The organism is Poseidonibacter lekithochrous, from assembly GCF_018861145.1.
Lineage (GTDB): Bacteria > Campylobacterota > Campylobacteria > Campylobacterales > Arcobacteraceae > Poseidonibacter > Poseidonibacter lekithochrous_A.
The window spans coordinates 1-230,686 of sequence record NZ_JAHKQT010000023.1 but is presented as its reverse complement, the minus strand read 5'-3'; the positions used below and the strand labels follow the sequence as shown (position 1 = coordinate 230,686).

At 27.1% G+C, this 230,686-nt stretch carries 232 protein-coding genes, 4 tRNA genes, 2 pseudogenes and 1 riboswitch (1 of these 239 cut by a window edge); of the genes and pseudogenes, 95 read left to right on the top strand and 143 right to left on the bottom strand.

From position 1 onward, the window contains the following. From dapE to KO488_RS09320, 7 genes and pseudogenes are all read left to right on the top strand, one after another. Positions 1-237, top strand: the 3' end of a protein-coding gene (gene dapE, locus KO488_RS09350) for a succinyl-diaminopimelate desuccinylase (protein ID WP_216058534.1). It extends 864 nt beyond the left edge of the window; only the last 237 of its 1,101 coding nucleotides appear in the window; its start codon lies beyond the left edge, outside the window; it ends in the stop codon at positions 235-237. Positions 238-1,187: 950 nt separating this feature from the next. Further along, entirely contained in the window at positions 1,188-1,424 is a 237-nt protein-coding gene (locus tag KO488_RS09345) for a helix-turn-helix domain-containing protein (RefSeq protein ID WP_216058533.1), read from the top strand. After that, positions 1,417-2,544: a type II toxin-antitoxin system HipA family toxin gene (locus KO488_RS09340; protein ID WP_216058532.1), complete on the top strand. Its 1,128-nt coding sequence runs from the start codon at positions 1,417-1,419 to the stop codon at positions 2,542-2,544. Before KO488_RS09345 ends, KO488_RS09340 begins: the two co-directional genes overlap by 8 nt. Before the next feature lie 4 nt (positions 2,545-2,548). Next, positions 2,549-3,025, top strand: a complete 477-nt coding sequence (locus KO488_RS09335) for a GNAT family N-acetyltransferase (RefSeq protein WP_216058531.1) — start codon at positions 2,549-2,551, stop codon at positions 3,023-3,025. 75 nt (positions 3,026-3,100) lie between these two features. Next, on the top strand, positions 3,101-4,162 hold the full coding sequence (locus KO488_RS09330; protein WP_216058530.1) for a DUF2326 domain-containing protein: 1,062 nt from the start codon (positions 3,101-3,103) through the stop codon (positions 4,160-4,162). A gap of 175 nt (positions 4,163-4,337) precedes the next feature. Then, positions 4,338-4,517, top strand: a pseudogene (locus KO488_RS15510) (GNAT family N-acetyltransferase); the annotation flags it as partial. Positions 4,518-4,546: 29 nt separating this feature from the next. Continuing rightward, entirely contained in the window at positions 4,547-5,173 is a 627-nt protein-coding gene (locus KO488_RS09320; protein WP_216058529.1) for a hypothetical protein, read from the top strand. A gap of 1 nt (position 5,174) precedes the next feature. Here KO488_RS09320 and KO488_RS09315 read toward each other — a convergent pair whose 3' ends face one another. Beyond that, positions 5,175-5,813 (bottom strand): HPP family protein, encoded by a 639-nt coding sequence (locus tag KO488_RS09315; RefSeq protein ID WP_216058528.1) that lies wholly within the window; start codon positions 5,811-5,813, stop codon positions 5,175-5,177. 75 nt (positions 5,814-5,888) lie between these two features. Beyond that, positions 5,889-6,215 (bottom strand): Crp/Fnr family transcriptional regulator, encoded by a 327-nt coding sequence (locus tag KO488_RS09310; RefSeq protein ID WP_216058527.1) that lies wholly within the window; start codon positions 6,213-6,215, stop codon positions 5,889-5,891. Between the two features lie 366 nt (positions 6,216-6,581). Between KO488_RS09310 and KO488_RS09305 the strand changes: the two genes are divergently transcribed. From KO488_RS09305 to KO488_RS09295, 3 genes are all read left to right on the top strand, one after another. Next, complete coding sequence (locus KO488_RS09305; protein WP_216058526.1) at positions 6,582-7,463, top strand: DMT family transporter; 882 nt, start codon at positions 6,582-6,584, stop codon at positions 7,461-7,463. Positions 7,464-7,533: 70 nt separating this feature from the next. Further along, positions 7,534-7,881, top strand: coding sequence for a zinc ribbon domain-containing protein YjdM (locus KO488_RS09300; RefSeq protein ID WP_216058525.1), 348 nt, complete (start codon positions 7,534-7,536; stop codon positions 7,879-7,881). A 42-nt stretch (positions 7,882-7,923) separates the two neighbouring features. Next, positions 7,924-8,727: an aldo/keto reductase family protein gene (locus tag KO488_RS09295; protein ID WP_216058524.1), complete on the top strand. Its 804-nt coding sequence runs from the start codon at positions 7,924-7,926 to the stop codon at positions 8,725-8,727. 9 nt (positions 8,728-8,736) lie between these two features. Here the strand turns inward: KO488_RS09295 and KO488_RS09290 are convergent, their stop codons facing one another. Then, a complete protein-coding gene (locus KO488_RS09290; RefSeq protein WP_216058523.1) occupies positions 8,737-9,219 on the bottom strand; it encodes a MarR family winged helix-turn-helix transcriptional regulator in 483 nt (160 codons plus the stop codon). Positions 9,220-9,333: 114 nt separating this feature from the next. On the opposite strand from KO488_RS09290, the gene KO488_RS09285 reads away from it, so the two are divergent. The 5 genes from KO488_RS09285 (at position 9,334) to KO488_RS09265 (ending at position 15,941) form a co-directional block, all read left to right on the top strand. Further along, positions 9,334-10,563 carry a TolC family protein gene (locus tag KO488_RS09285; protein WP_216058522.1) on the top strand — a complete coding sequence of 410 codons (1,230 nt, stop codon included), beginning with the start codon at positions 9,334-9,336 and terminating at the stop codon, positions 10,561-10,563. Then, complete coding sequence (locus KO488_RS09280) at positions 10,560-11,636, top strand: efflux RND transporter periplasmic adaptor subunit (protein WP_216058521.1); 1,077 nt, start codon at positions 10,560-10,562, stop codon at positions 11,634-11,636. The genes KO488_RS09285 and KO488_RS09280 overlap by 4 nt, the downstream gene beginning before the upstream one ends. 1 nt (position 11,637) lies before the next feature. Next, positions 11,638-14,769 carry an efflux RND transporter permease subunit gene (locus KO488_RS09275; RefSeq protein WP_216058520.1) on the top strand — a complete coding sequence of 1,044 codons (3,132 nt, stop codon included), beginning with the start codon at positions 11,638-11,640 and terminating at the stop codon, positions 14,767-14,769. Positions 14,770-14,816: 47 nt separating this feature from the next. Then, the gene (locus tag KO488_RS09270; protein ID WP_216058519.1) at positions 14,817-15,419 is read left to right on the top strand and encodes a TetR/AcrR family transcriptional regulator; all 603 of its coding nucleotides are present in this window, start codon (positions 14,817-14,819) and stop codon (positions 15,417-15,419) included. Positions 15,420-15,494: 75 nt separating this feature from the next. After that, positions 15,495-15,941 carry a GyrI-like domain-containing protein gene (locus tag KO488_RS09265; RefSeq protein WP_216058518.1) on the top strand — a complete coding sequence of 149 codons (447 nt, stop codon included), beginning with the start codon at positions 15,495-15,497 and terminating at the stop codon, positions 15,939-15,941. A gap of 22 nt (positions 15,942-15,963) precedes the next feature. Here KO488_RS09265 and KO488_RS09260 read toward each other — a convergent pair whose 3' ends face one another. The 3 genes from KO488_RS09260 to KO488_RS09250 all read right to left on the bottom strand — a co-directional run bounded on the left by KO488_RS09260 (position 15,964) and on the right by KO488_RS09250 (position 18,037). Continuing rightward, positions 15,964-16,689, bottom strand: coding sequence for a thioredoxin fold domain-containing protein (locus tag KO488_RS09260; RefSeq protein ID WP_216058517.1), 726 nt, complete (start codon positions 16,687-16,689; stop codon positions 15,964-15,966). A gap of 70 nt (positions 16,690-16,759) precedes the next feature. Next, positions 16,760-17,659: an AEC family transporter gene (locus KO488_RS09255; RefSeq protein ID WP_216058516.1), complete on the bottom strand. Its 900-nt coding sequence runs from the start codon at positions 17,657-17,659 to the stop codon at positions 16,760-16,762. 6 nt (positions 17,660-17,665) lie between these two features. Next, a complete protein-coding gene (locus KO488_RS09250) occupies positions 17,666-18,037 on the bottom strand; it encodes a winged helix-turn-helix transcriptional regulator (RefSeq protein ID WP_216058515.1) in 372 nt (123 codons plus the stop codon). A gap of 143 nt (positions 18,038-18,180) precedes the next feature. Here KO488_RS09250 and KO488_RS09245 point away from each other — a divergent pair, with 143 nt between their 5' ends. Continuing rightward, the gene (locus tag KO488_RS09245; protein ID WP_216058514.1) at positions 18,181-18,810 is read left to right on the top strand and encodes an NAD(P)H-dependent oxidoreductase; all 630 of its coding nucleotides are present in this window, start codon (positions 18,181-18,183) and stop codon (positions 18,808-18,810) included. A gap of 4 nt (positions 18,811-18,814) precedes the next feature. On the opposite strand, the gene KO488_RS09240 is transcribed toward KO488_RS09245, so the two are convergent. Genes KO488_RS09240 through KO488_RS09215 form a run of 6 tightly spaced genes read right to left on the bottom strand, consistent with a single transcriptional unit; the run spans position 18,815 to position 22,648 of the window. After that, a complete protein-coding gene (locus tag KO488_RS09240) occupies positions 18,815-19,669 on the bottom strand; it encodes an ABC transporter ATP-binding protein (protein ID WP_216058513.1) in 855 nt (284 codons plus the stop codon). After that, positions 19,666-20,013, bottom strand: a complete 348-nt coding sequence (locus KO488_RS09235) for a DsrE family protein (protein ID WP_216058512.1) — start codon at positions 20,011-20,013, stop codon at positions 19,666-19,668. Before KO488_RS09235 ends, KO488_RS09240 begins: the two co-directional genes overlap by 4 nt. 8 nt (positions 20,014-20,021) lie before the next feature. Next, positions 20,022-20,708 carry a molybdate ABC transporter permease subunit gene (modB, locus tag KO488_RS09230; RefSeq protein ID WP_216058511.1) on the bottom strand — a complete coding sequence of 229 codons (687 nt, stop codon included), beginning with the start codon at positions 20,706-20,708 and terminating at the stop codon, positions 20,022-20,024. Next, complete coding sequence (locus KO488_RS09225; protein WP_216058510.1) at positions 20,708-21,103, bottom strand: TOBE domain-containing protein; 396 nt, start codon at positions 21,101-21,103, stop codon at positions 20,708-20,710. Before KO488_RS09225 ends, modB begins: the two co-directional genes overlap by 1 nt. Beyond that, positions 21,096-21,851: a molybdate ABC transporter substrate-binding protein gene (gene modA, locus KO488_RS09220; RefSeq protein ID WP_228319088.1), complete on the bottom strand. Its 756-nt coding sequence runs from the start codon at positions 21,849-21,851 to the stop codon at positions 21,096-21,098. Before modA ends, KO488_RS09225 begins: the two co-directional genes overlap by 8 nt. 14 nt (positions 21,852-21,865) lie before the next feature. Then, positions 21,866-22,648 (bottom strand): TOBE domain-containing protein, encoded by a 783-nt coding sequence (locus KO488_RS09215; RefSeq protein WP_216058509.1) that lies wholly within the window; start codon positions 22,646-22,648, stop codon positions 21,866-21,868. Positions 22,649-22,801: 153 nt separating this feature from the next. Between KO488_RS09215 and KO488_RS09210 the strand changes: the two genes are divergently transcribed. Beyond that, positions 22,802-24,298 (top strand): hypothetical protein, encoded by a 1,497-nt coding sequence (locus tag KO488_RS09210; RefSeq protein ID WP_216058508.1) that lies wholly within the window; start codon positions 22,802-22,804, stop codon positions 24,296-24,298. 75 nt (positions 24,299-24,373) lie between these two features. Beyond that, positions 24,374-25,960, top strand: a complete 1,587-nt coding sequence (abc-f, locus tag KO488_RS09205; RefSeq protein ID WP_216058507.1) for a ribosomal protection-like ABC-F family protein — start codon at positions 24,374-24,376, stop codon at positions 25,958-25,960. A gap of 68 nt (positions 25,961-26,028) precedes the next feature. On the opposite strand, the gene KO488_RS09200 is transcribed toward abc-f, so the two are convergent. From KO488_RS09200 to KO488_RS09185, 4 genes are all read right to left on the bottom strand, one after another. Further along, positions 26,029-26,502: an acyl-CoA thioesterase gene (locus KO488_RS09200; protein ID WP_216058506.1), complete on the bottom strand. Its 474-nt coding sequence runs from the start codon at positions 26,500-26,502 to the stop codon at positions 26,029-26,031. A 124-nt stretch (positions 26,503-26,626) separates the two neighbouring features. After that, on the bottom strand, positions 26,627-28,573 hold the full coding sequence (gene ligA, locus KO488_RS09195) for an NAD-dependent DNA ligase LigA (protein ID WP_216058505.1): 1,947 nt from the start codon (positions 28,571-28,573) through the stop codon (positions 26,627-26,629). Between the two features lie 17 nt (positions 28,574-28,590). Next, the gene (locus tag KO488_RS09190; protein ID WP_216058504.1) at positions 28,591-29,292 is read right to left on the bottom strand and encodes a class I SAM-dependent methyltransferase; all 702 of its coding nucleotides are present in this window, start codon (positions 29,290-29,292) and stop codon (positions 28,591-28,593) included. A 60-nt stretch (positions 29,293-29,352) separates the two neighbouring features. Then, positions 29,353-30,045, bottom strand: coding sequence for a TIGR02453 family protein (locus tag KO488_RS09185; protein ID WP_216058503.1), 693 nt, complete (start codon positions 30,043-30,045; stop codon positions 29,353-29,355). A 79-nt stretch (positions 30,046-30,124) separates the two neighbouring features. Here KO488_RS09185 and KO488_RS09180 point away from each other — a divergent pair, with 79 nt between their 5' ends. Then, positions 30,125-30,472 (top strand): hypothetical protein, encoded by a 348-nt coding sequence (locus KO488_RS09180; RefSeq protein WP_216058502.1) that lies wholly within the window; start codon positions 30,125-30,127, stop codon positions 30,470-30,472. A 4-nt stretch (positions 30,473-30,476) separates the two neighbouring features. Here KO488_RS09180 and KO488_RS09175 read toward each other — a convergent pair whose 3' ends face one another. Genes KO488_RS09175 through KO488_RS09165 form a run of 3 tightly spaced genes read right to left on the bottom strand, consistent with a single transcriptional unit; the run spans position 30,477 to position 35,425 of the window. Beyond that, on the bottom strand, positions 30,477-31,643 hold the full coding sequence (locus KO488_RS09175; protein WP_216058501.1) for a TolC family protein: 1,167 nt from the start codon (positions 31,641-31,643) through the stop codon (positions 30,477-30,479). Continuing rightward, positions 31,640-32,344, bottom strand: a complete 705-nt coding sequence (locus tag KO488_RS09170; protein WP_216058500.1) for an HlyD family efflux transporter periplasmic adaptor subunit — start codon at positions 32,342-32,344, stop codon at positions 31,640-31,642. Before KO488_RS09170 ends, KO488_RS09175 begins: the two co-directional genes overlap by 4 nt. A 3-nt stretch (positions 32,345-32,347) precedes the next feature. Next, positions 32,348-35,425 (bottom strand): efflux RND transporter permease subunit, encoded by a 3,078-nt coding sequence (locus KO488_RS09165; protein ID WP_216058499.1) that lies wholly within the window; start codon positions 35,423-35,425, stop codon positions 32,348-32,350. Between the two features lie 194 nt (positions 35,426-35,619). Here KO488_RS09165 and KO488_RS09160 point away from each other — a divergent pair, with 194 nt between their 5' ends. Together KO488_RS09160 and KO488_RS09155 are read left to right on the top strand one after the other, a co-directional pair. Then, the gene (locus tag KO488_RS09160; protein ID WP_216058498.1) at positions 35,620-36,090 is read left to right on the top strand and encodes a hypothetical protein; all 471 of its coding nucleotides are present in this window, start codon (positions 35,620-35,622) and stop codon (positions 36,088-36,090) included. A 2-nt stretch (positions 36,091-36,092) separates the two neighbouring features. After that, positions 36,093-36,908, top strand: coding sequence for a DUF1853 family protein (locus KO488_RS09155; RefSeq protein WP_216058497.1), 816 nt, complete (start codon positions 36,093-36,095; stop codon positions 36,906-36,908). Between the two features lies 1 nt (position 36,909). Here KO488_RS09155 and KO488_RS09150 read toward each other — a convergent pair whose 3' ends face one another. Together KO488_RS09150 and ccsA are read right to left on the bottom strand one after the other, a co-directional pair. Further along, entirely contained in the window at positions 36,910-38,199 is a 1,290-nt protein-coding gene (locus tag KO488_RS09150; protein WP_216058496.1) for a M20/M25/M40 family metallo-hydrolase, read from the bottom strand. Positions 38,200-38,268: 69 nt separating this feature from the next. Beyond that, positions 38,269-41,058, bottom strand: a complete 2,790-nt coding sequence (ccsA, locus tag KO488_RS09145) for a cytochrome c biogenesis protein CcsA (RefSeq protein WP_216058495.1) — start codon at positions 41,056-41,058, stop codon at positions 38,269-38,271. A gap of 169 nt (positions 41,059-41,227) precedes the next feature. On the opposite strand from ccsA, the gene cmoB reads away from it, so the two are divergent. Then, positions 41,228-42,145, top strand: coding sequence for a tRNA 5-methoxyuridine(34)/uridine 5-oxyacetic acid(34) synthase CmoB (gene cmoB / locus KO488_RS09140; RefSeq protein ID WP_216058494.1), 918 nt, complete (start codon positions 41,228-41,230; stop codon positions 42,143-42,145). Between the two features lies 1 nt (position 42,146). On the opposite strand, the gene KO488_RS09135 is transcribed toward cmoB, so the two are convergent. The 3 genes from KO488_RS09135 to KO488_RS09125 are packed head-to-tail and all read right to left on the bottom strand — an operon-like array spanning position 42,147 to position 44,639. Further along, entirely contained in the window at positions 42,147-43,130 is a 984-nt protein-coding gene (locus tag KO488_RS09135) for a GGDEF domain-containing protein (protein ID WP_303572292.1), read from the bottom strand. After that, positions 43,131-44,036 carry a GGDEF domain-containing protein gene (locus KO488_RS09130; protein WP_216058492.1) on the bottom strand — a complete coding sequence of 302 codons (906 nt, stop codon included), beginning with the start codon at positions 44,034-44,036 and terminating at the stop codon, positions 43,131-43,133. A gap of 9 nt (positions 44,037-44,045) precedes the next feature. Next, positions 44,046-44,639 carry an MBL fold metallo-hydrolase gene (locus KO488_RS09125; protein WP_216058491.1) on the bottom strand — a complete coding sequence of 198 codons (594 nt, stop codon included), beginning with the start codon at positions 44,637-44,639 and terminating at the stop codon, positions 44,046-44,048. A gap of 53 nt (positions 44,640-44,692) precedes the next feature. Between KO488_RS09125 and KO488_RS09120 the strand changes: the two genes are divergently transcribed. Continuing rightward, the gene (locus tag KO488_RS09120; protein WP_216058490.1) at positions 44,693-45,511 is read left to right on the top strand and encodes a ferritin-like domain-containing protein; all 819 of its coding nucleotides are present in this window, start codon (positions 44,693-44,695) and stop codon (positions 45,509-45,511) included. After that, positions 45,508-46,188 carry a hypothetical protein gene (locus tag KO488_RS09115; protein WP_216058489.1) on the top strand — a complete coding sequence of 227 codons (681 nt, stop codon included), beginning with the start codon at positions 45,508-45,510 and terminating at the stop codon, positions 46,186-46,188. Before KO488_RS09120 ends, KO488_RS09115 begins: the two co-directional genes overlap by 4 nt. Before the next feature lie 9 nt (positions 46,189-46,197). Here the strand turns inward: KO488_RS09115 and trpB are convergent, their stop codons facing one another. Continuing rightward, positions 46,198-47,415 carry a tryptophan synthase subunit beta gene (gene trpB / locus KO488_RS09110; protein WP_216058488.1) on the bottom strand — a complete coding sequence of 406 codons (1,218 nt, stop codon included), beginning with the start codon at positions 47,413-47,415 and terminating at the stop codon, positions 46,198-46,200. Positions 47,416-47,450: 35 nt separating this feature from the next. Next, positions 47,451-48,572, bottom strand: a complete 1,122-nt coding sequence (dnaJ, locus tag KO488_RS09105) for a molecular chaperone DnaJ (protein ID WP_216058487.1) — start codon at positions 48,570-48,572, stop codon at positions 47,451-47,453. An 82-nt stretch (positions 48,573-48,654) separates the two neighbouring features. Here dnaJ and recR point away from each other — a divergent pair, with 82 nt between their 5' ends. From recR to KO488_RS09085, 4 genes are read left to right on the top strand one after another with little or no spacing between them, the layout of a single operon-like run. Then, complete coding sequence (recR, locus tag KO488_RS09100; protein WP_216058486.1) at positions 48,655-49,227, top strand: recombination mediator RecR; 573 nt, start codon at positions 48,655-48,657, stop codon at positions 49,225-49,227. Position 49,228: 1 nt separating this feature from the next. Beyond that, the gene (locus tag KO488_RS09095; RefSeq protein ID WP_216058485.1) at positions 49,229-49,402 is read left to right on the top strand and encodes a uracil-DNA glycosylase; all 174 of its coding nucleotides are present in this window, start codon (positions 49,229-49,231) and stop codon (positions 49,400-49,402) included. A gap of 6 nt (positions 49,403-49,408) precedes the next feature. After that, positions 49,409-50,905, top strand: coding sequence for a PAS domain-containing sensor histidine kinase (locus tag KO488_RS09090; protein ID WP_216058484.1), 1,497 nt, complete (start codon positions 49,409-49,411; stop codon positions 50,903-50,905). Between the two features lie 9 nt (positions 50,906-50,914). Next, positions 50,915-51,838, top strand: a complete 924-nt coding sequence (locus KO488_RS09085) for a dUTP diphosphatase (protein WP_216058483.1) — start codon at positions 50,915-50,917, stop codon at positions 51,836-51,838. Positions 51,839-51,892: 54 nt separating this feature from the next. On the opposite strand, the gene KO488_RS09080 is transcribed toward KO488_RS09085, so the two are convergent. Genes KO488_RS09080 through KO488_RS09060 form a run of 5 tightly spaced genes read right to left on the bottom strand, consistent with a single transcriptional unit; the run spans position 51,893 to position 58,544 of the window. Beyond that, positions 51,893-52,393 carry a gamma carbonic anhydrase family protein gene (locus tag KO488_RS09080; protein ID WP_216058482.1) on the bottom strand — a complete coding sequence of 167 codons (501 nt, stop codon included), beginning with the start codon at positions 52,391-52,393 and terminating at the stop codon, positions 51,893-51,895. A gap of 8 nt (positions 52,394-52,401) precedes the next feature. After that, the gene (locus KO488_RS09075) at positions 52,402-54,987 is read right to left on the bottom strand and encodes a M14 family metallopeptidase (protein WP_216058481.1); all 2,586 of its coding nucleotides are present in this window, start codon (positions 54,985-54,987) and stop codon (positions 52,402-52,404) included. A gap of 3 nt (positions 54,988-54,990) precedes the next feature. After that, complete coding sequence (locus tag KO488_RS09070; protein ID WP_216058480.1) at positions 54,991-56,505, bottom strand: helix-hairpin-helix domain-containing protein; 1,515 nt, start codon at positions 56,503-56,505, stop codon at positions 54,991-54,993. A gap of 21 nt (positions 56,506-56,526) precedes the next feature. Further along, positions 56,527-57,429, bottom strand: a complete 903-nt coding sequence (locus KO488_RS09065; RefSeq protein WP_216058479.1) for an ATP-grasp domain-containing protein — start codon at positions 57,427-57,429, stop codon at positions 56,527-56,529. Between the two features lie 23 nt (positions 57,430-57,452). Beyond that, positions 57,453-58,544, bottom strand: coding sequence for a M20 family metallopeptidase (locus KO488_RS09060; RefSeq protein ID WP_216058478.1), 1,092 nt, complete (start codon positions 58,542-58,544; stop codon positions 57,453-57,455). Positions 58,545-58,770: 226 nt separating this feature from the next. Then, positions 58,771-58,885, top strand: a riboswitch (TPP riboswitch). Between the two features lie 68 nt (positions 58,886-58,953). Between KO488_RS09060 and KO488_RS09055 the strand changes: the two genes are divergently transcribed. Beyond that, complete coding sequence (locus KO488_RS09055) at positions 58,954-61,065, top strand: TonB-dependent receptor (protein WP_216058477.1); 2,112 nt, start codon at positions 58,954-58,956, stop codon at positions 61,063-61,065. A 66-nt stretch (positions 61,066-61,131) separates the two neighbouring features. Here KO488_RS09055 and KO488_RS09050 read toward each other — a convergent pair whose 3' ends face one another. Further along, complete coding sequence (locus tag KO488_RS09050; RefSeq protein ID WP_216058476.1) at positions 61,132-62,379, bottom strand: argininosuccinate synthase; 1,248 nt, start codon at positions 62,377-62,379, stop codon at positions 61,132-61,134. A 69-nt stretch (positions 62,380-62,448) separates the two neighbouring features. On the opposite strand from KO488_RS09050, the gene KO488_RS09045 reads away from it, so the two are divergent. The 4 genes from KO488_RS09045 to lptB are packed head-to-tail and all read left to right on the top strand — an operon-like array spanning position 62,449 to position 64,822. Further along, positions 62,449-62,700 carry a S4 domain-containing protein gene (locus tag KO488_RS09045; protein ID WP_152188465.1) on the top strand — a complete coding sequence of 84 codons (252 nt, stop codon included), beginning with the start codon at positions 62,449-62,451 and terminating at the stop codon, positions 62,698-62,700. A gap of 4 nt (positions 62,701-62,704) precedes the next feature. Then, positions 62,705-63,685, top strand: coding sequence for an anthranilate phosphoribosyltransferase (gene trpD, locus KO488_RS09040; protein WP_216058475.1), 981 nt, complete (start codon positions 62,705-62,707; stop codon positions 63,683-63,685). 8 nt (positions 63,686-63,693) lie between these two features. Then, positions 63,694-64,107, top strand: coding sequence for a tRNA (adenosine(37)-N6)-threonylcarbamoyltransferase complex ATPase subunit type 1 TsaE (gene tsaE / locus KO488_RS09035; RefSeq protein WP_216058474.1), 414 nt, complete (start codon positions 63,694-63,696; stop codon positions 64,105-64,107). Continuing rightward, positions 64,100-64,822 (top strand): LPS export ABC transporter ATP-binding protein, encoded by a 723-nt coding sequence (gene lptB, locus KO488_RS09030; RefSeq protein ID WP_152188458.1) that lies wholly within the window; start codon positions 64,100-64,102, stop codon positions 64,820-64,822. The genes tsaE and lptB overlap by 8 nt, the downstream gene beginning before the upstream one ends. A gap of 19 nt (positions 64,823-64,841) precedes the next feature. Here lptB and KO488_RS09025 read toward each other — a convergent pair whose 3' ends face one another. From KO488_RS09025 to kdsB, 3 genes are all read right to left on the bottom strand, one after another. Further along, complete coding sequence (locus KO488_RS09025; RefSeq protein WP_216058473.1) at positions 64,842-66,164, bottom strand: diguanylate cyclase; 1,323 nt, start codon at positions 66,162-66,164, stop codon at positions 64,842-64,844. Next, complete coding sequence (locus KO488_RS09020; protein ID WP_216058472.1) at positions 66,161-68,140, bottom strand: EAL domain-containing protein; 1,980 nt, start codon at positions 68,138-68,140, stop codon at positions 66,161-66,163. Before KO488_RS09020 ends, KO488_RS09025 begins: the two co-directional genes overlap by 4 nt. An 89-nt stretch (positions 68,141-68,229) precedes the next feature. Further along, positions 68,230-68,952, bottom strand: coding sequence for a 3-deoxy-manno-octulosonate cytidylyltransferase (gene kdsB, locus KO488_RS09015; RefSeq protein ID WP_216058471.1), 723 nt, complete (start codon positions 68,950-68,952; stop codon positions 68,230-68,232). An 88-nt stretch (positions 68,953-69,040) separates the two neighbouring features. On the opposite strand from kdsB, the gene polA reads away from it, so the two are divergent. The 4 genes from polA to KO488_RS08995 all read left to right on the top strand — a co-directional run bounded on the left by polA (position 69,041) and on the right by KO488_RS08995 (position 73,024). Next, a complete protein-coding gene (polA, locus tag KO488_RS09010; protein ID WP_216058470.1) occupies positions 69,041-71,719 on the top strand; it encodes a DNA polymerase I in 2,679 nt (892 codons plus the stop codon). Between the two features lie 103 nt (positions 71,720-71,822). Next, positions 71,823-72,527, top strand: a complete 705-nt coding sequence (locus tag KO488_RS09005; RefSeq protein ID WP_216058469.1) for a response regulator transcription factor — start codon at positions 71,823-71,825, stop codon at positions 72,525-72,527. A 39-nt stretch (positions 72,528-72,566) separates the two neighbouring features. Further along, positions 72,567-72,761: a hypothetical protein gene (locus KO488_RS09000; protein ID WP_216058468.1), complete on the top strand. Its 195-nt coding sequence runs from the start codon at positions 72,567-72,569 to the stop codon at positions 72,759-72,761. Next, positions 72,761-73,024: a DUF2116 family Zn-ribbon domain-containing protein gene (locus KO488_RS08995; RefSeq protein ID WP_152188448.1), complete on the top strand. Its 264-nt coding sequence runs from the start codon at positions 72,761-72,763 to the stop codon at positions 73,022-73,024. The genes KO488_RS09000 and KO488_RS08995 overlap by 1 nt, the downstream gene beginning before the upstream one ends. 6 nt (positions 73,025-73,030) lie before the next feature. On the opposite strand, the gene lgt is transcribed toward KO488_RS08995, so the two are convergent. The 4 genes from lgt to argF all read right to left on the bottom strand — a co-directional run bounded on the left by lgt (position 73,031) and on the right by argF (position 77,594). Continuing rightward, a complete protein-coding gene (lgt, locus tag KO488_RS08990) occupies positions 73,031-73,867 on the bottom strand; it encodes a prolipoprotein diacylglyceryl transferase (protein WP_216058467.1) in 837 nt (278 codons plus the stop codon). A 1-nt stretch (position 73,868) separates the two neighbouring features. Continuing rightward, positions 73,869-75,164, bottom strand: coding sequence for a (Fe-S)-binding protein (locus tag KO488_RS08985; RefSeq protein ID WP_216058466.1), 1,296 nt, complete (start codon positions 75,162-75,164; stop codon positions 73,869-73,871). Positions 75,165-75,298: 134 nt separating this feature from the next. After that, on the bottom strand, positions 75,299-76,666 hold the full coding sequence (gene hemN, locus KO488_RS08980) for an oxygen-independent coproporphyrinogen III oxidase (protein WP_216058465.1): 1,368 nt from the start codon (positions 76,664-76,666) through the stop codon (positions 75,299-75,301). Between the two features lies 1 nt (position 76,667). Next, positions 76,668-77,594: an ornithine carbamoyltransferase gene (gene argF / locus KO488_RS08975; protein WP_216058464.1), complete on the bottom strand. Its 927-nt coding sequence runs from the start codon at positions 77,592-77,594 to the stop codon at positions 76,668-76,670. Between the two features lie 211 nt (positions 77,595-77,805). Between argF and KO488_RS08970 the strand changes: the two genes are divergently transcribed. Genes KO488_RS08970 through KO488_RS08960 form a run of 3 tightly spaced genes read left to right on the top strand, consistent with a single transcriptional unit; the run spans position 77,806 to position 80,672 of the window. Next, a complete protein-coding gene (locus KO488_RS08970) occupies positions 77,806-79,872 on the top strand; it encodes a ribonucleoside triphosphate reductase (protein ID WP_216058463.1) in 2,067 nt (688 codons plus the stop codon). Then, positions 79,850-80,014, top strand: coding sequence for an anaerobic ribonucleoside-triphosphate reductase (nrdD, locus tag KO488_RS15350; RefSeq protein WP_216058462.1), 165 nt, complete (start codon positions 79,850-79,852; stop codon positions 80,012-80,014). Before KO488_RS08970 ends, nrdD begins: the two co-directional genes overlap by 23 nt. Further along, positions 79,992-80,672 (top strand): anaerobic ribonucleoside-triphosphate reductase activating protein, encoded by a 681-nt coding sequence (locus tag KO488_RS08960; protein WP_216058461.1) that lies wholly within the window; start codon positions 79,992-79,994, stop codon positions 80,670-80,672. The genes nrdD and KO488_RS08960 overlap by 23 nt, the downstream gene beginning before the upstream one ends. Positions 80,673-80,678: 6 nt before the next feature. Here the strand turns inward: KO488_RS08960 and KO488_RS08955 are convergent, their stop codons facing one another. From KO488_RS08955 to KO488_RS08940, 4 genes are read right to left on the bottom strand one after another with little or no spacing between them, the layout of a single operon-like run. Then, on the bottom strand, positions 80,679-81,065 hold the full coding sequence (locus tag KO488_RS08955) for an ExbD/TolR family protein (protein WP_216058460.1): 387 nt from the start codon (positions 81,063-81,065) through the stop codon (positions 80,679-80,681). Next, positions 81,062-81,571, bottom strand: coding sequence for a MotA/TolQ/ExbB proton channel family protein (locus KO488_RS08950; RefSeq protein WP_216058459.1), 510 nt, complete (start codon positions 81,569-81,571; stop codon positions 81,062-81,064). The genes KO488_RS08955 and KO488_RS08950 overlap by 4 nt, the downstream gene beginning before the upstream one ends. Before the next feature lie 4 nt (positions 81,572-81,575). Beyond that, entirely contained in the window at positions 81,576-82,292 is a 717-nt protein-coding gene (locus KO488_RS08945) for an energy transducer TonB (protein WP_216058458.1), read from the bottom strand. A 46-nt stretch (positions 82,293-82,338) separates the two neighbouring features. Continuing rightward, entirely contained in the window at positions 82,339-82,860 is a 522-nt protein-coding gene (locus tag KO488_RS08940) for an ankyrin repeat domain-containing protein (protein ID WP_216058457.1), read from the bottom strand. Between the two features lie 163 nt (positions 82,861-83,023). Here KO488_RS08940 and hemP point away from each other — a divergent pair, with 163 nt between their 5' ends. Continuing rightward, a complete protein-coding gene (gene hemP, locus KO488_RS08935; RefSeq protein WP_216058456.1) occupies positions 83,024-83,155 on the top strand; it encodes a hemin uptake protein HemP in 132 nt (43 codons plus the stop codon). A gap of 116 nt (positions 83,156-83,271) precedes the next feature. After that, complete coding sequence (locus KO488_RS08930; protein ID WP_216058455.1) at positions 83,272-84,396, top strand: PepSY-associated TM helix domain-containing protein; 1,125 nt, start codon at positions 83,272-83,274, stop codon at positions 84,394-84,396. Between the two features lie 41 nt (positions 84,397-84,437). Here KO488_RS08930 and KO488_RS08925 read toward each other — a convergent pair whose 3' ends face one another. The 3 genes from KO488_RS08925 to hemB are packed head-to-tail and all read right to left on the bottom strand — an operon-like array spanning position 84,438 to position 87,208. Then, entirely contained in the window at positions 84,438-85,118 is a 681-nt protein-coding gene (locus KO488_RS08925) for a response regulator transcription factor (protein ID WP_216058454.1), read from the bottom strand. Then, positions 85,119-86,225, bottom strand: coding sequence for a PAS domain-containing sensor histidine kinase (locus KO488_RS08920; protein ID WP_216058453.1), 1,107 nt, complete (start codon positions 86,223-86,225; stop codon positions 85,119-85,121). It abuts the gene before it with no gap. Between the two features lie 8 nt (positions 86,226-86,233). Then, positions 86,234-87,208, bottom strand: a complete 975-nt coding sequence (gene hemB / locus KO488_RS08915) for a porphobilinogen synthase (protein ID WP_216058452.1) — start codon at positions 87,206-87,208, stop codon at positions 86,234-86,236. Positions 87,209-87,267: 59 nt separating this feature from the next. On the opposite strand from hemB, the gene ribA reads away from it, so the two are divergent. The 6 genes from ribA (at position 87,268) to glyS (ending at position 91,271) form a co-directional block, all read left to right on the top strand. Further along, entirely contained in the window at positions 87,268-87,843 is a 576-nt protein-coding gene (ribA, locus tag KO488_RS08910; RefSeq protein WP_216058451.1) for a GTP cyclohydrolase II, read from the top strand. Next, positions 87,843-88,430 (top strand): 16S rRNA (guanine(527)-N(7))-methyltransferase RsmG, encoded by a 588-nt coding sequence (gene rsmG, locus KO488_RS08905; protein ID WP_216058450.1) that lies wholly within the window; start codon positions 87,843-87,845, stop codon positions 88,428-88,430. Before ribA ends, rsmG begins: the two co-directional genes overlap by 1 nt. Further along, the gene (locus tag KO488_RS08900) at positions 88,430-88,648 is read left to right on the top strand and encodes a PP0621 family protein (protein WP_216058449.1); all 219 of its coding nucleotides are present in this window, start codon (positions 88,430-88,432) and stop codon (positions 88,646-88,648) included. Before rsmG ends, KO488_RS08900 begins: the two co-directional genes overlap by 1 nt. Before the next feature lie 9 nt (positions 88,649-88,657). Then, positions 88,658-89,029, top strand: coding sequence for a hypothetical protein (locus KO488_RS08895; RefSeq protein ID WP_216058448.1), 372 nt, complete (start codon positions 88,658-88,660; stop codon positions 89,027-89,029). Between the two features lie 66 nt (positions 89,030-89,095). Beyond that, entirely contained in the window at positions 89,096-89,263 is a 168-nt protein-coding gene (locus KO488_RS08890) for a hypothetical protein (protein ID WP_216058447.1), read from the top strand. Further along, complete coding sequence (gene glyS / locus KO488_RS08885) at positions 89,256-91,271, top strand: glycine--tRNA ligase subunit beta (RefSeq protein WP_216058446.1); 2,016 nt, start codon at positions 89,256-89,258, stop codon at positions 91,269-91,271. Before KO488_RS08890 ends, glyS begins: the two co-directional genes overlap by 8 nt. Positions 91,272-91,667: 396 nt before the next feature. Here the strand turns inward: glyS and KO488_RS08880 are convergent, their stop codons facing one another. The 11 genes and pseudogenes from KO488_RS08880 to KO488_RS08830 form a co-directional block, all read right to left on the bottom strand. Beyond that, a complete protein-coding gene (locus KO488_RS08880) occupies positions 91,668-91,934 on the bottom strand; it encodes a hypothetical protein (protein ID WP_216058445.1) in 267 nt (88 codons plus the stop codon). Further along, positions 91,931-94,498 carry a TRAP transporter permease gene (locus KO488_RS08875; RefSeq protein WP_216058444.1) on the bottom strand — a complete coding sequence of 856 codons (2,568 nt, stop codon included), beginning with the start codon at positions 94,496-94,498 and terminating at the stop codon, positions 91,931-91,933. The genes KO488_RS08880 and KO488_RS08875 overlap by 4 nt, the downstream gene beginning before the upstream one ends. A gap of 111 nt (positions 94,499-94,609) precedes the next feature. After that, the gene (locus KO488_RS08870; RefSeq protein WP_216058443.1) at positions 94,610-95,566 is read right to left on the bottom strand and encodes a TAXI family TRAP transporter solute-binding subunit; all 957 of its coding nucleotides are present in this window, start codon (positions 95,564-95,566) and stop codon (positions 94,610-94,612) included. A 129-nt stretch (positions 95,567-95,695) separates the two neighbouring features. Continuing rightward, positions 95,696-97,018: an aminotransferase class V-fold PLP-dependent enzyme gene (locus tag KO488_RS08865; RefSeq protein WP_216058442.1), complete on the bottom strand. Its 1,323-nt coding sequence runs from the start codon at positions 97,016-97,018 to the stop codon at positions 95,696-95,698. Positions 97,019-97,322: 304 nt separating this feature from the next. Beyond that, positions 97,323-98,099, bottom strand: coding sequence for an IclR family transcriptional regulator domain-containing protein (locus KO488_RS08860; protein ID WP_216058441.1), 777 nt, complete (start codon positions 98,097-98,099; stop codon positions 97,323-97,325). 961 nt (positions 98,100-99,060) lie between these two features. Further along, the gene (locus tag KO488_RS08855; RefSeq protein WP_216058440.1) at positions 99,061-99,279 is read right to left on the bottom strand and encodes a HipA N-terminal domain-containing protein; all 219 of its coding nucleotides are present in this window, start codon (positions 99,277-99,279) and stop codon (positions 99,061-99,063) included. A 202-nt stretch (positions 99,280-99,481) separates the two neighbouring features. Further along, a complete protein-coding gene (locus tag KO488_RS08850; protein WP_216058439.1) occupies positions 99,482-99,811 on the bottom strand; it encodes an EAL domain-containing protein in 330 nt (109 codons plus the stop codon). Positions 99,812-99,861: 50 nt separating this feature from the next. Beyond that, a pseudogene (locus tag KO488_RS15505) lies at positions 99,862-100,077 on the bottom strand (hypothetical protein); the annotation flags it as partial. A 37-nt stretch (positions 100,078-100,114) separates the two neighbouring features. Beyond that, positions 100,115-100,738, bottom strand: a complete 624-nt coding sequence (locus KO488_RS15500) for a methyl-accepting chemotaxis protein (protein ID WP_416276516.1) — start codon at positions 100,736-100,738, stop codon at positions 100,115-100,117. Between the two features lie 932 nt (positions 100,739-101,670). Further along, the gene (locus KO488_RS08835; RefSeq protein WP_216058437.1) at positions 101,671-102,450 is read right to left on the bottom strand and encodes an enoyl-CoA hydratase-related protein; all 780 of its coding nucleotides are present in this window, start codon (positions 102,448-102,450) and stop codon (positions 101,671-101,673) included. A 24-nt stretch (positions 102,451-102,474) separates the two neighbouring features. Continuing rightward, positions 102,475-102,819, bottom strand: a complete 345-nt coding sequence (locus KO488_RS08830) for a winged helix-turn-helix transcriptional regulator (RefSeq protein ID WP_216058436.1) — start codon at positions 102,817-102,819, stop codon at positions 102,475-102,477. A 122-nt stretch (positions 102,820-102,941) separates the two neighbouring features. Between KO488_RS08830 and KO488_RS08825 the strand changes: the two genes are divergently transcribed. The 3 genes from KO488_RS08825 (at position 102,942) to KO488_RS08815 (ending at position 104,578) form a co-directional block, all read left to right on the top strand. Further along, entirely contained in the window at positions 102,942-103,922 is a 981-nt protein-coding gene (locus tag KO488_RS08825; RefSeq protein WP_216058435.1) for a YhdH/YhfP family quinone oxidoreductase, read from the top strand. A gap of 107 nt (positions 103,923-104,029) precedes the next feature. Next, entirely contained in the window at positions 104,030-104,371 is a 342-nt protein-coding gene (locus KO488_RS08820; protein ID WP_216058434.1) for a hypothetical protein, read from the top strand. 9 nt (positions 104,372-104,380) lie between these two features. After that, positions 104,381-104,578 carry a hypothetical protein gene (locus tag KO488_RS08815; protein ID WP_216058433.1) on the top strand — a complete coding sequence of 66 codons (198 nt, stop codon included), beginning with the start codon at positions 104,381-104,383 and terminating at the stop codon, positions 104,576-104,578. A gap of 13 nt (positions 104,579-104,591) precedes the next feature. On the opposite strand, the gene KO488_RS08810 is transcribed toward KO488_RS08815, so the two are convergent. The 4 genes from KO488_RS08810 to KO488_RS08795 form a co-directional block, all read right to left on the bottom strand. Beyond that, positions 104,592-104,669, bottom strand: a tRNA-Thr gene (locus KO488_RS08810). 38 nt (positions 104,670-104,707) lie between these two features. Next, positions 104,708-104,784, bottom strand: a tRNA-Met gene (locus KO488_RS08805). 14 nt (positions 104,785-104,798) lie between these two features. Continuing rightward, positions 104,799-104,875, bottom strand: a tRNA-Met gene (locus KO488_RS08800). Between the two features lie 17 nt (positions 104,876-104,892). Then, positions 104,893-104,967: transfer RNA gene (locus KO488_RS08795), tRNA-Gln, on the bottom strand. Positions 104,968-105,086: 119 nt separating this feature from the next. Here KO488_RS08795 and KO488_RS08790 point away from each other — a divergent pair. Further along, a complete protein-coding gene (locus KO488_RS08790; RefSeq protein WP_216058432.1) occupies positions 105,087-106,118 on the top strand; it encodes a bifunctional 3,4-dihydroxy-2-butanone 4-phosphate synthase/GTP cyclohydrolase II in 1,032 nt (343 codons plus the stop codon). A 91-nt stretch (positions 106,119-106,209) separates the two neighbouring features. Here the strand turns inward: KO488_RS08790 and pckA are convergent, their stop codons facing one another. The 4 genes from pckA to KO488_RS08770 are packed head-to-tail and all read right to left on the bottom strand — an operon-like array spanning position 106,210 to position 111,223. Further along, a complete protein-coding gene (gene pckA, locus KO488_RS08785) occupies positions 106,210-107,790 on the bottom strand; it encodes a phosphoenolpyruvate carboxykinase (ATP) (protein WP_216058431.1) in 1,581 nt (526 codons plus the stop codon). Positions 107,791-107,818: 28 nt separating this feature from the next. Continuing rightward, complete coding sequence (locus KO488_RS08780; protein ID WP_216058430.1) at positions 107,819-109,141, bottom strand: sodium ion-translocating decarboxylase subunit beta; 1,323 nt, start codon at positions 109,139-109,141, stop codon at positions 107,819-107,821. Between the two features lie 19 nt (positions 109,142-109,160). Continuing rightward, on the bottom strand, positions 109,161-110,975 hold the full coding sequence (locus KO488_RS08775; RefSeq protein ID WP_216058429.1) for a biotin/lipoyl-containing protein: 1,815 nt from the start codon (positions 110,973-110,975) through the stop codon (positions 109,161-109,163). A gap of 5 nt (positions 110,976-110,980) precedes the next feature. Then, complete coding sequence (locus KO488_RS08770) at positions 110,981-111,223, bottom strand: OadG family protein (protein WP_216058428.1); 243 nt, start codon at positions 111,221-111,223, stop codon at positions 110,981-110,983. A gap of 321 nt (positions 111,224-111,544) precedes the next feature. On the opposite strand from KO488_RS08770, the gene KO488_RS08765 reads away from it, so the two are divergent. Continuing rightward, positions 111,545-112,201, top strand: a complete 657-nt coding sequence (locus KO488_RS08765) for a S24 family peptidase (RefSeq protein WP_216058427.1) — start codon at positions 111,545-111,547, stop codon at positions 112,199-112,201. An 11-nt stretch (positions 112,202-112,212) separates the two neighbouring features. On the opposite strand, the gene KO488_RS08760 is transcribed toward KO488_RS08765, so the two are convergent. The 5 genes from KO488_RS08760 to mobB are packed head-to-tail and all read right to left on the bottom strand — an operon-like array spanning position 112,213 to position 116,729. Beyond that, positions 112,213-113,205 (bottom strand): peptidoglycan synthetase, encoded by a 993-nt coding sequence (locus tag KO488_RS08760; protein WP_216058426.1) that lies wholly within the window; start codon positions 113,203-113,205, stop codon positions 112,213-112,215. After that, a complete protein-coding gene (gene metG / locus KO488_RS08755; protein ID WP_216058425.1) occupies positions 113,205-115,160 on the bottom strand; it encodes a methionine--tRNA ligase in 1,956 nt (651 codons plus the stop codon). The genes KO488_RS08760 and metG overlap by 1 nt, the downstream gene beginning before the upstream one ends. A 27-nt stretch (positions 115,161-115,187) precedes the next feature. Beyond that, positions 115,188-115,394 carry a hypothetical protein gene (locus tag KO488_RS08750; RefSeq protein ID WP_216058424.1) on the bottom strand — a complete coding sequence of 69 codons (207 nt, stop codon included), beginning with the start codon at positions 115,392-115,394 and terminating at the stop codon, positions 115,188-115,190. Continuing rightward, complete coding sequence (locus KO488_RS08745; protein ID WP_216058423.1) at positions 115,387-116,229, bottom strand: class 1 fructose-bisphosphatase; 843 nt, start codon at positions 116,227-116,229, stop codon at positions 115,387-115,389. The genes KO488_RS08750 and KO488_RS08745 overlap by 8 nt, the downstream gene beginning before the upstream one ends. Before the next feature lie 2 nt (positions 116,230-116,231). Further along, positions 116,232-116,729 (bottom strand): molybdopterin-guanine dinucleotide biosynthesis protein B, encoded by a 498-nt coding sequence (gene mobB / locus KO488_RS08740; RefSeq protein ID WP_216058422.1) that lies wholly within the window; start codon positions 116,727-116,729, stop codon positions 116,232-116,234. Positions 116,730-117,135: 406 nt separating this feature from the next. On the opposite strand from mobB, the gene KO488_RS08735 reads away from it, so the two are divergent. Continuing rightward, entirely contained in the window at positions 117,136-119,409 is a 2,274-nt protein-coding gene (locus KO488_RS08735) for a glutamine--tRNA ligase/YqeY domain fusion protein (protein ID WP_216058421.1), read from the top strand. 27 nt (positions 119,410-119,436) lie between these two features. Beyond that, on the top strand, positions 119,437-119,916 hold the full coding sequence (locus KO488_RS08730) for a hypothetical protein (protein WP_216058420.1): 480 nt from the start codon (positions 119,437-119,439) through the stop codon (positions 119,914-119,916). On the opposite strand, the gene KO488_RS08725 is transcribed toward KO488_RS08730, so the two are convergent. From KO488_RS08725 to KO488_RS15405, 7 genes are all read right to left on the bottom strand, one after another. After that, positions 119,885-121,537, bottom strand: coding sequence for a lytic transglycosylase domain-containing protein (locus KO488_RS08725; RefSeq protein WP_216058419.1), 1,653 nt, complete (start codon positions 121,535-121,537; stop codon positions 119,885-119,887). The two genes, KO488_RS08730 and KO488_RS08725, sit on opposite strands and share 32 nt — an antisense overlap. A gap of 9 nt (positions 121,538-121,546) precedes the next feature. Next, positions 121,547-121,819 carry a YggT family protein gene (locus KO488_RS08720; RefSeq protein ID WP_216058418.1) on the bottom strand — a complete coding sequence of 91 codons (273 nt, stop codon included), beginning with the start codon at positions 121,817-121,819 and terminating at the stop codon, positions 121,547-121,549. After that, positions 121,816-123,093: a glutamate--tRNA ligase gene (gene gltX, locus KO488_RS08715; RefSeq protein WP_216058417.1), complete on the bottom strand. Its 1,278-nt coding sequence runs from the start codon at positions 123,091-123,093 to the stop codon at positions 121,816-121,818. The genes KO488_RS08720 and gltX overlap by 4 nt, the downstream gene beginning before the upstream one ends. A gap of 1 nt (position 123,094) precedes the next feature. Beyond that, the gene (locus tag KO488_RS08710) at positions 123,095-124,333 is read right to left on the bottom strand and encodes a M16 family metallopeptidase (RefSeq protein ID WP_216058416.1); all 1,239 of its coding nucleotides are present in this window, start codon (positions 124,331-124,333) and stop codon (positions 123,095-123,097) included. Positions 124,334-124,394: 61 nt separating this feature from the next. Then, positions 124,395-125,465 (bottom strand): dehypoxanthine futalosine cyclase, encoded by a 1,071-nt coding sequence (locus KO488_RS08705; protein WP_216058415.1) that lies wholly within the window; start codon positions 125,463-125,465, stop codon positions 124,395-124,397. Next, positions 125,465-127,711: an outer membrane protein assembly factor BamA gene (bamA, locus tag KO488_RS08700; RefSeq protein ID WP_216058414.1), complete on the bottom strand. Its 2,247-nt coding sequence runs from the start codon at positions 127,709-127,711 to the stop codon at positions 125,465-125,467. The genes KO488_RS08705 and bamA overlap by 1 nt, the downstream gene beginning before the upstream one ends. A gap of 98 nt (positions 127,712-127,809) precedes the next feature. Further along, on the bottom strand, positions 127,810-128,718 hold the full coding sequence (locus tag KO488_RS15405; protein WP_216058413.1) for a restriction endonuclease: 909 nt from the start codon (positions 128,716-128,718) through the stop codon (positions 127,810-127,812). A gap of 364 nt (positions 128,719-129,082) precedes the next feature. Here KO488_RS15405 and KO488_RS08690 point away from each other — a divergent pair, with 364 nt between their 5' ends. Further along, the gene (locus tag KO488_RS08690; protein ID WP_216058412.1) at positions 129,083-129,913 is read left to right on the top strand and encodes a prephenate dehydrogenase; all 831 of its coding nucleotides are present in this window, start codon (positions 129,083-129,085) and stop codon (positions 129,911-129,913) included. A 19-nt stretch (positions 129,914-129,932) separates the two neighbouring features. Here the strand turns inward: KO488_RS08690 and folP are convergent, their stop codons facing one another. The 5 genes from folP to KO488_RS08665 are packed head-to-tail and all read right to left on the bottom strand — an operon-like array spanning position 129,933 to position 133,663. Further along, positions 129,933-130,736 carry a dihydropteroate synthase gene (gene folP / locus KO488_RS08685; protein ID WP_216058411.1) on the bottom strand — a complete coding sequence of 268 codons (804 nt, stop codon included), beginning with the start codon at positions 130,734-130,736 and terminating at the stop codon, positions 129,933-129,935. A gap of 12 nt (positions 130,737-130,748) precedes the next feature. Continuing rightward, a complete protein-coding gene (locus tag KO488_RS08680; RefSeq protein WP_216058410.1) occupies positions 130,749-131,384 on the bottom strand; it encodes a DNA polymerase III subunit delta' in 636 nt (211 codons plus the stop codon). A gap of 1 nt (position 131,385) precedes the next feature. Beyond that, positions 131,386-131,937, bottom strand: a complete 552-nt coding sequence (locus KO488_RS08675; protein WP_216058409.1) for a HobA family DNA replication regulator — start codon at positions 131,935-131,937, stop codon at positions 131,386-131,388. A 2-nt stretch (positions 131,938-131,939) separates the two neighbouring features. Further along, positions 131,940-133,151, bottom strand: coding sequence for an aspartate kinase (locus tag KO488_RS08670; protein WP_216058408.1), 1,212 nt, complete (start codon positions 133,149-133,151; stop codon positions 131,940-131,942). Positions 133,152-133,168: 17 nt separating this feature from the next. Next, a complete protein-coding gene (locus tag KO488_RS08665; RefSeq protein WP_216058407.1) occupies positions 133,169-133,663 on the bottom strand; it encodes an RNA pyrophosphohydrolase in 495 nt (164 codons plus the stop codon). Between the two features lie 55 nt (positions 133,664-133,718). On the opposite strand from KO488_RS08665, the gene hemW reads away from it, so the two are divergent. The 6 genes from hemW to KO488_RS08635 all read left to right on the top strand — a co-directional run bounded on the left by hemW (position 133,719) and on the right by KO488_RS08635 (position 139,613). Continuing rightward, positions 133,719-134,786 (top strand): radical SAM family heme chaperone HemW, encoded by a 1,068-nt coding sequence (hemW, locus tag KO488_RS08660; RefSeq protein WP_216058406.1) that lies wholly within the window; start codon positions 133,719-133,721, stop codon positions 134,784-134,786. A gap of 47 nt (positions 134,787-134,833) precedes the next feature. After that, entirely contained in the window at positions 134,834-135,670 is an 837-nt protein-coding gene (gene prmC / locus KO488_RS08655) for a peptide chain release factor N(5)-glutamine methyltransferase (RefSeq protein ID WP_216058405.1), read from the top strand. A 15-nt stretch (positions 135,671-135,685) separates the two neighbouring features. After that, positions 135,686-137,653: a M3 family metallopeptidase gene (locus tag KO488_RS08650; protein ID WP_216058404.1), complete on the top strand. Its 1,968-nt coding sequence runs from the start codon at positions 135,686-135,688 to the stop codon at positions 137,651-137,653. 51 nt (positions 137,654-137,704) lie between these two features. Then, positions 137,705-138,160, top strand: a complete 456-nt coding sequence (locus KO488_RS08645; protein ID WP_216058403.1) for a hypothetical protein — start codon at positions 137,705-137,707, stop codon at positions 138,158-138,160. Positions 138,161-138,171: 11 nt separating this feature from the next. Next, complete coding sequence (locus KO488_RS08640; RefSeq protein ID WP_216058402.1) at positions 138,172-138,450, top strand: hypothetical protein; 279 nt, start codon at positions 138,172-138,174, stop codon at positions 138,448-138,450. 110 nt (positions 138,451-138,560) lie between these two features. Beyond that, a complete protein-coding gene (locus KO488_RS08635) occupies positions 138,561-139,613 on the top strand; it encodes a tyrosine-type recombinase/integrase (RefSeq protein WP_216058401.1) in 1,053 nt (350 codons plus the stop codon). A gap of 10 nt (positions 139,614-139,623) precedes the next feature. Here KO488_RS08635 and cheB read toward each other — a convergent pair whose 3' ends face one another. The 18 genes from cheB to KO488_RS08545 all read right to left on the bottom strand — a co-directional run bounded on the left by cheB (position 139,624) and on the right by KO488_RS08545 (position 161,523). Next, positions 139,624-140,697 (bottom strand): chemotaxis-specific protein-glutamate methyltransferase CheB, encoded by a 1,074-nt coding sequence (gene cheB / locus KO488_RS08630; RefSeq protein WP_216058400.1) that lies wholly within the window; start codon positions 140,695-140,697, stop codon positions 139,624-139,626. Positions 140,698-140,723: 26 nt separating this feature from the next. Beyond that, positions 140,724-141,401 (bottom strand): chemotaxis protein CheD, encoded by a 678-nt coding sequence (locus tag KO488_RS08625; RefSeq protein ID WP_216058399.1) that lies wholly within the window; start codon positions 141,399-141,401, stop codon positions 140,724-140,726. Then, complete coding sequence (locus KO488_RS08620; protein ID WP_216058398.1) at positions 141,398-142,243, bottom strand: CheR family methyltransferase; 846 nt, start codon at positions 142,241-142,243, stop codon at positions 141,398-141,400. The genes KO488_RS08625 and KO488_RS08620 overlap by 4 nt, the downstream gene beginning before the upstream one ends. After that, positions 142,244-144,325: a chemotaxis protein CheA gene (locus KO488_RS08615; RefSeq protein ID WP_216058397.1), complete on the bottom strand. Its 2,082-nt coding sequence runs from the start codon at positions 144,323-144,325 to the stop codon at positions 142,244-142,246. A 14-nt stretch (positions 144,326-144,339) separates the two neighbouring features. Continuing rightward, positions 144,340-144,708 (bottom strand): response regulator, encoded by a 369-nt coding sequence (locus KO488_RS08610; protein WP_216058396.1) that lies wholly within the window; start codon positions 144,706-144,708, stop codon positions 144,340-144,342. Between the two features lie 78 nt (positions 144,709-144,786). Continuing rightward, on the bottom strand, positions 144,787-146,967 hold the full coding sequence (locus KO488_RS08605) for a polyribonucleotide nucleotidyltransferase (protein WP_216058395.1): 2,181 nt from the start codon (positions 146,965-146,967) through the stop codon (positions 144,787-144,789). Between the two features lie 5 nt (positions 146,968-146,972). Beyond that, positions 146,973-147,623 (bottom strand): phosphoribosyltransferase family protein, encoded by a 651-nt coding sequence (locus KO488_RS08600; protein ID WP_216058394.1) that lies wholly within the window; start codon positions 147,621-147,623, stop codon positions 146,973-146,975. Beyond that, positions 147,623-149,713 (bottom strand): LPS-assembly protein LptD, encoded by a 2,091-nt coding sequence (locus KO488_RS08595; RefSeq protein ID WP_216058393.1) that lies wholly within the window; start codon positions 149,711-149,713, stop codon positions 147,623-147,625. Before KO488_RS08595 ends, KO488_RS08600 begins: the two co-directional genes overlap by 1 nt. Then, the gene (locus tag KO488_RS08590; protein WP_216058392.1) at positions 149,706-150,143 is read right to left on the bottom strand and encodes an RDD family protein; all 438 of its coding nucleotides are present in this window, start codon (positions 150,141-150,143) and stop codon (positions 149,706-149,708) included. Before KO488_RS08590 ends, KO488_RS08595 begins: the two co-directional genes overlap by 8 nt. A gap of 4 nt (positions 150,144-150,147) precedes the next feature. Then, on the bottom strand, positions 150,148-151,413 hold the full coding sequence (purD, locus tag KO488_RS08585; RefSeq protein ID WP_216058391.1) for a phosphoribosylamine--glycine ligase: 1,266 nt from the start codon (positions 151,411-151,413) through the stop codon (positions 150,148-150,150). Between the two features lie 242 nt (positions 151,414-151,655). Continuing rightward, a complete protein-coding gene (locus KO488_RS08580; RefSeq protein WP_216058390.1) occupies positions 151,656-152,288 on the bottom strand; it encodes a uroporphyrinogen-III synthase in 633 nt (210 codons plus the stop codon). Further along, the gene (locus KO488_RS08575) at positions 152,289-153,854 is read right to left on the bottom strand and encodes a SulP family inorganic anion transporter (protein ID WP_216058389.1); all 1,566 of its coding nucleotides are present in this window, start codon (positions 153,852-153,854) and stop codon (positions 152,289-152,291) included. A gap of 16 nt (positions 153,855-153,870) precedes the next feature. Further along, positions 153,871-155,364 carry a ribosome biogenesis GTPase Der gene (gene der / locus KO488_RS08570; protein WP_216058388.1) on the bottom strand — a complete coding sequence of 498 codons (1,494 nt, stop codon included), beginning with the start codon at positions 155,362-155,364 and terminating at the stop codon, positions 153,871-153,873. An 89-nt stretch (positions 155,365-155,453) separates the two neighbouring features. Continuing rightward, entirely contained in the window at positions 155,454-155,996 is a 543-nt protein-coding gene (hpf, locus tag KO488_RS08565) for a ribosome hibernation-promoting factor, HPF/YfiA family (RefSeq protein WP_216058387.1), read from the bottom strand. A gap of 122 nt (positions 155,997-156,118) precedes the next feature. Then, positions 156,119-158,329 (bottom strand): DNA translocase FtsK, encoded by a 2,211-nt coding sequence (locus KO488_RS08560; RefSeq protein ID WP_303572440.1) that lies wholly within the window; start codon positions 158,327-158,329, stop codon positions 156,119-156,121. A gap of 10 nt (positions 158,330-158,339) precedes the next feature. Further along, on the bottom strand, positions 158,340-159,287 hold the full coding sequence (gene lpxD / locus KO488_RS08555) for a UDP-3-O-(3-hydroxymyristoyl)glucosamine N-acyltransferase (protein ID WP_216058386.1): 948 nt from the start codon (positions 159,285-159,287) through the stop codon (positions 158,340-158,342). Positions 159,288-159,326: 39 nt separating this feature from the next. After that, positions 159,327-159,824, bottom strand: coding sequence for an acetolactate synthase small subunit (gene ilvN, locus KO488_RS08550; RefSeq protein WP_216058385.1), 498 nt, complete (start codon positions 159,822-159,824; stop codon positions 159,327-159,329). Between the two features lies 1 nt (position 159,825). Beyond that, the gene (locus KO488_RS08545) at positions 159,826-161,523 is read right to left on the bottom strand and encodes an acetolactate synthase large subunit (protein ID WP_216058384.1); all 1,698 of its coding nucleotides are present in this window, start codon (positions 161,521-161,523) and stop codon (positions 159,826-159,828) included. Positions 161,524-161,671: 148 nt separating this feature from the next. Between KO488_RS08545 and KO488_RS08540 the strand changes: the two genes are divergently transcribed. Continuing rightward, on the top strand, positions 161,672-162,481 hold the full coding sequence (locus KO488_RS08540) for a hypothetical protein (protein ID WP_216058383.1): 810 nt from the start codon (positions 161,672-161,674) through the stop codon (positions 162,479-162,481). Here KO488_RS08540 and KO488_RS08535 read toward each other — a convergent pair. The 3 genes from KO488_RS08535 to KO488_RS08525 are packed head-to-tail and all read right to left on the bottom strand — an operon-like array spanning position 162,478 to position 165,077. After that, positions 162,478-163,401 carry an exopolyphosphatase gene (locus tag KO488_RS08535; RefSeq protein WP_216058382.1) on the bottom strand — a complete coding sequence of 308 codons (924 nt, stop codon included), beginning with the start codon at positions 163,399-163,401 and terminating at the stop codon, positions 162,478-162,480. The genes KO488_RS08540 and KO488_RS08535 overlap by 4 nt on opposite strands. A gap of 12 nt (positions 163,402-163,413) precedes the next feature. Then, the gene (locus KO488_RS08530; RefSeq protein WP_216058381.1) at positions 163,414-163,971 is read right to left on the bottom strand and encodes a CDP-alcohol phosphatidyltransferase family protein; all 558 of its coding nucleotides are present in this window, start codon (positions 163,969-163,971) and stop codon (positions 163,414-163,416) included. Further along, positions 163,971-165,077: a GGDEF domain-containing protein gene (locus KO488_RS08525; RefSeq protein ID WP_216058380.1), complete on the bottom strand. Its 1,107-nt coding sequence runs from the start codon at positions 165,075-165,077 to the stop codon at positions 163,971-163,973. Before KO488_RS08525 ends, KO488_RS08530 begins: the two co-directional genes overlap by 1 nt. Before the next feature lie 100 nt (positions 165,078-165,177). On the opposite strand from KO488_RS08525, the gene KO488_RS08520 reads away from it, so the two are divergent. The 5 genes from KO488_RS08520 to trxC all read left to right on the top strand — a co-directional run bounded on the left by KO488_RS08520 (position 165,178) and on the right by trxC (position 168,615). Continuing rightward, positions 165,178-166,719: a SulP family inorganic anion transporter gene (locus tag KO488_RS08520; RefSeq protein WP_216058379.1), complete on the top strand. Its 1,542-nt coding sequence runs from the start codon at positions 165,178-165,180 to the stop codon at positions 166,717-166,719. A 17-nt stretch (positions 166,720-166,736) separates the two neighbouring features. Next, positions 166,737-167,369 carry a LysE family translocator gene (locus KO488_RS08515; RefSeq protein WP_216058378.1) on the top strand — a complete coding sequence of 211 codons (633 nt, stop codon included), beginning with the start codon at positions 166,737-166,739 and terminating at the stop codon, positions 167,367-167,369. Positions 167,370-167,442: 73 nt separating this feature from the next. After that, a complete protein-coding gene (locus tag KO488_RS08510) occupies positions 167,443-167,937 on the top strand; it encodes a putative metalloprotease CJM1_0395 family protein (RefSeq protein ID WP_216058377.1) in 495 nt (164 codons plus the stop codon). Continuing rightward, the gene (locus KO488_RS08505) at positions 167,927-168,166 is read left to right on the top strand and encodes a hypothetical protein (protein WP_216058376.1); all 240 of its coding nucleotides are present in this window, start codon (positions 167,927-167,929) and stop codon (positions 168,164-168,166) included. The genes KO488_RS08510 and KO488_RS08505 overlap by 11 nt, the downstream gene beginning before the upstream one ends. 17 nt (positions 168,167-168,183) lie before the next feature. Further along, on the top strand, positions 168,184-168,615 hold the full coding sequence (gene trxC, locus KO488_RS08500) for a thioredoxin TrxC (protein ID WP_216058375.1): 432 nt from the start codon (positions 168,184-168,186) through the stop codon (positions 168,613-168,615). 6 nt (positions 168,616-168,621) lie between these two features. Here trxC and KO488_RS08495 read toward each other — a convergent pair whose 3' ends face one another. The 3 genes from KO488_RS08495 to KO488_RS08485 all read right to left on the bottom strand — a co-directional run bounded on the left by KO488_RS08495 (position 168,622) and on the right by KO488_RS08485 (position 170,378). Continuing rightward, entirely contained in the window at positions 168,622-169,113 is a 492-nt protein-coding gene (locus KO488_RS08495) for a DUF523 domain-containing protein (protein ID WP_216058374.1), read from the bottom strand. 3 nt (positions 169,114-169,116) lie between these two features. Continuing rightward, positions 169,117-169,890, bottom strand: a complete 774-nt coding sequence (locus KO488_RS08490; protein ID WP_216058373.1) for a tRNA 2-thiocytidine biosynthesis TtcA family protein — start codon at positions 169,888-169,890, stop codon at positions 169,117-169,119. Between the two features lie 71 nt (positions 169,891-169,961). Then, positions 169,962-170,378, bottom strand: coding sequence for a GNAT family N-acetyltransferase (locus tag KO488_RS08485; RefSeq protein WP_216058372.1), 417 nt, complete (start codon positions 170,376-170,378; stop codon positions 169,962-169,964). A gap of 166 nt (positions 170,379-170,544) precedes the next feature. Between KO488_RS08485 and KO488_RS08480 the strand changes: the two genes are divergently transcribed. The 3 genes from KO488_RS08480 (at position 170,545) to KO488_RS08470 (ending at position 172,441) form a co-directional block, all read left to right on the top strand. Beyond that, positions 170,545-170,733, top strand: a complete 189-nt coding sequence (locus KO488_RS08480; protein WP_216058371.1) for a hypothetical protein — start codon at positions 170,545-170,547, stop codon at positions 170,731-170,733. Between the two features lie 184 nt (positions 170,734-170,917). Continuing rightward, on the top strand, positions 170,918-171,208 hold the full coding sequence (locus tag KO488_RS08475) for a hypothetical protein (RefSeq protein ID WP_216058370.1): 291 nt from the start codon (positions 170,918-170,920) through the stop codon (positions 171,206-171,208). A 12-nt stretch (positions 171,209-171,220) separates the two neighbouring features. Next, entirely contained in the window at positions 171,221-172,441 is a 1,221-nt protein-coding gene (locus tag KO488_RS08470) for a molybdopterin molybdotransferase MoeA (RefSeq protein ID WP_216058369.1), read from the top strand. Between the two features lie 19 nt (positions 172,442-172,460). Here KO488_RS08470 and KO488_RS08465 read toward each other — a convergent pair whose 3' ends face one another. From KO488_RS08465 to KO488_RS08410, 12 genes are all read right to left on the bottom strand, one after another. After that, positions 172,461-173,354: a neutral zinc metallopeptidase gene (locus KO488_RS08465; protein WP_216058368.1), complete on the bottom strand. Its 894-nt coding sequence runs from the start codon at positions 173,352-173,354 to the stop codon at positions 172,461-172,463. A gap of 15 nt (positions 173,355-173,369) precedes the next feature. After that, the gene (locus KO488_RS08460) at positions 173,370-174,488 is read right to left on the bottom strand and encodes an SO_0444 family Cu/Zn efflux transporter (RefSeq protein ID WP_216058367.1); all 1,119 of its coding nucleotides are present in this window, start codon (positions 174,486-174,488) and stop codon (positions 173,370-173,372) included. A 3-nt stretch (positions 174,489-174,491) separates the two neighbouring features. Then, positions 174,492-175,910 carry a DNA recombination protein RmuC gene (gene rmuC / locus KO488_RS08455; protein ID WP_216058366.1) on the bottom strand — a complete coding sequence of 473 codons (1,419 nt, stop codon included), beginning with the start codon at positions 175,908-175,910 and terminating at the stop codon, positions 174,492-174,494. Next, on the bottom strand, positions 175,900-177,150 hold the full coding sequence (locus KO488_RS08450; RefSeq protein WP_216058365.1) for a M48 family metallopeptidase: 1,251 nt from the start codon (positions 177,148-177,150) through the stop codon (positions 175,900-175,902). The genes rmuC and KO488_RS08450 overlap by 11 nt, the downstream gene beginning before the upstream one ends. A 110-nt stretch (positions 177,151-177,260) precedes the next feature. Further along, positions 177,261-177,764, bottom strand: coding sequence for a phospholipase D-like domain-containing protein (locus tag KO488_RS08445; protein WP_228319085.1), 504 nt, complete (start codon positions 177,762-177,764; stop codon positions 177,261-177,263). Next, positions 177,751-178,113 (bottom strand): YbgC/FadM family acyl-CoA thioesterase, encoded by a 363-nt coding sequence (locus KO488_RS08440; protein ID WP_216058364.1) that lies wholly within the window; start codon positions 178,111-178,113, stop codon positions 177,751-177,753. Before KO488_RS08440 ends, KO488_RS08445 begins: the two co-directional genes overlap by 14 nt. 32 nt (positions 178,114-178,145) lie before the next feature. After that, the gene (locus KO488_RS08435; protein ID WP_216058363.1) at positions 178,146-180,005 is read right to left on the bottom strand and encodes a GGDEF domain-containing protein; all 1,860 of its coding nucleotides are present in this window, start codon (positions 180,003-180,005) and stop codon (positions 178,146-178,148) included. A gap of 81 nt (positions 180,006-180,086) precedes the next feature. Further along, complete coding sequence (locus KO488_RS08430) at positions 180,087-182,630, bottom strand: methyl-accepting chemotaxis protein (RefSeq protein WP_216058362.1); 2,544 nt, start codon at positions 182,628-182,630, stop codon at positions 180,087-180,089. Between the two features lie 95 nt (positions 182,631-182,725). Then, positions 182,726-185,338 carry a sensor histidine kinase gene (locus KO488_RS08425; protein ID WP_228319084.1) on the bottom strand — a complete coding sequence of 871 codons (2,613 nt, stop codon included), beginning with the start codon at positions 185,336-185,338 and terminating at the stop codon, positions 182,726-182,728. After that, complete coding sequence (locus KO488_RS08420) at positions 185,310-187,121, bottom strand: HD domain-containing phosphohydrolase (protein WP_216058361.1); 1,812 nt, start codon at positions 187,119-187,121, stop codon at positions 185,310-185,312. Before KO488_RS08420 ends, KO488_RS08425 begins: the two co-directional genes overlap by 29 nt. A 173-nt stretch (positions 187,122-187,294) precedes the next feature. Next, positions 187,295-188,314, bottom strand: coding sequence for an aldo/keto reductase (locus KO488_RS08415; RefSeq protein WP_216058360.1), 1,020 nt, complete (start codon positions 188,312-188,314; stop codon positions 187,295-187,297). Between the two features lie 83 nt (positions 188,315-188,397). Beyond that, positions 188,398-189,375, bottom strand: a complete 978-nt coding sequence (locus KO488_RS08410) for an SLAC1 anion channel family protein (protein ID WP_216058359.1) — start codon at positions 189,373-189,375, stop codon at positions 188,398-188,400. Between the two features lie 52 nt (positions 189,376-189,427). On the opposite strand from KO488_RS08410, the gene KO488_RS08405 reads away from it, so the two are divergent. Next, positions 189,428-189,640, top strand: coding sequence for a malate dehydrogenase (locus tag KO488_RS08405; protein WP_216058358.1), 213 nt, complete (start codon positions 189,428-189,430; stop codon positions 189,638-189,640). A gap of 69 nt (positions 189,641-189,709) precedes the next feature. Here KO488_RS08405 and KO488_RS08400 read toward each other — a convergent pair whose 3' ends face one another. The 10 genes from KO488_RS08400 to KO488_RS08355 form a co-directional block, all read right to left on the bottom strand. Further along, positions 189,710-190,960: a cobyrinate a,c-diamide synthase gene (locus KO488_RS08400; protein ID WP_303572438.1), complete on the bottom strand. Its 1,251-nt coding sequence runs from the start codon at positions 190,958-190,960 to the stop codon at positions 189,710-189,712. Between the two features lie 16 nt (positions 190,961-190,976). Beyond that, complete coding sequence (locus KO488_RS08395; protein ID WP_216058357.1) at positions 190,977-191,936, bottom strand: FecCD family ABC transporter permease; 960 nt, start codon at positions 191,934-191,936, stop codon at positions 190,977-190,979. Then, positions 191,933-192,631 (bottom strand): ATP-binding cassette domain-containing protein, encoded by a 699-nt coding sequence (locus KO488_RS08390; RefSeq protein WP_216058356.1) that lies wholly within the window; start codon positions 192,629-192,631, stop codon positions 191,933-191,935. Before KO488_RS08390 ends, KO488_RS08395 begins: the two co-directional genes overlap by 4 nt. Continuing rightward, positions 192,615-193,442 carry an ABC transporter substrate-binding protein gene (locus tag KO488_RS08385; protein WP_216058355.1) on the bottom strand — a complete coding sequence of 276 codons (828 nt, stop codon included), beginning with the start codon at positions 193,440-193,442 and terminating at the stop codon, positions 192,615-192,617. Before KO488_RS08385 ends, KO488_RS08390 begins: the two co-directional genes overlap by 17 nt. A 1-nt stretch (position 193,443) precedes the next feature. Next, positions 193,444-195,279, bottom strand: coding sequence for a TonB-dependent receptor plug domain-containing protein (locus KO488_RS08380; protein WP_216058354.1), 1,836 nt, complete (start codon positions 195,277-195,279; stop codon positions 193,444-193,446). A 20-nt stretch (positions 195,280-195,299) separates the two neighbouring features. Next, positions 195,300-195,485 (bottom strand): hypothetical protein, encoded by a 186-nt coding sequence (locus KO488_RS08375; protein WP_216058353.1) that lies wholly within the window; start codon positions 195,483-195,485, stop codon positions 195,300-195,302. 82 nt (positions 195,486-195,567) lie between these two features. Beyond that, positions 195,568-196,278 carry a sulfite exporter TauE/SafE family protein gene (locus KO488_RS08370; protein ID WP_216058352.1) on the bottom strand — a complete coding sequence of 237 codons (711 nt, stop codon included), beginning with the start codon at positions 196,276-196,278 and terminating at the stop codon, positions 195,568-195,570. Continuing rightward, positions 196,278-196,781, bottom strand: a complete 504-nt coding sequence (locus KO488_RS08365; RefSeq protein ID WP_216058351.1) for a hypothetical protein — start codon at positions 196,779-196,781, stop codon at positions 196,278-196,280. Before KO488_RS08365 ends, KO488_RS08370 begins: the two co-directional genes overlap by 1 nt. A 305-nt stretch (positions 196,782-197,086) precedes the next feature. Continuing rightward, positions 197,087-197,401 (bottom strand): hypothetical protein, encoded by a 315-nt coding sequence (locus KO488_RS08360; RefSeq protein WP_216058350.1) that lies wholly within the window; start codon positions 197,399-197,401, stop codon positions 197,087-197,089. A gap of 136 nt (positions 197,402-197,537) precedes the next feature. Then, positions 197,538-197,855 carry a helix-turn-helix domain-containing protein gene (locus KO488_RS08355; protein WP_216058349.1) on the bottom strand — a complete coding sequence of 106 codons (318 nt, stop codon included), beginning with the start codon at positions 197,853-197,855 and terminating at the stop codon, positions 197,538-197,540. Positions 197,856-197,953: 98 nt separating this feature from the next. On the opposite strand from KO488_RS08355, the gene KO488_RS08350 reads away from it, so the two are divergent. From KO488_RS08350 to KO488_RS08255, 20 genes are all read left to right on the top strand, one after another. Continuing rightward, positions 197,954-198,307, top strand: a complete 354-nt coding sequence (locus KO488_RS08350) for a hypothetical protein (protein ID WP_216058348.1) — start codon at positions 197,954-197,956, stop codon at positions 198,305-198,307. A gap of 160 nt (positions 198,308-198,467) precedes the next feature. Continuing rightward, complete coding sequence (locus tag KO488_RS08345) at positions 198,468-198,743, top strand: hypothetical protein (protein WP_216058347.1); 276 nt, start codon at positions 198,468-198,470, stop codon at positions 198,741-198,743. A 135-nt stretch (positions 198,744-198,878) separates the two neighbouring features. Next, on the top strand, positions 198,879-199,259 hold the full coding sequence (locus KO488_RS08340) for a hypothetical protein (RefSeq protein ID WP_216058346.1): 381 nt from the start codon (positions 198,879-198,881) through the stop codon (positions 199,257-199,259). Positions 199,260-199,368: 109 nt separating this feature from the next. Next, positions 199,369-199,656, top strand: a complete 288-nt coding sequence (locus KO488_RS08335; protein WP_216058345.1) for a hypothetical protein — start codon at positions 199,369-199,371, stop codon at positions 199,654-199,656. A gap of 179 nt (positions 199,657-199,835) precedes the next feature. After that, on the top strand, positions 199,836-200,006 hold the full coding sequence (locus KO488_RS08330; protein ID WP_216058344.1) for a hypothetical protein: 171 nt from the start codon (positions 199,836-199,838) through the stop codon (positions 200,004-200,006). Between the two features lie 4 nt (positions 200,007-200,010). After that, positions 200,011-200,184 carry a hypothetical protein gene (locus KO488_RS08325; protein ID WP_216058343.1) on the top strand — a complete coding sequence of 58 codons (174 nt, stop codon included), beginning with the start codon at positions 200,011-200,013 and terminating at the stop codon, positions 200,182-200,184. 2 nt (positions 200,185-200,186) lie between these two features. Continuing rightward, positions 200,187-201,809, top strand: coding sequence for a hypothetical protein (locus KO488_RS08320; protein WP_216058342.1), 1,623 nt, complete (start codon positions 200,187-200,189; stop codon positions 201,807-201,809). Next, entirely contained in the window at positions 201,809-202,240 is a 432-nt protein-coding gene (locus KO488_RS08315) for a hypothetical protein (protein WP_216058341.1), read from the top strand. Before KO488_RS08320 ends, KO488_RS08315 begins: the two co-directional genes overlap by 1 nt. After that, the gene (locus KO488_RS08310; protein ID WP_216058340.1) at positions 202,240-203,376 is read left to right on the top strand and encodes a zonular occludens toxin domain-containing protein; all 1,137 of its coding nucleotides are present in this window, start codon (positions 202,240-202,242) and stop codon (positions 203,374-203,376) included. The genes KO488_RS08315 and KO488_RS08310 overlap by 1 nt, the downstream gene beginning before the upstream one ends. Beyond that, on the top strand, positions 203,327-204,475 hold the full coding sequence (locus KO488_RS08305; RefSeq protein WP_216058339.1) for a type II secretion system protein GspD: 1,149 nt from the start codon (positions 203,327-203,329) through the stop codon (positions 204,473-204,475). Before KO488_RS08310 ends, KO488_RS08305 begins: the two co-directional genes overlap by 50 nt. 25 nt (positions 204,476-204,500) lie before the next feature. After that, positions 204,501-204,830, top strand: a complete 330-nt coding sequence (locus KO488_RS08300; protein WP_216058338.1) for a hypothetical protein — start codon at positions 204,501-204,503, stop codon at positions 204,828-204,830. 2 nt (positions 204,831-204,832) lie between these two features. Next, entirely contained in the window at positions 204,833-205,063 is a 231-nt protein-coding gene (locus tag KO488_RS08295) for a hypothetical protein (RefSeq protein WP_216058337.1), read from the top strand. Positions 205,064-205,573: 510 nt separating this feature from the next. Next, positions 205,574-206,878 carry a replication endonuclease gene (locus KO488_RS08290; RefSeq protein ID WP_216058336.1) on the top strand — a complete coding sequence of 435 codons (1,305 nt, stop codon included), beginning with the start codon at positions 205,574-205,576 and terminating at the stop codon, positions 206,876-206,878. A gap of 4 nt (positions 206,879-206,882) precedes the next feature. Then, on the top strand, positions 206,883-207,275 hold the full coding sequence (locus KO488_RS08285; RefSeq protein WP_216058335.1) for a hypothetical protein: 393 nt from the start codon (positions 206,883-206,885) through the stop codon (positions 207,273-207,275). An 11-nt stretch (positions 207,276-207,286) separates the two neighbouring features. Beyond that, complete coding sequence (locus tag KO488_RS08280) at positions 207,287-207,532, top strand: hypothetical protein (protein WP_216058334.1); 246 nt, start codon at positions 207,287-207,289, stop codon at positions 207,530-207,532. Further along, positions 207,529-207,780: a hypothetical protein gene (locus KO488_RS08275; protein ID WP_216058333.1), complete on the top strand. Its 252-nt coding sequence runs from the start codon at positions 207,529-207,531 to the stop codon at positions 207,778-207,780. Before KO488_RS08280 ends, KO488_RS08275 begins: the two co-directional genes overlap by 4 nt. Further along, the gene (locus tag KO488_RS08270; protein ID WP_216058332.1) at positions 207,777-207,944 is read left to right on the top strand and encodes a hypothetical protein; all 168 of its coding nucleotides are present in this window, start codon (positions 207,777-207,779) and stop codon (positions 207,942-207,944) included. The genes KO488_RS08275 and KO488_RS08270 overlap by 4 nt, the downstream gene beginning before the upstream one ends. 20 nt (positions 207,945-207,964) lie before the next feature. Next, positions 207,965-208,216 (top strand): hypothetical protein, encoded by a 252-nt coding sequence (locus KO488_RS08265; protein WP_216058331.1) that lies wholly within the window; start codon positions 207,965-207,967, stop codon positions 208,214-208,216. Beyond that, complete coding sequence (locus tag KO488_RS08260; RefSeq protein WP_216058330.1) at positions 208,146-209,246, top strand: tyrosine-type recombinase/integrase; 1,101 nt, start codon at positions 208,146-208,148, stop codon at positions 209,244-209,246. The genes KO488_RS08265 and KO488_RS08260 overlap by 71 nt, the downstream gene beginning before the upstream one ends. A 144-nt stretch (positions 209,247-209,390) precedes the next feature. Continuing rightward, the gene (locus KO488_RS08255) at positions 209,391-210,020 is read left to right on the top strand and encodes an HAD family hydrolase (RefSeq protein WP_216058329.1); all 630 of its coding nucleotides are present in this window, start codon (positions 209,391-209,393) and stop codon (positions 210,018-210,020) included. A gap of 5 nt (positions 210,021-210,025) precedes the next feature. On the opposite strand, the gene KO488_RS08250 is transcribed toward KO488_RS08255, so the two are convergent. From KO488_RS08250 to pgeF, 13 genes are all read right to left on the bottom strand, one after another. Then, the gene (locus tag KO488_RS08250) at positions 210,026-210,766 is read right to left on the bottom strand and encodes an energy transducer TonB (RefSeq protein ID WP_216058328.1); all 741 of its coding nucleotides are present in this window, start codon (positions 210,764-210,766) and stop codon (positions 210,026-210,028) included. Continuing rightward, positions 210,763-211,140 (bottom strand): TonB system transport protein ExbD, encoded by a 378-nt coding sequence (gene exbD, locus KO488_RS08245; protein ID WP_216058327.1) that lies wholly within the window; start codon positions 211,138-211,140, stop codon positions 210,763-210,765. Before exbD ends, KO488_RS08250 begins: the two co-directional genes overlap by 4 nt. Further along, positions 211,121-211,546 (bottom strand): TonB-system energizer ExbB, encoded by a 426-nt coding sequence (exbB, locus tag KO488_RS08240; RefSeq protein WP_216058326.1) that lies wholly within the window; start codon positions 211,544-211,546, stop codon positions 211,121-211,123. Before exbB ends, exbD begins: the two co-directional genes overlap by 20 nt. A 3-nt stretch (positions 211,547-211,549) precedes the next feature. Continuing rightward, a complete protein-coding gene (locus KO488_RS08235) occupies positions 211,550-212,986 on the bottom strand; it encodes a 4Fe-4S binding protein (RefSeq protein WP_216058325.1) in 1,437 nt (478 codons plus the stop codon). An 11-nt stretch (positions 212,987-212,997) separates the two neighbouring features. Continuing rightward, on the bottom strand, positions 212,998-214,878 hold the full coding sequence (locus KO488_RS08230) for a TonB-dependent receptor plug domain-containing protein (protein ID WP_216058324.1): 1,881 nt from the start codon (positions 214,876-214,878) through the stop codon (positions 212,998-213,000). Between the two features lie 91 nt (positions 214,879-214,969). After that, positions 214,970-215,395 (bottom strand): NfeD family protein, encoded by a 426-nt coding sequence (locus KO488_RS08225; protein WP_216058323.1) that lies wholly within the window; start codon positions 215,393-215,395, stop codon positions 214,970-214,972. After that, positions 215,388-216,323, bottom strand: coding sequence for a stomatin-like protein (locus tag KO488_RS08220; RefSeq protein WP_228319082.1), 936 nt, complete (start codon positions 216,321-216,323; stop codon positions 215,388-215,390). Before KO488_RS08220 ends, KO488_RS08225 begins: the two co-directional genes overlap by 8 nt. A 23-nt stretch (positions 216,324-216,346) precedes the next feature. Further along, positions 216,347-217,201 (bottom strand): sensor histidine kinase, encoded by an 855-nt coding sequence (locus KO488_RS08215; RefSeq protein WP_216058322.1) that lies wholly within the window; start codon positions 217,199-217,201, stop codon positions 216,347-216,349. Further along, complete coding sequence (locus tag KO488_RS08210; protein ID WP_216058321.1) at positions 217,191-217,850, bottom strand: response regulator transcription factor; 660 nt, start codon at positions 217,848-217,850, stop codon at positions 217,191-217,193. The genes KO488_RS08215 and KO488_RS08210 overlap by 11 nt, the downstream gene beginning before the upstream one ends. 9 nt (positions 217,851-217,859) lie before the next feature. Then, complete coding sequence (locus tag KO488_RS08205; RefSeq protein WP_216058320.1) at positions 217,860-218,324, bottom strand: tRNA (cytidine(34)-2'-O)-methyltransferase; 465 nt, start codon at positions 218,322-218,324, stop codon at positions 217,860-217,862. Continuing rightward, the gene (gene purU / locus KO488_RS08200) at positions 218,324-219,157 is read right to left on the bottom strand and encodes a formyltetrahydrofolate deformylase (RefSeq protein WP_216058319.1); all 834 of its coding nucleotides are present in this window, start codon (positions 219,155-219,157) and stop codon (positions 218,324-218,326) included. The genes KO488_RS08205 and purU overlap by 1 nt, the downstream gene beginning before the upstream one ends. Before the next feature lie 79 nt (positions 219,158-219,236). After that, positions 219,237-220,493 carry a malic enzyme-like NAD(P)-binding protein gene (locus tag KO488_RS08195; protein WP_216058318.1) on the bottom strand — a complete coding sequence of 419 codons (1,257 nt, stop codon included), beginning with the start codon at positions 220,491-220,493 and terminating at the stop codon, positions 219,237-219,239. Positions 220,494-220,803: 310 nt separating this feature from the next. Continuing rightward, complete coding sequence (gene pgeF / locus KO488_RS08190) at positions 220,804-221,472, bottom strand: peptidoglycan editing factor PgeF (protein ID WP_216058317.1); 669 nt, start codon at positions 221,470-221,472, stop codon at positions 220,804-220,806. Between the two features lie 81 nt (positions 221,473-221,553). Here pgeF and KO488_RS08185 point away from each other — a divergent pair, with 81 nt between their 5' ends. Both KO488_RS08185 and KO488_RS08180 read left to right on the top strand, forming a co-directional pair. Next, entirely contained in the window at positions 221,554-222,162 is a 609-nt protein-coding gene (locus KO488_RS08185; RefSeq protein ID WP_216058316.1) for a class I SAM-dependent DNA methyltransferase, read from the top strand. 12 nt (positions 222,163-222,174) lie between these two features. Continuing rightward, a complete protein-coding gene (locus KO488_RS08180) occupies positions 222,175-222,966 on the top strand; it encodes a shikimate dehydrogenase (RefSeq protein ID WP_216058315.1) in 792 nt (263 codons plus the stop codon). A gap of 58 nt (positions 222,967-223,024) precedes the next feature. Here the strand turns inward: KO488_RS08180 and KO488_RS08175 are convergent, their stop codons facing one another. Both KO488_RS08175 and KO488_RS15400 read right to left on the bottom strand, forming a co-directional pair. Continuing rightward, positions 223,025-224,881 carry a 7TM-DISM domain-containing protein gene (locus tag KO488_RS08175; protein ID WP_216058314.1) on the bottom strand — a complete coding sequence of 619 codons (1,857 nt, stop codon included), beginning with the start codon at positions 224,879-224,881 and terminating at the stop codon, positions 223,025-223,027. Next, positions 224,881-225,561, bottom strand: a complete 681-nt coding sequence (locus KO488_RS15400) for a response regulator transcription factor (protein WP_216058313.1) — start codon at positions 225,559-225,561, stop codon at positions 224,881-224,883. Before KO488_RS15400 ends, KO488_RS08175 begins: the two co-directional genes overlap by 1 nt. 179 nt (positions 225,562-225,740) lie before the next feature. Between KO488_RS15400 and KO488_RS08165 the strand changes: the two genes are divergently transcribed. Further along, positions 225,741-230,686, top strand: a 4,946-nt coding sequence (locus tag KO488_RS08165) for a beta strand repeat-containing protein (RefSeq protein WP_216058312.1), incomplete at its 3' end; no start/stop codon positions are given.

Below are 230,686 nucleotides of genomic sequence, written 5' to 3'. Positions count from 1 at the left end.
AAAGAATCAAAAGTAGTAAAAGCTATGGAAACTTCAATAAAAGATGTTTTAGGAGTTACGACTAAGCACTCAACAGCAGGTGGAACATCAGATGCTAGATATTTTGGAGCATTTGGAATAGAAGCAATTGAGTTTGGTGTGATAAATGACACGATTCATAGTATTGGTGAGAGAACTACTGTTAAAGAGGTTGAGGGATTGACTGATGTTTATGTGGATTTGATTAAGAAGTTTTAATAAAAGATGAAAAAATCATCTTTTAAAATAAGTTTATTGGTTTAAGTATTTCAGCTAAATTGGAAATAGCATTTATTATATCACTAAATTTAATTAGATAATCTAATATCTTTAAAAAAATCATTTTTATTCTCCTTATCACTTATTTTTAATAAATAGTTATATAAGGATATTTTAAATATAATAATTTTACTTATGGTATTTAAACTATTAATATTTAAGTATCAAATATAAGGTAGTGAGTATGACAGTACTCATTACCTTTTTTTATTTATTAATTAGTGTAATTATACAATAAAAAAAGTTATAAATCAACTTGGTGTTTCACTTGGTAGCACTATAATTATTTTATCTTTAAAATAAGGATATTTTTTTGACTTTTTATTTTTATTTAGATAAGTAAAAATAAACGTTGATTTATTACAAAATATAGTAGTAATTATTGTAAGGTATATGACTTATGATTAAAGATTATTCTATAAAAATTGATATCTATTATTAACAAAAAAAATGATTACAGTATGAAATATAACAAAAAAATTGAAGATTTTACATTTTAAAATGAAAATTATAAACTATAATCCTAAATATCAACAAGTTATTCCAAAAAATTTCACAAATACAATCCATAAAACATGTAATAACAACTACATTAAAGAGTAATTAAACGCATGGGAAAATCCAAATATCGATTATGAATCTTGAGAATAAAGATTATATAAAACAAAACCTTATTTAGATGTGATTAATAATACTCTCCTGTATCATATTTTTGAAATAGCTTTAAAATGAATATAAAATTCTAGGGCTGTATATTAAAATAACTACTTATTTAAATAAATAATATATCAATTAAGAAGTAAGATAAGAACAATTACTAATGTATATTATATTTGACATAAAAAGTATATTATAGTAGTATGTAAAATATATTAGACAAAAGTGAAATTATGAATTTAACTGAATTTGGAAAACAATTACAAAAACATAGAAAAGAACAAAAAATATCTCAAACTAAACTTTGCGAAGATTTAAATATCTCTCGAGCTACACTATCTTCTTTGGAAAATGGTAGAGGTGAGATAGGCTTTAAGAAGATATTACAAATTATTGATTATTTAGGGTATGAGTTTTCTTTAAAAGAAAAGAGTTTATTCCCCACATTAGAGGATTTAAGAGATGAATGATTCTTTGAAAATACTAGTAGAAAATAAGAATAGTGGTATATTATCTTTTGAAGATAATGAATATACTTTTTCTTATAAAACTGAAAACAACATGAACTTTATCTCTCTTACAATGCCTGTAAGAAATAAATCATGGGATAGTAAAGAATTGCATCCTATTTTTGAAATGCATCTACCAGAAGGTTATTTACTCTCTATAATCAAAAAACACTTTTCTAAATTTGCTAAGACAGATGATTTTGGTTTATTAAAACTTATGTCATCATCTATAAAAAGCAGAGTTTCTTATGAAAATGAATCTATAAAGGAATTAAAGCCTTTAAGTTTAGATGATTTAGTTCATTCTGATGATGAGAAATTATTTGATGAGTTAGTAAATAGATTTGCTTTAAACTCTCCTATATCAGGTGTTCAACCCAAAGTACTAGCCCAAATTGAAAATAAAGCCACTTTAAAACTAGAAGATTACATAATAAAATCATGGGGAGAAGAATATCCAGAACTTGCACTAAATGAATTTTTGTGTATGGAAGTTGTAAAAGAAGCGGATATTCCAGTACCTGATTTTTATATCTCTGATGATAAAAAACTATTTATTATGAAAAGATTTGATATAAAAGATGATGGAATATATTTAGGTTTTGAAGATATGTGTGTACTTCAAGCGAAACAAAGAGATGATAAGTATGAAGGCACATATGAGCAAGTTGTAAAAACAATAAAAACTTTTGTTAGCCCAAAATATAAGAAAAAAGCTTTAAGAAATTTCTTTAAAATGACAGTTTTAAACTTCTTACTTAAAAATGGTGATGCTCATTTAAAAAACTTTGGTTTACTTTATGATGGAATAAAAGATATAGACTTAGCACATGCATACGATGTTGTAACAACAACAATGTATATAAAAAATGATATACCAGCTTTACATTTATTAGGTAGTAAAAAGTGGTGGAGTGAAAAATATCTTTTAAGATTTGGAATAGATACTTGTGATTTAACTCCAAAAGAAGCAAAGGATTTATATGAAGTTTGTATTAGTTCAAGAGATAAGATTATTGAAAAGTACAGAGAGATAAATTCATCATTTACGAACGAACTTTTTGATATTTGGACTAAATAAGATTATGAAAATAATAGATTACAATCAAAGTTATACAAATGAAATTCCTAACCTTTTCACAAATACAATCCATAAAACATGCAATAAAGAATATACTAAAGAGCAGTTAAATGCTTGGGCTAATCCAAATATTGATTATGAATCATGGGAAAAAAGGCTTGATAGAACAAAACCTTATTTAGCTGTTATAGATGATACTCTTGTTGGTTTTACTGAGTTTTATGATGATTATATTGATTGTTTTTATGTTCATGATGAGTATCAAGGGCAGGGAGTTGGAAAGGCTCTTATGAATCATATTCTTGATATTGCTTCTACAAATGATATTAAAAAAACAAGAGTTGATGCTAGTATCACTGCAAAGGCTTTTTTTGAGAGTTTTGGATTTGTGGAAACTCGTAAGAATGAAATAAAAAGAGATAACCAAGTACTTATTAATTACACATTAGAATTAAATCTACAAAATCTAAGCATAAAATAATAAAGTTACTTTATATTTTAGACAAAATTACTATAAATGATAAGTAAATTTATCATTTAAAACAAGGAAGTATAAATGAAAATATCAAAATTGTATTCAAACAATGATGATTTTAAAACCATAGTATTTGATAAAGGTATAAACTTTATCCTATCAGATTCAAATGGTGTGGGGAAAAGTAGTCTTTTTAAACTAATAGATTTTTGTTTGTTAGGGGATAAACACTTTTTAGGACATGAACACTTTAAAGATTATATTTTCTATATAGAACTTCAAATAGCTTCAAATAGATATATTACGATTAAGAGACCTACAAAAAGTGGTAAAAATATAGAGTTAAAAATCACAAAACAAAAATCCATGTTGACAGATGAAAAAGATTTTAATAAAAAAGGTAGTCTTGGTATTGCTAAATCTTTTTTTGAAAATAAAGTTAATTATTCTATAAATAAATTTAGAACATACATAACATATTTTTTAAGAGATGAATCTAACCAAAATGATGCCTTTATATTAAACAAGCACACAGCTCTTCATGAAATAGAATATAAAACCGTTATATCAAATCTGATAGGTATTGATGGACGAAAAATCAGAAAAAAATATGAACTAGATGAGATAATTAAAAAAGAAGATATAGACTCAAGCACTTTAAAAACTGCTCAAGATGAATTAGCAAAAGTTATTGAAGAAAACAAAATATTGATTAACAGTCACTTTATAGATAAACTCAAAGATAGTGTTGCCAAATATGGAAATATAGTGTTAGATAAAGAAGTAATATTTTCAATTGATTTAAATACTTCAAATGATATAGAGTTTAGTTTAAAAGTAGAAAATGATGACAGTACTATAAAAAAACTTTTATGTTTTATCTTTTCATCTTCATTAGCTGAAATATATGTACAAAAAAGACTTATCAAGTTTGTTGCTTTTGATAGTCCTTTCAATGGAGATAAAAACACTTATGAAGATGGTATTTATTTGGCAATTCATGAATTACATAGAAAAGGTATTCAAACTATTATTACATCAAATGAAGATGCTATTCAAAATTCTGCTAATTTATCAGAAATAAAAGATGAATATTTGACTGATTATTTTAGTAATGATGATAAACTAATGGGTGATTTTTAACTATAAATGATAAAGTTATTTTACATTTTTTAGTAATATATCTTATAATGATAACTAAATTTATCATTTAAGGTTAGATATGAAATAAAAAAAATGTCAAAATAAATAAAGATTTTGGTAATAAAATGCTAGATATATGGCACCTATCTTTAAGTGAAAAAACAAGTTTGGAAAAGTACTTATAAATCACATTCTTGAAATTGCTTCAAAAAATGATATCAAGATATTAAGAGTTGATGCTAGTATTACTTCTAAGCAATTTTTTGAGAGTTTTGGATTTGTGCAAACTTCTAGGAATGAAGTAAAAAGAGATAATCAAGTACTTGTTAACTATTCATTAGAGTTAAAACTATAATAAATATAAGTATAAAAAGAAAGAACAATATGAACATAGAAAAACTAAAAGAGTACGAGGCAGAATTTTTAGAACAATACCCAAATGGTTTTGATGATAGAAACTTTTTTCCTACTATGAAAACTTTCAATCCTTTAAAACTAGAAGAGTTTGCAAAAGAGGCTTTGAAAAAAGAGAACTTTCAAAATCCTAGTTTAGTTGTTGATAGTTTTTTTAAAGTGATTCAGAAATCAGTATTTGTATCACTATTTGATAAACTAAAACTAAAAGATATGATAGCTACATTAAATTCATATGAAAAAGACATGTTAAGTATTGAAATATATGAGCTTTTATATGGAGATAAAAAGGAAGGTTTTGAGGGTTTAGTTGAGTTTTTAGGAGAATATAAACTTGCAAAATGGACGATAATATCTGTAGTTCCATATTGTATAAACAGACATCAAGACTATTTTATAAAACCTACAACTACAAAAAATATTATCAAAACTTTTGAACTAGAAGATTGTATTTACAAACCAAAACCTAGTTTTGAATTTTATGATAATTATACAAAAGCACTTGATATTATGAAATCAAGTATTGATAAATCTCTTAGTCCTGATAATGTTGGTTTTACAGCTTTTTTAAAAGTAGCTATGGAAAGTTATGAATAACTTACGACCAAAGTTGTAATCTAGGTAGTGATGAGATAGCTTTTATGATATCTGTTTTTGAAAGGATTCCTAATAAGATAGCTTCTTCATCAACAACGGGAAGTGCATCTAACTTAAAATCAATCATTACCTTTGAAACTCTTCTTATATCAGATACTGGGTCAACTGTAATAAGCTCGGGTAAGTAAATGTCATCAATCTTTCGAAGAAGAATATCTTCAGAACTTGTAATATCTTCCATCATAAGATTTAAGATTATCTTTTTGTCAATTAATCCAACAATTTTTTTTGCAAAACTAACTACTGGCAATTGAGATACTTGATTATCTTTTAAAAGATTGTAAGCATCTAAAATAGTTGACTTATTATCAATTATTATGCAGTCTTTTGTCATGATATCTTTAACATGATAAACAGGTTCAGAAGTATCAATATTCGCCATTTTCTTATATTTATTAATAGCTGATTGATTAAGGCTTCCTTTATGCTCTTGTTCTTTTTGTGCATCTGTAAAATCTTGTATAAAACCTTCTTTAGGTTTGAGTACTACTTCAGATGGCATATCAACATTTTTAAGATTATATAAATTATCAGCAGTACTTCTAAATCCTACACTTCCATTATTGTATATTGCAAACATTTAGAACTCCTTTTAATTTCTTTATTAATTAATCATAGGATAAATTATATAATGAATTGTTAATGATAAAGTTATTTAAAGCTCCATATCTTTTCTAATTCTACTTAAATGAGTAGGACTAATACCTAAAAATAGGGCAACATGATATAAAGGTATTCTAGTGATGATATTTGAGAATTCATCAAGAAACCTCTCATATCTTGTTTTTGCGTCTTCTAAGACCAAAGAATAGGCTATTTCATCTTTTTGTATAACCCAATGTTTCTCTAAATATAAAATATGGAATAGTTTTAAATCTTCATATTTATAAAAAAGTGCTCTGTATCTTTTATAATCTATATTAATAACAATAGAGTCTTCCAAAGCTTGCACAGATGAATCAGGATTGTTATCTTTAAGCATAGAAACAATAGGACCATAAAATCTTGTTTCCCAAAAGAAGTTTTTATTATATTCTTCCCCTTTTCATTAATACTTGAAGTTCTAAATAGACCTTTATATATAAAACTTATACAATTAACTTTTGTATTTGTATCAAAAGCATATTCATTTTTTTTCAGAATCTGTATACTACAAATCTTTTGAAATTCTTCCCATGTATTATTACTTAAAGTATAATATGAATCAATCGTTATTTTTAATAAACTATAAATCTTTTCTTTATCTATTTTCATAAGAGCATTTTTTCAAAATTATGCTTAAATCAACATATGTAAAGGACAAAATATTAAAGTTTTGATAGACTTCATTTTTTAGGAGTTTATTATTATGTCACAAAACATTAAAGCACATTTTTTTGTAATATTTGCCACTTTTTTAGTAGGTGGTTCTTTTGTTGTATCTCAAAAATTAACAGGGACTATTGATCCTATTTCTATAACATTGATGAGATTTATTTTAGCTTCGCTTATCCTAGCACCTTTTATTTTACTTATTAAAAAATATCGAATTAAAATTTTTTATACTTTTAAAAGAACTATGTTAATAAGCTTTTTTTATTCAGGATATTTTATAGGAATGTTCAAGGCATTAGAATTAACAAGTGCTTTAAATACTGGTGCTATTTATACTTTGATTCCCCTTGTTACAGGTATTATTTCAATATTTGTTTTTAAACAGCATATTTCTTCTAAACAATATATGGTTTATTTTTTAGGAATTATTGGGACTTGTATCGTTGTATTTAAAGGTAATTTAGACTTACTTCTAGCTTTTTCTTTAAATAAAGGTGACATAATATTTACTTTTACAATTTTTCTGATGAGTTTATATGCTATTACTTCAAAATATCTTTATAAAAAAGATGATGAGCTTTTAGTTGTTGTATTTATGACTTTAATTGGGGGTTGTATTTGGATGGGACTTGCTTTAGTTTTATTTGATATTCCTTTGGAATGGGGAAAGTTAAATACAACAAATTTCTTAAATATTGGTTATTTGACGATTTTTACTACACTATTTACTGTATTTTTATACCAAAGTGCAAATGTAATTTTAGGTCCTAAAAAAGTTATGGCTTATGTATATTTAAATCCTGCAGTTGTTGGACTTATTGCCTTTTTTATTGATGGTACTATTATGAACTTTTTTACAATTATAGGTATATTTATATCCGCAATTGCTACATTTATACTATTAAAAGGTAGATAAATACTCTAGTTTTACCAAGTCATAACAAGACTTTAGATATCATGCAAAATATTAATTAAAAAGGAAAAAAATGGAACAACTACCAAATTGCCCAAAATGTAACAGTGAATATACTTATGAAGATGGAAGTTTACTTATCTGTCCTGAGTGTGCTCATGAATGGACTGCAACAAGTACTGAGGAAGAAGATGTAGATGTTCTTGTAGTTAAAGATGCAAACGGAACACTTTTAAATGATGGTGATGATGTAACTGTTATAAAAGATTTAAAGGTAAAAGGAAGTTCTTCTGGAATAAAAGTTGGTACAAAAATTAAAGGTATTAAACTTGTAGAAGGAAATGATGGACATAATATTGACTGTAAAGTGCCAGGTGTTGGTGCAATAAAACTAAAACAAGAGTTTGTAAAAAGATCTTAAAAAATTTAAGATAAAAACTAAATCTTTTCAAAAGGCTTTAAAATGACAAATATGATTTATGGAACAGCTTGGAAGAAAGAAGAGACTACAAGACTTGTAAAACTTGCAATATCTTCTGGATTTAAAGCAATAGATACAGCTTGTCAACCAAAGCATTATAGAGAAGATTTAGTTGGAATTGCTTTAACAAATGCCATTGAAGATGGTATTAAAAGAGATGATTTATTTATTCAAACAAAATTTACACCAATATCTGGTCAAGATTTAAATAATATGCCTTATTTATCATCTGATGATATTTTAACGCAACTTGAAAAATCATTTTATACTTCTAAAAAGAATCTAAATGTTGATTTTATTGATTCTTATCTTATCCATTCTCCTTTTGCTCCTATTGAAGATTTAGTAAAAGTTTATAGAACTATGGAAGAGTTTGTACAAAATGGTGAAGTAGGGCAGATTGGAATTTCTAATTGTTATGATTTTAAATTGTTAAGATATTTATATGATATTGCAAAAGTAAAACCAAAGGTTGTTCAAAATAGATTTTATAGTGAATCATCTTATGATAAAGAGATAAGAAACTTCTGTAAACAAAAAAATATTACTTATCAAAGTTTTTGGTCACTTACTGGAAATCCTCATCTTTTAAAAAGTAAGCTTCTTGTTGAACTAGCAGCAAAATATAATAAAACTCCTGAGCAAGTTTTTTATAAATTTTTAAATCAAATAGATATAACACCACTTAATGGAACTACATCACAAATACATATGCTTGAGGATTTGGATATTAGTAGTTTTACATTAGAGTCACTTGAAATTGACTCTATTTTAAATCTTTTATAGTTTTTAAATTTAGTTTTCTATAGAGTTATACAAAACCTTTTTAAGAGCTTTTTCTAATATATCTTTTTCCGTTTCATTTAAAACCCCTAAAAAATGTCTATGAGCCTGTTTAAGTTCAGGCAAACATTTATCTAAAATATCTTTACCTTTTTGTTCAATATGTAATAAAGAACTTCTCTTATCTTCTGTAGATTCTTTTTTATAGATAAGCTTCTTTAATTCAAGTTTTTTTATTACTTTACTCATACCACCAGAGGTAAAAACCATTCTATCAGAAATCTGTGAAGCCGTTAACTCTCCGCCATATATATTCAAAGTTGCTAATAAATCAACCTCTGCGCGTGTTAAGTCATATTTATCATGAATATGTTTAGCATGAGAATATATCTTTTCTGAAATAATAGCCATTGATAAAGTAATACTAGTTAAAGAACTATCCTCTTCTTTATCACTTAAGTTTTTATAAAATGTATCTAAAAAGTCTTTTTTCATGAAAAGAGTTTATCATAGAAATAATTAAATTATAATTAAAAGTAGCTTCCTAGTAAGCTAAATATAAGATATTAAATGTTACATTCCTAGGAAGATATATATAAAGGATAAAAAATGTCAAAGTATGTTTTATTGGGATTAACATTTCCAATTTTACTTTTCTCAGAAAGTTTAGATGATTTAATTAAAATGTCATTAGTAAATAAAAATATAGAAGCATCAAAAATGAGTAATGAATCTATAAAAAAAGAATATGATAGTGTTAAAAAAGGCTATTTACCAAGTCTAAGTGTAGGTGGAGCTTATACAGATGTCGCACATGAAACTGCATCAGCAGCCAATAACTCTTTAAATGCTTATGTAGATTTATCTTATAGTCTTTATGATGGAGGGAAAAAAGATTTAACATATAAAACTTATAAATCTAGAATAAATAGTTCCTCGGAAGATTTAATTTCATTAAAAAACAATGTTACATTAGATGTTATTGACCATTATTTTAATTATTTAACAAATAAAGCTGCAAAAGAAGCTAAAAATACTGAAATAGAACAATTAAATGCTCAGTTTGATAGACTTAGTAAATTTTTAGATGCAGGAACTACTACAAGTGATGAAGTAGATAGAATCGTGTCAAATATGGAAAAAGCAAATGTTGAATTACAAGAAATAGAATTAAATATTCAAACTATTTTACATGAGTTAGAATATATAACAGGTCAAAGAGTAACTATTAGTGATGGTTCTTTTATTGAAATTAAAAATGAAGAAGCTACTTTAAGAAATGATATCAAATCATTAAAACATTCAGTGCAAACGCAACTTTTAAATGCTAAAAATGTTAAAACTACAAACAAACCACAAGTAAATCTTGATAATAAATATACATATTATGATCATAATTATAATAGTGATACTTATGCAGATCAAGCTTTAAGAGATCAAAATGTTTTTGCAGTAAACGTAGAATGGAAATTATTTGATTTCAATTCAAATAAAACAGCTTATGATGCAGCTTATAAATCTTTTTTAAGTGCAAAATCAAAATACGAATATGAAAAGAATAGAGCCGATGTAGATTTGAGTTTGGCAAAAAAATCTTATGATATTAATAAACTTAAAATCAAATCAGCAGAAGCTAGTTTAAAAGCTGCAATAAGTACATATGATGTAACAAAGAACAAATATGAAAATGGTCTTGTAAATAATGTCTCTTATTTAGAAGCTTTAAGTGATAAATCAGAAGCACAAAGTGCTTTATGGGCTGTAAAAAATGCTTTAGAAATAAGTAAAGCAAATTTAATATATCAAAATGGAAAAAATGTATGGGAGTATGTAAAATGAAGAAATTATTATTAGGTTTAGTATTATTAACAAGTACATTTGTATTTGCAAATGCAGCACAAGAGGCTCCAGCTGTTCCAGTTGAAGTATTCACTGTAAATAGTGATGTTGTTAAAATAAGTAAAAAGTATCCTGCAATAATAAAAGCAGAAAAAAGTGTAGATATTATTGCAAGAGTTTCAGGTTCAATAGAAAATAGATATTTTGAAGAAGGATCTTTTGTAAAAAAAGGTCAAAAACTATATACAATTGAGCAAAGAACATATCAAGCAAATGTTGATTCATCAAGAGCTGCTGTGAATAGAGCAAAATCATTATTAGTAAAAGCTACAAATGATTGGAATAGATATAAAAAATTATATGAACAAAAATCAATTAGTGCATCTCAAAAAGATGAATATTACTATAACTATCAAGATGCAATCGCAAATGAAAAAAATGCACAAGCAGCTTTAACAAATGCAAAAATTCAATATGGCTATACAGAAATAAAAGCACCAATGAGTGGAATTATTTCTATTACTAAATTAAATGTTGGTAATTATGTAAATGAAAATACTACTTTAACAACAATTACAAAAGTTGATCCTGTTTATGCTGAGTTTTCATTACCTCAAACTGATATTGGGAAATACTTAAGTCATATAAAATCAAAAGAAGTAAAATTTTCTATGAATTGTCAAAATGAATGTATTATGGGTGGAACACTTAATTATATATCTCCTGTATTAGATTCTGCAACAGATACGCTTCTTTTAAGAACAGAATTTAATAATAAAGATGGAAAAGTAATTGTTGGACAATTTACAAATATTAATATTGATGATATAGAAATTCCAAATGTTATTAGTATTCCAGAAGAGGCTATTATGCAAAGTGGGAATAACTCAGTTGTATATGTTATTGATGAGAACTCAACAGCACAAATCAGACCAGTAGAACTAACAGGTGAAAACTCTTCAATAGGTGTTATTATCAGTAGTGGTTTAAAAAGTGGGGATAAAATAGTACTAAGCAATATTGCAAAACTTAGACCTAATTCTAAAGTTAAAATAATGGAAGGAAAAGAATAAAATGATTTCTTCTTATTTTATAAAAAATCCAGTATTTACAACGGTAATTTCTATTATCATATTTCTTACTGGATTGTTGGCAATTAAAAACTTACCAATTGAGCAGTTTCCACAAGTGTCACCTCCTCAAATTATTGTATCTACAGTATATCCAGGAGCAAGTGCACAAACTATTGCTCAAACTGTTGTTGCACCATTAGAAGAGAGTTTAAATGGTGTTGAAAATATGATTTATATGGAATCAACAACATCAGATGATGGAACAGCTTCTATTAGTATCTTTTTTGAAGTAGGTACAGATAGACAAGATGCAAAAGTAAATGTAAATAATAGAGTACAAACAGTACTTTCTACAATGCCGGCTATTGTTCAAAGTCAAGGTTTAAATGTACGTGAAAGATCAGCAAGTATGCTAAAAGTATATGCATTGATTTCTCCAGATAATTCTAAAGACACTCTATTTTTATCAAATTATGCAAAAAACAATATTGTTGATGAACTTAAACGTATAAAGGGTGTTGGTGATGTAGTTATCTTTGGTGAAAAAGAATATGCTATGAGAGTTTGGATTGATCCTGATAAATTAGTAAGTTTTAATTTAACAGCTGCTGACATAATTGCAAAAATTAAAGATCAAAATGAGCAATATGCTGCTGGTAAATTTGGTCAAGAACCTATATCAAGTAAGCAAATGTTTACGTATACTTTACAAACACCAGATAGATTTAAAAATGTAGAACAATTCTCAAATATTATTTTAAAATCTGATGAAACAGGAAGAAATGTATTATTAAAAGATGTATCAACTGTTGAATTAGGAGCTGCTTCATATTCAAGAAAACCTTTATATAATGGTAAAAATGCAATTCCTTTTGGTATTTTCTTACAATCAGGTGCGAACGCTTTAAATACTGATGCTGCAATTAATGCAAAAATTAGTGAAATTGAAGAAATTTTTCCATCAGGTGTAAGTTATAGAGTTCCTTATGAAACATTATCATTTATTAAAGTTTCTATTAATGAGGTTATTTATACTTTTATTGAAGCTATGCTTCTAGTTATGTTAATTATCTATATTTTCTTACAAAACTGGAGAGCTACACTAATTCCTATTTTAGCAGTACCAATTTCAATTGTTGGTGCCTTTGCAGGAATGTATGCTTTAGGATATAGTATAAATCTTCTAACTTTATTTGGATTGGTACTTGCAATTGGTATTGTTGTTGATGATGCTATTATTGTTATTGAAAATGTAGAAAAGCATATGTCTGATGGAATGAATCCAAAAGATGCAACAATGAAAGCAATGCAAGAAGTTTCAGGTGCATTAATTGCCATAGTTTTAGTTTTATCAGCTGTGTTCCTTCCTGTTGCTTTCCTTGGTGGACTTTCAGGTGTAATGTATAAACAATTCGCTGTTACTATTGCAATATCAGTTGCAATTTCTGGTTTTGTTGCATTAACATTAACACCAGCACTTTGTGCTTTATTACTAAAACCTGTTCATGGTGAACCAATCTTTATTTTCAGATGGTTTAATAAAATGTTTGATGCTTTATCAAATGGATATGCGAAAATTGTTAGATTTGTTATTAGACTTTCCGTAGTATTTTTAGTAATTTATGCAGCTGTTGTTTATGTTACATATTCTGAATATGGGAAAATGAATACAGAACTAGTTCCAACTGAAGATCAAGGAAATGTATTTATTCTTTCTTATAATCCTCCAGGTTCTTCACTAACTAGAACAGAAAAACTTGCAGGTCAGATTTATGACACTGTTACACAAAATCCAAATGTTGATCAAGTATTTCAAATTCCAGGTATGGATTTTGGTACTTTTACAAATAGAACAAATGCAATGATTACATTTGTTGATATGAAAGATTGGGATGAAAGATTAAATCCAGATCAACAAACACCATATTTAGCTAAGAAGTTTACAGGACAATTAATGCAAACTACAACTGAAGGTTTTAGTTTCGGTGTTGTTCCTTCTCCAATTCCAGGTATGTCAATGACTGGTGGTTTTGATATGTATGTTCAAGCTAGAAATAGTACTGATATTATGGAATTAAATAAATATGTAACTGAAATAGTTAAAAAAGCAAATGCTGATCCTAGTTTAGTAGGAGTTAGATCAACTCTTAATGTAAATACTCCAAAATATAAAATGGAAGTAGATTATCAAAAAGCCTTTTCAAAAGGTGTAACTACTAGTGATATTTTTACAGCATTAAATGCAAGTTTAGCAGATAAATATGTAAATGATTTTACTTTAAATGGTAAAAATTATAATGTTGTGATTGAATCACTTCAAAAATATAGAGAAAACCCTGATAATTTAAATAAAATTTTTGTTAGGGGAAGTGATGGTGATTTATTACCAATTACATCATTTGTAGCAATTAAAAAAACAACAGGTACTGATATTATTACAAGAATGAATATGTTCCAATCAGCAAAAGTTTCTGGATCTCCTGCTCCTGGTGTTTCTTCAAGTGAAGCTCTTGATGTAATTGAAAAAATTTCAAAAGAAGTATTACCCGTTGATTATTCAATTGCATGGACAGGTACTGCTTATCAAGAAAAAGAATTATCTACTAATAGCAGTTTAGCATTTATAGCTGGTATTGTTTTCTTATACTTAATTCTTTCAGCTTTATACGAAAGATGGTTCTTACCAATTGCTATTGTTTTTGCAGTTCCATTTGCTGTATTAGGTTCTATAGAAGCTACTATTTGGAGAGGTTTATCAAATGATATTTATTTCCAAGTTGGATTGTTAGTTCTTATTGGACTTAGTGCAAAAAATGCAATTTTAATTGTAGAGTTTGCTTTACATAAAAGAAAAGAAGGTATGAAATTAGTTGATGCAGCAGTTGAAGCAGCAAAATTAAGATTAAGACCAATTATTATGACATCTTTAGCATTTACAATTGGTGTTGTTCCTCTTGCGATTTCACATGGAGCTGGAGCTGCTAGTAGACACTCTATTGGTACAGGTGTTATTGGTGGAATGTTAGCTGCTACATTTATTGCAATTATTTTTATTCCAATGTTCTATTATGTAGTTGAAAAAATTACAAATAGTGATGAAAAAATGGCAAAACGAGCACTTGAAGAAAAATAAAAAAACAAGAGGAATAAATCCTCTTGTTTTTTTGAAAGGAACTTTAAATGAGTACTAATATAAAAGATAAAAGAAGAAAAGAAATCATAGAAATTTCATCAAATTTATTTTATAAAAAAGGTATAGCAAACACAACTATTTCTGAAATTACAATTACTGCAAATATAGGAAAAGGTACATTTTACGAATATTTTAAAAATAAAGAGGAAGTTATTGATGAATATATCAAAGTCTATTTTGAAAATATGCATTTATTAATTTTTGAAAATATAGAAAACTTAGAAACAAATAAAGAAAAAATACTTTTTATAGTTAAATCTTTATTTATGTCAAAATCAGTAGATGAAAAATTTACATATATTTTTATTGAATTTTTACGAATGACATTTAACAATAATAAAGAAGAATCTAGAAAACTATATGAATTTAATCAGCAGAATATAGATTTAATAAATAAATATCTTCAAAAAGGTATAGAAGAAAAAGAGTTTATACCCTGTAATACCCTTAATATAGCATTTGAAATTATTTCTTCTATTTTAGGAAATATAGTTTTATCTTTAAGTTATGAATTTAAAGAGTGCGATAAATCTACAAAATATAATGTAAAAACTATTTTAGACTCTATTGAATATAAAAATACTTTCTAAACTTAATTAAATTTTATGCTATAAGTAGTAAATCTTTACTATAATCCTAAAATCCAAGAAAGAAAGAGCATAAAAGTGAAAACAACAAGAATTAAAAAACTAATGATTAGTGGAATTAGTATAACTACTAATAATAAAAATGAAATGAACGAAGAAACTGCAAAGATTGCAGGTTTATGGGATAATTATTCAGAAAATAATGTATACAGTGGAACACATGATAAAGCAAACAATAGTTCAATGTATGGGGTTTATTCAAACTACACTTCAGATGTAAACGGTGACTATGATGTTACAGTTGGTGTTGAAGTTACAAAAAATAAAAAAGCTATTGTGATTGAAGATGAAAAATACTTAGTATTTAAAAAAGAGGGTGAATTACCTCAAGTTGTAATTGATACTTGGAAAGAGATTTGGGATTACTTTGAAAATAACGATGAGTATAAAAGAAAATATTCAATTGATTTTGAACACTATACAAAAGAAGATGAGATAGAAATTTATATTTCTATTGAAAAATAATTAAAACAATAAGTATAAATACTTATTGTTTTACGTTGTACTTTGTAAGCATATTTGGCCAAGAAACTTTATTTCCTTTTTTGTCAAATACAGCTGGTGTACCTCTTACATCTAACTCTTGAGCAATAGCTATTTGTGCTTCTAAACTAGCTTCAAGTTCTGCTAACTGTTCTTTAGAATATTTTCTATTTTTATAACCTTCATCATCAATAGTAACATTTAACATTGCATCAATTTTTTCAGCATTTGTTTTTTTACTCATTACATATATAGACATATCTTTAGCATTTACATGGAAATCTAAAGGATAATAGAAAACTCTAATTTTTACATTTTTCTCAATTTGAGAGAAATATGATTCAAATTTTTTACAATATGGACATTCAGGATCTGTAAATAAGAAATATTCATCTTTACCACTTCCATAAGTTAAAATTTCTTTTCCTATTAACCCTGATACATCAGCTGGAGCTTCTACTTTTGCACCAGTTTTAGTATCTATTACATCACCTGCAATTAAATGCTTTTTGTCTTTTGTTAAATACACTTCATCAGGACTACCTTGAATAATTACTTTTAATAAATAGAAATCTTTAAGATCATATGCTTTATTTACAGTAATTGGAACTCTTTTAAAAAGTTCTAACTCTTCTATTTGTTTAATTTCACTTTGTGATAACTGTGTTGCTGCATTTAAGCTTGTACCTATTAATAATGCTAGCAATAGTTTTTTTGCCATTTGAATCATTTTTATTCCTATTTTAAATTTTGTGGGGATATATTACTATTTTAGTGTTAACAAAGAGTTAAGAGATGTATTAAATTATAAGTTTAGATAATATTGCAGTTGTAATAAATGAGAATAAAATCCCATAACCAACAATTGCAATACTAAGTCTTGGTGCAAGACCTGCCATTGATGCCATTGCTCCTGCTGTAATCATTGGAGCCATTCCTGCTTCAAAAATAGATACATGTCCTGCAAGATTATTCCATCCAAATAATAAAATAGTAAGATAAGCAATTAGCGGAGCAAGTATAAGTTTTATTATAAGTGCGATACTTAAAGGTTTTATATCATGTTTTGGTAGTTTAAACTGTAATTGTAAACCAACTGCTACAAGTGCAACTGGAATTAAAGTATTTGCAAATGTTGTAAGAATTCCTGTAATCATAGGATGAAAAGTTTTTCCTAAAAATAGAAGAGCAACTAACAAAGCTAAAAATGATGGAAATGTTATGATTTTTTGAATAATAAGTTTAAAACTCAAGCTTGAGTTAGATGAATAATAAGCAGTGATAAAAGCTCCATAAACAGCAAGAGCTATAAATGTACCTAATTGGTCATAGATTAAAACATAAGGAAGAGCTTCTTCTCCTAAATATGCGTTAATTATAGGAATTCCCATGATTGAACTATTAGTTAAAATAGCAACTAATAATAAACCACCTGTAACATCTTTTGACCAATGTAAAATTTTTGAGAAAAAAATCACTAAAAGTGCAGATAATCCCATAACAATCCATGCAATAATAGCTGGAATTAAAATATCAAAAGAAAATTGTAGTTTTGGAACTTGTAACAAAATTATTGCAGGTAGTGAAATATATATTATAAATTTATTTAAAATATTTGGAGTCTCACTAGGAAAAATATGAAGTTTTTGTAGGGCATATCCTACTATGATAGCAAAGCCTATTAAAAGAAAATTTTCCATTTTTATCTATTTATCTTCTTTAGTTTTACATTTTGCATCTGCTGTAATATTTCCAAACTCATCAACATAACTAACACCCCAGTCAAACATCTCATCTAAAACAGGTTTTAGTCTTTTACCAGCAGTAGTTAAAGAATAAACTACTTTTGGTGGAACTTGTGCAAATACTTCCCTATGGATTATATTTTTTTGTTCTAACTCTTTTAACTTTACTGTTAAAGTTTTTTGTGTAATTTCATCAATTTTTGAATGTAAGTCTTTAAATCTTAAATCATTTTCTAATAAATACCAAATAATAGATAGCTTCCATCTATCATTAAAAATATCTAAAGTTACAGATATAGGGCATTTAAATTCTTTTTCATTTATTTGATACATTCATAATCCTTTTAATTAAAATAATTATAGCAGAATTTTTATTATATACTATTACTTACCTAAAGTAATGTAAGAGTTATTTAAGTTTACAATTAATATACTTCCTGAATAAAATCACTTACAATATAAAAAAGGATAAGAAAATGGATAAAACATTTATGGAAGCTATGGATTTTAGACATGCATGTAAAGAATTTGATGATACAAAAAAGATATCTGATGAAGATATGAGTTTTATTTTAAAATCTGGGATAAAATCTCCTTCATCTTTTGGTATGGAACCTTGGAAGTTTTTAGTTATAACAAATGAAGAATTAAAAGCAAAAATAAGACCATTTTGTTGGGATCAAGTTCAAATTACTTCTTGTTCTCATTTAGTAATTGTTTTAGCCGCTATTGATAGTGTTAAAGTAGAATCAGGTTTAGTAAGAACTAAATTAGGAAGAAAAGGTTTCCCTGATGATAAATTAGAATTTTATGTTGGAATTTATGGTTCACATTTAAAAGATGTTTTAAGTAGTGATGATAATATTTATTCATGGACTGCAAGACAAACTTATATTGCTGCTGGTAATATGATGACAGGTGCTGCTTCAAAAGGAATTGATTCTTGTCCTATTGAAGGTTTTGAAAAAGAAAATCTTGAAAAAGTTTTAGAACTTGATACAAGTAAATTTCAAGTATCTTGTGTACTTCCTTTTGGATATAGATTAAATGAACAATCTCCACAAGTTCGAGAACCTTTTGAAAATATAGTTGAATTTATAAAATAATTAATTATATCTTACAAAGAGTTGGAGCAAAGGCTTTTGTTCCAACTCTAACTTTATTTCCAACTTGATAATTGATGGCTTCATCTTCGCATAATACCACTTCAACTAATTGTTGACCAATGGCAATAATAGCTATATAAACCACATCTGTTTTTATAATGTCTAAGATTTCACCCTCAAAAGAAAACTTTTGAGAACCTGATGTTTTTAGTAATATTTCTGTTGCATTTCCATCTTTTATGATTTTACCTTGTTCCATTACCAAAACACGATTAGCTAATCTATAAATCTCGCTTGGCTCATGACTTACCATAATAGTTGTAGTATTAAACTCATTATGTAAACGTAATATTTCATTTTGAAGTTTTAATCTCATATTTGGGTCAAGTGCGGAAAGAGGCTCATCCATAAGTAATAACTTTGGATTGTTCATCAAGGCTCGACATAAGCTAATTCTTTGTTTTTGTCCACCACTTAAAGTATTTGTAGACCTTTTTGCCAATGAAGATAACTCTGTAATATCTAAAAGCTTTGAGCTGAGTTTTTTATCTTTTTTTACATATAAAAGATTATCCTCAACACTCATATTATCAAATAATGCATAGTTTTGAAAAACAAAACCTATTTGTCTTTTTTGAATACTTAAACTGTCTTTTCCATCAAGCCAAATATCATTATCAACACTTATCTTTCCAGAAGCTTCTTCTAGACCAGCTATAATACGAAGTAGGGTAGTTTTTCCACTCCCACTAAGTCCTGAAAGGGCAATAAAATCACCTTTTTTAATATCTAGGTTAATATCTAAAGTCATTGAACCATTTGAACCATGAAGTTTTTTATTTATATCTATTTTTATCATACTGTAAGTGTTGACCATTTTTTATCATTTTGTAAAGCTTTATTTAAAAGCTCTCCCGTATGATTACAGACAATTGAATTCTTTTCTAATTTTTTAACTGCATTATATTCTTGGGCACAAACTATACAAGCGCTAAATTCAACACCATCTTTTTGTATTTCTATTACTTTTTTTCTAATTTTTTTACTTTTAACAACAGATTTAATTGAAGCACCCCAAAACATAATATGTACTCTTTTCCAATATCCTCTTGGAATTGAAACACCTCCATAAAGTAGGGGGAACTTTAAAATACTGTCAATATTTTCTGTTGAAATAACTATAAGTAAATTTTCTTTTTTCATGATAAATCCTAAATAAACGTTTTTTTCTGTTTGGCATTAAATACATAAACACTAAATAACACGATAAAACTCATGATTAACATAATGGCACTATATATATGAGCATTTGCATAGTCAAGTATTTCTACGTATTCATAAATTGCAACTGATGCTACTTTTGTTTCATTTGGAATACTTCCACCTACCATTAACACTACACCAAACTCACCAACTGTATGTGCAAAGGTTATGATAATAGCAGTTAAAAGTGCAGGTTTGATATTTGGTAGTGCAACTCTAAAGATTGTAGTAAATTTATTTTTTCCACTAATATAACTAGCCTCAAGCATATTCTTGTTTAAGCTTTCAAAACCACTCTGCATTGGTTGAACCATAAAAGGCAAACTATAAAAACAAGAAGCTACAACAAGTCCAGTGAAGTTAAAAACTAATTTTATTCCTAAATATTCATTAAAAAAACTTCCAAGAGGAGAGTTAAGTGATAAAGTATAAAGTAAATAAAAACCTAAAACTGAAGGCGGCAGTACAATAGGAAGAGCAGTTATTGCTTCTAAAACTGGTTTAAATTTTGATTTTGTTTGTGATAAATACCAAGCTAATGGTAAAGAAATAATAAATAAAAGGGTAGTAGTTATAAGTGCTAATTTAAAGGATAGAATAAAGGGATCTAGTTCTAAATTACTTAAGTAGTTCATTACGTTATAACCTTTTGTATTGATAATTCACTTGCTTTTACTAAAGCTGTAACTTCATCATTTTCTTTTAAATTCATTCTATTTACAGAGTTTGTAGTAATAATACTTGTTAAAGGAGTACCTTGGAAATCTAAGGTAATTGAGCTTAATAGTTTACCTTTAACTAGTTTTTTTATTATACAATTAAATCTATTTGAAAGACTAATATCACCTGATAAACCCTTTGATATAGCTATATGAGAGGCATTTATGCTTAAAAGAACTTTTGTACCTAAATCAATATTTGATAGTTCTAAACTCATCATTGATAGTATTATATCTTTGAACTCAAATTGAACAATTGTAAGGTTTTCTAGGCTATCAATCTTTATTACAACTGCTTGTAATCTATTCATCAATTAAGTATCCATATTTAGTAAAGATATCTTTTGCATTTTTAGTAAAGATGAAATCATAAAAAGCTTGAGCTTCATCTTTATTTTTTGTTCTTTTTAGTATTATTATTCCTTGTTTTATTGGAGTATATAACTTAGCATCAATTTCTTTCCAATTGATATTCTCTATGTATTGACTCATATTTTCAGAAAACAAAGAAGACTTTGCAATGATTCCCATATCTGTAGCACTTACACTGTACATAATAGTTTGAGAGATTGATTCTCCATATACAAATTTTGATTTAATTTTATTAAAAACTTTTGCATTTTTCAAAGCTTCAAAACTTGCAATTCCATAAGGTGCAGTTTTAGGATTTGCAATGGCAATTTGTTTAATATTTTTATCTTCTAATAAGTCATTTAGACTTTTAGCAAAGTCAAGTTTTTTAGTAGAAAAATATGCTAATGAACCTTTTGCATAAACTTTTGGAATTGTTTTTGAATAATTATTTTTATATAAATCATTAGGATATTTCATATTTGCGGATAAAAATAAATCATATGGTGCACCATGTGTTATTTGAGCTGTTAGCTTACCGCTACTTCCTATTATAACATTTACTTTTGTATTAGGGTTTTGTATATTAAATTCTTTAATTAAATCTTTTATTGCATAAGAAACATTAGCTGCGAGGGCAATTGTAATTTCTTTTGCATTAATATTTAATACCAATAAGATTAATACAATAAATATTTTGTTTATCATTTAATACTCCTTAATTAGTTTCCAATCATAATATCAGAAGATTTTATGATTGCATATACTTCTTGGTTTATTTCAAGTTTTAATTCCTTAGCTGATTCTGCTGTTATTACAGAAGTTATTACATCTGAATCATCTACTAAAAGATTTACTTCACAGCTAACTTCACTATAATTTAGTTTCGTTATAAGTCCTTTTATCTTATTTCTTGCACTAAAGCCTTTTAAGTTATTATTTGATATCATGACACTATTAGATTTGAAAATTGCAAGAACTTCTTTATTTTTCTTAAGTGTTAAATTCTCTACAGAATTTTTAGAAATTGAAGATACCAATCTTTGATTACTTTTTGTTTTTAGAATAATATTTGCATTAACATTATCAATTTGTATATCTTCTATTTTTCCTAGTAGTTGATTTCTTGCACTAATTTGCATTGTAAACCTTTGTAAAGATTTTAAATTACCTGAATTAAAATCTGTTAATTTAGTAAGTCTTTCCAGAAACTTTGAATGTTCTTTTTGTAAAACTGTATAACTATTAATTAGGTTTTTACCATATTCAGTTACAGTAGCACCTCCACCACCAATACCACCAGTTTCTCTTAATACAACAGTTTTTTCGCAGAGGTTATTTATACTATTTATTGCATCCCATGCGCTTTTATAACTCATAGGTACAGCTTTTGCTGCTTTTGATATAGATCCATGTTCTAAAATTGCTTCCAATAAAAGTATTCTTTTTTCTAATAAAAATGGCGTTTTAGCATTTAAAAGAGTAAGTGATGATGAAAATTTCAATTTCTTTCCTTGTATACTTAAGTATATAACGATAAAATCTTAGCTGTTGCATACTTAAAATTTAGTAAATTAATATTATTTTGAACTAATTTCAGACTCAATAAGATAGAAGATGTTAGAATACAATTTACATAAATATATAAAAGGTACTAAATGAAAAGTGTTCCACAAATAGAGGAATGGCTAAATAAATTTTCAATAAATAATTATATTATAAATGATGATTTAGAAGTAAGTGTTTTTGGTAATGTTAATTTAAATGCAAAATTGTCAGTTAAAAAATTACCAGTTAAGTTCAAATCTATAGATGGGTATTTTGATATTAGTAACAATTCATTAACATCTCTTGAAGGAAGTCCGGAAAGTGTATTAAAGGATTTTAATTGTTCTAATAATGATTTAGAATCATTATTTGGAGCACCTTATAAAGTTGGTGACTTTGATTGTTCTAAAAATGAATTATCAACTTTATCTTATTGTCCTAAAGAAGTTGATGGTTCTTTTGATTGTAGTCATAATAAAATAATCTCAATTAAAGGAGCTCCTCGAACTGTTAAGGGACATTTTAATTGCTCAAATAATAAAATAGGTTCATTGAAAGGTGGAGCTAAATATGTTGAAACTTACTTTGATTGCTCTAGTAATTTTATTGAAGATTTAACAGGTGGACCAATTACTGTTGGACATGATTATATTTGTAATGATAATAATTTAACAGATTTAGAAAATATATCAGATGAAATTGGCTGGGATTTAATTACTGATATTCGTTTAAACCATGTAACAAGTTCTCATGATGAAGAAAAAAATCTTTGGAGATATAAAGGTAGTGAAGTAGTTGCCCATATATATAAACCTTTAGTTGAATTATCAAATATTGATGATATTAACAGATGGTTAAAAAATCATGGGGTTGCTAATTTTCATATATTAAAAGATAATTCAGTTGATGTAAATGGTGATGTTCGTTTAGCTGACAAATTATCAAATTTAATAAAATTACCTCTTAAATTCAATATTGTTGATGGGAATTTTGATATTAGTGATAATGAATTAATATCTCTTGAAGGTTCCCCTACAAAAGTTACAGGAGATTTCCACTGCTATAAAAATGAAATTTCATCTTTAAAAGGAGCTCCAAAAGAAGTTGGAGGTAGTTTTATTGTTCTTAAAAACAATATTTCATCTTTAAAATATTCACCATCAATTGTAAAAGAAGATTATGTATGTTCTCATAATCCAATTAAAGATTTAGAAGGTTTAAAGACTGTTCATGGAGCTGTTTTTACAGGAGTTAAATTAGATAATTTAAAAAACCATAAATATGTATATAAATCAGTAGTTACATATAAATATCCAGGTTCTGTTGTAATGTCTTATTTAGATAGGGCTTATATTTCATTAACAGATGAAGAAAAAAAACATGAAGCTATAAAAAATAAATTGAATAGTGCTATTAAAAAAATGATAGATGATGGTTCATTAACAAAAGAAAAGATTACAGATACATTAATTTTAAATTTAACAAAATATAATCTAAATGAATTAAAAGAAAAAGTTTTAAAAATCAAAAATCCTCCTGTTGAAAAGAAGAAAACTGAGATAACAGAAGAAGATATTATAGCCTTAGCTTTTGATAGTGAACTTTAACTTTAGAATAAATTTTTTTAGATATAATCGCGACATAACAAGAAAAGAATACTAAAATATGGAGAAGAATACAATATGGTTCAAACTGTAAACCTTAAAAAAGCTTTTGGTCCAAGAGTTTTATTTCAAGAAATAAATGTAAAATTAGATGCTGGTAAAAGATACGGATTAATTGGTGCTAATGGTGCTGGTAAAACAACGTTTTTAAATATTTTATCTGGTAAAGAAGAAGCAACTGAAGGTGAAATCCAAGTTCAAAATGGTAAAAAAGTTGGAACTTTAGGACAAAATCAATTTGCGTATGAAAACTATTCTATTTTTGATACAGTACTTTTAGGAAACAAAAGACTATTTGATGCAATAAAAGAAAAAGAAAAATTATACCTAGATGAATATACTGATGAAGTGGGTGATAGATTAGGTGAATTAGAAATTATTTGTTGTGAAGAAGATCCAACTTATGAATATGATGTAAAAATTACTAAAATTTTAGAAGATTTAGGTTTCCCTGCTGCTCAACAAACAGATTTAATGTCAACTATTACAGGTGGAGATAAATTTAAAGTGTTACTTGCACAAGTTTTATATCCAAAACCTGATGTATTATTTTTAGATGAGCCTACGAATAACCTTGATATTGAAACTATTGGTTGGTTAGAAAATCAATTACAACATCATGATGGTACTATGGTTGTAATCTCACATGATAGACACTTCTTAAATGCTGTTTGTACAAATATCTTAGATGTTGATTATAAGCAAATTAGAGAGTTCTCTGGTAATTATGATGATTGGTATATTGCTTCTATGTTAATTACAAAACAAAATGAAACAGATGTAAACAAAAAGCTTAAAGAAAAAGAAGAATTAGAAAAATTCATTACTAGATTTAGTGCTAATGCGTCTAAAGCAAAACAAGCAACATCAAGACAAAAACAACTTGATAAATTAAATGTTGGAGAAATTAAAGTTTCTTCAAGACGTGATCCTTCTATTATGTTTAAACAAAAAAGAGAAGTTGGTAAAGAATTACTTAGTGTTAAAAATATATCTAAATCTTTTGATGGAGAAGTTGTATTAAATGATATTTCTTTTACTGTTGAAAAAGATGATAAAATTGCTTTAATAGGTCCAAATGGTGCAGGTAAAACAACTTTATGTGAAATTATAGTTGAAAACATGAAACCTGACTCTGGAGATATTCACTGGGGTGCAACAATTCAAAACGGGTATTTCCCTCAAAATGCAACTGATTTAATTGATGGTGATATTACATTATATGATTGGTTAAGAGATTTTGATAGAAATGCAGATATTTCTGAAATTAGAAACTGTCTTGGTAGAATGTTATTTAATGGTACTGAGCAAGAGAAAAAAGTTAAGTCATGTTCTGGTGGTGAAAAACACAGAATGATGCTTTCAAAAATCATGTTAGAACAACCTAACTTTATGGTTTTAGATGAGCCTACAAACCACCTTGACTTAGAAGCTATTATTGCACTAGGTGAAGGATTACTTGCATATCCTGGTTCTGTTATTTGTGTTTCACATGATAGGGAATTACTTGATGTTTATGCAAATAGAATTATAGAAATTCAATCTGATGGATCTATTATAGATTTCAAAGGTTCTTATGAAGAATATATTGAGCAAAAAGCTTAATATATTTTTATAATAGACATAAAAAAAGGGGGATGATTTAAATCATCCCCCTTTTTTTGATTAATTAACTATTTTCCAGTTCTAGCAGTCATTCTAGATTCTCTTCTTCTAATAGCATCTTCATATCTTCTTTTATCGTCTTCAGTTACAAGATTTAGCTTTGGAACAGGAGTTGGTTTTCCTTCTTCATCAACAGCAATCATTGTAAAATAACAAACGTTTGTATTTTTAATTGTATGATCTTTTATATCTTCAGAAATTACTTTAATACCAATTTCCATTGATGTTCTACCTGTATAATTTACAGATGCATGGAAAGTTACTAATGAACCAATTTTTATAGGATTTTCAAATAATACCATATCAACTGATAATGTAACTGCATACATTCCTGTATATCTTGCTGCACAAGCATATGCAACATGGTCTAACATCTTTAATATTTCACCACCATGAACATTTTTTCCTGAGAAATTAGCTTTATCAGGTGTCATTAGCATTGTCATAGTTAATGATTTTTCTCTTTTAATTTCTTCACTCATTTACGTAGCCTTATTCTAAATATATTTAAATTTTGATTCATTATAAAATAAAAATATAGTATATACCTAGCAATTGAGTGAATTATTTAGATAGTTTAATGAACTATAGAAAAAAGTAACACATTTAAATTAATGCATTCATCTCATCTTCTGTTAATGTCTTTACTTTTAAATCAATTGCTTTATCATATTTGCTTCCAGCGTCTTCACCATATATTAAATAATCTGTTTTTTTAGAAACAGAAGAACCAACTTTTGCTCCAAGTGCTTCAAGTTGTTTTTTTATAACACCACGACTAACACTCATCGTTCCTGTTAATACAACTGTTTTATCTTTGAAATTATTCTCCTGAATTTCTACTTTTATTTCTACAACAGGTTTTATAATATCAAGTAGCTTTAAAACTAAGTCTTTATTTACTCTCATAAACTCTGTAAAAGAATTAGCCATTTGCTCACCAATACCATCAAGAGCAACAAGAGAATCGAAATCAATACTTATTACATTTAATCCAAACTCTAAACAGATTTGTTTTGAAGCTACTTCTCCAATATGTTCTATTCCTAATGCATTTATTACTCTGTGAAGAGTCGTACCTTTTGTATTTTCTATAGAGTTTAAAAGATTAGATATTTTCTTCTCTTTAAAACCTTCTAAATCTTGAAGTTTTTCATATGTTAAAGAGTATAAATCTAAAATATCATAGATCTTTTTTTCACTAACTAATTGTTCAACTATTTTTATTCCTAAACCATCAATATTCATACAATTTTTTGATGCAAAATATATAATGGAATTAGCAACAATTGAAGGACAATCAAGGTTTTGACATTTGATTAACGTTCCTTCATCTAAAAGCTCACTTTGACATTGTGGACATTGTGTTGGTCTTTTTATAACTTCTTGAGTACCATCCCGTCTGTCTGTAAATACCTTAGTAATCTTTGGAATAATATCGCCACTTTTTATAATAATTACCTCATCATGGATTCTCAAATCAAGTCTTGCAATTTCATCATAGTTATGAAGTGAGGCTCTTTCAACTGTAGAGCCATCAATTAAAGTGGGTTCTACAATAGCAACAGGAGTTATAACTCCTGTTCTTCCTACTTGTTGGATTATATTTACTATTCTTGTAGTCTTTTCAACTGCTGGAAATTTATAAGCACATGAATATCTAGGAAATTTAACTGTATGTCCTAATTCTTCTTGTGTTTCTAAATCATCAATTTTTATAACCATTCCATCAAGCATCATTTCTACATCATTTCTTGCAGCTATTATTTCATGATAAAGTTTTTCAATTCCCTCAACTGTTTTTGTAAGTGTTTGCATTGGTGGTTTAGCAAAGCCTAATGAGTAAATATAATTCATTCTTTCACTATTTTTATCAAACTCTAAAGAATTTTCTCCAATACCCCAAACATTAAAGAAAAGTTTTCTTTTTGCCGTAATACTTGGATCTAATTGTCTTAAACTTCCTGCGGCTGCATTCCTAGGGTTTGCAAATAATGCTTCATTGTTTTTTAATCTATCTTGATTTATCTTTTCAAAATCTGCTTTTTTTATTACAATTTCACCTCTAATTTCTAAAAGTGATTTCTCCTCAATTTTTAAAGGAATTGAGTGGATCGTTTTTACATTATTTGTAATATCTTCACCCGTACTTCCATCACCTCTTGTAATTGCTTGTTTTAATAAACCATTTTCATAAATAAGATTTAAAGATGCTCCATCAAACTTTGGTTCACAGTAAAATTCTAAGTTTGTATTTACTTTTTTAGCTCGAGTAATCCAATCTTCTAACTCTTTTGTATTAAATACATCTTCTTGTGACCACATTCTACTTAAGTGATTTGCTTTATTAAAACCTTCTAGTACAAAGCCGCCAACTCTTTTGTTTGGTGAGTTTGGATGTGAAAGAGAGGGGTTCTCTTGCTCGAAAGCTAAACACTCTCTACTTAATAAATCATACTCTTCATCACTAGCTTGTGGATTATCCTCTACATAATAAGCATGTGCCCATTTTATTAATTTTTCTATTTTTTTATTATATTCGTTGTTTGTCATACTTTTTACTCTTAATTTTATATTTTTTGTAGAATATCAACTCTAAATGGCTTCATAAAAGATGCATTTTTCCCATTATTATAGTTGTTAAATTTATTTTTTATTTTTTCTTCTAAAGCATTTGTTATATTATTGTCATTGTAAGATAAGTTCATTTGCTTTATTTTAAAGTCATCAAAATCTTTATATTTAATTTCTGTTTGAAAGAACAACTCCCTAAAGAGCTTAAACTCTTCATTTTCTACTGCTTCTTTTATATGTTCAAACGCATCAGTACGTACTTTTTCCTCATTGTGAAACATTGCAATAAGTTCATTTTGTTCACCTTTAAATAAAGGCTCAGAGATATATGCAAGTGCATTTGGCTTTAAAACTCTTTTAATCTCTTTTAAGGCTGTTTTCATTAAATCATAAGGAATATGGTGAAAAGACTTAAACATAAAAATAGCATCAACACTATTATCTTCAAGGTCAATATCTTCTGCACCATTTAGTTTAAACTCAATATTTGGAATATCAAGTAATAAATTCTTTTTATGTTGTACAACATCTACTTCACAAGCAATTACTTTTCTATTTGAACCATTTTGAGCAATTTGTTTTGTCATAGATGCATTTCCACATCCTAATTCTAAAATTGTTTTATTATCTAAGTTTAGTGTTTCTACTAAATAAATTTCATCTAAAGTTTGTGTGATATTATCTTCAATTAATTTCATTGTTTTCCATTTTATTTATTTTAAAAAAGTGATTATACTAAAATGATTTAATATCCTTAATTAATTCTCAACCGTAAGTGTAAGCTCATATAACCATTGTCTTAATTGATCCATATCTTGAAAAACTTGAAAAGCTTTATCTACTATTTCTTCTTTATAAAAAGTATCATCTAGTTCGTAAGTTTGAAAGCCAAAAATTGCATTGTATTTTGAAAGATAAGAGTATTCATCTTCTTCTTTAAAACCTTGTGGCAATCTTTTGTATTTTGGTTCTGGAAGTTGATATCCTTTTTGTTTTATATCTTCTAAGATATTATGTAAAGTCATAGCATTTGTTTTATTTTGAATATATTTTCTATAAGCTTTTAATAAAGGTGGCTTAAAAGTTCTAATTCCTGTTGCTATATAATACATTTGTGTATTAAAAAAGAAATAATAACTAGCACTTTGCATTCTATGAGCAAGTCCCTGCCAAAAGATTATTCCAATCTTATCTTTCATTGGTGTTTTATCTTTTGAAAATCTTGTATCTCTATATATTTTAAATAAAGAACCAGATACTTTAGGTTTTGCTTTAATTGTAGGAACTAGTATCTCTAAAGTTTCTCCCATTTCTTCCACAAAAGCTATATTTGGTCTTAAAATATGCTCTTCCCAAATATGTCTATTGTTTTCAAACCAAACCTTTGTATTATTTAGTTCTAATTGCTCTAAAAATTCTATACCTTCTTTTTTAAATCCATTAAAAGTCATAATTTTCCATTTTTATTATTTTTTCAAATTATATCAAAAACAATTAGATATAATTCTTTTAACAAAAAATGGAGAATATATGAGCTACTTAGATATATGTATAATTGGTTGGAATTTAAATGCTTTGATGTTTGTAATTAACTTCTTTCTAGCAATCAGAACAATTTCAACACAAGATAGAGATACACTACAAAAAGAGAGTATGGTATTAAAAGAATTAAAAGATGAACTTGATAACTATTATCCTTATAGAACTTACTCTACTATGATCACATACATAATTCCTTTTGCAGGCTTCTTTAGAATGTCTTTTAGACTAATAGAAATGATTTTTTTCTTTCAAAAAAATGAAAATACAAGAATGTTTGATTTTATGGTATATAAATATACTATGGAAATAAACAAAGTAAAAAACCCAAGAGAATAGGGTTTTAAACTTTTGAGATATTAAAATATAGTTTTAATATCTGTTTTTGAATATTTAATTTATATGTTTTAATATCCAAAGCTCTAATTAACTTAGAATTTTTTAGTGTTTCAACATCATCAATAGTTTTATATCCTGCATTATACTCTTCTTCATTTACTTCTAAAAGTTCATCATAAAGTTTAATATCTTTTTTTGCAAGAGTTATTCTATCTTTATAACTATTTATACTTAAAACTGCTTCTTCATAGGTAGATAAACTATTTATTTGTTCCTCTGCTAATTCTTTTTGACTTATTAAGTAATCCAATTTACTTTGCTCAATTTCATTTGATGCAGTTAAACTAAGTGGCATAGATAGTTCTAATCCATAATTATAGTAATCATCACCATTCATTTCATTGCTATCTTCATATCCATATCTTCCTGTAAGAGCTAAAGAAGGTAAGTAGTCACTTTTTTTTATTTTATATAATGATTTATTTACAGTTGCATCTAATTTTGCATAGTTTATTGATGTTGCATTTTGTATATAAGTATCTTTATTCATTAGTTTTATATCAGGTATATTTATTTCTTTATAGTTTTTACTAGTATATTTTTTAATACTATTTATATTTACTAGTTTTGCTAAGTTTAATTCTTTTTTTGCATCACTTAATTCATTTTTAGTCATTATAGCATCGTTTAAATCACTGATATCAAGCTGCCCAGCTTTGTATTCAGATTTTTTATTTCTTATGCTTATTTCACTATTTTTAAGGTTTAATGTATTTTGTTCTAATGATATATCATTTATTTTTACATCTACTAATAAAGAGAAAATAGTATTTAAATCATCTTTTGTATTAATATCTAAATCTAAACTTTCCATTTTCTTAAGTTGTGTTGCATAATCTATTTGAGATCTTATTCCACCAAAATTAAATATTTCTTGTGAAATAGATAAGTAATAGTCATTTGTTCTTCTATCCTCTTCATCTTTAGAAATACTAGCATTTAAATTGACATCAGAAACCCAATCATATTTATTTGATTGTTCTTTTTGCTCTATTTGTTTTTGTTTTAATTTAATTATTTCTTGTTTTGTATCTGATAATGTCTGTATTTCATTAGAAAAAGACAATAATGGTGCTAAGGATACTAATACTATTTTCGATAAATTTCTCATTTTACAAACTCCACTTTTAAAACTTTCCCAAAATCATCATCTTTTAATGTTAGTGTAATTTTATGTGCAGATACAAATGTCTCATCTAAAGTCTTATCAATTTTTTCTATTGTTGCTATGTTCTCTTTCCCATTTATTAACACTTTTTTATTTTCTATATCTTTATAATCATCTTCAGAGACATATACTAAAAGCTTTGATTTACTTATATCATACGTACTTGCTAGTTCTGTACCAATAGATACATAGTCTCCTACATTTACTTTAAACTCTTTTATATATAAATCTTTTGCTAAAATTGCTTTCTTTTTTAAAGTATCTTGTAAAGTTTTAATATTTAATTTTAATGACTCTATAGAGATTTGAAGTTCAATTATTACATATAATTTATCATCTTTTTCTGCTTGACTTTTACCTTTAAGAGTTATGTATTTTTTATAACTATCTTCTAATATTTTCAACTTTTTATTATATAAACTAAGTTGTTTATTGTAAATTTCCAACTGTTTTTGTTCTAAACTAGTGTCTAATTTTATTAGAGTTTTATTTACAACTGTTGTTTCATCACTTTTATCAAGTTTTACAATTTGTCCTGAAGCTTGTGCATATATTGTAAATGTATCATATGGTTGAACTTTCGCCATATAACTTTGAGCAAATAGTATAAATGGTGTTATTAATATTAATAAATATTTTTTCATAATTTAATCCTTTATTTTAAATAATGTTGCGTATAAAGCAGGTACATAAATAAGATTTAATATCGTTCCCCAAGCAATACCAAAACCAAGAGAAATAGCAATTGGTTGAAGCATTATAGATTCTCCGGTTGGGAAGAATATTAAAGTAGAAAGTCCTAGTATCGTAGTAATTGATGTAATTAAAATTGGTCTTACTCTTTGTTTTGCTTTTATAAAGAACTCTTTTCTATTTTTTGTATCATGCAAGAAATCTAACATAATAATTCCATCATTAATTACAACTCCAGCAAGTCCTAACATTCCTATAAATGATTGTGAATTTAGATTTATTCCCATAATAGTGTGTCCTAAAATTGCTCCAAAGGCAGTAAAAGGAATAACAGAAAGAATAATAAATGCACTTTTAAAAGATGGGAAATTTATAAGAAGTGTTAAAAATATCAAAAATAAACCAACCATAAAAGCTTTTATCATATCGCTTGCCATTTGTGCACTTTTTTCGCGTTCACCACCAAATCCTATGCTTACACCTGTTTTTTCTATCTTTTTAATCGTAGAATCAAGTTTTGCTATAACTTCATTTGCACTTGTTATTTTTGTATCTACATTTGCAAATACTTTTTTCTGAATTAATCCATCTTCTTTTTCAATCTTTTCAAAATTTTTCTCAATTTTAAAATCAACAAGTTGTGAGAGTTCAACTTTTTTATTATCTATTGCTATTAAAAAGTGATTAAGTTCATCAATACTATCTTTATAAATCGATTCAGTCATAATATTGATTACACCATCTTTATTAAAAGTATCACCTTGATCTTTTTCCATAAAATAGTTTGTAAGCTGTGAAGCTATCTCTTTATCTGTTAGTCCTAAATTCATTGCATAATTATTTAATGAAAACTTATATTCTGCATCCCCTAATTGAGTATCATCTGCAATATCTTTTGTTCCCTTTATTTCACTGATTGCGGTTTTAAGAGTATTGATACCTGCTAAAAGAGCAGTTTTATTATCACTACTTAGTTTTAATTCAATATCAGTTTTTACTATACCAATCCTGCTTGTTACTACGTTAAATTCTACAACTTTATCTTCCTTTGTTAAAGGAGTTACAAGTTCTCTTATTTGTTCCATTGATTCATTTGTATTGGTTGTTCGGACCTTGCTTGCTTGTTCAAAATCAAAGCTAAGATTCAATACAGGATTAACGTATTTATTTAAAAAATCATCTTCTTTTGTATCTTCAAGCTCTAAAGCTATAGTAAAGCCATTTTCAATTATTTCACTAGAACTTGCTATATTTATAAATCTTCCAACTGTTGCATCGATATTTTTAATAAATATTTTTTTGGCATTTTTTAAAAGAATTTCTTCATATCGTTTTGTAATAACGTCTGTCTCTTCTAAAGATTTTGATTCATCAAGTTTAAAAGATAGTGTTACATTTCTAGAAACCATATCTGGCATCATTTGAAATCTACTTTGGCTTATTAAAAGATAAGTGATTAAAGGAACAGTTATAAAAAACATAACTAAAAAAGTTTTTTTATAGTGTATTACCTTATGTAAAATATTTTCATAAAAATCATATGCCTTTGTCCAATCAAGCATTTTATCTTTTCTTTTTAAGATATGTTTTGCATGAAGAGGTAAAAATATAAATGATTCAATAAGTGATGCAAATATTAATACAGAAATAACTATTGGTATAAGCATCATCAAGATACCAAATTCTCCACTTATTAATAACATAGGTAAAAATGCGAAAATTGTAGTAAATGCTGCAATTAATACAGGAGCTATCATCTCTTTTGCACCATTTAAAACAGCCTCATCTAATTCCGAGCCTTCATCTAAATGCCTTTGTATATTTTCACTTACAATAATTGCATCATCAACTACAATTCCTAGAGACATAAGAATAGCCATTAATGAAATCATATTTAAACTATATCCCATGGTTTCGATAACTAAAAGACCTAAAATAAATGAAAATGGTATTCCCATCACTATTATTAATGATAATCTTGTAGAAATAAGAATATGCATAGTAAGACCAACTAATATAAGTCCTAAAGTAATATTTGATATGATAGTTTTTATTCTATCACCAACAGGACCTGAAGAGTCTCTTGTAACACTTATAGTTAAATCACTACTTGTTTTTTCATACTCTTCTAAGATATCTTGAATTTTATTTGCAACAGCGATTGAATCACCTTCATCATTTTTATATACATTAAGTGATACAGTAGTTTTTCCATTTAATCTTGAAATTGTTTCATCTGTTGGATAATCAATTGAAATGTCAGCAATATCTTTTAAATAAACTTTTTTATCATTTACTTTTATAATTGTATTTTCCCATAATTCTTTATCAAATTTATTATTATTTGCAGTTAGATATACATGATTTCCTACTTGTTCAATTTGGCCAACTGGATATATATAGGAAAAATTTTGAAGTGCTGATATAACTAAATTACTTTCTAAGCCATACATATTTATTTTTTTATGGTCCAAATAAAGATCTATTTGTAAATCACTATCTCCAAATATCTCAATCTCACTAATACTAGACACTTGATACAATTTTGCCTTGATGGTATCTGCGATATCTAATATTTGGGCTTTTGTTCTATCTTGTGAAGATATAGATACATTTAAAAGTGATTTTTGTCGTTCAACACTTGATACAGTAGGTTCCGTCATATCACTTGGAAGATATTTTTTAGCAGCACTCACAGCATCACTAATATCATCTTTAACTTCTTGTTTATCAACTCCATCTTGAAGTTCAACTTCAATATTAAAACTTCCATTTCTAATAGTTGATTTTATCTCTTCAATACCTGAAATAGTATCTATTTGATTCTCTATTTCTATTACGGCAAAATTGTTTAGATTATCTGCACTAGCCCCACTATAACTTCCTGAAACTTGAATACTGTCTAAAGTAACAGTAGGAAACATCTCTTTTGGTATTTTTATATAAGCAAAAATACCCATTATAAGTATAAAAATTAAAAGAGTATAGTTAAGACGTGAGTTTTTTAAGAAGTACTCTATTGCTTTATTCATTTATTATTCTCCGTCATCTTATTATGTGAAATGATACATAAATGATTTAAATCATTTATAAATATAAAGTAAATGAAAGTAAACAACAGAAGGTCAAGACTCCTAAATATCTTTAAAATCTAAATTATCATATAATCGAAAAGGTCAAATTAATAAAACTAGGATATAAAAAATGAATAATATGAAAAACAATAATGGGTAGTTTAAGCGATATTATAATCAATGCAGTATATCAATTATGGCATTTATTTCCAATAATTATAGTAATAGTACTCTTTAAGATGTTTATTAATAGAAGAGATAAAGTAAAAAGAAAAAAATTAAATGAAGAAAATGAGAAAAATGGTTTGACATTAGAAGTTCGTACAGTAAAAAAATATGAAGATATTGGCTACAAAGTAAAAAAAGAAGGATTAAACTTAATTTGTGTTAAAGGTGAAAAAATATTTTTAATTCAATCTAATAATACAATTGAGGCAAAATCAATACATGATGAAGATATAAAAATATTTTATACAAATGCAATGAAATACGTAAAAGAAAATCAATTAGAAATAAAAAATGTTGAATTTAGATATGTTATAGCTTATAAAGATGCTTTAGATAAGTCAGCCCTTAGAATACTAATGGATGATTTTTATAATTGTAAATATGTAGTTTTATAGTTTTGAAAGAGCAATTTAAAGGGTTTTATAAGACTCCATCTTTATTTAACAATAGTTTTTATGGCTTAGATTTATTTGATATAGAAGATATTGATATTGAAAACTTTGATATAAGTAATATTGAAATACTTCAACAACTTCCTTTAGGAAAGAGGGTAGAGTACTTCTTTGAAGCTATTATTGATTACTCTTCTAGATATGAAAAAATCATAAAAAACAAACAAATTATTCATAACAAAGAGACTTTAGGCGAAATAGATTTTATTCTTTTTGATAAAAAAAGAGATAAATATATTCATGTTGAGATGCAGTATAAATTTTATGTTTATGATGATAGCTTTGAAAATGAGATAGATAGATATGTAGGACCAAACAGAAGTGATACTTTACTTTTAAAACTAGAAAAACTTAAAAATAAACAGTTTCCTTTACTTTTTAACAAAGATACAAAAGCATATTTAGAAGGTATTGACTTAGATAATATTGAGCAAAAAATACTTTTTAAAGGGAATGTTTTTCTTCCAAGACATTTAAAAGAAAAAGATTTTGACTTGATTAATAATGATTGTATTCACGGATATTATTTAAGTTTTAAAGAGTTTTGTGAAGATGAATCTTTTAAACGCATGGAGTTTTTTGTTCCTCATAGATTTGATTGGTTAAGTGATCCTAAATCAAATAAAACATGGGAAAGCTATGAAAAGGCTATTGAAGATTTAGAATTCTTTATAAAAATTACTGCTTCTCCACTCGTGTGGTCTAAAAAAATACAAGATGGAAAAACAGTTATTGAAAGATTTTTTGTAACTTGGTGGTAGTTTAAGACATCTCTTTTACAATTTTTTGAACTACTTTAAATACATTTTCAACAGAAGTAATAGAAACTCTTTCTTTTTTTGAATGTGGGAATTCGATGCTAGGACCTATTGAAGCTACTTTAATATCTGGATATTTATCTTTAAATATTGCACATTCAAGTCCTGCATGAATTGCTTCAAGCGATGCTTTAGGATTTACTTCTTTATATATTTCTAATACTTTATTTGTAAACTCATTTATATCTGGTTTCCATGCTGGATATTTCCCATCCGTAGTAACAGTAAAATTATGTTCTTCTAGCATTTTTATTGTTTCATCTTTAAGTTGTGCTAATTCATCATTTGCCATAGATCTAGCACTTAACTCAATTTTAATCTCATCTAAACTTGTTTTAATAATAGCAAGGTTTATAGAGTTTTGAACTACACCTAAATCTTTATTTAAACTTCTAACTCCATTTTTAAAACTTGCTATAAAATCAATAATTTTTTCATCATAGATATTTAAGTGTTCACTTTTTGTATCTATTTTTGTAATTGTAATATTTTCATGAGATGCAATTGGCATTTGCTTTGATGCAATAATTGCTTTTACATTAACTGGGATTGAATTTATTCTCTCCCCACCGTTTATATCTAAAAGCTTAGCATCTGCATCTTTTATAGTTTGTGCAAGTAGTTTTATACCATTTGGAATATTTTTATCAATATCAACGCCAGAGTGTCCACCTTGAAGTTTTGAAATACTAACTTCATAAAGATCTAGATTTTCGTCATTAGGAATAATCTTTTTATTTGAATTTGTAGCAAAAATATCAACTCCACCTGCACAACCAATACAAATACCAGCTTCTTCTTCACTATCAAGATTTAACATATATGGTGCTTTTAATTCTAAAGCTAAATTATTTGCACCAATAAGTCCTATTTCTTCATCGGAAGTAAATAAATACTCTGCATCAACACCATCAAGAATCAGTTGAATCATATAAGCACAACCAATTCCATTATCACTACCTAATGTTGAATTCTCTGCACTTAAAATATCTGCATTTTGTACAATTATTGGAACACAATTATCACTTAAGCAAACAATATCATAATGTGATTGGAAAACAAGTTTTGCATTTGATATTTCTTTTTTTATCAAGATATTATTGAATTCATCAACAATACATATAAAACCAGCTTTTGATGATATTTCTTTCATATAATTTATAAATGGAGTGTGAGTTCCTGAACATCTAGGAATTGAAGTAATTTCTTTAAATATGTCTATTATTTGACTCAAGAAGTGTCCTTTATTTTTTTCTGATTATATCAAAAAAAAATAAAAGTTGTAAAAACTAAGAATTTCTTCTTAGTTTTTTACTAGTGGTTTTAAATGTCTATTTTTATAAGCTAAAGCTATTGTAACAACTACTATTGCTACAACATAATAAACCCATGTAGGAATAGGAATAGGATCTCCTGTAGCATATGAGTGCATTCCTGCAAGATAGAAGTTAACTCCAAAGTATGTCATTAGAATTGTAGAGAAGGCAATAAGTGCTGCTGCTGCAAATACAAATGGAGTTGAAAGAGGTTTAACAAATCTTAAGTGTACAACTATTGCATATACTACAATTGATACATAAGCCCAAGTTTCTTTTGGATCCCATCCCCAGTATCTACCCCAAGACTCATTTGCCCAAATTCCACCAAGGAAATTTCCTATAGTAATAGCTGCAAGTCCAACAATTAATGCAATCTCAATAATTGCAGTAACATGTTTAATTGTTTCATCAATATGAGGTCTATTTTTTCTAAAGATAAACATAATTAATGTCATATATCCTAAGATTGCCGCAAGTGCAAAGAATCCATAAGATGCTGTTAAAATTGATACGTGAATAGTTAACCAGTATGATTTTAATACAGGAACTAAGTTTGTAATTTGTGGATCAATACCAGTTAAATGTGCAGTAAACATAAAAATACCTGCAACAATAACAGCAGCACTTAGTGCTAATAAAGATTTTCTAAAGAACATAATTCCAGCAAATATTGCTGACCATGAAATATATAATAAAGTCTCATAGGTATCAGACCAAGGAGCATGTCCAGAAATAATCCATCTAAATCCCATTCCGTAAGTATGAACTGCGAATATTAAAGAAAGTAATACAAAGAAAACAAAAGTAGTTTTTTTAGGTTTAATACTAGGATTAAATACTACAAAGAATGCAGCAATCAATATAATAATTCCTAAGAAAATATAAGCTAACATAACTTTTGGAAAAATATCTATTTCATTAAACATTATTTCATTATCAATTTCTGCTTGGCTTAATACAACATTTGAACCAACTTTTTCTTGATATGTTGCTATCATCTTAATAAAGCTATTTGCATCTTTCCAGTTATTTTGAATAACAGCGTTAATTAAACCTCTTGTCATTGCTTCAACAGCTGTTTTATTTCTACCTTCAAAATCATTCATAGCATCCATTGGTGTATACCATCTATGTTTAATCTTTGCATCTTTTGCTTCTTCTGCTGTTTCTACTTTAGGAAAGATATTGAATAAACTTCCGTTAAATACTGCATAGATGATATTCAATCTTTCATCTATTTTTATAATATCTCTTTCGTAAGTTCCTCTTTCATTTGGCTTAGATAAAGAAGCTTTCTCTGATTCTTTTGATAAAAGATATTTGCCATCTTTAAATACTTCAGCAAATGCAATATGTTTTCTTGATGCATCAACACCAATAAAATTTTTAAGTTTTGGAGTTTTAATTTTAATTAATTTAATATCTCTCCAAACTTCAGGACGAGTTAAGATACCAAGTACAATTTGGTCAGCATTCATTCCTAAAAATTCAGTTTTACCACTTAGCTTTAAAACAATCTCTCTATTTAAAGATGAGATAGGTTTCATTCTTCCTGAAGAACTCTGAGTTACTAGTCTTGCAAAGTTTTTAGCAGTTTGTGCTGATTCATTTTTAAAAGTTTTTAAATATTCGACTGTTTGCTGTGCTTTGACTTTAAAATCAGCATCAGTTTCATCTGCATTTAGTGATGTTGCACTAAATACGAATATACAGGCAGCTGCGATTGATGCAATACTTTTAGAATCAACAAATTTTGTAAGTTTTCTAAATCTAGATTTTTTATCAAAGAAGTTTAAACAAAGTCCTAAAGTTAAAAGGAAGTATCCTAAATATGTTGGCCATTTTCCTGGATCATTATTTACAGATAATACTGTACCTGTTTCATCTGGGAAATAAGAACTTTGGAAAAATAAGAAGTTACCTTCATGCATAGTTTTATTCATAAAAATCCTATAATCATAAGTAGTAGCATCTTTTTTAATAACAGTTACTTCCGAAGCATAAGATGAAGGAGACATACTTCCTGGATATCTATCAAGCTGGAAATCATTTAATTTAATAGCAAATGGTAAAGTAAGTACTTTAGAACCATACTCTAAGAATACAGAAACATCACCAAATTTTAGTTCTCTTTGAAGACCTTTTTGACTTCTTCTCCCTGGTAATTTAAGCTCTTGTGTTTCCCCATCAATTGTAACATCAATAGTTAACATACCCATTTTTGCAGTACCTTTTTTTGCTAAAAAGAAATTTTTATATAAAATATTTACTTCTTTTTCACCAAAAGCGATAGTATGGTCAAATTTATTATAGAATTCTTCTACACTAATTGCAAAATCTGATTCTTCAGATAATGCAGCAAATTCCATTTGGTATTCTTTAAAATACGTTTCTTCACCATCTTTAATTGTTACTTGCAAATATGGCTCTAAAGAAATCATTCTATTTTCTGTAGTTCCCTCTTTTATTTGCATAATACCTTCATATCCTGTATATCTTGTAACTCCTGCACCAATTAAAATAACAACAAATGAAGTATGAAAAATAAACCTAGGAGTATTTTTCCACATTTTATATTTAAATATAATACCAGTTAAGTTAACAGTAGTTAATACTAATATTGTTTCATACCAAATATTATTATAAACTAATACCCTAGCTGATGATGTACCAAAATCATTCTCAATAAAAGTAGCATAACCAGCTCCAATTGCTAAAATAGCAAGTAAAGTTAATGTTGTCTTAAAAGAAAATAAGACGCTTGAAATTTTCAATAAAAATCCTTTTTAAAATATTCTCTAATTATATTCATAAGTAGTTAACTCAACGTTAACAATGAGTACTAAATTTTATATTTGTGAGTAAAATAGGATTATAACAAAAGAAGGGTTTATTTCTTATTGATTTAAGATAACATTTTATTTAAAATACTTATAATTGCAAATGGATTTAATTACATTACAAAAAAAGAAAGAAGATTGTAGAGCTTGGAAGAATGTTGAACCTTGGTTTACAAAGATTCAAGAAGTTTCAAAGACTATAAATATTGATAATTTATCAATTGATTATGGGGATTGGTTTAGTGTTGGAAAGAAAGAAGATCTAACAAAAGAAGAGTTACAATTAGTTGAGGAAACTGCCAAAATACTTATACCATGGAGAAAAGGACCTTTTAATTTATTTGGTATAGAAATAGATAGTGAATGGCAAAGTAATATTAAATATAATTTAATAAGACCTCACTTTAATCTAAAAGATAAAGTTGTTGCAGATATTGGTTGTAATAATGGATATTATATGTTTAGAATGTTAGAAGATAAACCAAAAAAATTAATTGGTTTTGATCCTGCACCCTTAACATTACATCAGTTTGAGTTTATTAATCATTTTGTAAAATCAGATATAACTTATGAAATGTTAGGTGTTGAACACTTAGAATTTTATAATCATAAATTCGACTTTATATTTATGTTAGGTGTTTTATATCATAGGGCTGATCCAGTAGGAACTTTAAAGTCTCTTGCTAGAGGTTTAAACTCTAAAGGTGAGATTTTAATTGATACTTTTATGATAGATGGTGAAGATGAAATTTGCTTAACGCCAAATAAAAGGTATTCTAAAATTCCTAATATCTATTTTATTCCTACAATTTCTGCTTTAACAAATTGGCTAAGTCGTGCTGGCTTTGAAAATATTGAAGTTATTGCAGTTACGACTACAACTAGTGAAGAACAAAGAAAAACTCCTTGGTCATTTGATCAAAGTTTAGAAGATTTTTTAGATGAGAAGGATAAAACTAAAACGGTGGAAGGTTATCCTGCACCAAAAAGAGTTTATATGAAAGCTCAAAAGATACAATAGCTTAAAATAAATCTATTGTATCTTCTTCTTTTAAATCAGAATATTTGAATAATTGACTTCTTCCTTTATTTTTCGCTTCATAAAGTGCAATATCTGCATTTTTTATTGAATCAGTAATATTTCCGTCTTCATTGATATCAAATTTAACAAAACCAATACATGTAGTTTTTAATAATGTTTGTTGTTTCTCTTCATCAACAAGGATTTTTTTAGATGCAAAATCTTTTATAATTTTTTGAGCTGTTTCTAAAGCTTCATATTCAGAAGAGTTACTTACTATTGTAACTAAAAATTCATCAGCATTAAGTCTTGCTACCATATCAAATTCATTGATATTAGAGTGAATTACTTTTGCTAACTCTATTAATACTTTGTCTCCTGCATCATAATCAAACTCATCAATTACTGCTTTAAATCTATCAACTCCTATCATAAGGAAATAAATCTCTGGCTCTTTATTTTTTGTAAGGGTAAGATGTTTTGTTAGATTTTTTATTAAGTAACTTCTGTTATAAACTTTTGTTACAGAATCTAAAGAAGATGATTCTATAAAGTTTTTCTTCATAATTCCATTTTGAATTATTGGTGAGATTTGAAAAAATGCAGCTTCAATTGTATTATATTTAGATTGTATTACTTGAAAATGAACATTTGAAGTAGCATTGAAAGATACTGTTGCATTTAGATTTGTATGAGTATTTATAATAAAAAAACAAGAATATTCATCATCTAGATAAAAATCTTCTCCTTTTACAAAAATTTCTTCTCTTGCATTTGTATTAATATCAAATAGTGCAAAAACAACATTATCAATACTAAACTCTTTATTTAGCCATGAATAAATATCTTCAGCCATTTGATTAATATTTGTAGCATATTGTAATTGTTCATATAAAATAAATATACTATTTAAAGCAATGAAATCTTTTTCATTATTTGTTGATGACTTAATTAAGTCTAAAATTTTATTTTTCAAAATTACCACCTAAAAAAAATCAATTGCATTTACACTCTCTTCACTATACTTATATAACTTACTTCTTCCTATATTTCTTGCTTCATATAATGCAATATCTGCTTTTTTTATTGCATCATCTATGTTAGTCGCATCATCAGGAAAAATAGACATACCTACACAGATAGTTTTCTTTAGAGTTTGCTTTGTGTCTTCATCAATTAAAACTTTTCTTTGTGAAAAGTTATTAATCAATTTATCTGTTACTATTGTAGCATTGTTTTCATTAATAACATTTAATAATATTACTAGGAATTCATCTTCTGACATTTTAATAACAATATCAGATATTCTAACACTCTCTTTTAATGTAGATGTAAGTTCTATTAATACCTTATCACCAATTGTATAGTCAAATTCATCAATCACAGCTTTAAATTGATCTACTCCAACTTTTAAGAAACCAACTTTTTTCTGTTCTCTATTTGATATGCTAAGTATATTATCAACATAAACATCTAGATAAGATCTATTAAATGCACCAGTAATAGAATCTACAATTGAAAGTTCATGAATAGAATTTTCTAGATATTTATTATATAAAGATGAAGAATAAAATTCTAAAGCAAGTTTTAATTTAGGTAATTCTTTGATGATTAAATCGTTGTTTTCTTTTGTTTTTGAATAAACTAAGAAATATATTTGAGTACTTTCATTCTCAATATATTTTAAGCTATTTAGAAAATCATCATAAATAATTTCTGATGATTTAAATAAGGATTCAGTTTTATCTATGGTTTTTAACAATATTTCCAATTCAGAAATATTATATTCTGCTTTTAAACGTTTAAATATTGTTAAATAAATATCTTCTAATTTATTTAGCAGCTTTAATTCTTCATTTATTTTAATAATGTTTTCACAAGTTGGATTCAAATTAGTCCTTTATATACTAGCTTCCCATTGTTTTAATGTATGTATTTCACTTCTTAATGTTGTTTTATCTCCATGACCTGGATAAATATGAAAATCATCATTCCATGTTAATACTTTATTAATACTTTGTTTCATTTGAAGAGCATTAGAAAATGGAAAATCAAATCTTCCAATTGTTCCTTTAAAAATAAAATCACCTGTAAATAAGTGCTCACCTACTTGAATAGCAGAACATCCTGGAGTATGTCCTGGAAAATGGTGGAATTTTATTTTAATTCCTTCAAGTTCAATTTCTTCATTAGGTTCGATTAATACATCAGCAGTTGATGGTATCATCCCTAATCCATATGGATCTTTTTCTAACATAAAGTTATCATCTTTTGGAGTATAAATTTTTAAGTTATACTCTTTTTGTACTTCAGTATTTGACCATACATGATCAAAATGTCCATGAGTATTTAATATTGCTATAGGATTTGTAACTTGCGTTTTTATCCATCTAAGTGAATCAACACCTGGATCAATTATTAAATCTTTACCATCAACTGTTAAAATATAACAATTTGTTTGATAATCACCCATTGCTTGAACTTTTATATCCATTTTAAACCTTACTTTGCTAAAATTGTTATATTATATCAAGAAAGAGGTTATGAATGGATTATTTTAATACACTTGAAGAAGTTTTATTAACAAGTGAACCAAAAAATAAGATTGAAAAGTTTAATAAATTTTATAGAAAATTTTTAAATAATGAGTATACCTTAAATGATTCATATGAACCTTGTGAGTTAATAGAGCCAGGATATAGTACTTTTCTAGAAATTGTTAAACCTACAGCACTTCCAAAAATAAAGAATTTTAATACAGATGAAGGTAAAAGATATTTAATACATACAATTTTACACATTGAATATTCTGCAATTGATTTAGCTATAGATGCAGCGTTAAGATTTAAGAATTTACCCAGAAAATATTATCAAGATTGGCTTGAAGTTGCTAGTGATGAAATCAGACATTTTTTAATGTTAGAAAAATTATTAAATGAGTTAGGTGGTAAGTACGGTGACTTTCCTGTACATAAAAATTTATTTGAAGCTTTACAAGATACACCAACTTTTTTAAGAAGAATGGCGGCAGTTCCTAGATATCTTGAAGCAAATGGCTTAGATCAGAATCCAAAAATTATGGAAAAACTTAAATCAAATAATGACCCATTTAATAGGAAGATATTAGCTGTTTTACAAACTATTTTAGAAGAAGAAGTTGATCATGTTAGAAAGGGCGATACTTGGTATAAGTATGCTTGTGATTTAGAAAACTTAGATTATGATTCTACTTATTTAGAAATTATAGAAGATGTTTATCCAGGTTCAACTAAAAGAAAAATGGACTTAAATTTTGAAGCAAGAAAACAAGCAGGTTTTTCTTGTGATGTTTTAAAAATCTTATCTAAAAAAAGTGATTGCAAATGATTACATCAAATATAAATGAAATTTTATTGAAAAATGAAATAAAAGAATCAGAAAAAATAAGTAAATCAAATGATTTTTTAAACTCTTTAATTTCAACTTCACAGACAACAGATGCTCAGAATAAAGATATTCAAAGAAATGATTCTTTAACATATGAAAATATAAAAGGAATTACTTTAGAAGAAATTAATACTATCTTTAAGGATGAAGAGTCAAAGCAAATGGCTAAAAATCTTAGACTTGCAACGCTCTTTACTCAAGATGATACCTTAGGACAAGCTTTATTTAATACTGTCTTAGGAGAACCTTTTGATTTGGGATACTCATATCTTTATGATAGATATGAAGATAAAAATAGTTTTTTAAATACATCTTCTACAAACTCTTTAGCAGATTTACTTCATAGTACAATTTCAAATAAAATAAATAATGATAATAAAAAAACTACAGATGTAATATCTCAAGATAGATTAGATGAAATATTAACTTCTGTAAATTCATTTAGTTTTGTGGATGCTTTATCAACTACTACAAAAGATGAATATGGAAGATATAAAGATAAAGAAGATGACGATTACTCTTTTTTATATAATGATTATGCTCTTCAATATGAACAGTTAAAATTCAAATATGAAGAGCTTACAAATATTAATAAAAATCTAATAAAACAATTTTAGATTTAAGATTTAAAACTTCGCATTTGGAATAGGGTACTTTTCAACTACAAAGTCAATGTCTTTATCTCCACGTCCTGATAAGTTAACTAAGATAGTTTTATCAGCAGCTAAAGTTTTAGCTAATTTCATAGCAAAGCCTATAGCATGTGCTGATTCTAAAGCTGGAATAATACCTTCTAATTGAGAAAGCTTATAAAAAGCATCTACTGCTTCATTGTCATCACATAAACCAACTTTTGTTCTACCTATATCCTTTAAATGAGCATGTTCAGGTCCAACAGATGGGTAATCAATTCCTGAACCAATTGAATAAACGGGTGCAGGTTCACCATTTTCATCTTTTAACATAATAGAGTTAAATCCATGCATGATACCTTCTTCACCATAAGTTAAAGAAGCAGCATGCTCACCTAGATTTTCACCAATTCCCATAGGTTCAACACCTATTAGATTTACATCAACATCGTCAATAAAACCTGCAAATATACCCATTGCATTTGATCCGCCACCAACACATGCAACAACATGATTAGGATTTGAATCTTCTAATTCTTTAAATTGTTCTTTTGCTTCAAAACCTATAATACTTTGAAAATCTCTTACCATCATTGGAAATGGATGAGGACCTACAACTGAACCAATACAATATATTGCATCTTCAGTTTGAGATACATATGATTCAAATGCAGAATCAACAGCTTCTTTCAATGTTTTTAAACCATGAGTAGCAGGTATAATTTTTGCACCAAGAATTTTCATTCTAATAACATTAGGATGTTCTTTAGCAATATCAACTTCACCCATATGAATTTCACACTCTAATCCAAAATAAGCAGCAGCAGTAGCAAGTGCAACTCCGTGTTGTCCTGCTCCTGTTTCTGCGATTACTTTAGTTTTCCCTAGATGTTTTGCTAATATTACTTCAGCCATACAGTGGTTTAATTTATGTGCACCTGTATGATTTAAATCCTCTCTTTTTAAATATATTTTTGCACCACCACAATATTTTGTTAAATTTTTAGCAAAAGAAATTGGCGTTGGTCTTCCTTGATAATGCTTTCTAACATATTTAAGCTCATCAATAAATTCAGGAGATTTTTTAAGTTGTTCATATGCTTTTTCTATATCAGCAAATGGTTTTTCAAGCATTGGTGGGATAAAAGAACCACCAAATCTACCGAAATAACCATCTTTATTGGGCGTACTTTCTAAATAATTAGATTTCATATTTTTCCTTAAGATTATTTTTAAATTTTAATTATTTATGAAAACCATTTCTTTGCTTTTTCAAACATACCTTCAAAACTTGTTTCATGAGGTTTACTCTCAACACCAAAGCTTTCTTGTAATTTTTCTAAAAGTTCTTTTTGTTCATTATCTAATTTTTTAGGATATTCAATTTTAATTTGTACTACTAAATTACCCTTACCATAACCTTGAACAGATTTTACACCTTCATTTTTAAATGTAAACTGTTGTTTATCTTTAGCACCCGCTGGAATCTCAAGTTCTAATTCACCTCTTAATCCAGGTATTGTAATCTTTCCACCAAGAGCAACTTGTGTAAAGAAAATTGGTGCTTCATAATATATATCATCATCATGTCTAACAAAGTGAGAATCTTCTTTAACTGAAACTTCAAGGTATAAATCTCCTCTTGTTCCATCAGGAGCAATATTCCCTTTATTAGAAACTCTAATTCTCATTCCATCATTTACACCTTCAGGAATATCAACTTTAAAATTATCTTTAACTTCATCATATCCTGTACCATTACATTTTTTACAAGATGCACTAGCTGCTTGTCCTGAACCTTGACATGTTGGACAAGTTTGTGCAAAAGTCATAAAACCTTGTCTTGCATGAACTTGACCTTGTCCTGCACATGTTGAACAAGTAGATAATTTACCATCTTTAGCACCTGTTCCTTTACAAGATTTACAAGCTGTTTTATAATGATATTTTATATCTTTTTTACATCCAAAGATTGCTTCATTAAATTCTAATCTTACTTCAACAGCAACATCTAAATTATAGTTATACGATTTTCTCTGTCTTCTAGAGCCTCCGCCACCAAAAGATGATCCAAACATTTCTTCAAAAACTGAACCTAAATCATCAAATCCACCTGAGAAACCACCTCTTTGTTGTCCATGTCCTTCTAGACCAGCTTTTCCATGTCTATCATAAATCGCTCTTTTTTCTTGATCGCTTAATACTTGATATGCTTCATTTACCGCTTTAAATGATTCTTCAGCTTCACTATCACCTGGATTTTTATCTGGATGATACTTCATTGCCATTTTTCTATATGCTTTTTTTATAACACTTTTATCAGCATCTCTACTTACTTCTAATAGTTCATAGTAATCAATTTCAGTCAATGTAAACTCCTATATAATATTTATATTTGATCTAAGCCGCGATTTTATCTAAAAAAAAATAAATATTTGATATAATCGCGATATGAAAAAAGGCCTAGAAAAATTTTACGAACTAGTTGAAGCATTTGAATCATTACCAACAATAGGAAAGAAATCTGCACTAAGGTTAGCTTACCATGTTGTTATGAATGATAATTATTGTGGAATAAAGATTGCACATAGTATTGAAAATGCTTTAAAAAATATTACTAAATGTGTTAAATGTGGTTCTATGAGTGAGCATGAAATATGCGAAGTGTGTTTAGATGACTCAAGAGATAATACAAAAATGTGCATTGTTCAAAGTGCAAAAGATATATTTATAATTGAAGATTCTAAACAATTTGATGGTAAATATTTTGTTATTGAAGAGTTAGAACAACACTCCCTTGATAGTTTAATAAATTTTGTTGATGATAATGATGTAGAAACAATTCTATTTGCAATCACTCCATCAATTGCTAATGATGCTTTTATACTTTATATTGAAGACAAATTAAAAAATAAAGATATAAAATTTACAAAAATTGCTCAAGGTGTTCCTACTGGTGTTAGCTTAGAAAATGTTGATATCTTGTCTTTATCTAAAGCAATACAAAGTAAAGTTGAAATTTAATATGAGTACAAAAAGAATAGTCTGCCAAAGATGTGTTTATTATTATGTAACATGGGAACAAAACAAACCTCATGGTTGTAATGCATACGGATTTAAATCACAACAATTACCCTCAATTGTTGTAAAAAATTCAAGTAAAATGGATTGTAATTTCTACCAAGAAAAACAAAGATAATAGATAATGAAGCAATTTCAATTAAAAGAACAAATTGATAATTTTAAGAAAAATAAATTTGCTATTATTAGATACTGGATTAATAAAGAAAATATAATACTTATTTTAAATACTAGAAAAATTGATAAAGAATTATTTATAAAAAGATATGCTTTTGGTTTATTAGATTATTATATCAATATAATTAGTGAAACTATGATAATTGGGAAATGTTCATCAACAAATGATTTTCTTAGCTATTTAAATAAACAAGATGTAAAACCTGAAGAACTTTTTATTCTTTGTTCAGGTCTTAAAAATGCACTACTTGAATTTTTAATTGAATTAAATTTAAACAATCTTGAAATTACAAATGAATTAAATATACTTTTTGAAAAGGTTTTTACAAACTCATTAAAAATTTATAATAAAAAAGCAAAAGCTATAGAAGAAGCATTAAATAAATCAGCTGATATAGTTGATAAACAAGTTATTTTATCAAGAACTGATATTAATGGAAAGATTATAAAAGTATCATCTGCATTTTGTAAAGTAAATGGTTATAAAAGCTCAGAACTAGTTGGAAAATCACATAATATTTTAAAACATAATGATACAGCAAAAGAGATTATAGATGATTTATGGAAAACTATTAGTGCTGGAAAGATTTGGGTAGGTGAGCTAAAAAATACTAAAAAGAATGGAGATTTTTATTGGGTTGAAACAACAATTTATCCAAACTTTGATAATATGGGGAATATAATAAGTTTTGATGCCATTAGTCAAAATATAACTTCAAAAAAAGTTATAGAAAGTCAACAAAATTTATTAATTGAACAATCAAAACATGCAGCAATGGGTGAAATGATTTCTATGATTGCTCATCAATGGAGACAACCTTTACAAGCTGTTTCAATTTTAGTGCAAAAGCTTCCACTTACAAAGATGATTGATGGTGAAATTACGGATAAATTACTTGATAGTGTTGTTGATGATGTTGGAAAACAACTTAATTATATGTCAAAAACTATTGATGATTTTAGAGATTTCTTTAAGCCAAATCGCAATAAAGAACTTATAGATATTTCAATAATAATAAATAAGTCTTTAGATTTTTTAGGATATTTATTAAAAGCTAATTCGATTAAATTAAATATTAAAAATGATACACAAATAAAAGTTTTTGTATATGTAAATGAAATAGTTCAAGCAATTATAAATATTATAAAAAATTCATGTGATATATTAACTGAAAAAAAGATTGAAGAAAAAGTTATTAATATTTCAACTTTAAAAGAAGATGGTTATATTTGTATTATGATTGAAGATAATGCAGGTGGAATACCAAATAATGTTATAGGAAAAATATTTGAACCATATTTTTCTACAAAAACTAATAAAAATGGAACAGGATTAGGTTTATATATGTGTAAAACAATAATTGAACAACATAGTCATGGTGTTATAAGTGTTGAGAATACAAATATAGGTGCTATGTTTACCATTAAATTACCAGTAGAATAGGAGATAAGTTTGTTATATAAAGATTTTAAAACTAGTATTAAGTCATTGGGGTTTTTATCAATTGAAGATTTTATGAAATATATAGGTGTTAGATCAGTAGATGTTTTAGAATGGGAAGAAAAAGATGATGTTCCTTATACTGTTTCATTAATAGTACATTTATTAAAAGGTGAAAAAAACATTCCTAATGATAGTGCTTTAGATAGTGTTATTGAAGAATGTTTACCATTAGCTTCACTTTTAGAAGAAGCTTCATCTTTCCCTCATAAATTAGAAGAAATGTTTTTATTACAAAAACAATTAAATGATTCTACAAATGGAAAGAATTGGGAACTAGGTATTAATAGGTTTGGTAAAGATATAAATTGGCTTAGATGTATTCATATGGAAGTTGCAGAGTTAATTGAATCAACTCCATGGAAACATTGGAAAAATATCAATGCCCAACCTGATATGAATAATATTCATGTAGAGCTTGTTGATATTTGGCATTTTTTAATGTCTTATATTTTACAAGAAACAAATGTTCCAAGAGCTGTATCTTTAGTAAATACGCACTGTATTTATGAAGCAGTTGAAAATGTGGATGCAAAAGCAATGGTAAAAGAAGCAGAAAAATTATCTTATATTTCACTAGCAATTGAAACTGGTAATATGCCAACATTTTCTGGAATTGAAAGATTTATAGATCAATTTTTTAGATGTTGTAAAATCTCTGGGTTATCTTTTACTTGGTTACAAAAACTTTATATCGGTAAAAACTGTTTGAATAAATTTAGACAAGATAATGGATATAAAGAGGGCTCATATATAAAAGAATGGAATGGTAGAGAAGATAACGTTGTAATGGTAGAAATTATTGAAACTATGGAAAATGTTAGTTTTGATATTTTATATGAAGAGTTAACTCAAGCATATAGTAAGTGTAAATAATAGATAAAACAATAAATAATAGCTTAGTAAATATTTTACTAAGCTAAACTTTTTTTAAGAATAATCGTTTTTATAATCCACATAATGAGCAGCATGATTAATTAAGCCTTGCTCATCTTCATGCGTTAGTTGTTTTACAACCTTTGCAGGACTTCCCATAATCAAAGAATTAGGAGGAAATACTTTTCCCGAAGTTACAAGTGAATTAGCTCCTACGATTGAACCTTGCCCAATAACTGCATTGTCCAAAATTGTTGCACTCATACCAATTAAGCAATTATCTTCAATTTTACAGCCATGAAGCATAACTTTATGTCCAATTGTTACATTATCTCCAATAATTGTCTGTGAATCCACATCTGTATGAATCATTGATAAATCTTGTATATTAGTATTTTTTCCAATTATAATTTTATTAACATCAGATCTTAATACACACTGGAACCATACAGATGAATTCTCACCTATAGTAACTTGTCCAATAACATCGGCACTTGGAGCTATCCAAGCGCTTGGGTTAATTTGTGGATAATGTTCTTTAAATTTTAAAATCATAAATTTTCCTATTTTGCTGTATATTTTAATATTACAGGTTTAGAATAATTTGGAACTTCATCATAAGTAAAAATAGCATAATACTTATCAATATCTAAAGCACCAAAATCATCAAAAGTATAGTCATCCATTCCAGCAAAAAGTTTTTGACCATCATGAGTAGAGTAGGGTTCTCTATATGCATTCTTCATAACTTTAACACCTTTTAAATCCCTATGTTTAGGATTTGTCCAAGTGATTTTAATCTTTCCATTTTCTGTAATTAATTGTGCATTCTCAACTTGTGGCAATGCTTCTCTTCTTTTAGGAATATGCTCAATTATAAGTTTAGGACTTAATGATTGATTTTTTGTTTCCCAAGATACAGTTTTACTTCTATTAGCTTTTTTAGAGGAAGTTGGTCTTAAAACAAATGCAACATCACTTTTATTTTTAAGCTTTTCATTTAAAGTAATTTCTGAAAAAGTGTCAAAAGCAAAATATTGTGTTTGATTATTTTTAAGTTCATTTGCACTTACATCATAACCAATATTTTGAATAATCTCTCTATTTACAATCCCTTCATAATCTTTATCAATATTTTCATCAACAAATTCTAAATGGAATCTAATATCGTCTTTAATATAGATTTTTGTTGAATTTAATTCAAAGTAAGCTCGTGTTATAAAAGTTTCATTATATGGTGGTAGCGATGAAATATTAAATTCAAAAGAAGAATAAATTTTACTTCCTTCATCATCATAACCCGAAATTAATTCATCTGGTTTAATTCCATCTTTACTCAAGGTACATAATGATTTTGGATATAAAGTAGTAACTGTTGGTTTTATTGTGTATGTAAGTTCAAGTCTTGGTCTATAAGGTAATCCATAACCAAATCTTCCATATCCAATATCCCATTGCATCATTTGTCTTGTTCTACCAATAATTAACTCTTTAGGGCCTTCTACTCTTAAAACAACTTTTCCATTTTTAGCAACTTCTTGTAAACATTCACATTCAATTCCAGAAAGTTCCCATGTTCTCCATATACCTTGTGTAAGTTTATCTGATGATGTAGGTCTTCCAATATATTGTAATATTTTCATATTATCAACATCATCAAAATCTGTAATATCACCCATTGCTTCTTGATCAACAATTCCTACATTCCATTCACCATATTTTTCAATAGTTGTAGAAACTCTATTAATAGGATAAAGATTTACACTTGCAGATTTAATAATTGCATCTTCTGGAAGAGAAGCTACATTAATTGTAACAATTGCGTATGAAATACCCTTATTTTCATCAACTCCAACAAATAAAGAGTTAATTCCAAAGTGTTTTGCATTGTCATTTATATTTTCAGCTACATATCCCGTCTCTTTAGATGCTGCATAATATGTTCTTGAGAACTCATCATATTCTGTATCAGTTCTAAGTGCAATTTGAGGATAAAATGGTGATTTTTGATTAGTTTTTTTGCTAACTGCTCTAATATTATAGAAATAATCTTTATTACTTTGTAAATTAATATCACTAAATTCTAAATTTTGTGTGCTACCAATTAAATTAGAGCTGTTACAAAATGACTTGTTTTTCAAGCTTCTATAAATTTCAAAGAATACACCTTTTTCACCTGAATATTCCCATTTTAAATTTGCATGATTTGAGCCAATTTCTGTAATTTCAAAAGAATCAACTCTTTTTATCTTATTGTTTTTATCATAATTTGGAACTTCTTTTACAGCTGCTAATAATGCAGGAATATGCTCCCTTAAGTGCTCATCCATATCATCCATATAATCAGAAATATTTCTTGTACCAACTTCAACTACACTTGCAATAATTCCTCTTGAATGATAAAACTCTCTACCTGAACCTGAAATAAGTTTAGTAGGTGGCTTTCCTTGGTGAATACCATATTCTCTACCTGATATTTTTTTTATTTCTTCTGCCATATTTGCACATAAAGTATTCATATCTGTTGTATCGATTGTATCTTCATGCCTAAAATCATGTGCAGGGAAAAATACATTTCCTTGTGAGTGATAATCTAAAGCAATTGAAATATTATCATGAGCTTCAACGAAATCTCTTAATGCTCTTGTTTCTGGTTCCGAAAATGGTTCTGGACCTCCATATACATTTGATGAAGGAACTGAAGATTTCACATAACCTATTGGAAAGTTTCTATTTAAATCAACTCCATAAGTTCCATCTGCATTTACACGTCTATTTTTTCTCCAAAAAGAAAAGTGATTTTTTGAGTATTCATATCCATCAGGATTAGCACAAGGAACCATATAAATAGTAGTATTTTCTAAGTATGATTGAATAATAGGATCATTTTCATAGTTTTCTAATACATATCTAGCAAATTCAATTGCTACTTCATGTCCTACCCATTCTCTTGCATGTATAGTACCTGTAAAAAATAATGCAGGTCTAGTATGCGCCGTTTTTATATCTTTAGAGATAGTAATTAGATTAATATCTCTTTTTTCCCAAGTTTTCCCAATTGACTCTAGTTTAATATACTTAGAGTATCTATTTTCTAAATCTTTGAAAATATCAGTAGACTCATTATATGATCTATAAAGTTGTTTCAAAAATTAATCTCCTATTTTTAGTCTAGATTTTAGTTGAGTAAATTTACTTTTACCAATTCCTTCAATATCTTTTAATTGGTCTAAATCTTTAAATTCCTCAATTTTTTCTTTAAAATCTAAAATGATTTTTGCTAGTTTAGCACCAATACCTTTTATTTTCTTTAAAGTATTTTCATCAGCATTATTAATGTTAACTCTCATATCAGCAACATTCTGATCCCAAGTTTTAATCATTTGCTCATCTATTGATTCTAATTCTAATAAATCACTTGCATCTGTAATTGTATTATTTTCTTTAAAGTCCATAATCTCAATAGCTAACTCATCTTCCATTCCATGAAGTGTCATTAAATCTGTTAACGATGCTAGATTGAAATTTATTTTATTTATTAATGCATCATCTTGAATATCTTTTGTTTGAATATCTTCAAGTTGTACATATGTAGGCAATTTATCATAAGAATACTCTTCAGGATAATCACTAGGATCATTTAATAGTGTTTTTTCCATATCGAAAGAACTCTCTTTTTCATTTATAAAATATGCTCCATCACAAGATGGACTATATTTACTAAATCCAATATGTCTCATAGTTCTTAATAATGATGGATCAATTTTACCTAATTCTACCCATGAATATAAAGGAACATGAGGCATTTTAAACTTACCATTTGAGAAGTCCCACATTAAATATTGACAAATCCAATCTCTAATATAAGGGAAAGCAGCAAATGCAGTTGCACATTCTAAAATATATGGTTTATCATCATTTGAATCTATTGCAATATCACAAGCCCAATACTCAGCTTTTGCAGCTTTAGAAGCTTTTACTGCAAGTTCAAGTGCATTCATAGGAACATTTTCATAAGACATTGTTCCACCTTGAGAAGTGTTTGTAATCCATTCTCCTTCACCTGAGAAACGCCAAAAGGCACAAACTGGTTTATGCCCAATTAACATTACTCTTAAATCTCCAGAGTATTTTAAATCAATTCCATTTTGAGTATAAATAGGATCATATTTTTCTTTTTCTAATAAAGCATGAGCTTCTTTAAAATTATCAGCTTTATGAACATAATATCCACCATAATTAGATGGACCATAAGACTTTTTAATAATTTGAGGATATGTTGCTTCATTTTTTAAATAATCATAAGCTTTTTCTTTATTTTGATGAAAAATCTTTGTTTTAGGAATTGCAATATTATGTTTTTCACAAAATAAAGTAACATTCTCTTTTGATTTATTAGGGAACTGAGTTTCTAGTGATGGAACAAATCTTACATGAGGAAGTTCGTTTGAAATTTCTCTAAATGTTTCATAAGCAGTTGCTGGAATATTTCCAATTAATACATCAATCTTCTTAGCTCTAACTTCATTGATAAATCTTTGTTTATCTTTTCCCCAATGATATGTAACCGTTTCTATTTTGTTTGGCCATCCTTTGAAATTTGAATAATCAAAAAACCTTAAAACGTAATCCATATATAAAAAGCCTAATTTTGGTAATTTACTCATGTTCTTCCCTTTTCTTATAATTTATTTTTTTGTTTTTCTATCTATTAACTCTACAATTAAATCAATTTTTTTATCATTAAAATTTAATCCCATCTTCTCTTGTTCTGGTGTAGCAAATGCTGGAATTCCATTGACTTCAAGAACAACATACTCTTCTTTTTTTCTATCATAGATAATATCAACACCAGATATATCTAACCCTGTTACTTTAGTTGCTTTTAGTGCCAAATTGATTACTTCATCATTAGGTTCTCTCATAAACACACTTCCACCACTAGTAACATTAGTTCTCCAGTCACTTCCTGAAGCTTTTCTTCCATAACAACCTACAAATTTACCATCAACTATATCAACTCTATAATCTGTATTATCATAATCAATAAATTTCTCTACATAAAAATATCTTAAATCCATTTGATTTAAAAATGGCATTAACATATCAAGTGTTTCTTGATTCTCTATTTTTGTAAGTCCAACACCACCCCAACCATCAGTTGGTTTATATACCATCTTATTCCATTTATTCATTATTGTTTTCAAATGGTGTGTATCATCTCTATGACACAATTTATAATCAGCAGTTTGAATATCATTTTGCCTTAATAAATAAGAAGTTTGAAATTTATCTTCAGATAATTCAAAGGCATCAAAAGAATTTATCATAGGAATTACACGATTTAATGCTTTAGCTAAATAAACTTGATATTGTGTTTGTTCACCTGCATTATATGAGAAAAATAAATCTAGTTTATCAATTTTTTTATCTTCCCAAATAATATGTTTATTTTTTGCAACAGCATCTCTTAAATTAATACCAGGAGTTACTTGAATATCTCTTTCATTTAATTTAGTGATAATCTTTTTTTCGATTTCATCTCCGCCACCATTTTGATATAACCACATACCAATTTTTCTTTTACTCATTAAATGCTCCTTAAAAATTTATGTTACTTTTGAAAAAAACTTAAAATATTAGTCATCATATTAATTCTAAGCTCAAAGCTTTCCTTGGAAGCTCTTTCTTTTTTAGTATGATCACCATCACCAAATGGACCAAATCCATCAATTGTTGTTACTCCACAACTAGAAACATGATTAGCATCACTAACTCCACCCCTTTTTTCAGTAATAATTGTAGTTCCTGTAATTTCTTCAATTTGTTTTATAAGAATGGCTTGACTCTCATTTGATTCCATTACATCTCTTTGAATCAAACCACTAAGTTTAGAGGTAGTACCTTTGATATAAGAAGTATTTGTTATTTCATTTAAAGATGATAGTAGCCTATCTCTTTCCTTATTTGTTGTATATCTAATTTCTAATAACATTTCACATTTTGGAGAAATAGTATTTGCACCAATACCACCTTCAATTTTTCCAACATTTACAGTTGTCCCTAGATCTAAATTTGTTAGTTTTGATAGTTCTTGTAACTTATATGAAGCTTCTAAATTCGCATCAATTCCCTTTAAATATGAAGTTCCAGCATGTGCTGGAACACCTTGGATTGCTATAGTAAAAGTTCCAACACCTTTTCTTCCTGTTACAACTTCTAAATTTGCTCCAGCTGCTTCAAAAACAAAACAATAATCGTAATTTTTTGCTATATCTAAAGTTACATGTTTTGAATCATCACTTCCACTTTCTTCATCTGAAACTAATAAAAAATCAATATTTGTTATCTCATTATTATTCTTGTAGATGTTTCTTAGTGATTGTAATGCTACAATATTTCCACCTTTCATATCACAAACACCAGGTCCATAAACCCAGGTTTCATCTTCTGTAAATCCTTCAAATGTACCAGCAGGAAATACTGTATCATTATGACCTAAAAGCAAAATATTTTTTTGATTATCTTTTCTTTTTGTAGTAAATAATTGATGATTTCCAATTTCTTCTCTTTTATAAGTAGTTTCATTAAAACCTAACTCTTTAAGCCAAGTGGACATAATTTGGCCAACATTATCAACGCCTTCTTTATTTTTAGTATAAGAGTTGATATTTATGATTTTTTCTAGATCTTTTAAGTATTTCATCATTTAATCCATATATAGATATATTTGTAATGAAATTTTACATAAGAATAGTAGCAATACACAAGCAATTTATATTTACATAAAATTTATAATTATATTTTATCTAAAATATTTCTTAAAAAAATAGAAACATGGCTAAAAAATAACCTAATTTATTAAACTATATATAAATTATATATAGCTTATATTAACCTAAGGTTGATTTTATACCATTTATACTAGAATTCCCAAACTCTCGGGGTGCTATATCTTTTAGATTTAGCTGAGAATAGTAACTATTTACTTAACCCGTTGAACTTGAACTGGATAATACCAGCGTAGGGAAGAGTAATGTTTTAATTTAAATGAGTATTAATTTTTTATTTTAATTCTATCCTCTTTCCTTATTAATATTTTAAGGAAATATATAATGAAATCTAACATTTTAAGTGCATTGATGATTACATCATATGCAACACTAAATACAACTGCGATTGCAGATGAAACTATTACACTTGATCCTATTGTTATTGGAGCTGATTTTAGAGAAAAAAAGCTATCACAAACAAGTAATAGTGTAACACTAATAAGTGAAGGTGAAATTTACGATAAAGCATCAAAATCTTTTGTTGAAACTTTAGCATCTACACCAAACGTAAACTTTTCATCAGGTGCATCAAAAGCAAAATATATACAAATCCGTGGAATAGGAGAGAGAAGTCAATTTGAAACACCTGTAAATCCTTCAGTAGGAATTATTGTAGATGGTATTGATTCTTCAAATACTACTTTAGGCATGAGTATGTTTGATGTAAAACAAATAGAAGTATTAAAAGGTCCTCAAGGTACAACTTTTGGTGCAAATGCAATGGCTGGAATGGTTGTTGTAGAAAGTAATGAACCAAGTAAAAAAACACAAGGCCATATTGAAGCAACTGTTGGTGATTATAATACTAAAGCAGTTGGTGTAGCAGTTGGGGGGACACTACTTGAAGATAAACTACTTGGAAGATTTTCTATTTATAAAAATACAAGTGATGGATATATGAAAAATTCATATTTGGATCGTAAGGATACACAAAATATAGATGAACTTTCTATAAAACAACAACTTCGTTGGCTTGTATCTGATGAACATACAATTGATTTTAATTATTCCCATACTAATGTAGATAATGGTTATGATGCATTTACTTTTGATAATTCAAGAGTATCACTTGCTGATGAACCAGGAAAAGATACACAAAAAACAAATGCATTTGCAATTAAATCTACTAATGATTTTAATAAATTTCAAGCTATAACAAAACTTAGTTATTCAAATAGTGATATGACTTACAGTTTTGATGAAGATTGGGCTAATGAAGATTATTATCCAGGGGAAAACTGGAAAGGTTCTGATGAGTATATTAGAAATAAAGAGTACGTTGATTTTGATTTAAGACTTATATCAAATGAATCAAATCGTATTTTTAACGGTGCAACAGATTGGACTATTGGTACATATTATAAAAACTATCAAGAATCTTTAGAACGAAATAGACTTTATGTAGATCTTTATGATAATAATACAGTATATAATACTGAGTATGATGGTGATTATAAAACAGAAAATAAAGCTATTTATGGACAGCTGGATACACATTTAAATGAAAAAGTTACATTTATTACAGGTTTAAGAGTTGAAAATGTTGAATCTGATTATACAGATTCTAATGCAACAGATATTTCTACTGATGAAACACTTCTTGGTGCAAGAATAGGATTAAATTATGCCATAAATAATACTGATTTATATTATATGAGTATTTCACGAGGATATAAACCAGGTGGTGTAAACTCAAGTAGTGAAATACCTGATGCAGCAAGAGAGTTTAAAACAGAAACACTTTGGAATATTGATATTGGTGCAAATAATAGTTATCTTGATAATACACTTCTTAGTCGTTTAAATCTTTTTTATGGAAAAAGAAAAGATCAACAAGTAAAAAGCTCATATGTTCAAAATCCAAATGATCCAGATACTAGCTTTGATGAATATTTCACTAATGCTGCTAAAGGTACATACTATGGGCTTGAAGCACAGTTATCTTATCACATGACAGAAAGTTTATATGTTTATGGTTCTTTAGGTTTACTTAAATCTAAGTTTGATGAATATACAGATCCAAATCCAGACGCTACAGATGTAAATGGTAGAGCACCAGCGCAATCACCAGAATATCAACATAATATTGGTCTTAATTACTTTATTAATGATGATTGGACATTTAAAGCAAACATGGAAGGAAAAGCATCTTATTACTTTTCAAACAGACATAATGAAAAAGCTAAGTCATCAACTATTGGAAATGCAAGTTTAGAATATATTTACAAAGGATTAAGTACTTCATTTTGGATAAGAAATATTACTGATGAAAAAACTGAAGTAAGAGGATTTGGAAGTTTTGGAAATAACCCAGCTAATGGATGGGAAACAGAACTTTATACACAATCAGGAGCACCTCGAACAATTGGTATAACACTATCTTATGATTTCTAGAAATTAAGTTATTTGTAGGAATACAAAAAAGACTATAAAATAGTCTTTTTTGTTAAGTTTTATATTTTATAAATGATAGTATTTTTTATTTTGTCCAGCGATAATAAATCTTAAGGCATTAAGTCTAATAAACCCTTCTGCATCTTTTTGATTATATACTTCATCTTCTTCAAAAGTAGAGTGTGCTTCAGAGAATAAAGATTTTTCAGATTCTCGTCCTACAACAATTACATTACCTTTATAAAGTTTAAGTCTTACTGTACCTTCAACATCTTTTTGTGTACTATCAATTGCGGCTTGAAGCATTTCTCTCTCAGGAGAGTACCAGTAACCTTGATAGATTAACTTTGCATACTTAGGCATTAATTCATCTTTTAAATGTGTTGCTTCTCTATCTAATGTAATAGATTCAATTGCTCTGTGTGCTTTTAACATGATAGTTCCACCTGGAGTTTCATAACAACCACGTGCTTTCATACCTACATATCTATTCTCAACAATGTCAATTCTTCCAATACCATGTTTGTTTCCATACTCATTAAGTGTTCTTAGAATTGTAGCAGGTGACATCTCTTCACCATTAATTGAAATTGGATCACCATTCTTATAACCAATAGTAATGTATTCAGCTTTATCAGGAGCATTTTCAGGAGAAACTGACCATAACCACATTGATTCATCAGGTTCTGAATTTGGATCTTCTAAGCTTAAACCTTCATAAGAAATATGTAAAAGGTTAGCATCCATTGAATACGGACTAACAGCTGGATTACCATTTTCATCTAAATGTTTCTTATCAATTGTAATACCATGATTAGCAGCATAAGTAAGTAACTTTTCTCTAGAATTTAAATCCCATTCTCTCCAAGGAGCAATAACAGTAATATCAGGGTTTAATCCTAAATATCCAAGTTCGAATCTTACTTGATCATTACCTTTTCCAGTCGCTCCATGAGATACAGCATCCGCACCCATCTTTTCAGCAATTTCAATTTGTTTTTTTGAAATTAAAGGACGTGCAATTGAAGTTCCTAATAAATATTCACCTTCATAAATTGCATTTGCTCTAAACATTGGGAATACGTAATCTTTTACGAATTCTTCTTGAATATCTAATATAAAAATATTTTCAGGTTTAATACCCATCGCAAGTGCTTTCTCACGTGCAGGTTCAACTTCTTCACCTTGACCTAAATCAGCTGTAAATGTAATAACTTCAGCATTATATTCATCTTGAAGCCATTTTAAAATAACAGAAGTATCAAGCCCACCACTGTAAGCTAGAACTACTTTTTTAACATCTTTTTTACTCATAAATTTGTCCTATGATTATCATTATTTTTAAGGCTACAATTTTATCTAAAATTAGCTATAATCTTAATTATGAGAATAGATAAATTTTTAAACGCAGTTAATATTACAAAAAGAAGAGCAGTTGCTGAAGATATGTTAGAGCATAAAGTAGTTTTTATAAACAATCTTGCAGTTAAAAAAGCGAAAGAAGTAAAACTTGGAGATATTATTGAAATAAGATATCTTGAAAGAAGTGATAAATTTAAAGTATTACAAATACCAAACGTAAAATCTACACCAAAATCTAAAATGGCTGAATACGTAGAAAAGATAGAAGGATAATTAAATGTTTAACACAGCAAAAATGAAATTTGATGATATCTTTGAAAATAGATTACCACAAGATGAAGTAAAAGAATACTTAATTGAGTTATATGAAAGAGGTGAAACAGCTGCAGAAATTGCTGGAGCTGCAAGTGCTATGAGGGATCATCTTACTCCTTTACCAATTCATTATGATTTAAAAGAAAAAATCATTGACAATTGTGGAACAGGAGGAGATAAATCAAACTCTTTTAATATTTCAACAACAGTTTCAATTCTTTTATCTGCATGTGGTTCATATGTAGCTAAACATGGAAATAGAAGTATTACTAGTAAATCTGGTAGTGCTGATATGTTAGAAGCTTTAAATATTAATCTTAATTTATCTTTAGAGAATTCTGCGAAAATGTTAGAAGAAACTGGCTTTACATTTATGTTCGCTCAAAATCATCATCCTGCAATGAAATATATTATGCCAATTAGAAAAAGCATACCGCATAGAACTATTTTTAATATTCTTGGACCCTTATCCAATCCTGCAACTGTTTCTAAACAGTTAATTGGTGTATTTGATAAGTCATATATAAATAAAATTGCATATGCTTTAGATATGTTAGAAACAAAACGATCAATAATTGTTTCATCAAATGATGGTATGGATGAAATTTCTATATCAGATATATCTTTTGGATCATCATTATTTAATGGAAAAATTGAAGATTTTGAGATTAGTCCAGAAAATTATGGATTAAAATTAGCTCCTAAAGAAGAAATTATTGGAGGAGATGCTGCTTTTAATGCAAATATTACTAAAGAAATTTTTTCAAATAATATTAAGGGTGCAAAGCTTGATATTGTTTTAATAAATACAGCAGCAGCATTAATAGTAGATGAAAAAGCTAGAGATTTTCAAGATGGAATTGCAATAGCAAAAGAAGCTATTCTAAATGGTAAAGCAAAAGAAAAACTTGAACAAATTATCAAAGTTTCAAATCAGTTATAGGCTTTGTTTTGAAAAAAGAGTTTAATTTAGATTTAGAAAATATAAATATTATAGTTAATGAATTAAGAGATATTATAAATGGAGACACTATTGTAATTTTAAGAGGAGATTTAGCAAGTGGTAAAACTACACTTGTTAAAAATTATGTAAAAGCCTTAGGTCTAGATGATTTAGTTACTTCACCTACATTTTCATTACAATCTATTTATTCAGACAATATTTATCACTATGATATTTATAATAAAACTTTGGATGAATTCATAGCTTTAGGTATGCTTGAAGAGTTTGAACATAGTGGGACTCACTTTGTAGAGTGGGGTGATGAAAAATTACAAAATCTATTAATAGAGTATGGATATAATGTAATTTTAGTAGAAATAGAAAAAAGTGATAATAGAAGGTTATATAAGATAAATGCATAAACTAAGAATAACAGATATAACAAAAGCAATAAAAAAAACACAAATTTTACATGGCATTTCATTAGAAGTAAACTCAGGTGAAATAGTTGGTTTACTTGGACCAAATGGTGCTGGAAAAACTACAACATTTTATACAGTTTGTGGTTTAGTAAAACCAACATCCGGTGAAGTTTATTTTGATGACAAAGATATTACAAGTCTTCCTTTACATAAAAGAGCTTTAAGAGGAATAGGATACTTGCCCCAAGAATCTTCTATTTTTAAAGATTTATCAGTAGAAGATAACTTAATGTTAGCAGCTCAAATTGTAACTGATGATAAAGCTGAACAACACAAGCGTGTAGAAGAATTGCTTGAAGTATTTAATATTGAGCCAATACGTCAGCGAAAAGGTGTTTCTTTATCAGGAGGGGAGAGAAGAAGAACTGAAATAGCTAGAGCTTTAGTATCTCATCCTAAGTTTTTATTACTTGATGAACCCTTTGCTGGTGTTGACCCAATTGCAGTAAAAGATATTCAAGAAATTATTGCACAATTAACAAAAATTAATATTGGAGTTTTAATTACAGATCATAATGTAAGAGAAACTTTAGAGATTTGTGATAGAGCTTATGTTATGAAAGCAGGGGCTTTACTTGCAAGTGGAACAAGTGAAGAAATTAGACAAGATAAAAAAGTAAGAGAGCATTACTTAGGAGAAGATTTCAACTTCTAATAGAGTAAAAAAGTAGTAATTATATTTTAGTCACTACTTTATTTCTTCCATTTTCTTTGGCCTCATATAGTGCTTCATCACTTCTACTAATAAAACTTTCTTCTGTATCTTTCTCATTCATAAGAGTAATACCAAAACTTGCAGTTATATTAATATTTTCTTTTGATAGAGGTCTATTACAAATTGTACTTCTAATTTTTTCAGCAACAATAACAGCACCTTCAATATCCGTTTCAGGAAGTAAAATTAGAAATTCTTCTCCTCCCCATCTAACTACTGTATCATGTTCTCTCACATTTTGTAAAATGATTGAAGAAATTTCTTTTAATACTTGATCACCTATTTGGTGTCCATATTTATCATTAACAACTTTGAAAAAATCTATGTCTAATATAACAAGAGATAAATCATTTTTATATCTATGTCCTCTTCTAATTTCTTTTCCAAATAGACTATTAAACTTATTTCTATTAAACAAGCCAGTTAAATTATCATGAGATGCCTGATATTCTAATAGATTTGATTTTTCTTTTAATTCAGTAATATCAGTTAAAGATATTACGTAAAATTCATTTTTATCATCATAATTATCGACATTTATTGTAAATATTCTTATTTCATCTTGAGAATTTTTTATTTTTACAACCCTATCTACTTCTTTTAGACTTTTTATATATTCATAATAACATTTTTGGTTTTTAAGAGATTCTTTTGAAATAAAACCATAATCATCAATAAAACAATCAAATATATTATCAGATAATTTCTTGAATTCTTCAACTGAATTTACTTTAAAAAACTCTAAAAATCTTTTATTCACATTCTTAATAGTAGTACTATTTGATAAAAGTATAATATTATCTTGGGCATCAAGAATAGATTTTATTTTTTGAATTTCGTTGTCAACTCTAGTTTCTAATGAGATATTTAAATTTTCTAGTTTTTCTTTTAAATATATTGGTTCAATCGCTTTTATCATACTTTCAACTAATTGATATAAATCTATTGGTTTCATGGCATAAGTACTAACACCTACATTTATTGCTTTTTTTAAAAAACTAGGATCGTTATGAGCACTTGTAATTACTATTGGTATTTCTTTATTAATTTCTTTGATTTGTGTACACATCTCAAGCCCATCCATTTTAGGCATATTAATATCTGATACAATTAAATCAATACTATCTTTATTCTCTTTAAATTGTTCTAAACCATCTAAACCGTCTTCTGCTGAATATACTTTTTTAACAAGTGAGCCTAATAGTTTTGTTGTAAATTCTCTAACATCTTTTTCATCTTCTACATATAGTACAGAGATATTTTCTAATATTTCTTTATTCATTTTTTATTTCCATTATTAAAATCAGTTAATTTAGGATCTGCTATTGGCGGGGAAAAATAGTATCCTTGTGAATAATCTACTCCTAATTCTTTTGTTAACTCAAATATTTCTTTATTTTCAACATATTCAGCAATTGTTTGTAGGTTTAAATTTTTAGCAAACTCAACTATTGTTTTAGTGATTTGATATGAATTTTCATCAGTTGCAATATTTTTAATTAGTGAAGCATCAATTTTTAAATAATCAATATTCATTTTTAAGATATGTTCAAAGTTTGAATATCCTGAACCAAAATCATCAATTGCTACTTTACAACCTAAATCCTTTATTTGGTCAACAAACAAGATTAAATGACTATAGTCTTTAACATTTTCATCTTCAAGTATTTCAAAAACTACTTTGTTTGATACATTATATTTTTGAAGCATATTTTTTATAAAATCTAAAAAACTAGGATCTTCAATATCTTCATAAGAAATATTTACTGAAAATTCAAAATCTAGATGTTCGAACTTTTTAAAAGATTTTTCAATTACAACTTTTGTTAATTTTGTATATTGATTTGATTTTTTGGATATATCTAAAAAGAAAAAAGGTGCTACAACTTTACCTTCATCATCTATTAGTCGTACTAGACATTCATATTTGTCAACTTTTAAAGTTTTATTATTAATCAAAGGTTGAAAATAAACTTCAATATTATCTCTTATAAAAGCAGACTTTAGTTGTTTTGTCCAAAACATATTATTTTCATATTCTTGTAGTTTATCTAATTCATCATAAAAAACCATATAATCTTTATGATCTTTTTTTGCTGTTTGTAGTGCAATATCAGCAGTAATCAATTTATTGTTTTTATGTGAAAATGACAACCCTGCTGTTAATTTTACATCGATTTCAAATTGGTCAAAATTGAATACAATTTTATCAGATTTTTCTAGTATTTTTTTAATTATTTTAATAAATTCTTCTCTATCATTTTTAATATTTGTAATACAATAAGTATCAGAAGGAAATTTATATAATTTTAGATTTGTATACTCTTTTATGCTATCTTTTATTAAATTACCAAGTTCAATTAAAACTGAATCTCCTGCTTTATGTCCATAAAAGTCATTTATTTCTTTAAAAGAGTTTATATCTAAAATACAAAGTGAAGATAATGTTAAGTTTTTTTCACTTTGCAATTTTGTAATAAGCATTGATCTATTATCTAAATTAGTTAATCTATCTGTATATAAGAGCTTATATAACTCTTTTTTATGATGAAACTCATGACTAATATCATTTAATATGATTATATGTGTACCATTATGCGATAATGAAATCTTTTGTAAAGCATAAAATTTCTCCTCACCATCATTTGTTAAAATACAAACATTAATAGTTTCTTTTGAACATTTATCCATCCAATCATTATTTTTATTATTAAAGCACTCTTCATGTTGAGTGTATATATCCCCAATTTCTGGATATTTATTATTTATCATTTCTAATGAAGTGGAATTTGTTAGTTTGTAAAAGTAATCATTTGCAAATAAAACTTTTTTACCATCAGTTAAAAAGATAGGATTAGTAATATTTTTTATAATAGAGTTTGAAATCTCATTTTCTTGATTATTAAATATACGTTGTTTTAATATATTTGTATATTCTTCTATTTTTATCATTAACATATCTGTATTTACTGGTGTATTTAAATAATCAATATATTTTGAAGATTCATCTATATCAATACTAGAGTCTGTTAATAAAATTACATACGTATAATTTTGTACAGAAGTATTTATTATATCAATGTAATTAGCCACTTGCGTACTTAAAATTATTAAGTCTAAATTCTCTATATCATTTATTATTTTATTACTATCAATAGAAAAATTTATTGTTATGTTTTTTAGCTTTTCATTTGAATAATTTTCAAATTTTTCTAAAGAATTTAATTCTTTATCCGCTATTAAGACATCAAAACGCATTTATTTCCTTATTTCTTTTTATATATTTTACTTAAATTAGCTTAAAATAACTTACTTACCGCATGTGTAACACTAAATCAATAAAATTATTAGTTAAAAATTCTCAAAGCATTATTTAAATCTTCTTGTGTATCAATTCCAAAAGATTTAGATTGAACTTTTACCATTGCAATTTCATAGCCATTGTCAATCGCTCTTAGTTGTTCAAGTTTTTCAATATTTTCTAATTTTGATTCTTTTAACGAGCAAAATTTATTTAATGATTTCTTAGTAAATCCATATATACCTAAATGTCCATTATACAAAGAATTTTCATAGTGATCTCTATGATATGGGACCTTTGCTCGTGAAAAATATATTGCGTTTGAATTTTCATCAAGTATTACTTTTACATGATTTGGATCATCTGCTAATTCTGAAGAAATTTCTTTATGACAAGAGACAATCATTATATCTTCATTATTTTCTTTTACTTTAGAAACACGATCAATTACAGCTTGGACTACTTCTTTTTCAATAAAAGGTTCATCTGCTTGAACATTTACAATTATTTCATTCTCATCCAAGTTTAATTTATTTACAGCTTCATTTATTCTATCAGTTCCACTATTGTGCTCACTTGATGTCATAACAGCATCAAAACCATACTCTTGGGCTAAATCTATTACTTCTTGAGAATCTGTTGCTATTACAACCTTATCTAAAGAGCTTACTTGTTTTGCAGTTTTTATTACCATTGGTAAACCTAAAATATCAACTAATATTTTATTTGCAAATCTACTTGAATTTAATCTTGCTGGGATAATAATCATTTCTTTATTCCTTAGGTTATCAAACCTTGTTTTTAGTGATATTATTATATTATAAAATCTTTAAAGAAGAATATGAAAGAAGAATTTTATGAAAAAAACTATTACTGTTATTGATACCTTTGGCTTCTTATTTAGAAGTTTTTATGCCTTACCACCGTTAAAATCAAAAGATGGCTTTCCTACTGGACTTTTAACTGGATTTATGAATTTTATATCAAATGTAGGAAAAGATTTTGAAACTGACTATATTGTATTTGCATTAGATGCAAAAGGACCTACTTTTAGAAGTGATATTTATACTGAATATAAATCACATAGACCTGATGTTCCAGAAGATTTATTAAAACAACTTCCAATTGCTATTGAGTGGATTGAGAAAATGGATTTTAAAACAGCTATTAAAATCGGATTTGAAGCAGATGATATTATTGCATCAATTGCAAAAGATGCAAAAGAAAAAGGTCTTGAAGTTAGAGTCGTATCACATGATAAAGATTTATACCAATTAATAGAAGAGGGTATTTATTTATTTGATCCAATTAAAAGATCAGTAATCAATGAACAAACTTGTTTTGATAAATATGGTGTTTATCCAAAACAATTTACAGATTACCAATCTTTATTAGGAGATAGTGCGGATAATGTTCCAGGGGTTAAAGGAGTAGGAGCTAAAACTGCCCAAGCTCTAATTGAGCAATTTAATGACTTAGATAATATTTACGCAAATATTGAAAATATTGAAAAGAAAAGGTGGCAAACACTTTTAACAGAAGGGAAAGAATTAGCTTATATTTCCAAAGAACTAGTAACTTTGTCAAAAGATTGTCACTGTATTGATAACTTAGAAGAGTTTCATTTGCCTGTTGAAAATCCAATATTAAGAATTTCTGATACTTTATTGGAATATGGATTAAATAGAGTAGTTGAAAGAGTGAATAAAGAAGGGTTAAACTACAAAACACAATTACCTAAACCAAAAGAGGAATTAAAAACTGAATATATCTTATTAAATGATGAAAAAGAGTTATTTAAAATTTTAAACCAAATTCCAAAAGACTCAATTGTAGCCTTTGATACAGAAACAACAAGTGTTGATACTATAAATGCACAAATTGTAGGTTTCTCTTTCTCTTATGAAGAAACAAAAGCATATTATGCTCCAATATCTCACTTTTATTTAGGAGCACCTGAGCAAATATCAGAAGATGCTGCTAAAAAAGCAATAAATATTTTAAATACTTTTAAATTAGTTCTTCAAAACTTTAAATATGATTATGAAATTGTAAAATTTAATTTAGGTATTGAATTAAAATTATACGCTGATACAATGATTTTAGCATGGCTTTTAAATACAAGTCAAAGAGTTGGTTTAGATTTTCAAGTTGAAAAATATTTTGACCATAAAATGATTGCATTTAAAGATGTAGTTAAAAAAGGCGAAAACTTTTCAAATGTTGAAGTATCAAAGGCTTGCGAATATGCTGCTGAAGATGCTTTAATGACTTTAAAACTATATAACAAGCTTTTAGAAGAGTTTGAAGATGAAGATAATAAAGTTTTACTAAAACTAGCAAAAGATGTAGAATTTGACTTTATATATGTATTAGCAAATATGTTTGAAAAAGGTATAAAAGTTGATGTTAAAAAACTTGAAGAACTTAAAGAATCAAATAATAAAACAATTCAAGAGCTAATATCAAAAATATATGAAGCAGCAGGAACTGAATTTAATATTAACTCACCTAAACAATTAGGTGTTGTTTTATTTGAACAATTAAAATTACCTCCTTCAAAGAAAACAAAAACAGGATATAGTACAAATGAAGTAGTCTTACACAAATTGTTTGACACTCATGAGGTTATTCCTTTATTATTAAAGTATAGAGAAGCCTTTAAGCTACAATCTACATATATTGAACCCTTATTAGACCTAGGGCTTAAAAATCCAGAGAATCGTATATATACATCATTCTTACAAACAGGAACAGCAACAGGTAGACTTAGCTCTAAAAATCCAAATTTACAAAATATTCCAGTAAGAACACAAGCTGGAGCTGAAATTAGATCAGCATTTATTCCAAAAGAGGGTTACAAACTTGTAGGAATTGATTATTCGCAAATTGAATTAAGATTGCTTGCACACTTTAGTGAAGATAAAGCCTTAGTTGAAGCTTTTAATTCAGGTGAAGATATTCACTATCAAACTTCTGTAAAGATATTTGGAGAGGAACAGGCTAAAGAGAAGAGATCTGTAGCTAAATCTATTAACTTTGGTTTATTGTATGGAATGGGTAGTAAAAAACTTGCAGATACATTAGGAATTACTACAAAAGAAGCAAAAACATATATAGAATCATATTTTGAAGCATTTGTAAGTGTTAAAGATTATTTAAAGTCTATAGAAGAATATGCTTTTGAACATGGATATGTTGAAACTTTATTAAAGAGAAAAAGATTATTTGATTTTGATGCAGCAAATGGAATGCAAAAAGCAGCTTATTTAAGAGAATCAGTAAATACATTATTTCAAGGAAGTGCAGCTGATTTGATAAAACTTTCAATGATTGAAATTTATAAAAAATATAAAAATAATGATAAAGTGAGTATGTTATTGCAAATTCATGATGAACTTATCTTTGAAATTGAAGAAAATGAAGTAGAAATAATAACTAGTGACTTAATTAAAATAATGGAAAACATTTTTACTCTAAACGTGCCATTAAAGGTATCCAGCACGATTGGAAATTCTTGGCAGGATTTAAAATAGTATTAAAACTAACTTAATATTGTAAAATATCTACAATTACTTTGACATATTAAGTTTTTTTTGTTATTATTATGTCTTAAATCAATATTTAAAGAGTAAAAAAATGTTAAAAACAGTAAGAAATATAAGAAAATTATATAATGCGAAACTACTTTTTATTAGTAGTGACGAAACAATACATGATACAATAGAAAATGAGTTTGATGATTATTTTAAAGAATTAAAAATAGTAACTAATATAAAAGATGCAATAGAATTAGCATGTTCAAATACATATGATATGGTAATAATTGATACAAATATTAAAGAAGTAACTTTTTCTGAACTATGTGCAGAGTTAGCTCAATTAACTCCAACATTACCAAAAATTATTATTTCTGATTCTGATGATAATGAAGATATAGTTACAGCAATTAATTATAGTGCTTATACTTTTCTTTCTAAGCCATTAAGAGCAAAAGATATTAAATTAGCAGTTATTATGTGCCTTAATCAAACTAAAAGAGGTGATAAAATAGAATTCCAAGGTGGAATCTACTTTGATGAATATAGAGATCAGTTCTTTAAAACTGGTGGTCAATTAGTTGACTTTACAAGATTAGAAAAAGCTTTCTTAAAATTACTTATTTCTAAAAGAAGTGAAATCACTGATTATGATACAATAAAAGAAGTGGTTTGGAAAGGTAAGGATATGTCAATTTATACAATGAGAAACATTGTTAATAAAATTAGACAAAAAACTTATTATGAAATTATTAGAAACCATTCTAATAAAGGGTATACTATCGATAATTTTAAGAATACTTAAAATTATCGATTTGCAAAATATTAATAAAAAAGTTATAATATGGAAGAATTGATCGTTACGAAAGATGAACTTATTCAGATGTTTGATACTGAAAAGTTAAAAGACACTGGAAAAGTTTGGCTTCTAGATGATAAAGAGATAGATATTATAGCTCTACATGATGTAGACCCTAAATTTCTTCAAGATATCACAAATGCTAAATTCTATAAATTAATATCCAAAGGTTATAAATAATGTCCCATTGTCCTTTTTGTAAAAAAAAGATAGCCATGAGTAAAGCTTTTTGCTCTAGAAGTTGTAAAGAAAACTATTTCCAATTAATTGCAATTCAAGTGCCAAAACCATTCTTAAAAAGAATTTTTGTGTTTTGTACACCAGAACAAAGAGAAGTAGAAATTGAAAACTTTGCTAATAGACATGGTTGGAGATTAGATTTACTAAAAAATAAGATTAATGAATTAGCTATAGGCGCTGGTTTTATTGAGGAAAATAGTTAACCTAGGTTAACTATTTTTTATTTTTACTTTCGATTCTTTTCTTTTTAAACTTATATAAACTACTAAACTTACTAATAAAACTACTGAAGATTGTAATATACCCATAGTTAACCAATCACTATAAATAAATCCTAATTGAATATCAGGTTGTCTAAAGAACTCAGCTATTATTCTCATTGCAGAGTATAAAACTCCATACATTAATGCTAATTGTCCATCAAAAGTTTTACTTTTTCTAAAATATATTAAAATAGCAAATACTACTAATCCTTCAAGGATTGCTTCATAAAGCTGAGAAGGATGTCTTAAACTTTCACCTACATAAATTCCCCAAGGAACATCAGTCACACGTCCAACTAGCTCTTGATTAAAGAAGTTACCAATTCTACCAAATACATATGCTGCAGAAATTCCAAGTACTGCAATATCAGTTATGAACCAAAAAGAAATCTTATTCTTTCTACAAAATAAAATAGAAGCAATTAAAAAACCAATTAATGCCCCATGATAACTCATTCCAGAAATTCCAGTATAAACTCCATCTACATATGGATTAAATATTTGCCAAGGTTTTGTAAGATAATACACTGCATTAGTATCATAGAAAATAATGTATCCTAATCTTGCACCTAAAATAACACCAATCTCAGCCCACCAAATATATGAATCAAATAAATCATTAGAAATATTTAATTTGTCATGTTTAATAAACCATTTAGCTATAAAAATAGCAGAGATTAAAGCAAGAGCATACATTATCCCATACCAGTGAACTGATACGGGACCTAAATTAAATGCAACTGGTTCAAAATTTGAATATATATTTTGCCAATATTCCTGCATTTTAATCTAATGCCTCAGCTATTAGTTCAATTGGATTTTTAAACTGAACATCTACATCTGATAAATATAAAGAGTTAGTTATTTGCATTCTACAAGCTGAACACTCAGCACTTACAACTTGTGCTTTCGTTTCTTTAATCATTGCAGCTTTTGGAAGTCCTGCAGCTTTTGCAAAATCATATTTTTCAGTTTGCATAGTAACTCCACCAAATCCACAACATCTATTTGAATCACTCATTTCAGTTAAAACATAGTTTTGTTTTAATAAGTTTCGTGGCTCTTCCCAAACACCTTGCATTTTTTTAGCATGACATGGATCATGATATGTAACTGTTGTATCTATTTTTTTCTTACTTTGTGCTAATAATTCTCTTAATTGAGTATTATCATCAAGCCATTTTGTAGCCATAAATATTTTTTTAGATAATTTCACAGCACGTGCTTGCCACTCTGGCTGATCGTGTAAGAAATGTTCCCAATCTTTATTAATCATTGCTGAACATGTAGCTTCTGGGATTATAACAGCATCTACATCATCAATCCATGTTTCAAAGTATTCAATATTTTTCTTAGTTAAGTAATCAACCGTATCAAACGCACCAGTAAAGTATGCAGGTGCTCCACAACATAATTGTTTTTTAGGAATCATAATATCAAGTTCTAATTTTTTTAGAATTTTAACTAATGCATCTCCAGTATTTGTATATGTGTAATTACTCATACATCCAATAAAGATTGCAACTTTATTTTTCTTGTTATCTTCAACTTTTTTATTTTTTGCAAAAATATTTTGAGGATATTTATTTAAAAAACTTCTCATATCAGCAAAGGGTAAAACTCTATCTTTTTTTACAATAGGTAATGAAAATCGAGGTTCTGCTGATTGTTTATTACTATCAAGTTTTAATGCACATGTTTGAAACATCCACCCCATTCTTGATAACATATCCATAGTTTTTCTATGTCTTAATAACCAGAAGAATAATCTTTTATACCATGTAATTCCAAATTTCTTTGCAATATCAGCTCTAACTTGTTCAATTACCATATCAGTTGGTAAATCAATAGGGCACTCTTCAACACAATTTGTACATAAGAAGCATGATTCAAAAATATCTTTTGCGTTTTGATCTAGCTCTAATTCATCTCTTTCATAAGCCCCTAATAAATCAATAAATCCTCTTGGACTTGTTGTTTCATCTTGGTTTATATTAAAGATTGTACATACAGGTTTACATTTTCCACATTTAACACAGGCATCAGATACAGCTGTGTAATTAAATTTATTTATTGACACTTTTATATAACCTTTTTGTTTAAAAAATTTTAATATTTATAATTAAAAGAAAATATACTCAAAAGTTGGTTAATAGTTGATAAAAAGGAGCTTATATTTCGAGAAGCAGGGACGTTTAATAAAAGAAACTAAGACTATATAGTCTTAGAAAATCTTCTTTTATCTTCAGGTATTTTATTTAAATATGCATCAAATGGCATACATATATTTCTAATTAACATAGCACCAGTTTGTGATACTTGGATATTAGAATCAGTTATTTCTACTAAATCAGCTTCTACAAATTCTCTCAGAGCTTCAAGTGAATCTGCAAAATACTCTTTAAAGTTTACATTAAATTGTTCTTCTACTCTTGTAATATTTAAAGCAAAGTTAGACATTAATTCCATAATAACAAATTGTCTTAACTGATCATCATCACTTAATCTATAACCTTTAAATACAGGTAAATCTCCATTATCTAAAGCAGCTTCATAAGTTGGAATATCTTTGAAGTTTTGTGCGTAATAATCTACACCATTTCCAATAGAAGTTAAACCAATTCCTATTAAATCAGCTCCACCTTTTGTAGTATAACCTTGGAAGTTTCTATGGAGTTCACCTTTTTCAATAGCTTTAAATAATTCATCTTCAGGTTTTGCAAAGTGATCCATTCCAACCATTTTATAACCATTAGATGTAAAGAAATCAATTGTATCTTTAAGCATTTCTAATTTTTCTTCTGGTTTTGGAAAAGTTGTTTCATCAAATTTTCTCATAGTTTTCATAAGCCATGGAACATGAGCATAATTAAATACAGCAAATCTATCAGTATCTAATGTAATCATCTTTTCTAGTGTTTTTCTAAAACTCTTTTTAGTTTGATGAGGAAGTCCATAAATTAAATCCGTGTTAACAGAATGAATACCAGCATCACGTGCTATTTTAATTACGTTTTGAGTTAATTCAAAAGGCTGAATTCTATGAATCGTTTTTTGAACTTGCTCATCTAAATCTTGTACACCAAAACTTAATCTATTACAACCGCCTGCTTTAAGAACGTCCATATGCTCTTTTTTAAAGAATCTAGGATCTACTTCACATGAAACTTCGGCATCTAATGCAAAGTTAGGAAATACTTCTTTTACTGAGTTAATAACATCTTCAAGTTGTTCAGGAGAGAAAAATGTTGGTGTTCCTCCTCCAAAATGCATTTGAGTAACTTCTCTATTTGTATTTAGATGATTTTTTAATATATTTAATTCTTTTTTTAAATATGTAATATATCCAACTTTTTTTTCTTCTTTTGAAGTAAAAATTGTATTACATCCACAAAAGTAACAAGCACTTCTACAAAAAGGCATATGAATATAAATAGAAATTGATCTATCGTCACTTTGATTTTTATAGTAAGCTTTTAAATCATCTTGAGTAAATTCTTCACTAAACTCAGGTGCTGTTGGATAAGAAGTATATCGTGGCCCTGGTCTTGAATATTTTTCAAATTTTTTAAAATCAATCATATTATGAATTTCTCTTTTTATCTAACCAAACCATTACACCTTTTTGTGCATGAAGTCTATTTTCTGCTTCATCAAAGATTAAACTTTGAGTACTTTCTAAAACTTCTTCACTTACTTCATATCCTCTATAAGCTGGAAGGCAATGTAAGAAAATAGCTTTTTCTTGAGCTATTTTCATCATAGAAGAATCTACAATATATCCATCAAAGTCTTTTATTCTTTGTTCTTTTTCATCTTCTTGTCCCATAGAAACCCATGTATCAGTAGTAACTACAGTTGTATCTTTAACAGCCTCTTTAGGATCATTTGTAATAGTAATTTTAGCGCCTGAAACTTTAGCCATTTCTAAAGCATGTGCTAAAATATCTGCATTTACTTCATAACCTTTTGGTGTTGCAATTCTAAGCTCAAAGCCTAATTTTGCAGCCATATTTAGCCATGAATGAGCCATGTTATTACCATCACCAATATATGCAACAACTAAATCTTTATCAAGTCCTGCTTCTTGAATTGTAAGATAATCAGCCATTAGTTGAACAGGATGATATTCAGTTGTTAAACCATTTATTACAGGAACTTTTGAATACTTTGCAAACTCTTCAATTTTTTCATGTCCAAAAGTTCTAATCATTACCATATCTACCATTCTAGATATTACTCTTGATGTGTCACTTAAAGGTTCACCTCGTCCAAGTTGAATATCATTTGAAGAAAGGAATAATCCTACTCCACCTAGTTGGTAAATACCTGTTTCAAAAGAAACTCTAGTTCTTGTTGAACTCTTTTCAAAAATCATTCCTAATGTTTGTTTAGGCATATACTCTTTAAAAACTTTGTTTTTAGTTTCAGTTTTGATTTGTTTTGCAAGTTCTAATATTTCAAGAATTTCTTCTTTTGTATAGTCTGCTAATGTTAAGAAATGTCTCATAATGATTCCTCTGTAATTAATAAAAGCTGATATTCTATAGGATTTACTATTATTACTAACTTAAATTTGACTTTATTTATAAGAATATTTAAAAATTAAATATTCTTATTATTACTCTAAGAGCCCTAAAAATGACACTTTTGTGACATTTTTTGTTATTTAGTATTAAGAAAATCTAACTTATACTTACGAATATTTTTAAGGATAATAAATGATTGAAGAAATATTAAAAAGAGATGGTATTAAACAAAAGTTTGAAGCATATAAAATAGAAGATGTTATAAAAAAAGCTTTTAAAAGTGTAAATGTAATTTATTCTCAAGTTGTATTCTTTAATGTACTTGATATTTTAGAACAAAAGCGAATAGTAGCTGTTGAAGATATACAAGATGTAATAGAGAGAGTATTATATAAAGCAAGATATTTCGAAGTAATGAAATCTTTTATGATGTATAGACATTTACATAAAATTCAAAGAGAACAAATACTTCAAATTGATTCTGATACAACATATATAAATTCTACTCAAACAATACAAGAGTATATAAATGGTAGTGATTGGCGTATTAAAGCAAATTCAAATACAGGATATTCTCACGCTGGACTTATAAATAATACAGCAGGAAAAGTAATAGCAAACTATTGGCTTGATAAAGTTTACTCAAAAGAAGAAGGATATGCTCACAGAAATGCAGATTATCATATTCATGATTTAGATTGTTTAAGTGGATATTGTGCAGGTTGGAGTTTAAGAGTTCTTTTAGATGAAGGATTTAATGGAGTTCGTGGACGAGTTGAAAGTGTTGCTCCTAATCATTTTAGAGAAGCCTTAGGTCAAATGGCAAACTTTTTAGGGATACTTCAAAGTGAATGGGCAGGAGCACAAGCCTTCTCTTCTTTTGATACATATTTGGCACCTTATGTTTTCAAGGACAAATTATCATATAGTGAGATTAAAAAAGCGGTTAGATCTTTTATTTATAATTTAAATGTACCAGCACGTTGGGGTCAGAGTCCTTTTACAAATATTACTATTGATTGGACAGTTCCAGATGACTTGAAAGATCAAATCCCAACAAGAAATCAGGAACATTTATTAAAAGATATAGATCAAACACTTACTTATAAAGATTTCCAAAAAGAAATGAATTTAATTAATCGTGCTTATTATGAGGTTATGACAGAAGGCGATAAAACAGGTCAACCTTTTACATTTCCAATTCCAACTGTAAATATTACTGAAGATTTTGATTGGTATGGTAAAAATACTGATATTTTATTTGAAAATACAGCAAAAATTGGAAGCTCCTATTTTCAAAATTTTATAGGAAGTCAATATATAAAAGATGAAAATGGAAAACTAATACAAAATGAGAAGGCTTATAAACCAGGTCATGTAAGATCTATGTGTTGTAGATTACAACTAGATTTAAGAGAGTTACTAAAACGAGGTGGTGGCCTTTTTGGAAGTGCAGAAATGACAGGAAGTATAGGTGTTGTTACTATAAATATGGCAAGACTTGGTTACCTTTATAAAAATGACAGTAGAGCCTTATTAGAAAGATTAGAAGAATTAATGAACCTAGCAAAGTCTACATTAGAGAAAAAAAGAGTATTTGTCCAAGATATGTATGATAGAGGACTCTTCCCTTATACACAAAGATATTTACCAGGATTTAACAATCATTTTTCAACTATTGGTGTAAATGGAATGAATGAAATGATTAAAAATTATTTTGGAGAAAATATTGATTTATCAAGTGAACTTGGAAATACTTTTTGTAATGAAATACTTGATTTTATGAGAGAAAAAATGCTTGAATTTCAAGAAGAAACAGGAAACCTTTATAATCTTGAAGCAACTCCAGCAGAAGGTACTACATATAGATTTGCTAAAGAAGATAAGAAAAGATATAAAGATATTATTCAAGCTGGTTATGCGGATAATATCTATTATACAAACTCATCTCAATTACCAGTTGACTTTACTAATGATCCCTTTGAAGCCTTAGCTCTTCAAGATGAACTACAGTGTAAATATACAGGTGGAACAGTTTTACATTTATATATGAGTGAGAAAATATCATCTATTGACGCTTGTAGAAAGTTTGTAAAAAATAGTATTACAAACTTTAAATTGCCATATATAACTGTAACACCACTATTTTCAGTTTGTGAAGTTCATGGATATTTAAATGGAGAACATGAGTTTTGTCCAAAGTGTGATGAGGAAATTTTAGAAAAGGAGTTAAAAAATGAACAAACAAGAATTGCTTGAAAAAAATCAAGATAGAAGAACAAGATGTATAGTTTATACTAGAGTTATGGGATATCATAGACCTGTTGAAAGTTTTAATATTGGTAAAAAAGCTGAGCATAATCAAAGAGTAAAATTTGTTGAATCAAAGAATTGTTTATAATCTTACAAAATTTACAACAACAGATTACGTAGGACACTTGTCTTGCGTAGTTTGGTTTATAAAATGTAACTTTAGATGTCTTTATTGTTACAACGATGAATTAGTTTACTCAAAAGAGGGTAATTATTCATTATATGAGTGCTTAGAGTTTTTAAAAACTAGAGTAGGGTTATTAGATTCTGTTGTATTATCAGGTGGAGAAGCTACTGTTCATAATTTAATACCTTTTTGTAAGGAGATTAAAAGACTTGGTTTTAAAATCAAACTAGATACAAATGCTACAAATACAAAACAAATCAAAGAATTAATAGATTTAAATCTTATAGATTATATGGCTATTGATTTTAAAGCACCAAAAAATAAGTTTTATAAAATAACTAAAACCTATACGTATGAACAGTTTTTAGAAACAATTAAATACTTAATTGATATAGATTTTGATTTTGAATTAAGAACTACTATTCATTCTAGTCTTCTAAATGAAAATGATATAAATGAAATGATTAAAGTTCTAGAGAGTTTAGGGTATAAAAAAACATATTATTTACAAAACTATCTGCAAACACCTAGTAATATTGGAGATATTAAAGAACAAAGTAATTTAAATAAAAAAGATATTTATTCAAAAGACCTTGACCTTCAATGGAGAAATTTTTAATTCTATTTATTCTTTTTTATCAGTTATTAAAGAAATATTGAAAAGTTTATGTCTTTGAAGTACTTCTAAAACTTTAACAACTTTTTCATATTTTACATTCTTATCAATTCTAAATATTATATTTCTTTCTTTATCTTCTATTTTTATAATCTCTTCTTCTAAAACTTCATATGATGTTTCATTTCCATATATTGCAAGTTTTTCATCATTTAGCTCTATGATTATTTCTTTTTGTTTTAATTCTATTTCCTGTGCACTTGATGTAGGAAGATTTAACACAAGTGCTAACTCATCTTTTTTAAAAACAGAAGATACTATAAAAAATATCAAAAGAATAAAAACAACATCAATAAGTGGTGTAATATCAGGAGTTATTATCTCTCTTTTTTTCATATCTTTTTAAGAACCTCTTTTTGGATTTTTAGCTCAATATCATCTAATATTCCAACAATATAGTTATAACCTACATAATGAGGAATCGCTACTATTAATCCTGCAACTGTAGTAATTAAAGCAACAGAAATACCACTTGAAAACACTGCTGGATCACCTAAACCACTTTTTGTAATAGAATCAAAAGAGTTTAAAACTCCAACAACAGTCCCTAAAAGTCCAAGTAATGGTGCAATTGATGCAATAATTTTAACAGTATTTAATCCAAATTCTAATTTTCTAATTTTTCTATTAATAAAGTTTTCAATTGAATCTTTTTTAAATTCCTCAGAATTTTCTTTTGCAAATGTAATTATTTCATTTACTAAATATCCTCTTCTATTTCTTGATAATGAAATTACTACTAATTTCCAAAACATAATTGTAAAACCTATAACATTTAAGAAAATTAGTATATATACTATTATTCCACCTCTTTGAATATAATTGATTAAATCAATTTCCATACTTTTAACTCCTTATAATTTCATAAACAATTGGTACTGTAATTTCCCAAGAGTTTCTATTTAATTTTTTTGGTATTGGTTCAAATTTATTTATATTACTTAAAATAGCAATAGCTGCTTTGTTAAGTCTTTTATATTTTGAATTTCGTAATATTTTTGCATCTTTAATATGTCCATCTTTCGTAATTACAAATGAAATATGAACTTTCCCCATTTGTCTTAACCTTTTTGCACTTTTTGGATATATTTTATTTTTTTCAATTAAATGTCTAAGTTTTGCTAGGTATTCATTTTCTAATGCTTTAATTTTACTTGAATCTAAAACTACTTTTTTTTGAATACTTTTTTGAGAAGATTGCTCTAAAACTGGAGTTTCAGCTACTTCTACTTTCTTAGGAGTTTCAATTTTTTTAGTAGGTTTCTCAACTTTTTTTACAATTTTTTTCTTCTTTTTCTTCTTATGTTTTATTATGTTTTTACTTTTTGTCTTAGGTAAAGGTTTTATCTCTACAGGTGTCTCAACAACTTTTTCAACAACAGGTTCTGGTTTTGGTTCAGGTTTTTTAATTACAACATTTTTAAGATTGATCTTTGAAATATTTGGTGTTGGTTTATTTTGAATAGACGCAACCTTTTCTTCAACCTTTAATTGTGCAAATAAAACTATATGCACAGTAGTAATTAACATAAATATGATTAGTAAGCTTTTTTTATTTTCCATGGCGCAATCTTAATATAATATTGATAATAATTATCTTAATTGATTATTAAAGAGAAGAATTTTCTTCAAATTTATTAATTAAGTAAGTAATTTTTAAATTATGAGCTATATTAAAAGGGCTATTTCCTAAAAAATCTTCATGATGAATATTTGATCCATTTTGTATAAAATAGTTTGTGCTATTAATTTTATTATATAAAACTGCGTAGATTAGGGGAGTTGAATTTACATTATCAACTTCATTTATATCAAGACCACAGTTCTTTAGACATTTTAATACTTTAACATTGTCCTGACAAACTGCATAATTTATTGCTGATAAGTTTGAAGAAACTTCCTTTGTATTAATATTTAATTTGATTAATACTTTTATAATCTCTATTTTATTTTTTTTAATTGCCCAATATAAGCAGTTTCGACCTCTCTCATCTTTGATATTTATATCTAAAACACCATGAGTAAACATTTCGATAAGAGTTTCCCATTTATTTTCATTTACTAATGAAACAAAAAGTGTTTTATACACATGTTTATTTAAGTTTGAATTTAGAAGATTATTATTTGACATCTTATTTCCTTATAATGATAATTGTTATCATAATAGATATAGTCTTAATGTTTACTTAGTAATGATAACAATTATCAGTTTTATTAAAGATTAAGATTCTATTTGTTAATATCCCATTTATATTTTGTTAATCATTAGTTAAAAAAATCAAATGGAAGTTTAAATGGAAAAAAAAGAAAATAAAATCGACACAAAAGAAATCTTTAATCAGTCAAACACGATAACAATTGTTCACCAAGGACAAGAATATCAACTAAGAATTACAAAAGCGAACAAATTAATTTTAACAAAATAACAAATAATATAGCTAGCAACAATCATTGTTCTCTCCTAAATAAATAGCCAGCCAAATATTCGTATACTTAAAATAAAACACAAACCCCTATCAATTAACATAAAAAAGGAAAATAAATGTATAAAAAAATATGGTTTAAAATACACCTTATTCTAGGTCTTGCAGCAGGTATAATTTTATTAATAATCGGAGTATCAGGCGCTGTATTATCTTTTGAAAAAGAGATTTTAAAAATAATAAATAAGGATAGTTATATAGTTTCTATTCCAAAAGAGAATCATAAAAAGCTTGAAACAGAAGTTTTATTAACAAAATTTCAAGAAAAAATTCCAGATAGAAAGATAAATAGAATTACCTTTTCGAGTAATGCTAATGAATCTGTAATTATTAATGTGGAAGGAAAAGGTAAAACAGCTAGAAGAGGAATGAATTATTTTGTTAATCCTTATACTGCTGAAATCTTACCTGATATTAAAGGTAAAGAGTTTTTCTTTTTTAATCTAAGATTACATAGATGGTTAACATTAACAGGAGATAACAGAGAGATCGGAAAGCAAGTTGTTGCCATTTCTACCGTAGCATTAATTATTTTATCTATAAGTGGTGTTATTGTTTATTGGGTTAGAATAAAAAAAGGTTTTTTCAAAAGTTTATTAATTAATACACAGTCTTCAGGACGCCCATTTTTAGCGAGTTTACATAGTACAATTGGTATGTGGGTATTACCTTTTTACTTATTAGCTTCTCTTACAGGACTTTATTGGTCTTATGAATGGTATAGAAATGCACTTTATGCAATTACAGATGTAGAGAAACCACAAAGAAATAAAGGTAAAAAAACAAAAGTTGATGTTAAGAATATACTAACTTTTAATTCACACCAAAAAGCTATAGAACTGTTTGATGATTCTATACAAAAAAAGTATTCAAGTGCAACACTAAGACTTCCTAAAAATGGATCTAGTTATACTTTTTCTTATTTAGATATTAATCCTGATCACTATAGAGCTAGAAATAATTTGACTCTTGATATTAATACAGGCGAAATATTAAATCATGAAAAATATGAAGATAAACGCTTAGGCGAAAAAATTATGCAAAGTATGCTTCCTCTTCATTCAGGTGAATATTTTGGTAGATTTGGTCAAGTTGGTATGTTTATAGCAAGTGTACTTATGGCACTATTTACTATAACTGGATTTATGTTATATTTTAAACGTAATAAGAAAAAAGCTAAATAAGTAGTAGTTTTAAACTACTACTTTGCAAGTTTTTAAAACTACTAAATATAAGTTGGTGAAATCATATACCCTTGTCCTGAGGCATTTTCTATTAAATCTTTAGATGTTTTAAGACGTAATCGCTTTATAAACGTTCTTAATCTTTCATCATTTACTTCCTCATCCCAAATAGTCTCTTTTATAAGTAAAGTCTCTACAACTTTATTTTGGTGTTTTAGAAGTAAATAGAAAAACTCTTTCTCTCTTTTTGTAAGTTTTAACAAAATACCATCCTTGTATAGCGATGTTGAATTATTATCAAAAACAAATCCATCTTTTAATTTAATTTTTTTTCTTTTATTTAATGTTGGAGCAATTTTATTTATATGTTCAAGTACCTCATCAGGATCAAAAGGTTTTATAAAATACTTACTTATTCCTAGATCAATAGCACTTAATAGTTTTTCTTTATCAGAATGGGCACTTAATACTATAATAGGAATTAGTTCATCAAGCTCTTTTATTTTTATAGTCATTTCTAAACCATTTGTTTTAGGCATCATAATATCAGTTATTATAATGTCAGGCTTATTTACTTTAAATCGTTTTAAACCTTCTTCTCCGTCTTTAGCAATTATTACTGAGTGAAAATATTCATTTATTGCTTCTTTAAGTAAAGAGGCTAATCTTGATTCATCTTCAACTATTAATATTTTTAAAGTTTTTAATAAATTTAAATTCATTTATTCATTATCCTCTAAAGCCAGAGTTAACGGTATGCATATAGTAAATATTGAACCATCTTCAGTATTTTCATGTTTTATAGTTCCATTAAGACTCTTTTCTATAATCATTTTTGACATAAACAATCCTAATCCGGTTCCTTGTGATTTATGTTTAGTTGTAAAATAAGGCTCAAATATCTTATCTATACAATCACTATTTACACCTAAGGCATTATCTTTTATATAAATACATACGTAATTTTTTTGTTCAATTATTTCATCTTGTAAAATAATATCAATATTTCTATTCTTTATATCCTTAATAGTAAAAGCATCTTTTGAGTTTTGTACTAAGTTGATAATAACTTGTGATAATTCATTTGAAACACCTAATACTTCTTTATTACTATTAATTACAAGACTTAATTTAATATTTTCTTTTTCAAGAACTTTTTTTAAAATTGCAAGAGACTCATCTATTGCATCTTTTATAAAAAATAGTTTTTTGTCTTTTTGTGGATTAAAGAAGTTTGTAAAATCCTCAATAGTATTAGACATATTTAATATTATCTCTTTACTCTCTATATATAATTCATTGATTTTTTCAGAGTCATTATTTTTATGTGCTTTTTTTATATTAAATAGTGTTAAATTAAGCTCAGTAAGTGGTTGTCGCCATTGATGTGCAATATTTCCAAGCATTTGACCCAATGATGCCATTCTAGATTGCCAAAAAAGAAGTTTTTGTTTTTCTTCAAGTTTTTTTTGAAGTTCAAACTCTTTTGTAACATCATAACGAATAGCTATAAATTCTTTAATATCCCCATTATCCTCTAATATAGGAGTAATAGTAGTATTAAGATAAACAGTATGGCCATTTTTACTAAGATTTTTTACAGTAGCTTTATAAGACTTTTTAGAAAGAATTGTTTCCCATAGAGTTTTAAAATTAGAAGATAAAGCATCTGGATGTCTTACGATATTATGATTTTGTCCCATAAGTTCATCTCGAGAGTATCCAGATATTTTGCAAAACTCATCATTTACAAAAGTAATTATTCCATTAATATCTGTTTTAGATACTATATTAGAGTTTTCTATTGCTTCTTGATAAGTATTGCTCATTTATTTTACTATGCTTTTCTCATTAATTCACAAGCTTCTTTTGCATGATATGTAATAATAATATTTGCACCAGCTCGCTTAAAGCCCATTAGTGTTTCCATCATTACTCTTTCATAATCAATAAGTCCTGCTGCTCCTGCATTTTTAAGCATTGCATATTCACCACTTACATTGTAAACACATAAAGGTAATTTTGTTTCATTTCTAATATCTCTTACAACATCTAAGAAAGCAAGAGCTGGTTTAACCATTAAGATATCTGCGCCTTCTTTTTCATCTTGTAAAGATTCTTCTATTGCTTCAAGTCTATTAGCTGGATTCATTTGATATGTCCTTCTATCTCCAAAAGATGGTGTTGATTCAGCAACATCTCTAAATGGTCCATAATATCCACTTGCAAATTTAGTCGAGTATGCCATAATTGGTAAGTTTTCATATCCATTTTCATCTAAAGCAGTTCGTAATGTTGTGATAATTCCATCCATCATTCCAGAAGGTGCAATCATATCAGCACCTGCTTTGGCATGAACAATAGCTTGTTGTGCCGAAATCTCTAATGTTTTATCATTATCAACAGTTTGTGTTTTAGGATCTAAAATACCACAATGTCCATGATCTGTATATTCACAAAAACATAAATCAGTTACGACAAACATTTGTGGAAACTTCTCTTTAATTGCTCTAATAGTTCTAGAGATAATACTTTCATCACATAAGCATTCACTACCAACTGAATCTTTTACATCAGGTATTGCAAAAAGAATAATTGATTTTAAATCAATACTTATTAAATATTCACACTCTTTTAATATCTCATCCAGACTCATTTGGAATACACCAGGCATTGAAGATACTTCAGTTTTAATACCTTTTCCTTCTCTTACAAATAATGGATATATAAAATCATCAGGTGTTATTGTAGTTTCTTGAACTAAATTTCTTAAAGTCTCATTTATTCTTAATCTTCTAAATCGTTTAAACATTCTATTTACCTCTTTTGGTTATAATCTGCGAATTATAACAATAATAAGGTTTAAAGACAATGAATATAATACAATCAAATATTGCAAACCTACCTACAAAACATGGAAAATTTAAAATAAAAGCTTATAAAGACGACAACCAAGAACATTTAGCAATCATGAGTGAGGATTTTGAAAATATCAAAATTCCTTATGTTAGAGTACATTCTGAATGTTTAACAGGAGATGCACTAGGAAGTTTAAAGTGTGATTGCCAGAACCAATTAAATTTATCATTAGACTTTATCGCAAAAGAGGGCGGTTTAGTTATTTATCATAGACAGGAAGGCCGAAATATAGGTTTACTTAACAAAGTAAATGCCTATTGTTTACAAGATCAAGGTAGAAATACAATTGAAGCTAATGTTGAATTAGGATTCAAAGAAGATGAAAGAGATTATAGAATAGTTAAACACGTTTTTAATGATTTAAATATAAATAAAGTAAAATTAATTACAAATAATCCAAATAAAATAGAATATGTAAAAAGTATTGGAGTTGAAATTGTTGAACGAATTCCAGCAATTACTAAAATAAATAAGTATAATGAACATTATTTAAATACAAAAAAAGATCAAATGGGGCATATGCTGTAATGAATTTACAAGAACTTTTAGAAGAAAATGATTTCCAATTTGATAAAGACTTTTATAAAGATTGTACTGTTTTTACTAAACTATTACAACAATGGGGTAAAATTCATAATTTAACAGGAAGATTAGGATTAGAAGATATCAATGAAAATATCTTAGATTCTATTTATCCATTAAACTTTATTGACTCTTATGATAGTTTTGCAGATATAGGAACAGGGGCAGGTTATCCTGGACTTTTACTTGCAATTGCAAGAAAAGATATGAAAGCATATTTAATAGAACCACGAATTAAAAGGGTTGCTTTTTTAAACTTTGTAAAAGCATCTTTAAAACTTGATAATTTAACTATAATTTGTGATAGAGTTGAAAAAGTAAAAGATTTAAAAGTTGATTTAGTAACTTCAAGAGCTGTTACAAATACATCATTACTTTTAGATATAACTAAAGATATAGTTAATGAAAGTGCATCTTACTTATTCTATAAAGGTAGTATGTTAAATGATGAATTAGAAGTTGCAAGTGTAAATAAAAACTATAAAATAGTAAATAGAAATGATAGAAACTATTTATATATAAAAGGTAAATAATGATTTTAAAAATTTTAGCATTTGCACTTGTTTTATTTATTGTATATATAATTTTTTTTAAAAAGAATAGAGAAAAAACTATTGTAAAAAAGAAAGATATTAAATATGAAGATGAGATGCTTGAATGTCCAACATGTAAAACTTATATTTCAACAAAAGAATCAATTCTAAGCAATGGTAAGTATTATTGTTCAGAAGAGTGTTTAAAAAACAAATAGGAGTTTTGTATGTTACTTATTGGGGATAAACTAATACCATTTACAGATATTTTTAATATTTCATCAATAGATGAGATTAAAAATACAAAAGCAAATGCACTTATTTCATTTCGTTACAACGAAAACATATTAACTTATTCATATAAAAATGACTTAGATTATGTAGTAGTAATAAGTTCAATTAAAGAAGCGATTTACGCAAATAGTTTAAATGCAAAATATATAGCTTGTCAAAAAAACTTAGCAAAAGATATTCAAAAAATTGCTGATAATTATATGTTTGATTCAAAAATCTTGGCACTTATTTCAACAGATGATGAAATAGAAGAAATAGCATTAAATGAAATAGATGGCATAATATATAAAAATCTACTTACGTAGTTTACGTAATAATAAGAGATTTTTAGATATTATAAATACTTTATATAAGAAAATATTAGGATAAATGTGAAAGATATATTAGATACAGTAATAGTAATAATGTTCGTAATTATGGTAGCAATGTTTATTATTAATTTTAATAGACAGCAAATAAAAAAACATACAGATAAAATAGCAAATAATGAAGAAAAAAATAAAGCTAATAACGAAGATAAGGAAACAAGAGATGAATAAACCATTATTAATTGAAATAGGTGTTGAAGAATTACCAGCAATTCCATTTTTAAAAGAATTACCAAATATTGAAAAAAAATGGGTAGATATTTTAGAGAAGAATAGATTATTATGTGATTTTGAATTTTATTATACACCAAGAAGATTAGTATTATGGCACAAAGAGTTCCAAGTTTCACAAGAAGACTCAATAGTAGAGCAATTTGGAGCTCCTGTTAAAATAGCATTTAAAGACGGTGTTCCAACAGGTGCTGCATTAGGTTTTGCTAAAAAATGTGGTGTTGATGTAACAGAACTTGATAAAATTGATCAAGGGAGAGGTGAAGTTCTTTACTTTAAAGAAGAAGTTAAAGGAAGTGACTCAGCTGTACTATTAAATGATATGGTTAATGAATTTATGAATTCACTTAATTTTGGTAAATCAATGAGATGGGGAAATAGAACTGATAGTTTTATTAGACCAATTAGATCTTTATCTATTATTTTAGGTGAACAAGTAGTTGAGGGTGAATTATTTGGCGTAAAATCATCTAATCATTCATTTGCACATAGAATGGTTTCTTATGAGCCATTTACATATAACTTTGCAGGAGATTATTTTGCAAAATTAGATAACAATGGTGTAATTTTATATCCAGATGAAAGAAGAGAAAGAATCCTTTCTCAAATGAAAGATATTGAGCAAAGACATAATGTAAAAATTGATATTGATATAGAATTACTTGATGAAGTAGTTGCAATCACTGAATATCCAACAGCCTTAATAGGCCAATTTGATGTTGAGTTCTTAGAATTACCAGAAGAAGTTATTGTTACATCTATGAAAGAGCACCAAAGATACTTTGCAGTATATAAAGATGGTATTTTAACAAATAACTTTATAGTTGTATCAAACTCTAAAACTGATGATTTTGGATTTATTATTTCAGGAAATGAAAAAGTATTAAGACCAAGACTTGCAGATGGTATGTTCTTTTATAAAAATGATATTGCAAATGGACTTAGCAACGAGGGCTTAAAGAAACTTACTTTCGTAGAAGGTTTAGGTTCAATGTATGAAAAATCGCAAAGAGAAGCAAAAATTGCAACTTACTTAGCAGATATATTCAACCCACCTAAAAAAGAATTAATTGAAAAAACTGTAATGCTTTCAAAAGCTGATTTAATGTCTGAAATGGTATTTGAATTTACAGAACTACAAGGTCTAATGGGATATTACTATGCAAAACTAGCAGGAGAAGACGAACTAGTTTATACAGCACTTAAAGAGCAATACTTACCAGATGGTGAAGATTCTGAATTACCATCAAATACATTTTCATCTATAATTGCATTATCTTATAAACTTGATAACTTAATGGGACTATTCTCTGTAGGTAAAATTCCAACAGGTTCAAAAGATCCATTTGGTTTAAGACGAGCTGCTGCTGGAATTGTGAAAATTGCAATGGAACATAAATTAGCTCTAGACTTACCACAAATAATTGATGCTTTAGAATCAAATTATAAAGGTTTAGATAAGAAGCAACTAATCGAATTCTTTAATGAAAGATTGTTCAAAATTTTTGATGTTAATCCATCTGTATTAAAAGCAGTTTTAGGAAGTGGTGAAACTGATATCTATAAAATATCTCAAAAACTTTGTGCTTTAAATCCAATAGTTCAAAGTGATAATTTTAAAGAATCTGCTGCTACATTTAAAAGAGTTGCAAATATTATCAAAGATTTAGATCTTAATTCAACTTTAACTATTGATGAATCTTTATTAGAAGAAGATGCAGAAAAAGAACTAGTTTCAAAATATAAAGAAGTTACAGCATTAACATATGTAACATATGATGAAGAATTAGATGCGTTATTTGCAATGAAACCACAATTAGATAATTTCTTTGAAAAAGTTTTTGTAAATCATGAAGATGAAAAAATCAAAGTAAATAGAAAAAATACAATCGGACTTGTATATCAAGCATTTAGAAAAATTGCTGATATTAAAGAGATCACGATATAACCTAACTATAAACATATACAAACCCTTTATTAAAGGGTTTTGTAGCCTTATCAAAAAAACTATGAAAGAACTTAATATCTACTATATGGTGTTAAAATGCAAAGTAGAATAATAACATTCCGTATTTTGTGTCACTAGCCAAAAGTCATTAAATCATATCATAAGTTTGAAACTTAGATAATGTTGCAAAAGGTACAGGTTGTGGTACTTGCTATTTTAACTTAGATACTTTTAAATTTAAAGTATGAATTTATATTGCCACTTCACTTCTAATGAGAATCTATAATCATGTATTTATTCCTAGGTGTCGGAAAATAAATATTATAAAGAGAGACTTTAAAGATTTCTTATAACTATAAGTCTCTCAATAGAAAATATTAGAAAACTTACTATTAATTAAGGTTTCTTTTTACTATCTGGAATAGTTACCCACATCCTTTCAATATGGCTGTAATGTTTTTCAAGTCTTGAATGATTACTATTGATTCTGTCATTATTATCATCTATATGTTTACGATTCTTAGTAATCTTCTCATGATGACTATCAATCTTCTCTTTATTCTCTTGCACTAGTTTATGAAGTGCATCCATTTTCTTTTCATACTTATATATAATAATATACATTGCAACTACGATTGCAATAATTATAATCCACTCTATCATGATAAAACCTTTCTTCTTTTAATTTGAGACCAGCCCATTAAAAACATTATTAAGAATGCTGGTATTAAGACTATTTGTTTTGGTAGTCTATTTGTTTCAACTCTTACAGATTCTATTACCCAACCACTATCAACTCCCGCATTTTTTATAGCTTCTATTTGTTTGTTTATTGGTGTTATTGCAGCAACTTCCATTGGACCAAATAAATTATCAAGTCTTAATCCTGTTTCATTGATTCTTTCTTGCCCCGTTTTACCTTCAGCTAAAGGTATAGCAAATGTATACTCTCTTTGTGTTCCTTCAATTGTTTCTCCACTTACAACAAAGTGTAGTCTTTCTCCTGCTTTCATATTATCAGCAACTTTAAATATTTCACTTCCTGGCAAATTATCATATGGTGCTTGAATTTTATCCCAAATATATCCTGGTCTAAAAATCATAAAAGTAAGGGCTAAAAGTAAAATAGTTTCCCACCATCTATTTTTAACAAACCAAAATCCTTGAGTAGCAGCTGCAAAAAGTAGCATACCAACAACAGCAGAAACTACAACAGCAATAAATTCAAATGCATTATCAATACCGATCATTAGTAGTTGAGTATTAAAAATAAACATAAAAGGTAATAATGCAGTTCTAATATCATAAGTAAAACCTTGAATACCTGTCTTTATTGGATCACCTTTACTAATGGCGGCAGCTGCAAAGGCGGCAAGACCAACTGGGGGAGTATCATCTGCTAAAATACCGAAATAAAATACAAACATATGTGCTGCAATTAAAGGAATAGCAATATCATTTGCAGCTCCTAAACTCACAATAACTGGAGCCATTAGTGAAGATACAACAATATAATTTGCAGTAGTAGGTAGTCCCATTCCAAGAATTAAACTTATTATTGCAGTTAATAATAAAATCAAAAATATATTTCCACCACTTACTGTTTCAACTAGTCCAATTACAACTTGACCAAGCCCTGTTAAAGTTACTGTACCTACAATAATTCCAGCTACAGCAGTGGCAACTCCAATACCAATCATATTTTTACCGCCATTTATAAGACCTATTTCTAAATCCAATAAACTATCTTTTACTCTGCCCCATATATTTTCACTTCCTCTAAAAAAGTCCATAAGTGGTTTTTGAGTAAGAACAATAAATATCATAAATAAACATGCCCAAAATGCCGATAAATCTGGAGATAATCTCTCAACTGTAAGTAACCAAACTAAAACTACAATTGGTAATAAATAGTGTAATCCAGATTTTACTGTCTCGCCAACTCTTGGTAAGTCAACAATATCATCTTCTGGTAAATCTGGCACTTTTGAAGAAAAATATATAAGAACTACATAAGAAACAGTAATTAAAGCTAAAATAGCACTAAATGTATATTCACCTGATATATTTTTAACAACATCAATTACAGGTCCTAATACCCATGATAGAAAACCTAAAACAATTACAACACTAAGTATTCCAATCATCTTTCCTCTTCTATCCATTTTGTCAATATCTTTTTTCACCATACCTTTCATATTCATTTTTAAGGCTTCTAAATGAACAATATAAACTAAAGCAATATAGGAAATAAGAGCAGGTAAAAATGCATGTTTTATAATCTCAACAAATGGTATACCAACATATTCAACCATAAGAAAGGCTGCTGCCCCCATTATTGGTGGAGTTAATTGTCCATTAGTTGAGGAAGCCACTTCAATAGCTCCTGCTTTTTCAGCAGAGAATCCAACTTTTTTCATCAAAGGGATTGTAAAAGTTCCTGTTGTTACAACATTAGCAATAGAACTTCCAGAAATCATACCTGTCATTGCACTAGAAACAACCGCTGCTTTGGCAGGACCTCCACGAAAGTGACCCATTAAAGAAAAAGCTACTCGTATAAAGTAATTTCCTGCACCAGCACGTTCAAGTAATGAACCAAAAAGAACAAATAAAAATACCATAGTAGCAGACACTCCAATAGCAATACCAAAAGCACCTTCTGTTGTTATCCACATATGAGAAACAATTTTACCTATAGAAGCTCCATTATAATCTCCACCACCAAAATAAGCGTAAGTTAAAGCGAGAACAGCAACTACAGCAAGTGGTGGCCCAAGAGCTCTTCTTGTAGCTTCAAGTAATAAACCTATTCCTATAACTGATAAAATTACATCAAGTTGATTAGGTACTCCTAGTCTCATCTCAAAATTATCACTATCCCATACTTGACCATATACCAAGTATGCTACAGATAAAATAAGTAAAATACCCATTATCCAATCAGTAATTGGAACATATTCTTTAGGACTTGTTTTACAAGGTAAATAACTTAAATAAGCTAAAAATCCAGCAAACATAAGATGTATTCTTTTAACGACATCAGCATTCATCCATGGAGTAAACTCTAATACCAAAGGTGATGATACATATAGTTGGAATATAGACCAAGTAAGGGCTAAATAAATTATAAACTTAGCCATATAGGGATTTGAAGGATCTCGTCCTCCTGTCTCAGCTTCAAGAACTATATCTTGGGCCGTAGTATCTTCGGTTTTATTTTCCATAATATTTCCTTAAATTATTTTTTAAATTTCTATATCTAGAAATTTAAAAATAAATTTTAATATTTACTCCCATCAATATTCAATGAGAGTAAAATATTTAAAACAAATTTTTTATAAAAGTCCAGCTTCTTTATAATATTTAATTGCACCTCTATGTAATGGTGCAGAATTACCATTATGTATCATGTCTTTTTTTGTAAGAGTAGCAAATGCAGGATGAAGTTTTTTAAATGTATCAAAGTTTTCAAATATTGATTTTACAACAGTATAGATAACTTTTTCAGATACTTTTGAAGAAGTTACAAATGTAGCAGCAACACCGAATGTTTTAATATCTTCAGGATTTCCTTTATACATACCACCTGGTATTGTTGTATATTTATAGTAGTCATTATCTTTAACAAGTTTATCAATTGTAGAATCTGAAACAGTAACTAGTTTACTATCACAAGTTGTAGTAGCTTCTTTAATAGATCCAGATGGATGTCCAACAACATAAGCCATAGCATCAATTTTATTATCACAAAGTGCTTTTGATTGTTCAGCACCTTTTAACTCTGATGCTAATTTAAATGAATCTTTAGTCCAACCTTTTGCATCCATTACAGCTTCCATAGTTCCTCTTTGTCCTGAACCTGGATTTCCAATATTTACTCTTTTACCTTTTAAGTCATCAAAATTCTTTATACCAGAATCAGCACGAGCTAATAATGTAAAAGGCTCTCCATGAACAGAAAAAATTGATCTCAATTCTTTAAATGGACCTTTTTTCTCGAATTTACTAGTTCCATTGTATGCATGATATTGCCAATCTGATTGAGCAACACCCATTTGTAATTCACCAGCTCTAATTGTATTAATATTATATACTGAACCACCAGTTGATTCTACAGCACATCTTACACCATGTATTTTTTTATCTTTATTTACAAGTCTACAAATAGATCCACCTGTTGGATAATAAACACCTGTAACCCCACCTGTACCTATTGTAATGTATTCTGTTGCCATTGCTGGAACTACTAGCGCACCTAATAATGATATACTTAATAAATTTTTCTTTAACATACTATACTCCTTAAAATTGTATGGATAATGGAACTCTTGCTTATTTAAAAATAAGCTTAAGTACAACTAATCTCATGTAATGAATAATATTCTATACATAACCTATTTATTTGATTTAAATCATAAAAATTATATTTTTTCAAGTAATAAATTAGCCTCCTGTTTTTTTAATTTCTTACATATCTTTTTAGTAACTTTCAAAAACTTTTCTATATCTTCTAGACTATGACAGTGAAGAGGAGAAACTCTTATACTGCCATCTAATCCAAATGATTCAAGCATACGTGCAGAATATGGACTAGAAATAACTCTCTCAAAAGTAATTATTCCATATCTTTCATACTCTATTACTGCTTCCTTATATCCTAGTTTTTTGAATCCTATTGCCATAATAAAATCTTTTTTACGTAAATCTTTACAGTCTAAATACACATTAATACCATCTAAACTTCTTAATCCTTGTACACTAGATGTTCCCTCTAACATTGTATGCATCAATGCTCTTTCATGTAACTTTATACGAGTCATTCCCTCTACAAACAATTCTCTTTTATCTTTACTTTTTAAATAATATTTACCTATTGTGCAAACATATTTAACTACTTCTGTAAGAGCAGCAAAATGAGCAGGAGCAGGACTTCCTAGTTGCCAATAAGATTCAGGTTTAGCTAATAATTTGTCATGAGGTAATTTTGAAAGTCGAGGAGATACATATCCAACTCCAAAACCACGTGGGCCGAAAAACTTATATGGTGCAAAGTTTAATCCATCTACAGGCACTTCTTTTATATCAATAACTCCATGAGGAGCGTGTTGTACAGCATCAGCTATTATATATAAGTCAGGTTTTATCTTTCTACATTCTTTAACTATTCTTTTTGCATCTAATAATGCCCCTGAAGTATTTGAAGCATACATAAAAACTAAAAGAGCAGTATCTTTATCAATAAGTTTTACTATTTCTTTCACATCTACCCCACCTGTGTTAGGGTTTGTCTTAGCAAGTCTTATTTCTTTTTTATTTTTATTTGCATAACTTGTAACAGCATCATAAGAAGAAGGATGTTCTAGTAATGTTGTTACTATATTTTTTCCAGGAATATTTTCAATTACTGTTCTAACCATATTAAACATAACTATAGAAGCAGTATACGATGTAACAATACTTCCTGAATCAAAATTTAACATTGTTTTAATTGATTCATAACCTTTTTCTTGCGTCTTCATAAGCCATTTAGCTGTTTTATTCCCATGTTCTGGACAATCTGGATATCCATCTATTTTTTTAAACACATTACTAGCAGCTTTCAATCTAAATGCACCACCTGAATTATCAAAAAATATTCGTTTCTTTTTTGACTTAGGATCCATACTTACGTTTAAAAACTTACTTCTTATATTCTTCAATAATGCGTTATCAAATAATTTTCCTTTTTGTAAATTATCTTTCATTCTTATTCACTCCTCAAACTGTTGTTAAAAACTATAGCATTGGAAAAATAAAAGTTTGCTTAATATACAATAGTTTATTATATGAACATTATACAACGAAATATTACTTCTATATCCGATAAAGAGGGTCTTTCTATTTTATTAAATAATGAATTGACTTAAAATATTGATTTTTTTTGTTGTATAATTTTTATCCAAAAGATAGTTAAATGGTAAAAGAGAGTTATATATAGATTTAATTTTAATTAATTCGATTAATCTTTATTCACTAGATTAAAGTATTAAAAAAGGATATTTTTAAGAATTAGTTTTTTAAAAGGACTATCGCTTCTGTGGCTAAATTTGCTTTTTCTATCAGTAGAGGCAATACATATTCTTTTAAATATTTAGCATTATCTTCACTCATAAATGTACCAATAGACATACAGCCTAAAATTCTATGCTGTGAATTATAGATTGGAACAGCAATTGATAAAAGACCATTTTCTAATTCTTCTTCCACAACTTGATAGGATTGATTACGTTCAGATTTAATTTTTTCAAAGAGTTTTTTAGGATCTATAATTGTTTTAGAAGTGTATTTCTTTAAAGGTGTTTTTGATATATATTCATATAGTTCTTTGTCATTCATTTCAGCCATGAATAATCTGCCAGTTGCTGTATAAGCTGCTGGTAATTTACCACCAACATCAACACCACCTCTTAGTATAGTAGAAGAATTTACACGCATGATACAAGTGATATTTTCTCCATCTAAAATAGAAATTGCACATGATAATTTACATTCATTTACAATTATTCTAACATATTTATTTGCAATATCAGTCCAAAATAATGAAGAAAAATAACTATAACCTAAATTTATAATTCTAGGAGTAAGAGAAAAAACTTTTCCATTTTGAGATGCATACCCTAATGATTCAAGAGATAATAAAAACCTTCTAGCAGCTGAACGTGTGATATTAACTTTTTTTGCAACTTCTGTTAACGTCATGTTAGGATTCTCATGGTCAAATGCCTCAATAACGCTCAATCCTTTTAAAAATGAAGTCGCGATATCTTTATTAATTTTTTCTTCCAATCTAATCTCCTATAAAAAAATTATTATAGTAAAAAAAGCCTTTCAGTAAACTCAATTATTTTCCAATATGAAGTTAAAACTTATTTAAAATAATATAATATCTTTATCTGTTATAGAATAGATAATTTAAAATATTCCCAAGTTGATTAGAAAACTCTACTATTAAAAGGTCTGAAAACTATTTTTAAAAGATAATCATAAGGTGTTAAACCTATTTGTAAAATCAATAATGGATAACTTTGCTGAATTATAAAAAATATCTATGGAAAATTTAGTACTAATTAAAAAATATATATAAAACTGCTACTTTTTTTATTCTCCAAATATGTTGAATTATAAAATAACTACAACAATTTTAATCAAAGTTAGAATGACTTTTGATTTAATAATCTGTTAACAGAAAATAGGACACAAAATTCAGAACAGCTTCTTCCTCAACCTCTTATATATGGAATACGAAGTACTCAAGCAAATTTTCGTGTTCCACAAAGTGTTCAAAAAGTAAAAACTACAAAATTCCATAAACTATAAAGAATTTTGGAACAAATAGTTATATTTTTGATACCCATATAGAGTAGTTTTAACAGAAGCACCTTTTATTTTCTCACACTCTGTATTCGTTTTAAGTTATGAGTTTTCTAAACTGTCAATAAACTGATTCTATATTATTTGTTGTGTAAATAACTCTGAGTATATCTTCTGGATATTTTGATTCCAACTTTTCTTCAATTCTGTCTAATTCAATTTCAGCTTCTAAAAATTCTTGTACATCTGGCTGTTCTTGTTGAAATTACTTGATTTCTTATTTAGTTTTAATAATAGTTTCTTTGCATTCTTCAAGTATTAAATTGTATTCACTATTTGATAGTGCACAACTTTGTTTAGGAAAGGTTTTATAAGTTTTTACCATCACTAAGTCTTAGGGTAGGGATGTCGTTTTTTAGATAAATAGTAGTAGTAATTACATCATAAATTGGAGCAAGAGATGAATTCTCAAAGTCATTATCATTTGAAAAATAGGGTGAAGCTTTTTACTATTCCAACTAGCACTTCTAATTGGCATAGTAGGACTTACAACATCATTTGCTGATTCTTTATAGTTAAAAACATATTGTTCATTTTCAAAAGATAAAGTTCCACTATGGGTTTTATTAATAAATACTTTTAAATCATTGTTCATCTTGAAGCTCCTCTAATGTTTTAGGCCTTCCTTTTAAACGCAATAAAAACTCTTGTCCTAGTAAATCTAAAACTACTTCAACTTTTTTTATACCAACTTCATCTATAAAACCATTTTCAATTTTAGAAATAGTTCTTTTTGTAATACCTGAATAATCTAATCCTATCTCATCGACATATATCCTTTAGAGCGAATAAAGAGGCTAGTTAATAAATCTCTGTAGTTTTCTTAAATATAAACCTTGTAAAAAATCTACACCTAAATTTTTAACAGTTTTAAAAACTTCTTCTGAATGAACATATTCAGCTACTGTTTTTGCCTTTAACTCTTTAGACATACTTATTATACTTTTTACTATCATTTTAGATTCTACAGAGGTATCAATGTCTTTTATTAAAGAGCCATCAATTTTAATAATCTCTGGTTTTAATTTCAATATATTTTCCATAATTGCAATTTTACATCCATATTCTCTTACTGTTGAAGCTAACTCTTCTACAATAGAAAACTCTTTTATGCAAATTAAATGCATCATTCTTCAAAAATAGAATCTCATCAACTAATTTACTTTGTTCTTCTTCTCTATATGCAATAGTTAATATATCTAAAAAAAAGACTCAAATACCAATCTTTAATCCCTATTTCATGTCTTTTTAAAATTTCATTATTGTGTAGAAACATTTTTGCATGATCAAACTCAAAAATAAACTCATAAAATCCTTTTAGTAATTCTTCTGTATATTTAGAAGTGATATATTTTATATCATTTAATACTTTTGCATCGCTGTCATTAAATTTATAGTGCTTTAATACTTTTCGACTTTAAATCCATTTTCTATTTTACCTGAACACATCTGTTACAAGAAATACTATCTTTTCCCTCAAAATCTTTCTCGTTTGCAGTATCAACAATAGTATTGGCAATAAGTGAAGTTTTCTCTGCGATACTATTTGCTTGAGATGAAACTTCAGTATTAGCTTGAATTTGTTCTTCTAAAATTCTCACTGCATCATTAATCTTAACAATACCTATTTGCTGTTCTTTTGAAGTATTTGCCACATCATTTATAATATCAATCGTTTTATCTATATCTGTATTTAAACAGCTGTATCCTTCTATCATATCATTTGCTATTGTTTTACCTTCATTTGTTTTTAGATTTGCTGACGCAACAAGATGTTTGATTTCTTTTGCTGCTTCAGTACTTTTATTTGCAAGATTTCTTACCTCTTGAGCTACAACGGCAAATCCTTTACCAGCTTCACCAGCAGTTGCGGCCTCAACAGCAGCATTAAGTGAAAGTATATTTGTTTGAAAAGCAATTTGATCAATAACAGAGATTGAGTCTTTAATAGCACTAACTTGTTCATTTATTTCATCCATTGCATAGTTTGTTTTAAATGCCAATTCTTGTCCTTCTTTTGCAGAGTTAATAACCGCAGTTGCAAGTCCTGACATTTCTGTTGTCTGCATTGATGTTTTAGTTACATTTTGTGTAATTTCATTTAATACAATTGCTGTATTTTTTAAACTAATTGCTGCAGCATTTGAAGATTTATTTAATTTATCTACATTACCTAATAATATTTCAGATGAATCTTGTAGTGTTACTCCATTAGTTTTATTCTCTAATAACATTTGCGTAATTGCTTCTTTTAACTTATTTATAGCACTTACTAAAAGCTTTAATTCACTATCTTGAGTTATTCCATTAAGAGATAACTCCTCTATATACTTATAATTTGTATATTTATCTAATATATTATTTATTGAAGAAAAGTGTTGTTTTGTTTCAATAATCATATCATTTACACTTTCTTTAAACTCTTCTAATGATGGATTTGATGTTTTAGATTTAATAATATCAGTGTATTTACCATGCTTAACTTTACTCATAACTAATTTTGCCTCTTGAATTAAAAGTGATTCTTCTTTTTCCTTAGCAAGAAGTTGTTTTTCTCTTTTATCTATAACATCTTTAATTTCGCAATACTCACTTGACATTGATGTATTAATTTCTAATGTTACATCTTTATTATCCATATTTTTTAAAAATTTGATTAATTCTTTTGATAAGTGATTTCCATTTTTTCTTTCATCTAATTCATGGACAATTAATGCTAATGCTATTATTATTTGAATCAATTGGGAAATTGAATTTTCTGTAAAAAAAATTGCATTTATGGGAAGAAGAATTATTCCAATTAAATGTACTATGGTCATTCTTAAATATAATGATTTTAATTTAAACATATGTAGCTCCTATTATTTAGAAATAGGAGTTTATTTAAATAAGGAAGAATTTAACTTGATTCGAATCAATATAGGATAAGAGTTATCCTATATAATTATTTTATTTAATAACAATTATTAAATAGCTATTATTTATATTATTTATTTATAAACTTTGCTTTTCTCTTTTCAATAAATGCATTCATTCCTTCTGTTTTATCTTCTAAATTAAATGTTGTATAAAAATACTTTCTTTCACTTTCTAATCCAGCTTGAAGTGTTGTTTCATATGCATTATTAATAGATTCTTTTATTAATCTTACTATAGGTTGAGACATTCTAGAAATCTTTTCAGCCATTAATATAGCTTCTTCTAAAACTGTTCCTTCTTTAAAAACATCGGCAACCAAATTATAATTTTTTGCTTCCTGAGCATTTATCATATCACCAGTTAAACACATTTGCATAGCTTTAGATTTTCCAATTATACGAACAAGTCTTTGAGTTCCTCCAATTCCTGGCATAGTACCCAATTTTATTTCAGGTTGTCCAAACTTTGCACTTGTATCACAAATAATTATGTCACACATTAAAGCTAATTCACAGCCACCACCAAGTGCTACACCTGAGACAGCAGCAATTATTGGTTTTTTATGTTTTTCCAAAGCCTGCCAATTTTTTGTTATATATTCACTAGTATAAGCAGTTACAAAATCTAATTCAGATAATTCTTTTATATCTGCACCTGCTGCAAAAACTTTATCTCCACCTGTTAATACAATTGCACCAATATTATTATCTTCTTCAAATTTCTTAACTGCATCTGAAACTTCACTTATTAAAGCAGATGATAATGCATTATAAGCCTTAGGTCTATTTAAAGTAATTAATCCAACACTAGTATTTTTCTTTTCAACAAGGATATTTTTATATTTCATTTGTTTTCCTTTCTTAAATAATATTTATGTGTGTTCATTTTTATGAATTTCACCCCATAAATAAAGTTGTTTTATTATAGGTTTTAAAGTTTCACCATATTTGGTTAAAGAATATTCAACCTTTGGTGGTACTACAGGATAAACTTCACGATGAACAATTCCATCTTTTTCTAACTCTCTTAATTTTTGTATTAACATCTTTTGAGTTGTTCTTGGAAGTGATTTTTGTAATTCATTAAATCTTTTAGTTTCAGCTCTTAAATACCATAAAATAAGTATTTTCCACTTACCTGCTAATACATCAAGTGCTGTTTCTACAGGACATTTTTCTATTTTTTCTTCAATATTTTGATTAATCTTTTTTGTCATTTTAAACTCCATAGTATCTTTTTAGTAAGTATGTATCTTATTAGTAAGTTCTTGCTCATTAGTTATATTTTAGCTAAAATTTCAGCATAAGTAAATAAAATTATAAAATTATTGGAGATAAAATGAAAGCATATATAGTAGAGAAATTAGAAGATAGAAAATTCAAATCAGGTGTTCAAGATATTGAAGTTCCAAATATTGAAGATAATGAAGTATTAATAAAAGTAACTTACTCATCTTTAAATTTTAAAGATGCATTAAGTTCAGTTGGAAATCCAGGTGTAACAAGAGTTTTTCCGCATGTAACTGGTATTGATGTAACTGGTTCAATTGAAGAATCAAATTCAAGTAATTTTGCTAAAGGTGATAAAGTTTTAGTTACAGGTTATGATATGGGTATGAATACAAATGGTGGACATGCTGAATATGTTAAAGTTCCAGCATCATGGGTTGCTAAAATGCCAAAAGGTATTTCAGATAAAGAAATTATGACGTATGGAACAGCAGGTCTTACAGCTGCTTTATCAATAAATGAATTACTTTCTAATGGTGTTACATCAGGGGATATACTAGTTACAGGTGCTACAGGTGGTGTTGGATCAATTTCAGTTTCAATTTTAAATAAATTAGGTTTTAATGTAATAGCTATTTCGGGAAAAGAAGAAAAAATTCCTTTCTTAAAAGAAATTGGTGCTAATGAAGTTATTTTAAGAAATGATTTTAATGAACAATCTATAAAACCAATGATGGGTGAGAAATATGCTGGTGTAATTGATACAGTAGGTGGTGAGATATTAGCAAATGCTTTAAAATATATTAAATATGATGGTGTTGCAACTTGTTGTGGATTAACTTCATCTCATGAATTAAATACAAATGTATTCCCTTTTATTTTAAGAGGAGTAAGATTAATTGGTATTGATTCAGTTGAAGCTAAAATTGAAAAGAAAATTGCAGCGTGGGAAAAAATTGCTAGTGATTTTAAAGTAGATACAGTAGAAAACCTTACAAATGAAATAGGGCTTAATGAAATTAAAGAAGCTTATGCCAAATTACTTGAAGGAAAGGCAGTAGGTAGATATTTAGTAAAAATAGTAGATTAAGAATAGTAATATATAAGTAGTATAAAGATATAATTCCTCATATTAATACATAAAAAACTAAGAAATCAAACTAACTTTATGATTTTGATAATAAAAAGGAATGTAGAGTGAAAAAAAGCTTATTAACTATATCACTAGTTGCTGCAGCATTATTTATAAATGGTTGTGAAGAAAAACAAAACAAAATAAATAGATACTTACAAAACTGGACAGGTGTAAATGGTGTTATGGAAGTTTATGCCGGCGAAAAACTAATAAAAAGATTTATAAAAATTGATAAACTTTCAACTGCTCTTTCAACAGATGGAACAGAATCAAGAGCATATAGATATGGTTATGGTATTTTAGACGAAAATCTTAACTCAAAAAAAGATGCAAATGAGAAAAAAGTTTATTTTGAAGTTTCTGATTATTCTACATATGTATTCTTTGAAAATCCAAATCAATAGGCTAATTAAATGAAAAAATATTTATTTTTAATTTTATGTTCATTGTTTTTTTCATCATGTGCTACATGGACAGGAATAAAGCAAGATACTTCAACAGCATGGGAAGTTATTAAAGACTTGTCTTCACAATCATGGGAAGCTACAAAAGATACTTCATCAAGCATTTATAATGGAACAAAAGAAACAACTGATGAATTAATGAAATAAAAGTTTTGATTAGTGGAGCTGGTGAAGGGACTTGAACCCCCGACCTGCTGATTACAAATCAGCTGCTCTAGCCAAGCTGAGCTACACCAGCATAAATTCTAAAAATAAGAATTAAGTGTATAAATAAAGTGGTGTCAAGAGAGGGACTCGAACCCTCGACCTCCGGCTTATGAGACCAGCGCTCTAGCCAGCTGAGCTACCTTGACTTAACACATTTAATTGGTTGCGGAAACCGGATTTGAACCAGTGACCTTCGGGTTATGAGCCCGACGAGCTACCGTGCTGCTCTATTCCGCGATCAATAAATCTACTTATGGATGGGGTAGAAGGATTCGAACCTTCGAATGACGGCACCAAAAGCCGTTGCCTTACCACTTGGCGATACCCCAATCGTTTAAGTGCCGAAATTATAGTAAAAAAGCATATTTTTGTCAAGAGCTTTTAGATTAAATTTCAATATTTTTGATATAATAATAAAAATATTAAATACTATAGAAAAAGAAGAAAAATGAATGCAATACAAAGAGTAAAAGAAGCAATTATAGAGATTCAAAAAGGTAATATGGTTATTATGCTTGATGATGAAGATAGAGAAAATGAGGGTGATTTAGTTTATGCGGCGGCATTAAGTACTCCTGAAAAAGTAAATTTTATGGCAACTCATGCCAAAGGTTTAATTTGTGTATCAGTTACAAAAGAAACTGCAAATAAATTAGATTTAAATCCAATGGTTAGTTCAAACACATCATCTTATGAAACTGCATTTACGGTATCTGTTGATGCAGTTAATGCTTTAACTGGAATTAGTGCAGGGGAGAGAGACGACACTATTAGAATTTTAGCTAATCCTATTTCAAAAGCACAAGAACTAGTACGTCCTGGACATATATTCCCATTAATTGCAAAAGATGGTGGAGTACTTGTTAGAACTGGTCATACTGAAGGAAGTGTTGATTTATGTAAATTAGCAGGATTAAATGGTGAAGCTGTAATTTGTGAAATCATGAAAGAAGATGGAACAATGGCTAGACGTGATGATTTAGATATTTTTGCTAAAAAACATACTATGAAACAAATTTATATTTCTGATTTAGTTGAATATCGATTATCACATGAAAATCTTGTAGAAAATATTTCTAGAGAAGAGATTACATTCTTTGGATCTAAAGCTATAAAAAAAGAGTTTGAAGATCATATTGGAAATATTCATACTGTAATTGTATTTGGAGAGTTAAGTGAAGTTACACATGTTAAGTTTCATACAACAATTCCTGATATAAAACTGTTTTTAAATGATGAGAAACTTCATTCAATGTTAAAAACTATTAATTTCCTTCAATCAAAAAGTGGAATATTAATATTTTTAAGTGATGATATGCAATCAAAAGAATCTCAAAAAGATTATGGAATAGGTGCACAAATACTTAATTCATTAAATATCAAACAAATCAAACTTATGACAAGTGGTGGAAAACATTCATTTGTTGGATTAAATGGCTTTGGTTTAGAAATAATTGAAGAAATACAAATAGAGTGTTAATAACTCTATTTGTCTATTTATAAGTTAAAAAAAAAGGAGTGAAATCTAATTCACTCCTCTCAACAGTAAACTTTATTAGAAAAAATGTATCTTATAAAGTTGGTCCTGCAGCTGTGAAATCATATTCACTTTCTAAAGTTAAGTATTTTTTAAAGTTTTCAATATACATACCAGCTAATTTCTTAGTAGTCTCATCATATTCAGATTTATCAGCCCATGTATTTCTAGGATTTAAAACTTCTGTTTCAACACCAACTAGTGTTTTTGGAATTTTTAAATTAAAAACTGGTAACGTTTCGAACTCAGAATTTTCTATTGAACCATCAAGGATTCCATTAATACAAGCTCTAGTATTTTTAATACTCATTCTTTTTCCAACACCATAAGCTCCACCTGTCCATCCTGTATTAACAAAATAAACATTTACATTATGTCTGTCAATTTTTTGACCTAAAAGTTCAGCATAAACTGTAGGATTTAAAGGTAAAAATGCTTCTCCAAAACAAGAAGAGAATGTAGCAACTGGTTCAGTAATACCTCTTTCAGTTCCTGCAACTTTTGCAGTATATCCACTTAAGAAGTAATACATTGCTTGTTGTTTATCAAGTTTTGCAACAGGAGGAAGTACACCAAATGCATCAGCACATAAGAAGATAATATTCGTAGGGTGTCCACCTTTCATATCAGGTGTATGATTTTCAATATGATTTAAAGGATAAGAAACTCTAGTGTTTTCTGTTTTTGAACCATCAGAATAATCAACAACACCATTTTCGTCATAAACAACATTTTCTAAAATAGCACCTTTTTTGATAGCACCAAAGATTTCTGGCTCAGAATCTTTATCAAGATTAATAACTTTAGCATAACAACCACCTTCGAAGTTGAATACACCATTATCATCCCAACCATGTTCATCATCACCAATTAAAGCTCTTTTAGGATCTGTTGAAAGTGTAGTTTTACCAGTTCCTGATAATCCAAAGAATAAAGCAGTATCACCATCTTCTCCTATATTAGCAGAACAATGCATTGCTAATTTACCATCTAATGGTAACCAGTAATTCATCATAGAGAAAACGCCTTTTTTCATTTCACCTGCATACCAAGTTCCACCAATCATTGCAATGTTTTCTTCAACATTAAATACTACATAAACTTCTGAATGTAAGTTATGACTAGCATAAGCCATATCAACTGTTTTACAAGCATTATAAATTGTAAAATCTGGTACAAAGTTATCTAACTCTTCTTGAGTTTCTGGAACTATAAACATATTTCTAATAAAATGTGCTTGCCAAGCAACTTCAGTAATAAATCTAACAGATTTTCTTGAGTCTAATGATGCACCACAATATACATCTGTTACATATAAATCTTTATTACTTAATTGTTTTTTTGAAGTAATTAATAACTCTTCATAAACTTCAGTAGATACTTTTTTGTTAATATCTCCCCAAGCAATAAATTTATTTGATGGATCTTGATTAACAAAAAACTTATCTTTTGGACTTCTACCTGTAAAAATACCTGTATCTATCATAAGGGCACCAGTTGAAGATATTTTTGCACCTTCATTTTCTACTGCGTGATTCATTAATGTATCTACATCAAGATTTCTTCTAACCATTCCAACATTTTCTAAACCTAAAGAGTCTTTAATTTCAGACATAATTTAATTCTTCCTACTTAATTAATTTTTATTTAAATATTGATAAAAGTACACCCGCTGCAACGGCTGATCCAATTACTCCAGCAACATTAGGACCCATCGCATGCATTAATAAAATGTTCGATGAGTCATACTGTTGGCCTTCTTTACTTACAACCCTAGCTGCCATTGGAACTGCTGATACACCAGCGGCTCCAATTAAAGGGTTGATTTGATTTTCTTTTGAACTTAACATGTTCATAATTTTTGCCATTATAATACCCATAGCAGTACCTGCTGCAAATGCTAATAGTCCAATTGCCATAATACCCATAGTTTCTGCAACTAAAAATGATTCAGATGCTAATTTAGAACCAACACCTAATCCTAAGAATATTGTTACAATATTAATTAAAGCATTTTGCATTGTATCAGAAAGTCTATCAACAACTCCTGATTCTTTTGCAAAATTTCCAAAACAAAGTGCACCAATAAGAGGTGAGGCATCAGGTAAAATTAATAAACTTAAAGTTAAAACAACTAGTGGGAAAACCATTTTCTCTAGTTTTGAAACTTTTCTTGTTGATTTCATTCTTATTTTTCGCTCAGCATCACTAGTTAACGCTCTCATAATTGGAGGTTGGATAACTGGTACTAAAGCCATATAAGAATAAGCTGCAACTGCAATTGCACCTAATAATTCAGGGGCTAAAGCAGAGGCTATGAAAATTGATGTTGGACCATCAGCCCCACCAATAATCGAAATAGCTGCTGCTTGTTGTAATGTAAATTCAATTCCTGGAACATATTGAGAAAGCACAACTGCTCCAACTAATGAACCAAAAATACCAAATTGTGCAGCACCACCAAGTAATGCCGTTTTAGGATTAGCTAATAATGGACCAAAATCTGTCATTGCTCCAACACCCATAAAAATAAGTAATGGGAAAAACTCATTTGCAATACCCATATTATAAATAATACCTAACATTCCCTCTGGTGCAGCAATATTAGCAATTGGAATATTTGCTAAAATACCACCAAATCCAATAGGAATTAGCAGTAGAGGTTCAAAACCTTTTTTGATTGCAAGATAAAATAGTAGAAAACATATGATAATCATAATTACTCTACCGCCACTTTGTGCAAATATACTCATTTCTTTACCATGAGCATCTTTTACACCTTCTTCAGGACTAATTAATGCATTTAATCCAGTTGTTTGATAAAATGACCCAACAAGTTGAGACATACTTTTAGATTCGTATTCTTTTGTTTCTGTATTATCAGCTACATGTGCAGATGATGCAAATACATTAAAAGATAAAATACTTATCAATAAAAAGATAGAAATAAATAAACTTTTTTTCATTATTGCTCCAATAAAACTATTAACCAATAATGGCTAAAGTTTGTCCTTCTTCAACTGCAGCATTAGGTGAAACTAAAATATTTGTAATAGTTCCAGCAGCAGGAGCATTAATATCAATTTCCATTTTCATCGCTTCTAAGATCATGATTTGTTGATCTTTTTCAACTTTATCTCCAACTTTAACAAGTATTTTCCATACTGCACCATTAACAACTGCAGGTACTTCAGTTTCTGTACCATTTGAAGAAACAGGAGTCGCTGCTGTTGAAGCTTCTTTAGACGCAACAGGTGTTACTTGAATATCAGCATTTCCTTCAGCAATTGATACATTAAATTTTTGACCATCTACTACAACAGTATAATTTCCATTTGCATTACTCATATTATTTTCTCCTAAATTACATTCTTTATCATTTTCACATGAAGAATCGTTTTTTCTTATATTTAATGGTGATTCACCTTTTAAGAAAGCAATTCCTTTTTCATCACAAGCAGCAGCTATGAAAACATTTTCTTCACTAGTTTCAATACCTTCTAACTCTAATCTTTGTTTCCATACAGAGATTTTTTTCTTTTCATCTCTATCTGCAATATCTAATGGATTTTCTGTTGTTGGTTCCATTTTTAATTTTTCAGCTGCAAGTGCAACAATTTTTTCATCTGGAGCAACTGGTGTTTTACCAAAGTAACCAAGTACCATTTTCCCATAACCTGGAGCAATTTGTTTCCAAGGACCAAACATAACATTTGCATAAGCTTGTTGCCAGTAGAATTGAGAAACAGGAGTTACAGATGTACCATATCCACCTTTTTCAACAACTTCTCTCATTGCTTTAATTACTTCTGGGAATTTATGTAAAGTTCCATTATCTCTCATCATTTGAGTGTTAGCAGTTAATGCTCCACCTGGCATTGGAGAGAAAGGAATTAATGGTGAAACTTGTGTAGCTTCTGGAGGAATAAAGTAATCTTTTAAACAATCAGTTAATACTTCTTCATACTTTAATACTTTTTCAATATCAAGTCCACCTAAATCAAAGTTTTTACCTTTTACCGCATGTAACATTGTTAAAATATCTGGTTGAGAAGTTCCACCTGAAACTGGACTTGCAGCTAAATCAATACCATCAGCTCCAGCTTCTAATGCAGCTAAATAACAAGCTACAGAAACACCAGCAGTTTCATGAGTATGTAGTCTAATATGAGTATCATTTCCTACTAGTTTTCTAGCCATTTGAATAGTTTCGTATACTTTTTGTGGGGATGCAGTTCCTGAAGCATCTTTAAAACAAAGAGAATCATGTGGAACACCACTATCAAGAATTTGTCTTAATGTTTTTTCATAGAAAGCAACATCATGAGCACCTGTACATCCTGGAGGTAAATCCATAAGAGTAACTACTACTTCATGATTTAAACCATATTTTTTAATACATTCAGCAGAATATTCTAAGTTTTGTACATCATTTAAAGCATCAAAATTTCGGATTGTTGTTGTACCATGTTTGGCAAACATTTTTGCGTGTAAGTCAATTAGTTCTCTTGAACCTGTATCTAACATTACTGTATTGATACCACGAGCTAGAGTTTGTAAGTTTGCATCTGGACCAACAATTTCTCTAAACTTGTCCATCATTTCAAATGCATTTTCTTGTAAATAGAAAAATAAAGATTGGAACCTCGCTCCACCACCAAACTCAAAATGAGTTATACCAGCATCTTTCGCAGCTTCAACAGCTGGAAAGAAGTCATTCATTAAAACTCTACCACCAAAGACGGATTGGAAACCATCTCTAAATGTAGTATCCATAACATCTATATACTTTTTTGCCATTAACATTAACCTTTTAGATTTTTGTGATGCTGTACAGCTGCAACGATTGCAGCTACTTTTGCAGTCTCATTAGATGATGCATTTATATTGGGCCTTTTAATTGGCTCTATTTTCTTTTCGGGAAAATATTTTGTTAACAATGCACCTTGAGCTTTAAGCACAAAAATTAAGATAATTAAAAATGAGAATACAACTCCCATTCCTAATGCCATAAATTTAAATGCTTCCGTAACTAAGTTTATTTCCATAACAGTCTCCGTTATTACCACAATGTGATTATTAATGTAATAATATATTAAACTTGCTTTATTAACATTTATAGTTATCTTTTATCTTAATTAAATTGTTAAATTTGTTTTTTTTATAATACTTTATCGCCAAACTGGTAAATTAAAGTGTCAACTTTGTGAAAAAAATCTATAACGTTATTTCTTGTTTCAATAATTTTTCTTGCCATTTTGTGTCCTTTTGTATTTAATATTTCAAATTCTATACTATTTTTTCAAAATACTTGAAAAATATTTCATTTTGTAATATAATTATGTAAATACTATGTAAAAGGATTTAATATGCTTATTGTAAGTGAAATCATAGATAAATTAAAAGATATACTAAGTGCAGATGGAGTAAATGGTAAAATATTTGATAAAGATGTAGCAACATCTTTAGAATTGTCACAAGCAAATTTTGCAACTATGAAAAATAGAGGGAAGATTCCATATTCAAATATATTAAACTTTTGTGCAAAAAAGAAGATATCTATAAACTGGCTTCTTTATAATCAAAGTCCAGGTTCTCTTGTAGATAGTACAGATAAATATTGGATAAAATACTTTCCTGATGTATCTGTTAGTGCTGGTGGCGGTGCATATGAAAATAAAGATGATTTTGAATCTTTAGAAGTACCTGCATATTTTATTGATAGATTAGGTGGAAAAGATAATTTGAAAAATATTGATGCAATTAATGTAGTAGGGGACTCTATGGAACCTACATTAAATGATGACAACATCATATTTTTAGATAAAACAAAAAATGATTGTTCAAGAGATGGAATATATGCATTTACAACTGTTCATGGATTATTTGTAAAAAGAATACAAAAAAGAGTTGATGGACATTTAGATATTATTTCAGATAACAAAGACTATCCGTCTCAAGTATTAAATAATTCTGATATTAAAATTATTGGTAAAGTAATTAGTACTTTTGGAACAATTTATTAAATACTCTAAAGTTAGAAAAGAGTTAGCTCTTTTTCTTCTTTTGATAATATCTGCTGAATTTTTTCAAATTCATAACCTATAATATAAGAAGCATTGAAAGAGTTATTCTTTAAAGTATCTCTTAGTTTGGAAATATCTTTTAAAAGAATTTGCTCTTTAGGTAAAAAATCAATATAAGAAGAAGTGATATAAATTATCTTTCCATAAGTAAACTTAGTTTTTAAATAATCAATTTCTTTTTCTACTAAAGAGATATTATTTGATGTTATAACAAATTTATCAGACTTTCCAAACTCTACAATATTTAAATTTTTATCTAAGAATAGTGTTCTTAAAAGATTAGAATTTCTTAATTTAGAATCATCAAATTCATTTATATTTAAAAAATCATAAACTCTTATAAAATATTCTAAATAAATACTTGGAATTTTTATTCTTTGAAAATACTTATTTTTAAAAGTAAAAGAAACTTCAAAAAGTGAATGCTCAAGTAAATTTGAAATAAGAAAATCTTCTTTTTCAAAATTTGTATTATTTGGATAGATTTTATTTAATATTTGCTTATCATTTGAAACTAAAATTGTTTCATTATCAATATCTTCAAGTACAGAAACAAACTTTTTAAAACTCGTAGGAATAAGCTTAACTTTTTTATTTGATGATGAAGAAAAAGTTTTAAAAAATTCATAACTTACATCATTACAATAAAAAGCTTGCAAATTAAAATGAGCAAGTTTATATCGAACTAGTTTTATAAGAGAAGTTTCAATATTATCTACTTTAATCCATGCTATTTCTTTATCTATAATAGGGTAGAAATTCTGAAGTATTATTGCAAAAGCACCTTTTTGGATAGCTATTTGAATATCATCCAAATTATAAGCTATAAAAAGGTCACCTTCTTTTACTTTTGATACATTAGTTTTAAAGGAGTATATAAAGGATATTGATGGAGAGTTTAAAAGCTTCCCATCAATAATATCTATAATAGAAGTAATTTTCACTAGCTTATTTTAGTTCCAATTTCTTTTGGAGTTTCAGGTCTGATTAAAGATAAACCATTTTCATCTTTAGCAGCCATTAGCATTCCTTCACTAATCATTCCCATTAATTTAGCTGGTTTTAAATTTGCAACAACACATGCTTGTGTTCCAACTAAATCAACTGCATTATAAAATTCTTTTATCCCTGCTAATATTTGTCTATTTCTTCCTTCTCCTAAATCTACTTGTAGTTTTAAAAGTTTTTTAGATTTTGGGACTTCAACAGCTTCTACAATTGTTCCAATTCTTAATGTTGTTTCAAAGAACTTATCAATTGTAATTAGATTATCATCTTCTTCGATTTTTTCATCTTTTTTAGAAGCATTTACTTCAGCAGCAGCTTTTTCAACTATTGCAGGTTTAGCTTGTTCTAAAAGAACCTCTTCAATTCTTGGGAAAAGTTGCTCAACTTTTGTAATAGTAGTATCTGCAATCAACTCTTTATTTTTTAATAAAGAAGTATAAGTTTCATTATTAATAGTAATTCCTAATGAAGCCGCAATTTTTCCAATCTTTTCAGGCATCACTGAATCTAAAAGAAGTGAAACTCTTGCCATAATATTAGTAATTAAAGCAACTAAAGCCATAGCTTCATCTGTTTTTCCTTCTTTCATTAAGTTCCAAGGTTCATAATCCCCAATTGCTTTATTAGCAATTGTTAATACTTTCCAAATATCTTCTAAGTATCTATTTAATTGCATTTTATATAAGTACTCTTCAACATTATCTAAAATTGCTTCTACTTCATCTAGTTCTTTTTGATGGAATTTTTTAACATCTTTAGAAGATACTTTAAAGTCAAAGTACTTACCACTCATTCCAGAAATTCTATTTAATAAGTTTCCTAAATCATTTCCTAAATCAGAATTGATTCTATCCATTAAAGCTTTTTGTGAAAAATCTCCATCTTGACCAAATGGAACTTCTCTTAACATGAAGTATCTAAAAGCATCTAAACCATAAGCATCAGCTACAAGTTTTGGATCTACAACATTTCCTTTTGATTTAGACATTTTTTCACCATCTCTTGTCCACCAACCATGAGCTGCAATATGCTTTGGCAATGGTAAATCTAAAGACATTAAAAATGCTGGCCAATAAATAGAATGGAATCTTAAAATATCTTTCCCAACTAAATGAGTAGAAGCTGGCCAATGACCCATTTCTTTTTCATCTGTTCCATAACCTAAGGCTGTAATATAGTTCATCAAAGCATCAAGCCAAACATACATTACATGTTTTGGTTCATTCATAGATTCAGGAAGTTTAACACCCCAATCAAAAGAAGTTCTTGAAATTGATAAATCTCTTAATCCACCTTGAACAAAGTTTACAATCTCATTTTTCTTAGATCTAGGAAGTATGCAATCTTCATTTTCTTCATACCATTTAAGAAGTCTATCTTCATAAGCTGATAATTTGAAAAAGTAGCTCTCTTCTTTTACAATATTTGTAGGTTTCCCACAATCAGGACAAAATTGTTCATCAACTAATTGTTTTTCAGTAAAAAATGTCTCACATGATACACAGTAGTAACCTTCATAATCACCTTTATAAATATCACCTTTGTCATACATTTTTTGGAATGCTGCTTGTACACCAATTTTATGTTCATCATCAGTTGTTCTAATAAATTTATCATAAGAAATATCAAAATCATCCCATAAAGTTTTAAACTTTCCAGATACTTCATCAGCATATTCTTTTGGAGTTTTACCTCTAGCTTCTGCACTTTGTGCTATCTTTTGACCATGCTCATCAGTTCCTGTTAGGAAATAAGTATTAGCTCCTGTTAATCTTGAATATCTAGCTAGCATATCAGCTATAATTGTTGTATAGGCGTGCCCTATATGTGCTACATCATTTACATAGTATATTGGTGTTGTTATATAAACATTTTTACAAGATTCTTCCATTATTTACCTTTTTTATAAATTATAATATTAAAATTCAAAGCCACCGCCAGCACCTTTATTCATTGAAGAATAAACAGCTACAACGTATTTCTTTCTTAATTCACAGTCAAAAAACTTATTACATGGAGTACAAGACTCTAAAGAATTACTTGTTTGACACTCTTTTATCTCAACTAGCTTTTGATCAAGTTTTAATTCCCACTCATCAATAACTATGTCGTTTGTTTTATCCATTCTTTTTATAAACTTCTAAAACTCTGTTTATTTCTATATTAGATCCAAAGAAACAAGGAGTTGTATCATGAATATGTGTTGTTTCAACTTCTAATGCTCTTTTAAAACCATCAACAGCTTGGCCATTTGCTTTTTCATATGTATAAGCAAAAGGAAAAACTTCAAATAATTGTCTTAATTTACCTTTTGGTCTATCAGTTGTACCTGGATAAGAAAACAACCCACCACCTTTAAGTAAAATCTGATGTAAATCAGGAACCATACCTCCTGAGTATCTTAATCTATAACCATCATTAAAAATATCATCAATTAATTGTTTATGAAATGGTGCCCAACAGTTTTGTGTTGAACCTGGTGCATTTAACTTACCTTTTTCATTTAAAGTTATAGTTTGAATAAATTCAAATTTACCTTTTAAAAGTCTATACATCTTAACATCATCAATAGCAACAACCATTTCTACTCGAGGTCCAAATACAACATAAACTGAAGCAATAATGCTTTTTGCATCAAAATCACCTTTATAAATTCCATAAATAGAACCTACTGATAAATTTACATCTACTAATGAAGAACCATCTAATGGATCATAAGCAATTAAGTATTCACCATCTTTATTTAAATTTACAATTTCTTCTTGTTCTTCTGAAACAATAGCTTTAATACTTGGAATTGTTTTAAATATATCTTCAATAATTACATCACTTGCAATATCAAGTTTTAATTGAGTATCACCTGTTGAATTTTCTTGTTCACTTTTGCCAGTATCACCAGTTTCAATCAACTCTTTAATTTTAATACTTGCTTTTTCTATTGCTTTGATTATATCTTGCATATTTATACTCTCTTTGCGTTTTTATCAATCCAGATAATCATATCTTCTGGAGAGTTTAAGTTTAATTTCTCAATTGATGATGGAATGTCATCATCATTAATAGTGTCGTCACTAGCTATTGCATCCGTAACTTTAAAATAATCTTCATTTAAATTATTTCTAAAAATAGAAATTCTAGGTAAGTCTAGAGTTTTTAAACCTTCAACTAGTAAGTAATCAAAATCATCAAATAATTCAATCATTTCATTAATTGTAGAAGTTGTTTTTTTCAATAAAGTAGTTTTATTAGGACTTACTACTGCAACATCTGCACCTGTTTCTCCAAATTTAAACGAATCTTTTCCTGGTCTATCAAACATGGCTTTATCTTTTGGATCATGTTTAATAATACAAACCTTAAACCCTCTATCTTGAAGGATATTTGATACTTTAACTATTGCTGTCGTTTTTCCACTATTTGATGGTCCTGAGAAGGCCACTATTAATCTTTTTTTATTCATAAATTGGATTTTATCTAAATGATGGTTAAAGTATATTTATATAGATAATTATTGATTCTTTTTTTGTTTATATTCTCTTGGAAAGATATTCTCAAACCTTTTAAAAAATTTGACAAGGTTAGTAGGTTCATCAAAATTTAATTTGTCTGTTATTTCTTGTATTATTATAATCTTTCTTCATATTAATTTATTAATATTCTAACTTTTAAAAAGTATTTAAAAAAGGTAAAAAAGATACTTTTATGGTAAAAAATGGAAACTTTAGAAGGTATATAAGAAAGTACTAACTATATATTGAAATAAAATATATCAGTAAATAATATATTTTATTTCATAGATGATATAAGCTCTAATTTGCTAAAATACAAGTCTTATAAAAGTTTCAAATTCAAAAGGTTTAATAATAATGAGTGAAAATAAAGATTTTTTACATGCAATAGTAAATGAGGACTTAAAGTCTGGCAAATATAAAGAGGTTATTACTAGATTCCCACCTGAGCCAAACGGCTTTCCTCATATAGGACATGCAAAATCTATTTGTATAAATTTTGGTATTGCATCTGATTTTAATGGTACTTGTAACCTTAGAATGGATGATACAAATCCTACAAAAGAAGATACAAAATATGTAGAAGCACTAAAAGATGCTGTGCAATGGCTTGGCTTTGATTGGGGAGAAGATGTACGTTTTACTTCAGATTATTTTGATAAAATATATGATTATGCAATCAAACTTATTAAAATGGATAAGGCATATGTTGATAGTGTAAATGAAGAACAGATGCGTGAGAATAGGGGAACTGTTACACAAGCAGGAGTACGAAGTAAATTTGCAAACAGAACTATTGAAGAAAATTTAGACCTTTTTGAAAAAATGAAAAATGGTGAGTTTAAAGACGGAGAACATGTTTTAAGAGCTAAAATTGATATGGGTGCTTCTAATATGAAATTAAGAGATCCACTTTTATATCGAATTAGACATGCCCATCATTTTAGAGCAGAGGATAAATGGTGTATTTATCCAATGTATGATTTTGCTCATTGTTTATCTGATTATATTGAAGGTGTTTCTCATTCAATTTGTACTTTAGAGTTTGAAAATAATCGTGATATTTATAATTGGGTATTAGATACTTTAAAACTAGAATTACCACGTCCATACCAACATGAATTTGCTCGACTTGGTATAAATTACACAGTTATGAGTAAAAGAAAACTTTTAGAATTAGTTGATGGCAAATATGTTGATGGGTGGGATGACCCTAGAATGCCTACAATTGCTGGATATAAAAGAAAGGGTTATACAAAAGAATCTATCTTAAACTTCTGTGATCAAATTGGAGTTGCAAAAGCTAATTCAATGGTTGATGTTGCACAACTAGAATTTTGTATTAGAGATGATTTAAATAAAAAAGTACCACGAGTTATGTGTGTTCTTGATCCACTTAAAGTTACAATAGAAAACTATGAAGGTAGCGAAGACCTTGATGCTTCATATTATCCACATGATGTACCAAAAGAGGGTAGTAGAAAAGTACCTTTTTCAAAAGAGATTTATATAGAAAGAGATGATTTTTCACAAAATCCTGAAAAAGGATACTTCCGTTTAACTCCTACACAAGCTGTACGATTAAGACATGGATATATAATTACTTGTGAAGAAGTTATAAAAGATGAGAATGGAAATATTTGTGAGTTAAAAGCAAAATATTATCCTGATTCAAAAAGTGGAAGTGATACTAGTGGAATTAAAGTAAAAAGTGCTATTCAATGGGTTAGTTCTAAAGAAGCTAAACAAATTGAAGTAAGACTTTATGATAGATTATTTAAAAATGAAGCCCCTGAAGGAATAGAAGATTTAAATCCTGATTCTTTAAAAATTGTTAAAAATGCACTTATTGAACCTGCTGTTATACTTGAAAAAATAGATGAAAGATTTCAGTTTGAAAGACAGGGATATTTTTATGCTGATCCAATTGATTATAGAGATGAAAAACCTGTATTTAATAAAATAGTTGGACTTAAAGATTCTTGGGGTAAAAAAACAAAAAGTGAAGAATCAAATTCTAAAAATGAAGAAAAAAACGAAATAAAAAAACAAGCAAAAAATGAACAAGTAGTTGGTGAAGTTGCTGCTATGAGTGATGAGGAAAAAGTGTTATTTAATAAGTATTCAAAAGAACTTAGTTTAAATAATGAAGTAGCAAATATTTTAGCACGTGATGAAAAACTTTCAAGTTTTTATGAAGAAGCTTTATCTACTCTTAATAGCCCTATTAGTTTAGCAAATATTATTGTTACTGAAGTTGCTAGAGAATTAAAAGACAAAGAAATAAATCAGCTTAAATTTACAGCAGAGCAAATAGCACAACTTGTTAAAATTCTCGATACTGGTACAATTTCAAGTAAAATTGCAAAACAAGTTTTTGAAGAAATGGTAAAAAGTGGAGAAAGTCCGTCAAAAATAGTTGAAGACAAAGGACTTATCCAAATAAGTGATCCTGCAATTATTTCACCTATTATTGATGAAGTAATTGCAAAAAATCCAGATAATGTTGCTAAATTTAAAGAAGGTAATACTAAACTTTTAGGTTTCTTTGTAGGGCAAGTATTAAAGAGCACTGGTGGTAAAGCAAATCCTAAAGTTGTAAATCAGTTAGTTGCACAAAAGTTAAAATAGTAACTAATAAAATAAAAAAGGCAATATATGTACAAAACTTTATCTTTATCAATATTATCAACTATAGTAATAGGATGTTCATCAACTACAGCATTAAAGCATTTTGACAAAAGTGAGTTTGAATCAAAAGCTATGCAATACACAAAAAAAGCTGATGTAATTATAAATAAAGAGCAAAAAGTTCTTTTATGGGGAACATATTTAAATAATACTGATATTACAGAATTTGATTCAAAAGATGAAGTATTTGTTACATCTATTTATTTTGTAGAAGAAAAGAGTCAAGATATAAATGAAAATGGATACTTTTTTACTTTAAATGGAAAGAAGCCTAAATCTATTGAAGAGATTCAAACTGATAATGAAAAATATAAAGATATATTATCAAAAAACACATGGGGGAAATACTATCTTGTAAAGTTTAATGAAGTAAAAGATAGTTATGACTTAACTTTTACTTTAAGTAATACAAACTCTAATTCGGCAGAATTAAAGTTTGAAAAATAGAAGATAAAGTCACTTTATTTTCTTCATTTAAGTGATTATTATAAATATAGTAATTTGTTAAAACTTTTCTACCATATTTTCTAGTTTCTTCATATGAAATTAGCTCCATACTCATAAAGGGTTCAAATCTATTTTTTTCTTTAAATAATCCACGTTTAAATTGACTTCTTGTATATCCTGGACCCCCATTATATGCATAAGCTATAAATAAAGGATTTTTATCAAATTGTTTTTCTAAAGAATTAAGATGTTTATTTGCATACCTTAAATTTACTTCTGGTAAAAACTGTTCATAAATATTATATGACTCATTTAGCTGCTTTGCTAATTCTTTTGATAAGAATGGCATGATTTGCATTACACCTTGTGCAGTCGCAAAAGAAACTGCTGAAGGGATAAATCTACTTTCTTGTCTTCCAATAGCATACATTAAAACTTGTCTATTAACATCATAATTTTTCATAATATCTCTAAAAGGTTTAATATAATATTGCTTTCTATATTTCGCATATCTTTCTAATACATAAGCATAATGAGGTAATGTTGATGCATCTGTAAATAACTTTGAATATTTAGCAAGTTTATTATCATCAAGATTTTTCTTTGTATCTATATCAACTTCTATCCATTCAAATTGATCTAATGTATTATATGTAGTTGGCGTATTTGGAATATCAATATCATAATAAACATTGTCAATTGGAACTTCTAATAACTCTTTAGCATATAAAGAGTATAAGTTATTATCCCAACTTTGTGCCGTTTTATTTAAAAATGTTTTATTTTGTGTTAATAAATAAATCCAAAAAAGGGCTCTATCTTTATCTGATTGTAAATAGGATTTAGAATATGCTTTGTTTAAATAATTTAAAGCGACTAATTCTTCATTGTGGTTAATCGCATTTAAAGCTAATGAAAAAAAAGTTTGATTCGTGATTTTATTATTGTTTTTTACGTTAAATAAGGACTTTTGAACCTTATCTAATTTACCTCGATGAACAACATAAGTTATAAATCTATTAAAACTATTTTCTTTTGCTAGCTTATCAATAAAACTTTCCGGCATAATATTATTTATAATATTTGTACGATAAGTATCTCTTGAATCAAAAAACAATCTATAAAATCTACTTGTATTTGTATTTATTAATGCATTAAAAGGATCATCAGAAGCAAATATTTTTAAATCATTTGCTAAAGTAGGGTAGTCTTTAATCTTTTCAATTGCAAGTTTTAAGTTTTCTTTTGACATTGTAGTTGCATCAAAAATACTTAAACCTAAAGAAATACATCTAGAGTTTTCTTTGAGCAAATCTTTTGGCTTTGCTCTATAACATCTTAAGTCTTTATTTGGAATTTTAGAAAATCTTTTATTAAAAGCTTTTTTAACTCTCCCTTTTTTAGCTTTTGACATATCATAAGCTGTTTGTGCCTCTTCTTCACTAATATCTTTTTGATTTAAATATTGAATAATAAAAAAATCTTTTGCATAAGATTTTGGTTTTTCTTCAAGCCAATCTAGTGTGACTTTAAAACCTTTGTCTGTAATATTAACAGCTTCAGTATTTGCATTAAGATTTAATGCCACAAAGCAAAATAGTGAAGCTACTAATTTTTTCATAATATCCTACTAAAAGAATAGGTTTTTTAAGAAAATTTCTAAGAACATTAATCCAAAGATTAATATTAATGGAGCTAAATCCATACCACCAAAAACAGTAGGAATATATCTTCTCACAAAAGCATACGCTGGTTCTGTTAATCTATATAACATTTGAACAATAGGATTATTTGGATCTGGTCGTACCCATGTTAGTAATGCTGAGATTATAATAACCCATTTATATAAAGATATAATTGTTAAAACTACAGTAAGTACTGAAGTTGTGAAAGCATCTATCATTTTATAATTTCTCCTAAGTAGTTTTTAATTAATGCATAAATATTTGAAATATCAGGTCCAGTTTCTTCTCCTGTTAAAAGATATCTTAAAGGCTTAGTTAAAGATTCATCTTTTAATCTAGTTTCATTTGTAATATATTTACTTAACTCATTAAAATCATCATAATATGGAGCATCTTGTAAACATGTTTTCAACTTTATAAACTCACTTTCAAAACCTTTACAAGTAGTTTTTTCTTCAAAGATTGTGTGTATTTTAGCTTTTAACTCTTTTAATGTAGAAACTTCTTCTAAGTATATTTTTCCAAGTTTTCCTATATCTAAATCTGCAAAACCTAATAATTTAGATAGTCTCATTTCATCCATTTGTTCTAAATGTTTTTTATTAATAAATCTTAATTTTTCAATATCAAAATTAGTTACATTTTTTGAAATATCTTCAATCTTAAACCATTCTATTGCTTCTTCCAAAGAAAATATTTCTTTTGGAGTCTTATTTCCTAAAAGAACTAAATAATTTGCAATAGCACTTGGAAGAAAACCTTCCTCAATTAATGCTTTTACAGAGTTCAAATCATTTGGGATATTAGAAATTTTTGTTAAGTGTGCATATTTAATCTCTTTTGTATAAGATAAAGAATTTCTTATATGTATTTGCTTAGCAGTATTTTCAATATATTTTTCACTTCTAATTATAAATGAAACATCCATTAACATATCATCAACCGCACAAGCATAATCATATGTTGGTGTTTTATCATGTTTTAAAATATTAAAAGCATCAACTTCATCAGGCCTTACATCAAAATCACCTTTTAAAATATCAGTAAATTTGATATTTTCTTCTGGTTTGTTAATTCTTACTGTAAAAGGGGCATTTACTTCTAAAACTGCTTCATCAGATAAAGTTTGACAAAAACCATCATATACAAAAGGTTTTCCATTTTCTTTTGCTTCATCTTCTAATTCTTTAAGTTTAGCATCTCCACAAAAACAAGAAAATGCTTTCTTTTTTGTAAGAAGTTGCATAGCCATTTTTTGATGATATTTTAAAGAATCACTTTGATGTGCAGCTGTTAAATAATCAATAGAAAAAAGACTCAATATTTCTAAAATTTCTTTATCTTTTCCATCAATATTTTTTTCTTGATCTATATCTTCTATTCTTATTACTAAGTCTTCATTTAATTGTTTTGCCACAATATAATTAAATATTGCAACTCTTAAACTTTCAATGTCCATATTAGATGTAGGACTTGGTGCAAATCTTAACAAACTATTTCCTTACAATTGCAAATGTTAAATTATTAATCTCTTCATGAGATTTTATAAACTTATTTAAATCTTCTAGTTTTAAATCTTGAATTAAATCTAACTCTCTTTTTGGATAATCTTGATCTAACCCTCTATAATAAAGAGTAAAAGCTTTATTTAATCTTTGTGATAAAACTTCATTTCTTAAAGGTTCACTTCCAGTTAAAAAGTTTTTTGCAGCTTTTAACTCATCTTTAGTAACACCTTTTTTAACAAAATCTTTAATAATTTCTTTAACTAAAGATTGTGCTTCTTTTGCTGTTTCATTTTTAGTTTGTAAATAACCACTAAAGAATGTATGAGATTTATTTATAGAAACAGAACCATAAGCACTATAAGCAAGTCCTCTTTTAACTCTAATTTCTTCCATAAGTCTTGAACCAAAACCAGAACCACCTAGAATAAATGATGCAACCTTTGCTATATATCTATTTTCATCAGATGCTGTAACATTATATGAACTACCAAAATAAATATAAGCTTGTTCTGTTTCTTTAATTAGTGTTTCTTCTGCATCTTTAGATACAAAATTAATCTCTTCTAATTCTCTTTTAACTCCTGGCTTTAAAACATCCAAAACTGGTTGAATTAACTTTGCAAATTCTTTATAAGTAAAATCTCCACCAGCTACTACTATTAAATTATTTAGATTAATTGTATCGTTAATAAAGGTCTTTATATCTTTAAGATTAATATTTTGAATACTTTCTAAATTACCAGAACTAGGGCTTGCTAACGATGTACCTTTAAAAAGATTTGCTTTTAATAAATTTTTTGCAGTATAATCAAAATCATTCTCTTTTCTTTTTAATTCACCTGTTTTTAACGTCTTTAACTTAACTAAAGTATCCTCAGTATAATTTGGTGATTCAATTAATTTAGTTAATAAATTAATTGATTTCTTAGTTACATCTTTTAAGTTTGATAATTCTATTACAAAAGTTTCAAAACCATTTGAAGTATGTAAAGAAATTGCATTTTCTTCTAACTTTTGTGCAAACTTTGTTGAACCTAATTCTTTTGTTCCTTCATTTAATAACTTTGAAGAAAAACTTGCTAATCCACTTTTATCTTTATCTTGAATATAACCTGAGTTCTGAAAAACCAATTGTAAATTTAAAATTGGTAAACTATTTTGTTTTTCAAAAACTACTGGAACTTTAATCCCTTTTATTTCTATATGCTTTATGTCAGCACTCATTAAACTTCCTTGTAAAATTACTAATGCAAATAAATATTTTTTAAATTTTTTAATCAAAGGTCTAATACCTCTCTAATATCTCATAAGCTGTATTTCTTTTTGCTGGTTTTTCACCAACATCTTTAATCAACCTAATCATCTCTTCTTGATTCATTCGATTAGAAGCTCCTGCAGCTTTTACTACATTTTCTTCCATCATTGTACTTCCTAAATCATTTGCTCCAAAATTTAAAGCTAATTGACCTATGTAAGAGCCTTGTGTTACCCAAGAACTTTGCATATTCATAAAATTATCTAAGTAAAGTCTTGAAACAGCAAGTAATCTTAAATATCTATTTGATGATTGAGGTTTAATATCTGGAATCTCTTTTAAAAGAGTTGTATTCGCACCTTGGAATGACCACATAATAAAGGCTCTAAATCCACCCGTTCTATCTTGTAAATCTCTTAATAATTCCCAATGTTCAATAATCTCTTCATCAGTCTCAACTGTTCCAAACATCATTGTTGCAGTTGTTTTCATTCCAATAGAATGTGCTAATTCATGAACTTCAATCCAATCTTTACTATCCATTTTATTTGGTGCTATAATATCTCTTACTCTATCAGATAAGATCTCAGCTCCAGCTCCTGGAATTGAACTTAAACCTTTTACTTGAAGTCGTTTTAAAACTTCTAATATTGTGATTTTTGATACTTTTGCAATATATTTAATTTCAATTGCAGAAAAACCATGAATAGTGATCTGAGGATATTTAGTATGAATATGAGAAACTAGTTCTTCATAATAATCAATTTTAAGTTTTGGATGAACTCCACCTTGAAAAAGTATTTGTGTTCCACCAATTTCTAATAATTCATCAATTTTTGAATCAATCTCATCAAACTTTAATACATAAGAATCTTCATCTCGTCCATGTCTAAAAAAAGCACAAAACTTGCAATCTACCCAACATACATTTGTATAGTTTATATTTCTATCAACTATAAAAGATGTAGTTTTATCAGGATGTAACTCAAGCTTTCTTTTTGTAGCTAATTCACCTAACTCTAATAATGAAGCATTTTCAATTAAATCTAATGCTTCAGCGTTAGTTATTCTTCTATTTAATAAATCCATTTTTTTAACCATTAAAAACTACTCCCCAGTGAGAATTCAAATGTTGATGTATCATCATCCTCTTTTGCATCTAAAGCTTTTGCAAAAACAAGTTGTAATGGTCCTAAAGGAGAAATCCATTCTAATACAGCACCAGTACTTGATCTTGCAATATCACTAAAGTTATCTTCCCCAATCATTCCATAATCATAGAATAATGCCCATCTCATTTTAGCATTAGGTATTAAAGGGAAACTCATTTCTATAGAGTTTGCCCAAGACCTTTTATAAGGTTCAGTAACATATCCATCAGTATTTGAAGGGAAAGCATAAGAAGAGTATCCTCTTAAACTTTTTACTCCTCCTAAGTATAATGAATCACCTTGATTTATTTGTCCATTATCTATTAAAGCACTTACCTTAGTTCTAAATCTGAAAATCCAATCTAATTCAGCATAGTCATTTAAACTATTAAAATACTTAAAGTATGAAGTTGATTTTAAATATCTTGAATCTCCACCAACACCAGCATATTCTAAAGAAGTTCCAGCTTTTATACCTTCTCGTGGCAATTGATAGTTATCTGTATTATCAAAGCTTAAATATGGTGTTAATGAACTTGAAATATAATCTGCATTTTTAAATCGACTATCTTCAGGAACAGTTGAATCATCATCATATGTATACTCTTCTTTTATAAAATCAAGTTTATATCTTAATCCACCTCTTAAGTTTCTAAAAATTTCTCGACCAACACCAACTGAAAACCCTTTAGTATTTTTATCTAAATCATAAACAGTTCTACTAATTTCATTATCAGAATTATGCGCTTCAATATCACCATTAAATTTACTATCATTAATAGAAGGATTACTTAAGTTTAAAGAGAATTCACTTGAATTAGCAGATAAATCTGCACTTATTCCTACACCTAAACCTGAACCAAATACATTTGAATCTTTTACAGACCCACTTACCATAATTTTATCATAAGATCCGTATCCACCACCAAGTGTTAAAGCTCCTGTAGCTGCTTCAACTACTTCAATTAAAATATCAATTTTATCTTCTGTTACTCTTTTTTGCTCAACTTTTACTGTTTCAAAATAAGATGATCTACCTAATTTTGATTTTGTATCTGTAAAGTCTGTTTCATTATATAAATCACCAGGAGCTAAATATACATCTCTTCTTATAACTCTATCAAGAGTTCTTGCATTACCTGAAATTTTAACATCATTAATATAAACTTTTTTACCAGGGATTACATTATATACAATATCAACTTTCGAGTTTTCTGTATCTTTTTTAACATCAAATTTAACTTCCGCATAAGCATAACCTTTGTTAGCTACTTGTGTTTTAATATATGCCTGATCTCGTCTAAGTTTTTTAATATTAAATGTATTTCCAATAATTAAATCTAATTCTGGATAGATATCTTTAGCATCAACAATTGAAGGATCAAGATAAATTTTAATATCATTTGTAATATATTTACTACCTTCATTTATAAAAAAGTCTAAATTTGCTTGATTTGAAGCAAAGTCAATATTTAAGAAAGGTTCTTTAACTTGTGCATCAAGGAATCCTTTTTCAAAATATAATTCATTTATTCTTCTTGCATCATATTTTAATTGATCAATTTTAACTTCACCATCATTTTGTCCAAACCACCAGGAAGCTACTTCTTTTTCTTTATTAGCCGTTACATGGTCAAAATCATCTTGGTCTAATTCATCAGCACCATAATAATTTGCTTTTTTAATAATAATTTCATCACCTTTATTTACATTAAATGTAACTTTTAAAGAGTGTTCATTAATAGTTTCAATTTCTGTTTCAACAACAGAGTTAATATATCCATCATTTTCTAAAAGGTCTAATAATATTTTTTTAGCATCTTTAATTCTTTTCTCTGTATACATAGAACCTTTTTTCAATTTAATCATTGTCTTTAATGACTCAATATCATCTGTTCTTGATTTATAACCTTTTATATCAATATTAGCAATTGAAGGTTTTTCTTTGAAGTTTAATTGTAGTTTACCGTTATCATTAATAACAACTATATCATCAAAGTAGCCAAATTTATAAAACTTTTTTATTGCATCATTTATTTTATTATCATTAATTTCATCACCTGGCTTCATATCAAGTGTTTCATCTACTATTTTTTGAGATATCTTATTTAAATTATTATATTCTATAGATTGTATTGTATCTGCGTATAGTGCAGTTGCACATACCAAAGAAAATAGGATTACTTTATTTTTCACGACTTTCCTTAAATTTCATAATTAGGCATTAATATATCTAAATTCACTTTATATAAATATTAATAGTTAGTTGCCTAGTATTTGATTATTTTCACTCTTTAAAATTCTAAAATCTCATATGTGCAATTATAATAATCATCTCTAAATATATTAATTGCACATGCTTTAAAAACTTTCTTATTTGGTACTATATATTTTAATTTTACATTTGATTTATCTAAGTTTTCTTGGTCTATGTATTTAATACAATTACTATGAAATTCTTTAATATGAGTATGAGTGATTTTTCTCCCAGTAGTATGATTCCAATTTTTGCATTGTATTAATATGACTTCATCATCTTTTTTACAAATAACATCAATTCCACCATCTAACCTGTCTTTTTTAATTCCATTTAGATAAATATCATAGCCATCTAATTTATAATATCCAGCAACTTTCTTTTCATAATCATCACCTTTTTCTTTTTTCTTTTTATTTGACATTCCAGATTTTAATTCTTCTTTTTCTTTTACATTAGGTGTTTCTATATCTTCTATTCTAATCTCTTTATGTTTATTTTTATAAATTTCTTCTTGTTTCTTTAAGTTCTTTTTAAAAGCTTCTTTTCTTTTTCTTATCTTATATTCTTCTACTGATTCAGAAAATTGTTCTAATTCCTCTTCTTTTTTAATAGGTTGTTTTTTATTTTGCATTGCATAATCAAGGTTCTTCTTAAAAGCTAAAAAATCATCTTCATCAAATGTAGAATAAGCCGATTTAAATCTATTATCAATAAAAACAAAATAACGTGTTCTTTTTACAAAAGACAAACCTATTAATATAATATATGAAATTATCATAAATGAATTTATTCCAAAAAAGACAATCATTATTGTAAGAATAAACATTATAGGAAAGGTAATATTTTTTAATGTTAGTATCTCTTCTGAATAATCAACACTATTTATATTATCTATCGCATAAATTTTATTTTTAATTCTTAATATATTTCCACTAAATTCCACTTATATCTTTCCTCTTAAATCATTATATATTTTATGTAAAAGGATTTTATTACAATTATTTTTATTATTTAATTAATTATTTTACTATTTAAAATTGACTAATTGTATATTTTACAAGTTATTATATATAAAATTTGATAATTATTATTTTAGAATTTTAATTTATTAGCTATTATTATATACTAGCTATATTAAAAAAAGAGTAGTAAATCCCAATTAATTGAACATTTAAGAAAAAAAATACAAATAGTTAAAATTCTATGGATTAAATACAATAAAAAAGAATTGTAAAATTTATAATTTAAAGGGTTTAAATCAATATTAAGATATAATCTCAAAATTAATTTACAAAAAAGGTGTTAATTTGAATATAGGAATAGTTGGTTTAGGACTAATGGGTGGTTCTTTAGCAAAAGCAGTTAAAAAATATGGCATAGCAAAAAAAGTATATGGTTATGCTAGAAGTGAAAACTCAAAGAAAGAGATTTTAGAGCTAGATTTAGTAGATGAATTGGTTGATATTCAGACATTAAAAGAGAACTGTGATTTAATTGTTTTAGCAATTCCTGTTGATAATATCATATCTTTTTTACCAAATCTTTTAGATATAAGAAAAGATACTACTATTATGGATTTAGGCTCAACAAAAGAGTTTATTGTAAAAAATATTCCAGAGCAAATAAGAGAAAATTTTATAGCAGCTCATCCTATGTGTGGTTCTGAGAAGTTTGGACCTAAAGCTTCTATGGATAATTTGTATGAAGGGAAAACTGTTGTTTTATGCGATTTAGAAAACAATACAGACCTTCATAAAAATAGGGCAATAAAAGTATTTCAAGATATTGGAATGAGACTTGTTTTTATGGATTCTCATAACCATGATCTTCATGCTTGTTACATGTCTCATTTACCTCATGCAATTTCTTTTTCTTTAGCAAATACTGTTATGAATCATGAAGATCCAAAATCAATCATTGCACTTGCTGCTGGTGGATTTACAGATATGAGTAGGATTGCAAAATCTAGTCCTAATATGTGGACAGATATTTTTAAACAAAATAGAGAAAACCTACTAAGTTCAATAGATTTATTTGAAGGTCATATGAAAAAAGTTAGAGAAATGGTTGAAAATGAAGAGTATGAAAAACTAGAAGAATGGATGAAAAAAGCTAATACTTTACATGAAATATTATGAATAAAAGTATAAAATTAACTCAAGAAATTGAGTTAATAGCTTCTTGAACTTTTAAAGCTTGAAAGTGTTCATAAACATCATGACATCTAATTATTGAAGCACCTCTATTAACAGATTCTAAATGAATTGCTAAAGTTCCAGGAAGTCTATCTTTAATCTCACATGGTGTAATCATATCAATCATAGATTTTCTACTAGCACCTATTAATAATTCATATCCAAAATGTTTAAAATGTACTAATTTATTTAAAAGTAATAAGTTATGAGCTAAAGTTTTTCCAAAACCAATACCAACATCTAAAACTATATCTTGAAGGCCGAAACTATTAGCTTTTTGTATTTGCTTTTTAAAATATTCATCTATATCTAGAATAACATTATTATATTGTGGTTTTTCTTGCATATTTTTAGGATTATTTTGCATATGCATTATAATAACTTTGGCATCATATTTAGCACTTACTTTACAAACTTCATCATTTGCTAAGCCTGTAATATCATTTACTATTTTAAAGCCTTTATTCAAAACATAATCAATAACCAAAGGAGAATAAGAATCAATAGAAAAATCTACTTTTTCAAAATATTTTTCTTTATAAATAGTATCAACAATATTTTTTAGACGCTCTAGCTCTATTTTTTCATCAATAGTAATACTTCCAGGTCTACTTGAAACTGCACCAATATCAATAATATTTGCACCATCTTCAATCATTTTCTCTATTTTAAAACTAGCTTCTTTATTATCAAATCTACTATCTTTAAAAAATGAATCTTCATTTGCATTTAAAACACCCATAATTTTTGTTTTATTAGTTTGCATTTGTATTAACCCTTAGTTTATATTAGTTTTTTGATTTGCTAAAGATAAAAGTAATGTTGTTAAAATATTAATTGGTCTTGAGTTTAATTCTAAAAGTTTTGAAGCTTTTGAAAATAGATCTAATTGAGTAGATGTTAGTTTCATATTCTGTTTATTTGCTTTTAATAAAATAGCTTCTATCGTAGTCTTTGCATCATTTTTTGATATTTTTTGATTTTCCTTTAAAAATACGTAAATATCTTTTAAATCTAACTTTAGAATATCTAATGAAATTTCATCTTTTAATAATGAAGTTTTCATATATTTATAAGGCATACGAGAATATATAGTTGGTAAAATTGAAGATTTTGAATTTGTGAGAATAATAAAAACTACATTTTTAGGAGGTTCTTCTAATACTTTTAATAAAGAGTTTTGTGCTTCTTTTCTAAAAGTACTTCCACAAAGAAAAATATATTTATTTTCATTTGAAGCAATATATGCTTCTTTTATAGCTTGATTTGCTTGGAGAAGTTGGAATTCATCTTTCTCTTCATTTTTAATTATTCTAACACTATGAGGAGAATAAAAAGGTGATAAATCACTTAATGTTTTCTCTATATCATTAACAATTAAGATAGTTGATTTATCAATTTTTTTATCATACATTTTAGTTTTCTACATTAATTTCTGCAAAAAGGGCAGAACTTACAGTTTTATTATACAATCTAAACATTTGTAATAGTTTCATATCTAAAGCTTCATCATTTGATCTTAAGTTAAAAGCATCTTGCATTTCTTCATCAAAAAGCCAAAGAAAAGAGTTTTTAGAAACTTTAGGAATTACTGCACGTACATCTTGACTTTTACCTATATACCAAAAACAATATCCATTAGGAAAAGAGATATTTAACATATCTTTTATATATGAAATATCATCGTCTGATTTTATATTATCCATATATTTATAGAAGGATTTAAAATCGTAAAAAGGTAAAAATGGTCTATTTAACTTAGAAGAATTAACATTAGTTAAAATATATTCTAAAAACCATTCTCTATCTCTATCTGTTAAAACAATAACAGAAGCACCTTTTTCTAATAAATTTACAATATTTTTAGAAACTAATGGAGTCCATTCATATTTTTTTTCTTCTAACCAAGGAGAGATTAATCTATCTTCCCTGATTGTATCAACAGTCCAATTTAAAAATTCTTGCACGTTTATTTATCCAGATTATAAGCTTCGTGTAATGCTCTTACTGCTAATTCTGCATATTTTACTTCAATAATCATTGAAATCTTTATCTCTGAAGTAGATATGATTCTAATATTAATATTTTCATTTGCCATTGAAGAGAAAGCTTTTGAAGCAACACCTGTATGAGATTTCATTCCGACACCAACAATTGATACTTTACAAATATTTTCATTATAATCAATATTTTTAGATTGATCTTTAAACTTTTCCATTACATCTTTACATAATGCAAAATCAGTTGTAGGGATTGTAAAATCTAAATCAGTTGTACCATCAAGTCCTCTTGTCTGAACTATCATATCAACATTGATATCAGCATCAGCAAGTGATGTAAAGATTGATGCAGCGATGCCTGGTTTATCTGTTACACCATACATACCAACTCTGATTTGGTTTTTATCTAATGCGATTCCACTTACAACTGGTTTTTCCATAATATTTTCTTCCTTTGTTATTAATGTACCTTCCACTTCAGGAGTGAAGCTAGATCTTGATACTAAGTTTACATTTAATTTTTTTGCCATCTCTACTGATCTATTTTGTAAAACTTTTGCTCCTAATGAAGCTAATTCTAACATCTCATCATAAGAAATCTTTTCTAATTTTTTTGCTTTTGGTTCAATTCTAGGATCTGTAGTATAAATACCATCAACATCTGTATATATCTCACAAATATCAGCTTCAATAGCACCAGCAATTGCGACTGCTGTTAAATCACTACCACCACGACCAAGTGTTGATACTCTTTTAGTATCAATAGTTACACCTTGAAAACCAGCAACAATAACAGTTTTTCCATCTGCTATTGCATTTTTAAGATTTGTTGTATCAATATCTTCAATTCTAGCTTTCATATGAGCATTATCTGTAATAATACCAGCTTCTCTACCACTCATTGAAGTAGTTTTATAACCTTGTTCATTTAAAGCAATTGACAATAATGCAGAAGTAACTCTCTCTCCTGAACTTAATAACATATCCATTTCACATGCATTTGGCTGTGATGAAAAACTATCAGCATATTCAATTAATTTATTTGTTTCACCACTCATAGCAGAAACTACTGCAATTACATCATGACCTTCATCTTTTATTTTTTTTATTATATTTGCAACATTTTGGATTCGCTCAAGTGTACCAACACTTGTACCCCCAAATTTTAATACTTTTAACATTTACTCATAATTCCTTTTTAAATATAGCCTTCATTTTTAAAATATTTTAAAACTTGCTTATAAACTGTTCTTTTAAAGAAAGTTATATAGTCATAGATATTTTTTGTTGGTACAAATTTATATTCACTGAATTCTGGGATTTCAGTGTCAATATTAACTTTTGCACCTTTTTTTAATTTTACTAAATAGTACTTTTGTATCTGACCATCAAAGGGGTGCATTTTTTTTGCAATTGCAGGAGGGAAGTCATAAGATACCCATTGAGGATATTCTGCAATAATCTCAATTTCTCTCGTTCCTATTTCTTCTTCAAGCTCTCTGTATAATGCTTCTTTTGCATTTTCACCTTCATCAATTCCACCTTGTGGGAATTGCCAAGCATTATCTACATCAGTACGTGACGCTATAAATATTTCGCATGTATGTGGGTATTTCGCTGATAGTACAATCGCTGCTACATTAGGTCTATAATTTTTAGTATTATCTTTTGTGATTTCATTTTTATCAGTCATAAATATGTTTTCCCTTATAATTAGCCAAAGATTTTACAGAAATTAGGATTAAAAATTGCTTTTATATATACATATACCTTTTTGCGATAGCAAATGTTTTTACTGTGCATTCAATTCATATACTGATAAGTTTCATTTGAAACAAGAGTATATGAAAGCACTAAAAAAACAATTAAAAAATGAATTAGATATTTATGTTAAAAAACATAATAAAGAAATAGAAACAGTATTTATTGGAGGTGGTACACCATCTTGCGTAAAAGCTCAAGAGTATGAAGAAGTTTTAAATATGATAAAACCATATTTAATAAAAGACGCAGAAATCACAACAGAAGCCAATCCAAATTCAGCTTCATATGAATGGCTCGAAACTATGCATAGTTTCGGTGTAAATAGAGTTAGTTTTGGAGTACAAAGTTTCAACAATGAAAAGTTGAAATTCCTAGGTAGATCGCATAAGAATAAAAGTGCTATAGAAGCTATACAAAATGCAAATAGTATAGGCTTTAATGGTATTAACTGTGATATAATATATGGAGTCCAAGGAGACACACTAAAGAGTATGAAAGAGGATTTTAGACAAGCTTTTTCCTTACCAATTACACATTTAAGTGCTTATTCATTAATGATTGAAGAAGGTACAAAGTTCTTTGATAGATCTAGTGTAAAAATTGATGATGAAGAGTTATCTTATGAAATATTTGATTTTATTAAAGAGAATAATTTTACTCAATATGAGATATCAAATTTTGCTAGAGAAAAAAAATATGAATCAAAACATAATTATGGATATTGGGAACATAAAGAATATTTAGGAGTAGGTGCAGGAGCGGTAGGATATGTAAATAAAAGAAGATACTATCCTTCTAAAAGTATTGAAGAATATATAGCAGATCCTTTTAAAATGGATTATGAAGCAATAGATTTAGATGACATAAAAACGGAGAAAATACTACTTGGTTTTAGGTGTTCAAATGGTGTTGAACTATCACTATTTACACAAAAAGAACTAGAAAAAGTAAAAGATTTAATTGAAAATGATAAAGTTTTAGTAAAAGATAAAAGAATTTATAATAAAAACTTTTTATTATCAGATGAATTAGCATTATATATTTTAGAGTAATAACAATTTAACTATAATATCAAGTTTAAAAAAGGTTTATACATAATATGACAATAAAAGATACGATTAGAAAATATACAAATGATTTAAAATTTGTAACACATATTCCAGCAAAAGAAGTTGAGATGCTAATGATGTATTTATTAGAGAAAAATACTATATGGTTACATCTAAACTATAATAAAGAATTTGAACAGCAAAAAGAGCTTGAAAAGTTAATAAAAAAAAGAGTAACAAATTATCCAATGGAATACATAATAAATAAAGCTTCATTTTATGGAGAAGTTTTTATTGTTCAAGAGGGTGTTTTAATACCTAGACCAGAAACAGAATTATTAATTGATAATGCACTTGAAGTAATTAAGAGTATAAAAGACAAAAAAGAAACAATTAATATAATAGAAATAGGTACTGGTTCGGGAATAATTTCAGTTATGCTAGCGTTATTAATAGAGAATATAAAAATAATTGCAGTTGATATTAATGAAAAAGCATTAGAACTTGCAAAGAAAAATGCAAAAAAACATGGAGTTGAAGATAAAATTGAATTTAGATTAAGTAATTTATATGAGAATATAGATGAAATAAATATAGATTTAACAATATCAAATCCACCTTATATAGCAGATGATTACGAATTACCAACTAATGTAAAATTTGAACCTTCAAATGCATTATTTGGTGGAAGTGTAGGTGATGAATTATTAAAAAAGATAATTGATCAAACAAATAAAAGAAATATTGAATATTTACTATGTGAAATGGGATTTGATCAAAAGAAACCATTAACAAACTATTTAGAAAAATTTAATATAAATAGTTTATCATTCTATCAAGACTATGAAAAGTTTGATAGAGGATTTACAATACAATTTAAAAAATAAAAAAGGATTATATAAATGTTTAAAGAATTTAATTTAGAAAAACTAACAGACTCAAAAGTATTATTAGAAAAACTATTAGAGCAATCAAAAAATGAAATATTAGAATTAATGAAAATAGAAGATAAAACATATGAAAATTTTGTTATGCCATATGAAGAAATAGGGGAGAGTATTAATGACTTTCTTACTCCAATTTTTCATATTGATTCAGTAAAAAATTCTGAAATCACAGGAAAAGTTTATGAAGAATGTCTTCCAGTTATTTCAAAATATGAAACTTGGATATCTCAAAATGAAAGTATTTATAGAGCTTTAAAAGATATACATTCTAAGTATAAAAGTACTTTAAGTAGTATACAAAATAAAGTCTTAGAAAATGAAATAAGAGACTTTGTACTTTCTGGTTGTCACTTAGATAATGATAAAAAGAAAAGATTAGAAGATATAAATTTAACTCTAAGTGAACTATCTCATAAGTTCTCTCAAAACTTATTAGATGCAACAAATAAGTTTGAAATGATTATAGAAGAGGAAGATGATATAAGAGAAATTCCTGCTTCAGATTTAGAATTAGCAAAATTTGAAGAAGAGGGTAAAACTAAATATAAGTTTACTTTACAAATTCCATCATATATGGCTTATATTACATATGGAACATCAAGACAGAGAAGAGAAGAACTTTATAAAGCTTATTGTACTAAAGCTCCTCAAAATGGAAAGATTATAGAACAAATACTTAAGTTAAAAAATGAAAAGGTAAAAATCTTAGGTTTTAATTCTTATTCTGAATACTCTTTACAAACAAAAATGGCTTCAAAAGAAGAAGAGGTTATTTCATTTTTAGAAGAATTAGGACATAAGGGAAAAGCTAAAGCAATTGAGGAATTAGAAGAAATTAAACAATTAGCGAGTAAAGATGGAATAAATGATTTTAGATCATCAGATATGGCTTATTATTCTGAAAAACTAAAGAAAACTAAATATGATTTAGATGAAGAGTATTATCGACCTTATTTTGAGCAAGAATCTGTATTAAATGGCTTCTTTGACTTCTTATATCAAATGTTTGATATCAAGTTTGTTCAAACTGATGCTAAAGCATGGGATGATAAAGTAAGAGTATATAATCTATTCTCTAAAGATAATGAGATTGCAAGAATATATATTGATCTTGAAGCTAGAAAAGATAAAAGAGGTGGTGCGTGGATGAATAACTGGCACTCTCATTATGTAGATTCAAAAGGAGAAAAACATTTACCTACTGCTTTTATAGTTTGTAATTTTCCTCAATCAACTGATACGACTCCTTCATTACTAAGACACTCAGATGTTGTAACACTATTTCATGAAATGGGACATGCTTTACATCACTTAGTTAGTGATATAAAAGATCCTTATGTTAGTGGAATTTCTGGCGTTGCTTGGGATACAGTTGAATTTCCTTCACAATTTTTAGAATACTTTTCATATGATAAAGATGTGTTAAAACTATTTGCTAAACATTATGAAACTCAAGAAGTACTAGATGATGAAGCCATTGATAGAATCATAAAAGCTAAAAACTTCCAATCTTCATTATCATTAGTAAGACAAGTAGAATTTGCTTTGTTTGACTTTAAACTATATCAAGACTTATACAAAAGTGAAAAAGAAGTACAAAATTTATTAGATGAAGTAAGAAAAGAATTTGCAGCAATGATTCCACCTTCATATAATAAGTTCCAAAATGGTTTCTCTCATATTTTTGCAGGTGGATATTCTGCTGGATATTATTCATATAAATGGGCAGAAGTACTAAGTGCTGATGCTTTCTATATGTTTATTGATTCAGGAAACATCTTCAATAAAGAGCTTGCTTTAAAATATAAAGAGACTATTTTATCTAAAGGTGGATCATCAAATATGGATAAATTATTTTACAATTTTGCACAAAGAAAGCCAAGTATTGATTCTTTATTAAGAATTGATGGAATTATTAGCTAAATTTAGCAATAATAACGAATTAATAATAATATTACCAAGGATGTAAGACAAATGACAAATGCAGAAACAATTTCAAAACTAAATAATGCTTTAAATACTTTAATAAAAGCCTACGAAGAACTTGAAGGTAAAAACACTGAGTTAGAAAATAGAATTACTGAATTAGAAGATGAAGTTCTTGAATTAGAAACTGTAAAAGAAGATTTAGAATTAAATGTAAATGACTTCAAAACAAATACAGAAGAAGATAACTCAAATATTTCATCAATGTTAGGAAAAATTGAAGGTTTATTAAATAAAAGAGTAACTACTGAAAATAAAGATGATACTTCATCTACGAATACAGAAGATGAAATAAAAACATCTGAAGAAGATAAAGAAACAACAAATGGTAATATCTTCAACAATAACACCGTAAATGATGATGATGATGATGATAAAAAACCTGAAGAAAATAAAATTGATTTAAACAGAATGGCATCTTTATTAAATGGGTTTAACAACTAGAAAAGACGATAATGATTACATTATTAGATAAAACATCTTTGTATAATACTTTTGGTGTCAATGATTTTGGCTCAATAGAGCTTGCTATTGATAATATGGCACCTTCAATGGTAGAGTACTATTTATCAGATTTAAGTGAATATTCTGAAGATGCATATTTAAACAAAAGTAATATAGAAAATAGTTTATGTATAGGGGATTATAACTTATACATAGACTATAATGATAATATCTATTTAGAGTTAGACAATAATCAAAATTCAACTTATGAAACTGCTTCTTTTTGGTAAAAAAATATTAATAAATATTATTTTATACTACTTAAAGAGAGGATATAATATAATTTGGAAATTATAGTTTCCAAAAGTAAAATATATTTTAAACTCAAAAAAGGTCAAAATTGAAATATCCATTAGATTGTGAAGATACATTTAGTCAGACATATTTATTCTGGTTATCAAGGTTTATTAGAAATAAGATCACATCTCTTTCAAATAGACAAGTTAAAGATAAAGATAGATTAGCGCAAATACTGCAAGAGCTTACAATTGGTTTTGATTCAATTGACACTTTAAAACTAACTATTAAAGAAGTACGTAATATTGGAATTAATAGCATCCATGTATATTTTATACCTTTAGAAAAATTATACAAGTTTATGATTAATTATGGACCTAATTCAATGAAAGAAATAGATGAGGAACTTCTACGTGACTTTTTAATTACTCAAACAAGTAAACTTTCAGATGCAACAAAGAAAAACTATAGAATATCATTAGTAACTTTTTTTGGATATATAGATAAGCAAAATGAAGAAGTAAATGGTTTTGTTTATAGATATGGTGTTGAGCTTAAGAATTGGGGAGGGTTAAGTGGTAAAAGTGGAACTAAACTGCCCTCATTTATGAAAAAAGATGAAGTTAGAGCTTTTATTCAAGCAATTGATAGATATCCTTTTAGTGCAAAAATAGCTGCAAGAAATAGACTTATTATCAAAATAATTCTTTACACAGGTATTAGAGTTAGTGAAGCTATAAATATTGAGTTAAAAGATTTTAATAAAGATGGTGATGCTTTCATAATTCAAGTAAGAGGAAAGGGTAATAAACCAAGAGTTGTTATGATAAAAGCAAATATTATAACAAATGATTTAAATGAATGGAATGAAGTTAAATCACATAACAACGCCCTACTTTTATGTAATCAAAAAGGTAAAGCTTTAACTCAAGCATATATTAGCAGTATTGTTGAAAAAATATTACTTAGCATTGGTATAAGAAAAGAAAAGAATGGTGCACATATGTTAAGACATACTTTTGCTACGATGCTTTATCAAAAAAGTAAAGACTTGATATTAGTTCAAGAATCACTTGGTCATGCAGATATTAATACTTCAAGGATATATACTCATTTTGATAAAGATCAATTAGAACGAACTACAGATATTTTCTAAAATAGAAATATTATCTTTTTTTACCTTTAGAGTAATCAATTATATATTGAGCAATATCGTCTAAAGGCACAATATTTTTAACTGCACCTGCATTAATAGCTTTTGCTGGCATTCCAAAAACAACACAACTTTCTTCATTTTGAGCAATAGTATACACATTATTTTGATACATATCTTTCATACCAATCATTCCATCATCACCCATTCCTGTCATTATAATAGCCATAGCACTGGAACCTATTACATTATTAACAGATCGATACAATACATCAACACTTGGTTTATGTTGACTGACTTTTTTTGTATCTAATAACTTTGTTTTATAATCTAAACCACTTTTTACAATAGTTAGATGCATATTTCCAGGAGCTAAATAAGCATGTCCATTTTCTAAAATTGTTTCATCTTTTGCTTCCTCTACGATTACATCTGAATAATCATTTAATCTATGTGCAAAAGAGTTTGAAAAACCATAAGGAATATGCTGTGTAATTAAAATAGGCGGTAATCCAGATGGAAGTTTTTGGAATACTTTTAATAATGCCTCAACTCCACCTGTTGATGAACCAATAGCTATTAGTTTATTCCCAGAACCTCTTGTTGGATTTGAAGGTATTACTTCATCTGGATGAATTTTATATTCAATTGTACTAGCTGTTTTCTTTTTTTTAATTAATGGTTTAGGTTTTTTTAAAGTATATCTTTTAAGTAAAAAAGTTAAACTTAATAATGTTTCTTTTATCCTACTTTGAAATGAAGACATAGACTCTCCACCTTCAGGTTTTGATATAAAACCAACAGCTCCATCATCAAAAATATCATTACCTCGAACACCCTCACCTGAAATAACAACGGCAGGCATAGGGTGTAGTCTCATAAGGTTTCTTAAAAATGTTACACCATTCATTTTTGGCATATTTATATCAATAGTTACAATATCAGGTTCATACTGCTTTATTTTTTCTCTTGCATCAAATGCATCAACAGCCATTGATACAACTTCAAACTCATCTATTTGATTAATCATATCTTTTATAATTCTTCTCATAGATGCAGAATCATCTATTACTAAAACAGTATACATTAAAAAACACCCTCTTTATTATAAAATCAGAAAAGCTCGATTTCCATTTCAGGTTCTTGTGCTTTATCTTCAATACCAAATAAATCAACACCACCAACATATTCTTTGATAACAGGAGCTTTTGTAATCTCTTTTTGTAAGAATTTTTCTTCTTGTAAAATTTTACTATCAGTTTCACTTTTTTGTGTAACTTTAATAAATGTTTCAAACTCATTTGCAAGTAAAATTAATCGTCCATGCTCTCCACGTGTGTGTTCACTAATTAATTTAAAACCTTCTGCTTTGCAAAAATCTTTTGCAAACTCAACGTTTCTATGTCCAATAGATTGAGAAGATAAAGATAATTGCATAATATCAGCTCCACCAGATATCTTTGCAAACATATTATTTTTATTACAACCTAATTTATACATTTCATTAAGCATTGCTTCAACTGAGTAAAGTCCATATTTCATATCATCATTACTATTATTACTATTAGGAAGCAAAAAATGATTCATAGCTTTTATTTTAGTAACTTTATCATAAAACATAATTGCAACACATGAACCTAATAAAGTTTTAAAAGCAATTTGTTCAATATCATTTCCAACTGCAAACTCACCACCTATAACAGTATGAGTAGATAAACCTTTTGTTTTTTGTGTAAATCTTACAGCTGATGCTTTTTCAATACTTCCATCTTTATGTCCAATTACAATCAAAATATTTCCTTTTCTTTTATAAAAATATTTTGCCCTACTCTTTTTACATAATGCACTAAATCCTGGGGATTTTCTGAATGCCCCAAATATAATGTTCCACCAATTTTTAAATGAGAAAAAAGTTTTCTTAATATTTTATTTTGATCTTCTGCTGAGAAATAAATTAATACATTTCTACAAAATACAATATCAAATTGATTTTTTGAAAATGGATAATTATTATCATTTAAATTCATAACTTGAAAAGAAAGCATCTTTTTCAACTCATCTTTGACTTTTATAAGGATTTCTTCTCCTGCTAAATTCTTTTGAATTCTTCTTTTAAAATATTTTGATGGTTTAATCCATTTAGGAAATTCTTTAGAAGATTTAGAATATCGATAAACACCATTAGCAGCATATTGTAATACATTTGTATCAATGTCAGTCGCTAATACAGAGGCATTTATTTTTTTCCCAAGCTCATCTTGTACTTCTAAAACTGTCATAGCCATAGAGTATGGTTCTTCACCTGTTGAAGATGCAGAACAATACATATTTATTTTATTTCCAGTTTTAGCAAGTTCAGGTAAAACTCTATTTTTTAAATCTAAAAAATGAAAATCTTCTCTAAAAAAATGAGTTTTATTTGTAGTAAAAGAGTTTATGAATTCAGTAACATAAGAACCTTCTTCAATTGAATGAAGAAGTTCCATAATATCACCCTTGTATTTAGAATCTCTTTTTAATTTATCAATTCTATTAGAGATCATAATATCTTTGTTATCAGCTAGTGTAATACCTGTTAATCCATATAAAAGTTTTTTAACTTTATTATGAACATCATCAGTTGTATAACTCATTTATGAAGCTTTTCTTGCTTTATTTATACCTCTTTCGATATTAATTTGAGCATTAATAATACCAACAACATCTAAAATAAGACCAATACTACCATCACCTCTTACAGTAGCCGCCCCTATTCCTTCAACTGATCTAAAGTTTTTATCAAGTGGTTTTACTACAACTTGATGTTGATTTAGAAATTCATCTATAGATAAAGCAACTTTTGTATTTCCTGATTTAACTACAATTAACATTCCATCTTCTAGGTTTTCAAAACTACTTTTTAATCCAAATAATTGATGTATTCTTACAACAGGGATAAACTCTTCTCTTAACATTAAAAGATCTTGAGTACCATCACCAATTTTCTTAATCATATCTGATGTTGGTTGTAAGGATTCAACAATTGAAGATAATGGTAAAATATATTTTTGATCACTAACTGCAATATCTAAACCATCAAGAATAGCAAGTGTTAAAGGTAACATAATTGTTAATACAGTACCCTCACCTAATTTAGTATCAAGTTTTAAATCTCCACCTAATTTTTGAATATTTGTTTTAACAACATCCATTCCAACACCACGTCCTGAAATTTCAGAAATTTGATCTGCTGTTGAAACTCCTGCTCCAAATACAAGCATTGCTTTTTCATTGTCATTCATATTATTATATTGATTTTCATCAATTTGACCTTGATCTAAAGCTTTTAATGCAACTTTCTCTACATTAATTCCACGTCCATCATCTTCAATAGTAATAATCATTTGACCATTAGCTTGTTCAGCTGAAATAACAATAGAACCTACATCAATTTTTCCAGATGCTTCTCTTTCTTCTGGAGTTTCTAGTCCGTGATCAAGAGAGTTTCTAATAATATGCATTAAAGGATCTGTTAATCCTTCAATCATTGCTTTATCAATTTCAACATTATCACCAAAGTGTTTGAATTCAACTTTTTTACCAAGTTTTTTAGAAATATCTCTTACAACTTTTGGGAATTTAGAGTAAATAGATTCCATAGGTACCATTCTAATACTCATAATTGAATCTTGCATATCTCGAATATGTCTTTCTAATAATTCTAATCTTTCAAGTACTGAATTTCTTGTTTTAGAATCATCTATTGTAGATGAGAATTGTGTAAGCATGGCATTTGTAATAACTAAATCACCAACATTATTCATTAATAAATCAATTTTATCTAGATTTACTCTAATATTATTATTTGTAGAAGCTTTTTTAGTAGCTTTTTCTTTTACTTCTCTACTAGCTCTTGGAGCAATTACAGCTTTTTCTTCAGATGAAGAAATATTTTCATTTGTAGTAACTGCAGTTGTTTCAGTAGTAGCTTCTACAACTTCAGTATCTTCAATACTATTAGTCTGCATTACAGAATCAGGTGTTAAAGAAGGCACATCATCAAAAAATCCAAAATGTTCTTTTTCTTCATTATCTACAGGTAAATCTTTATAATTTGCTGTTACTTCTTGTAAATCATCATCAAAAAATCCAAAGTTCTTTTGATTTTCGTCTATATCATCAGCAAAAATACCATATGATTTACTTCCAATTTGATCGTTTAAGTCATCGTCAAAAAATCCAAAATTGTCATTATCTAAAGCTTCTTCAACAATAGGTTCTTTATTAACAATAGGAGTTTGCACAACTGGAACTTCTTCAACCTTTTTTACCACTGTTCCATTTGAATATGCACGAATTTCTTCAAGTAATGAAGCTGTCATTTCAGTAAAAGTTTCTCTAGATAAATCTTCAGCTACTTCTAAATCCAAAATTTCCTTCATTACATCTAAACCATCAATTAAAGTTCCGGCCATTTCAGGAATAAATTCAATCTTATGATTTCTCAATTTATCCATTAAATTTTCTACATCATGAGTAAATTCAGCAAAAAGTTTTAATTCAACAGATGCTCCACTTCCTTTTAAAGTATGCACATCTCTAAATAATTGACCCATTTCTTCATCAGTTAATGAACCATTATTTTCAGCTTCTAAAAGTACATTATCAGCTGATTCAAAAAGTTCTTCAGCTTCTTCTAAAAACATTTCTCTATATTTTGAAATATCAAATGACATATTAGATCCTTTATTTATCTACTTAATACTATATTTACAGCTTTTAACAGTTGATCTGGAACGAAAGGCTTAACAATCCATCCAGTAGCACCTGCTGCTTTTCCTTTTGTTTTCATTTCATCACTTCTTTCAGTTGTTAGTACTAAAATAGGTTTTTTTGAATATTGTGGTATTTTTCTAAGTTCGCCAATAAGTGTTAATCCATCCATATTAGGCATATTTACGTCAGTTATTATTAAATCAAAATTTGCAGCATTAGCTTTTGCTAAACCATCTACTCCATCAACAGCTTCAGTTACATCAGTGTAACCACCCTCGTTTAATGCATAGTTTAACATATCTCTTAGCATTGTAGAATCATCTACGATTAAAAGTTTCGCCATATTAATACCCCTTAAGTTGTATAGTTAAAAAATTATTTAACTATACTAACGTAAGAAATATTAAACTAGGGTTAATTATTAAATTGAATTAGAAGCTAATTCAATTCTGTCTTTAGTTACTTTTAAAACTTTTATTTCTACTTCATCTCCAACAGTTAAAACATCAGAAACATTTTTAACTCTTTCTTTAGAAATTTTAGAAATATGTAATAAACCTTCTCCGCCTTTTGGTAAGGCCATAAACGCTCCAAAATCAACAATTCTTTCTACTTTAGCCATTAATACATCATCAACAGTATAAAGCTTTTCAAAATCTAAATTCTTCGAAGGTTGTTTTCTTGAAACTGCATTATTAGAAATAGTTTTAATATGTTCACAAGCATCAAGTACATTTTGCTTATTATTTCCACTAACCTTAACAGTTCCACTATCTCTATCTAAATCAATACCTACTGAGAACTTTTCAATTATTTCTTTAATAGTTGAACCAGCTTTTCCAATAACAACCATTATCTTACTTGGATCTATTGCAAATTGCTCAATTAAAGGTAAAGCTTCACTAGGAATAATTTCTTCTGCTGCTGTATGCATTAATCCTAAGATATGATCACGACCTTCTTTTGCTTGTAATAATGCTTCTTGTAAAACTGATAATTCAATTCCACCAAGTTTAATATCCATTTGTAAAGCTGTAATACCTTTATTTGTACCTGCAACTTTAAAGTCCATATCACCATCATGGTCTTCTAAGCCCATAATATCAGTTAACACAGAATACTCACCTTTTTCTACAACCATACCCATAGCAACACCTGCAACTAAATCAGAAATTGGAACACCTGCTGCTTTAAGTGCTAAAGAACCACCACAAACAGTTGCCATTGATGAAGAACCATTTGATTCTAAAATTTCAGAAACTAATCTTATTGTATCAGCATAATCATTATCAATAGTAGCTTCTAAAGCTTTTTTTCCTAAATTACCATGACCTAATTCTCTTCTTCCTACACCAAACATTGGTTTAGCTTCACCTACTGAGAAACCAGGAAAGTTATAATGTAACATGAAATTTTCAATTGAAGTTGATTTTTCAGTTAGTTTTTCAAACATTTGTCCATCTTTTGGACCACCAAGAGTTCCAACTACAAGTGCTTGTGTTTCACCTCTTGTAAATAAACAAGATGAGTGAGCTGATGGTAAAATATTTGTTTCAATAGAAATTGGTCTAACATCTTTTAATCCTCTTCCATCGGCTCTTACCTTATCACTTACAATCATATTTCTAACTATTTCTCTTTTTACAATAGAAACAGCTTCATAAATTACAGAAAATTCTATTTCATTTTCTTCACAATATGAATTTGTAGAAATCATTTTTGCTACATCTTTAAGTTCAGTTGCTCTTTCACTTTTTGCTAATTTTTTAATAGCTTCTGTAATATCTGAAGAGAAATTATCTCTTACATAAGAAATTACTTCTTCTGAAATTGTAAATTCTACTAATTCAACTTCTTTCATTTCTTTACAAGCAGTTTCAAATCCAGCTTCATACGTAGTATTTGCTTCAAGTAAAATTTCTTGAGCAAAAGCTATTGCTTCAACTAACTGTTCTTCATTCATTTCATTTGTATTATGTACTTTTGTAAATGCTTCAATATCAACTTCAATCATATCTGAAGATGATATAGCTTTCATTTCAATCATCAATAATTCATCTTTAGAACCAGCTATATATAAATCTAAAGTAGAATTTTCAAGTTCAGTCATTTTAGGATTTGCAACATACTCACCATCAATCTTTGCAACTCTTACACCACAAACAGATTTTTTAATTGGTAAATTTGATGTATATAAAGCAGCATTAGCAGCATTTAAAGCTAAAGCTTGTAAATCAACTTCTTTATCAGCACTTAATACTATAACAGTAATAGTTGTAGGATAAACATATCCTTTTGGGAATAGTGGTCTTAAACTTCTATCAATTACTCTTGAAGTTAATGTTTCAAATTCACTTGGTTTTGATTCTCTTTTAAAGAATCCTCCAGGAAGTTTTGCTGCTGCATATGTTTTTTCAACATATTGAACTGTTAAAGGAGTAAAATCTTCACTAACTGGATTATCAAACTCACTAACTACTGTTGCTAATACAACCGCATTACCTAATTTAGCTAATACTGATCCATTAGCTTGTTTAGCAACTTTGCTAAACTCAAAAATCTCTTGCTTTTTATTTAATTCAAATTCACAAACTGTTGACATTTATTTTAATCCTTTTTTATTGTTTCTATATCTTCAAACTTTACTTCATCTAATGTATCATAATAAAAATCAATAGATATAAAATGATCTAATTTCTTTATATAATACAAATCGTCAGCAATTGAGTCAATTGTTGTAATACTAGCTGTTGGTATTACAGGAACTGCTACTGATATTGATTTAGCGCCTAATTTAATTGCACTTTTAATACATGCCATCATTGTTAAACCTGTGTTTAATCCCTCGTCTATTAATAGAATATTTTTTCCATTTAGATTTGTTAACTTTTCACCATTTCTAAAATTATTGATTTCATAAGATAACTCATTTTCATATAAAAATTGTGATTGACCATAAATCAAATCTAAACTAATATCAAAAGATTTTACAAGTTCTTCATGTATTAAAACTTCTTCAGCTTCAGTAACAATTGCTATTTCACATTCATTATTACTAGCTGCAAAAATCTTTTTGCTAAACATCATATCTAGTTTGGCATTTAATTCCTTAGCAATAATACTAGCAATAGGATAACCACTACATGAAGTTGATAATACTGTCCAATCTTCTAATTTCATATTATCAATTGGAAGAATATCTAGTAATCTATAAGCAGCTACTTCTCTATTTTTAAAAAATATAGGATCAGGTGTCATTATTCATCTCCAACTGTATATTCTTGTTTTATTCCACCAAGAGGTTTTAAAGTAAGGTTTAAATAAACAATTTTTTGATCTACATCAATATCACTTGAAGAAGCAACTCTTTCTCTTTCATATTTTATATCAAAATTCCAACATTTATCATTAATATTAAGATTAATACCTTGTTTACTTCTTACTTTTTCTAATATATTATAGTTTTCATAATACCCAAATTTATAATCTTTTGAAATCTTATAATTTGCTTCAACATTATATGATTCTAAATCTTCTTTTCCAGAATTTGGTGTATCTTTTGATTTATAATATCCAGCTTTTAATGTTAAATCTTTTATATTATAACTTGCACTAATTGTATTTTCAATAAATTGCTTATCTTGAACATTATATGTTATTCTATTTGATATACTTGCATCTTTATAATTCAATTTAATATAGTTTTCAGTATTTTGAAGTTTTGGTTCATCTATACTATTATATAAAATTGATTGTTTTAATTTATGATTCACTAATTGTTCTAAATTATCATTGTTATACAAAGATTGGTTTAATGATATATTAATACTTCTGTTACTTGTAGTATTAGTAAACGGAGCTAATTCCTCATCGTTATTAGTTATATCATATAAATCTCCATCTTCCCTTACACTTTCAGGATGAGAATACTCTGCTTCAATATTCATAGTATGAAGATAATTATCATAAGGTTTAATTAAATCTGTACCAACAGAAATAGAAACTTCATTTTGAATTAAAGTTCCATTTTTAAAATTTGAACTATTATTTGTATATTCATATTTACTTAAAACTGTTTTATTTTCAATATTTACATATAAATAATCATCTAAAAAATATCTAGTGTAATTTATAGGTAATGACACTTCATAATAGTTTGCACCCAAGTTTTCTACACTTGTAAAATGCTTATATCTTGTATCTAAAGAATATAAAACTTTATTTAATCCAAAAAGTTCATCTGTATATGAATGAAATTGTAATTCAGGTAATTTTTGTAATGTTGCATCATTAGATTCGGCAGAAGTATCTATATAAAATCGTCCATATATCCCACCATAATATTTAGGCGTATTATAAAAATAGTTAATTTTTGATTCAACTTTCTCATCACTTGAAGTTGAATTATCATCTTCTTCTAAAGTATCATATTCAATATCATTTAGCCAATTTATAGATGCATATAAACCATCTTGATGATTTCCACTAGAAAAAAGCTTTGTTCTTTCATAGTCAACACTCCATCCATAATGTTTTTGATTATCTAAATCATTTTCTTCTCTATAGCTTTCTTTTTCTCTAAAGAAACCTGCATTTAATTTAAGCAATGAGTAAGCAGAATCAGCATATCTAAAATATGAATATGCTCCAAATCCTCTTTTATCTCTAATTTGTGGAATAATTTCTAAATCATAATTTGCTTTGGGTGCTATAAATATAGACTGAGAATAAGATAAACCTTCAGTATTTGAATACCCAATTGTTGGAGGTAATAATCCTGTTCTTCTTGTTGTATCTGTTGGAAACCCTAAATAAGGACTATAAAAAACAGGTACATTTCTAAAATATAATCTTGGATTATAAGCATGCATCCATTTGTCTTCTGTATCATAAGAAGCAGATGAAACTCTGATACTCCAAGCTGGATCTACACAATCGCAAGATGAAATTATTGAACTATCTAATTCAATATTTGTGTTATCTTTTGTAGATTTTTTTGAATTAACCCAAAGATTACTTTTCTTATCAAAAAGCATAACTGGGCTTTGAGCATATACATCGTTTTTTAAATTTACTAAAGCATAATCACTTTGCGTTTGAATAGTATTATCTTTTAAAATCAAAACATTATCAAATAATTCAAAAGTTTCTTTTTCTTTATCATAAATTATTTTAGATGCACTTAGATAATAAGTTGGTGAGAAAACAATAACACTACCACTAGCAGTTACGACATTACCTTCTGTTTTTATATTTTCAGAAATAAGTTGGAATTTTTCAGTTTGAAGTTCTTCACTAAATGATAAAGTACTAACTAATAATAGTGAGGCTATTGAACTCTTAAGCATTTACAACCAATGTTTTACCTGTAAAATCATGAAATGTTTTTCTTCCATCATTAAAAAATCCAATTAAGAAACCAACATAAAAGAACATTTCAGAAAATATTCTTCCAATTGATCTTAAAATTGCTGAAAAGATAGATACTCTACCCCAATTGTTTGCATCAATAACTTTAATTTTAGTTACAATTTTTCCTACAGTTGCACCATAATACCAAGTAAATAAAGCTTGATAAACAAACTTTAAAAATATTAAAGGCATTACTAAATCAGTTTTCATAAAAAACATCATTGCATTAACATCATGACTAACAGCCATAATGTTTTCCCAAAAAATAATAAGAATAATTGCAGTTACAAGTAAATCATCAATAACAAAGGCAGTTGCACGTGACCTTAATGATGCTAATTGTAAATCATTTGTATTGTTAGACATTTAACTACTTTAAAGCTTGATATGCAATATCAGATCTACATTTTTTTCCAGCAAAATGAACTTGTCCACATAAATCATAAGCTCTATCTCTTGCTTCTTTTATACTTTTTCCAAAACCTACACAAACCAATACTCTACCACCATCAGCTATTAATTTTCCATTCTCTTTTGAAACACCAGCATATGAAATATGAGAATTTAAAGCTAAGTCTTCATCTACTATTTCATCTACTATAATTTCAGCAGGTGTTGAGCTTGAGTATGGGTAGTTTTCACTTGCCATTACAACTCCAACTCCAAATTCGTTTTTAATTTTAATATCTAATTTATCAAGTTGTCTTGTAGCACCTTTATAAAATAACTCAGAAACAGGAGTTTCCAATAAAGGCATTAAAATTTCACACTCAGGATCTCCAAATCTTACATTATATTCTAATATAATTGGTTCACCTTTAACTACCATCACACCAATAAAAAGTACACCTTCAAAAGGAGCACCCTCTTTTTTCATACCTTCTAAAGTTGGTTTTATAACTCTATCTTCAACTTTCTGATAAATATCCTCATTTACTAAAGGAGTTGGAGCATATGCACCCATTCCTCCAGTATTAGGTCCTGTATCACCATCCCCTATTCTTTTATGATCTTGAGCTGCTGGTAATACTTTATAGTTTTCACCATCACAAATAGCAAAAATTGAAAGTTCGTAACCATCTAAAAACTCTTCAACTACAATAGAAGTTCCTGCATCACCAAAAGAAGTTCCTGCTAGCATATCACTTGCTGCTTCTTTTGCTTCATCAAAACTTTGTGCAATGATTACACCTTTACCACCACATAAACCATCTGCTTTAACAACAATTGGTAAATTCATAGTATCAATAAAATCATGAGCTTCATTTTCATTTGTAGTTTCAATAAACGCTGCTGTTGGTATGTTATATTTTTTTAATATATTTTTCATATAAACTTTAGAACCTTCAAGAGCTGCTGCTGCTTTACTTGGTCCAAAAATTGTTAAATCATTTTCTTTGAATATATCAACAACACCATCTACTAAAGGAGCTTCAGGTCCTACTATTGTTAAATCAATTGAATTTTCTTTTGCCCAAAGTGCTAGTTCATTATAATCTTTAATATTAATATTTGTCCCTAAATTATCAGTTGCTCCATTTCCAGGCATAAAAAATAAGTTATGTTCATTTTCTTTAGAGATAGCTAATCCAATAGAGTATTCTCTACCACCGCTACCAAGTATTAATATATTCACGATTATTCCTTGTATTATAATTATTTTATTTTTAAATCCAAGTAGCCGTTAACCATCAAGTTTGGCCCTAAAAAGCCAATAACCGTACATAAGATCTAGACTTCAGGAGCGAAAACATAATGAAACGCTGCACACCGACTAGTTACAAATATGTACATAAATATATTATCGGACCCTCAACAATGGAAATCCCGAACCACTTAGATGGCAATATTTTATCTAATTGATGATTAATTTTAGTTTTAATTTAATAGTTGCTTAGCAAGTTTTATACATTCATCTATAGAAGTTTTATTACTTACTATATAATTTATGTTTTTAGGTAAATAATCTGCTGTAGTTTTTCCTATAACAATAGCTTTATAGGAGTCATCCCATTTATAATTCTTAAAAAAACACTCCACACTTGAAGGTGATGTAAAAATAAAAATAGAGTTATTTTCTAGTATTTTTTTAGTTTCCAAGCATGATGTTTTATATGCTATTAACTCATCCAAATCAATAGAGTTTTCTTTTAAAATACCAACTATATTTGATACAGTTTTTAAAGCTTTTATATACAATACTTTTTTGTTTTTAAGTACATGACTCAATTCTTCTGCAAATTCATTTCCATGAGAGGAAAGACCAGTAAATACTAAGTTCCCATTGTGTTCAATTATTACATTTGAAGTTTTTTCTGCAATTGAATATGCAGGTATTTTTTTCCATTCTTTATTAAAAGAGTCTATAGAATAAACAGCATTTTTAGAAGTAAATACTAAAGCATCATATTTACTTAAGTCAATATCACTTTCAATATTTTCTATTCCGAAAACTTCTAAGTTTTCAATACCTTCATATTTCAAATTATTTAATAAATATATTTTAGACATTTATTTTAGTTCCAATTGTTGAGTATAATTAATAGCATCATCCATATGAAAAAACATTTTATGTTTTTTAAAAGAATTATCACTATCAACTGCTAATATATTTCTTTTATGTGCATGTTTTAAAACAAGCAATGTTTTTATATTTTTCGCACTTAATTTAGTAATCATGTCTTCTATGGTAAAAATTGCTGAAATATCTAAAAAAGATACATTTTTACAATCTAAGATAACAATTTTATTATCAGTGATTTTATCTAATTTATTATCTAAAACAGACGCTGTTCCAAAAAATAAAGAACCATCAATTTTTATAATTTCAATATTATTATTAGTAATATCAATATCAAATGAACTTTTTGTTCTTCTAGTTTTCATTCTTGTATTTCTTGAGATTTGATAAACAGCTAAAATTGATGCAATTGTAATACCAACACCAACTGCCATAATTAAATCTACAAAAACTGTTAGTAAAAATACTGTTGTCATAATAAGTAAATCTTGTCTTGAAACCTTATTCATAATTTTTAAAAACTTGTAATCTAAAATATCAAAACCAACTTTGATTAAAATACCTGATAACACAGCAAGTGGTATTTGCGAAGCTAGAGGAGCTAAAAACAGAATAATAAGTAAAAGAGTAATTGAGTGAATCATCCCAGATAGTTTAGATGTACCTCCACTATTTATATTAATAACTGTACGCATTGTTGCACCTGCACCTGGAATTGCACCAAAAAATGCACAAATAGAGTTACCAATACCTTGACCTATTAACTCTTTTTTAGGATTATGTTTTGTTTTTGTCATAGAATCAGCAACTAGTGAAGTTAATAAAGAATCAATTGAACCTAATAAAGCAAGAGTTATTGCCAATGTAATAATACTGCTTAATTGTAAAATATCAAAAGAAAAAGGAAGAGTAAACTCAGGTAAACCAACGGGAATATTTCCTATTGTATCCACATCATATTCCATATAAATAGTAATATAGGTTACGATAAATAAAGCAATTAAAGCTGAAGGAACATATTTAGTAATAAATTTAGGAGTTAAAAACATTATTCCTAATGTAATATAGGCAATAATTAAAGCATGATTATCTGCATGTTTAATAGTATCAAATAATTGAGTTATTGTATAAATAACAGAACTAGAGGCTTCAACACCTAAAAATGGGTTTATTTGTAAAATAATAATAATTACACCAACACCTGACATAAAACCTGAAATTACAGGATAAGGAATATATTTAATCCATTTTCCAATTCCTACTAATCCAAAAGATATTTGAATTAAACCAGATAAAAATATAACTGTCATTACTGTTGATATATCGTTTGGGAAAGTTGCAATTGCAGTTGCAATAACAACTGTCATAGGACCTGTTGGACCTGAGATTTGTGTGGGAGTTCCACCAAAGAGTGCTGCAAAAAAACCTAATATTATTGCACCATATAATCCAGCTATTGCACCTGCTCCACTAGCAACTCCAAATGCAAGTGCTAGAGGTAATGCAACAACTGCAGCTGTTATTCCTGCGAATATATTATTTTTTAGAATTTGCAAGAAAACTCCTTAGTAATTATTTTTCTTCTAAATATTCCTCATCACCAACTTTGTCATTTTTACCACGAGCAATTATATGAATTGGACAACCTTCAAAATTAAAGTTATCTCTTAAGAAGTTAATTAAATATCTTTTGTAAGAGAAATGAAGTAATCTTGGCTTATTCATAACTAAAGCAATTCTTGGTGGCTTAGTTTCAAACTGCGTAGAATAATAGATTCTTAAGTAAGCTCCATTTGGACTTGGAAGTGAATGTCTAATTACAGCTTTCTCAATTACTCTATTAAGAGCTGATGTCGGAATTCTTTGAGTATAGTTGTCATATATTTCAATAATCTTATCTTTTAATCTATCAATAGAACGTCCTGTCTTAGCTGAAACTGCCATAATTGGAGCATAATAAAGAAATTTAAATCTTTCTCTAATTAATTCTTCCATTTTTTTGAAAGTCTCCATATTTTCATCCCATTTATTAAGAACAATTATTGTTCCTAATCCATATTCATCAACAAGACCTGCAATTTTTTCATCTAAATCTGTTAATTCAGAAGAAGCATCTAAAACAAGTAAAGCAACATTTGCTTTTTCTAACATTTCTCTTGTTCTCATTAAAGCAAATTTTTCAATTCCTTCAATTTTCCCTCTTCTTCTTAACCCTGCTGTATCTACAAATGTAACACTTTTATCAGCATAATCAAATACTTCATCAACTGGATCAATAGTTGTACCTGCTATTGGAGAAACAACAGATCTTTCTTGTCCAACAATTGCATTTAATATTGAAGATTTTCCAACATTAACTCGACCAATAATACCGACTTTAATTTTATTATCAACTATAAAAGTATCAGGATCTTCTATTTCATCTTCAGGAATTATAATATCTTCTTGAATTTCATAATCTTCTAAATCTTCAGTGCCTTCAATTTCTGATAAAGGTAAGACATGTGTTTCAGTTACTATTTCTTTCACTTCTGAAGATTCTAGTACTTCTTCTTCAAGTTCAGGTAAGTGAGAATATATCCAATCAAATAAATTTTTTGTACCTCTATTATGCGATACTGACATTCCAAATAAGTTTTCTTCACCAATTCCAAATTCAAAGAATTCCCAAAGTCTTTCTAACTCTTTATCATTATCAATTTTATTAACAACTAAAGCTAATTCTTTACCTAATCTTTGAAGCTCATAAAATAATTCTTTATCTTTATCATCAGGTATATTTTTACCATCAACCATAAAAAGTATTATATCAGCCTCTTTTGCCGTCTCTATAGCTTTTCTTTTTACATTTGAAAATATTGCATCATTTGTTTCATCAATACCACCAGTATCTAGCATTAATGCCTTTTTGTCCATAATAGTAACTTCATGCTTTCTAATATCCCTAGTTGTTCCTGCCATATCAGAAACAATTGCAATCCTCTTTTGAGCAATTCTATTGAATAACGATGATTTACCTACGTTTGGTTGACCAATAAGTGCAATTTTTTTTAATGTTTTGTTCATAAACTTTTAATATCCTATTTGTGTATAATTAAAATTAAAAAAGGCATTAGTCTTTTGACTAATACCTTTTTCATTATGAAAATTCAAGATTAATATAATCCAAATTTTCCTTCAGCACTACTTTTATATAGTACTCTCATGTTATCGTCTTTATCATAGAATACTTTGAATATAGCATCAGAACTTTTTAATTCTTTTAATGCTTCTTCAATATCTACTGGTTTGTAAGAGCTAAGTCTTGCAGGATAAATTTCTGTTTCAAAACTTTCTAATTCAAGTGCAATTTTGTCTTCAATTTCAGAAGAAACAACTTCAGTTAATTTAGTAGCTTTGTGTGCAGAAACCTTATCATGGTGTCTTCTTAAAACTTTACAAACTCTATCTACTGCTATATCAATAGCAGAATATAAATCTTTATCTTTTTGTTTAACAACAATTGTATCTAAATGTGCAACATTTAAAGTAAATTCAAAAGAAAATGCTTTTTTACCGTGTTTCTCTTCTTGAGAAATAATTGAATTTACCGAAATAATATCTAAATTATATTTTTTAAATGCTTCCACCGAGCTATTTATATATTCTTTAATTGGTTCAGTTAAATCTATGTGTCTTCCTACAATACCTGTATTCATAACAAACTCCTTATATAATAATTTATTTATTTTATCATAAAAATTATTAAAAATTACATACTCTATTCATATATGGTAAATTAACAAGAAAAAGCTAGTGATTTTCTTATTAAATATAAAATTTAAACTAAAATTTCTCTATTACCTTTAATATTTGCTTCAGATAGAACACCTGTTTGCTCTAATTGTTCCACAATTGTAGCTGCTCTGTTATATCCAATTCTAAGTTTTCTTTGAATATAAGAAATAGATGTTTTATTATCATTAATACAAACCATTTTAGCAGCTTCATATAATTCGTCTAAATCTCCAAGTTCTGCACTTGTAGAAGTATTTGATGAGTTTTGAGAATTTCTATCTTTTATAAAGTTCATATCATACTCAACATCTCTTTGTTCTTTTAAGAATTCAACAACTTTTTCAATTTCATCTTCACTTGACCAAGGAGCGTGAATTCTTACAAGTCCTGACATTCCAGGAGGTGTAAATAGCATATCTCCACGACCTAATAATGATTCAGCTCCCATTGAATCTAAGATAATTTTAGAATCAATTTTTTGCCCTACTTTATAAGAAAGCCTACTTGGAAGATTTGCTTTTATAAGGCCTGTTACAACATCAACAGAAGGTCTTTGAGTAGCTACTATTAAGTGGATTCCAGAAGCTCTTGCCATTTGAGCAAGTCTTGCAATTGAATACTCAACATCTTTTCCACTTGTCATCATAAGATCTGCTAATTCATCAATTACAACAACAATATAAGGCAATGTATCAAACCCTTCTTTCTTACCTTTTTCATTATAGTTTTCAATATTTTTAGTTTTTGTTTGAGACATTAAAGTATAACGTCGCTCCATTTCTCCAACCATATTTGCCAATGCATTAATAGCATCTCCTGCTTTTGTAATAACAGGAGTTAATAAGTGTGGAATATCATTGTACATTGAGAATTCAAGCATTTTTGGATCAATCATTACAAGTTTTAGATTATCTGGTGAGTTTTTATATAACAAAGATAAAATCATTGAATTAATACCAACAGATTTTCCAGAACCTGTTGTTCCTGCAATAAGTAAGTGTGGCAATTTCTTTAAGTCTGTAATAAAAGGTTTACCAACAATATCTTTACCTAAAATCATTGTTAATGGCGATTTAGAATTTTGGAATAAATCACTTTCTAACATCTCTTTTAAATAAATTGTTTGAGTATCTTCATTTGGAACTTCAATTCCTACTACATCTTTACCTGGGATTGGTGCTTGAATTCTAATAGTTTGAGCTTTTAAAGCCATTGCTAAATCATCTTGTAAGTTCAATATCTTAGATACTTTAACATTTGGTGCTGGTTTAAATTCAAAAGTTGTTACAACTGGTCCTGTATATGTTCTTACAACATCACCTTCAATTTTAAACATTGAAAGTTTATCCAATAAATCACATATTTTTTGATCAATAACTGATTCTGAAACTTTTGATTTCTTCTCTTTTGGTGTTGCTTGAAAAAAGCTTGTAAGCGGAAGTTTAAAATCTTTTGGTTTTTCAGTAGTTCCAACTTCAATCTCATCAAGAAGTTTTTTATTCTCTTCTAATTCTTCAACGATAATTGAATGTCCTTCATTATGCTTACTTATAATTTCTTCAACATTATCGAACTCTTCAACTTTTACATCATTTTCTTTTATTTCATCAACTACTTCTAATATTTCAGGTTCGTTTACAAAATCTACCTTTGAAGGTTCAACAGGAGTGATAATTGGAGTATCCATAATAATCTCTGCTGTATCACCACTTTCTTTTACAAGAACACTCTCTTCTTTACGTTTTTTTCTTTTAGTACTTGTATTTTCTATTCTTTTAACATTATTACTTCTATCTATTTTAAACTTTTTAGTTACTTTATTAAAATCCATTTCTGAATTTTCAAATAAAACTAAAAATGAGATAACAAAACCTACTAATACAAAGATATAGAGCCCTGCATTTCCAATAAATGGATTTAAACTCTCAACTAAAATATTTCCTATCTTTCCACTATATATACCATTTTCTAGTATTAGTGACTGAAATATTAAAGATACAAAAAGTATTAATAAAACTATAATTATATTTAAAGTTAAGTCTTTACCTTTAATATCTTCTTTGAAATTTATAATATATAAAGGATAAAGGAACATTAAAAGATATACATATGATAAGAGACCAAAATACTCATTTGAGTTTTTTGCAAAGATAAACCCTATTTTTCCAACTACTTCTTTTGTACTAAAAAAAGTAGCGAATTCAAAATAAACAATAATAAATAAAACAATTAAGGATATGATTTTTTTAGCTATAACTTGGCCTTTATTTTAATAGTTTAGCAATTTTACTTTGTAATTTAAGCCATTTTCTATGCTCAATTAAAGGAAAACCTGCCCATGATTTCTTTTGCTCTGTAATACTTTTTGTAACTCCACCACGTGCTGCAATTGTAGTAAATGGAGCAATTTCTAAATGTCCTGCAGTTCCACTTTGACCACCCATTATTACATAATGATTAAGAACTGTTGACCCTGAAAGTCCAACTTGACCTGTTAAAATACATCCAGTTCCAAGTTTACAGTTATGTCCAATATGTACAAGATTATCAATTCTTACACCATTTGCAATTTGCGTTGATTTAAATACTGCTCTATCAATTGCACAATTAGATCCGATTTCTACATCATCACCAATTTCTACATTACCATTTTGATAAATTTTAATATATTTACCATCTTTAGTATTAGCAAACCCAAAACCATCACTTCCAATAACTGTTCCGGCATGTATAATACAATCACTTCCAATATTACAATCTCTATAAACTACAACATTTGGATGGATAACAGTATTGTTACCAATTTTTACATTATCACCAATATAGGCTCCAGCCATAATAGTACAATCAGATCCAATACGTGAACCTTTTCCTATATATACATTTGGCATAACTTTTGTAAAGCCACCAATTACAGGTTTTTCACCTTCTAGTTCAATTATTTCAGGTGCAAAAAGTTTTGATAGTTTTGCAAGATTTAAATAAGGTTCATCACAAATAAGAGCGATTGTTCCTTCTGGCACTTCATTTGCAAACTCTTTATTTATTAATACAGCTGCTGCTCTTGTCTTTTTTAAATCATTAAGATATTTTTTATTTTCTAGAAATGTAATTTCTGTTTGTTCTGAATCAAGTAGTGTACTTAAACCTAAAATTTCTTTTGTGTTATCACATTCAATATTAATTGATTGTGCAATCTCTTGTAGAGTCATTTTTATCCTTTTTAGAGGATAAGATAAGAAAAAGTTTTCTTATCTTTCCATTGCAACAATACCACTTCTTACTACTTCAAGTGGATTGAATTTTTGCATTACTTTTATAAAATTCATTATTCTAAAACTAGAATCAGTAGCTGATACTATAATAGCTTCATCTGTAACATTTTGAATTGAACCGTGATAAGCACGAGCAATTACATCAATATCAGATAAATTATTTTCAATAGAAAATTTCATTAATACAGTATCTTTTTCAACAACATTTCTATGTTCATTTACTCTTAATACTGGAATTAATTTATTTAATTGCTTTACAATTTGATCAATTACTCTTTTATCTCCAGTTGTAACAATAGTCATTCTAGAGTATTTGCTTCCTTCCATAGGAGCAACTGTTAATGAATCAATATTATAACCACGAGCTGAAAACAATCCAACTATTCTTGATAAAACATTATGCTCATTCATAACAACAACTGAAATAACCTGTCTTGTAGTTTCAGTATCATAATAGTGATTAAAATTATTCATTTTATTCACCCCCTTCTAATAATGTCATTTCATTTAATGCATGTCCATTTGGAACCATTGGTAGTACTTCTTCATTTCTAGCAACAAGAACTTCAATCATTGCTACTTTTTTCTGCTCAATTGCATCTTTTACAGCTGCATCAAACTCTTCTTTTGTAGTAACTCTATATCCTACTCCACCAAAAGATTCAACTAACATTTTAAAATCTGGTTGTGCAGATAAATCTGTTTCAGATAATCTGTTTTCATAGAACATTGTTTGCCATTGTCTAACCATTCCTAAATAATTATTATTTAAAATAACATTTATTACAGGAAGCTTGTATTCAGCACAAGTCATTAGCTCTTGAATATTCATTAAAATTGAACCATCACCTGTTATATTTATAGAAACTTTATCCGTTCCTTGCATAGCTCGGGCAACTCCAAGTGCTGCTGGTAATCCAAACCCCATTGTTCCTAAACCACCTGATGTAATCCATTGTCTTGGATGTGAAAATGGATAAAATTGTGCAGACCACATTTGATGTTGTCCAACATCTGTAGAAATTACAGCTTTTTCTCCTAATAATTTTCCAAGTCTTTGAATTGGCCATTGAGGTTTGATAATATCATTTGAATCATTATATCTTAATGGCTCTTTTTCTCTATATTCAGTTAATAACTCAACCCAATTTGAAAAGTCATTAAAATCATAATCTTCAAGTGATTCAAGCATACCTAATACAGTTTTCTTTAAATCTCCAACTATTGGGTAATGTGCATCTACTAATTTACTAATACTTGTAGGATCAATATCTACATGTATTACTTTAGCTTTTGATGCAAATTCATCTAATCTTCCTGTAACTCTATCATCAAATCGTGCACCTAATGAAATTAAAAGATCTGTTTCATGTGCTGCCATATTTGCAGAAAACTCTCCATGCATACCTAGCATTCCAAAGAACAGTGGATTTTTATCACCCATAGCACCTCTTGCCATTAATGTTTCAACAGCAGGAATATTTAATTTTTTTGCTAAATCTCTAATTTCATAAGAACAATTTGATAAAATTGCTCCACCACCAATATATAATAATGGTTTTTTAGCTTTAGAAAGTTCAGTCATTGCTCTTTTTAACTGTTTTTTATTGTAATTAACAGTTGGTTTATAAGTTGGAAGATCAATCTCTTCTGGATAAACAAACTCTGCAATCTGTGCAGTAATATCTTTTGGAATATCTACATGTACAGGTCCTGGTCTTCCAGTACTAGCTATATGAAATGCTTCTTTAATAATTCTAGGTAAATCTTCAATACTATTTACTAAGTAATTATGCTTAGTACATGGTCTTGAAATTCCTACAGCATCAATTTCTTGAAAACCATCAGTCCCTATAATATGTGTTGGAACTTGTCCTGAAATTACAACTAAAGGAATAGAATCCATATATGCATCTGCTAATCCAGTAACTGCATTTGTAAATCCAGGTCCACTAGTTACAATAGCAACTCCAACTTTACCTGTTGATCTTGCATATCCTTGAGCAGCTATAATTGAAGCTTGCTCATGCCTATTTAAAATATGTTCAAAATTGTTTTGCTTATAAATTTCATCGTAGACGTTCATGATAGCGCCTCCAGGATATCCAAAAACTACTTCTACCCCTTCTTGATGTAATGATTCTACAACCATTTTTGCGCCATTCATTTTCATTGTCATTCTCCGTTTTAAAATAAGCAGATATTCTACAAAAAAAAATATTAATTGTGGATTAACACATTTACTCTAAATGTTACATTTTAGATTAGTTTTAGTTTAATTAACATATAATCAAGATAGAAACTAATTTAAGGACTTAATTATGGATGTAAGTAGCATTAGCAATAATATTAATAACCTTAATCAATCATCACAACTACAGATTGACAAATCCCAACAAATTAATCAAGTACAAAAAGTTGACAAAGAAGGTGCTTCATCTTTATCAATTAATGAATATAATCAAAAAAGAGATGAATTATCTTTAAATGTTCAATCATTAAATAATGGTATAGCTATAAGTAATATCACTACTAATGCACTTGATAAACAACAAGATTTCTTAAACAATATTCAAAATGAACTTGAAAATGTAAAAAGCGATGATAATAAAATTCAAGATAAAAACGATATCAAACAATCAATAAATGAAAACCTTAGAAATTTTAATCAAATAGCTTATGAAACAAAATATAAAAATGAGACGCTATTAAGTTTAGATTATTATGATGAGCAAAAAAGTATTACAATAAATACAGATAATTCAAACTTTTCTATTGATAAGACAAATACCCCAGATTTTGCAAATCAAATTTTTGAAGCTGTTAACAATGCAGATTTAAATGATCCTGAACAATTAAATGCAGTAATATCAAAAGTTGAAGATAGTAGTACTGAGCTTCAAAATATATCAGCTGAATTCATACAGTTTGGTCAATCAGTTGAAGGGAATGCAAGAGAAACTATTAAAGAACAAATTGATTTGTATAATGGAAATAAAGTAAATAAAGATAAAAATTTTGGAGAAGAATCAGTTGATTTTTCTAAAAATAATATCTCTGCAAATCTTGGATACCTAGCAGCATCTCAAGCTAATATTGTACAAGCACAAAGTGTAAGGTTATTGTCTTAACCTTTACACTTTTGTTTTAAACAATGGTTAATAGCAACACCTTCTCTTAATCCATCATCTAAAACAATTGATTCGTTTTTTTCTAATACTTCAAAAATTGCTCTATAAATATAAATTCCTACTTGAATAAACTCTACTCTTCCTCGACCCACTAGTTTAGTAATTGTATCTTTATTACTATTATCAAAAATACTTAAACAATTTTCTAAATCTTTTAAGTTTACAATTGTTCCATTAACAACATCTTTATCATAAGAAAAATAATCTTGTCCTAGTTTTACAGCAGCAATTGTTGTAGGAGTTCCTGCAGTTGCTACAAAAGTATAATCATCTAAATTTAATTTTTGTGAATCTAAATACTTTTTAATCTCAATCTTTCTTAAATCTAAATCTTTATGCAAATCATGATGTTCTAGAAACTCTTGAGTCATGGTTACAATTCCAAAATCAAAGCTATGAGAAATATATTTTTCTTCAGTATTTACAATGATTTCAGTAGACCCACCACCAATATCTAAAAGTATAAATTTAGAAGAGTTGATATTTTCTCTTTTTAAAGCTTGTTTTACCGCAAGTAAAGTGAGTCTAGCTTCTTCAATTCCATCAATGATTGTGAACTTAACACCAGTATTTTCTTCAATATTTTTTAAAACTTCAATATTATTACTAGCTTTTCTCATAGCAGCAGTAGTAACTGCAACTGCTACACTTGGATTGTAATCTACTTTTTGAATTGATTGTTTTAAAGCTTTTATTACTCTTTGTTGAGCTTCTAATGAAATGATTCCAGTATCAACTAAACCATCTGCAGTTCCTACTACTTCATGATAATCACTTATAACCTTGTGTTTTAAGCAATCATACTTTAGAACTCTAAAAGAATTAGAACCTAAATCTATACTTACAACTTCATTATTCATATTATTTTAGACTTATAAGTGAGGTATTTTAATTTTAGAATTTAATAAATATCCAATAATTATCATTAATCCTAAAACAACATTTTCATGTATGAACCCTGTTAAATAGATTAGATAAACAAGCCATAATAAAATAGCACCTAAAGGTGTTGGGATTCCAACAAAGTGTTTAGCAACTTCACCTTCTTCTGCGTTAATATTAAACTGAATTAATCTTCTTAATCCAGAAATAACATAATAAATAAATGCAAATACAATTAAAGGTGTATAAAGCATTAATTCTTTTGTATCAATAACGGCAAAGTATATAAACATAGTTGGTACTATAACAAAAGATAAGAAATCTGCATATGAATCTAATTGAATTCCAAACTCAGTAGAAAGTTCATACTTTCTTGCAATTTTTCCATCAATGATATCAAAACCACCTGCAAGCCATGCAAAAAGTGCTGCTGCAAAAAACTCTTGATGAGTTAAAAAATAAATTGCGAAAATTCCTGATGCAATATTGAAAAAAGTTACAATATTTGCTAAGTTAAAATGGTTATATTTATTAAATAAAAAAGACATTATTCTCCCTTGAATATATGGTATTGGTTTCTACCATTATGTTTTGATTTGTAAAGACAATCATCTGCTCTTTTGTAAAGTTTATTAGCAGAAATATATGTATTTGGTCTGTACATTATAGCACCTATTGAAATAGTAACAACATCTAAAACTTCACTAGTCTTATGCTCGATTTTTAAATCAACAATTTTTTGATTTATTTCTTTTAAACATGATTCTAAGATATCAATATCAACATCAAATAAAATCACACCAAACTCTTCCCCACCTAATCTAAATACAAATTCATACTTATTATTGAAATATTCTTTTAAAACATTTGCAACTTTTTTAAGCGTTTCATCACCTGAATCATGACCGTAAGTGTCATTGTATTGTTTAAAGAAATCAATATCAAACATTATAAATGCACATTCCCAATTATTTGCATTCGCTATAAAAGGCATATTATCAAATATTGTATCAAAATATTTTCTATTATATAATTTTGTCATTGAATCAGTAATTGAATCAATTTTATATTTTGTATTTAAAACTCTTAATTGATTATCTTTTTTAACAAGCTCATAAATTATATAAGCAACCATTGCAAAAGTTAATACTAAAATAAGTAAAAGATTAAAAAACAGATAATCCTTCATAGTTTTATATTCTTCTACAAAAAGTTTTCTTTGTTTAAAAGCTGTTTTAGTTTCATAATCTATTAAAAATTCTATTTTTTTAACAATTTTTTTAAAGATATGTAATTTATTTACTTTAAATGTTTCTTTTAATGCAAAATCAACATTATCAATTACATTTTTTTCTTTTTCATTTTTATAAGAATTGTAATAATATTCCCATTCTTCTAAAATGATTTTTTCTTCTTTTTTGAAATCACAAATATATTTCATTGTTCTACACGTGATTATTGATTTATAATTGTTTTTAATATTATTAAGCTTTACAATTGGCACAAAATTACCAAAATAAAGACTATCAATTTGTGATTTTAATTTATCTATTTGAGAGTTAAATAAAAGTGATGCACCAACTAGTGCAAAAAGAACAACTAATACTAAAAGTATTAGTTTAAATGTAACTGACTTAAATAGCTTAATTTTCATCACGCAATTTTATCCTAAATTTATTTAACTAAGATTAATTAACACTTAGATATAATCGCGAATATATAGATAATCAAATTAATAATGAAAGGTTTAGAATTTGTTAAATATAAAAGATACTTTTATAGGGAAAAATGCAAAAAGTGATATTTTATCAGGACTTGTTGTAGCTGTTGCACTTGTTCCTGAGGCTATTGCATTTTCATTTATTGCACAAGTTAGTCCAATTGTTGGATTATATGCTGCGTTTATTTTAGGATTAATCACTGCTTTAATGGGTGGAAAACCAGGAATGATTTCAGGTGCAACAGGTGCTGTTGCTATTGTTTTAGTTGGAGTTAGTTTAGCTGCTAAAGAGATATTAATAGCTCAAGGTTTAAGTGGAGATGCTATTTCTTTTGGAATAGTTCAATATATTACTCTTACCGCTATCGTTGCAGGAATTATACAAATTACTATTGGTGCATTTAAAATGGGTAAATTTATCCGTTTAGTTCCGCAACCTGCACTTCATGGTTTTGTAAATGGTTTAGCAGTTGTAATTGCAACTAGTCAATTTAAATTTTTAGATGGTGCTGGAATAATTATGTATGCAATAATACTTGGTACTATGGCTACAATGTATTTCTTACCAAAGTTTACAGCAGCAATTCCAGCAGGTCTTATTGCAATTATCGTATTTACTCTTGGAGTTTATATTACAGGTGCTGATACTAAACTTGTTGGCGATTTAGCAAACTTAACTGAGTTTAAAGGACTATTACCAAGTTTTCATATTCCAGATGTTATTTTAGATGTGGAAGCTTTAAAGCTTGTACTTCCTTATGCAGTAATTGTTGCTCTTGTTGGTGTAATTGAGTCATTATTAACACTTTCTGTTTTAGATGAGATTAGTGGAACAAGAGGTAGTGCAAACCAAGAATGTATAGCTCAAGGAACTGGAAATATTACTTGTGGTTTATTTGGTGCAATGCCAGGATGTGCGATGATTGGACAATCTATTATCAACTATACATCAGGTGGACTTGGACGACTTTCAGGAGTTGTAGCTTCAATTGGTCTTATTTTACTTGTAGCAACTCTAACAGATCTTTTAAATATTATTCCAGTAGCTATTTTAGTTGGTATTATGTTTATGGTTTCTATTGGTACTTTTGAATGGAGTTCTTTTTCTAGAATTACAAAAATGCCAAAAAGTGATGCTTTTGTTCTAATTACTGTTACTCTAATCACTATTGTTGCTGATTTAGCAATTGCCGTAATTTCTGGTGTAATTATCTCTGCTTTAGTATTCGCTTGGAAACATGCAAAAGTAACTGCACGAACACATAGAGAAGATAATGGAACTAAAATATATGACTTTGATGGACCATTATTTTTTGGAAGTGTAACAGCTTTTAATGATAACTTTGATATTAAACATGATCCAGAAAATGTAGTATTGGATTTCAAAAATGCTAGAGTAATGGATATCTCAGGTGTTGAAGCAGTTGATGCAATTACTAAAAAGTATTTAGAAGCTGGGAAAACTGTAAAAATTAGACATTTAAGTGCTGAATGTAAGTCCATTATGAAAAATGCTGGACAATTTTGTACTTATGAAGAAGATGATCCAAAATATAAAGTAGCTTACGACTACTAAAAAACTAAGGAAATAAAATGAATATCGATACATTATTAATATACACTGTTGTAGCTTTTTTCTATATAACTAGTCCAGGACCTGCTGTAATATTAGCAATTGTAAATGGTATGAGAGCAAATATGAAAATTGTTATGCTTTCATCTTTTGCAAATGTATTAGGTTTATTCATTTTATCAACTGCATCAATATTTGGATTAGGTGTTTTATTTAAAACATCTTCCAACTTATTTTTACTTGTTAAAGTAGTTGGTGCAGTTTATCTAATATACTTAGGAATTAAATTTCTTTTAAATAAAAGTAGTTTTCATTTTGATGAAAATAATGAAAAAGAAAAAAAGAAAAGTAATAAAACTTATTTTTTAGAATCATTTTTCCTTGCTATTACAAATCCAAAACCTATACTATTTTTCACTGCAATCTTCTCTCAATTCTTAGATATGCATATTAATATCATTCCTCAATTCTTTACTTTAACTGGTATATTTTTATTTATTTCCTTTACTTCATTATGTGCTTATGCCTATATAGCTAAAAAATCAAAGAAATGGCTAAGTAATAAAAATAGATTAACTTGGTTTAGTAGAATTACAGGTGGGATGTTTATAGGATTAGGAAAAGGAATACTTCAACTAAAAAACTCAAACTAGAAAAATACATTTTATTTACAATTATTAATTTTTTTGATAGAATAATTAATAAACTATAAAAATAGAGTACATCATGGAAATAAATAACAATTTTAATACTATTTCATCTTTAAATCAACAAATAGCTGTAAAAAAAGCAGAACTAGCTAGTATTGATAAAAAAGAAGATGAAAAATCTTTATTTGAAAAAAATGATAGTGTTAATATTGTAGGTAAAAACTATGATGAAGAAGATTATAAAAGAGTTTTAGATAAATATAAAGATCTTGATGCTAAAGTTCGTACACATGAACAAGCACATGCATCAGGGGCACCTACAACTGCTCCTATTAATTATTCATATCAGGTAGGACCTGATGGAAAAGTTTATGCAAGTGGTGGAAGTGTTAGATTTGATACAAGTATTCCAAAAGATGAAGCAGCTGCAAGTGTAAAACTAGATAAATTAGCAAATGCAGCTTCTGCACCAGCAGAGTTAAGTGCTGCAGATAGTGCAATATCAAGAACTGCAAACTTAAACAGACTCTTATTACAAAATATAGAACAAGGAGTAGATTATGCAAATTAATAATAATGTTGAAGCAATGGTATCAGCACAAGTTCAAATAGCTGATAAAGTTAGTAAAATTGCAGATATTGCTAATGTAGTTGGTGATCCAGCATTACAAGAAGTAAGTCAAGATTTAATAGATTCAATTGCAGGACAAATTCCTGAAATTATATCTTATCAAGCAAATGCTGAGGGTATTAAAACTCAAGATGCAGTTACTGATATTCTATTAAATATAAAAGCTTAAATATAAAGGATTAAATAATGAGTAAAATAAATGTAGTTTGTCCATCTTGCTTAAAAATCAACTCAATTCCTAAAAAAGATTCATATGCAAAAGCAAATTGTGGGTCTTGCAAAAATTCACTTTTAAGTACCACTCCAATAGAACTTGATGAATCAAATTTTGATCATGTTATTGTAAACTCTGAAATACCAGTGATTGTTGACTTTTGGGCGCCTTGGTGTGGTCCATGTAAGATGATGGCACCTATATTCACAGAAGTGGCAGAAAAGTATGCTTTAAAAGCTTTATTTGTAAAAGTAAATACAGAAGCCGAACAAAATTTAGGTGCAAAATTTAATATTAGATCAATTCCTACGATTGTAGTTTACAAAAATGGGGTTGAAAAAGAGAGAGTAAGTGGAGCACTTGACCCACTTAGATTATCAAATCTTGTAAATGAGAGTTTATAGAAACAATTAGTTTGTTTCTATAAATTTTTTTAAATCTTCTAATTGTGTTTCATTAAACACTTTAATTCCATTTTCATCTAAAAGTCTAGCTGTTAATCCTTGACCTTCTACTAAAGTATTTGAAAATGTTCCATCATATATTTCGATATTTCCACATGATGGAGATTTTGATTTTAAAAGTGCAACTTTAATATCATCATCTTTACATATATCAAGTGCATTTTTAGCTCCAATTAAAAAAGGGATAGTTACATCTTCTTCATTATTTGTTTCCACTTTAAATGGCTTTGTTGTACTTACAATTTCAGCTGGTAATCTAGGTGTTCCAAGTCCTCCTGAAACTTCTGGACAGAATGAATAGATTTCATTGTCACAAAGAATATCCATAAATATTTCTTTTTGAGAAAAAGTAAATGATGAACCCATTGCAATTGATGAATTATTTCCATCATATCTTACATCTTCACCTAAAAGGCAAGAAGAGATTAAAACTTTCATCTTTTAATCTTCATCTTCTATTATTCTATTTAAATCTTCTTTTTTGAAGAAAGTTGCTGGTTGGAAATTTGAGAATGCTGCTTTCATAGATACAAATATTTGAGGATTATCTGCTTCTAATTTAGCTAATAACTCTTTTGTTGTAGCTCTTGCATGTGGCATTTTAACATCAAATCTAAGTCCTGGACATGCTTCATCACCAATTACATTAATTTCATTTTTATCTGCAAATGCTCTTAATTGTCTTTCTCTACAAAAGATTAATGGACGAATTACTTCAAGTCCATTTTCAGCTTTATATATAGGAGGCATTGTACGCATTGTTCCATTGTAAAAGAAGTTCATAAAGAATGATTCCATTGCATCATCTAAGTGATGACCAAGAGCTACTTTATTATATCCTTGCTCTAGTGCTGCTGTATATAAATACCCTCTTCTCATTCTTGAGAAAAATGAACAGAATGAAGAATTTTTTCTAATCTTTTCACCAGCTAATTCAAAAATTTGTGTATCAATAATCTCATGTTCAATTCCATGTTCTTTACAATGATCAGCTAAAAACTGTACTTGCTCACCCATTCCATATGTAACTGTAACTGCTTTAAAATCAAAATTATATCGTGCTACTTTTTTCATTCTATTTAGAGTATGTAATAACGTTAAAGAATCTTTTCCACCAGAAAAGCCTATAAGTATTTTATCACCCTCTTTTATTAACTCATATTCTGCATTAGTTTTACCTACTAATGAAGATATTTTTTTACTTAATTCAATCAATCTATAAATCCTATATGAAATTTTTGCAATTATATCTAAATGTTTATCAAATATCTATTTCTAATATTTTATTATAATTGGAAACTAAAATGATGAGAGACTATTTTCATATCTTGACTTAAGTAAAATTTATGAGCATCATATCTTTGAACTAATGAATCTAATTCTATTGACTTGCAGTCTTGTTGTTTAGCATAGATTTTAAGAAAATCTAATAAAGCTTTTCCTGCATCTGTAGATCTTACACTTTTATCAGTAACAAAATCATCTATATATAAATGTTTTCCTAAAGATAGTTTTTGTAAAATTGAAAAGCCAGCAACACAGATTACTTGGTCATCTAATAAAACATATGCTAGTTTATAACCATTTTTAATTTGTTCTGAAATGATTTTAGATAAATCTTTTTCAGATAAATCTTCTCTAACTTGATGCATGATTTTATAACAATATTTTAATTCATCTTCTGTTGCAATTTTTATTTTCAAGTAAGTGGCCTTTTTAATTATTATTTTTCAACTATCTTTATTATGATAACAAACCTTTTTTTAATATCCTCATAAAAAAGTGAAAAATAATGGTTTTTTTACCAATCTTTTATATAAATACTATATAATTCCAGATTAAACAACTAACTATAAGAAGAGATATAAAATGACAAAAGAAGAAGAACAAGAATTTAGAGATAAAGTTACACAGACAATCTTTCCTTTAGTAAATAATATGACAGAAGATCAAATAAAACAAATTATTATTTCTGTAGAAAATAGTAATCCTCAATTACCTGTAGGTTTTGCAGAAATGTTATTTCAACAAATAATGGTTTATAAATATAATAAATAATTATTTACATAATCTTAAGTGTATATTAATTTTAATTCTTTAAATTATACATAATATTATTATGTATAATAATTAATATCTTTTATAGTTATTAGTAACTATTTCATATGGATATAACCATATAAAACAAACTTAAAATAATCAAAAGGTTTTTAAAATCAGAATTACAATATCAGTAAAAGAGTTGAAGGTTTTACAAGAATTATGTAGAGAGCATGGACAAGCTGAACTATATAAGAAACTTCATCATGAAGAAGAAAAATACCATAAAAGCATAACTGAAAAGAAAACAAATGCTACAAAGAAAGCAACAAAAACAAGACAAGAAGTTGCAAAGAAAAAAATAGAAGCTTCTGTAAATATGATGAGAATGTTTAATCAAAAAATAACAATTTATTCAGTTGCAAAAGAGGCCCAAGTAAGTTATAATACTGCTTTAAAGTATAAAGAGTATATTACAAAGAATTCAAAATAATTAGGAAAAATCATGAGAGAATTTATAAACTATGATAAATCAATAGAAATATTAAAAAATATAAAACTAAATAAACCAACTACTCAAAAACTTTTTATCATTGATGCCATTGGAAAAGTTATTGCAAATGATGTGATAGCAGATCATAATAGCCCCGAATTACCAACTTCAGCAATGGATGGATATGCTATAAGATTTGAAGATATGAATAGTCAAAATATTAATATAATAGATAAGAATCCAGCTGGAAGTGTTGTAGAATCTGTAGTTTGTTCTGGTGTTTGTATAAAAACTTTTACAGGATCACTAATGCCAGAAGGAAGTGATACTTTAGTTCCTATTGAAAATGTTGAAGTAAATGGTGAATCTATTAAAATTATAAAAGCAGTTCCTTTTGGTTTTGCGACTAGAGATATTGGCGAAAATTATGCAAAAGATGAAGTACTAATTAAAAAAGGTACTGTTATAGGTTTTGCTGAAGTTGGAGTATTAGCTTCATTAAATATTGCACAAATAAACGTAATAGTTAACCCTACAGTTGCAATTGCAAGTACAGGTAGTGAAATACTTGATTTAGGTGAAATACAAACTAATGCATCACAAATTAGAAGTTCAAATCATTTAACAATTGAAGCCTTATGTAAAAAGAATGGTGCAAATACACTTCAAATGGGAATAGTTGAAGATGATATAGAATCAATTACAAACTTACTTGAAACAGCTTTACAAAAAGCTGATATAGTTGTAACAACTGGTGGAGTTTCTGTTGGCGATTATGATTTTGTTCAAGATGTAATTAAAGATAAATTAAATGCTGAAGTATTATTTCATGGTGTTACTATTAAACCTGGAATGCATATACTTGTTGCTATTAAAGATGGAAAAACTATTATTGCACTTCCTGGTTTTGCATACTCTTCAACTGTGTGTGCGATTTTATATGTACTTCCTTTGATTTATAGATTTAGAGAAGCAAATGAATCTTTACCAATAGTAAAAGCTAGAATAACTGAAGCCTTCCCAAGAAGAATGCCAAAAACTGTATTTACTGCTTGTAATGTTGAGTATATAAATAATGAATATACTATTAATTTTGATGGAAAGAAAAAAGGAACAAGTGCAATTTTAACAAATATGCTTGAAAATCCTGCAATTTTAATTCAAAAAGAAGATAGCAAAGATATTAAAGATGGAGATTTAGTAGATATATTACTTTTAAATCAATTAAAGTAATATATCTTTATTAAATATTTTAATTTATAAATGTATTACAAGCACTTAAAGAGCCTGTTGTAAAACCAGTGTTAAACCATGTCATTCGATCTTTTGAAGAACCATGAGTAAATGAATCAGGAACAACATAACCTTGTCCCTGCTTTTGTAAAGTATCATCTCCAATTGCACTTGCTGCTCTTAAAGCTTCTTCTTTATCACCTTCTTCTAAAGAGTCAAAATTCTTTTTACTATAATGAGCCCAAATACCAGAATAACAATCTGCTTGAAGTTCAACTTTTACTTGTAAAGCATTTGCAGCTTTTTGGCTAGCACCTTGTTTTGCTTTATGAACTTTATTAATAGTTCCGGTAATATTTTGTACATGATGTCCAATTTCATGAGCTATTACATAAGCTTGTGCAAAATCTCCAGGAGCATCATGTCTTTTTGCTAGTTCATCAAAAAAAGACAAATCTAAATATACTTTTTGATCACTTGGACAATAAAAAGGTCCAGTAGCAGATGAGGCAGAACCACAAGCGCTTTTTACAGAATTTCTAAATAAAACTAGTTTAGGTTGTTTATAAATAGCTCCATGTTTTTTAAATACTTCAGTCCAAATATCTTCAGTTTGAGCTAAAACAGCACTTACAAATTGTGCATTTTTATCATCTTTTTCACTGTTTATAACTTGAGTTGAAGAAGCATTTGAAGTTTCCCCAAGGCTTAAAAGTGTAAGTGGATTATATCCCATAAAATATGCAATAACACCAATACCTAAGACTATTCTTCCTATTTTTGTACCTATTAACATTTTTATAATAGGAAGAAGCATCATCATTGAACCTTTTTGGTTTGAACCAAAATTCATTCCTGACTCGCCTCTTTTATCTTCTACATTTGAACTACGTCTATTATCTTCCCACTTCATCTTACACCTTAAATTTTATTTTTTTGTTTTAAAAGTCATTTTATTAAAATCTATTTTGTTATTAGATTTATCTATCTTTTCATTCTTTTTATCTTGTCTATATAATCTAGGTTTTATTAAATAGTATGACATTAAAGAGAGCATTATAAATGAAGCTATTTGCGAGTATATAGAAGAGTGTTCCATACTATTTATAAAGTTAATTATATTAATATCTTCAAAGAAAAAATCATATATAAAAGCAAATACAAAAGATAAAATAGCAATTGTAGATACATACACAATTAAAGCTTTTTTTCCAAGTGTTTTATAAACAACACTCATCGTAATAGCACTAGTTGCAGGACCTGCTGTTAAAAATATAAAAGCAGCTCCTCCACTCATACCTTGAAGTATAAATGCAGCTGCAATTGGAAGTGATGCTGTAGCACAAACATATAATGGCATTGCAAAAATCAGTATTACAAAATATGTAAGAATTTGATTTTCAAAAAGCATTAAAGCATAATCTTTTGGTATAAAAGTAGTAAATAATGCACCTAAAAGTAACCCAATAAATAAAGGTTTTACCATATCAATAAATAAAGTTACATAAGCATAAGAAAAGGCACTTTTAAAAGAAAACTTTTTCTTTTTAGTTTCTGAAGTTGAAGTACTAGAACATGAAGTCTCACTACAACATGATTCTACAACTACAGTATCTTTCATATCAGAAGGGTTTTCTTTTTCAACAAAGTTTTGAACTAAACCTACAATAATTGCAATGATAATTGAAGAGATAACTCTAAAAATTGTAAAGATTAATCCAAAAAAAGAAAATGTTGCAAGAATAGAATCAACACCTGTAATTGGCGTTGAAATAAGAAAACTTTGAACTGCACCTTTACTAGCACCCTCTTTTCTCAAACTTTGAGCTAAAGGAATAACAGAACAAGAACAAACAGGAAGAGGTATACCAAATAATGTAGCTTTTAAAACTGAAGAAATAGAGCCTTTTCCTAAATGTTTTAAGACAAAATCATTAGGAACTAATTGTTTTAATATTCCAGCAATTAGAAGACCAATTAGAATATAAATAGCCATTGCATCTAATAATATTAAAAAATTATTTGCAAAATCAATAGCTAATTCCATATTCTACTCCATACTTATATTTTTAGTATTTATTTGTTTTTTAGGTTTAACTCCAAGTTCTAAGAATTCTTCTGATCTTTTCATAAGATTTCCATTACCTGTTGATAATTTTGAAAATGCACTGTTGTAAGCTTTTTGTGTTTTATTGATATTTAAACCAATTTCTTCAATATCTTTTATAAAACCATAAAATTTATCATATAAATCTGCAGCTTTTTTAGCAATAATTTCTGCATTTTCATTTTGATGTTCATTTCTCCAAATATTTTCAATAGTTCTTAACGTAACAAATAAAGTTGAAGGAGATACAATCATAATATTATGATCAAATGCCATTTTAAATAAGTTTTTATCTTCATTTGAAGCTAAGAGAAAAGCACCTTCAATTGGTACAAACATTAAAACAAAATCTAATGTTTTAACACCCTCAATATCTTCGTATTTTTTAGAACTCAAACCTTTTATATGACTTGTAATTGATTTGATAAGCTCTTTTGCAGCTATTTCTTTTTTAGCTTTATCATCAGTTTTAGTATGTGATAAATATGAGTTTAAAGATACTTTTGAATCTATAATAATATCTTTTTGAGATGGAAGATGTACAATTACATCAGGTCTTAATACTTTTCCATCTTTATCTGTATATGAACCTTGAGTATCATACTCTTTACCTTCTCTAAGTCCTGTTTGATCAAGAATTGAAGATAAAATCATTTCACCCCAATCACCTTGAGTTTTGTTTTCACCTTTTAAGGCTTTAGTTAAGTTAATTGCATCTGCAGATATTTGATTATTTAAATCTTTTAAAGTTTTAATTTCTGTTAATAAAGAAGTTCTTTGTTTAGTTTCTTCACTATAAATATCATTAGCTCTTTTACCAAATGATTCTAACTGGTCTTTAAATGAAGTTAATACTTGAGTTAAATTAAGATTTGATTTCTTTTGGTTTTCGTCAAAAAGTTTGTTTGCTAAGTTTTCAAACTCTACTTTCATTTGAACTTTTGATTCCTCTAATAAAGCGATTCTTTCATTAAGATTTTCTTCTTTTGTTTTTGACATTTTTTCTTGACTAGATAACTTCAACTCATAATTAGCAGTAATATTATCCAAAGTTTCATCAGTGTGTTTTTCTAAAGTTCTTAATTTATCTTCTAAACTTTCTTTAATTAATTTTTTTTCTTCTTCAAGCTTTCTATTAGAAGTATTTAAAGTATTGATTTGTCCTTCATAAGAACTATGATTTAATTCAATTTTTTCATTTAAAGCTTTTAATTTTAATAAAGCTTCATCTTGAAGACTATTTAATTTACTTTCGTACTTCTGTCTTGAAAACTGTAAGATAATTAATAAACCAGATAAGATACCAATTACTGAAACTATTAAAGTTATATAACTAACTTCAATTAAACCATTATTCATCATAATTAAACTCCTGTTTTAAAGCTTCATTTGAATTATTATTCTTTACATCATAACCTAATTCTTTAAATCTTTCAGTTAAAGGAGGATGTGAATAATAAAAGAAAATATATATTGGATGAGCTAAAGGAAAAGATTTATTTTCATTTGCTAATTTTAATAAAGCATTTACTAAATCATCTTTTGAAGATAAGTTTGAACCAAACTCATCTGCTGCGTATTCGTTATGTCTTGAGATAAGCGATATTAAAGGCATTAAGAAAAATGATAAAATTGGTGAAAATATTAGAAATACAACAATAATCGAAGAAGCTTCTTGATTTAAAGATAAACCTAAAAACAACTCTTCAGGTAAGTTACCAAAAATAGCAAAAAACACAAACATAACAAGTCCCATAATACCAATATTTTTAATAATATCACCATTTTTAAAATGTCCTAATTCATGTCCTAAAACAGCTAACAATTCATTATGCGAAAGTTTTTCAACTAATGTATCAAATAAAACAACTCTTTTTGTACTTCCCAAACCACCAAAGTAAGCATTTAATCTATTATCTCGTTTACTTGCATCAACTGAAAATACTCCTGAACTTTTAAAGCCAACTTCATCTAAAAGTTTTTCAATTTTTCCTTCAAGTTCTTTATCTTTTAACTTTTCAAACTTATCAAACATTTTATCTCTAATTACAGGATAAAGCATATTGATTAAGATAATAATTCCAAAGATAAAAACAAAGCCCCAAATCCACCATGCAGGGAAGGACTCAATAATAAAAGCAATTCCTGCAATCACAATTGAACCTAAAATTAAAAATAAAGCTCCTGTTTTAATCGTATCTTTGATATATAAATCAACTGTCATATTAGAAAACCCATATTTTTTATCTAATTTAAATGTTGAGTATAATTCAAAAGGCAATGTTAAAAACCAATTGATAATAATAAATGAGTTTACAAACAATATTGCTTTTAACCAAAATGCTTCTACTGTAATAAGAGAATCTAAGGCTGATAAACCAAAGCTTATCCACATCATAAATATTAAGAAGTCATAAAAAGTAGATAATATTGAAATTTTTTCTTTCTCAATTGAATAATTAGCCGCAACTTTATATTTTGATTCCTCTAAAATAATAGGCTGTAAATCTTTTGCTTTTTTAACAAAATCAACTTGCATAAACGAAGTGTATATATTAAATAAAAAGTATAAACAATATGCAATAACAAACAATTCTAACACTAAATAATCCTTTTTTAATCTCTAATTTTAAATTAGATATTACTATAATTTTACTTGAATTTCAGTAAAAATTATAGCATTTATTATTTAACTATGTTTATACTTATAAATTAAAATTCATTTATGAAGTTTAACATTTTATCTATTATCTTTTTATCTCTTGTAAAAAGTACAACTTCATAGTTGTCTTTGAAGGATTTTTTTGTCCAATTTATACTACCAAGAACTGCAATTTTTTCATCAAAAATAGCAACTTTTGTATGAAGTTTTTTATCAGCTATTTTTACATTTATTTCATTTTTCTTTAAATATTTGTATAATTCATCATCTTTCTTAACTTTAGATTTATCTAATATTATTTTAATATCAACACCATTATTTGAAGAATCAACTAACTGTTTTGCAAACTTTTTATAAGAAAAATTATACATTGCTATTGAAATACTTTTTTTAGAATTTTTTATCAAAGATAGGATATTATCCTTTGTTTTATCTGCTTCTTTAGGTAAAAAGTAAACTTCATTTACATTAATTAGATTATTTATTCTATTATCTTTTCCATAAAGATTAAATGATAAAATAATAAATAGCAATGATATTTTAAGAAAAGACATTTATTAATTCCTTTGGTATTCTATGTGGTTTGAAATCTTTAAGATACGCAAGTTTAAATTTACCAGTAAATAAAACTTCACCATCTCTTAAAACCTCTTGATACATTGTAATTGAAGCAGCTCTTTTTTCAATAAGCTCGCAAGTAATCTCCAATTCGTCTGCAAAAACAGCCGATTTAATATAATCAGCCTCTACATGTTTAACTACAAAAAACTCATCACTGTTATGTGGAGACATACCTTTTTCAAAAAAAATATTGCTTCTTGCCCGTTCACAGAATTTTAAATAATTTGCATAATAAACAACTCCACCAACATCTGTATCTTCATAATAGACTCTTACTTTCACTCAAACTTTCCTTATTAATTTAATTGATTAAACTATGAAACTATTTTATTTCTTCCTTCTTTTTTAGCTAAATAAAGATTATCATCAGCTCTTTTTATTAATAAAGAAAGAGTGTCATTTTCTGATATTTCAGATACACCTATACTTATAGTTTTATTTTGAATATGTGGAAAATTAAATTCTTCTACTTTTTTTCTTATCTTTTCTGCATAGATAATAGCACCTGATTTATTTGTATTAGTACAGATTATTAAAAATTCTTCGCCACCCCATCTTCCAACAATATCAATCTTTCTTGAATTTTCTTTTAGTATCTTTGATAATTCTATTAGTATAATATCCCCTACTTGATGTCCATAATTATCATTTACTTCTTTAAATTTATCAACATCAATTAGTAAAATTGAAAAGGGAGTCTTAGCTCTTTTAAATCTATCAAACTCACTTATAAGACATTCATCCATTTTATGTCTATTTGATAATTGTGTTAATTTATCTGTTTGTGATAAAATTTCAATTGTTTTTTTATCTGTAATATTTTCACTAATAGAAGTAAAACTTATTATCTTTTTATGTTCATCAAAGTTTGGAAGAATTGTAGATTTTAACCAATAATAAGTATTATCTTTTGACTTCTCTTTTATTTCACCTTCCCAAATATTTCCATTTATTATTTGTCCAAGTATTTCTTTATATAAAGTTGGATTAGTTTTATCAGTATTAAAAATTGATATTTTTTCTCCTATCAATTTTTCTTTTTTATATTTACTTAAATCACATAATGCATCACTTACATCTAATATCTTTTTATCTAATCCAACCGTCATTGTTATTACATAAGAGTTAATAATACTCATAAACCTAAGGTTTTGTTTGTATAATTTATTAAAATTTATATAAATCTTTGACATAGGAATAGAAATAATTAAGCCTAAAATGATAGAAACAATTAATACTGAAAGAGCTAAAATTAATATGTGTTTTAAATTAGTATTTTTTACATCATCTAAGTATTTATTTTGAATTTCAAAAATTAATTTTATATCTTCATTATTTTTAAAATAATTTTCTAAAGAGAAGATGTATTTATCTTCTCCTATATTATTTTCTTTAATAGAAGTAGTAGGTAAGTTAAATTCAGTGAAAATTGTATTTCCATTATTTAAATACTTATTCCATGCTTTTTTGCTGTTAGGATGTATTATAAAATTTCCAGACTTATCTATCATATAAACATTAAAGTTATTGTTATTTTTGATTTGACTTAATAATTTTTCCATATCAACATTAGCAATAATTATTCCATAAAAAATACCCTTATGGAATATATTACTTGATATTCTCATTGTTGGTCTTATTGGTTTTTCTATTTTTTTATTTTCAATATTTAAATCTAATTGCGAATAAAAATAGTTCCCATCTTTATTGTTTACTGTATCTTTAAAGTAATACCTATTTGATTTGTTTTGTAAACTTTTTTCATCTACTTTATAAATTATTTCAGAATTTCTTTCTTTTACTAATTTAATTTTTTCAAAGCCCTTAGCATCAATAAATCTTAGTTGAAAAATATTTTTATGACTTTGTATCAAACCTTTAAATAAATCTGAAACAATTTCTTTATTATTAGATTTATTGATAAGATAATTAGTAAAAATATCATTCTTTAAGATTGAGCTAATTATGTCTTCAATATTATCAAAATAATTTTTAGTTGAGAATTCAATTTCATTTAAATCAAATTGTATATCTTTTTTTACTTGTTCATTAAGTTCTAAATATTTAATATTATAGTTTATTATGGAAGTAATCACAGTGATTAAAATAGCAAAAAGAATAGTTAATATTATATTTTTAAAAAATAAATTCTTTATTGCATAAATTTTAAACATCTACTTCCTTCTTAATTTAGCCGAACTATAGCAAAAAACTAGTTCATAATAGCTTTTTGCTATCTTACTAAAATAACAATTCTATTTCTTGCAATTAATCTCTCTAACTTTATTTAATAAATCAAATACTATTTCAATGTTCTTTTCAATGTTTTCTGTTACTGCAAATATTTGTTCATTATCATAATCTTGAGCGTATAAATCAACAGTATCTTGAACCATAGTATGAACTTTTTCATGTGCAACTAATAATTCTTGCCATTCATTGCTCTTAGCAAATTCTTTATCTTTATTTGCATCTATCCATTTTCCAAGATTACATTCGTGTTGATTTCCAACTGTAAATTTATGATTTGATTTGCATTCTGAGAAGTTTACATTTTTAAATACAATATGATCAGATTTTAATTTATTTACATCAAAAATCATATCTGTATCACAAATTCTTGCTTTTGCACTTTTATCAATAGATGTTTTATTTACTGCACTTTGTAATTGTACAGCTAGAGATGTAGTTACAACTGCCATATCACTAATATTAGAAGCTAATGATGCATTTTGTTGTGTTGCTTGATCTAAAGAATTGACAGTATCATTAATCTGAGCCATTGCTAGTTGTTGTTCTTTTGATGCAGTAGCAACATCATCAATTAAGTCAATAGTTACTGCAATATTCTCATTTAATTCATTATAACCACTAATCATTTTATTAGTAATTGTCTTTCCTTCTTTTGCTTTTAATGTTGCACTTTCTACTAAATCCTTAATCTCTTTAGCAGCTTCTGCTGATCTACTTGCTAGATTTCTAACTTCAGCAGCAACAACAGCAAATCCTTTTCCAGCTTCTCCAGCTGTTGCTGCTTCAACGGCTGCATTTAGTGAAAGAATATTAGTCTGGAATGCTATTTGATCAATTATAGAAATAGATTCATGAATAGTATTTACTTCTACACTTAATTGCTCCATTGATTCTGATGTTTTATAAGCTAAAGTTTTTCCTGATTCATTTGACTTAGTTACATTTTGTGCATATAAAGCCATTTTTGCAGCGCTTTGACTACTTTTATCAATCGTTGCTGATATCTCTTCTATTGCCGCTGCTGTTTGTTCTAATGAAGCAGCTTGTGCATTTGAAGAATCACTTAATTTTTTTGAAGCATTTGATAATTCACTTGCACTATTTGTAAGTTCTTCATTTGATTGATCAATTAAACACATTACTTCATTAATTGTTGTTTGAGTAACTTTTGTACCACTAAATAAAGATGCTATTAAACCTGTAAGTCCCTCAATTTTAGGAATTGGATGGTCATACTTTGCATTTGAAAGTGCCACTAAAACATCTGAAAGTTCTGTCAAGTTAGATTGCATTCGTGTAATCATATTATTAATTTCACCAACAAGTAAATTAACTTCTACTGAATGTCCAATATTTTTAATTCTGTCATTTAATAATCCAGCATTAACTTTTCCAATAATCATTCTAGATTCATCAATAACAATTTTATCTTCTTCTTGTCCTTGTGCAATAGAATCTAAATATTCATTAAAACTTTGAACAACGTCACCTATTTCATCTTTTGATTTTATCTCTATTCTACTTGCATCTAATGTACTATTATTTTTAATATCATCAATTGAATCTTTAAGACTTAAAATAGGTGCAATAATATTTCTTTTCATATTTATTAAAGAAATTATCGTTGTTACAAGTAGAGATACGACTAATAGTATTAATGCTGCCCAAATAATTGTATAAGCATTATTTGTAGCAACTTCTACTTTTTCAATACTTCTAGAAGTTAATGCAATTCCTAGTTTTTTACCATTAAAGTCTTTTATATCAATAAATGAGTAGAAGTATTTATCATTGATTAAATATTTATTATTAATTAATTTTTCAATATCAACGTTTTTTAAATCATTTAAAACTTCTTCATTTATAAACTTTTGAGAAATAATATATTTACCAAGTTTATATTTTTCATCAGCTTTTACAACAACTAGTGAACTATCCATTAATAAAAAAAAGCTATCTCCTATTTTATCAAAGGATTTTGCAACAGAATTAACACCTTGCATAAATTCTAATGACCCCAAGTGATTATTATCATGATCAATAATAGGAACAACAGATCTGATACTAAGTCCAGCATTTCCTACTTCAAATGTATTTATAGAACTTATTGTTTTGTTTACTTTTACAACACTTGCTCTAAAAGAACTTAAATCATCACCAAATCTTCCATCTTTCCAAGATCTTAAAAAAGATTTGTTATCTTTTGTATGAATATGCACTTTTATATTATTAAAAGGTGTATTCTTTTTCATGTTTTTTGATAATGATTCTAAAGCTTTAATTGCAAGGTTTCTATCATTTAAAGATAAAGAATTTTGTATTGAACTATCATTTGCTATTGATATTGCATTTGATATACCAACATCAAATTTAGAACTAAGCTTTTGCTCTGCGATATAATTCAACTCAATATTTAAGTTTGAGTAAACTTCATCTTTTAAATCATTTTTATATTTATTTAAAACAAAATATCCTATAAATAACATTATAATAGTTACAATAATTGTAACTATTGTAAATTTTTTTGAAAGACTTGTACTCATCATAATAATGACCCTTTGTATATATTTTACCAATTATACAACAAGAATCATTAAAAACATTTATAATTTTTTCTAATAAAAATAGAAAATAATAATTATTACTTTTTACTTAAATGAGGAAGTTCTAAGATGAAAGATGCTCCATTGTTTTTATTATTAAAAACATTTAACTTACTATTCATATTTTTCTCAATAATAGTTTTACTCATATACAAACCAATACCAATACCTTGACCTTCTTCTTTTGTAGTAAAATAAGGGTCAAAAACTTTTTCCATTAATTCTTCTTTTATTCCTGTAGCATTGTCACTAATTTCAATAAAAACTGAAGTATCTTTTATATATGTATGCACAGTAATTTTTTTATTATCAATATTACTTTCTGAAAAAGCATCTTTAGAGTTATTTAAAATATTAATAATTACTTGAGAAAACTCATTTGAGTATCCTAGAATTTCTATATTTTCATTATCAAATTTCTTTACTATTTCTATATTTTTATTCATAAAAGATGTATTTAATAAATCTATAGATTTATTTATTGAACTATTTAGGTTAAATATTTTTTTTACTTTATTAGGTTTAAAAAAGTTTCTAAAATCATCAATAGTTTTAGACATATTTTCTGTTAATAAATTTGCTTTTTTTACTGATTTATCGATAAACTTATCGTCTAGTTCATTACAATAATATGCAAATTGTATATTTTGAATTATTAAACTTAATGCATTTAAAGGTTGTCTCCATTGGTGAGCTATATTTCCTATCATTTCTCCCAATGAAGCTAACCTTGATTGTTGTATTAATAGTTGTTCTTGATGTCTTGCTTTTGTTATTCCATCTTTAACTTTTTGTTCTAATGTTTCATTTAGTTGTTTTTCATCTTTAATTAGATTTTCTATTTTAATAGCCATATTATTAAAAGATTTTTCTAATCTGCCAATCTCGTCATCAGAAGATACTTCAATTCTATAATCCAATTCATTATTAGAAAATTTATTAGTACCTAAAAGAAGTTTTTCTATTTTTCTACTAATATAATTAGATAACCATAGTGCAATAACAATAATCAGAAGAATCATCAATGCAGTTACAAATGTTAACTCATTAATTAAATTGTTTATAAATTTATCTATTTCAAATTTATTATTTTTAACAATTACTTCTATATTTTCTGTTTGGTGCTTTAATATTTTATTTATATTTTCTCTAGTAGCATTTGCAGCGGAATGAAATTCATCTACATTTGCACCAATTGTTACAAATCCGAAACCTCTTTTACTATTATATTGTCCTGTAAAATACGGAATAGAAGCAGCTGTAGTAAGTTTCCATACATTAGTCCATAATATTATAAAAGATCCATATCCCCCATCTCTTGTAAGTTGCATCCAACCCTGACATTGTGGTGCAAAGTTCAAATATCTACAGTCTAGACCAACATTTCCATCATTTATCACTTGCTTCATATTTGGTTTATTACTTAATGATTGATCTTTAAATATTGGATATTTATTTAAAAAATCTATTGGATCTTCTTTTGATTCTTCAATCTTTTGGGCAAGTTTTTGACTTAACCAAGGAATTACTTGTTTTCCTGTATTTTTATCATATCCGACTATGGAATGATCCCTTGGATGAGAAATATTTCTACCTTTACTATCCCACATAAAAGCATAGTTACCATCACTAGCATCGGCAATATCTTGTTTAGCATTTTTACTAGTTGGATTTGAAGTATCCGTAAATTGCATAATATGCTCATGATCCAAAGCTAATGATATATATCCAACTTTTTTATTCTCTTCATAAATAGGAGTTATAAATCTAATAATACCTGCAAACTTTTTTCCCACTGGATTTTCTTTACCTGAATAAGCATGTTCTTCAGGTTTAAAATCAATTGCTATTTCTTTAGCCTTTTCTTCTGTAAAAGTTCCAATTATTTTGCTTCCTACATATTCACCAATTACATTAGAAACATATATTTGTCCATTTTTTAAAGAACTCAATTCTTTGAAGTAGTTTTCTGAATTAACATATGTATTTTCTTTTTTTGATATATTTTTTAGATTTTTATCTATTTTAGATACTTTATATATCTCATTTCCATTTAAATCAAAATATGATATTTCTTTATATATTGGTATTTTACTTGTCTTTAGATTTGAAGGATTTGTAAGATTAAATTCTCTTTCATTATCACTTAATTCCGCTTTACTAGCTTCTTCATAAGTTTTTTTAATTTTTGATTTTGTTTCAATCCATTTATTTGTTTTTCTATCAAAAGTGTAATCTTGATGAATAATAATATCTCTTTTTTTACTATTGTAAAAACTTTCTAAAATATCTTGATTTAATTTCAATTTTGATAAAAATAAAATATCTTCATCTCTTTGATATAAAAAACTAGCAATATTATTAGCAATTTCATAAGATAATCGTTCAAGTGATAATTGAGACTTCTTGTCTAGAAATTTAACACTATCATTTATTGATTCATTTGCAGTATTTAATATAATATCTTTACTTTGATTAAATAAAAAACTAGTACTAGAATTAAGATATTCATCAAGTTTTTTAACACCATTGTAGGCAATATATGAAATAATTAATAAAGGAACAATTTTAATTAGAATAAATATGATTATAAGTTTTATTTTTATACTTGAGTTTTTCATTCTAATCTTTATATAAATCCCTAATCTCAAAAAATTCCTCTAAGTTATTCATAAATATATCTACTAATTTTGGATCAAAATGTTTTCCCGATTGATTATTAAAATATTTTAATATTTTATCAATCTCCCAAGCTTTTTTATAACATCTATCACTTCCTAAAGCATCAAATACATCTGCGAGTGCAGTTATTCTTCCAAAAATATGAATTTCATCACCTTTTAGACCTTTTGGATAGCCAGATCCATCCCATTTTTCATGATGTGTGTAAGATACTAAAGCTGCTGCTTGTAGTATTTCTCTTTTTGAAGTCTTTAAAATATCATAACCGATTTTTGAATGAGTACGCATTATATCCCATTCTGATGATGTTAATCTTCCTGGTTTATTTAATATCTCATCAGGAATACCAACTTTTCCTATATCGTGCATAGGTGAAGCTGTAAATAATGTATTAACATCTTTTTTACTAAGACCATATTTTAAAGCTAATAATTTAGAATACTCGGCAACTCTTCTTACATGATTTCCAGTTTCTTTACTTCTAGTTTCTCCTACTTCACCAAGCTTATAAACTATCTCTCTTTGAGTCTGTTCAAGTTCTTTATGCAAATTTTTAATTTCAGTAATATCATGTCTGATTCCAAGATATTCTACAATTTCTCCTTCTTTATTTGTCATAGGATAAATTGTTATATTACAATAAAATAAAGAACCATCTTTTTTTGTATCTATTGTTTTTCCTTTCCAAATTTTTCCTAAAGAAAGGTGTGATTCTAACATATCAATAGTCTTTTTATAATCGGATATAGGAACATTTTTATTTCTAATTATTGAATAATCTTTTCCTATTAATTCTTCTTTATTATAACCACTAACTGTATAAAAAGCCTCATTTGCATATGTTATTTTTTTATCTGTATTTATTTTTAAGATTATATTACTTTTATCAATCGCTTCTTCATAAAGTTTAGCCAATAATATTGATTCTTCTAAATTTGATGATGCTAATATACTTTGTTTTTTAAAGTATTCTTTTGAATTCTCTAAATCAGTTATATCATTGCTTAAGGCGATAAATTCTTGTATATCTCCATTTGTATCTAAGATGGGTTTTACAATCATATCTATTATGTAGTAATCACCATCTTTCTTTTTATTTTTAACTATTCCTGACCATGATTTTTTATCTAAAATACGTTGCCACATTTTTTTAAAAACACTTGTATCCATATCTTTATGAGTTAAAAAATCAGGTGTTCTTCCAACAACCTCACTACTTAAATAACCAGAAATCTTTTCAAAGGGTTTATTTATATATGTAATAATTCCAGCTTTATTAGTTTTAAAAACAATTGATCTCTCATCAACAATTTCTTTATATTGACTAAGAGTATTATAAATATCTTTATTCTCTTTATCTAGTAAAATATTTTTTGCCATTTTTGCCATAATCGAAAATAACTCTTTAATATTTAAAGGTTTAATCGCATAGTTATCAATATGTAATTTTATCGCTTTTAATAAATATTCACTATCATTAAATGCAGTAAGAAGAATAATTTTTGCATTAGTATCATGTTCTTTTATAAGTTCACTCATCCTAATACCATCAAGCTTAGGCATTTGAATATCAGAAATAACTAAATCAGGAGATTTTTCCTTATATAATTTAAATCCTTCTTCTCCATTTTTTGCAACATAAAGTTCACTTACTCTGTTTTCTAAAAAATAAACTACTTCTTCTCTTGTATCTTTATTATCTTCAACATACAAAACTCTAATTTCTTTTATATATTTTAATTGATCTTTCAACGTATTTTACCTTTATACAATTCGATTAATAACATGTAACATTTTATAGTAATAATTATAGCAAAAATTTATTAAATTATTTATAAAATAACTTATTATAAACCTAAAAAGACCTATTTAACGTATTCTATAGAATCAACACTAATTATAATAATATTTTTAAGATGACTTCTTTACCCCATAGGGTAAAGAATTTCATTTTGAATTACTTCAATTTTTTTCATTAATTCATCGTCAATCTTAAAATTAAATGCTGCAAGTGAATCATCAAGTTGTGATAAAACTCTAGCACCTATAATTGTAGAAGCTACAAAATCAAAATGCTTAGAATAAGCAACAGCTAAAGTAACTGTTGAGATACCATATTCTTTTGCTAATAGTTCATATTTATTTGTAGCTTCAAGTGTTTTAGCATTAACAAATCTAGAAGCTTGTGCTTGAACTCTTGGATTTGCATGATTTACATATGCCGCAAATCTTGAATCTTCTGGATAGAAATTATTATTATATTTCCCAGATAATACTCCTCCACCTATTGGAGAATAAGGCAATAATGATATGTTTTCATTTCTACAAACAGTTGCAAGCTCATCTAAAAATCTAGGATTTAATAATGAGAAGTTATTTTGAATTGATTGAAATCTTGTCAAATTTTTATTTTTAGAAGTTTCATTTGCTTTTGTAAGTCCATAAGCAGAATCATTTGAAGTTCCTACATATCTTACTTTACCCTCTTTTACTAAATCATCAAAAGCTCTTAATGACTCTTCAATTGGTACAATTGGATCTGGCCAGTGCATTTGATAAAGATCTAAATAATCTGTATCTAATCTTTTCAAACTTCCTTCAATAGCTTTTTTTATATGAAAAGAATCAATTGAAGTTAAGCCATGTCTTGTAGGTGGAACAAACCAACCAGCTGCTGCTCCACTTACTTTTGATGCTAAAATGATTGAATCTCTATCTTTTGTCTTTAACCATTCACCTACAATTTTTTCAGTAGTACCTTCATAACTTTTTTTAGGAGGTACTGGATAAATCTCTGCTGTATCATAAAAATTTATTCCACTATCGTATGCTTTATCTAAAATCTTAAAAGCTTCTTTTTTTGATGTACTAGAACCAAAAGTCATAGTTCCCATACAAATAGAAGAAACTCTAAGTCCACTATTTCCTATATATCTAAAATCCATAATAATCCTTAATAATATTTAATACAGGATTATAACCTTTCTTTAAATATAGATAGGTTAAACATAATTATAATTATCTTAAATTATTCCATGATACAGATTTCTTTTTTTCCCATATGTGCAAGTGTTTCTTTCGCTACTAAAAATACTATTATTGTTGTTATTATCATTAAAAGATAAGATAATAAACCATAAAACCAAACTGATGTTAATTCATACATTAAAATAGTGGCAAGTGCAATTGAAGCCATTGGAAAAGTAAATGCCCACCATGAAATAAAGAACTTTATATTTATATAATTTTTATACATTATAAATACTAATATTGTAAAAAACAATCCTAAACTATATAAAATATGCGCAAAGAAATCAAGCTTTCCGGTTAAACTTATATATGAAAGAAATCCAATTGCAGGTGGTGCAATTAGAATAAATAGTGTTGGCATAAATTTTGGAGCGAACTGTTTATGAAAAATTATTCTATTTAAGATAATTGAGAAAAGTATAATCCAAAAGAAAATACCTATTGAAAAATAGAAATATAAAATACTATCATCAATAAAACCTTTTCCAGCAATTGGAACTATTAAATTACCAACAATTGGAATAAACCAGGCAGGATTTGAGTGTTGCATTTCAAGATTATTATTTATCCAAAACTTAATAGTATAAAAAGTAAAGAATATATGTAAACAAGCACCTAAGATAAAGAATATATGAGATAAATCATCTACTATATGCTTATAAAAAATTGATAATAATAATGTTGAAATTGAAATAGCTGCAAAGAAATTAACTCGAATGGGATGAGTAATCTCTTCTTTTACTTCCTTTTTATACTTTAGTAATTTTGAAAAATAAGTAAATAAAATTATAAAAAATACAATTGTTGAAGCTAAACCTAATAAAGTACCTACGATTGAAGGGAAATATAAAACTTCACTTAGCTTTTTAAATACTATTGATAAACCCGTTAAACCCATGATTATTGCGAACATCATTACAGGAAAAAACTGTAATCTATTTGAAGGTATTGATTTAATACTCTCTTTATTTTCCATTTATTACATCCTCTTTATAATTAATTTATTATAATTAGAAAAAAGGTCAAATATGGCAAAAAAGAAACCAGCTTTAGTAGATTTAAAGAAAATGAACTTATCTTTTGAAGAAAAAGGTCAAACAATAAAACTAATAAACTTTAAGACTCAAACACTTTCACTTGATACTGAAATCTATGAAAATGAAATTTTTATTGCCAAAAGAAGTATGGTATATGCACACTTACCTAAAAAACTAAAGGCTCAGTTAAACAAGTTTTTCTAATTATTCTTATAATTATAACTTATTATTATTAAAGTTAGTTGTAAAATACATAAGTAAAACTTATAATAATTAGAGTTTAAAATAAATTTTTATTTTGTTAAAGTTATTCCTAAACATAGTATGGAAATATGTTCCAAAGGTATTTTCATTTTTAAATGCGGCATAAACTTCACGTTCATTTTTCTTTTTATATAAAGTATACTCACCTTTAATATCATTTAGAACCTTTGTATAATGAAAAGCATGACCTGTAATACCTAAATCATTATCATAGTACCCTAATCTGTTAGGTCGCGATGTTAGTTCAAAATCTAGAGGTAAAAGTCCCAACATTTTTTTATTATCAACTTTTCTGCCAAGTAAAATAAGTCCCGCACATTCACCATAAATAGCTTTTGTTTTAGAATGCTGGATAAGTGAGTCTTTGAAATCATCTGAGTTTTTAAATTTATTATAAGCTTTATCTGTCTCTATATAACCACCACAAATAAATACAATATCACAATCACTTGGTATAACTTCATTTTTTATACTATTTATAATTGTGACTTTTGAGAAACTCTCTTCTAAGAACTTCAAATTATCATGGTAAAGAAAGCTAAAGTTCTCATCATTTACTACAGATATATGTTTATCGTATTTTTCTATTTTCTCAAAGGGATAAGTATCAATATTTTTAGAATCACAAAATGCTAAAAGTTCTAGTTTTTCTAAGTCAATATGAGCTAAAACTTCTTTTGAAATATCTTCTAGTTTTTCTTTATCATTCTCATTTAAATCAAGTCCTAAATGTATGGAATCTAAAGATTCAAGTTTACTTTTTATCCAACCTATTATTACAATATCATCAAAATCTTTTTCTACTTGCTTTTTTATAAGTTCAAAATGCATAGAAGACGATACATGGTTAAAAACTACTGCTTTTACAGTATTTCCTTCTCTATATTCTTTTAATCCTTTTATAATAGCACTAAGAGTTGTATATGAACCACCTGCATCTAAAATTAATACTGTTGGTATATTTAAGAGCTTTGTTACATCATAAGCTGATGAGCCTTTATCCATTCCATCATAAAATCCCATTACACCTTCTAAAATAGAAATATCTTTATTTGAATACTTATGAAACATCCACTTAACTTGAGATTTATCCATAATACAAGTATCTAAATTTATACTAGCAGTATCACATATTTTTTTATGAAAAAGAGGATCTATAAAATCAGGTCCAATTTTAAAAGGACGAACAGATTTTTTATAGTGATAAAGTAAAGCTGTTGTTAAAATAGTTTTACCTTGGTTTGATGCAGTTGCACTAATACATAAAGCTTTGATGTTAGTCCTTTTTATTTCTTTTGATTAATAAATATACAAAGAATGGTGCACCTATAAAAGCGGTTACAACTCCTATTGGTAAAGATGATGCTGTATTTAAATTTCTTGCAATTAAATCAGACATAACTAAAAAAATTCCCCCATAAAAAAACACTGGAAAGATTAATTGGTCTGCACTTTTTTTATAAATTAATTTAACAATATGAGGAATAACAAGTCCTATAAAACCAATTGGTCCTACAAAACTAATACTAACACCTACACAAATGGAAATTACTACAAGAAGTAAGAGGTTTAACTTATGTACATTTAAACCTTTTAAAAATGCAGTATCATTTGAAATAAGTAAAAGTTTGATGTTTGCTCTATTTATATAAATAGTCATATACATAATTGCAGCCATTATAAAAATCACAAAAGAACTAGTAAAACCAACAGTATCTAAGCTTCCTAAAGTAAATCTAACAATAGAATAATTTTGTTCTAAATTACTCATATAAAACACTAACATCAAAGCAGATGAATAAAAATAAGATAAGGCAATACCTATTAAAAGTATTGAATTTGTTGAAACAGCTATCGTATTTTTATTGATATTCTTTGAAATATAATATAAAATTGTAATAGTAAGAAGTGAACCCAAAGCTGAGGATACAGATAAAATCATAGCAGGAAAAAAGACTATTGAAATAGCAGTAAACAAAGTAGTACCACTAGCAATTCCTAAAGTGTAAGGAGTTATAAGTGCATTTTTAAATATGATTTGAAATATCAAACCACTTAAAGATAAAATCCCACCAACAAAAAATGCTAATAAAACTCTTGAAACTCTAAGTTCCCAAAATACTTTATATGTAATAGTAGAAGAATCAAATAATTCATTTAAATCGAGGGAAATCTCACCTAAAAAAGGAGAAATTATCAAAATAATTGCAGAAAATATATATAAACTTAATTTCATAAGTTTACCACCAAGTGTTCGTTTACTTTTGAAATAGAATCATTATAAAACTTTCTAAGGTTTTCATTACAAAAAAACTCTTCATGTTTTCCAAAAAACTCAATTTTTCCATCTCTCATATATAAGACTTTAAATTTTAAAGCATATGCTAAATCAAGATTATGAGTTATTATAATCTTTTGTTTTAGAAAAGTTGAATTAAAAATATCAAATACTTCTTTTAATCTTGTAATATCTAAATTAGCTGTAAGCTCATCAAAAATAGTGATCTTTGCATCATGTAAAATACTTGAACCTAAAAGTAGAAGTTGCTTTTCTCCTGAACTAAAAGCTTTGCAGTATTTTTTTTCCAATTTTCTTAGATTTAATATATCTATTAAATCATCTATCTTTTTATTATCAACTTGATCAATACATGCTAATTCAAAAAATTCTCGTAAAGTAATGTACTCATCAAATATTGATAATTTAGGAGGAATATAATTTATATATTCCGCTCTTTTATTGTCACTTAAAGCTGCTATATTTTGATTAAATAGTTTTACATTATCATTTTCAATTAGATTCGATAAAACTTTTGCAAGAGTAGACTTCCCTGCTCCATTTTCACCTAAAACAATAAGGTTTTCATTCTCTTCTAAAGAGAAAGAAATATCATGCAAAATACTACTATTATAGTTATTTATTTCTAACATTTTCTAATATCTTTTTAAAATCTTTTATAAAATAAACTACTCTTTGACTAGGGATTCCTGCATATAGCTTATCTATAAAATAAATATTCTTTTTTATTGCTGCATTCACAGGTAAAGATATCCAATTATCAAGAATTTTCTTTTTTTCTTTTGTTTTTCCATCTAAAAATGGAGATATCATTATTATAATATCGGGATTCATATTGATAATTTTTTCACTATTTACGACAGGTTGGTTTGTACTTGTAGAGAAATAAGCATTTTTATTTCCTGAAGCTTTTATAATGTCTTCAAAATATAAGTTATTACCTGTGATGTATATTTGATTATTCAAATCTTTTCGTGGACCAATAACTAATAATACTTTTTTATTTGAAACAATATTTTTTAATGAAGTTAAAGAGTCATCTATTTTAGAAATTAATTCCATTGCTCTTTCTTCTTTTTGAAAATATTCACCTAAAGTTTTAATAGTATGTTTAATAGATGTAAGAGTATCTGTCTTAAATACTAAAGTTTTTATATTTAAACTTTTTAAATTTCGTAATACTTTTTCATCATAATTTTGTGCAATTACAACAGTAGGTTTTGATTGGATAATTTTTTCTAAAGATATCGTTGCATAACCACCTACTTTTTTTACACTCTTAGACTCTTCTGGAAAATCACAATATCTAGTATTTGCCACTACGCTATTTCCCATTCCCAGAGCATAAACTATCTCATTTATTGAAGGAGTCAGAGTTACAATTCTGCTCTCCCCCATTAAATTTATACAAAAGATTAGAAGTATAAATATAAATTTTTTCATATTAGAATGTTGCCTTTAGACCTATATATGCACTTCTCTCAGCTGTTGCATAACCATCAACTGTTTGATAATATTTATTAAATAAGTTATCAACTTTTATATATGTAGAGAACGTTTTGTTAATTTTATAGTTTACAACTGCGTTCCAAAGAGTATAATTTCCTGTACTAGCACCTGATTTATTTGCACCATTATATCTAGTTCCAACGTATGAACCATTAACATTTAAATGTAACTTATCAATTCCATAATAATCTACTCCAAAACCAGCCTGTCTTTTTGCTCTTCGTGCTATATCTTCATTCTCGTTATCTTGTGCACTTAAATGCGTATAATTTAGATTTAATAATGCATCTTCACTTAAATTTAGTTTATAAGCAAGCTCGTAACCTTTTAATGTTGAAGTACCTTTTATATTATTATATTTAGATGTACTAAAGTCATAATCAATCATATCTTTTATTTTAGTGTTAAAATATGTTACAGAAAAACCTTGATATTCAACTTCTAAGTCATAATTTTTTGTTTCTTCTGGATTTAAATCTTCATTTCCATAATATGAATATAAATTGTATAAAGTTGGAACATTATAAGCTGTACCATAGTTTGCGCTTACATTTAAATCCTTCCAAATATATTGTTTTATTCCAATCTTCGCAGTTGTTTTATTTTCAAACTTAGTATAAGAATCAAATCGTAAAGATTCAGTTATGATTGTTTTATTATTATTAAATTTATTGCTATTAGTTACAAAAACAGCTTTGTTATTGTATTTCTCATTTAAATCATTTTTATGTTCAAAAGATTTATAATCTGCTCCTAAAACTAAAAAAGAACTATCATTTAAATATGGAATATTTGTCTTCAATCCATATTCTTTTACAACACCATCATACTCTGATGTTGAACCGTATGCAGGATAGTAGTATTCTCTATCAAATTGAGATCTTTTTGCATAAATATCTGTTGTAGCAAAATCATTTTTATTTTCATAAGAGATTGTAGAAAAGTTATCTTTTATACTTGATGTATTATATGCATCAGCACTTGAACTATCAAAATTACTATCAGCATCAATCATTGTATGAGATACATCAATTTTATTTGAATCATCAATATTATAACCAGCTTTTAAATTTACTGTTAAGTTTTCATATCCATCATCTTCTAAACCTAATTTATCGCCTCTTTTCCCATAATCAACAGAATCTTTTTTTGCAACAAAAGAAGAATAACCATCTGTATCTATTTTATGAATAGAACCTTTTACATAATATTTATCTGTTTTATGTGATAAATTCACACCGTATTTTTTAGTATCAAATGAGCCATACTCTACATTAATATCACCATGAGTACCTAGCTTTGCAGTTTTAGTAATTATATTAATCACACCAGCACTTGCATCTGCACCCCAAACACCACTTTGCGCACCTTTTACCACTTCAATTTGTTCTATATCATCTATCATTAGATGTTCAAAAGGAGCACCACTTGTACCTGTAATATCGTTATATCTAATTCCATCTATAAGAACTAAAGTTCTTTTTGAATCATTACCTCTTACATAAATAGATGAGGCATTACCTAAACTACCATTTGTAGTAAAAGAAATACCTGGAATAGTATTTAAAGCTTCAGTAACCGTAGTAAAATGTCTTTCTTCTATTTCTTCTTTTGTAATAACATCTATATTTGATGTAACATCTTTGATTGATTGGGCTGTTTTAGTAGCACTTGTAACTGTGATTTCTTCTAATTTGATAGTTTCTGATGATTGTAGATTTGTTGCTATTAATAAACTTGCAACTAAGCTTGTAGATATTTTTTTATTCATTATTTATGTTCCTAATTTTTTTATATTTTATTTGTTGAATCTAAGTTTATGGGTTTTAATTCTTTTGCTAATAATATTTTTATAATTCTTGGCAAACTACTATGTAAAATTGCATCAATCATGCAGTTAAAAGATTGCATTTTTTTATCGACAGTAGCGGCTAAGAGACCAAAAATAGTAAAATATTTTCTTGATTTACTAATCATGTATTCCTCCTTTAAAAAATTTTAAATGTGATAATTGGTGGGATTATATATAAAAATAGATAAAACTATTGAATCAATAGTTTTAAATATGGCAGTCTAAGATAGTTTTTGTTGGATCTGTTAAATATTCATAACCTAAATAAGCAATATAAATACCAAAGCCAATTACTAAATAAGAAGCTAGTTTGATAAATAAATCTCTTAAGTTTGTTTTCTTAAATAAACCTATAAAAAAACCAAGTGAAAAGAGTGCAGGAATTGTGCTAAGTCCAAAGATAAACATTACAAAAGCTCCCCAAATAGGGTTTCCTGTACTTGCTGCTGTAATTGCAAAAACATATACAAAACCACAAGGCAAAAGTCCATTTAACATTCCAAGTAAGTAAAAACTCATTAAAGAATCCGAACCAATAAGTGATTTAAAAGTGCTTTGATAAAGTGGAGATTTAGAACATGAATGCTCAATTGTAGTAAGAAACCTGATTTTTCCCATTAATGATAATCCAATTAAAACCATCATAGAACCAGTTACTAGAAGTAAAATACCACTAGTTAGATTATCAAAAGTAACAACACCACCAACTAAACCAAATAATGCACCTAAAATTGTATATGTTGTAATTCTTCCAAAAGAGTAAAGTAAATGAGCAGTAGCTTGTAGTTTTTTTGACCAAGAGTTTTTAATCTTAGTACTTGAATATGCAATTACAATACCACCACACATTCCAACACAGTGTCCAAATGAACCTAAAAATGCAATTGTTATAATTGTTATAATACTAATCGTTTCCATTATTTACCAACTAATTCTTTTTTGATATATGGGTTTGTAAGATTTTCGCCTCTAATCATTTTTAAAACTACTTCTTCAAAACTTATAAAGTTTTCTTGTTTTTCTTTATAAGCACCAAAACCATATCCCATAGGTGTATTTTCAGTTCTACTATACCAAGCTTCACGTGCGTTTATATATTTTTTTGTGTCATTTGAAAAAACCCATAACGTAGCTTTTTCTTTAAATTTTATATTGTTGTACCATAAAACTAAACACCCTACATCATCAAAAAACCATGTTTTACCATCAGGAGATACAGCTTGTGCTGAATTATGATCTTCACTAATTGTCATTCCACATTGACTATCTTGAAAGTGGTTATGTCTAATATTAACAGGTTGTAAAGTGTGATTACCTTCATGAATAACTACCATTTGTTTTTTATTAGACATTGATAGAAATATTATTATTATTACTGCAATTATTATTAAGATTGTTAAAAAGGGTAAAAGTTTTTTCATTTGTTAAGCTCCAAGCTTGAAATTATACAAAAAAAAAGCTTCACAAAGATTTGTGAAGCCGCATTCAAATTTATTATAATAGTAATAGGATACTAATCTTGTATATAATCAGGTTAGTAGGAAGATTAATTTTGTAATATCCTAAATTGTTTCGAAGTATAACAATTGTTTGTTAATTAAATGTTAAATACATAAAATACTAAAGAAAGTAACTTGTTAAATTGCTAAATTACATATTTTCTAATATTTATTGATATTTTTGTAACACTTTTTGTTACATTAAAATAAATTTCATTTATATTACTTTAATACCTTACTATTGAACAATTAATATAAGTTCTAGCTTTCTTATCATAACAATTACCAGTTATTCTCATTCCATCTTTTAAATTTAAATTAGTTCTTTTTACTTTTATAACTATTCTTTTATTTTTATCTGTTCTAACTGAAATTCTAGTGTAATCTCTATACTCAGTAGAATTAAATACTTTACCTTGAAAAGATATGCTTTTACTTTTATATTTTTTTGGACTACTACTATTTTTTTTCTTAATATTTGTATATCTATATTCAGCATTTAAACTATTAAATATAAATATTAGAATTAAAATATATTTCATTTTTTTTACCCTTTATTTTTAAATTTATTAATATTATAAAGTTTTATTTTAAAGATATATTAATTATTTTTATATTAGATTTTTTATATATTGTATAATTTACAAGTTATTATGTAATAAATACAATTATTACTTTTTAAGATTTTAACTTTTCAGCTTCCGAAATATGCCAAATATATTTTATTTGAGTGTTATTTAGTTCTTCTAAATTTTTAATTAGTTCTTTTTTATAGTCTATATCTAATGATATTTCTTCTTTTCCATTTAATATGTAATCAAGAGAAATATTCTCATTTTGCGATATATCTGCTATCAAATCATAAGGTATACTATTCCTTTTTTTCCAAGTACTAACTGTATTTTGTTTTAATTCATACTTTTCACAGAATTCCTTATCTTTGAAAAATCCCAATTTATCATATAATCTAGATAAAATATCGTCAATATTTCGCATTTTGTCCTCATTTTTTTCATTTTGTCTTGACAAATATCGCATTTTGTCATATAATACTCTTATCAATTTATCGAATAACATTTATTAGGGGTAACAAAATGCAATTAAATAAACAGTCTAACTCATCATTTTATCAAAATTCTAAAGATAATCAAAATCAATCAAAACAAAATGTATTAAATACAATTCAAAAAAATTATTCAAAAGAAACAAAAATTAACAATTCTCAAAACTGGGTTCAATTAACAATTGAGTTTGTAGAAACTACAGTTAAAAAAGTAAAAAACATAAAATCAGTAATTAATGCAAAATTAGAAAGATTAAAAAAAATACAAAATTATTCTTTCAGATTAGGAATGATGAATAAAATTTCATTAAAAAAGTTTAAAGAATCTAATGAAAGAACATCAAAAAAATTTGATTCATTACATAATTTAAGAATGGCTTCATAATGAAAAATCAATATATAAATAAAACTGTGCAAATTACACCAAATGGAAACTATGTAGTAAAGGACGCTAAATAGTTTAGTATATGTTTAAGTCCACTAATGAGCTTATTAAATAGGTTGATTAGTGAATTTATTTCACTTTAAATATAAGGGGTAACAAAATGAAAAGAATTACAAGAGAACAATTAGAGGATTTAAAAATATTATCTAATTCAATTATTGAAGCAATAGATGAATATTCAGAAAAAGTATTAGAGTACAAAGATGATGCAACTGAATATGCAGATGATAGGTCAGAGAAATGGCAAGACAGTGAAAATGGAGATATTTATCTTAGTTGGATTGATGATTTAGAATCTAAATCTGATGAAATCTTAGAATTAAAAGATGCAGTTGAAAATATTAATTTTGATGATGTAATTAAACCAGGTTATTAAAATAAACCACTTAGAGGCTATTTAAAACAATAGCTTTTATAGTGAATTTATTTCACTACTAGGATTTAGCAACTGTTACCCGCTATTTCCTATGTTTAAGAGGTAACAGAAATAAAAAAAATTAAGGGAAACAAAATGACACCAATTAAAACTATAAAACAACCGCTTCTATCTTCTCATGGAACATATATGTATGGGAAATTAGATGAATTAGACTTCACAACATCATGGAAAAACGACCAAGGGCAAACAATGCCAAACATGCTTAAATTAAAATTTATTGTAACTAAACCAGCTACAAAAATGCTTTTAGGTATTGAAAAAATTTATAATAAAACTGTATTCGAATATTTAAATATTCAATGTGATAGTGAAGAAGAACTTTCTTCAAAATATGATAGTTTTCTACAATATAAAGATAAAGAAATCTTAGTACCAATTGAAAACACAAAAGAAAAAACAACTTATAAAATTAATGAGAATAATTTACAAATAATAGATTCAAAAACAAGTTAATAGGCTAACCCCTATTAGCTAATAATTTGACCTAATAGAGTACATACTCGTTGTGTGTTCTACAATCTCAAATTAGGGTCTAGTTTAGACCAAAACAAAAGGAAATAAGATGAAATTCTTAAATCAAGTAAAAAAATATGGTTCTCAAGCAATTGAAGCTACTAAAAAAGGTGCTGAAAAGCTTAAAGGTACTGCATTAGCAATTGGTGCTGCTATTGGTGCTTCTCTTTCTGCTGTTCCTGCTAAAGCTGCTGTAACTTATGACCAAGCTACAAACAGTTTAACGGGTGCAATTGATATGGAACCTTTCTACTCTGGTGTAGGTATTGCATTTGCTGTAATTGGTTCAGTTCTTGCGGTTGGTTTAGCAATTAGTATTGTTAAAAGAGGTAAGTAATAAAGAGGGGTTTTCCCTCCTTATTATTTTATTTTAAAGTTTTTAAATAAAGGTTTTAAAATGGAATTTACAGAACAATCACTACTTTTAATTTCTTCAATATTTGCAATAGTTGTAATTTTTCAAGTATCAAACATATCAATAAACAAAGCAATTGATATTATTAAAAAGTCTATCTAATGAAAAATTTATTATTAATTATTTCATTTAGTTTATGTTTGTTTGGTGCTGATTCTAATGAAACTGCAATATCTTTAGGTTTAACAGATTTTGATTATTATTTCTTATCTGCTTTATCAGGTCTTTTAAGTGGTTCTTTAATCTCTTTAATAGTATTAACAAGGATTTAATCAAATGAAAAATTTATTATTAATTTTATTAATTGTTACTAATTCTTTTTCTTTAGATTTTCCAATAATTGAAGTTACAGAGAATGAACCTTTTAACTACTTCTTTTCTTTTCCAATTTATACAATGTTTGTAATTTTACCTTTCTTGGCTGTTATGTCTATTTTTAAGAAGATTTAGAAATGAAAAAAATATTATTAATATTAATTTCTATTACTTATTCATTATTTAGTAATGAAACTCTAGGCTATACATATACTAGTTCTATATCTTGTCAAGAAAATGAGCTTTTTGCATATAAATTGTATTTAGTAAAAAAAAATTTTTCAACTCCTTCAAAATGTATTAGTGAAATGCTTGCAGAGTCACGCCCTGTTATGAATAATAGATGTGAAACTCTTAATAAAGAATATTGGCGTGTAAATACCATTAATTACGGTTGTGTTACTAAAACTGATTCAATGAATGAAAATTATGAAGATGAGTTTGGTACTTGTACGACTTCATCAAGTGGGGAAACTACTTGTGATTACCCTTATCCTATTAATCCTCAGGGAAACGGCGAAAGAGTATGTGATGAAATTTATGAAAAGGACGGTGATGTTTATTATTGTACACCAGATAATGAAGCTTCAATCATTCCAAATGCTGACGGCTTAGACACTGATTCTAATGGAAACACTATTCCTAAATGTATAGAAAATCATTATTTAGATTATAGCGATTATACTTGCAACCCTACTAATGATACGGGTAATCCAGAAGAGGAAGATGGGGATTATGAGAACCCTGATGGAACGTGTAAAGAAGGTTCGTATAGGGATATGATAACTAATAAATGTAAATCATTAGGAAATAATGCAACTCCTCCAAGTGCGCAAGATAATGGGGATGGAACTACTACAATTACTTTTCCTGACGGTTCATCACAAACTTATGATACTTCAAATCCTGATAATATTCCTACTTCTCCTATTTCTTCAACTCCTCCAACTAATAGCGGGGGTGGTGTTTCTGGTTCTGACGGTTACGGCGGTAATAATTCCCCTGATAGTGAGTACAACCCTGACACGTCAAATAATGAGGGTGATCCGAACGATATTATTCCTCCGAGTGTTGCTGATTCTTGCAATGATTCAAATTTAACATTACAAGAGAAAATGCTTTGCGAATTAAATCAAGGTATGAAAAATCAAAATAGTGAAAGTAACCCTAGTGATAGTCTTAATAATCTATTAAAAGATTTGACGGCAAATAATGCAAAGGATAATAAAGCAATTAATACAAATGTTAAGGGTTTAAAAGATAATACCGCTATTGCTAATTCAAGATTAAGCTCTATTAATAATAAATTAACAAGTCTTAAGACTATAGGGCAACAAGAGGTTATTAATGGAAATAAAACAAATGAAGAATTAGCAAAAATAACAACTGCTGAAGAGGGTTCAACTCCTGACCTAACAGAATTAAATAATTCTTCTTCTTGGATTGATAATATCGCTAATCAGTATCAAACTTTTTACGATAATTTACAATCTCAAAATGCAACTTTTAAAACTTTTGCAGTTGATGCACAAACACAAATTCAAGAGGGTTTTAATCTTGAATTACAAAATAATAATATTGTTACTTGTCCAACAGTTTATGAAATTGATTTATCAACTTTAGGTCAAGAAAATATTATTTTAGATGTCGATTTCTGCTCTCAAACTTCAAGATTAAGACCTTATTTATACCCTTTTTTAATCATTGTTTTAATGCTTGGTTTAATTTTCTTTACTTTTAAAATGGTAGGTACAATATAATGATACAAGTTATTTTATGGTTTTTTTCTGGTATTGGTTTTTTAGGTGGTTACGTTTTAAGACTTGGAAAAGCATTTTTCGTAAGTGGTGCAATATTGTCTTTACAATTTGTTGTTATTGGAGCTTTAGTTCTTGTAAGAATAGCTTATTTAACTACATTAGTAACTATTGTATTATGGATATATAATCAAATGGTTTCAGTATTTGAGCTTATTAATTCTACATATACAGATACATTTTTATATTTACCAATATCAATAATGGATAGTATAGGTTTAATTGATGCTTTAATATTTGTATTTAGTTCTTTCACTTATATTATAATTTCTTTGTTAGTTCTATTTATTTCAAAATTTATTTTAAATTCTGTTCAATCAATAGCTGACGAATATTTTAAAATATCCGTTTTAATTCAATTAGGTGTTAAATAATGGCTATTAAATACTATGTAGGTGTTCCACGTTCTGGTAAAACTTACAAAGCTATGACTGTTTTATATTACACTTTTGTTGATAATTCACCTTCTTTTTTTGATAGATTACTTATTAAATTAAAATTAAAAAAAGAAAAAGAAATAGAATTTGATAATGCTTACACAAATATCAATCAATTTAATTTTGATATATCAGATAAAATTTTCCCTTTAGATTTTGAAAAATTATATGCTGATTTAACTATTCTATATAATATGTATTTACTTAAAAAAAGTGATTCTGAATTAATAGAAAAATCAAAAGAATTAAAAATATATAGAACTCTTTTTGTGTTTGATGAATGTCATAATTATTTAAAAACAAAAGATGATAAGGTGCTTGTATGGTGGTTTACATATCATGCACATTTACATCATGAATTAATACTTATTACGCAAGATTTAACACTTGTGAATAATGAATATAAAAGAGTAGCTGAATATTTTTATAAGGCTATTCCTTCACGTTTTAGAATGTCTAAATCTACTTTTAAATATATTCAATATTCTACACATTCAATGTATGCAAAAGATAAAATTGGTACTGATACAGTAAAAGCAAATAAGAAAATATTTGATTTATATGTATCTGGTGCTGATTCAAATGGAAATTCAATTATTCATAAATATATATTATTTGCTTTACTTGCTTTGTTTTTATGTGTTTTTTCTGTTTATTCGTTTTTAGATTCAATAGCAATTGAAGATGATAAGCAAGTTAATACAGATAAAAGTGAACCAATTTCTAATACTATAGAAGAAATTGAAACTACTATATCTAATCCTGACACTTCAAATAATAAGCAAATATTTCAAGAAAATCTTAAATTATTTAAATTTGATTGTTTTAAATCTATGTGTTCTTATAGATTTGAAGATAAAAGAATTTTAAGAATTCCTTCAAATATTTTAAAAATTTATTTATTAGATATAGAAGCTGATAATAAGTTTTTAGAAATAAAACATAATAGATTATATATCTATGTATTAGTAAATAGTAATAGGTTCTCTTTTATAACAAATTTAGAAAACAGAGGTAACGAAAATGAAAAAGATAGTAATGAAAATAGCGGTTTTATTGGTTTTAATAACTAATTTATATTCTGAAACTTTAGAATTAGATTTAGTTACATTCGCAGCATATACAAGTGAAACAAATAATATTAATATCCTTATAGCTGAAGAGTTAAGAGATGAAAATATAGTTTTTCATATAAATGATAATAAATCATATTTATTTGAGGGGTTCAGGAGTGCATTGCAATTAAAAGGTTTAGTAATAGAAAAAACTAAAGGTCTTTATGTTGTAAGTAAAAAAATTGTTTATGTTGAAAGTCCAAGATATAGAAGTATTAAACTTAATTTTGTTAAATATTCTGATATTGAAAATTTCTTACTTGTATACGAAAATATAAAGTTTGAATTTATAAAAACATCAAAGATACTTTTAATACGTTCAAATGAAAAAGAATATAAATCAATTAAAGAAATGATTGAATCAATCGACACACTTCCAAAACAATTAAAACTAAGAATTACAATAATAGATACAAACTTAGATAAGTTAAAAGAGTTAGGTTCTGATACTTCTTTTTTAAATCTCTCAAATAATACAAACTTCTTTTTTAACTTAGTTTCTTATCCCTTTACAGTAACAAATACAGTTGATCCTGATTCTTCAAAAGGTTTCTATGGCTTCTTAAAACTATTAGATAAAAAAGAAGTTTCTAGTTTTGTTTCTAATCCAACATTAACACTTTCAGACGAAAAAGAAACAGTGTTTAATGTCGTTGATAATGTTCCTGTAAAAAGTGGTACAACAACAATTGATGATGATGACACAAAAACTACAGAAAGCTATGAATATAAAGATATAGGTACACAAATAACAATTACACCGCATATATATAAAGATAATAACGTATATATAGATTTAGAATTAAATGTATCTAACGTTATATCTGATAGTGATAATTTAATTACAACTTCAAAGAAATATATTAAACAATCTTTTCATATGCCTTTAAAAAAATTACTTGTACTTACGGGACTTAATAAAAAAGAAAATATTGAATCAGTTTCAAAAGTTCCATTACTTGCAGATATACCTTATTTAGGGTGGCTTTTTAAATATGAAAGTAAAGATAATTTAGAAACTAATTTATCTGTAGTTTTTGAATTAGTGAATGAATAAAAATAAAAAATAAAAAGGAATAAAAATGAATGAAAATATTTTTGATGCTTCTGCACTTGCAACAACAGATAAGGATATTAATCCTTTAGCTATTTTAGGTGGTATTGCAATGCTTGACGCATTTAAACAAATCAATACAATAAAAAATAAAAATGATAAATTTTTAAAATCTGCTTATGTTAGAAAAAAGCGATATAAAAATAGATGTGTTGTTTATTCAAATAGGTTAAATACTGTAAGAGATAATTTAAATATTTTCACTTCATCATATGATGTTTTTTTATTCACAAAGCTTAATGATTCTGAAATGTATTTATATATGGCTTTAGATTTTATAGACTGTTATAAGGAATAAAAATGCATAACGAAATGAAACAAAGAATAGAAAAGCTAAACACAAACTTAATGTTAAAAGAAACAAAAATCATAATTTGTATAGATGAAATTAAAACACTTTTTATAAAAGCTGATTTTAATTCTAAAAAATCGTTTTTTAATAGTTTAGATGAATTAAGGCATTTAAAACATGATTATGACTGTATTAAAACGCAATTAGAAACATTAACAATTTATGAATTTAGACATTAATTTAAAGTGATAGCTAAATCAAGCCATTGGCGATTATTTTTTTTTGCTTTTGGTTCTTTTGGCGAAAAAGAATAGAAAAATAAAAGAATAGGAATATAACTAGTTTTTCGTTTATATATTAAAATACTTAAAGAATTAAAAAAGGTACGTTTTAATTTTTTCAGTCTTTCAATATATAAAAACTTTATTTAAAATTAAAATAAGGTACGTTTTTAAATTTAAATACAGTTTAGATTAAACCCTTCCTAAAAGTTAAGATAAGCCTTTGGCGTGTTAGGGATTAGAACAGTTACTGTTGATAGTACGGAGACGTTAGCTCGCAGTTATCAGTCCGTAGGATTCAAGCCCGACCCTTTAGGGTAACACCAAACATAAAAAGAAGAATAGTAGAACTAAATATAAAGATAAGAAAATGAAACTGATAAGCGAGGTACGAGCGCAGAGGTTTCCTTGATTACTTTTAAAAAAGTTACTACACCTAAAAAAATTAAATATAAGAGGTAACAAAACATGTATGGAATTACAAAAGAAGATATTATATTTTTTGATGAAAAATTAAAAAAACAAAAACAATGGATCATAGATAATTTATCAGACTTTGATTTCGGAGAAAATAAAACGGCTTTAGATTTTACTTACTCTGCAAATATAAACCCTGAAAAATATTTCGCTGAAATGAATAATAGAATTAATTCAATTTTTGACTATGCAAAAGAATTAGGATTAAAACCCGTTTTTATTACTCTTACTGCTCCTAGTAAATATCATGCAAAAAATAGATTAGGACAATTAAAAATTAATCCTAATGAAACTGCAAAAGAACTTACGCAAATTTGGAATAAATTTACTAATATACAAGTTTTTCAAAGACTTAGAAAAGATGTAGGTTTTAGTTTACCTTATTTTAGAGTTTATGAACCTCATAAAAGCGGTGTTCCACACATGCACGCAATGTTGTTCTTACCAAAAGAATATATTTTAGAAGTTAAAAATAAATATTATGAATATTTCACAAATAAAGTAAGATGGGGTAATAATAGAAAATCTTTAGATTTTAAATACACTTGGTATAACTCTGCGGGTGGTGCTGTTGCTTATATTATGAAATATGTAACAAAAACATTTAAAAACGAAAATGATAAATCTATACAATACGCTTCTTATTGGTACATGAAACATAACATAAGAAGGTTTTTATGTTCTCGTAGTCTTAGACTACCTATAACTATTTATAGAAAAGTAAGACACTTTTTTAAATCAAGTTCTTCTTATCTTGATGTATCAAGATACTATTCAAAAGATAATCAATCTGCATTAAAAAGAGTATTCAATGATAATACTTTTTCTTACATGAAATATAATGTAGATACGCAAGAAGTTGAAGAGGTTATCTTATGGGAAAAAAACGCTGAATCAGTAATTCACAAAAGAATTAAAAGTAATAGAACTTTTAAACTAGCATATAAAAAAGAAGAATATAAAAAAGCTTTAACTGTTTATGTTAATGAATTTGAAAAATACTCTTTTTCAGATACTCAGAATAAATTTATGCTTTTACCAATCATTCCAAGACAATTAAAAGATTACCAATTAGAAAAATATTATTCACAAATTAAAGATTCAATAGAGTTTCAAGATACAAAACATTTACAAATTGCAGCAAATGAAATGGTAAAACGTGGCTTCCTTGATGTAACTTATCAAGTAACAATCACAAATGATTTATACACAGAAAAAGAAGAATATATAGATTTAGAAACGGGCGAATTTAAAATAATAGATGTAGTTAAAACTGCTGAACAATTAGGATTTTAAAATTATGAAAAATTCAATAATAAAAATAGATGATTATGTAAGATTAAAAGGTTTAGTTTACTCACATGATACAAAATGTTTTATATCAGTAAAATGTATTGTTTGTGTAGTTATCTCATGCAAAGGTCTAATATACACTGCTATGACTACAAATTTAAAGAAAATAGATTTTATTCTTTTAAATGTAGAAAAGATTATATTTAAAGATATTCAACAACAAAAAATCAAAGTTGTTTTGAATGATGAAGAAAATATAAAAAATATTTATAAAAAAATAGAAAATGATAATTTATCATTAAATAAAATTAGAAGTTTAAAAAAAGATATTAAAAAAATACGAAATAAAACTAAAATAATAGATAATTTTAATGAAAATAGTTTATTTAATTTTAATTAAGAAGATAAAAAATGTTAAATACAATAATACAAAAAAATGAAACATTCACAAAGTATTATACTTTAGATGATTATTTACTTTTTAAAATTAAATCATTTAGTACAACTGAAAAAGAAACTTTTCTATTTTTTGATTATACATATAAATATACAAAGATATTTTCTTTCACTTCGTTTAAACAAGCTGAACAAAGTTTAAAAGAAAGATTTGAAGAATATAAAAATAAATTTAATATAAAAAAGGAAATAAAACAATGAATATATTTAAAGACAAAAGATTAAATGATTTAAAGAAAAAACGTAAAACATTAGGTTATTCAAGCTTATCAAAAGAAGATATTATCTTTCTAAATAAGTATGAAAAAAAATCATTATATAGCGAATATAATAAAACTCCTGAATTTCAATCTTTTGATAGAATGCAAAAATTAAATATGTTAGCTATCGCTTTACCAGCTTTAATATTTTTGAACAATAAATTTAATATAAATAAGGATATAAAATGATACTAAAATTTATAATAAAGTTTATAGTAACTCTTTTATTGTTTCCTATTTCTTGGCTATTTTTAGGTTTGTACTCTTATGTTAGATTGCTTTTTACTTTTGATACATTGAATATAAGTTTTACTAAAAATTATGAAGTTTATGAGCATGATTTTAAAGATTAAATAATAAAAAAGGATAGAAATTGACATTATATACGATAGATGAATTATCAAAAATAGTTAAATATAGTAAAAATACACTTTACAAGAAAAAAAAAGAAATGAAAATTGGAAAACATTACTATCAATTAGAAAAAGGTAAAATCTTATTTAGTGATTTAGCAATTACTTTCTTTTTAAATACTCAAAAAGGAAAACATAAAAATGAAAGTTTCAAAAGGAACATTGTTCAAGAGAAAAAACAGCCCGTTTCTTTATCTGAATATCTCGGTTAATGGAAAAAGATATATACAAAAAACAAAATATTATCATAATGAATTAGATAATGTTAAAAAAGATATTCTCCCCTATTTAAGACAAAAAATTATAAATGGGGAAATTCTTTTAAATATAAAAGAAGAAAAAGTTAAAACATTTGAATATTATAGTAATTGTTATTTGAATACTAAAAAATATTTAAAACATTCTACTTTACAAAATTATACTAATACTGTAATTAAATTAAATATTTTATTTGGATCATTAGAAATTAATAAAATTAATACAAGTGAAATAAAAAACTATTTATATTCATTAAATGTTAAAACTTCAGCTTTTAAATTATATTTAGGAGTTTTTAAAGGTATATTTAATGAAGCTCTACAAGATGATGTAATAATTAAAAATCCTTGTAGTAATATATTTGCTCCAAGAAATAAAGTTATTGATATTGAGCCTTTTACATCTTATGAAGTAGATTTAATTTTATCTAATGCAAATGGGTATTTTAAAAATTTTTTAGCTACTGCTTTTTACACTGGTGCTAGAACTGGAGAATTATTTGCTCTTAAGTGGCAAAATATAGATTTTATTAATAAAAGAATATATATAAATGCTACACGTGGCGATTACGCTGAGGGGTCTCCAAAGAATGGTAAAAATAGATATATTCCATTGTTTGATATTTTGATTCCATATTTACAAAATCAAAAGAAAATCACGGGTTTAAAAACTTATGTATTTTTAACTGATAATTATTGTAACTTGTTAAATTCAAATTTGAATAATCATAAATGGTATCCACTTTTAAAAAGGCTTAATATCCCTAAAAAAGTAATATATAATACTCGCCATACCTTCGCCACTAATATGATTAAATCTCAAAAGTTTAGTTTAAATCAAATATCAGCTTGGCTAGGTCATAAAGATTTAAGAATGTTAATTCTTCATTATAATAAGTTTATACCTTCTGAAATGGTTGATTTTGATAGCAAAATTGATATTTTTAGTAACAAGAATTGTAACAGTTTATCTATAACTGCCTAAAATAAGGTTTTATTTAATATTTGTTAAATTTTTGTTAAATCAAGATAAAAATTATCCTATATTCTATTTTATTATAAACTTTAATCTTACTTTATATTTTTAATCATATAATACGCAAATATAAATACTATAGGATAATGATATATGCGTTTAATTATGTTTGATATGGATGGAACTTTAATAGATAGTGGTTTTGCAATTACTAATACAATAAATTATGTAAGAGAAAATCTAGGATTTGAGAAATTAGAAAAAGAATACATCTTAGAAAAAGTTAATGAACCTAATATAAATTCTGCAGAATTTTTTTATGGAACTAAAGAGTTTACACAACAACAAACAAAACTTTTTGAAGAATATTATAATAAACATTGTTTAACAGACTTAGTTTTATATGATGGAATCTATGATTTAATTTCTGATTTAAAAGGTGACTTTAGACTCGCAGTTGCTACGAATGCAAACTCGATTTATGCTAAAAAAATGTTAGACCATGTTGGTATTGGTAAGCATTTTTCCACTATTTTAGGTTACGATAGTGTTAAAAATCCCAAACCGCATCCAGAAATGGTAAATAAAATATTAAATAAATATTCTGTAGAAAATACAAATGCTCAAATGATTGGCGATTCACATAAAGATATTATTGCTGCTACAAAAGCTGGAGTTGATTCAGTTTTAGTTAACTGGGGATTTTCAAATCATGAGAAAGATGCAATTGAAACTGTTAAAGAATTAGAAAATAAAATCTATGAAAAGTTTAAAAACTCTTAATTAATCTAAATAAGCTTATATTCAATTGGTAATTGAATTGTAATATCTTTTTTAATTTTAGGAAAAGATGATGCTGCATCTTTTACTGCATTTATAGTAGATTTTTTCAATCTACTGTGACCACTTAAAATCACTATATTATCAACTTTTCCATTACTTCTTAAAGTAAACTTTACGTTTACGATTCCTTGAATTCTTAGTCTTTTTGCACTTTTGGGATAATGTACATTTTGCTTGATTTGATTTCTAATTAACCTTAAATATTTGTCTAAATAATCTTGCTCAACATCTTTTTCTTCATTTATTACTTTTTGCTTTATAGGCTTTTGAATACTAGGGTTAGCAATAATTGTTGGTTTTGTTATAATTGTTTCTTTTAAAACCTCTTTCTTAACAACTGTTTTTTCTACTTTCTTTTTTTCTATCTTCCTAACAATTTTCTTTTTTATATCTTTTTTCTTTTTAGGCTTTTTTTTCTCTATTTTCTTAACTACCTTTTTCTTAATCACTTTTTTCTTTTCTATTTTTTTTGCTTCCACTCTCTTTGGCTCTTCTTTTTTAAGCTCTTCTTTTTTTTCAAACTTGGGAACAGGCATTAGTTCAACATGTCTTAAAGAAATAGTTTGTGGTAAGTTTTTTTCTTTTTTTATAATAATTTTATCATCTGCAAAAATTGTAATAAAAGCGATAATTACACTTGTATATATAAAAAATGTAATTAAAAAAGAGTTTAAATATCGCATCATTTTTCAGTAACTATTGAAACATTTGAATAATCATGTTTTTTTAACATATCTAGTAAGTTTACAAAAGTTTCAAATTTTGAGTCTTTATCACTATTTATATGAACAGGAGTATCTTTTGGCAAACTTAGAATATGCTCTTGAATATTTTCAAGACCTGTTATTTCTTTATTTACATGTAATGTATTATCTTTTGTTATTGTAATAACTACTTCTTTTTTTACTTTTATATCATCTGCGTTATCAGCACTAGGAAGAGATACTGGAATAATACCTTTAGATATAAAAGTTGAAGTTAATAAAACAATCGTAAGTAAAACTAATAATACATCAATAAAAGGTATTACATTTATTGATTCAAACTTCTTCAGTTTCATATTCACTCTCTAAAACTTCTGCATATCTTCCTAAGATATTATAAAAAATTTGAGAAATAATGGCTACAACTAATCCAGCAGCTGTTGCTTTTAAAGCAAGAGCAAGTGAGCTCATAATCTTTGCAGCTTCAATATCACCATTTCCCATAGTAAAAAATGTTAGCATAATAGCTAATACCGTACCTAATAAGCCTATATAAGGTGAATTAGAAGCAATAGTACCTATAATAGTTAAATGTTTTGTAAGAGCAATATCTAAGGATTTTTTATTTTTAAAAGACTTTACATCAATTTTTTTATAGAAAAACAATCTTTCAATAAAAAACCAAACAGAGAGAAAACTCATAAAAACTAATAGTGCAATAACACCATAATCAACTAAATTTTTTAAAACTTCTATATCCATTATTTATTTTCCTTGATCTTTTTTATTATGTATAGATGACTGATTATGAGGGCTTTTCTTAACCCCATAAGTTTTAAATACATAAGCAGTATAAAAAGTTAGTGACATATAAGATATAATAACAATGCTTACAAAAGGATAAGCAAATACTTTTAAACTTCTTTTTGCATCTAGTAGTTTTAACCTATAAATCATTAAAATAAATGCCCAGATATATGCAAAATGAGTGAAGATTTTAAATATCAATAACCAGGATTCTCCTCTTTTAGCAAGTGGCTCCATATTTGTAAAACCTAAATAAAAAGCTTGATTAAAAGCATTTACTATATTTGAAGTATAATGTAAAAAAAAGAATTCTAAAATATGAGATAATCCACCAATTATAAAAAGTGGTGCTAAGGCATAACTTAAAGTATAGAAAGTTTTTTGAAATTCAGTTTTCATAATCCTAGAAGCAATAAACATTCCAATGGTATTTAAAAGAACTATAGTAAAAATAGAAAAAGATACAACAGAAAGACCATCTACGTTTATAAAATCACTATTTATATATGATTTTAAATAAACTGAAATTTTATTCCATATAAACTCATCTGCAATTGATGTTCTATTTAATGCATGTTTAAATGTCATAGAAAAAGATAAGATTGCAGTTAAAATTAAAATAGTCCAAACTTCAACTTTTTGTGTTTTAAATTTACCTAAAAGAGTTGATGATGGCTTTTTTAAATTAAATGCAACATTTTCACAGGATACTGCACAGTCCATACATAAAGTACAATCTTCCATAGAATTCTTTTTTGCAAAAGTAAATGGTTTTAAATTATAGGTACAAGCTTTTGCACAATCAAAAGTTTTACAAGTAGAACATCCTTCATTATATGTCTCAAGTTTTGTAAAACTAACTTTTGAAAAAGCTTTTGTTACAGTTCCTAAAGGACAAATATATTTACAATAGGACATATCATCATATAAATAATAAAATACAAATGCAAGTAGAGTTAAGAGGGCAAAAAATATAGCTGTATTATAAGGAGTACTATAAATACCAGGAAATAAAAAAATCATTAACCAATATCCAAGAAGAATTACACTTAAACCAATAAAAGGATTTGCTAATTTCTTAGGAATTTTCTTTTTTAAACCAAGTTTTGTAATATATTTACCAAGAAAACCATGAGGACAAATACCACAAAATATTCTACCCAAAGTACCAAGAGATAAAACCATAAAAAATGACCAAAAAAGACTCCAAAATAAAGCAGTTGTAAATACATTTTCCTCTTTTGTAGGATAAATAAATCCTAGGAAAATTGCATAAAAAAATAAAAAGGTAATTGTAATTCTAAGTAAAAATAAAAAAGTTTTATTTTTGAATAAAAAGTTAAGAAATGAAAAGGAGAATAAATCTCCTCTATTCTTTTTAATAATATTTTTCATTTTTAAACCTATTAAAATAAAACATTTATACCAGTATAATAAAATCTCTCGCCAGGATCATTTGGTGTTCCTCTAGATGTCATATTATAAGGCATTTGTTTATCTTGAATATTATCAACTCCAACAAACCATTCTAAGTGTTTTGAAAATTTATAATTTACTTTCAAATCAGCAACTGTATAATCACTATTTACATTTACTCTACTCTCATTTGTTCCATAATAATTGTTATATTTCTTTAAATTTAAATACATACTTAAATCATTTATTTCATAAGATAAATTCATTTTTACAGTAGTTTTTGCACTTCCAGTTAATCTTTCATTTGTTGTTTTATCTTTTGTATCTAAATATTCCCAAGCAAGATTAATTGCAAAACCATTGTTAAAATTATATTTTGTTGAAACCTCTGTTCCATTGATTGATGATTTATCTATATTTTCATAAGAAGTGTAACTAGTTCTAGTAGTTGGATCATAAGATACGGTGTAAGAATTTACAAGATTATCTAATTTTGACCTATGATGAATAATTTCAAAATCAAAATTATCTTTATTATAATTTATAGAAAACTCATAAGTTTTTGATTCTTCAGGTTTTAAGTTTTCATTTCCTGAGATATCATAAATTACAGGACCAGCAGATCTTGTAAAATGACTGTACATATTTGTAAAACTTGGGGCTTTAAAAGCTTCACCATAACTTGTTCTAAAGTTGAAATTTGAGATTTTATACATTAGTGAAACTTTTGGATTAATAGTATCTCCAAAATCACTAAAATCATCATATCTAAGCCCAAAGTTTGTAATTAGGGAATCTGTTAAATAATACTCATTTTGAAATAATAGATTAAAGTTATCTCTTGATGCTTCTTTTGTATACATTGATACTTTAATATCATCATTTTTATACCCTGCACCTAAGATATTAGTCATTTCATCACTTGTATAATGTCTAAAATAGTTGTTAAACTCCAACTGTTTATATTCAGTTGTTTCAGAACCACTTCCTCTATTTACATCTGTATCACTATATCCATAAGCTAAATTTGAATCAAAAACAAAATTTTCATCTATATGATTGTATTGTGTTGATAATTGATACCTATTTTCTTTTTCATAAAGATCAGCATTAATATAATTTTTCCCTTTATCCTCTTGTCTTGAATATTCTAACCTTGTATTTAAAGTATCATTATCACTTAATTTTATACCATTTGCATAACTTAAAAACTGTCTTGATTCATTTTTTAAATCTGTTGCAATACTTGATTTATCTAATCTATAATCATTTTTTTCTCTTAATTCAATTGAATATGTATGAGATATATTTTCTTGAATTTCTGCTCCATTTAGTTTTGTTATATAAGTTTCTCTTTGACCATTTTGAGCAGCTCCACCTAATAAAGTTAATTTTAAATAATCTTTTCTAGGATTTTTTTTAGTGATAACATTTATTACACCAGCAATTCCATCAGCACCATATAATGCAGACATAGGACCTCTTACAATTTCTACTCTATCAATATCTTCCAACTGTACAGAAGTTAAATCAAAGGATCCATATTTACCAGTTCTTCTTAGACCATCAACTAAAATTAGAGTATGAGAACTACTAAAACCTCTCATACTTACAGAAGATGTACTTCCGGCATCATTAACAGTTAAACCTATAGCATTATTTAATAATTGTGGCACATTTTTTGAATTTGATTGTTCAATATATTTTGTATCAAAAACTTCTATTGAAGCTTGAACATCTTCTATGTTTTTTTCCTCACCAAGGGAAACTGTAGTAACCTTGATTTTATCAAGGTTAACAGTATTTGTAGCATAAGTATTAGAGAATAACAATAATATTGATAAACTAATAGAAAGTTTTTTTACCTTCATTTTATTCCTTAGAAAATTATTTCTATAAGAATAAAATATTATTGTTAATTATCTATTAATCTTTTGTTAATTTTGTGTTAAGTATAAAAATCTATTTTTTTTCTATTGTTGCAAAGTTTTTAAAAGTTTTTATTACAACTACTTTCTCACCTTCATTAAAAATTGATTCATCAACTTGACCATCAATTTCCCAGTAAGTTCCTTTATAAAAAACTTTTTCATTTTTTATTTGCCCTATTCCTTTTTCATTTAGAAAGTTATCTGTAATCTTTTCATTTGAACTAAGAAACTTTTTAAAAGTTCTTTTTCTCAATAACACAAGTAATAAAATTGAGATAAAAGAAGCAATAGCTAACTGCCAAATTCCATCTTCAAAAGGATATAGATAAGAAATGAAGGCAGTTAAAACAAAACCTATTCCAAACCAAATTAAAATAAAAGATGTAATGATTGCTTCAAAAGCAATCAGAACAACACCAATTCCTAATAAAATATATGGATCAATTACACTAAGCATTATTTTTGCTCTCGTTACTAGCACCTTTGAAAAAAGCATCACCTAAAACACTTGTACTTCCAACCATTTGAGCTACTTCATAAGGTAAAATCATTTTATCAGTTGATGAACTTTCAGCAAGTGCTTTAAAAGCAGCTACTCTATCTTTTGCAAGTAAGAATTCTGCTGCATTTTCATTTTGTTCCATTGATTCATTAATTAATCTCATAGCCTCTTTTTGGCCAGCTGCAATTTGTTCTTGTTCATATCTTTTAGCATCTGCCATTCTCTCAATTGCTTCAGCTTTTAGAATCTCTTCTTGTTTAAAACCTTCTGCTCTTCTTATAACTGCTTCTTTATCAGCTCGTGCTTTTGTTTCAATAGCTCTTTTTTCTCTTTCAGCTTCCATTTGCATATTCATAGCTCGCTCAATTTCAGCAGGAACTGAAATATCAGATATTTCAACACGAGTAACTTTAATACCCCAGTTTGCAGCTGCACTTCCTAATTCATTTTGAAGTTTAGCATTTAGTGTTTCACGATTAGATAATGTATCATCTAAATCCATACCACCAATTTCAGATCTAAGTGTAGTCATTGCAAGATTTGCAATTGCATTTTTAAAATCTACTACATTATAAGTAGCTTCTTTTGCATCATCAACTTTACAAAATACAATCCCATCAATAGAAATATTTACATTATCTTTTGTAATTACTGATTGTTTTTCAATATCAACTAATTGTTCTCTTGAAGTTAAAATAGCTCTAATAGAGTCAACAACTGGAATAATTAAGTGAAATCCACCATGAAGTACTCTATTAAATTTACCCAATCTTTCAACTAAATATAAATCTGATTGAGGAACAATTCGAACCCCTTTAATAATAATAACTAGTGCAAAAATTATAATTGCCAATGCAAAAATTAAATTTTCTTCAATTTCCATAATAAATCCTTTATTTTTATAAGCTATTTAAGTAAAATATTCTCAAGATTAAGTTTAAAAATATTTCCATTGCTTATTGTATCTATTTTAATTATAATCTTATTTTTATCACAAAACTCTTTTACAATATTTAATCCTATCCCAAAACCATGATTTGTAGAATCAGATTGATAATATCTATCAAAAATTATAAATAAATTTTTTGTATCTATTTTTTCACCCTTATTAAATATTGACAATATATTATTTTCATAAGTAATATCTACAAGAGGTTTTTCTTTACTATTATATTTAATCGCATTTGAAATAAGATTATCAATAACTTTTTCAAAACCATTAATATCAGTTAATAAAGCTACATTTGGAAGAGTTGCTTTTATTAGCGTATCTTTTTTAATATCATCAAACTTTATAATCGAGTTTGATACCATTTCATCTAAAAAGCACTCTTGTAGTTCTATTTTATCTATCTCTTTTTTAATATTATATTCCATATCTTCATATAATTTTAAAAGATTATTACTAGCTTGTTTTATTCGAAGAAGTCTTTTTAAACTCTTTTCATCAGTAATATTTTTTTCTAAAAGTTGTGTATTCATCTTTATAGTTGATACAGGAATATTTAGTTCATGAATAGTTTCTTTGATATTCTTTTGTAAGTTGTCATCACTTGTAAAAAGAGGTTTTAAAATACTTGAAGTAAAACTAAGAAAAATAATAAGTGCAAGGAAAAGTAAAGGAATTATCACATAAATAAAGTTTTCTTGATTTAAGCCAAAAAGTGAAATAAGTACATAATTAACATAAAGAACAATGATTAAAGTAAAAGTAAATATTATAGAAATAGAGATTATAAAATCTTTCTTTTTAGAATTCAACTTTATACCCAATACCCTTTATATTTCTAATACTTTCTTTTCCTAAAAGCTTTTTGATATGATTTATATATACGCGAATAGAGCCTTCACTATATTCTTCATCGATATTCCATAGCTTTGATATAATCATCTCTTTTGTTACAATTGAACCTCTATTTTCAATAAATAGTTCTAATAAATCACTAATTTTTACAGATAGATTTAAATCTATTCCATTTTCTAAAACTCTTTTTGATTCAGGATCAAAACTCAAAGTTTCACTTAAAAGTACAACTTCAAACTGTTTTTTATTTCTTTTTAATAAAGCTTTAATTCTTAAGATTAGTTCATCTAAATCAACTGGTTTTTTCAAATAATCATCACAACCATTCAAAAAACCTTGTTGTAAAGTATCTTTATCTTTATAAGATGTAAGAAAGATAGAAGGAGTGGTATCTCCTGAACTTCTTAACTGTTTTAGTAAATCTAAACCATTTATTTTAGGTACATTTATATCAAAAATATATAAATCATATTTTTTTTCATAGTTTAAATCAAGACATTGTTCACCATTGAAAGCTAAGTCTACGGCAAAACCTTCTTCTGTTAAAAAATCTTCTAAAGTACTAGAAAAAAGTTCATCATCTTCTAAAACTAATATATTAAACATACAAATTCTTTACTTGAAATCTTTATAATTTTGTCTTAATGCTTCGTAAGCTACTATTGAAACAGAGTTTGCAATATTTAAACTTCTAGCTTCATTTGTCATAGGAATTGTAATACAACCCTCTTCTCTTTTTTCCAAGATTTCTTGAGGAAGTCCAGCATCTTCACGTCCAAAATAGAAGTAATCTCCTGTTTTAAACTCTGCTTCAAAATAGTTTCTCTTAGTTTTTGTAGTTGCAAAAAAGTGTCTATTTGAAAAAGGATTCTTTTCCCAAAACTCTTCAATATTTTCATACTCACGTACGTCTAATTCAAACCAATAATCAAGTCCTGCACGTCTTACTTCTTTTTCTGTAATATTACCAAATCCATAAGGTTTAATTAGATGTAAAGTACAATCCATTGCAAAAGCAAGTCGTCCAATAGTTCCAACATTTCCAGGCATTCTAGGTTCTAGTAAAACAAGATTAAACATTATAAAATCACCGTCTTATTACCATGAACAAAAACTTTATCATCAAGTAACATTTGGAAAGCATTTGATAAAACAATTTTTTCTACATTTCTTCCCGCTTTTCTCATCTCTTGCCAAGAATAAGAATGATCAATATTTACAACATCTTGGAAAATAATTGGGCCTTCATCTAAATCATTTGTAACATAATGAGCAGTTGCTCCAATAATCTTAACACCTCTTTGATGTGCTTGTTTATATGGGTTTGCACCTATAAATGCAGGTAAGAATGAGTGGTGAATATTTAAAACTTTTTTAGGAAAAGTTTCTACAAAAGAAGGAGTAAGAATTCTCATATATTTTGCAAGAACTATAAGTTCAGGTTCATACTCATGAATTTTTTCAATTACTTTAGCTTCATGTTCTTCTCTATCTAAATTATCCGCACTTATACAAGTAAATGGTATTCCAAAGTTTTCTACTAAAGATCTCAAATCTTCATGATTTGCAATTACTGCTTTAATATTTGCATTCAACTCACCATCAATATATCTGATTAATAAATCACCTAAAACATGTGATTCTTTTGTTGCTAAAATAACTACATCTTTTTTAGCTTTTTTATTTAATTTTATTTCTGCATTTGGTGGTAAAACTTCTTTTAATTCTTTAAGTAAGATATTTTGTGAGATTTTTCCAGAGATTATCGTTCTCATAAAAAATTTGTTTGTCTCTGAATCAACATATTCTGCATTTTGTTCTATATTTAAGTTGTTCGCAAAAAGTACTTTTGAGATATTATATACTAAACCTTTTGCATCTTCAGTATCTATTAAAAGTGTGTATTCTTCCATTTTCGCCCTATTTTGTATTATTCTCATTAAAATTTAATGAGAATAATACCATTTTATTGATTAATAGATTGTTTGAGGACTATACCATATGAGAAAGTTTTTCTCTGTAAGCTGCAAGATCAAAATCTTTTACTCTAGCAACTCCAGTTTCATAAGCTGCATTGGCAACTGCTGATGATACTTCAACCATAAGTCTTTTATCAAAAGGAGAAGGAATAATGTACTCTCTTCCATATTTTAAATCACCAAGTAATGTAATTAAATCACTTGTTAAAGGCTCTTTAGCTAAGTTTGCAATTGCTTTAGCTGCTGCTATTTTCATTTCCATATTTATTTTTTTTGTTTGCACATCTAAAGCACCTCTAAAGATAAATGGAAAACCAAGTACATTGTTTACTTGATTAGGAAAATCAGATCTTCCAGTTCCAATAATTGCATTAGGTCTTACTTCTCTAATTTCTTCTGGGAATAATTCAGGAGTAGGATTTGCCAGTGTAAATACAATTGGCTCTTCAGCCATTAAAGCAACTAGTTCTTTAGTAAAACTTCCTGGTTTAGATAATCCTAAAACCATATCTGCTCCTCTAAACGCTTCTTCCATAGTTGTAGCTTTATCTGTAACAAATTCTAATTTATATTTATTCAAATCATTTCGTTTAGAATGAACAACACCTTTAGAATCACACATAATAATATTTTTAATACCAGCTTCTTTGTACATAGTTGAACATGCAATTGCAGCAGCACCAGCGCCAATAACTACAACTTTCATATCTTCAAGCTTTCTACCCATCATTTCACTTGCATTCATAAGTGCAGCTGTCGTAATAATTGCAGTACCATGTTGATCATCATGCATAACAGGAATATCTAGTTCTTCAATTAATCTTTTTTCTATTTCAAAACACTCAGGAGCTTTAATATCTTCAAGATTAATTCCACCAAATGTTGGAGAAATAGCTTTTACAATATTACAAAATTTATCAATATCCGTTTCATCAACTTCTATATCAAAAGAATCAACAGCCGCAAATTTTTTAAACAATACTGCTTTACCCTCCATAACTGGTTTAGAAGCAATTGCACCAATATTACCAAGACCAAGTACTGCTGTACCATTTGAAATAACAGCTACTAAATTTCTTTTTGCTGTATATTCGTATGCTAACTCAGGATCTGCTTGTATTTCTTCACAAGGATATGCAACACCTGGAGTATACGCTAAAGATAAGTCTCTTTGAGATTCTAATTTTGTTGTTGTAGCAATTGATACTTTTCCCGGAGTAGGAACTCTGTGATAATCCAATGCTTCATTTTTTGTAACTTTACTACTCATAATAATCCTTTAAATTCTGCTAAAAATTTTATTTGTGAAAATAGTAACTAAAAGAAACTTAAATAAAATAAAAATTTAAATTAATTTATTATTAAAGCTTGTATTAAGAAAATTATGTAAAATTTATGTAATTTTTCAATACAGCAGTTTTTATTAATTTATATTTAAAGATAAGTATTATTGGTAAATATAATTTATTTGTTTAAGAAGTCTATTTATTGGCTATTTTTAGAATAAACATATAAGAATTAATTATAATTAATAAAATTTAAATATTATAAATTATAATACTTATCTAAATATAACAATATTATAATTTAATTATTCCAGAAAATCTTCCAGTTTTATGATTTTTCCTATATGAATAATGTACTTTACTTGTACATTTTGTACAAATAGTGGGATCTTCAATTTTTTCAACTCCATTCTCTCTTAGAATTGCTTTATTTATAGCTTGTAAATCAATATATCTTCCTTTTACAAACTGTGAACCAAAAGATGTTTTTACTATATTTGATAATTCAATACTTACTTCATAACAACATTTTTGAATACTAGGACCTAGTGTTGCTTTTATATCTAAAGGATTTGTGCCGAAATTTTCTTTCATTTTATTTATTGCAACTTCTGCAATTCTTAAAAATGTCGAGTTTCTTCCTGCATGAATTGCTGCTATTACACCTTTTTTTTCATCATGTAATAAAATAGGAATACAATCAGCTACCATTACCATAAGAGGTAAATCTTTTGTATTTGTGATTAAGCCATCACAATTATCAATGATTTTTTCTGAGTTTAAGTCCACTATTTGTACAGTGTTTCCATGTGTTTGATTCATTGAAACTAGTTTTTTATAATCATAGTTATATTTTTTTGCTAAGTTTTTTCTATTTTTATCCACGTTAGTCTTTTCATCTCCTACATGGTAGGCGAGGTTTCCATCGTTTATATCTGTAAATACTGCTAATATATTTTCCATATTTCTTCTTTTAGTTTTTTCTTATTTTACATTAAAAAGATTGATTTTGATATAATTCATTTTTAATTTGAAGGATATAAATTGAATAGATTTGATGAAGCAGCAAAAACTTGGGATAAACGACAAGTGAGTATTGAAAGTTCAGATGCCTGTGTACAAGACTTATTAAAGAATGTACAGATAAAAGATGATGCAAATATTTTGGATTATGGATGTGGTACAGGATTTATTGCATTTGCTTTAAAAAATGAGACAAATAATGTAACAGGTATGGATTATTCAAATGGAATGATCGAAGTATTTAATAAAAAAGTAGCAGAGTTTGAACTTGAAGATATAAAAGCTATCAAACATAATATGAATGAAGAAGAGCTTCCAAAAGAAACTTTTGATTTAATCATATCATCAAAAACAATGCACCATATAAAAGATACAAATATGTTTTTCAAAAAATCATATAATACACTAAAAAATGGTGGTATTTTATGTATAAATGACTTAGATAAAGAAGATGGTTCTTTTCATAAAGACAAAGAAAATGATGGAGTTGAACACTTTGGATATGAGAAAGAAGAGCTTTTTGATATTGCAAAAAATCTTGGCTTTGAGATAATAGCTTATAATATCGTATATAATCAAGAAAAAAATGGAAAACACTATCCATTATTTAATCTAATAGTAAAAAAATAAATAAGGTAAACCATGGAAAAATTCGTAATATTTGGAAACCCAGTAGCGCATTCAAAGTCACCTCAAATGCAAAATGCAGGATTTGAAAACTTAAAATATAATGCTGTTTATGAAAAACATCAATTACTAGATGGAAGCACAATAAAAAAGACTTTCTTAGAAAACAACTATCAAGGTGCAAACATAACAGTTCCTCATAAAGAACATGCATATGCTAATGCAGATGAAGTAAGAGGATTAGCGCAAAAAATACAAGCAGTAAATACTTATATAAATGAAAATGGAAAAGTAATAGCCTATAACACAGATGCACCAGGTTTTTTAAAAGCAATTGAGTCTTTTAAAGATGTTAAATCAGTATTATTACTAGGAGCTGGAGGAACTGCAAAAGCAATCGCCCTAGCCTTACAAGAAAGTAATATAGATGTAACAGTATTAAATAGAAGTGAAGGAAAACTAGAGTTTTTCAAAAAGGAAGGTATCACTTCATACTCTTGGAATAACTTTAAACCTAAAAAATATGACTTAGTAGTAAATTCAACAAGCGCAGGACTTAAAGATGAGTATTTACCCTGTGATAAAGAACTTTTAGAAGAAATATTTAAAGAAGCAAAATATGCATTTGATTGCGTATATGGGAAAATAACACCATTTTTATCACTAGCACAAAAAAATGGTTTAGAGATAAAAGACGGAGAGGATATGCTTCTTTATCAAGGTGTTTTAGCACTTGAATATTTTACTAAACAAAAAGTAAATGAGAAAGTAAGTGAAGCTATGAGAGAAGGCTTAAAACAAGGTTAGATATCTAGAAATTAAAAATTATATGAAAACTAAAACTATAGTTTTCATATATAATTAATTAAAGTTTAATTGTAAAACAAACTCCATTATCAATATTTTCAGCACTTATATCCCCATTTAATTTCATATTTAAAATATTTTTTGCTAAAAAAAGTCCAAGTCCAGTTGAATTAGAATTTGTTAAGTCTTTTTCGAAAATAGACTCAATATTATGTTCTTTAATCCCACCTGCATTATCACTTATTTTTATAGTAAAAGTTTTTTCTATTTGTATTATCTCAATATTAATTTTAGGATTTTTTATATTCCTATTTCTAAAAGTTTTTACACTATTTTCTAAAACTATCATAAATATATTTGAAACAAGATATTTATCTGTAAATATAAAATTATTATAACTCGAATCAATTTTAACTTTAACATTCATTTCAGATATTTCTTTTTTTAAAATCTCAATAATTAACTCAATTGATTTTGTAATCTCGATATTTTTCATAATAATTTTATCTTCATATATAGATAAAAAATTCTTAGCAGTATTTGTCATATATTTTGTAGTATCTTTAATTTGATTTACAGAATTATCAATAATACTTGATAAATTTGGGTCATTAAACTCTTTTGCTGCTTGTATGTTGTTAATAGCATAATAAATATGATTAATAGGTTCTTTCCATTGATGTGAAATATTAACCATAGATTGTCCTATACTTGACAGTTTTGAATATTCGCTTACAAGAATTAAGGCCTTTTCTTTATCTTTATCTATTTTCATTAATAAACTGATAATCATTAATCCTAGACATAAAATATTAAAAAATAAACCAATACCTATAGATAAACTAAATAAATAATCAGCTGGTATAAATCCTAATAATCCCATTACAAAATAAACACCAGTTACTACAAAAATTACATTTCCTAGTAAATAAAATTTGTACCCGTCAATCTTATTTTTGTATAAAATAACTGACACATAAAACAATGTAAAACAGATAATCAAGAATAATAAATTTGAATAAGGAGCATAATATAATAAATCATTATTCATAGGATAAAATAAAAAAATCACAGCTAATACAAATAAATTAAAAATCAATAATTTTAAAAAAAAAGTTGTTTTTGGAAGTATCTTACTTAATGGGAAAAAATAAATAGGAAATAAACCTATCAATGCAGAAGCCAGAGTACCTAAAGACCATGAAGATATAGTGTTAAAATAAGAATTTAATCCTAATTCATAAAGAATACCTGAAATTGCAAATTCAGCTAAAAGAGCAAAAAGTATTAAAAAGAAATAAATTTTATTTATCATTTTGGGAAAAGTTACATCTATATAAATTACAAAAATTAATATCAATAATATAAATCCTGCGATAAAACCAAAAAGCATTGATTCTCTTGATGTTTTTTGTATATGGCTTTTTTTCTCTTCAATATTCCAATTTATATCAATAGCCCCAAAAGATTTGTATTTAATAAAAAATTCATATTTGTCACTTTGTAATAGTTCAAGTGAAAAGTTAGATTTTCTATGAATTAAATCTCTATTTTCTAAGGGATTCATATCCCCTAAATCATAAGTCTTATAAATTTTATTATCTTTTACAATAAAAACTTTTATAAAATCAATTCCTGCTCTAGGGTTTGAAAAAACTAAATCTAAATCTTTGGAAGTTTTATTTTCTATTTTTCCATAAGTCCAAACTGGAAATTTTTTTATTCCAATATTTGTTTTAGCACTATTTTTAAAAAGCTCTTTATTTTCCAAAAAATCATCTATATTTTTTTTATTATCTTCATCATAATAAGTTTTAAAATTATCAAAATTATATAAATCTTGTTGAGCATTTATAATAAATGCATTTGCAAAATTAAAAGATAAAAGTAGAATAAATAAAAGTTTTAAAATCATTATTTCATCCTAACCATCGTATATCCTACATCTTTAATATTTTTTATTACAGGACTTGATAGCTTTTTATTTATCTTATAAACTAAACTTGTTAAAGATTTTTTATTTGCATCCTCATTATCTAAAACATAGAATATTTCTTCAAAGGTAACAACTTTATTTTTATTTGTTAAAAGAAACTCGAATATTCTGTATTCATAAGCTGTAAGTGAAATAACGTCATCATTTGTTCTAATTGTTTTTGTAGAGTAATCATACACACAGTTTTCTGAAATTGATACTTTTAATAAACCATGTTTATCCATCCATAAAGAACACTCTTCAAGAACATCTTTTAAATCACTAAATTCTAAAGGTTTTGTTAAATAAGCTACAAGATTTAACTTCATAGCTTTTAATAATTTTTCTTTGTCGTTATAAGAACTAATTATTACTGCTGGAATAGTATTATTTATTTTTCTTATTTCTTGTAAAAAAGACAAACCATTCATAATAGGCATATCATAATCAACTAGTAAAAGATGTATTGATTCTTTTTGATATATATCTAAGGCATTTAATCCATTGTGTTCAATAAATACTTCTTTGAAGAAGTAAGACAATGTAGCCTCCATATGTTTGCAGGCTACTTTATCATCATCTATATATAATACATTTAATTCTTTTAGGTTATTTATCACTATTTACTACTTTTTTATTATCTTATTAAGAATTATAGTATATCAAAATCAACACAAAATCAATAGGTTTATAAAGTAACTACAAATTTTGAAATTGTATAAAAAAAGTTATTCTTATTGATTTTGTATTGATATAGATTTGTTATTATTTTTAAAATAACTTTTTTTAAGGAAAAAATATGAAACGCTTAATAGATTTTAGTTCAAGATTTAGAATCTTAAAAGGAGGAAAGATATCATTAGTAGTATCTGCACTTTTAGGTTCAGTTGTAATTGCAAGTGCAAGTCCAAGTGGAGGAACAGTTACAAGTGGAACTGCAAATATTTCTCAGAGTGGAAAAGTAACCAACATAGACCAAAGCTCATCCAAAGCTAGTATAAACTGGCAGAATTTTGATATAGCAACAGATGAAACAGTAAATTTTAATCAACCTGATATTAACTCTATTACATTAAACAGAGTAGTAGGAAATGAAAGCTCAGTTATAAATGGAGCATTAAACGCAAATGGTCAAGTATGGCTTTTAAATTCAAATGGTGTTTTATTTGGAAAAAATGCAAGTATAAACACAGCAGGTATCTTAGCAACTACAGGTGAACTTTCAGATTCTGATTTTCAAGCAGGAAATTATAAGTTTAAAAATAATTCAGAAAATTCAGTTATTAACCTTGGAGCAATTGAAGTATCAAATAATGGATATGTAGTATTAGCTTCAAATGAAGTAAGAAATAGTGGAACAATAAAAGCAGTTAAAGGAAAAGTTCATTTAACAGCAGCAAGTGAATACACAGTAAACCTAAATGGAAACTCACTAGTAAACCTAGTAGTTAATAAAGGAGTTCTAGATGCAATGGTTGAAAACTCAGGAACTATTTTAGCTGATGGTGGAGAAGTTTACTTAACTACAAATGCTGTAAATGAACTCCTAAAAGGTGTAGTTAATAATACAGGGATTATTGAAGCTAATTCTTTAGATGGATTGATGGGAAATGTTGAATTATTCGCTCATGGTGGAGAGGTTCAAGTTGGTGGAACTATTGAAGCAAAAGATGGCTTTGTGGAAACATCAGGGAAAGATTTTACTATTTTAGAAGATGCAACTATAACAGCTGATGAGTGGTTAATTGATCCTGTAAATGTAAACATAGATGATACTTTAGCTACTACTATTGAAACTGCTCTTGGAACAGGTGATGTTACTATTGAGACAGAAACTTCTTCAAGTTCAGTGGATACTTCTTCAAATGAAAGTGGAAGCGATGGAGATATAAATGTAAATAGTGAAATAGAATGGAGTACAGCAAAAACGCTTACTTTAAATGCTCATAATGATATCAATATAAATGAAAGTATAACAGCTACAAATGATGATGGAAAATTAGCACTTTATTACGGACAAGCAAATGTAAATACAGATAATGAATCAACATATAATGTGAATGCAGCAGTAAATCTAAAAGCAGGTGATAATTTTATCACAAAACTTGGAAATGATGCAGATATTAATCCTACGACTTGGACTGTTATTACAGAACTAGGAAGTGCAGGTTCAACAACTGGAACTGATTTACAAGGTATAAATAAAGATAGTACTAGTTTATACGGAAATTATGTTTTAGGAGCTGATATTGATGCAAGGGATACTTCTACTTGGAATGAAATTGATGATAGTGAAGAGTATAATGGATTTGACCCACTAGGTGATAATTCAACACAATTTAAAGGAAATTTTGATGGTCTTGGGCATACTATTTCAAATTTGACAATAAATAGACCGAATGAAGACTCTTTAGGATTATTTGGTCGTACGAATGGTGCAACTATTAAGAATATTGGTGTTACAAATGTCAGTATTATAGGAGAAGATTATATAGGAGGATTAGTTGGGTTTAATACTAATACTTCTACAATAGAGAAGTCCTATGTAAGTGGAACAGTTGATGGAATTTTATTTATAGGAGGATTAGTTGGTAATAATTCTTATTCTACAATAGAGAACTCTTATGCAAATGGAACTGTTTCAGGAACGAATAATATAGGAGGATTAGTTGGTAATAATAATAATTCTACAATAAAGAACTCTTATGCAAGTGGAACTGTTTCAGGAGAGGGTAATAGTATAGGAGGGTTACTTGGTTATAATAATAATTCTGAAATAAGTAATTCCTACTATGACAATGAAGCAAATAAAGCTGAGATGAGTGATAGTGATACTTATGGAAAAACAAAAGCTGAAATAGTAACAGCCTTTACAGATTTAACAGATAGTCCATGGACAACTTCTGAAAATGACTCAAGTGTAAAAGGATATGGAGTATTAGTTTTACCATATCTTACTTCAGTTACAAAAGATGAAGATAAATCTTTTACAACACTATTTGAAGGTGGTATGGGAACAGATGAAAGTGCATATACAATCACAAACTGGACACAGCTACAAAATATAAATAACTCAAATATTTTAAGTGAAGGTTACTACTTTAGTTTATTAAATAATTTAAGCTCAGCTACATCTGATTATACAAATTTAGCAAGTAGTACAGCAAATGATGGAAAAGGTTGGGATCCTATTGGAGATAGTGAAACTAATTCTTTCAAAGGAACTTTTGATGGTTTAGGTAATACTATTTCTGATTTATATATAAATAATACTGATAGTTATGTTGGGCTTTTTGGATATACATCTGGAGCTACAATTCAAAATATTGGTGTAATTAATACAAATATTACAAATGTAGGTAATAAAGGCTGGGGTGACTATGGTTTTGCTCAAGGGAATAGTGGTAATTATTCCACTGTAGGTGCTTTAATTGGTTCTGCTATTTCATCTGTTATTTCAAACTCTTATTCTTCAGGAACAATATCTAGTACTGGAGGTATAGGTGGTACTGCTACTACGAATGCTGGGAATGGTGGAAATTCAACAGTAGGTGGATTAATTGGTTCTGTTAGTACTTCTTCTATTTCTAACTCATATTCTTCTGCTTCTGTTACTGGTATAGGTGGTCTTGGTGGTACGGCATCTTCTACTGCAGGTAATGGTGGAAATTCTATAGTAGGTGGATTAATCGGTTCTGTTAGTACTTCTTCTATTTCTAACTCATATTCTTCTGCTTCTGTTACTGGTACAGGTGGTGTTGGTGGTACGGCATCTATTGCTGGTAATGGTGGAAATTCAACAGTAGGTGGATTAATAGGAGAGACTAATGATGAAATAATAATCACAAATTCTTATGCAAGTGGAACTGTTAATAGTACGGGAGGAAGTAAAGGAACTGTTACTAATAATTATTATGATGATTATATTGGTTTTCCTGGTTACTATCCTGGTGATTATCCTGAAAACTTAAATAATAGTAGTAATGGTTCTGCTAGTAAAGGTGGTTTGATTGGAATCAACAATAATACTTTAGAAATTACAAACTCATTCTATGATAAAACAAAAAATCCAACTGGTATGTCAGATGTGGAAGTCTCTGGAATTACAGGATTAACTACAAAAGAAATGTCTTATGGTGGGATTTATAAAACAGCAACTTGGGATATAGTAGCAGATTCTACTGTAACACAAAATACTCCAGTTATAAAATATGACTCAGATAATGATAAATATTATTGGGCAATCTCACCTCTATCTCTTTCATATACTCTTGCAACAGATAAAACAAGTATTTATAATGGTAACACACTAAGTAGCTTCTTCTCAAAAGCATTTGGAGATGATTATTCTTTTCTAGATGGAGATTATAAATTTCAAAAAGATAGCAAAGATGTAACAGGTTACAAAAATGCAGGAATATATGATGGTATTCAAGTTGCTTCAACAAATGAGTTTTTGACTGTAAAAAATACTGGAAATACAGATGGAAAACTAACAATCACTCCAAAAGAAATCACAGTAAGCGCAACAGCTACGGATAAAACATACGATGCAACAACAGCTGCAACTACAACTTTAGCTTCAAGTGATATTATCTCAGGTGATACAGTAACTTTAGGTGGAACAGCAACATTTGCGGATAAAAATGTAGGAACAAATAAAACTGTAAATATTACTGGTTTAGAACTAGGTGGAACAGATAAAAATAATTACAATCTTATAACAACAACTGCAACAACAACAGCTGATATTTCAAAAAAAGCCTTAACTATAAGTGGATTAACAAGTGCGAATAAAATATATGATGGAACTACAGATGCAATAGTAAATGGAACAGCTTCATTACAAGCATTTCAAACAGTAGGAGATGGAACTTCTAGTGATGGAAAAGCATATATAGATGATGAAGTAAGTTTAAGTGGAACAGCAATAGGAACATTTAATGATAAAGATGTAGCAGATGCAACGACAGTGTCCTTTACAGGATTAAGTTTATCTGGAAGTGATAAAGAAAACTACTCATTAACAAAACATACAAATGGAGAATATACAATTACTCCAAAAGAAATAACATCAATCACAGGAATAACAGCTTCAAATAAAACATATGATGCATCAACAAATGCTACATTAAATACAACAAATTCATCTTTTACAGGAATAGTTGAAAATGATACATTAAGCGTAGTTAATTCAATAGGAGCTTTTACTGATAAAAATGTAGGAACAAATAAAACTGTAAACATTACTGGTTTAGAACTAGATGGAACAGATAAAAACAATTATAACCTTACAACAACAACTGCCCAAACAGAAGCAACAATCACAGCAAGAGAAGTAACAGTAAGTGCAACAGCTACAGATAAAACATATGATGGAACAACTGCAGCAGATGTAACTTTATCTGAGTATGTAAATAATGTATCAAGAGGTATTTCTCCAAGTGGATTAATAAAAGGAGATGATGTAAGCTTTAGTGGAACAGCAACATTCGCAGATAAAAATGTAGGTGTAGATAAAAATGTAACAGTTTCAGATTTAGGTAAAACAGGTAAAGATGCAAGTAACTATACAATTGCAAATGAAACTGCCGAAACAAAAGCAACAATTGAAAAAGCCAATGCAACAGTAACAGCAAACTCAGATACAGTAACTTATAATGGTTTAACACAAACAGTATCAGGATTTACAGCATCAGGATTAGTAAATGGTGAAACTATTTCAGTACTTGATGGTGTAAGTGC

Bases quoted from the DNA above. Each gene is read 5' to 3' on its own strand.
- KO488_RS08830 (WP_216058436.1), bottom strand. From the start codon at position 102,819: ATGACAAAAAAGATTAATCAAAATATTGAAGAAAAAATAGAAAAATGT.
- KO488_RS09060 (WP_216058478.1), bottom strand. From the start codon at position 58,544: ATGAAATACTTAAAAGATCTAGAAAAAATCATAAATATCAACTCTTAT.
- KO488_RS09045 (WP_152188465.1), top strand. From the start codon at position 62,449: ATGAGAATAGATAAATTTTTAAACGCAGTTAATATTACAAAAAGAAGA.
- KO488_RS08770 (WP_216058428.1), bottom strand. From the start codon at position 111,223: ATGGAAATAAACTTAGTTACGGAAGCATTTAAATTTATGGCATTAGGA.
- rsmG (WP_216058450.1), top strand. From the start codon at position 87,843: ATGAATTTACAAGAACTTTTAGAAGAAAATGATTTCCAATTTGATAAA.
- KO488_RS08610 (WP_216058396.1), bottom strand. From the start codon at position 144,708: ATGGCGAAACTTTTAATCGTAGATGATTCTACAATGCTAAGAGATATG.
- abc-f (WP_216058507.1), top strand. From the start codon at position 24,374: ATGGTTCAAACTGTAAACCTTAAAAAAGCTTTTGGTCCAAGAGTTTTA.
- KO488_RS09330 (WP_216058530.1), top strand. From the start codon at position 3,101: ATGAAAATATCAAAATTGTATTCAAACAATGATGATTTTAAAACCATA.
- KO488_RS08290 (WP_216058336.1), top strand. From the start codon at position 205,574: ATGTATGGAATTACAAAAGAAGATATTATATTTTTTGATGAAAAATTA.
- KO488_RS08300 (WP_216058338.1), top strand. From the start codon at position 204,501: ATGAATGAAAATATTTTTGATGCTTCTGCACTTGCAACAACAGATAAG.
- KO488_RS08205 (WP_216058320.1), bottom strand. From the start codon at position 218,324: ATGTTTAATCTTGTTTTACTAGAACCTAGAATGCCTGGAAATGTTGGA.
- KO488_RS08460 (WP_216058367.1), bottom strand. From the start codon at position 174,488: ATGGAATTAGCTATTGATTTTGCAAATAATTTTTTAATATTATTAGAT.
- KO488_RS08345 (WP_216058347.1), top strand. From the start codon at position 198,468: ATGAAAAGAATTACAAGAGAACAATTAGAGGATTTAAAAATATTATCT.
- KO488_RS08835 (WP_216058437.1), bottom strand. From the start codon at position 102,450: ATGAAATATAAAAATATCCTTGTTGAAAAGAAAAATACTAGTGTTGGA.
- rmuC (WP_216058366.1), bottom strand. From the start codon at position 175,910: ATGATGAATAATGGTTTAATTGAAGTTAGTTATATAACTTTAATAGTT.
- KO488_RS09065 (WP_216058479.1), bottom strand. From the start codon at position 57,429: ATGAGTAAAAGAAAAATTGGTATGTGGTTATATCAAAATGGTGGCGGA.
- KO488_RS08370 (WP_216058352.1), bottom strand. From the start codon at position 196,278: ATGGAAACGATTAGTATTATAACAATTATAACAATTGCATTTTTAGGT.
- KO488_RS08680 (WP_216058410.1), bottom strand. From the start codon at position 131,384: ATGTATGATAAAAAAATTGATAAATCAACTATCTTAATTGTTAATGAT.
- KO488_RS08330 (WP_216058344.1), top strand. From the start codon at position 199,836: ATGAAAAATTTATTATTAATTATTTCATTTAGTTTATGTTTGTTTGGT.
- KO488_RS08235 (WP_216058325.1), bottom strand. From the start codon at position 212,986: ATGAAAAATATTATTAAAAAGAATAGAGGAGATTTATTCTCCTTTTCA.
- KO488_RS08480 (WP_216058371.1), top strand. From the start codon at position 170,545: ATGACAAAAGAAGAAGAACAAGAATTTAGAGATAAAGTTACACAGACA.
- KO488_RS09180 (WP_216058502.1), top strand. From the start codon at position 30,125: ATGAGCTACTTAGATATATGTATAATTGGTTGGAATTTAAATGCTTTG.
- KO488_RS08645 (WP_216058403.1), top strand. From the start codon at position 137,705: ATGACAAATGCAGAAACAATTTCAAAACTAAATAATGCTTTAAATACT.
- KO488_RS08945 (WP_216058458.1), bottom strand. From the start codon at position 82,292: ATGGAAAATAAAAAAAGCTTACTAATCATATTTATGTTAATTACTACT.
- KO488_RS08705 (WP_216058415.1), bottom strand. From the start codon at position 125,465: ATGGTTAAAAAAATGGATTTATTAAATAGAAGAATAACTAACGCTGAA.
- trpB (WP_216058488.1), bottom strand. From the start codon at position 47,415: ATGAAATCTAATTATTTAGAAAGTACGCCCAATAAAGATGGTTATTTC.
- KO488_RS08825 (WP_216058435.1), top strand. From the start codon at position 102,942: ATGAAAGCATATATAGTAGAGAAATTAGAAGATAGAAAATTCAAATCA.
- KO488_RS09020 (WP_216058472.1), bottom strand. From the start codon at position 68,140: ATGCGTTTTGATGTCTTAATAGCGGATAAAGAATTAAATTCTTTAGAA.
- KO488_RS08280 (WP_216058334.1), top strand. From the start codon at position 207,287: ATGTTAAATACAATAATACAAAAAAATGAAACATTCACAAAGTATTAT.
- KO488_RS09290 (WP_216058523.1), bottom strand. From the start codon at position 9,219: ATGAAAAAAGACTTTTTAGATACATTTTATAAAAACTTAAGTGATAAA.
- KO488_RS08220 (WP_228319082.1), bottom strand. From the start codon at position 216,323: ATGGAAATTGAAGAAAATTTAATTTTTGCATTGGCAATTATAATTTTT.
- trpD (WP_216058475.1), top strand. From the start codon at position 62,705: ATGTTTAACACAGCAAAAATGAAATTTGATGATATCTTTGAAAATAGA.
- KO488_RS08950 (WP_216058459.1), bottom strand. From the start codon at position 81,571: ATGGAAATTGATTTAATCAATTATATTCAAAGAGGTGGAATAATAGTA.
- KO488_RS08855 (WP_216058440.1), bottom strand. From the start codon at position 99,279: ATGAACAATGATTTAAAAGTATTTATTAATAAAACCCATAGTGGAACT.
- KO488_RS08930 (WP_216058455.1), top strand. From the start codon at position 83,272: ATGTATAAAAAAATATGGTTTAAAATACACCTTATTCTAGGTCTTGCA.
- KO488_RS08815 (WP_216058433.1), top strand. From the start codon at position 104,381: ATGAAAAAATATTTATTTTTAATTTTATGTTCATTGTTTTTTTCATCA.
- trxC (WP_216058375.1), top strand. From the start codon at position 168,184: ATGAGTAAAATAAATGTAGTTTGTCCATCTTGCTTAAAAATCAACTCA.
- KO488_RS08505 (WP_216058376.1), top strand. From the start codon at position 167,927: ATGCAAATTAATAATAATGTTGAAGCAATGGTATCAGCACAAGTTCAA.
- KO488_RS15500 (WP_416276516.1), bottom strand. From the start codon at position 100,738: ATGTCAGGACTTGCAACTGCGGTTATTAACTCTGCAAAAGAAGGACAA.
- KO488_RS09080 (WP_216058482.1), bottom strand. From the start codon at position 52,393: ATGATTTTAAAATTTAAAGAACATTATCCACAAATTAACCCAAGCGCT.
- KO488_RS09070 (WP_216058480.1), bottom strand. From the start codon at position 56,505: ATGAGTAAATTACCAAAATTAGGCTTTTTATATATGGATTACGTTTTA.
- KO488_RS08230 (WP_216058324.1), bottom strand. From the start codon at position 214,878: ATGAAGGTAAAAAAACTTTCTATTAGTTTATCAATATTATTGTTATTC.
- lpxD (WP_216058386.1), bottom strand. From the start codon at position 159,287: ATGACTCTACAAGAGATTGCACAATCAATTAATATTGAATGTGATAAC.
- KO488_RS08730 (WP_216058420.1), top strand. From the start codon at position 119,437: ATGTACAAAACTTTATCTTTATCAATATTATCAACTATAGTAATAGGA.
- KO488_RS08580 (WP_216058390.1), bottom strand. From the start codon at position 152,288: ATGTCTAAAATATATTTATTAAATAATTTGAAATATGAAGGTATTGAA.
- KO488_RS08735 (WP_216058421.1), top strand. From the start codon at position 117,136: ATGAGTGAAAATAAAGATTTTTTACATGCAATAGTAAATGAGGACTTA.
- KO488_RS09120 (WP_216058490.1), top strand. From the start codon at position 44,693: ATGGATTATTTTAATACACTTGAAGAAGTTTTATTAACAAGTGAACCA.
- KO488_RS08415 (WP_216058360.1), bottom strand. From the start codon at position 188,314: ATGGATTTTAGATATATAGGAAATAGTGGACTTAGAGTTTCTTCTATT.
- KO488_RS09225 (WP_216058510.1), bottom strand. From the start codon at position 21,103: ATGAATAGATTACAAGCAGTTGTAATAAAGATTGATAGCCTAGAAAAC.
- KO488_RS08495 (WP_216058374.1), bottom strand. From the start codon at position 169,113: ATGAAAGTTTTAATCTCTTCTTGCCTTTTAGGTGAAGATGTAAGATAT.
- KO488_RS08895 (WP_216058448.1), top strand. From the start codon at position 88,658: ATGTTACTTATTGGGGATAAACTAATACCATTTACAGATATTTTTAAT.
- polA (WP_216058470.1), top strand. From the start codon at position 69,041: ATGAAAAAAACTATTACTGTTATTGATACCTTTGGCTTCTTATTTAGA.
- KO488_RS08545 (WP_216058384.1), bottom strand. From the start codon at position 161,523: ATGAAAATGAATGGCGCAAAAATGGTTGTAGAATCATTACATCAAGAA.
- KO488_RS08515 (WP_216058378.1), top strand. From the start codon at position 166,737: ATGAATATCGATACATTATTAATATACACTGTTGTAGCTTTTTTCTAT.
- KO488_RS08540 (WP_216058383.1), top strand. From the start codon at position 161,672: ATGGATGTAAGTAGCATTAGCAATAATATTAATAACCTTAATCAATCA.
- KO488_RS08595 (WP_216058393.1), bottom strand. From the start codon at position 149,713: ATGCTTAAGAGTTCAATAGCCTCACTATTATTAGTTAGTACTTTATCA.
- exbB (WP_216058326.1), bottom strand. From the start codon at position 211,546: ATGGATATAGAAGTTTTAAAAAATTTAGTTGATTATGGTGTTATTGCA.
- KO488_RS08615 (WP_216058397.1), bottom strand. From the start codon at position 144,325: ATGTCATTTGATATTTCAAAATATAGAGAAATGTTTTTAGAAGAAGCT.
- purU (WP_216058319.1), bottom strand. From the start codon at position 219,157: ATGGAAGAATACACACTTTTAATAGATACTGAAGATGCAAAAGGTTTA.
- KO488_RS09185 (WP_216058503.1), bottom strand. From the start codon at position 30,045: ATGACTTTTAATGGATTTAAAAAAGAAGGTATAGAATTTTTAGAGCAA.
- KO488_RS08605 (WP_216058395.1), bottom strand. From the start codon at position 146,967: ATGTCAACAGTTTGTGAATTTGAATTAAATAAAAAGCAAGAGATTTTT.
- prmC (WP_216058405.1), top strand. From the start codon at position 134,834: ATGACAATAAAAGATACGATTAGAAAATATACAAATGATTTAAAATTT.
- KO488_RS08940 (WP_216058457.1), bottom strand. From the start codon at position 82,860: ATGTCAAATAATAATCTTCTAAATTCAAACTTAAATAAACATGTGTAT.
- KO488_RS08925 (WP_216058454.1), bottom strand. From the start codon at position 85,118: ATGAATTTAAATTTATTAAAAACTTTAAAAATATTAATAGTTGAAGAT.
- KO488_RS08640 (WP_216058402.1), top strand. From the start codon at position 138,172: ATGATTACATTATTAGATAAAACATCTTTGTATAATACTTTTGGTGTC.
- KO488_RS08405 (WP_216058358.1), top strand. From the start codon at position 189,428: ATGGCAAAAAAGAAACCAGCTTTAGTAGATTTAAAGAAAATGAACTTA.
- KO488_RS09240 (WP_216058513.1), bottom strand. From the start codon at position 19,669: ATGATAAAAATAGATATAAATAAAAAACTTCATGGTTCAAATGGTTCA.
- KO488_RS09255 (WP_216058516.1), bottom strand. From the start codon at position 17,659: ATGGAAAATTTTCTTTTAATAGGCTTTGCTATCATAGTAGGATATGCC.
- KO488_RS08365 (WP_216058351.1), bottom strand. From the start codon at position 196,781: ATGAAAAAACTTTTACCCTTTTTAACAATCTTAATAATAATTGCAGTA.
- KO488_RS09170 (WP_216058500.1), bottom strand. From the start codon at position 32,344: ATGAAAAAATATTTATTAATATTAATAACACCATTTATACTATTTGCT.
- lgt (WP_216058467.1), bottom strand. From the start codon at position 73,867: ATGCAGGAATATTGGCAAAATATATATTCAAATTTTGAACCAGTTGCA.
- KO488_RS08360 (WP_216058350.1), bottom strand. From the start codon at position 197,401: ATGAAATATATTTTAATTCTAATATTTATATTTAATAGTTTAAATGCT.
- KO488_RS08355 (WP_216058349.1), bottom strand. From the start codon at position 197,855: ATGCGAAATATTGACGATATTTTATCTAGATTATATGATAAATTGGGA.
- KO488_RS09295 (WP_216058524.1), top strand. From the start codon at position 7,924: ATGACAAATATGATTTATGGAACAGCTTGGAAGAAAGAAGAGACTACA.
- KO488_RS09340 (WP_216058532.1), top strand. From the start codon at position 1,417: ATGAATGATTCTTTGAAAATACTAGTAGAAAATAAGAATAGTGGTATA.
- KO488_RS08325 (WP_216058343.1), top strand. From the start codon at position 200,011: ATGAAAAATTTATTATTAATTTTATTAATTGTTACTAATTCTTTTTCT.
- KO488_RS08180 (WP_216058315.1), top strand. From the start codon at position 222,175: ATGGAAAAATTCGTAATATTTGGAAACCCAGTAGCGCATTCAAAGTCA.
- KO488_RS09315 (WP_216058528.1), bottom strand. From the start codon at position 5,813: ATGTTTGCAATATACAATAATGGAAGTGTAGGATTTAGAAGTACTGCT.
- KO488_RS08470 (WP_216058369.1), top strand. From the start codon at position 171,221: ATGAGAGAATTTATAAACTATGATAAATCAATAGAAATATTAAAAAAT.
- KO488_RS09160 (WP_216058498.1), top strand. From the start codon at position 35,620: ATGGGTAGTTTAAGCGATATTATAATCAATGCAGTATATCAATTATGG.
- KO488_RS08255 (WP_216058329.1), top strand. From the start codon at position 209,391: ATGCGTTTAATTATGTTTGATATGGATGGAACTTTAATAGATAGTGGT.
- KO488_RS08970 (WP_216058463.1), top strand. From the start codon at position 77,806: ATGATTGAAGAAATATTAAAAAGAGATGGTATTAAACAAAAGTTTGAA.
- KO488_RS09175 (WP_216058501.1), bottom strand. From the start codon at position 31,643: ATGAGAAATTTATCGAAAATAGTATTAGTATCCTTAGCACCATTATTG.
- KO488_RS09055 (WP_216058477.1), top strand. From the start codon at position 58,954: ATGAAATCTAACATTTTAAGTGCATTGATGATTACATCATATGCAACA.
- KO488_RS08385 (WP_216058355.1), bottom strand. From the start codon at position 193,442: ATGAAAAAATTTATATTTATACTTCTAATCTTTTGTATAAATTTAATG.
- KO488_RS09260 (WP_216058517.1), bottom strand. From the start codon at position 16,689: ATGATTCAAATGGCAAAAAAACTATTGCTAGCATTATTAATAGGTACA.
- KO488_RS08195 (WP_216058318.1), bottom strand. From the start codon at position 220,493: ATGAGTAGTAAAGTTACAAAAAATGAAGCATTGGATTATCACAGAGTT.
- KO488_RS08620 (WP_216058398.1), bottom strand. From the start codon at position 142,243: ATGAGTTATACAACTGATGATGTTCATAATAAAGTTAAAAAACTTTTA.
- folP (WP_216058411.1), bottom strand. From the start codon at position 130,736: ATGCAAACTAATAAAACAAAAATTATGGGTGTTTTAAATGCAAATGAA.
- KO488_RS09125 (WP_216058491.1), bottom strand. From the start codon at position 44,639: ATGGATATAAAAGTTCAAGCAATGGGTGATTATCAAACAAATTGTTAT.
- KO488_RS09090 (WP_216058484.1), top strand. From the start codon at position 49,409: ATGAAGCAATTTCAATTAAAAGAACAAATTGATAATTTTAAGAAAAAT.
- cheB (WP_216058400.1), bottom strand. From the start codon at position 140,697: ATGTATACTGTTTTAGTAATAGATGATTCTGCATCTATGAGAAGAATT.
- KO488_RS08430 (WP_216058362.1), bottom strand. From the start codon at position 182,630: ATGATGAGTACAAGTCTTTCAAAAAAATTTACAATAGTTACAATTATT.
- KO488_RS08380 (WP_216058354.1), bottom strand. From the start codon at position 195,279: ATGAATAAAAAAATATCTACAAGCTTAGTTGCAAGTTTATTAATAGCA.
- KO488_RS08310 (WP_216058340.1), top strand. From the start codon at position 202,240: ATGGCTATTAAATACTATGTAGGTGTTCCACGTTCTGGTAAAACTTAC.
- mobB (WP_216058422.1), bottom strand. From the start codon at position 116,729: ATGAATAAAAAAAGATTAATAGTGGCCTTCTCAGGACCATCAAATAGT.
- KO488_RS08745 (WP_216058423.1), bottom strand. From the start codon at position 116,229: ATGCAAGATATAATCAAAGCAATAGAAAAAGCAAGTATTAAAATTAAA.
- KO488_RS08750 (WP_216058424.1), bottom strand. From the start codon at position 115,394: ATGGATAAAACAAACGACATAGTTATTGATGAGTGGGAATTAAAACTT.
- KO488_RS08525 (WP_216058380.1), bottom strand. From the start codon at position 165,077: ATGAAAATTAAGCTATTTAAGTCAGTTACATTTAAACTAATACTTTTA.
- ilvN (WP_216058385.1), bottom strand. From the start codon at position 159,824: ATGAATAATTTTAATCACTATTATGATACTGAAACTACAAGACAGGTT.
- modB (WP_216058511.1), bottom strand. From the start codon at position 20,708: ATGAACTACTTAAGTAATTTAGAACTAGATCCCTTTATTCTATCCTTT.
- hemB (WP_216058452.1), bottom strand. From the start codon at position 87,208: ATGTTTAAACGATTTAGAAGATTAAGAATAAATGAGACTTTAAGAAAT.
- recR (WP_216058486.1), top strand. From the start codon at position 48,655: ATGAAAAAAGGCCTAGAAAAATTTTACGAACTAGTTGAAGCATTTGAA.
- KO488_RS09305 (WP_216058526.1), top strand. From the start codon at position 6,582: ATGTCACAAAACATTAAAGCACATTTTTTTGTAATATTTGCCACTTTT.
- KO488_RS08305 (WP_216058339.1), top strand. From the start codon at position 203,327: ATGAAAAAGATAGTAATGAAAATAGCGGTTTTATTGGTTTTAATAACT.
- nrdD (WP_216058462.1), top strand. From the start codon at position 79,850: ATGAACAAACAAGAATTGCTTGAAAAAAATCAAGATAGAAGAACAAGA.
- glyS (WP_216058446.1), top strand. From the start codon at position 89,256: ATGAATAAACCATTATTAATTGAAATAGGTGTTGAAGAATTACCAGCA.
- ribA (WP_216058451.1), top strand. From the start codon at position 87,268: ATGAATATAATACAATCAAATATTGCAAACCTACCTACAAAACATGGA.
- pgeF (WP_216058317.1), bottom strand. From the start codon at position 221,472: ATGGAAAATATATTAGCAGTATTTACAGATATAAACGATGGAAACCTC.
- KO488_RS08260 (WP_216058330.1), top strand. From the start codon at position 208,146: ATGAAAGTTTCAAAAGGAACATTGTTCAAGAGAAAAAACAGCCCGTTT.
- KO488_RS09190 (WP_216058504.1), bottom strand. From the start codon at position 29,292: ATGAAATTAATTGAAGATAATATCACACAAACTTTAGATGAAATTTAT.
- pckA (WP_216058431.1), bottom strand. From the start codon at position 107,790: ATGTCTGAAATTAAAGACTCTTTAGGTTTAGAAAATGTTGGAATGGTT.
- KO488_RS09320 (WP_216058529.1), top strand. From the start codon at position 4,547: ATGAACATAGAAAAACTAAAAGAGTACGAGGCAGAATTTTTAGAACAA.
- KO488_RS08775 (WP_216058429.1), bottom strand. From the start codon at position 110,975: ATGGCAAAAAAGTATATAGATGTTATGGATACTACATTTAGAGATGGT.
- kdsB (WP_216058471.1), bottom strand. From the start codon at position 68,952: ATGATTATTATCCCAGCAAGATTAAATTCAAGTAGATTTGCAAATAAA.
- KO488_RS08955 (WP_216058460.1), bottom strand. From the start codon at position 81,065: ATGAAAAAAAGAGAGATAATAACTCCTGATATTACACCACTTATTGAT.
- KO488_RS09245 (WP_216058514.1), top strand. From the start codon at position 18,181: ATGGATAAAACATTTATGGAAGCTATGGATTTTAGACATGCATGTAAA.
- KO488_RS09310 (WP_216058527.1), bottom strand. From the start codon at position 6,215: ATGCTTAAAGATAACAATCCTGATTCATCTGTGCAAGCTTTGGAAGAC.
- KO488_RS08995 (WP_152188448.1), top strand. From the start codon at position 72,761: ATGTCCCATTGTCCTTTTTGTAAAAAAAAGATAGCCATGAGTAAAGCT.
- KO488_RS09005 (WP_216058469.1), top strand. From the start codon at position 71,823: ATGTTAAAAACAGTAAGAAATATAAGAAAATTATATAATGCGAAACTA.
- KO488_RS08435 (WP_216058363.1), bottom strand. From the start codon at position 180,005: ATGTTTAAAATTTATGCAATAAAGAATTTATTTTTTAAAAATATAATA.
- KO488_RS08175 (WP_216058314.1), bottom strand. From the start codon at position 224,881: ATGATTTTAAAACTTTTATTTATTCTACTTTTATCTTTTAATTTTGCA.
- KO488_RS08465 (WP_216058368.1), bottom strand. From the start codon at position 173,354: ATGAAGTGGGAAGATAATAGACGTAGTTCAAATGTAGAAGATAAAAGA.
- KO488_RS09335 (WP_216058531.1), top strand. From the start codon at position 2,549: ATGAAAATAATAGATTACAATCAAAGTTATACAAATGAAATTCCTAAC.
- KO488_RS08920 (WP_216058453.1), bottom strand. From the start codon at position 86,225: ATGAGCAATACTTATCAAGAAGCAATAGAAAACTCTAATATAGTATCT.
- KO488_RS08250 (WP_216058328.1), bottom strand. From the start codon at position 210,766: ATGATGCGATATTTAAACTCTTTTTTAATTACATTTTTTATATATACA.
- exbD (WP_216058327.1), bottom strand. From the start codon at position 211,140: ATGAAACTGAAGAAGTTTGAATCAATAAATGTAATACCTTTTATTGAT.
- KO488_RS08410 (WP_216058359.1), bottom strand. From the start codon at position 189,375: ATGGAAAATAAAGAGAGTATTAAATCAATACCTTCAAATAGATTACAG.
- KO488_RS08315 (WP_216058341.1), top strand. From the start codon at position 201,809: ATGATACAAGTTATTTTATGGTTTTTTTCTGGTATTGGTTTTTTAGGT.
- argF (WP_216058464.1), bottom strand. From the start codon at position 77,594: ATGAGACATTTCTTAACATTAGCAGACTATACAAAAGAAGAAATTCTT.
- KO488_RS09270 (WP_216058519.1), top strand. From the start codon at position 14,817: ATGAGTACTAATATAAAAGATAAAAGAAGAAAAGAAATCATAGAAATT.
- KO488_RS08390 (WP_216058356.1), bottom strand. From the start codon at position 192,631: ATGTTAGAAATAAATAACTATAATAGTAGTATTTTGCATGATATTTCT.
- KO488_RS08880 (WP_216058445.1), bottom strand. From the start codon at position 91,934: ATGATAGAGTGGATTATAATTATTGCAATCGTAGTTGCAATGTATATT.
- KO488_RS08670 (WP_216058408.1), bottom strand. From the start codon at position 133,151: ATGTTAAAAGTATTAAAATTTGGGGGTACAAGTGTTGGTACACTTGAG.
- KO488_RS08395 (WP_216058357.1), bottom strand. From the start codon at position 191,936: ATGAAATTAAGTTTATATATATTTTCTGCAATTATTTTGATAATTTCT.
- KO488_RS08340 (WP_216058346.1), top strand. From the start codon at position 198,879: ATGACACCAATTAAAACTATAAAACAACCGCTTCTATCTTCTCATGGA.
- modA (WP_228319088.1), bottom strand. From the start codon at position 21,851: ATGATAAACAAAATATTTATTGTATTAATCTTATTGGTATTAAATATT.
- KO488_RS08270 (WP_216058332.1), top strand. From the start codon at position 207,777: ATGATACTAAAATTTATAATAAAGTTTATAGTAACTCTTTTATTGTTT.
- KO488_RS08665 (WP_216058407.1), bottom strand. From the start codon at position 133,663: ATGACTGATAAAAATGAAATCACAAAAGATAATACTAAAAATTATAGA.
- hemN (WP_216058465.1), bottom strand. From the start codon at position 76,666: ATGATTGATTTTAAAAAATTTGAAAAATATTCAAGACCAGGGCCACGA.
- KO488_RS09200 (WP_216058506.1), bottom strand. From the start codon at position 26,502: ATGAGTGAAGAAATTAAAAGAGAAAAATCATTAACTATGACAATGCTA.
- metG (WP_216058425.1), bottom strand. From the start codon at position 115,160: ATGGAAGAATCTTGTAAAAATGTTTATATAACAACACCAATATACTAT.
- KO488_RS08900 (WP_216058449.1), top strand. From the start codon at position 88,430: ATGATTTTAAAAATTTTAGCATTTGCACTTGTTTTATTTATTGTATAT.
- KO488_RS09000 (WP_216058468.1), top strand. From the start codon at position 72,567: ATGGAAGAATTGATCGTTACGAAAGATGAACTTATTCAGATGTTTGAT.
- KO488_RS08865 (WP_216058442.1), bottom strand. From the start codon at position 97,018: ATGAAAGATAATTTACAAAAAGGAAAATTATTTGATAACGCATTATTG.
- KO488_RS09095 (WP_216058485.1), top strand. From the start codon at position 49,229: ATGAGTACAAAAAGAATAGTCTGCCAAAGATGTGTTTATTATTATGTA.
- KO488_RS08510 (WP_216058377.1), top strand. From the start codon at position 167,443: ATGGAAATAAATAACAATTTTAATACTATTTCATCTTTAAATCAACAA.
- der (WP_216058388.1), bottom strand. From the start codon at position 155,364: ATGAACAAAACATTAAAAAAAATTGCACTTATTGGTCAACCAAACGTA.
- KO488_RS08530 (WP_216058381.1), bottom strand. From the start codon at position 163,971: ATGTCTTTTTTATTTAATAAATATAACCATTTTAACTTAGCAAATATT.
- KO488_RS08210 (WP_216058321.1), bottom strand. From the start codon at position 217,850: ATGTTTAATATATTAGTTTTAGAAGATGATGAACTTTTTTCTAGTACT.
- KO488_RS09300 (WP_216058525.1), top strand. From the start codon at position 7,534: ATGGAACAACTACCAAATTGCCCAAAATGTAACAGTGAATATACTTAT.
- KO488_RS08590 (WP_216058392.1), bottom strand. From the start codon at position 150,143: ATGTCTAACAATACAAATGATTTACAATTAGCATCATTAAGGTCACGT.
- KO488_RS09115 (WP_216058489.1), top strand. From the start codon at position 45,508: ATGATTACATCAAATATAAATGAAATTTTATTGAAAAATGAAATAAAA.
- hpf (WP_216058387.1), bottom strand. From the start codon at position 155,996: ATGAATACAGGTATTGTAGGAAGACACATAGATTTAACTGAACCAATT.
- KO488_RS09275 (WP_216058520.1), top strand. From the start codon at position 11,638: ATGATTTCTTCTTATTTTATAAAAAATCCAGTATTTACAACGGTAATT.
- hemP (WP_216058456.1), top strand. From the start codon at position 83,024: ATGGAAAAAAAAGAAAATAAAATCGACACAAAAGAAATCTTTAATCAG.
- KO488_RS08225 (WP_216058323.1), bottom strand. From the start codon at position 215,395: ATGCTTAGTGTAATTGATCCATATATTTTATTAGGAATTGGTGTTGTT.
- cmoB (WP_216058494.1), top strand. From the start codon at position 41,228: ATGGATTTAATTACATTACAAAAAAAGAAAGAAGATTGTAGAGCTTGG.
- KO488_RS08600 (WP_216058394.1), bottom strand. From the start codon at position 147,623: ATGACACCTGATCCTATATTTTTTAAAAATAGAGAAGTAGCTGCTTAT.
- KO488_RS09345 (WP_216058533.1), top strand. From the start codon at position 1,188: ATGAATTTAACTGAATTTGGAAAACAATTACAAAAACATAGAAAAGAA.
- KO488_RS08765 (WP_216058427.1), top strand. From the start codon at position 111,545: ATGCTTATTGTAAGTGAAATCATAGATAAATTAAAAGATATACTAAGT.
- KO488_RS08535 (WP_216058382.1), bottom strand. From the start codon at position 163,401: ATGAATAATGAAGTTGTAAGTATAGATTTAGGTTCTAATTCTTTTAGA.
- KO488_RS08850 (WP_216058439.1), bottom strand. From the start codon at position 99,811: ATGCATTTAATTTGCATAAAAGAGTTTTCTATTGTAGAAGAGTTAGCT.
- KO488_RS08320 (WP_216058342.1), top strand. From the start codon at position 200,187: ATGAAAAAAATATTATTAATATTAATTTCTATTACTTATTCATTATTT.
- KO488_RS09210 (WP_216058508.1), top strand. From the start codon at position 22,802: ATGAAAAGTGTTCCACAAATAGAGGAATGGCTAAATAAATTTTCAATA.
- KO488_RS08375 (WP_216058353.1), bottom strand. From the start codon at position 195,485: ATGATTAGTAAATCAAGAAAATATTTTACTATTTTTGGTCTCTTAGCC.
- ligA (WP_216058505.1), bottom strand. From the start codon at position 28,573: ATGACAAACAACGAATATAATAAAAAAATAGAAAAATTAATAAAATGG.
- KO488_RS08790 (WP_216058432.1), top strand. From the start codon at position 105,087: ATGAATGCAATACAAAGAGTAAAAGAAGCAATTATAGAGATTCAAAAA.
- KO488_RS09025 (WP_216058473.1), bottom strand. From the start codon at position 66,164: ATGAATAAAGAAATATTAGAAAATATCTCTGTACTATATGTAGAAGAT.
- KO488_RS08350 (WP_216058348.1), top strand. From the start codon at position 197,954: ATGCAATTAAATAAACAGTCTAACTCATCATTTTATCAAAATTCTAAA.
- KO488_RS08725 (WP_216058419.1), bottom strand. From the start codon at position 121,537: ATGAAAAAATTAGTAGCTTCACTATTTTGCTTTGTGGCATTAAATCTT.
- KO488_RS09165 (WP_216058499.1), bottom strand. From the start codon at position 35,425: ATGAATAAAGCAATAGAGTACTTCTTAAAAAACTCACGTCTTAACTAT.
- KO488_RS08335 (WP_216058345.1), top strand. From the start codon at position 199,369: ATGAAATTCTTAAATCAAGTAAAAAAATATGGTTCTCAAGCAATTGAA.
- KO488_RS09050 (WP_216058476.1), bottom strand. From the start codon at position 62,379: ATGAGTAAAAAAGATGTTAAAAAAGTAGTTCTAGCTTACAGTGGTGGG.
- KO488_RS09235 (WP_216058512.1), bottom strand. From the start codon at position 20,013: ATGAAAAAAGAAAATTTACTTATAGTTATTTCAACAGAAAATATTGAC.
- KO488_RS08710 (WP_216058416.1), bottom strand. From the start codon at position 124,333: ATGAGTGCTGACATAAAGCATATAGAAATAAAAGGGATTAAAGTTCCA.
- KO488_RS09280 (WP_216058521.1), top strand. From the start codon at position 10,560: ATGAAGAAATTATTATTAGGTTTAGTATTATTAACAAGTACATTTGTA.
- KO488_RS08650 (WP_216058404.1), top strand. From the start codon at position 135,686: ATGTTTAAAGAATTTAATTTAGAAAAACTAACAGACTCAAAAGTATTA.
- KO488_RS08870 (WP_216058443.1), bottom strand. From the start codon at position 95,566: ATGTTAAAGAAAAATTTATTAAGTATATCATTATTAGGTGCGCTAGTA.
- KO488_RS08720 (WP_216058418.1), bottom strand. From the start codon at position 121,819: ATGATAGATGCTTTCACAACTTCAGTACTTACTGTAGTTTTAACAATT.
- KO488_RS08295 (WP_216058337.1), top strand. From the start codon at position 204,833: ATGCATAACGAAATGAAACAAAGAATAGAAAAGCTAAACACAAACTTA.
- KO488_RS08275 (WP_216058333.1), top strand. From the start codon at position 207,529: ATGAATATATTTAAAGACAAAAGATTAAATGATTTAAAGAAAAAACGT.
- KO488_RS09250 (WP_216058515.1), bottom strand. From the start codon at position 18,037: ATGTATCAAATAAATGAAAAAGAATTTAAATGCCCTATATCTGTAACT.
- lptB (WP_152188458.1), top strand. From the start codon at position 64,100: ATGCATAAACTAAGAATAACAGATATAACAAAAGCAATAAAAAAAACA.
- KO488_RS08875 (WP_216058444.1), bottom strand. From the start codon at position 94,498: ATGGAAAATAAAACCGAAGATACTACGGCCCAAGATATAGTTCTTGAA.
- KO488_RS08445 (WP_228319085.1), bottom strand. From the start codon at position 177,764: ATGTCTTTTCTTAAAATATCATTGCTATTTATTATTTTATCATTTAAT.
- KO488_RS08780 (WP_216058430.1), bottom strand. From the start codon at position 109,141: ATGAAAAAAAGTTTATTTATTTCTATCTTTTTATTGATAAGTATTTTA.
- KO488_RS09285 (WP_216058522.1), top strand. From the start codon at position 9,334: ATGTCAAAGTATGTTTTATTGGGATTAACATTTCCAATTTTACTTTTC.
- KO488_RS08285 (WP_216058335.1), top strand. From the start codon at position 206,883: ATGAAAAATTCAATAATAAAAATAGATGATTATGTAAGATTAAAAGGT.